The sequence below is a fragment of the Pedobacter sp. 22226 genome (genome assembly GCF_052045455.1).
Lineage (GTDB): Bacteria > Bacteroidota > Bacteroidia > Sphingobacteriales > Sphingobacteriaceae > Pedobacter > Pedobacter jeongneungensis.
The window spans coordinates 460,705-691,390 of record NZ_JBQEPB010000002.1; the positions used below are offsets into that span (position 1 = coordinate 460,705).

Consider the following 230,686-nt stretch of genomic DNA (forward strand, 5'->3'; position numbering starts at 1 on the left):
AACCCCGGTATTTTAGCCAGATGGGGTACATTGCTCTGTTTTACATTTGCCCAATCCCAATCTTTGTTGATCGGACCAAAACGTCTTTCCAAACTATCGCAGCTATATTTAAACGATTCATTTACCAAATCGGCAAGTGTTTCCTTTTCAGGGGTGTTGATGTTATCGTACCAGGTAGCATTCGGCTCTTTCAAAATCATTTCTACCGTACGGTCGCGGGATGGGTAACGCATCGGGATTCCTTTTACTTCAAATTCATCCGCCCAGATATCGTAAGTTAAACGTTTAGTCCATATTTCGAATACACTGGCTGCAATCTCATGTGCATCGTAACGTTTATTCCACTTGTTCACATAAGCCAATGCTTCCTTTTGCGTGGCGTTCAACTGCTCGTTGTTTAACATGGGTAACAATGCCGGAACCAGGTTTTGTGCGAGGATACTGTAATTATCAGTCTGCATTAAGCGGATACTATCCATCGTGGCCTTGTTCATGGCCGATAAACGGTCGTTAATACGCTTACCACGTTCGTAAGGCGAAAATTCCCAGTTGATATAATACGGATAAGTGGTATCGGTTGAAGATTGATTGGCGGAACTTACAAAACCACGCGGCGGATTTTTTACCGTAGGGTTCTGCGCATTTGGGATCCAACCCTGCCAATCGTAAGCCGGATCGGTACCATCAAGGATAAATTTACCCTGATCTTTCCATTTCAATGGGAATTTCCCATTTGGAGTGATGGCGATATCATTATCTACACTGGCAAAAACAAAATTCTGGGCAGGTGCGGTATAAAAAGTTAAGGCTTTGCGGTAATCGTTATAATTTTTCCCCCGGTTGAGGTAATAAAAAGTCATCAGCTCATTCGATTCTTCATGTGCAATCCACCTTAAAGCATCACCAACCGGCACATTATCGGCCCTGCCATATTTTGGTTTCTGAAAATAAACCACAGGACCATGGTGGGTATAATAAACGGTATCAATTTCATCTTTTCCACCGCGGATTTTGATCGTTTCCAGGCGTTTTTTTGTCGCCTTCCACTGATTATTGTACCAATATTCGTTATGTGATGAATCTTTAAATTTGATCTGATAAAAATCCAGTACATCAGCTGCCACATTGGTTACGCCCCAGGCAATTTTCTGGTTAAAGCCGATAATTACCCCCGGTGCGCCGGGCAGGGAAACACCATACGTATTTACCCCGGGTGCATGTAATTGAATCTGGTACCAGATAGACGGTAACGTTAAATCTAAATGCGGATCGTTTGCCAAAATGGGATAGCCCGAAGCCGTTTTAGCACCAGATAATGCCCAGTTATTGCTGCCGATACCTTCAACCTTTTCTTTTGTTTTTACTTCGCCGGTTAGGGCCTGAGTAAAGCTTTCAGGTGTTTTGGGTATTGGTAGCGGAGAGAAATTCCATTTGGTGCCTACCGGAATAATCGGATCTTCGCGGAAAGGATAATCAGGGAAAAGATTTTTGGTCACCTCCGGACCGAATTTTTTCAGGATGTTGGTCATGTAGAACTCATCTGATCCCATCGCTAATACGGCCGACATTTGTTTAAGCAGCAAGGCACATTTTACAGGTGTCCAGTTTTCCGGTTTAAAATCCAGTATTTTATATTCCAGCGGATAATTGGCGTGCGAAAGTGTTTTGATATAGGCATTAATCCCTTCGGTATAAGCCAAAATCATTTCTTTCGCTTTTGGATCAGCCATCATGCCTTTTAAAGAGTTTTCTGCACCATAAACCATACCCATGCGGCGTTGGTAACGATCAACCTCAATGGCTTTACTGCCTACCACTTCGCTAATTCTTCCGGCTGCAAAACGCGTCTGGAAATCCATTTGCCAGAGGCGGTGCATGGCGGTTACATAGCCTTGCGCCAGGTAAAGATCGTGATCGTTCTGTGCGAAAATATGTGGAATCATGCGGTCATCAAAAACGATTTCAATTTTATCTATCGCCCCTTTAATTTTTGCTTTATGGTTAAACATAAAGTGATTATTCTCTGCATTTTGCCAGAAACCCATAAAAGGATTAAGGAATTTTAACAAAGGAGGCGTACTACCTAATTTGGTGTTAAATAAAAAAGCTAGTGCTATCGGAATGATGACGCAGAATAAGGCCTTAATTTTATTCATAATGGTTAGCTAACAAGTCTTTTACTAAGATAGCGCAAAATGACGGTTTATGTTGAATGCAAAATACAACAAACTGTATATCAATCAAAATTATAATTTGTATTGATATTATTATGCTTACATAATTTGTTTAATTCAAAAAAAGAGTTTAAGTTTATATAACTAATAATACAAACAACCGAATTAACTAATCACCCAATAACCAAATTAACAATCTTTTATGAGCAGAATTTTTACACAGATCTTCTATGTGTTATTATTGATGTGCACAATAAATGTTGCTGCACAAGCACAAAGCATTACGGTGAGCGGAACCGTGAAAGATAAGCAATCGAAAGAAGGCCTGGCAGGCGTAAGTTTAACCATCAAGGGCCAATCGGGCGGTACAGCCTCTACAAGCAATGGCAGTTTCAGTTTCACCACAACAGCAAAAGTGCCATTTATTTTGGTAGCCTCATATGTGGGTTATGGTACGGTAGAGCAACAGGTTACAGGAAGTACTTCGGGCATCAATCTTGAAATGGAAACAGCTGTAGTATTAGGTGGCGATGTAGTGGTTTCGGCTTCGCGTACGCCAGAACGTATTCTGGAATCGCCGGTTTCCATCGAGCGCATGAGTGCGGCTTCGATTAGGGAAATAGCTGCTCCATCATTCTACGATGCCTTAAATAATATGAAAGGTGTAGAAAGCAGTACGCAGAGTTTAACGTTTAAATCAATCAATACCCGTGGATTTAACTCCAACGGAAACACCCGTTTTAATCAATATATTGACGGAATGGATAACCAGGCGCCTGGTTTGAATTTCTCGGTAGGTAATATTGTGGGCATCACCGAACTCGATGTAGATAATGTAGAGTTATTGCCAGGTGCATCTTCTGCACTTTATGGAGCCGGTGGTATTAACGGTACTTTGTTAATGACTTCAAAAGATCCTTTTAAATATCCTGGGAATAGTTTTCAGTTTAAAACCGGTATCAACCATGTTAACGATGATAACAGTAAGGTACAGCCGTTTAAACAATTAGATGTACGTGTGGCAAGATCGTGGAACAATAAGTTTGGCGTAAAGGCGGCATTCTCATTTTTACAGGCTAAGGATTGGTTTGGAAACAACTATTCAAACTTTGACCGGGTTTCGAGAACGACAAAATCAGGCGACAGAAACAGCGACCCTAATTACGACGGTATTAATGTGTATGGTGATGAAGTAAGCCAGAATATGAGGAATGTGGCTTTAAGCGTTCAAAACGGAACCATAGCCGGGATAAATGCCGCTACCGGAGGTTTAATCCCTAATATTAAATCAACATTAGATGGTGCTTTTGGTGCTGCCATTCCAAATGCTGCACAGCAGGCAGGTTTTTTAGCTACTTTACCTGCGGCGTTACGTCCTACTGTACAAAATTATCTGCCTTTTTATGTTGGTTTAAAAGCCGGTTTAATTCCTGATCAAAATATTTCGAGAACGGGATATAACGAAGAAAACCTGGTTGATTATGATACTAAATCTTTAAAAGCATCAGGCGCTTTATATTACAACATCAGTAATACGGTTCAGGTAGTTGGTCAGGCCAATTGGGGCACCGGAACTTCGGTTTATACCGGTTCTGACCGTTATTCGCTCCGTAATTTTAATATCGGCCAGTATAAACTGGAGTTAAAAGGAGAAGACTTTTTCTTAAAGGCTTATACTACCCAGGAACGTTCAGGCGATTCTTATATTTCTTCTATTTTGGGAAGTTACATCAACGAGGTTTCTAAACCATCAACTACCTGGTTTCCGCAGTATATTGGTAATTATGTTGGGGCAAGAGCTGCGGGACAAACAGATGCACAGGCACAGGCTTTTGCCAGAAGTGTTGCCGATCAGGGGCGTTTTGTGCCGGGCAGTGCACAGTATGAGGTGGCAAAAGATAAAATTTTAAATACCACCATCAGTGCAACAAATATTAACTCGGTTGATCCTTCTAAAAGTGTTTACGGCGCTAAATTCGATGATAAATCGAACCTGTACCATTACGAAGGGATGTACAATTTTACTAACCTTTTTAATAAAGTAGTGGAGTTTCAGGTAGGTGCATCTTATCGTTTATATGATTTGAATTCAGCAGGTACTATTTTTAATGATTTAAATGAATCTATTGATATTAAAGAATATGGTGCTTTTGCACAGATAGGCAAAAAACTCTTTAATGATAAAGTTAAATTTACCTTTGCGGGCCGTTATGATAAAAGCCAGAATTTTGAAGGCAGGTTTACCCCAAGGGTAACAGGAGTTTTTACTGTGGCCAAAAACAATAATATCCGGGTTTCTTATCAAACCGGTTATCGTAACCCAACTACGCAAAACCAGTATATCGACCTTTCAGTAGGTGGCGGCTCTCAAAGACTGATCGGTGGTTTACCTGAAATTATGTTCAGTAAATACCATTTAGATAGCAACAAACCATTTACCGATGTGAGTTACCGTGCGTTTTTAGCTTCGGCAGCAACGGGAACACCTAATCAGGCACTTTTACAACAATATACATTTGATTCAAAAGGTGTTCGTCCGGAAAGCGTTCAGTCTTACGAATTAGGATATAAAGGTCTTATCCTTCCTAATTTATTGATTGATGCTTATGGTTATTACAACATTTATAAAGATTTTATCACCGCAGTTGATGTGTATCAGAATGTAAACGGAAGTTTTGTAAAATTCGGCGTTCCGGTTAATGCAGCTGGTAAAGTAACTTCGTATGGTGCTGCTTTAGGTCTGGATTATCTTGTGGGTAAATATGCCATTAGCGGTAACGTTTCTTATAACCAGATCGGCGATCTTCCTGAAAATTACATTAACGATTTCAATACACCAAAAATCCGTTACAACCTGGGCCTTGGCAATAAAGAAATCATCAAAAACTTTGGTTTCAATGTTTCTTACCGCTGGCAGGATCAGTTCTACTGGAATTCTTCTTTTGCCTCAGGACAGGTGCCTGCATACAGCTCGCTTGATGCGCAGGTTAGTTTAAGAATTCCTTCGGTACAATCGGTAATTAAACTGGGGGGCTCTAACGTATTGAACAAATATTATTTTACTTCTTACGGAAACCCATCCGCCGGGGCGATTTATTATATCGCATATAGCTTTAACCCATAAAAATCCTAATAATGCTTTAAAGCCCTTCGGACATCAAGTTTGAAGGGCTTTTTTGTGCATGTATGTTTAGTGATTTGAGGATATTAATGCTAAAGATTATTTTTCAAAAAGTCCTTCAACTCTACAGTAGAAAGTCCTGTAGCTACAATTTTACCTTGCTGGTTAACCAACAAACTCGTTGGGTAAATGTGGACACCATATTTGCTGGTTTCAATGCCGTTTAAATCTAAATATTGAGGCCACGTTAGTTTATATTTATCGATGGCAAGTTTCCAGTCTTCTACGTATTTGGTTTTATCTGTTGATATTCCAATGATTTCGAAGCCTTTATCGTGAAATGCATTTCTGATTGCTTTTAGGTCTTCAAATTGTGCAATACAGGGCATACAATGGCTATACCACATATCTACAAGTGTTAATTTGTTGGAATTGTATGGGTTTTCTGCAATTTTTTTTCCGTTTAAGTCGGCAACGTTGAAGTTTGGGAGTGTTTCTCCAATAGCTATTTGTTTGGAAGATAAAATCCGTTGCATAGTCGCCTGGCCAAGTCTTGAATGTCTGAGCAGTGGTGAAAAATTTTCAAACGTGTTTCCCAAAGTTGTATTATAGCCAAAATTCAGAAGGGCGTACAATTTGTAAAGCGCATAAAAAGAATCTGGATTTTTATTAACAAAAGAGAAAAGTGTAGCATCATGAACAACATAAGTTGCTTTTAGCTCTTTCATTGATTTAAGCTCAGGTTCTTCCGGGAATTTTCGGCCATAAATATTAAACAAACTATCGTAATTTAACCGGTATTGCTTGCGTTGTTCCTCTACACTAATGAATGCCTTGTCATAACTTTTAGCATCCTTCATGATTAAGTTATCATTTTTGGGCTCTCCGTAATTTGATGCAGTATCAATAGAAATATGTTGCTCTCCTGTGCTTATAGCTGTGCCTGCGGACTGATATTTGTCTCCAATTTTAAAGTAAATCCATACCGGTCCGTCTACCCGTCCGCTAAATTTGAACTTTCCATTATTTATTTTGGCTGTTAACTGTTTAAAATCAGGTGGATAAAGTGCTGTGTTTGATTCATTAGGAATAAGCTGAACAGTTCCTGTATCTACATTTACCTCTCCTGCAATGGTGAAGTTTTTTAATTCTTTTGTTTGCCCGTTGGTAAAGACTGGGAGTAAGGAAATAAAGATTATGGCTACTGCAATTTTTTTCATGTTAGGGCTAATAGGTAAAGCTCTTATTGAGCATTATTAGGGATGCAATATAGGTTTTAAAGAAAAATTTTGCGCGACGAGAGATGTTATATTATGTTAAAATCTGGATTGATTTTTTTAGTGCTGTTCTTTAGTTGACTCGGCTAATTTTATTCATTTCACTGCTTCTGTTAAATCTTCCTTAATAAATTCCCAGATTTTTCCTTTGAGGCAGATTGGATCAAAGTCGTTATCTGCTAAAAGAAAATTAGTAAAGTTTTTTCTGATCTGAACTTCATCATGTGTCCATTCAAAACGTTTTTTATGCAGTTCGATCATTGCTGTTGGGGTATAGCTCTCTAAAAGTTCGTGCAGATCCCAAAAATCTTTTTTTCTGCCGCCTCTCTGAACAATATCCATCTTCATTGCAATAATTTCTGGTATTGATGCCATGCGGATTTTTTCCTGATATACAGGTTTTTCAAAAAATGGATCCATGCTGTAAAAGAGATCAAGTTTAACAATATTCTCTTTCTTTGTGCCAATCAGGTATGATTTTCCTAATCCTGCAAACTGTCCGAAATCGCCTTGAACATAACTGAATTTATCTCGTAATAACTTTTCAATTCGGTCAAAATCGATTGATCCGTATTTTGCATCCGTAAAAAGGTCAATGTCAACTGATAAGCGATGACCAAGGTAAAGACTCAGTGCAGTTCCACCTACCAATCTAAACGCAGCTAATTCGGGAGCCTGCATGAGCTCTAGCAAAGTATTTTTTAATAGTTGATTAACAGTATTCCAGTACATAATTATTTATGTTATGGTTCTCTTAAAGGCATTATCCAGATTTTTTACTTCATTTACTTTTTGTTTTCCATAAAATCTGATTATTTCATTTTTCTCATCATCATTTCCCCGCTCCATTACCCTTTTAACAACGGCTTGATATTGTTTTTGCCAGTTTATATTATTAAAGTCAGTATCCCAAAAGAGAATCCGTCTAATAATTGATAAATCTGGTTTATTGCTCAAAGATATTTTGTCTTTTTCTTTTTGTATTTCATAATAAGCCTGAAGTAAAAACATCGTCCCTTCTTCCAGGCCGAGAAATTGATCTAATTTGATCGAAAGAGCAATCGTTATCCCTCTTTTACCTTTTGTAATATCATTTAAAGTCTGTGGATATTCGTTCAATGACAGCGCAAACGGACCTTTTTTTAATCCTTTCTTTTTAAGTTCCCTATCCAGAATAATGCCCGGATGAATTCCTTTAAATTTGCTAATCAATTTTTCCATATTCAAATATAAACAAAAATGTTTATAAATTATTGTTTATATTCGTTTGTTGAGCGCTGACCCGAATTGTCAAATTACACTATGATAAACGATTATTTTTCGTTTATCATAGTGTACATTTACACTTTAAAGAAGTTTCACTACAAAAGATTTATCAGTTATTTAACTTTTGCCACACTAAAACATACTAGGTTAGTGTAAAACTTACACTATTAAATGCATCTTTTATAAAAAAGCTACATCCCTTTTATAAAATATTTGTATTATAGTGCTTTCTTAAGCACATCCCGGTTTAAGAGCTATGAACTTAAAAATTTGAATAAATAAGGATGGAAGCGCAAAACGACAAACCGAATGAAACAAATGACCTGATCGAAAAGGAAAAGGAAATACAGCATTTAAACAATCCGGTTGATATATCGGTAAAACCAATCGTTAAACAATACCTCGGGTCAGTTAAAAAAGTAAAGAAAGAAGGTAACCGCTTTTATTTTTCAGATGGCGATGCAAGGGTAGAAGTAAGGGTAGTAAGTGATGAGATTATCAGGGTACGCCTTGCGCCTCATGGTGTTTTTCTGGATGATTTTTCTTATGCAGTACCAGAAGTAGATCAAAAGGTTTCTGTTTTTAAAATGCAGGAGCACGAAGATCACTATACCATTTCTACACACTCTGTAACCTGTAAAATCGAAAAAGATAACTTTCATATTTCTTTCTCCGATAATATTACCAATGTGGTGATGGTTGATGAAGCCAACTCCATGCACTGGGAAGAAAATGTAGATTTTGGTGGTTATTACATTTATGCAACTAAAAAATGCCATCCTGAAGAAAATTTCTTTGGTTTGGGCGATAAATCGGGAAATTTTAACCTGCGTGGCCGCCGTTTCGAAAACTGGAATACCGATGCCTATTCTTTTGGCTGGAACCAGGATCCTCTGTACAGAACTATACCTTTCTACATCGGTTTGCACAACCAGGCTGCCTATGGTATCTTTTTCGATAATACCTTTAAATCATATTTCGATTTTGGGAACGAAGATGTAAATAAAACCAGTTTTTGGGCCGATGGCGGCGAGTTGCAATATTATTATATCCACGGGCCACATATCATGGACGTGGTAAAACGTTATGCCACCTTAACCGGAACGCACCCGATGCCGCCAAAATGGACACTGGGTTATCAGCAATGTCGCTGGAGTTATTACCCGGAAACCAAGGTTAAAGAAATAGCCAAACAGTTCAGGGACCGTAAAATTCCTTGCGATGCCATTTACCTGGATATCGATTATATGGATGGTTACCGCTGTTTTACCTGGAACAAAAAATACTTTCCAGATCCACGGAGGATGATCAAGGAACTTTCTGATGATGGTTTCAAAACCGTGGTAATGATCGACCCCGGAATTAAAGTAGACGATGATTACTGGGTTTTTAAAGAAGGTAAAGAAAAAAGATTTTTCTGTCGCCGCAGCGACGATTATTATATGGAAGGGCATGTTTGGCCGGGCCGTTGCCAGTTTCCTGATTTTACGAATCCAAAAGTACGCAGCTGGTGGGGTAATCTCTACAAAGAGCTGGTAGATATGGGCGTAGCAGGTTTCTGGAACGATATGAACGAGCCTGCAGTATTCGGTTCGGGTACTTTCCCTAACGATGTACGCCATAATTACGATGGCTATCGTGGCTCACACCGTAAAGCACACAATGTTTACGGAATGCAGATGGTACGCTCTACCTACGAAGGACTGAAAAAACTGATGCGCAATAAACGTCCATTTACCATTACCAGGGCCGGTTATTCGGGTATGCAGCGTTATGCCAGCGTTTGGACGGGTGATAATATTGCTACCTGGGAACATTTAAAAATCGGAAATATCCAGTGCCAGCGCTTGTCTGTTTCAGGTGTGCCTTTCTGCGGAACTGATATCGGTGGATTTAGCGGTGAACCGGATGGTGAATTGTTTACCCGCTGGATCCAATTGGGAACATTTTCGCCTTTCATGCGTGCGCACTCTGCAGGTGATACCGCCGAACGCGAACCCTGGAGTTTTGGCGAGTTTTTCGAAGATATTAACCGTAAATTTATCGAGTTAAGGTACCGTTTAATGCCTTACCTATATTCTGTGTTCTGGGAGCACCACCGTTATGGTTTTCCTATTTTAAGGCCGTTGGTGATGCTCGAGCAGGAAAATATCAGCAATAGTTTCCGTCAGGATGAATTCTGTTATGGCGATAAACTGTTGATCTGCCCGGTTTTAGAACAAGGTGCAATCTCAAGAAAAGTATATCTTCCAAAAGGTACCTGGTACAACTTCTGGACCAACGAAATCCTGGATGGTGGTAACGAATATACCGTTGATGCCAAGATAGATAGCATGCCGATGTTTGTACGTGCAGGTACGGTTTTACCCGAGTATCCGGTAATGCAGTATGTGGATGAAAAATCGATTACTGAAGTAATCCTGAATATCTACCACAGCGATTACGAAGTAAACTCGTACATGTACGAAGATCATGGCGATACCTTTGCCTACGAACAGGATATTTACCTGGAAAAGAAATTTACTGTAAAAGGCGATAATCAGACCGTTAAAATAAACCAACGCAGCGAAGGCCTTTATACACCTAATTATGAGTTTTATGTTTGTAATATCATTGGCGTAAAATTCCAGGTTAAAAAGATCATTATCGATAATAAAGAGGTTCAGGATTTTTATACTGACGATCAGAACATCCTGCATTTCAAGTGCAATAAAAATTTCCTGGAAATTCAGATCTTAAGTCTGTAACATTTAGCCCCAAATGCTGTTTAGTGTTTGGGGCTTCATTTATCTAGCCAAAAATACCTATGCCAGCAGCAAAAAAAGTTCCTGCAAAAAAAGCAGCACTACCAAAAATCGATAAAAAAAAATCCGTTTGGGTACACAGTTTATTTACCGATTACGACATTGATCTTTTCCTCGTTGGGAAACATTTTAGGCTGTATGAAAAAATGGGTTCGCATTTAATCAGCGTTGAAGCTACCGCCGGGACCTATTTTTCGGTTTGGGCACCAAATGCCATCAATGTAAGTGTAGTCGGTAATTTTAACGATTGGAACAACGGTTCGCACCCGCTTTACAAACGCTGGGATAAATCTGGTATTTGGGAAGGTTTTATTCCAGGCATTGCAAAAGGCGAGGTGTATAAATACTTTGTTAAGGGTTTTGATGAATCAGAACATTTAAAAGGTGATCCTTATGCCCGCCGTTGGGAACATCCGCCGCAAACCGCCTGCATTGTATGGGATACCGATTATACCTGGAAAGATAAAACCTGGCTTAATAAAAGGGCAAAATTAAATGCGTTAGACCAGCCGATATCCGTTTACGAAATCCATTTGGGTTCCTGGGAACGCGATCCGGATAACCCGGAACGTGTGTTAAACTGCAGGGAAGTAGCCGGCAGGTTAGTACCCTATGTAAAAGAAATGGGTTTTACGCATGTAGAACTGATGCCCGTAATGGAATTCCCTTATTTTCCAAGCTGGGGATATCAGATTACGGGTTATTTTGGTGCCAGCTCGCGTTATGGTTCGCCACAGGATTTAATGTACCTGATCGACGAACTGCACAAGGCTAATATTGCTGTGATACTCGATTGGGTTCCTTCTCATTTTCCGGGTGACAGGCACGGTTTATATGAGTTTGACGGTACGCATCTTTATGAACATGCCGATATGAAAAAAGGCTTTCATCCGGATTGGAAATCTTACATTTTCAATTATGACCGGAATGAAGTCCGCTCTTTCCTCATCAGTAATGCGATATTCTGGCTGGATCAGTACCATGCAGATGGATTGCGGGTTGATGCCGTGGCCTCTATGTTATATTTTAATTTCTCGAGAGAGGATGTCGATGCGGCGACCAACGAATATGGCGGAAGCGAAAATATTGGTGCCATTCAGTTTCTGCAAGACCTGAATGTAGCCGTTTATGGTAATTTTGAAGGCGTGCAAACCATTGCTGAAGAAAGCAGCACCTATCACGGGGTAACCCATCCGGTGCATAATGGCGGTTTAGGCTTTGGAATGAAATGGATGATGGGCTGGATGAACGATACGCTGAAATATTTTAAAGTAGATACCCTTGGCCGGAAACACCACCACAACCAGTTGAGTTTTAGCATGACTTACGCCTTTACCGAAAACTTTATGCTGCCTTTTTCGCATGATGAAGTGGTACACGGTAAATCGCCCATGTTATATAAAATGCCTGGCGATGACTGGCAGAAATTTGCCAACCTCAGAGCGCTTTATGGTTATATGTTTACCCATCCTGGAGCAAAGCTTTTATTTATGGGGAACGAATTTGGCCAAACCAGCGAGTGGAACTTTACCCAATCCCTCGATTGGCATTTACTGCAATACCCACCACATAAGGGCATGCAGGAAACCGTTAAAGCTTTAAACTTCCTGTACCGGAAAGAGCCTGCATTGTACCATTTTAATTTCAGTTACGAAGGTTTTCAATGGCTTGATGCCGATAATGCAAATGAATCGGTATTTACCTATATGCGCAAGGGGCCAAAAGCGAAAGATACTTTGGTCATTGCCATAAACCTCACTCCTGTAGTCCGCGAAAATTATAAAATCGGTGTGCCTTTTAAAACCAAATGGAAAGAGATTTTCAATACAGATGATATTGTATATTACGGTGGCGGAATTAATAACCGCGGGGATATTGCGCCCCACTTAGAGGGTTATAACGGACAGGAATATTCGATAATTGTCGATCTTCCACCGCTGGCAGTCACTATTTTCAAGAGCAAATAAGCTTTTCTATTTTTATATCACGCCAAAACTATCCTTAAAACTATAGTTTTGGCGTGATATAGTTTTTTATACTACGCCAAAACTTCTATAAAAATATAGTTTTGGCGTGATATAGATTTTTATATTACGCCAAAACTCATAAGTTTATTATCTTTGTTGCTATAAATTAATGGTTTATGGAGCAGGTTACAGGCAGAACCGACGAAAAATTACTGTTAGGCAAGATTGAGAAATCCGGTGAATCAGAACTGATTGCCATGTATGGACGTAGGCGGGTTGGAAAAACTTATCTCATCAGAAATGGCTTTAGCAAGGAAATCGCATTCGAATTTTCGGGTATCCACCACGCAACACTCAACCAGCAGTTGGAAAATTTTAGTCTGGCGCTTACCAAGGCAACCGGCGGACTTCCACTGGCCAAACCTGAAAGCTGGATTGCCGCTTTCCAGATGCTTACCCAATACCTTACACCTTTGGTGAAAAAGGAGAGAACAATTATATTTATAGACGAATTTCCGTGGATTAATACTGCCCGATCGGGCTTTTTACCTGCCTTCGAAAACTTCTGGAACAGCTGGGCTTCAAAAGAAAAGAAACTTATTGTAGTCATCTGCGGTTCAGCTGCTTCCTGGATGATCAATAAAGTGATCAATAACCGCGGCGGCCTGCATAACCGTGTGACCAGAAGGATCAGGCTTTTGCCATTTACCATTGGCGAAACGGCGGCATACCTTAAACACAGAAAAATAAAACTCGATAAATATCAGCTTTTACAGGTTTATATGGCCATGGGTGGCATCCCGCAATACCTTAAGGAGATAGAACCGGGCGAAAGCGTGGCACAGATTATAGACAGGTTGTTTTTTACAAAAGACGGCCTGCTGCTTGAAGAATTTAAAAATCTGTATTATTCCCTGTTCGATAAAGCCGAAAACCACATTGATATTGTACAGGCACTGGCAAAAAAAGGCAAAGGTTTAACGCGTACCGAAATTATTAATGCCTGCAAACTGAGCAGTGGGGGCTATGCCACACAATTACTGGCAGAACTGGCCGAATCAGGGTTTATTACGCCATATATTCCTTTCGGCAAAAGCACTAAAGATGCTTTATATAAGCTTACCGACGAATATTCGATCTTTTACCTCAAATTTATTGATGGCAATAAGGCAATGGGGGCGGGTACCTGGTTAAAATTCTATTCAGGAACATCATGGAAAAGCTGGAGCGGCTATGCTTTCGAAAGCATCTGTATGAAACATATTACCCAGATTAAAAAGGCAATAGGTATTGAAAATGTTTATGCTGAAATATCAGTATGGCGTTATCTGCCTAAAAATAAAGAAGAGAAAGGCGCGCAAATCGATCTTTTGATCGACCGTAATGACTCCTGCATTAATATCTGCGAAATCAAATTTTCGGTTGCTCCTTTCGAAATCAGCAAATCGTACCAAAGAGAGCTGAATAATAAACTACAGGTATTTCAATTACAAACCGGAACCAGAAAGGCACTGTTTTTAACCATGCTTACCACTTACGGGCTGAAGAATGCAGCTAATTATGCGGGTTTAGTGCAAAAAGAGATCACGATGGATGTATTGTTTAAGAATTAATCAGGCCAATATTAACTGGATAAAATAAGAAAAGCCTCCCATTGCTGGAAAGCTTTCTTAAACTCTGGAGTGGAAGCTTCCAGAGAGGGTGCAAAGATACAATAACTCTTTTCTTATGCAAGGATTATTTACCAAATAATTTGTCGCGTGCAATCAGCGTTCCCTATAGCTGCTGAACGGTAATTATCAGATCTCTGGTTATCGTATAGATATTCCTGATTTGTTTGCTTTTTGTTTATGGTTCCGTGGTTTCTTAACATGGATTAAACGGGCGTTATTTAGTTTTGTCGCGGTTAAAAAAATAAAATTCACGTTTTAAAAAACCGTTTGTTTCGTTTTTACGTAACCAAAATATAACCCTGAATTTTTGCTCTCCCAAACAAATTGAAGCGGTTTTTTTGTCTATTCTTATTATTAGGACCATTACTGGTCCTTTCCGGACCTTTGTATGCACAATTGTGTACGAACCAAAGCCGCGTGTACGCTAGTTTTCAGGATTCACAAAGTGCTCCGGCAGGGTTTGGATCTGTATCTATAAGCAACAATGCCAAAGCGGTTGATACAGATCCGTCAACAGCATCTACCTTATCTATCACTAACGTGCTGGGCGCCTCTTCCATCACACAATACCTGGAGTTTAGTACCGATGGTACCGACAACGGCAAGAGATTGCTTCCTGCAGCTACTCCAGTGGTTATAAAAGTATCTATTCCTTCTTCTTTTTTAACTGTAGCAGCAACTATTGAGATCGGTACGTTTGTGGGTTTAAATACAACAACCAAGGTAGCCACCAGAAGTTCGCTTTATTCGGCCTCAACAATCGGGCTCTTAAACGGAGCGGGTGCTATAGAAATTCCTTTAACACCTGCTCAGGCTTATAATGGTGTTTATGTTAAATTTTCGGCGCCTGTTATTTCCGTTGGGGCATCAGCAGAAATATATGGGGCTTATATTTTAGAAGAAAACCCGTCGAATATCGAATGCGATAAGGGTATTGATGTATTAACCGGAGTTAATGGTGCAGGCCTTTTAAATGCTACTGCTTCTGTTAGTAATCCTTATGCAGCAATAGATGCAGATCCTGCCTATGCTACTTATGCTACCATTAATACCGGGTTGCAGGCTGTTAACGAAGCTTACCTGACTGCCATATTTGCCAAGGAAGGCCAGCCGCTTGATTCGGTTAAAGTTGTTTATGATGGCGGTGGAGGATTAAGCTTACTCAGTGGCTTTACCATTCAGCCTTATTTAGGTAATGTTGCTGCTGGCGGCGCTTTCAATAACGGAAATGTAACTATTAAGCAGATCCCGAATACAACAAAATTTGAGGCTTCGTTCCCGGTTTCAACTATTTTTGACCGGGTGAAAATTTCCTGGGGCGGTTTGCTGGCCATTGGTACTGAACTCCACATTTATAATGTAACCAAAGTTATCCCTAAACCCATACCCTTAATTGATGGACAGCAGCTTTACAATGCTAATGTATGCTTTGGTCATGCCACAACCTTATCCATCAGTAATTTGCAAGATTGCACTACTTATAAATGGTATGCAGATAAAACCACGAGCACACCTTTATTTACCGGCAGTACTTATAGTTTAGGCATATTGCCCGTTGGCGATTATGTTTATTACGTAGAATCTGGTCGCAACAATTGTATTTCTTCTATTTCGGAGCGGGTAAAAGTGACACTGAAGGTTAATCCATTGCCAGCGGTTTCGGTTACCAATGCAGTTTCTTGTAGCGGTTCTGCAGTAAACCTTGCTGTAGATAATCCTCTTACTGGCATCACCTATAACTGGTATGATGCTGCTACGGGTGGAAATTTAAAGCATACCGGGATTACTTATACCACACCTGTGCTTACCACAAATACCACTTACTATGCTGAAGCGATTAATCAGCTTACGGGCTGTATAAGCGCAAACCGGGCAGCACTTGCCATTCAGGTAAAACCTGTTGCTGTAGCAGGTACTATAACCGGAGTAAATAAAATCTGTATTGGTTCTGTAACCATGTTAAGCAATTTAAACGCTGGCGGTACGTGGTCGAGCATTAATCCGCTTATTGCAACTGTAAATTCAGGTACGGGCGAAGTAACAGGTATTGCTGCCGGAACAACTATAATAAGGTACACCATCCCTGATGGTCCGGCTATCTGCGCAAATTCTGCCGATTTTAATTTAACCGTTGCTGCGCCGCCAAGTTTAACTTTAGGAGCAGCGCCGGAAGTTTGTCAGGGTTTCACCAGTTCATCATTAAACTATACCAATCCGGTAAACAGTCCGGCAACTTACAGCATCAGTTGGAATACGGCAGGATTTACACCAATAAATAACCAGGCTTTACCATCAGGCAATATCCCTTTTACCATTCCTTTTGATGCTGCAACAGGTACACATTCGGGTAATCTTACTATCAAAAACGCCGACGGATGCAGCAGCCAGATCAGTTTCACCATAAAAATAAACCCTAAACCACCTGCGCCGCATGTACTGGTGCCCGTAACATCTCAATATTAATTAAGCAAATTAAAAATCCCCATCCCATGAACAGTACCATTAAAAAAAGCTTATTTGTAATCACATTACTGCTGATTTGTAACTTTTTACGCGTTTCGGCGCAAATTACGCCAACCGCAACAGGTGTAAACCTGTTTTGTAAAGGCTCAGATCTTACCTTGCCTGCACCTCCCGCCGGCGAAAACTGGATAGTAAGGTTTAGCGCAACATCAACCACTACGCCATCTGCTGCAGTTACTTTAGCTGGTGGAAATAAAATTGCTGCAGCAGATTTACAGAGCGGATATTATTATTTAAGCTCAAAAGCTACCACCGCAGGGTCCTGCGAATCGGATATGCAGGAAATTCCGGTTTATGTACTTAAACCATTAGTGCCCGATTTTGCTGAGGCTAATTTTTGTGTGGAAACCCCGGTTGCCCAGGTAGGAACGGTTACCAATCCGGAATCTGCGATTAATACTTTAGCTTATCAATGGTACACCGTTGTGGGTACAACTGAAACCGCAATATCGGATGCAACCCAAAAAGATTATACCCCGGTTTCACCTGCTGTGGGTACTACAAAATACCGCTTAAAGGTAGGTTATGTAATTAACGGCAATAAATATTGTGCACAAACGGTAGATCATGATGTAACGGTAACGGCAAAACCAGCAAAACCAACCATCACACCTGCACAAATTTCAGGAACAGCCAACGCCGTTACTTTTTAATCAAGGTTGATATCATTTTATCTGTAAATCTATAAATGAGGCCTAGGTTCCAAACCTTCCTGTTTATGGCTTTTCTGTTAGTTTCATTTATAACAGGATTTAGCCAGACCGTACCCAATGGGCGGCAGAAAATCACGATCAAAAAAGGGTCGTCGGTTTCTTTGCGCGCAAATTCGGGAGGGGCAAATACATACATCTGGTTTAAGGATGGGGTATTGGTACCTGGTCAGAACAAGCAAAACCTCATTACCGCCACCGCAGGGATTTATAAAGTAGCCGCAGTGAACAATTTTGGATGTACATCCGATCTTTCGGACGAGATAGAAGTGGAGGTGATCAATGCTTCAGAAGCCGATGTAGCCATCACCAAACGGTCGGAAACCAAAAACGTAGTCAGCAATCAGGTTTTCGATTATTACCTGGATGTGCGTAACAATGGTGCTGATGATGCCACCCTGGTAAAAGTGAAGGATGTTTTGCCTGATAACCTCATTTTTGAAAGTTTAGCACAACCCACTGATGGCGAAGCTACTTACGATCCAGCCACCAGAACTATCCAATGGGGAATAGCGCTACTGGGCAATGGAAAGTTCGCTGAACTTGTGATGCATGTAAGGGCTAAACAACCTGGAATGGTAACCAATACCGCAACAGTAACGGCTACCGAACATGATCCAATATTATCAAACAACACCTCAACCGATTTAAAAGAAATTTCAGGTTTAAGGATACCCAATGTATTTACACCCAACGGGGATGGGAAAAACGATACATTTTATCTCGAAAACCTGCAATCTTTCGATTATAACGAGGTAACGGTAATCAATAGATGGGGGAGTACCGTTTATCAATCAAATAAATACCTAAATGACTGGACTGCTCCCGGATTAAGTGACGGGACTTATTTCTACATAGTAAAAGTGAAAAATGGTGATGGTAACTGGTTGGAATACAAAGGTTACATCACCATCATCAGGTAATACAATTAACCTAATATGATAAGTTTAAAAAAGATCATTTTTGTTATTAGCTGTTTTTTGTGTGCAGAATTGCATGCTCAGCAGAATGCGCAGTTTGGTCAGTATGTTTTTAACGGGATGTATATTAATCCGGCATATACCGGTTATAAAGAAGAGCTGTATATGCAGGCTTTTGCACGTGCTCAGTGGACAGGGGTTAAAGGTGCGCCACAAACCTTGTCGGTTTCTGCCGATGAAGCCATAAACGACGAAAGTTTGGGAATAGGTGCCATTATCACAAAAGATAAAATCGGTGCGCAGAGTTCTTTAAGTGCTTCGGCCAATTTTGCCTATCGCATTAAGTTAGACCGTACCGAAACGAATATCCTTGCTTTTGGCTTGGGCGTGGGTGTAATACAGATGGGATTGAACGGAAACCTGCTCGATCCAATTGAACAGGGCGATAACCGCATCCCAGCCGGAAGCATTAGTCAGGTAACGCCCGATATCCGTGCCGGTATTCATTACTCGAACGAGAAATTTTTTATCGGTTTTTCTGCCGATAATCTGCTATCTAAATCCTTATCCGTTTTTAGTGATTATAACTTGCTGAACGTTAAAGTGCAGCCACATTTTTACCTTAGCTCGGGCCTGGCGCTCCCTTTAAACGATGAATTTGTATTTAAACCAACTTTTTTAATCAAAGATGACCTGCATGGGCCAACTTCACTGGATTTAAATGCGTTTTTATTAGTGAAGGAACGCTTCTGGTTAGGGGCAATTTACCGGACCTCGGTAAAAATATATCCCAAGCAAAATTTAGAAAGCAATCTTCGTGATCGTGCAGCGATTGGATTTATCAGCGAATTGTTTGTCCGCGAAAATCTGCGTCTTGGTTACGGATACGATTATAGTTTAAACAAACTGGGTAATTACGACTATGGCTCGCACGAAATTTCGGTGGGTTATTATCTTGTAACCAAAAAAAGCAGAAGGCCAAAATGTTACTTCTGATTAGCACTTTCAGGTGTACTCTGTTTGGTTGTTTGATTTAGTCGGTGTGGGTTAAACAAATCAATATTATCCATGTTAAGTGTTTAATAGCAATGTATCATGAATGTGTCAGTTAACCGGATATTAGATCAGGATGCCAGCCTAAAGGTTTGGTTATCCGAGCAGGAGGTTCTTTTTGGCCGGTTAAGGGTTCATGATGTGGCCGCTTTTAAAATGCTTTACCAAAAATACGCCGCGGCAATTTACGGGTCAATTATCAGGCAGGTAAGTGACGAGGAAAAAGCAAAATCAATTTTAACGCAAACATTTTGCGAAGTATGGCAATCTTTTGCCAGTTACGACGAAACAAAGCTGCGAATATTTACCTGGATTAATCAGCTTGCCGTACAGAATATTAAAAAAGCTACCGTATAATAAGTTTTTAGCAGCACAATCGTCTCAATAATTCACTTTATTTTAATCTTTCAGTTGGATTTGCTATTATTAAGGGTCTAAAGTCTATCCCTATATTGTATGCTCGAATCCCGCAAGGTATTTTTAGTTAATGCTGTATTGAATTATTTCAGCAGTTTAAGCCCGATAACGCCGGGTTTTATTCAGGAAATTGAAAAAAATCTCCAACCCATTCAGGTTAAAAAGAATAAATACATTCTCTCACCAATTGATAATAACGACGATGTTTTTTTTGTGGTAAATGGTTTAGTAAGAGGTTTTATAAAAGATGATGGTAAAGAAATTACCACCTGGATCAGTTTAGGAAACGAATTTATTGGTGCAATTCAGCATCCCGATGAAACCATTCAGCCTTCAATAGAATATTTGCAGGCACTTGAAAATTCTGAACTTGTACCTATGCCACGTTCCTTAATAAACAAGTTGTACGCAAGCCATCAGGAAACCAATATCATTGGGCGAAAAATCCTGGCGCTGCAGTACCATGCCGCTTCAGAGCGATCAATACTCGCCCGTATCCCTTCGGCAGAAAGGCGTTACGAAAAATTTATGGAATTAAACTCTTTCGACGTGTCTAAAGTCCCATTGCGCTGCATTGCCAGTTATTTAGGTATGCGGCTCGAAACGCTGAGCAGGATCCGCAGTAAACTGGTAAAAGAACTGGTATAATCGTTATTGCTTAAAGCCTTAATTATTAGTATATTTAGGATATGGAAATAATACTGGAATTATTGCTTGTGCTGCTTTCCAACCCGTGGAAAAAGATTGTGAAGTGGCTGGAGCTTGAAAAATAACTGAACTGAATATGAACGAAACGCTGTGGAATAAGGTTTTGCAATTTGATCCCGATGATCCAACAGGCGAATATTCATTCTCGGTCAGGTTGGCTGCCGAAAACAGATGGACCAAAGATTTTACCGAAAAAGCGATTCTGGAATACAAAAAGTTCATGTTTTTGGCTGCCGTTTCCGATAGTATGGTTTCTCCTTCTGCCATAGTTGATATCGTTTGGCACCAGCACCTTATTTTTAGCCAATCCTATGCTGATTTCTGCGATTTACTGGGTAAAAACATTTTACATATTCCTTCTACCCACCATAAGGCTCAAGCCGAGCGATTTAAACAGGCGATAATACAAACAAAAAATATTTATAATCATCACTTTGGTCAGCAGCCCGAAAATTTTTGGTTATACGATACCATGTTGAGCAGTTTGAAACTTGAGCCTGCAAAACTTAAAATTGGTCATTTTGCAATATATGGCATTTTGGTCGTCCTGATCATGTGCATACCTTTTTATTACCTGCTCAAACCTGTTTACATCCATATTGATAATCCTTATTTTATTTTAAGCTTTATTGCCTTATTGCTTCCGGCTCATGTAATTCTTCGATTATATACCAAAAGCAGGTTTAAACAGATCGCTAATGGTTTTGATAAAGAATCTTTTATATATTACCTTAAACCTTTCGAAATCATTTATCTTAAAAGCCACCGGCTGGCCGATGCGATAAATGGCGCCATAAGTGAACTGATTCATGGTGGTATAATCAAAATAGGAGCCGATCGCAGGCTTTGTATTTCGGGCGAAGCAGAAGGGCTTTCAGCAGAGCAGCTTCAGGTAGTTACTGTTTTGCAGGATAGAGGGAATATTTTCTATGCTCAGTTGCTGCAACAATTGGAAACAAAGGCTGTTTTTAGCAACATAACAAAGAGTATAGATTTGTTTAAGTCATGTTTTAGGCAATCCAAACCATACGCAAAACTATTTTATTTAAATTTTGGTGTTTTCGCAGCATTGTTTATTTTTCCTCTGGTTCGGTTAGCTACAGGTATTTCGAGAGATAAACCCATTTTTCAGCTGGTGATTTTGCTGGTACTCTTTATTGTTTTTGTAATAAATCAGCTGAATCGTCTCAATCAATATTTTTTTAGCCACACTTTGCCCCATCTTTATGAGAAAACCATTTTACCAAAAATAAAAGATGACCAGGAGTGGCGCTGGGATTATTTTCTGTATGGCCCGGCCGTTTTAACCGTAAGCCTGATCCCCCTGCTGAACGAACGAAGCAGAGGCATTTATAATGGCGGCGATGGCGGAAGCGGAGGAAGTTCATGCGGCTCATCCTGTGGAAGCTCTTGCGGAAGTTGTGGAGGTTGCGGAGGCGATTAAAAGAAAAAAATCTTTATCAAATCAATCATAAATTAAAAATCTTCATCAAATCTTAATCTTTCTGCCGTAATATTGTAGGCATAAGGGGTGAGAGCCTTATATCAACTTCATAGTTGAGAGCGTTAATTTAGATAGAGGGTGTAGCCAGTGGCTACATCCTTTTTTTATTTAAGCTGTTTTTTAATTATGCCAATGCCAGGTTTTCCTCTTCCAGTTGTTTCAGCAAAGCGGGCACCTCGTTCCAGTGGTTAATGCGTTGATGGTGATCTTTCTCCACATTGTGGAATGCTGTAAACATTAAAGGTTTGCCTTTACAGAAATCGAGGTTTTTGCAATGATCATCAATTAAATAATCGGTATCTATAATACTTTTATCTCCGCAAAAAATAATGTTTTTCCAGCTGATGAAAGGGAAATGTTCTGCCAGCCACTCGTGTTTTTCGAAAAGCGATAAAGGAAATTCCATGGCTGCCGAAACAATATAAATTTCGTAATCTTCCATGAGCTTCTTTACGGTTTCAACAGCGCCTTCCATTACGGGCAGGTTTCTGAAAAAGCCTTGCCTGTTGCAAATTTTCATTACAATGGCCCTGTCGGGGAAAAGTTCCTCTTCCTGTTTGCCTTTAATATCGTTGCGCGTAAGCAGAATGCCTGTCTCAGCATAATAAGTCTGTAATATATGATCCTCGATGTCGGCAAGTACGCCATCCATATCTATACCAATTGTCTTTTTCATTTTTGCTATATTTTGCAACAAAAATATTTAATATTGCAATATACTGCAAATTTATTTCTCAATAAATTCTTATATTTGCAATATATTGCAGTAATATGGTAAAAGAAGAGCGACTACAAATTATTATTGATACTCTTGAAAAAGACACTAAAGTAAGGCTGGATGAGTTGAGTACATTGCTAAATGTATCAGAAGATACCGTGCGCCGCGACATTAAAGAGCTCGATTCGCAGGGCTTGCTCCGTGCGGTTCGTGGCGGTGCTATTTCCCGTTCACCCATACCACAACATTACCGGGACAGGGAAAAATACAATCAGCAACATAAACAGGCCATTGCAAACAAAGCTTTGCAATTTCTAAAAGATGGTCAGGTAGTGTTTTTTGATGGTGGTACTTCTGTAGTTGCCCTGGCTGCGGTATTACCGAAAGATTTAAAGATTACCATTATTACCAATAGCTTTCCGGTAGCTAATATTCTGGAAGATCACCCGAGTGCCGAAGTAATATTTGCCGGTGGAAGATTGCATAAAACCGCATTTACCACTATGGGGCAGGAAACTGTTGATACCTTTAAGAAAGTGAGGGCAGATATCTGTATGCTGGGCATCTGTAGCCTGCACCACAGCATGGGTATCACCTCTATTATTTATGAAGATGCCCAGCTGAACAATACCATGATCAATCAGGCACAAAAAACAATTGCACTTTCAGCACTCGAAAAAATAAATACCGTAGAGCCTTATTATGTTTGTCCGGTTACTGATGTAGATGTAATTATTACCGAAACCACTCCTGATGATGCTGCTTTGGCACCTTACAGGCATCTGGGTATAGAAGTGGTGTAGTGGATTTTTTATTTTCTAAATGATTTTCTGTAATCCACATGGATATATCAGCGAAAAATATAATGGTTACGATAAGGAGTTGATTGTTGATTTATAGTGGAATTACTCTCGCAATATCGTCATTTCGAGCGAAGTGCAATGAAGTCGAGAAATCTATTTTTAGAATACTTTTGATTTAGATCTCTCCGTTCCGCTGCGCTTCAGTCGGGATGACGATGCTTTCTAAAAATTCAATTTCCCCTAAAATAAGAAAAGAGACAATCTATCCAGACTTGTCTCTTTTTTCTAACCAAATATAAACCTGTTATGAGCCAGGCTTTGTCTTTAATCTTCCGTCTAAACCAAGGTTTTTCAGGAAAATGATTTATCTTTTTTTGTGGTGATAAACATCGTTCCGTTTATTACTCTACAAATATAGTAAAAAATTTGATAGTGTAAAAAATACACTAAGAAAAATTTAAGTATTTTTTTTGTCATTTTTTATTTACTGATCTTTTTCTGGAAGATTTGGGTATTTAAAACGACTGTATTGCAAAGATAACTCAAAAATATGTTAAAAAATTGTTAAATATTGTCAATTTATGATACGATATAGTTAAATCTTGTCAATTTTTGGCTTTGAACTAATTTTAGTCAAATTTTTAAGTTGTTTTTGCTATATAATTTGTTGTTAAAGGTGTTTTATGGTCGGATATTTTAATAAAAATTAATTTTTATGGTCAAAATAAAATATAATTTATAGGTGAAAAACATGTTTAAAACAAAAAAGGCAACATTAAATGAATAATGTTGCCTTTTATATTGATTTAAAAAGTGCTTAATGCACTTTTTTGTTACAAACTTGCGTAATATTCTACGAATTTTGCTAATGCAGAAGAATATCCCCACTCGTTATCGTACCAGGATACCACTTTAACGAAATTATCGTTCAATGAGATACCTGCTTTTGCATCAAAGATAGATGCGTGGTCATCACCAATAAAATCAGAAGAAACAACTTCGTCTTCAGTATAAGCCAATACGCCTTTTAATTCACCTTCTGAAGCTGCTTTCATAGCTGCTTTAATTTGCTCATAAGTAGCTGGTTTTTCTAAACGTGCAGTTAAATCTACAACAGATACGTCAGCAACAGGAACGCGGAAAGACATACCGGTTAATTTACCTTTCAATTCTGGTAAAACCATACCTACTGCTTTAGCAGCACCTGTAGAAGAAGGGATGATGTTAGAGAAACCACCACGGCCACCTCTCCAGTCTTTAGCCGAAGGACCATCAACTGTTTTTTGGGTTGCAGTTACCGCGTGGATTGTGCTCATTAAACCTTCAACAATACCGAAGTTATCGTTTAAAACTTTAGCAATTGGTGCTAAACAGTTTGTGGTACAAGATGCATTAGAAACGATTGTTTGATCAGCAGTTAATTTATGGTGGTTAACGCCCATTACATAAGTAGGGATATCGCTGTCTTTTGCAGGAGCAGAGAAAACTACTTTTTTAGCACCGGCAGCAATGTGTTTTTCAGCATCAGCACGGGTTAAGAATAAACCTGTTGATTCGATTACCACTTCAACACCTACAGCATCCCATTTTAAATCAGCCGGGTTTCTTTCAGCAGTTACACGGATTGTTTTGCCATTAACCACTAAGTTACCGTCAACAACTTCGATGGTGCCATCAAATTTACCGTGAGTTGTATCATATTTTAACATGTATGCCATATAATCTGGCTCGATCAAATCATTGATCGCAACGATATCTAATCCTCTTTTTAATGCAGCTCTGAAAACCAGTCTGCCAATACGGCCAAAGCCGTTTATTCCAATTTTGCTCATTGTTTTTGTTAATTAGTGTAATGTTTTAATAAATTTTGTATTGGTTCTTTAATAATGCTTTTTATTTCCAGGTTGTATTTGCCTGCTGTAAACCTTAACCGGTCTTCAAGTTCGGCTGCTACCTTGCCCACAATATGTATTTCACGCATTTTATGTTTTTCAACCGTTGGTAAAATATAAGTTTCGAAGTACTTTTCAAAACCCTCGTCAATCAGCCTGCAAATATATTGGTGCTTGCTGTTCTGGGTAATAAAATCGAAAAAAGAGGTTAAAAATATATTTGCCTGCGGCTTATTGTAAATACGTTCTAATATTTGAGGGCGGTCCAGATTGTGTGTGAGCATAAATTTGGCTTCGATATCTTTTGGCATTTTATGACTCAAAAATTCCTTCAGGAGGATTTTTCCAAAGTAATTCGAAGAGCCTTCATCTCCCAGGATATAACCTAATCCAAAGTTATTGTTAACCGGTTTTTTACCGTCGAAGTAGGCGCAATGTGCACCACTACCCAACATGCCTACAATACCGGGCTGATTGTAACAAGCAGCTTTGGCTGCCCCGAAAAGATCATTTTCTACAACAATTTTGCTGTATTTAAAAAATGATGAAAGGGTTTTGGCCAGTTCCTCTTTTCTGTCTGCTGAAGATGCGCCGGCTGCAAAGAAATAAATCTTTTTAATGTTTTCGGCATTGTTAACCAGGGCAACTTTTTTATTTAAAATCTGTAAAATCGTTTTCGGATCAACAAAGCAAGGGTTTAAGCCGGTAGTGTTGCAATGTGCCACCACCTGTCCATTTTGGGTTATTTTCCAGAATGCTGTTTTTGATCCGCTATAAACAACTGCTATCATATTATATTGAAAGTACCTCCGTCATTTCCATTAAATCGGGTTCGAGTTTAAAGGAGTGAGCTGTTAAAGCCTCTCTTATGCTGGTTAATTTTATTTCGTTTCCTTTTAAACCGACCATTTGTTCTGTTTCGCCTGCAATTAACGCATTTACTGCCGCAAAACCTAAACGACTACCCAGAATTCTGTCGAAACTGCTTGGGCTACCGCCACGTTGCAGGTGGCCAAGAATGGTTACTTTGGTATCGTAATGATCGAAAGTTTCTTTTACCTTTTTGGCAATATCATAAGCACCACCTTGTTTGTGTCCTTCGGCTACAATTACAATACTCGATGATTTTTTTGTTGCTGCCCCTAAGGCCAGTTTATTAATCAGTTCGGTAACGCTGGTTTCCTTTTCGGGTAAAAGCACCGCTTCAGCACCACTGGCAATCGAACTTCGCAACGCAATACATCCGGAATCACGTCCCATTACTTCAATAAAAAATAAACGGTCGTGCGCATCGGCAGTATCCCTGATTTTGTCAATCGCTTCAATTACCGTATTAATGGCAGTATCGTAACCCAGGGTGAAATCGGATCCTACTAAATCGTTATCAATTGTGCCTGGTATGCCGATTACTTTAACCCCGAAAGTTTCAGAAAAGCGTTTGGCACCGGTAAAGGTTCCGTCGCCACCAATTACCACTAAACCATCAATATCGTTTTTCTTTAAATTATTATAAGCAATCTGCTGACCTTCGTCTGTTTTAAATTCTAAACAGCGTGCAGTTTTTAATATGGTACCGCCCAGGTGTAAAATATTACTTACCGAACGGGCGTCCATTGGTTTTATGTTGTCGGTTATTAAACCCTGATAACCTTGCATTACACCAAACATATTAATGCCATGGTAAATTCCGGTACGAACAACAGCTCTAATTGCAGCATTCATTCCTGGGGCATCGCCTCCAGAAGTTAGTACAGCTATATTTTTTATATTTGGCTCCATCTTTATAATACGAATATAGTGTGTATTTTTTACACTAAGTAATTTATTTTATTTTTTTTACTTAATATTGAAAGTCATACCTTTATCTGCTTAAAATAACTAAATTTTACTTTGGAACAAATTTTACCTCATTTAGATTCTGTATTCTCGATAGATTGCGTTTTGTTTGGATTTGATGGTAAGGAACTCAAAATCTTACTCATTGAAAGGAATGAAGAACCGTTTAAAGATTGGTGGGCATTGCCCGGTAACATTGTTGGTCCTGATGAAAGTTTAGATCAGTCAGCCTCACGGATTTTGTACGAACTTACCGGTTTGCGCGGTATTTTTATGGAGCAGTATTATGCTTTCGGCGATCCGCACAGGCACCCGCAGGGTAGGGTAATTACGCTGGCGTACTATGCGCTGATCCGTTTGGGCGGTGATAAAGAACTGCGCCCGATCAGTACTTATGCCAAACGTGCCAACTGGTTGCCGATTACCGATTTACCTAAACTGGCTTTCGACCACCAGAAAATTTACGACAAAGGTTTAGAAAAAATAAAACGCCGGATTAAACACCAGCCGATTGCTTTTGAGCTCCTGCCAGAGAAATTTACCTTAACTCAGTTGCAGCATGTTTATGAACTGGTTTTGGGTAAAAAATTAGATAAAAGGAATTTCAGGAAAAAGATTGTAAGTTTTGGCGTGTTAAAGGAACTCGACGAAAAACAAAAAGGAGTATCGTACCGGGCGGCTACTTTGTACCGTTTCGATAAGCGTAAATACGCGAAACTTTTTGGTAAGGAGATTTCGTTTTAGCGGAGGGCGGGAAGCGAACAGCGTTTAGCGTGGATTCAACTTCTGAACCACAGCCGTCACCCTGAATTTATTTTAGGGTCTTCCTTGAAGGAAAACATACCTATTAACTGACATTATTAAAAAGAAAAACCGGTTTGAATTTCAAACCGGTTTTTTTATGTTGTTCTACTCGACTTTGGACTAAGACTCCAGACTTACGACTAAAGAATAAGATTCAGAACGGGAAACTCCAAACTGAAAACTCCCAACTCCAAACTAAACTTTAGGCGCTAACTCTAAGTGATAATGCACCAGATCATCTATAGGTGAGCGGATAATTTTACCCACGCCCATTTCGTAACGGTCGGCTACAATACTTAAAATATCGCGGAAACTATAACCTACAGAACCCACACAGTTTAATTTGTGGTCTTTGTAGTTAGGGTAGTGGATTACCAAAGCTTCGAAAAAAGCAGTAAAAGCATAATCGATGGTTGCAAAAGCGTAATCCTCGTAGTTATCTTTAAAATCGTATAAAAATTTACTAAAGCTTGCGCAGAAACGGTTTGGCAATGGCTTGTTGTAAATGTTATCAAAAATATCTTCGTTGGTTAAAGCATAGTTATCGTAAAAAGCTTCACGTAAACCTTTTGGCATATAACCTTTCATGTAATCGCTCAAAATACGTTTACCGATGTACGAACCACTTCCTTCATCACCCAGGAAATAACCTAAAGAATCGATGTTCATGGTAATTTCAGTACCATCATATAAACATGAGTTTGTACCTGTACCTAAGATAGCAGCAAATCCCGGCTCGTTTCCAAGAAGTGCCCTCGAAGAGGCAAGTAAATCATGACCTACAAAAATGGTTGCATTGGTAAAAATCTGTTGCATGGCATCAGCCACAATTTTTACATTTGCCGGCGTAGAACAACCTGCACCGTAGTAATAAACTGCTGTTAATTTTTCTCTTTCCAAGTGGTCTGGAAGAGTCTCATTCAAAGACTTTACAATGTACTCTCCTTTGGAAAAATATGGATTGTAACCTTCGGTGTTAAAGTAAATTTTTCTGCCGGCCTCGTTAATCAAGCACCAATTTGTTTTGGTAGATCCGCCGTCTGCAATTACTATCATTTTATTTATTTTTGGTTTTAGCACGATAAAAGTATAAAAACTCTTATATTTTGTATCCTTTTTTTTAATAATTTTTTAACAATTTGTTGTTGTCGAAAATTAAGTGTGTAAAAAATACACTATATAGAGCGTTTAATCGACGAAAAACCTTAAAATTATACCAGAAAAGGCATTGGTCTTTTTTTTTAATATCAAGAATATTTTACAATCCGATAGCGAAATGAATAACAGATTTTTAGATTTCAGGAGTGACACCGTAACCAAACCAACAGCCGGAATGCTGGACGCGATGATGACTGCAAAAGTGGGTGATGATGTTTTTGGCGAAGATGAAACGGTGCATGCACTGGAAACAAAACTGGCCTCTACTTTTAACATGGAAGCCGGATTATTTTGTCCCTCGGGAACGATGACCAACCAGATTGCGATCAAATGTTTTACGCAACCAATGGACGAGGTGATTTGCGATCAGACTGCGCATGTTTACCGGTACGAAATCGGTGGCATTGCCTTCCACTCGGCAGCATCGGTAAGGTTGTTACATGGCGAACGCGGTATTCTGACCCCGGAGTTAATCGAACCAGAAATTAATGAAGACAATATCCACTATCCGAACTCCAGTTTGGTGGTTTTAGAAAATACTGTGAATAAAGGCGGCGGAAGCTGTTACACTTTATCGCAAATTGCGCCCATCCATCACCTGTGTAATATAAAAGGATTAAAACTGCATTTAGATGGTGCGCGTATTTTTAATGCACTTACCGCAACCGGCGATCAGGCCAGCGAGTATGGCAAATATTTCGATGGGATTTCGGTATGCTTATCCAAAGGTTTGGGCGCACCCGTTGGCTCAGTGCTTTTAGGTACGAAACAGATGATCCACAAGGCACGTAAAATCAGGAAAGCTTTTGGTGGTGGCATGCGCCAGGCCGGGTTTTTAGCTGCTGCAGGTATTTACGCGCTCGACAACCATGTAGATCGCTTAAAGGAAGACCATGCGCATGCACAGGTATTGGCCAATGCTTTAGCTACTGCAAATTATGTAAAATCGGTTATGCCGGTTGAAACCAATATTGTTATTTTCGAAGTAGAAAAGGGATCAGCAGAGAAAATTGTAAACCAACTAAAAGAAAAAGGGTTACATTGCAATACCACCAGTGCGAGCACCATCCGTTTGGTTACACATCTGGATTTAAGCCCTGAAATGATCGATGAGGCAATTGAAATAATATTACATTTGTCTTAGACAGAGCCCTAAGTCGTGAGTCTTTAGTCCTGAGTTGATATATCTGATAAAATTCTAACCAAAATGCCCGAAAACTCCAAAGCCATAACCCCAATCTCCAAACTCCTAATCGCTAACCGCGGCGAAATTGCTTTACGTATCATGCGTTCTGCAAAGGAAATGGGAATCAAAACCGTAGCCGTTTTTTCTGAAGCCGATCGCAATGCCTTGCATGTGCGTTATGCCGATGAAGCCGTTTTTATCGGTCCGGCGCCTTCCAATCAGAGTTACCTGGTAGGAGAGAAAATTATTGAAGCCTGCAAATTAACAGGAGCCGAAGCCATTCACCCCGGTTATGGTTTCTTGTCTGAAAATGCAGGTTTTGCACAGCTGGTTGCTGATGAGGGTTTGATTTTAGTGGGACCTTCTCCGCAGGCGATGGAAACGATGGGGAACAAACTATCGGCTAAGGCAGCAGCATTAAAATACAATATCCCGATGGTGCCGGGAACGGAAGAAGCCATACAGGATGTAAATGAAGCCAAACAGCGTGCCATTGAAGTTGGTTTCCCGATTTTAATCAAAGCCGCTGCAGGTGGTGGTGGCAAGGGGATGCGGATAGTTGAAAAGGCAGATGATTTTGAAGAGCAGATGCAGCTTGCCGTAAGCGAGGCCACCTCGGCATTTGGCGATGGTGCTGTTTTTATTGAACGTTATGTTACCTCACCAAGGCACATCGAAATACAGGTTTTAGGCGATACCCATGGAAACATCGTTCACCTTTTTGAACGCGAATGTTCTGTGCAGCGCCGTCACCAAAAAGTAGTGGAAGAAGCGCCTTCTTCAGTTTTAACAGAAGAAATCAGGCAGCAGATGGGTAAATGTGCCGTAGATGTAGCCCGTTCGGTGAATTATACCGGAGCAGGTACCGTAGAGTTTATTCTCGATGAAAACCTCGATTTCTTTTTCCTCGAAATGAATACCCGCTTGCAGGTAGAACACCCGGTGAGTGAACTGATTACTGGTATCGACCTGGTTAAAGAACAGATTAAAATTGCTTCCGGCGAAAAGTTGAGCTTTAGTCAGGAAGATTTAAAAATCAGCGGACATGCCATCGAGCTCAGGGTGTATGCCGAAGATCCGGCCAATAACTTCCTGCCTGATATTGGTACTTTGCAAACTTACAGTACCCCAAAAGGGAATGGCGTAAGGGTTGATGATGGTTTTGAGCAAGGCATGGAAATCCCGATTTATTATGATCCGATGATTGCTAAACTGATTACTTATGGTAAAGACAGGGAAGAAGCCATTGAACGGATGATAAGGGCAATTGAAGAATATGATATTACGGGGATAGAAACTACATTGGCATTTGGTAAATTTGTCATGCAGCACGAAGCCTTTAAAAGCGGCAGTTTTGATACCCATTTTGTAGGAAAATATTTTAAACCCGAAAGTTTAAAAGTACAGGACGAAACAGAAGCATTGATTGCCGCCGTAATTGCCGCTAAACTTTTTCAAAAGAATGAACAGGTTGAATCAGGGGATGCTGAGGTTAAAAGTACTTCGGATTGGAGAAAGAATAGGTTGAAATATTAGAAATACTAAAATAAATTTGTCGTCATTGCGAGAAGGCTTTTCAGCCGACGAAGCAATCTTTCTTGCAAGAATCGCTAGCAGGAAAGATTGCTTCGTCGTACTTCCTCGCAATGACGGCTCGCTTTACTGAATTGTCATTCTGAGCGTAGTCGAAGGATCTCCGTTCCGCTTCGCTCCAATCGAGATGACGACATGCATGAGAATGACAACCTACAAATACAAAATAAAATGTTCACAGGAATAATAGAAACACTTGGCGAAGTTACCGCCATCAAAAACGATCATACCAATATCCATTTTACCATTTCATCGGCCATTAGCCATGAGTTAAAAATAGACCAAAGCGTGGCCCATAACGGGGTTTGCTTAACTGTGGTGGCTTTAAACGATGGAACACATACGGTTACTGCAATTGATGAAACCCTTAACAAAACCAATCTGGGAGGTTTAAAAGTAGGCAGTAAAATTAACCTGGAACGCTGCATGCAGATGAACGCCCATTTAGACGGTCATATTGTGCAAGGCCACGTAGACCAGACTGCGGTTTGTGTAAAACGTGAAGAACTGGATGGCAGCTGGGAATACCGCTTTAAGTACGATGCTTCTGCCGGAAATGTAACGGTTGAAAAAGGCTCGGCCTGTGTAAATGGCATCAGCTTAACGGTTGTAAATTCTGAGGCAGACGAATTTTCGGTATTCATCATCCCATATACCTTTGAGCACACCAATCTTCAGGAGGTTGAAGTTGGCGATACCGTGAATTTAGAATTCGATATTATTGGCAAATACGTAGCCCGGTTAATGAATAGATAATTTTATTTTCTCTCGTACTTTTAATTTTAAAAGGCTTATTTACAGCTTGTTGTGTATTAATTATCGTTTGTGTAACGCTTAATTTTTCATGACAGTGCAGGATGGTTGGTTAAATTATATTGCTGAATATAGTAGTGTTAAGACTAAAAAATTTAACGCTAACCATATATGAACAGAATATCCCGCATGTTAAGCGCAATGTTTACCATTGCCTTGCTATTTTTATTTACCACAAATGTTTCAGCTCAGAAAATCTCCTTAAAAGATTTAACTGTTGAGCATTTAGTAAATCCTTTTAGTATTGATAACCCTAAACCAAGGTTTAGCTGGAAAATCATTTCAACAGCAAAAAACACCAAGCAGAACAATTATGAGATCAGGCTCGGTACCTCGCCGATAATTGATAAGGTGTTGTGGAAAACTGCGGTAAATAATGATCAGTCGGTTTTAGTCACTTACGATGGACCCCCATTATCATCAAAAACGAAATATTACTGGCAGGTTAGGGTAACAGATAACCATGGCAATACTTCTGCTTGGTCGCCGGTGCAATATTTCCAAACGGGTTTAAAACCTGAAGACTGGAAAGCAAAATGGATTGCTGTAGAAGGTAAAGATACTTCGCTTGCCAGTCCGTTGTTTAGAAAAGAGTTTAATCTGAAGAAAAACGTCCGCTCGGCAATGGTCTATATTACCGCAAAAGGTTTATACGAAGCCAGCATTAATGGCGGACGTGTGGGCAATGCTTATTTCGCACCAGGCTGGACGAGCTATAAAAATCACATCCAATATCAGGTTTACGAACTGAAAAATACCTTGAAAAAAGGTGCCAATGCAATTGGTGTTTCACTGGGCGATGGCTGGTATAAAGGACGGATCGGTTTCGGCTCACAAAAAGAATTTTATGGCAATACCAGGGCTTTATTGCTGCAACTTGAAATAGAATATACCGACGGGAGTAAAGAAATTATCGTATCTGATAACAGCTGGAAAACCAGTTACGGCGCGATAAGATCATCTAATATCTACGATGGCGATACGTATGATGCCAGGCTAGAACAAAACGGTTGGAACAACATTAACTTTAAAGAAAATACCAGCTGGAAACCTGTACAGGAACTGGCCAGCGGGCCAGAAAAACTGGTAGGAATGAGCGGGCCACAAGTAACAAAACACGAAGAATTTAAAGCCTTAAAAATATTTAAAACACCGCTGGGTGAAACCGTAGTCGATTTCGGCCAGAACCTGGTAGGCTGGGTGATGTTGAAGGCAAAAGGTCCGGCTGGAACAAAAATTACCATCAGCCATGCTGAAGTATTGACTAAAGAAGGAAATTTTTACACCACCAACCTCCGTACGGCCAAACAACAGAACAATTATATATTAAAAGGCGAAACAGAGCAGCTATTCGAACCACATTTTTCTTTTCAGGGTTTCCGGTATGTTAAAATAGAGGGTTATCCTGGCGAACTTAAACTGGAAAACCTGACCGCTGTGGCTGTTTATTCCGATATGAAAACAAACGGGAAATTCAGCACTTCGAATCCTTTATTAAACCAATTGCAACACAATATTTCATGGGGACAAAAAGGGAATTTTGTTGATGTACCTACAGATTGCCCGCAGCGGGATGAACGCTTAGGCTGGACAGGTGATGCACAGGCATTTGCCTCAACAGCTGCTTATAATATGGATGTTGCAGGCTTTTTTACCAAATGGTTAAAAGATGTTTCAGCCGATCAGCTTCCCAGTGGTAGTGTGCCTTTTGTTGTACCCAATGTGCTCAACCAAAATGATGCAGGTTCGGCTGGTTGGGCCGATGTAGCCACCATTATTCCATGGGATATGTACGTGATATATGCGGATAAAGGCCTGCTGGAAACGCAGTATGGCAGTATGAAAAAATGGGTTGATTATATTTCTTCAAGAGCTAAAGACAACCTCTGGAATACCGGTTTCCATTTTGGCGACTGGTTATTTTACCGTCCGAATGATGATAATGATGGCCGTGCCGCTGTGACTGATAAATACATGATTGCACAAACATTTTATGCGCACTCTACTCAATTGCTTTTAAATGCGGCAAAAGTATTGGGCAAAACTGAAGATGTGGCCAAGTACAGCGATCTTTTGGAAAAAATAAAAGAAGCATATATTAAAGAAAACATGACACCAAGTGGTAAACTAATTTCAAACACACAAACCGCTTATGTGCTGGCTTTACAATTTGATATGTTACCCGAAAATTTACGTGCACAGGCTGCACAAAGATTGGTCGATAATGTCCGCGATTATGGAAACCACCTGACTACAGGCTTTTTAGGTACCCCATACCTTTGCCATGTATTAAGCCGTTTCGGGCATGAAGATGTAGCTTACGATCTGTTGATGCAGGAGAGTTACCCTTCATGGCTTTACCCGGTAAAAATGGGAGCAACCACTATTTGGGAGCGTTGGGATGGCATTAAACAGGATGGATCTTTCCAAACAGCCGATATGAACTCTTTTAACCATTATGCTTATGGAGCTATCGGCGATTGGATGTATAAAAACATTGCCGGCATTAATCCCGTGGCAGCACAACCGGGTTATAAAGCCATTTTAATTGCACCTAGGCCTGGCGGAAAACTAACCAGTGCCTCGGCAGAACTGGAAACCGTTTACGGCACTGTTAAATCATCATGGACGATTGCCGGCGGTATATTTAAGCTTGATGTAACTGTTCCGGCTAATGCCACTGCCACCGTAATTTTGCCAAAAGGCAATAAAAAGGAAGAAATAGGCTCCGGCAGCTATCATTTTGAATATAAATATTAATCGCTAATATTGCAGCGTTGTAAAAAGGTACGAAAGCGGCGTCATTTCGAGCGAAGTGCAACGGAGTTGAGAAATCTGTTTTCATAGATCTCTCCATTTCGCGTTGCTCCAGTCGAGATGACGATCCTTCTATTCTTAGCCAATGCTTAAAAAAATAAATGTATAGTAAAGAAGAATCAGTAAGGTTACGGCAGCAGTTTTGGATCAGTTTCGGGCAGTATATGAAACCCGTGCCTTCGGCCAGTGGTTCTACCGTAAACTGGACTAACTATAAAACAGGAGTGAAGAACATCTTTTTTAAAATGGATGTTGACGGTAAAAAAGCCTTTATCAGTATCCAGCTTTCGCATCCCGATGCCGATATCAGGCACCTCATATTTGAGCAGTTTGAAGAATTTAAGCTCATGTTTACCAATACTGTTAACGAAGAGTGGGACTGGATTAAGGATGCAACTGATGATTTTGGGAAAACGGTTTCTTTAATCACCATCAGCATTAGCGGTGTAAGTATATTTAACCAGCAGCATTGGCCAGAACTGATTTCCTTTTTTAAACCGAGAATCATCGCCCTTGATGAATTTTGGGACAATGTAAAACCTGTTTTCGAAGACCTGGTTTAATCCGTCAGGTTCAGTTGCGCTATTCTGTCTTTCGTAAATTTAATTTCTTCTTTATCGTCCGTTAAATTGGGTTTGCTTTTTAAATAGAGATTATAATATTTGAGTGCATTTTTTTCTTGTTTTAGTTTAGTATCGTAAAATACAGCCATGCGGTAGTACAACGTTGGAACAACCTTAAACTGAAGTCCTTTTTTATAGGCCCCATTGGCCAGGCTCAATTGATTGTTTTCTTCATAAACCAGTCCCAGCAACGAATAATAGCTGGACGTATTGGGCGAAATGGCTTCATCAATCGTTTTTTTAGTGTATATAGCAGCCTGTTGATAATTTTTCAGCGCCCGGTAACTAAGTGAAGTATAATATAGAGTAGCTTCATTTTGCATGGCTGCCACTTCAAGCACTTTAAAAAGATCAATGGCTTTCTGGTACTTTTTGGTGTAATAATAAGCCTTGGCTACATCTTTTATTACCCCTGCATCGGCACCATCCTTTAATAATTTTTCTCCGGATGCAATTACCTCAGCATATCTTTTAAGCTGATTCGCTATCGGGAGTTTAGCCCTTTGCAGCACCAGGTTATCGCTATCGCCTTTAATGGCAATATCAAGCACATCATAAGCTTTTTCATACTGCTGATAATTTGAATGTACTTCAGCAAGATCAGCGGCAACATCGCCTTCCAATGGGTTAATCTTATTCGCTTTTAGCAGGTAAATCAGTTTAACAGAATCTTCCTTCGGGCTACTGTACATATTGGCCAGAAGCTTATATACATTAAAATTATTGCTATCTGTTTTCACTATTTCGCCATAGTATTTCCTGGCTTTCTCTGTATTGCCCCTTTTATTATTTATGCTGGCCAAACTGAAAAGAATGGGTAAGTTTTGTGGCTGTAAAATGTAAGCCCTGCCATAAAATTTTTCGGCTTCAACATTATTGCCCGCCATTAAAAAACAATAACCCATCTGGCTCAATATTTTAAAATCATCCGGTTCTTCGCCATAAATGCTTTTCAGGTACTGGGCGGCATCGGCATAACGTTGCGATTGGTAAAAATCAAAAAGTTTCTCTTTATCTACCGCCTGATTGTTTTGTGCATAAAGGCTTAAATTTAAACCCAATAATGTGATCAATAGAAACAGATTTTTCATATCAGCTAATTTTAAACTAATTTATTAGTTGTTTTTGATATTTCCAAATCAGTTTGTTAAAAGATGGATGAAATCAAACAAAATAAATGCTAAACGGTTTATACAGAATAGTTGAACTAAAATATAAAACCTATGAACACTTTAAAGAAGTATGAATTAATGGAAAAAATTGTGCGTGAATTGGAAGATTTACAAAACTCTCAGCAAGCACTTATTCAGAAAATTGGAAAAATTGAAGTAGATAATATCGAACTGGGCGATAGCCGCCTTGAAAAAGATTTACCGGATATACATCAAAATTTAGCAGATAACTTAGATACTATCTCAGGAATTTTAGATTACTTTGCAGGAAAAACACAAACCTTTGGTGATAAAAACAATGTTGATGCTTTAAAAGAACAAGAAGCTATTAACAACGCCACCAGCTAAATTAATCGTATATGAAATTTTTATCTTTAACCGTTGCATTTTTACTGGCAGGCCTTTTTGCAAGTGCACAGGTATTGCCATCATTCCAGCTGGGCATTAAAGCTGGAGCAAATTTTTCGAAATTTGACAGTGATAACACTTTTAGCAGTGAAAACCGCGCAGGTTTTTATGGCGGCCTTTGGGCGAGGGTAGGTGCTGCAGGCGTTTACTTCCAGCCGGAACTTTATGTTTCTGGCAAGAAAGCAAATTTAGTAAGCGATGCAACAGGCGAGGTAAATAAAGTGAGGTTTACAAGTTTAGATGTGCCTCTATTGGTGGGTACTAAATTCGGTGCAGCCGGTATTGGTGTACGTTTAAACACCGGACCAATGTTTTCGCTGATTTTAGATGAAAACCAGAGTTTCAGTCAGGCGGCTGGAAGTGTATTCCGCGCCGATTTTAAAAATCAGGCTTTAGCCTGGCAGTTCGGTGCCGGACTTGACATTAAAAAGTTAAGTTTTGACGCACGTTACGAACTGGGATTATCTAAAATTAATAAAGCGGGTTATCCGGGTACCAAGCTAAACTTATTTACTATAGGCTTAGGATATAGAATTTTATAATAGAAATTAATAAAACTGAGAAGGTGTTCATTGTAAAATGGACACCTTTTTTTATGCCTTAAACTTTCAGGATATTATTTATAAAAGATAAAATTTGCTTTTATCAAATAGTTGATTACATTTGTGTCGTAAACGATATAATCGCTTGCGATTTAAAATAAAATATATAACATGAAAACATTGTATGAAACAAGTGCTACTGTAACTGGTGGACGTAATGGAAAAATAACAAGTGAGAATGGCGTTTTAGAACTGGAAGTGAGAATGCCAAAAGAGTTGGGTGGCAATGGTGATGGATATACCAATCCTGAACAGCTTTTTGCTGGTGGGTATGCGGCTTGCTTTGATAGCGCATTAAACTTAATTATGCACCAGGAAAAGGTGAAGCCTGAAGCACCATCTACGGTTAAAGCTAATGTTTCTTTGCATCCGGATGGAAATGTCGGCTTCAAATTGGGGGTTTCTTTACAGGTACATATCCCGGGGATTGAGACTACACAAGCACAACAATTGGTAGAGAAAACGCATACCATATGCCCATACTCAAATGCAACCCGTGGAAACATTGATGTTAAACTGGAAGTTATTTAATATAAAGGCTTTAAATCGTTATTGCTAATCTAATTTTTCATTTGCATGAAGCAATCTTAATGCGTTCGCTGGTAGCGATAGTTGTAAGATTGCTTCGTACCTCCCAATAACGAATCTATATGGATTATGCTATTGATAAAGAATTCCGGCGAAAATGATTTACTTAGCTGAATAATTATTGGTTTAATATTGTTAAACAAAACCTTCTGATGGAAATAGACGAATCTTTTAAACTGGAAAATCAATTGTGTTTTCCCCTTTATGCTGCTTCGAGGTTGGTAACCAAATGTTATCAGCCTGTGCTCGATACGCTGGGCATAACCTACCCGCAATATCTGGTTTTGATGGTATTATGGGAGACTGATTCGGTGAGCCTCAGCCTGCTTTCGGAGAAATTAATGCTGCAATCGAATACCTTAACCCCTTTGCTAAAACGGATGCAGGAAACCGGACTTGTAGAGCGTGTCAGGTCTTTAAAAGATGAAAGAAGTATTGTGATATCACTTACCGGGAAGGGATTGGCACTAAAAGAAAAAGCACCGGTTTTAAGGACTCAGCTTGGCGATCACCTGGGCATAAACCTGGAAGAAATGATCCAATTGAAAACCTTGCTCGATAAACTGATTAAAAACCTGGCGGTATAATTGGCTTTTATGGCTTCCTGTTGAGGAATAATATTTTAGTCTTCCTTTTCCAGTTCAACTTCAGTTAGTTCGTACGCAAATGATCCGTTTTTAGGTATAATCGGTGTCGCCCTGCCAACACTCAATGCTTTTATAAATGAAGCACCGAAATAGAATATCAGCGAAGAATAAAATACGAAAAGCATAATTACGATAATCGATCCTGCCGATCCATAAATATTACTGATATTACTCAGCGGTAATAAAATCCTTAAAATATACTTCCCTGCAGTAAACAGGCATCCGGTTAATAATCCACCCGAAATGGCTGCCCGCCATGTCGGTCTTCCGTTGGTTAAATACCTGAATAAGATGGTAAACCATGTTGTTACAATCAGTACAAACACGAACTGGTTAATTACTGAGGTTAAAATTAACCCGACTGACGGTGCCCCATCTTTTAAATAGGCCCCAATAAATGCCTGAACGCTATCAGCCAGTAATCCGATAAAAAATAATATTCCGGCCAGCAGGATAATGGTAACCGATATGGCCCTGGATTTTAAGGTGTTGATAATGCCTTTTTTATCTTTCTGTCCAATATTCCAGATCTGCTCCAAGGAGTTTTTGATTACGTTGAACAAAGTGGTAGCTACAAAAAGAAAAAATATAAAACTGAACAGGGTAACATACCAGGCCTGATCAATACCGCGGATATTTTTTAAAGTTGTTCTGATCTGCGTGATGCTGGCATTGTCGAGAATACTGGCCAGACGTTCGAAAAGGTGTGTAGCCAATAATCTTCTATCGGTAAACATCCCGAAAAGCCTGATGAGGATAATCAGGATTGGCGGAAGGGCAAAATTGGTAAAAAAAGCAGTTGCACCGGCAAGGCGTAAAGGATCATTTTGTTGAAATAAATTAAATGCATTCTTTACGGTTGAGAAAAAGAACTTCAGATCTTTTGTTATCGATGGCATTATTCCTGCGTTAAACTCAAAAGGCCGAAAATAGTAAAAATACTTTATTCAGCCTTTTTTATGATGGTAAAGATTTAGTTCGTTTTGGTGAAAACCAGTAGCGTTTTATCACCGTTTAATAAAAAAAGTTTGTTTTCTTTTACCTTAGCTCCGTTTACCTGGTTTAAAGCATGTAGGTAAGAACGTTCTGCAGCATCAGTTTCCTGACAGAACATTCTGGTACCGAAAACATTTTTAACCGTTATTTTATTGTCTGCAATTTCGGCCTGACCGCCATAACTGTTGCAAAAAGATTTACCACTTACCTTTAAGCTGTCGGCAAAGTTTAAGGTTGCTTTAGCCGATGCCGGCAAAGTTAAACCTGGTAATTCTGTTAACTCCCATTTGGTATTGTTCAAGCTTGCAGGATCCAGTTTCTCTCTACAAGAGCTTAATAAAAAAAGCAGCATTCCACAGAGGATAAATTGTTTCATAATAATAAGGTTAAATGATTTCCTTTATTACCATCAAAAACTAAACCAATAAAATATGGAGACCTTTCGGGTACTTGGTTGTTAGTTTTTCTTTTTCAGAAATTCGGTTTTTAACACCAGAACGGTTCCGTTTACTTTACCTTCAATAGCTTTAGGATCGTCGGTTAAACGGATGTTTTTAACGGCTGTACCTTGTTTAATATCGCTGGCCATCCCTTTAACTTTTAACGTTTTGATTACGGTAACCGAATCGCCTTCATTTAAAATATTGCCGTTGCTGTCTTTAGTTTCCATGTTTTTCGATTTTTTGCGAAATTAGGATTTATAACCGGATAATTTAAGCTTGTTTTTCAATCTTCATCCAATGGTGCTGTTTACCGTGGTAATCGAAAATGGAAATCCGTTTTAAGCCGGTCTTTTCGAGCACATGGATAGAGCCGAGGTTACTGATATCTGCTATGCCGATAATTTCATTAAGCCTGAGTTCATTAAATCCATAATCTCTTGTTGCTGCAGCAGCTTCGGTAGCGTAACCTTTACCCCAAAAACGCTTGCTGAACCGGTAGCCCAAATCGTAATAATTACTGTGGTTGTTATTGGTTTCCTTAATTAATTTTAATCCTGCCCAGCCAATAAAATCACCACTAGCCTTTTCAATTACCGCCCATCTGCCAATGCCATTTTCGATATACTGGTTTCTGATAAACTCAATATCTGCTTTACTTTGTTCGATGGATTGAACTGGTTTATTGCCCAAAAAAAGGTGAACTTCAGGATCGCCATCCATTTCAAACATACCTGCTGCATCTTCGGGCAACAGCTCGCGTAATATTAAACGTTCCGTTTCTGCAAAAATCTTCATATCTGGTGTGGTTTTGTTCATCAAAATTTAAATAAATTGCGAAGAGATCTGGAAGTTTTGAGTCTTTAGTCTCTAGTCTTTAGTCGGAAGTCGGCAGTCGGCAGTCCGGGGTCCGAAGTGATGGCGTTTAGCTAGGGCATAGAAAGGATGGAAGATGTAAAACGGATGATGGAATTTTATTTACAGCATCTCTGTACCCGATGTGCCTTTTCTTTGTAATCTCTTCGGTAGTGATCATTTAATTAAATTGTCTTTGCAACTATTGGTGTATCTGGTTTTCTTTTTAAAATCAGCGCGGCCACAAATGAAATCAAAATACCTACTGGTAAAATTTCCATGTAAGTAAATAGTATAACCATAACCGGATTTTTATACATTTCCTTACCCGAAGCCAATTCTTTTGCTTTGTTGGCAAGTTCTGTTGCTGATGCACCGCTTTCTTTAGCTTCCCTTAAGGCCTGAGCAACGTATCTGTCCATAAAATCTGGAATAAATACGTAAAAATCAATCAGCCACACAATTACATAGATGGTGGAAGCAATTAAGCTGATTAAAAGCCCGATTTTAAGTGCTTTGCCAAAAGTGATTAATCCATCATTGTATTTATCGCGGTAATTTTTGATTCCTACAAAAATAAAAGAAAAGGCTAATACCATCGAGGCATAACCGATAAGCATGCTGTGCTCCAGGCTCGGATCGTTATAACACCTGCTTATAGAAAATACCATTAATACGGATACGATGATGCCGGCAATTAATCCAAATACAATTACGTTCTTTTTCATGTTTGATTTTTTTATTGGTTTAAGCCACAAAATTGGTTCGATTAATCTTTTTTGCCTTCATACTTTAGGGTGATTTTTTAGAAAACCGGTCTATTTAATACTAAAGTGCTAATTAAATTAAGGAATAAGGTTAAGTTTTTTTGCAGTTTCTATGGCCTGCGTTCTGCGTTTCGCCTCCAGTTTTTCGAACAGCCTTGCGTTATGCGTTTTTATCGTATTTAATGAAACAAATAGCCTGGATGCAATTTCCTGATTGCTCAATCCTTCCGACATCAATTGCAAAACTTCCAGTTCCCTTTTGCTGATGTTAAGTCTCATCAGTTCCTTTTCATTGAGAATAAAAGTTTCAGAACGTGGAGTGAAAATTTCTTTTTCAATCAGTACCGTTTTAGGTTTGGTTAATTTTAAGGCCAGCCAAATACCAAGTGCAGTAAAAATTATGGCTATTGCGCCTGCATAAATCTCGAAAGCGTGGCTGATGATCAGAAAACGGAGCTCTAACCATTTCAATAAAAATAGCATTAAGGCCAGAAAAACGCCATATAAGATGATGCTTTTATTTTTGGTTAAAAAATTTGCTGAGCCCGGCATTGGATGATGATTTAATCAAAAATAGGAATTTAGTTTGGCTAATGTAAAAGGAATGATGGCAGGTTTTAACGTTACGTTCTTTAGGCCTTCACTTCGCGCTTTTTGCGGTTAAAAATGCTGCCAATCAAGATTTTAACTAAAAGCCGTAATTTTCTGGTGACTTTGATAACATAAAAGCAATAAAGATTTTAAATTAGCGAAAAAAAATAAAAAACTAAACCCATGAAAATTACGCTTTATGCACTCTTTCTTTCCGTTGTTTTATTTGGCTGCGGAGGCAATTCTGAAAAAACTTTTAAAGCACGCGCATTTTCGGCGAGTGACGATTTTAATGTATTTCCAAAAGGAACCAAAGACATTTTAACCATTGTAAAAACCGATTCGGGCAAATTAGCTGCTGCTGATCGTTTCGCCATTAATACCAGAGATACCACCATCACCATTGATGATGTACCAAATGCTGCAACCAAGAAATTTAAGGTCGCTTCTTTTATCAATACTCAAAAAACAGCTGTTTTAGTTCAAAGTGACAATGGAAAGGATAAAATGAGTCCTTTTTATATCATTTATGTTAACGGAGGAAAAACAGAAGTGGTAAGTTTGAACAAACCATCAAAAGGAGCTGAGGATCAGAAATATACCAATGGTTTAGAAGAATTAACCAGAAGTAATCTGCTGGTGAACAACGATTTTTTTATTACCACAATCAACTCCAGGGTTTATCCAGTCAAACGTCAAAAAGAGGATGAGCGTATTCAGGGAAAATTCTTTATGTACTCAAGCGATAAAACAACATTGGCATTTTTAACTGCTAATTCGTTATATCAGGTAAATACCAAAACCGTAGAAACCTTTAACCTGCCTTTACCTGCATCATTAACCAGCCAGCCTGAAACATTGGTAGGAAATATCCAACGAGATTATACCTGGGTGGCCAATGCACATGGAACATCTTTCTTAAAGAAAAATGCAGATGATGATCGCATTGTTGATATTAAAGAGTTTAAGCACTAAACAAAATATTTAAGCTTAATAAAACGCTTTGGTTCGTAAAGACACGAACCAAAGCGTTTTGTAAGATGCTACTGCCTTTACGAACCATTCCTCATCATTTAATTAAATCAGTCAGGATTAAACCACCATTGTTCTAAAGGTGAGGTTTACTCTTGGCTGATTTACTTTTTTAGTAGGGGGCAGGCGGTGTAGCCAGTTTGTTTGGGTTTCATCTTTCATCACCAGCAAGCTCCCGTGTTCCAAAAAAAGTGTGATGGTTTCTTTACTCTGTTTATGTTTAAAAAGGAATCTTCTTTCCGCACCAAAACTTAAAGATGCGATGGCAGAATCTTTCGCCAGGGCTTTTTCATCATCGCTGTGATAGGCCATGCCTTCATCACCATTGTGGTATAAATTAAGCAGGCAGGAGTTATAAATTACGCCCGTTTGTGCTTCCGAAATTTTTTTAAGTTCAAGCAGTTCTTTTGTCCACGGTAAAGCCAGTTTCGATTTATTAGAATAGGTATATGAATAGGCTTCATCTCCATACCAGGCCACTTTTCTTTTGGTAATGATGTGTTTGCCCATAATAAAGGCTTCGTCATTTTTCCATTCAATGGTATTCATCAATACGTCGAAATAGTAATCTGCCTCCTGTTGTGAAAATAATTTCCCGAAATAATTTACCGTTCCATCATACGGAAGAAGGTTTTGGTCAGTATTTATGGCTGTGCCGAATAAATCCAATGTTTGTATGTTGTTTTTACCCATTGTTATCCCTGATTAATTTGTGCGGCTTCCCAACCAATTATCGCTGTTTTTCTATCCACCCCCCAATGGTATCCACCCAAAGCACCGCTGGTTTGAATTACACGATGGCAGGGGATTAAAAAGGCTACGGGGTTATCGCCTATGGCTGTACCAACTGCTCTTGATGCATTAGGGTTTTGAAGTTGCCTGGCAATGGTTCCATAAGTGCTTAATTTACCCATCGGGATTTTTAGCAGGGCTTCCCATACTTTTAACTGGAAATCTGTACCTTTTAAATGGAGTTTAATCTGGTGCAGTTTACTCCAGTCGTGGTTAAAAATGTATAATGCATTCTGTTGCTCCTTGTCTAATATCAGCTGATATTTAGCTGCCGGAAACTGACGTTGAAGATTGTTAAGAGCAAGTGTTTCATCATCATAAAAAGCTATATGGCAGATCCCTTTCGGTGTACTGGCTACAATAATATTCCCGAACGGGCTCTCTGCAAAACTATAATTAATATGGAGGTTTTCGCCGCCGTTTTTATATTCTCCGGGTGTCATCCCTTCAATGTTTACAAAAAGATCGTGTAACCTGCTGGTACCTGATAAACCGGTTTCTAAGGCTGTATCAAATAAAGTATGATTGTCTTTCAGCATTTCTTTGGCATAGCCGATGCTGATGTACTGCAAAAAACGTTTTGGTGTGGTACCTGCCCATTCGCTAAATAACCTTTGAAAATGGAAGGGACTTAAATTTACTTTTTCTGCAATTTCTTCCAAACCAGGCTGTGTTTTAAAATTAGCTTTGATATAACTAATTGCCTCAGCGATCCTGTTGAAATTGATTTCTTCTTGTGCTTTCATGGTATTGAATAATTTATATCCAAAAGTAGTGTGGAAAGAAAGGGTAAGCTACCCGAAACTTGCTCAGTTTAATTTAGCTACAGCATTCAGGTAAAGGTTATCTGTTGATCTTAAATTGGCTGTGCTCAGGAGGTTAGTTGTTAATTAGGGTCTGTTATCATTAAGAAATTTCTGAGCGATCAACCTGTCCAAAATCTATTTCTTCAATAATCGATTGTCATTCCGATTGATCTCCCGAAGTCCATTTCCATGTTTTATAAAGTCTGATTTTACCATTGCCAGTTGTTCAGGCCTTAAATTGCAAATTCCGGTCATAAGTTTGCCTTTATCGTTTACCTGGTGGTAACGCATCTCGATCTGACCATTTTCATCTCCCAGGCCAATTAAATGTCCATAAATAATCCTTCCTCCTGCATACGCTGAAGTTAAGATATTTCCTGTTTGTTGATATTTAAAGATTGTTTCTGCCGAAGTTTCCCCATTTTCGGTATTACTTACTGGCCTGAAGTGCTTGTTATTGTAATTTATCATCGGGCGATAAATCTAAACATCTCATCAGGAATAAAAAAATAAAGCTAATTAAGCCAGCCAAAGGCTTTCTTCTCTTTTAACTAATAATACTTTTTCATTATTTAAAAGCAGATAGCCGTATTCATAGCAAAAGATATAGCAATTTCCATTTTGTGTTTCATAGCTATAAGTATGGTAGTCAAAATTAAAACCTGCCGAAATTAATTTTTTACGGCTAATTTTCGCCTTGCCATTCGGGTTAAATTGTGCAAGAATGGTACGGTTCTTTTTTAAAATACTGTTAATGCGCCTAAGTACGAGATGATCCTCGGTTTTTAAGCGGTTATTGTAATTATTGCGACAAGAATCGTCGCAGAATTTTTTATCGGCTCTCCCTTTTATCGGCGTTCCGCAATCTAAACATAAGCGTTCCATAATAATACCTTTTTTTATTATGGGATGATGATCAAATTTATAAAATAAAATGATCGAAAGAAAAAAAATATAAACCCTCATTTAAGGCAGTAAAGAGGCTTTATTCGTTTATAAACGTTTATAAACGACTATAAATATTTACAATCCGACTAAATTCTGGTCTTGTTCGCAATTTTGTTCCTGTCGGTTGCCGAAGTGGCAGCTGTTCTTTAAACATTTAGAAACTTAAAATTTAGAATCATGGAAAGCGCAATTAACAAAGTAGTATTAAGTGGGTTTGCAGGTGCAGATGCAGAGGTGAAAACAGTTATGAATCAAAAATTAGCGAAGGTTAACCTTGCTGTAAACGAATCATATAAAAACTCTTCAGGCGAGGAAATTAAAAAGGTACAATGGTTTAATCTGACTTTCTGGAATTCTAAAGCTGATATTGCTGAGGCACAGATTAAAAAAGGTACAGGCTTAACGATAGAGGGAAGGCTGCAGACTAATACTTATGATGCAAAGGACGGAACGAAGCGTTATAGCTTTGATATTATTGTTAACGATGTGGCAATAAAAGAAAATGAGAAATAAAAAATTTTTTAAATAATGCTCACCCGCATCCTGTAAAGTTTTTTACAGATGCGGTTTTTTATTTATAATCTGACCGAAAGACCTGTATAAAAATTGATTCCTGCCGCAGGGTTGAAATACCTTCCATTTGCCGCATTTAAGTCGTTACCTAAACTGTAATTTACATTGAGCAGGTTATTTACCCCGGCAAATAAATCTAAACGGGTTTTATTTATTTTTAAATTCCTGATGCCTAATTTGCTTTCAACCAGGTGATATCTTTTAGCAAAAACAGTGTTGGCATCATTTAAAGGGATGGAAGACGTATAATTGTGTTGCACAAACAGGTAAAATGCTTTCGGAAAATTAAACTCTAAACTATTTACTAAAATACTTTCCGGAACACCGGTAAGTTTATTGCCACTAAAGGCCGTAGTACCACTTACAAAATTTTCGAACCTAAAATGGCTAAAGGTATAATTACTTCTCAGCTGTAAGCTGGTTAAAAAAGAAGCATCGTTTCTGATGATCCAGATGGCAGTTTCCAGTTCAATGCCTTGTTGTTTGGTTCCTCCGGCATTGATAAAATACTCGGCATCGTTTTGATTTAACCGTCTAACTATAGCATCCTTCAAATGGTAACTAAATAGATTTCCATTAGCGTAAAAGCGGTTATTTTTGGTTTTATAACGCAGCCCCAGCTCGTAATTCCAGCCTAATTCTGCCTGCAGGTCATTATTGATATTGTTATCAGATGACCTTACTTCTGCAATGGTTGGAGGCGAATAACCTTTGCTCACCGAAGCCCTGGCCGAAAAATCAGAAGTGATGAGGTAAGATACCGCTGCTTTTGGCATAAACTGGGTATCAAATTTCCTGTGTTTTGAGGCAATTTCCACAGGGAAATAACTTTCGTAATTATACCGGTAGAAATTTAAACTTGAAGCAAGTTCGATCAGAAATTTATTGCTGAGGTCGAAATTTAACCGCAAATAAGCAAAATCCTGCCTGGCTTTTAAGCGGTCAGATGCCTGCATAGCGGTAGCCTCACCGCCGTTATTATTGAAATTCTTAATCTGGCTTTTTGTTCCCGAACTTTCTAATCCAATCTGTGCGTTAAATTTAAAATCTTTTCGTACCTGTACATAGTCCAGGAATGTCCTTAAACCTAAGGTGCTTTCGTACCTTTTTTCGTAATTGGTTATAAATGGATTTTTGAAATCGGTATAGGTGGTAAATAAGGCAATAACATGTTTAAAATGAGGATTAAACTGATAAGAATTGGATAAGCCTCCAAAAATAGTTTTGTTGTAAATAGCCGCCTGCTGCGAAATGGCTCCCGGTATGGTAGGTGTAGCCGGACGTGCCAGTTTAGGGTCCTGCTCTAACTGGCTGGCTGTTAATCCGCCCGGTGTGTTATAGCCTAAATCGCTGTAGAAGGCAAAAACCTTTAAATTGCCGGCAGTACTGTAATTCCATTGCTGAAAAGTCTGGAAATATTTTCTGTCCATCGCACTGTTCTGGCGGTAACCATCACTTTTCTGATAGCCTTCGCTAAAACTGAAACTGTAATTTTTAAATTGATGTTTGATGTCTGCCGTTTGATGGAACAAACCATAAAAACCTGCATTAGCAGAAATACTGACTTCATTATTGCCTAAACCTGGCGGGTTGATTAAAAGCGCACCACCTGTATTGGCACCGAATATGCTGGCTTCTGGTCCTTTGTAAATTTCCATGGTACCAACCGCAGCAACATCCAAGGCATTTAAATAGGTATTGCCACCTGCATCGGTTAGGGGGAAATCATCTACATAAATTTTAACATTTCTGATGCCAAATGGCGAACGTAATAAACTGCCACGAAGAGATAAACGGTAACTGCCTGGGGAGCGTTCTTCCATCCGTACGCCAGGCGTGGCATTTAACGTACTTACTAAAGAGTTGCTTTGCTGGTTTCTGATTAAACTGCTATCAATTAAACTTACCGCCGATACCGATCTTAACAAAGGCTGGCGGTTATAATAACCTTTTACCGTAATATCTTCAAGTTTTTTGGTCGAATCTTGTTTAACAGTTTGTGCTAAACCCGTAAATGCAGATAAAATTAATAGTAGCGTAAGGTTTGATTTCAAGATAAGGAGGATTGATGTTTTAACCACAGATTGGCAGCTAAATTTACCGTATATTCTGCTAATCTGTGGCTAATTGATAAACTATTTTGCTGCTACTTTCCAAATTACGCCGCTAACATCATCAGCTACCAGTAATGCACCATCTGGTGTGAGTGTAACGCCAACCGGACGGCCATAAACTTCTGCTTTATCTGCATCTGCAATAAAACCGGTTAAAAAATCTTCAGGTTTTCCTGTTGGTTTACCATCCTTAAATGGTACGAAAGCTACCTTATAACCAGAAATTGCAGACCTGTTCCACGAACCGTGCTGACCGATAAAGGCACCACCCTGGTATTTTTGTGGAAATTTTGTGGCTTTATAAAAAGCAAGGCCTAAAGAAGCGGTATGTGCACCAACGGCAACATCGGGCGCTATGGCTTTTTTTACCATGTCAGGATTTTTGCCTTTTAAACGCGGATCTTCATTTTGACCATAGTAAGAAAAAGGCCAGCCATAAAAAGCACCGGGTTTCACACTTGTAATGTAATCAGGCACAAGATCATCGCCAAGGCCATCACGCTCGTTAACCGCTGTCCATAACATATTCGTTGTTGGTGCCCAATCTACGCCTACCGGGTTGCGTAAACCGCTTGCATAAATTTTTTCTCCGGTTCCATCTGGATTAATTTCCAATATATTGGCTCTTCTTACTTCGTTTTCCATTCCGTTTTCGCCTACGTTACTGCCTGATCCAACGGTTACATAAATCTTGCTTTTATCTGCATTGGTGATGAGGTTTCTTGTCCAGTGATTGTTATAACCACCCGCCGGAAGGCTCAGAATCTTTTTACCTGTTGCAGTTATTTTGGTATCGCCTGTTTTATAAGGATATTGCCACAAACCATCGGTGTTTGCTACATAAAATGAATTGCCGATAATCAGCATGCCGAAAGGCTGGTTAAGGCCGTTTAAAAATGTGGTTACGGTTTCCGGTTTGCCGTCTTTATTGTCATCACGATAAAGCAAAATGGTATTGGCACTTTTTCCGGGAACCTCAGATTTGGCTTTTCCGGTAACCGTATTGGCTACAGATTCTGCTGCGCTTCTCTCTGAATTGGAAAGCGCCACCAGTACATCACCATTTGGCGCAATATAGGTGTTCCGCGGGCTTTTAATATTGGATGCAAACCTGGTCACTACAAATCCCTCAGGAGCAATTGGTGTTTTTCCTTTCGGCCAGCCAATTACCTTGCTAAATTTGCTTTTGGCGGCATTGGTATCAGGTGCAGGTAAATCAACTGCTCCGGTTTTAGTGGTTACCGTGGTATCTTCGCCCTGAGGTTGCTTATTAGAATTGGATTGGCATCCGAAAAGTACTGAAGCTGAAAGGATTGCTGTGTAGAAAATTTTATTTTTCATGTTGAACTGGTTTTATTAGTTTTCATGAAATAAACATCGAAATGAGTGGAGATGTTTTTGATCGGGCGAAATTGCCCCACTTAAAATAAAAAAGGAAAGTACCCGAAAGTACCTTCCATAGGAGAGAGCGCTCCTTATTTTCCTTTAAAGATATTCAGTTTGTACTGATAGGTAACAAGGAAGTATCGTTTTAATATTTCTCTATCTGAGATGTTAACCGCATTATTATAGGCATACCTGCTTACCGAAATGTTCTGATCGAAAAGATCGTAAACCGAGATTTTCAATTGTCCGCGGTCTTTTTTAAGCATTTGGAGCGACAAAGCCAGGTTTAAAAGGTGGGAACTTCTGGGAAAACCTTCCGCAATCTGTGGATTGTAATTATAAGAGTAGTTGGCATCGAGGATGATTTTTTTAGGCCAGCGAAGGCTAAAATCAGATCCGATGGTATGTGAGTAGGTATTTACGTTGTTGAAATTAACATCCTTATACCTGGTCATCTGCTTAGTGAAATTATACCTGGCGTTAACGCTTAATAACTCATTATAATTAAAGCTGATGTTTTCTCCCAAAGTAGTGTAAAAACTGTTTTCGAAACCTTCATCGGTATTGAGTATAAAAGGCCTTCTGTTTAAATTCAGGTTTAAACTGGTATTAAAACCCACCTGCCATTTCTGAGATTTTTTTAGCTGCTTGCCAAAATTTGCACCCATGTAACCGTTGGTACTTCCGTTGCGGTTAACAAAAGTAGTGGTATTTGCGCCTGCACTACTTAACAGCGTTTGCTGAATTACTACGTCGTTGCTGAAATTTAAACCTGAATAAATATTAAAATTGATCTGTTTACTGTGGTTATATTTATAGAGATTGAAATTTAAATTCCTTACCCTTGAGGGTACCAGATCGGGATTACCGGTTGTTTTATAAAGGGAGTTGTATTCGCGGACAATGGGTTGCATCTGAGATATGCCAGGCAGGTCTAACCTCTCGTCGTAACTGAACGAAAAACCTGCCCCATCAAAACGCATACCCGGAAAGAAATTATAAAACTTTTGATTAACGTCGTTATACCCGTAATTGAATATATTTTTCACATCATTTAGTTCGGCTTTAACGCCGAGCCGGATACTGTAGTTTTTGTTTATTTTATATAATAACTGAGGACGGATATTTTGGGTAAAAATATTACGCTGTAAATCGTTGCTCAGGTTTACCTGTAAAATATCGTAACCAGCGGTAAGTGGATTTCTTTCAAAGATACTTAGCTGATCTTTATTGCTGGAGTATTTAGAATAAATGTTTGTTTCTAAGATCAGTTTTTCGGTGATGAGCGGATAATTATAGGTCAGGGATAAATCAACTGAGCCCGATATTCTCCAGCTATCTTCATAACGGTCCTGCCTTTCCGATTCTACATCCGCAGTATAAGAAACAATGTTATAGAGCGAGAATTTATCTCCGCCATTGTTATTTAACTGAACAAAATTTGTAATATTTAATGATTCGCCTTTTTTCTTTAACCTGCGGTAATAATTAAAATTGTGCGAAAAACTGGTGTTGTTTGCATTATATCTTGAGTCAAAAGCAGTTTCTCTAAGTTTTGGAAATGCGGTATTGGAGGTGTTGCCGAAATTGTCATTCAGGTTGTTATCGCTGCCAAAATTAAATTTAGGTTCGTACCTGATCCTGTTAATGGTATCGGGCACCCATTCAATCAGGCCGCTAATGGCATGTTTATCATTTTTATTATTGCTGTTGTTTTGCGAAACAGATACCAGTTTGGTATCGGGCAGAAACTGTTCGTTATAATTTTGACTGTTAAAAATCCTTTCGGTGTGGGTATAAAAATAAACCAGGTTGAGTTTTAGTTTTTTGCCATAATTGTTGTTGATATTAAAGCCGCCTGCAGCTACATTTTCCATGCCGCCATAACCTCTGCCGCCAAATGTTCCATCGTAAAACTGCGATCCTCCAGAACGATCGAAGCCACCCATAGAATATAAATCCTGACTAGAAAAGCCTGTTTTGTTAAGGTTATTGGCCAAACCAATTAAACTTACCTGCAAAGTATCCCTGAAATTACTGAGGATACCAGCTGCTTCATAACGGTCTCTGCTGCCCCCGCCACCATAAATTTTGCCCAGTGTACTTTTCTTGATTTTGCTTTTCATCTTCAGGTTGATGATTTTGGCCACCTGTGCTTCGCTCACCAGATGATCCGGATCGTTTTCGCGGTCGTCGTAAACCTGGATTTTATCGACCATATCCGCATCAAGGTTTTTAGTCGCTACTTTGGGATCGTTGCCGAAAAATTCTTTTCCATCGATTAACAGTTTACTGATCGATTTACCGTTTACGAGGATGGAGCCATCCACATTTACCTGTACGCCAGGTAATTTCCTCAGCAATTCTTCTACAACAGCATTAGGCCGGGTTTTAAAAGCTTCAGTATTAAATTCAATGGTATCCTTTTTAATTACAACCGGCGATCTTTCTCCTTTAATCACCACTTCTTCGAGGTGATGGCCTGCCAGTAAAACCGTACCGAAATCTTTAATTACATCCTTTTTCAGTTCGAGCATTTGCCTGAATGTGGTATAGCCTACATAGGAAATAATGAGTTTCGTTGGTCTTTCAACCGGGATTCCTGATAATTTGAAAACACCGTTTTTATCGGTAAGTGTGTAAGAAATTAGGCTGGTATCTTTAGCATTAACAATGGCAACTGTGGCAAATTCAACCGGCACTTTGGACGATGAATCGGCAACTATACCTTTTACGGTGGTTTTATTTTGCGCCATCAGGTTAAAGCCCGTTAAAATAAACAGGAGTAGGGTGAGAAGCTTGAGCATTTAGGTATTTGGTTGAGCTATAATTTGTAACGATTAGTTAAACTAAATTACAGCATAATAACCAAAGATTTAGTTAAGAATTGTTAAATCATTTTTAATTGCTCAGGATCAATTTAGATTTTATTTTACCAGATTTTCCAGTAACCTGGTTTCAATGTCTTTAGCATTTAATAACAGCGCAGAGAATTGCGGATCGGATTTCACCAGTAAGAATTTCCCGTTAGGCAGCACAATGGCAGAGGTACCGCAGGTAGTTACCTCTTGAAATAACAGTTTCTTTAAAAATCCAGGATCGGTTTCTATTTCCAGGCCTTTTGATTTAACCTGGCTGAAGCTTTCGCCTACCTCACGATACTGATAAATGGCAACCTTTGGCCGGGCGGCAGCTTTTTCGAGGATGTTTTTTTGGAAAGTCCACCTTACATTGTTTAAAAATTCGGCATTTTGATAGTTTAAATCGTTCCAGCAACCATCCTTATTGAAATCATATTTGATAATGATGGTGTCTTTTAAGGCAAGCCGTTCATTTTGTTTTAAAAAAGTATGCAGCGAATCGATCTGTGCATCAGTTAAAGTACCTGCCTGATAACGTTTGTTCTCATCCACATAGAGTTTGGGAGAACAGCTATATATAAGGACGGAAAGAAAAACGAAAGTGAATAACTGAAGTTTGATTTTGGAGATACTTTTCATTTTATGAGCATTAATGTTGTCTAATAAATTTAGAACTAAATATTTATTAGACAATATTTATTAATAGAAAAGTTTGCCATTGAGAGGCAAAACGTTGTTTTAACTTCTCGAAAGCAATCTTAAAGCGCATGCAAGTAGCAATCGTTATAAGATTGCTTCGTCGGCTGAAAAAGCCTTCTCGCAATGACGATACCCTAAAGCCAATCAGCTATGTTGGCGTTTCAACTCAACCTTTCAAAATCTTTGCTTTCTCCGCATCAAATTCTTCCTGCGATAAAATTCCGGCATCTAATAACTCTTTTAAATCTAATAATGCCTGTTTTTTTGCTGCCATATCGTTTTTTGGCAATTCAGCCGTGTTTTCTATTGAAATTGTATTTGAACCTTGTACATTAGAATTAGCTGCAGGATCGTATTTTAACAAAAGTTCGGTAATCTCGTTAAAGCCTTTAATATTCGAATAATCGATTGGTTTTTGTTCTTTTACGTTTACGATTGACGGATCGGCAGATTTTTCGAGTAAAAATTTAACCGCATCTTTTTTGCCGTTTGCAGCAGCATAATGTAAAGCTGTGTTTCCGCTTTCATCCTGGATATTAACATTTGCACCTTTTTCCAATAATAATTTCAGCATACTTAAATGACCGCTTTTGGCGGCAACATGTAACATACTTTCGCCACCATAGTTATAATTATTATCAAAAGAGAAACTGGCAGAAACGGAAATGTTATTGGCTGTTTCTACCCACTCCAGATACGAATACATCGAATCGTCGTTCCCCGAAAGTGGTTTGGCATAATTTACATCCACACCGTTAGAAAGAAATAATTCGACAACTTCTTTCTGGTTATTGGCGCAGGCATACCAGATGGGCGATAAACCATTTTTTGAAGATACAAATACATCTGCACCCTTTTCTACCAGTGTTTTGGTGAGCATCCGGTTGGCATCATAACAGGCAAGTAACAGCGCTGATTCTCCGTTATGGTTAACATGATTAATATTGGCTCCTTTATCAATAAGTAGCTCAACCATGGGATTATTTTTAGATTTAACTGCAAAAATCAAAGGCGAATCGCCATGTTTATTGGTGGCATTGATGTTGGCGCCAAATTCCAGTAGTTTTTGAACAACCTCCTTATTTCTCCAGGCAGAGGCGATAAGCAGGGGTGTTTCTGCCTCATTATTTTCGCTGTTAACGTCAAGGCCTTTATCAAGTAGCTTTTCCAGCACTTCAATCTGCCCGTTTTGGGCAGTTAAATGCAGCAGGCTGTTTCCCTTAAGGTCTTTAATATCAATCCGGGCACCTTTATCCAATAAGTATAGTGCAGTTTGTTTCTGTTTTTGCAGGCAGGCAAAATAAAAAGGTGTTTCGCCGTTGTGGTCTTCATAATCTAAATCTGCACCTCGGTCGATTAAAATTTTTACCAGGTCTAAATACCCATGGTGGGCAGCATAGTGGAGGGCGGTTCGGCCTTTTTCGTCCGTATAACCCACTTCAACTTCGTTATTTGCCAATAAAAGTTCGGCTATTTTGCGTTTGCCGCTTTCGCAAGCAATTATAAATGACATCGACATATATTAAGATTGTTTCATTAGCAGTTCAACCGTTTTTATTTTCAGGTTATCATCAGAGGCCAGCATTAATGCCGTCTGATCCTTATCGTTGCTTATTGCAGTATCTGCTCCGTTTTCAATTAAGAGTTTTACCTTACGATAGGTTTCCTTCGCTTTTTCCGCTTCGTAGTTTACGTTGTAGGCACAAACTTTATGCAACAGGGTGTTCCCTTCATTATCTGTTCTGTTGATATCCACCTGTCCGCTTTCTAAAACCGCTTCTAAAATATTGGCCTGTTTTTCGGCAATTACATCCAATGGTGTTTTATCTGCACTGTACCAGGTGCTGGTCTGGTATAAGTCGGCACCATCACTTAGCAATTTTTTAAGAAAGTTAATGCTGCTTTCGCTGTTCGACATCATGCGAACATATTCGAAAAGCAATGTTTCGCTTTTTTTACTCACCTGATCAAATTCTGGTGTAGAGAAATTGCGCAGCGTATCGTATATATTTTCGCTTTGCGCATGTGCTACTGCATAAAAGAAGGCCGAATTCCCCTCCCGATCGGTTTGGTTTGGATCAGCACCGTTTTCGAGCAGGTGTGCAATTAAATTTTTCTTGTTAAACTTAATCGCGGTGATTAAAGGTGTTTCCTGTACTATATTGCCCTCATTGATATCGACACCCTCATTAATGAGGATATCGATATAACCCTTAAGCAAATCTGTAGTCTGCTCGTCGTTGAGGTTATACCTTCGGAAACTGCTTTTTACCACATGGTGGATATAATTTTCCTCGGCATTGTTTTTAAAACTGGTCGTGCAGCCTGCATCAATACACGCTTTGATTACGCCTAAACTTACGCCATTTTCGAAGAGATAACCCAATAAGGTTTTCGCATTTACTTCATCGTTCAGGTTATCGAAGTGGCCAATAAATTCGCTAAAAAAAGCAAGATCTTCATCTTCGTTTCCCAGGTTGTAAATGATACTATGAAAAATACTTTTGTCAAAATTGTCGAATTCGTAAATATCGGTTTCGATGGTTTTATCTTTTACCATCATATTTAAGATTTCGTATTGTTTTTCTTTGAAGAGGTTGTCGAAAATAGATGATTTCTGATAATCTTGAAGGTTTTTGGAGAGTTTTTCGCCGTTTTGCATCGAGCTTTTTGCTTCGTCAAATTTACGGGCATTTAACTGCTGATCTAAGGTAGTTTCGGTCATTTCAATTAAAAATTTTAAAATAGATAGATATTATGGTTGATCCTACAAAAGTTTAGCCAAAGCAATGTGCCTGAGAAAAAAAAATATTGTGAATGTTGCTTATGATGGTTACTGTGTAAATTGTTGAGAATGTTTAATCGGTTAATTGTATGAATTGGTTAACTGTTGCCTAGCAATTGCTAAATTGTTATCCGCAGATTGCCAACTGAAAATTGGTTATTTTTCGGCTCCTATGCTAATTTTCCGTGCCAGAAGCCTAAGTTTATAACCCTGATCGGAGCGGCATCCCCGATATTTCGTCGGGATAAAGCGGAGAGCAGGACTTACTTTAACAAAAGCGAATGACGCTGCGCTCCAAATACTTTTCTGGCACTCTATGCCGTGGGCATGGTACTTTGCTGCGCCAAAGTACCTAAAGCGCTTTGTCAATCCGGCAATGGGCCTTTTGCACAAACCCATACAAATCAAAAAAACAGCGGCACTTCGTTTTGTGTTCAATTTTTTTTAACCTGTAAATTATCGTTAACGAACACAAAACCACTGCGTTTCAGGTTTGATGGTGCCATTTGTTCTGCATTGCACCTGTTTTTTTGATTTTTCCGGCCCCTGGGATTGACGGCGTACTTCGGTAAGGATGGTTTGCTTTTTTAAGCAAGCTTGCATAACGCCATAAAAAAGTTAAAAGAATTGTTTCCGTGCCAGAGGCTTAAGTTTTTAGCTCTGATCGGAGCGGCATCCCCGATTTTTCATCGGGATAAAGCGGAGAGCAGGAGTAACGATGAAAATAGCGAATGACGCTGCGCTCCAAAAAACATTACTACAGTCATTAATATTTTACTAAAGGAATGCCTGATGCTTATCATAAATAACATTACGATGTTCCTTAATTCATTCGATTATTTTATCTTTAGGCGATTTTAAAAAGATTGGTTTGCAAAGCCATAAACCGATCGGATCATTAAATAAATAAGCAAAATCAATATAAATATGTCAAATACATCAAAAATTATCTACACCAAAACCGATGAGGCGCCAATGTTGGCTACTTATTCACTTTTACCTATTGTACAAGCTTTTACCGCATCAGCAGGTATTGATGTAGAAACCAGAGATATTTCTTTAGCAGGAAGAATTTTGGCAAACTTTCCTGAGTATTTAAAAGACGACCAAAAAATTGGTGATGCTTTGGCAGAGCTTGGTGCATTGGCTACCACTCCTGAAGCCAACATTATCAAATTACCCAATATCTCTGCTTCTATCCCACAATTAGTAGGTGCAATTACCGAGTTACAGGCTCAGGGTTTTGCCATTCCCAACTATCCGGATAATGCGCAGAGCGACGAAGAAAAAGCAATTAAAGCTAAATATGCAAAAGTTTTAGGCTCAGCTGTAAACCCGGTTTTACGCGAAGGTAACTCTGACCGCAGGGCGCCTAAAGCGGTTAAAAACTACGCCAAACAAAACCCGCACTCGATGGGTAAATGGTCGGCAGATTCTAAAACAAAAGTGGCCAGCATGACTGAAGGCGATTTTTATGGTTCAGAAAAATCGACCACTGTTGCAGAAGCCGGTCAGTTTAAAATTGAATTTGTAGCTGAAGATGGTTCGGTAACCGAATTAAAAGGATTATCGCCGTTAAAAGCAGGAGAAGTGATTGATAGCTCGGCATTGAGTTTATCTGCATTGAAAACTTTTGTGGCCAAAGAAATTGCTGAGGCTAAGGCTGCAGGCGTTTTATTATCCGCGCATTTAAAAGCAACGATGATGAAAGTATCTGACCCGATTATTTTCGGTGCCATTGTTGAAGTTTATTTTGCAGATGTTTTTACCAAATATGCTGATCTCTTTAAAGAATTAAATATCGATACCCGCAATGGTTTAGGTGATGTTTATGCAAAAATTGCTGGTAACCCTAAACAGGCTGAGGTTGAAGCTGCATTGGCACAAGCCATTGAAAACGGTCCGGCTTTAGCGATGGTGAATTCTGATAAAGGAATTACCAACCTGCACGTGCCAAGTGATGTGATTGTTGATGCTTCTATGCCAGCCATGATCCGTACATCAGGCCAGATGTGGAATAAAGAGGGTAAACCTCAGGATACGATTGCATTAATTCCAGATCGTTCTTACGCTGGTGTTTATACCGCAACCATTGATGACTGTAAAGCTAATGGCGCTTTTGATGTAACTACCATCGGTTCGGTACCAAATGTGGGTTTAATGGCCCAAAAAGCGGAAGAATATGGATCTCACGATAAAACTTTCCAGGCTACAGGTTCGGGAATCATCCGCGTTACTGATGCTGATAGAAAAGTATTTTTTGATCAGAAAGTAGAAAAGGGCGATATTTTCCGTATGTGCCAAACTAAAGATGCCCCAATTCAGGATTGGGTAAAATTAGCGGTTAACAGGGCACGTTTGTCAGAAACCCCTGCGGTTTTCTGGTTAGATGAGCAAAGAGCGCACGACAGGGAAATTATTGCAAAGGTAAATACTTACTTAAAAGACCACGATACTACAGGTTTGGATATCCGTATTTTAGCACCAATCGAAGCAACCAAATTTACTTTAGAGCGTATCCGTAAAGGTTTAGATACCATTTCGGTTACCGGTAACGTATTGCGTGATTATTTAACCGATTTATTCCCGATTTTAGAATTAGGTACTTCGGCAAAAATGTTATCAATTGTACCATTAATGAATGGTGGTGGTTTATTCGAAACCGGTGCAGGTGGTTCTGCTCCAAAACACATTGAGCAGTTTATTGAAGAAGGTTATTTACGCTGGGATTCGCTTGGTGAGTTTTTAGCCCTTCAGGCATCTTTAGAGCATTTATCTCAGACTCAAAACAATGCAAAAGCACAAGTATTAGCTGATGCTTTGGATGAGGCAAATGCTAAATTTTTAGCGACAGATAAGTCACCGGGCAGGAAATTAGGAACGATCGATAACCGTGGTTCTCACTTCTATTTAGCTTTATATTGGGCTGAGGCTTTAGCTGCTCAAAGTAAAGATGCTGATTTACAGGCCAGATTTGCGCCTTTGGCTAAAACTTTGTTAGAAAACGAAGCGAAAATTAATGAAGAATTGATCGGTTCGCAGGGCAAACCTCAAAACATTGGCGGTTACTACAACCCTAATGATGAATTGGCAAGCAAAGCCATGCGCCCAAGTGAAACATTAAATACTTCTTTGGCAGCTTTATAAGCTGAGTTGTCAACTTTAATGTGCTCCTGGCATAGAAGCTGACAACTCTTGAAATATTTAGCGTCCTGATGTAAAAATCGGGACGCTTTTTTTGTGAATTGTCAACTTTAATATGCCTTTTGTGTAGAAGTTGACAATTCTCATATTCTTATACGCGCCATACAACCCCAATATTTAAAAGTTCTGGTTTTTATTTTGTTATTAGAAGAAATTGAGGATCTGTCCATAAGTTTTGAATCTCAGGATATTGTTTCATGTCATCTTTTAATTCGGGCTCTAGCCTCAAAGCATTTTTTAAAAATGATAAACACTCTTCCGTTTTCCCCTGAGAGTTTTTAATTATACCTATTTGATAATAATTCCATGAAAAATCATGAAGTTTATTTAATTCTTCAAATACAGTAATTGCCTCGTCGTAAGAACCGATTCCTTTTAAGTGTAGGCCTTTACAATAATCCAACTGATATCTGGCATTAACATTTATCTGGAATTTTATATGCTCAAACTCGCTCAATGCCTTGTCTTTCGGTAATCTTGCAAAGACATCCAGGGTTAACTGAATGACAACATTTTCTCTAAAATAATCTTCAAAAAGTACCTGCAGTGATTTTAGTGCATTATCTAAGTCATTTGCCTTTAAGTAAATTTGGACCATGTAAATTAAAGCATTTGGACTTTTGGGGTCATTTTTCAAGATTAACTTTACGGTATCGATGAAATCAGTCTCATTTATTTCATTCAGCATGTCATAAAGTAAATCCATTTTACTTTCTAAAATTTTTAAATGATTGGGTTCGATGGTAAGTGCCTTATTATAAAATTCTAGTGCTTTTGCGTAATCTTCCTTTTTATAATATAATGTTCCTTTGTTTGCATAAGCTAGAGTTGAGTTTTCATCAAGTTCAAGTGCTTTGTTAAAAAGCTCCAGTGCATTCTCTAAATCATCTCTTTCCATCTGAAAAGCTCCATACGCAATATACCGGTCAACCTGTTCTGCATCTACTTTTCCTTTTGAATGTTCGGGGTTAGGCACTATTTTTATTTCAGAAATAGCACCTGTATCAAGTTGTTCCTGGAAAGCGTCTACCATCAACTCTAGTTGCTTTTTTAACTTTATTATAATTTGGTTAGCCTGATAATCATTTAATTGCTTTTTTAGTAAATGATTATATACAACATGATAATTGTGTTGATTCTTGAAATATATTTCTTCGGCATAAGCTAAAATTTCGGTTTGATAACTTTCATTATTAAATTTCTGTTCGTCAATGCCGTCAGAATAAATTGCTTTTTTCTTTTTTAAAAAAGAATCTGCTTTTTCAAAAATGATTAAAACCTGATCTTCACTTAATCCAATTTTTCTGAGTTCGTTTTTCGCTAATTCCGGATTATGTATGTTTTCTTCGAGTTTCCACATTGCTAATGCATAAACTTCATTTTGGAACTGTTTAGAATGAAACTTTGTCTCATCAATTCCTTTGTTTTTTTTCTTTAAGAAGTCAAAAAATCCCATTTTTTAAAATTCCAATTGATATAATGTTCCTACGGATATACTAATATATTAAATAAGTAGAAAATCAATCATTAAATATTTTACTCTTACCGCTCGGGCTGTGTACCCATAAACCGAAACTAAAAACCAAATAACTAATCATGTTATATTTATCTATAGCTTACAGCTTGATGATTACCGGCGCTTTGCTGCGTGAGGGATAGCAACGGAAAGCCCACAGCCAAGAGGAACGAATGGCGAGGACTTGCAGTGTATAGCCCGACCCTTGCGTAGCTTGGGGCACGCCCGGATATTAATAAAATTCTTTTGTTAATGAAAAACCTTATCTACACCGTTTTGTTATAACCTTATAAATTATAGGAGACCAATATCATGGCAATTAACGAGAACAAAGGATCACAAGACAAAATACATAGCACCACAGAAAACAGCGAAATCAATAAGGAAAATTTATCGTACGATAAAAATAAGGAAAGTTATGAGCTCGATGTAAAAGGAACTGACAGCGAATACGATCACCCAATGGGTTATGAAACGGTTGCGGCAGGTGCAAAAGATGATGATTCTACTTATGATGAAGCAAACCCTTATGTTGGTGATGAATATGCACGCAATGAAGAAATTGCTGAAGATAATTTAGAAGAACTGGGCATGCATGTAGATAATGGTGAAAGTGTAAAACTTAATCCGGAAGATGAAATACTTGCCCGTACACCAGAAGATAACCGCGATGATTTAGATGAAGAAGGTTACCCGGTTAATGATGCGCCCCAAAAATAGTCAGGATATTGCCGTTGGAAGATGGTAATTTGAAGAAACAATCATAAATGGAAAAGCAGGGTTATACGCGTATAACCCTGCTTTTTGCTTTGTTACAGCATTAGGATTTTTTGATTAAATCTTAAGGATTAATATCTAAATTAAACCTTCTGCGTAATTCATCCAGTTTAGGGTTTTTATTTACCAGGTAATCGTATTTTTCGCGGTTTCCGTATAACCGGTTTTCTATTTTACGCTCTACCAGTTTGTAGGTAACTTCTACACCAAAATTTCGGAGTTCGTTCCTTAAAAAATTTAGAAGCTCAACAGATTCCTGCTGGATAAGGTGTTCCTGCGTTTTACTTTCTACCGAAATCTCAATCAGTTGAGGATTTAAAAGGGTAGGGGCAAAATTATTTAAAATGGTAAAAAGGTTAATTTTATCTGCAGCTTTAAGCTTTTGGGTATATATGCTCCACACTTCCAGTAAGCGATCGTAACTAAAAACTTCACGGGCCTCGCCGGTTGCTTTTTTAGGGCCTTTATCTTCTTCTTCCTGGGCAATGCGATCAAAATCATTCAAAGATGGGATCAACATGCTTGTTGCACTTGCCTTTGGAATATTGATGCTGATGGAAGTAGCAGAGGGCGGAGGACTGCTAACCCTTGGCGTTTCCTTTGCTTTTTCTTCTACAGGAATACTGGAGGAAACAGAAACATTAACAGTGGGCGGAGGAGTGGAAACGGTGCTTTCGCTTGCGGCTTTTGGCCTGGGGCTTTCAACCTGTTCGGCTACGACATTAGTTTTTTTTTTATCCTGATCTCCGTCAATTGCTGTGTTATTAGTATTTAAAGGTTGTTGTGCTAAATTGACGACCGACCGGATATGGCACATTTTAATCAGTGCCAACTCTACCTGTAAACGCTGGTTTTTAGAATTTTTATAGTTTAAATCGCAGGTGTTGGCCAGGTTTAATGCAGTTAACAGGAACGAAAGTTCTGTTTGGCGGCACTGATCAAGGTATTTCTGCTTGATATTTTCGCTTACCTCTAATAATTTAATGGTAGCTGCATCTTTACCCACCAAGAGGTTACGGAAGTGACTTGCCAAACCGTTGATAAAGTTATTGCCATCAAAACCATTGTTCAGGATTTCGTCGAACAAAAGTAAAGTCTGGCTCACTTCTGCAGCAGTTAAATAAGAGGTAAGTTTAAAAAAGTAATCGTAATCTAAAATGTTCAGGTTGTCGATTACCGCTTTGTAGGTAATGTTCTTGTTGGCATAACTGGCAATCTGATCGAACATCGAAAGCGCATCGCGCAATCCACCATCTGCCTTTTGGGCAATAATGTGTAAACCATCACTTTCGAAAGCAATATTTTCGCGTTGGGCAATGGTTGAGAGGTGACTGGCAATATCTTCTACCTGGATCCGGTTGAAATCAAAAATCTGGCAACGCGATAAAATGGTCGGCAGGATTTTATGTTTCTCGGTAGTAGCCAGGATAAAAATGGCATATGATGGCGGTTCTTCCAAAGTTTTCAGAAAGGCATTAAATGCACTTTGCGATAACATGTGGACCTCATCAATAATATAAATTTTGTATTTTCCGGCTTGTGGCGGTATGCGAACCTGTTCAATCAAACTACGGATATCGTCAACAGAGTTGTTCGATGCCGCATCTAATTCGTGCACATTAAAAGAATGTCCGTTTTGGAAAGAAAGGCAATTATCGCATTGGCCGCAGGCTTCCATATCGGCTGTAGGATTGGTACAGTTGATGGTTTTAGCCAGGATACGCGCGCAGGTCGTTTTACCCACCCCACGTGGTCCGCAAAATAAAAATGCCTGGGCAAGCTGGTTGTTTTTAATGGCATTTTTTAACGTACCGGTAATATGCTGCTGGCCAACTACGGTTTCGAAGGTGGCTGGGCGGTATTTACGGGCAGAAACGATAAAATTTTCCATCGGCACGAAAATAGGAAAAATTTAGGTGTTGCAAGGGCGAAAAACCGGAATGTGGAAAAGTTGGTAAGAGGTTAAAATGTTGGAATGTTTTAAAGTTGATGGGGCAGTTGTTTTATTGTTGAATGTTAAAACGTTGAAAGGTTAAGCTTAATTAAATCAATCACTCTTTAATTTGTTGTAAAGTTGAAATGTTAGATTTAACCTAAAAATTCACTCATTCAAAATTCACTAATTAAATTCACTCATTCAAAATTCACTCATTCAAAATCCAATCATTCAAGATTCAATCATTCAAAATTCAATATTCCTAAATCTAAACTCAGGGATGAAACCTGTAAAACTGTTTATAATTGCTTTCAAATGCATCAAAACTACCGTAAGTAAGCTCAATGGCCTTTTCAGTATCATAGCCTTGTGCCGTTAATTTGATGATGTTTTTTAACGCTTTGGTACTTTTATTTTTAATAAAATAGTAGATTATACTATAAGCCGTATTATAATTGTCGTCTACACCGTGCCCGTAAAAAGTGCCATCGTATATTTTGAAAAACTTTTTTAATCTTCCTGTATCACTGTCGGCTATACCCGTTTTTATGCTTTTAATACGGTAGGTTTGAGGGTAAGAATATAAATTTGCTTCGCTGTCGAAATCCAGTGTTTCAAAAAATTCAGCCAATCCTTCATTCAGCCATTTAGGTGCTTTTTTATAATTGAACTGAAAAATACTATGGCTGGCCTCATGCAAGGCTACTGAAATAAAGTTGCTTCCTTTCATAATAAAAGCTTCATTTATTGCCGGGATGTAAAATCCCGTGGGCGAAGGCGCGTTGTATTTGGCTTTTTCTACACGGTAATCTTTAGATTTTCCATAGAGGTTTATTTTAACGGGTACAGTAATGTTCTCGCTGGTTTCGAAAATTTCATTACAGAACATGCGCTCATAAGCAATCAGCTTTTCTATTTTCTTTTGCTCACTCTCGCTTATTTTGCAATTGACCAGGTTGATCTCAACATATTGCGCATGAAGCGACAAGCTGATTAAATTGATTAATAATAGTATAAGGATCCTGTTCATGTGTTAAAAACTTATCCTAATATATTATTTTATCACCGATTTCAATTCATTTCTATACTCAGAAGCACTTTTACCTGTAAATTCTTTAAATAATTTGTTAAAATGGCTAAAGTTGTTAAAACCGCTTTCGTAAGAGATATTGGCAATACTGATCGGTTTTTCGGCTAAAAGTTTGGAAGCATGAACTACGCGGTATTCATTTACAAAATGCGTAAAGGTTTTTTTTGTGATTTTTTTAAAATAACGGCAAAATGAAGGAACCGTCATGCTCGACATTTCTGCCACATGCTGCAAACTAATCTGTTCCTGAAAATGGTCTTTCACATAATTGAAAATCATATTAATGCGGTCGTTATCCTGCACCTGCATTTCCATCGAAAAACCATCAGCGTTTAAGATTTTATAATCGCTGGCCAGCTCAAGTTCTTTTAAAACACTGAGCAAAGTTAAAAGCCTTTCGAAAGGTGGCTGATCGTCCATCATTTCTATTCTGTCGCCAACTTTACGCATGGTTTCGCTGCCAAAAGCGATCCCATCCTTAGCTTTATCAAATAATTCGTGGATTCCTTTAATTTCCTGCAGACCTAAAAAAGTACTGCCCAGAAATTCCGGTTTCATCTGGATTACCGTTTCATTTTTGTTCCCCGTATTGGTGTCGGTAAATCCGCAATGGGGCAGATTGCTGCCAATCAAAATCAGATCGCCGTCGGTATAATAAGAAACGTGACTGCCGATCTGTCTTTTGCCGGCGCCACCATTTACGAATACCATTTCGATTTCCGGATGATAATGCCAGAGATGTGCCATGTTATTGGCGTTTTCTACATATTTTGAATAATAGAACGAGCTCCCGAAAGAGGGTTCTACGACCTCGAAACTTGGTTTCATTATTTCCTGAATTATACCTCTAATTTAATTAAAAAATATGCTTTATTATAACTATTGCTAAAATAGTGGTTTAATTGGGGTAATATAGCATAGAAAGTGGAAAATATGCAACTAACTATATGTAAATTACCTTCTTACCTTAGTACCATCATATAATGATTAACTCTTTAAAAATATTGGTTATGAAAAAGTTCTTAAAAATCGGTTTAATAGCAGCTCTTTTTTTTACTGCTACGGGTGTTCACGCTAACGATGATGATTTTACGCTAAAGGTAAAAGGCGAGAAAGAAAAATATATCCGTTTTACTGCTGATAAAGCAGAAAATGTGAATCTATCACTTATAGGTTCGGATGATGAAGTTTTGTTTGAGGAAAATATTCACGCTGCTGCATTCTCAAGTAAAATTTATGATTTAAATGCACTTCCTGACGGAAAATATGTGCTTAAAGTAGAGTCTGATTTAAAACTGGCAAAATATACCGTTACCATTAAAGATGGTGAGGCAATTGTTTCTGAGCCAAAAATCTCTAGCATATTTAAACCGGTTTATACTTTTAATGATAAAGTGGTAACGCTTAGCCTTGATAACCTGGATAAAAACCCAATCGAAGTTAAAGTGTACAACGAATACAATGATGAGGTTTACAATGAGGTGTTTAAAGATAAAGCACAGTTGACCAAAAAATTCAATATCAGTAAAACAGATTCAAGAGAGTTAACCTTTGTGGTGAAATTTAAAGATGAATCTTTTGTTAAAACGGTACAAACTTACTAACAACAACAGCTAATTGATACAGGGGGGATCATCGGATAGATGAATTCCCCTTTTTTATGTAAGATGGATAAGGAATGTAAGATGGATGATGTAAGATGGATAATGTAAGATGGACGAGGGGTGATGTAAGATGGATGAGGTAGTATCATCATTTCCATCACAAATCATACATTATAATTTTCCATTATGCTTTTTTCCATTATCCATCTTCCATTTCACATTTTACATTTCACATCACATTTTCTAACTAATGCTTTGATTTTAAGAAAAATATTGTTACTTTTGCATCCCCGTAATATACCTCGGGATTAAAAAATTAAAAAACTTAATTAATAACAATGAATCAGTACGAAACTGTTATCGTTCTAACCCCGTTGTTATCAGAAGAAGCTGCAAAAGAGGCATTAGCCAAATTTAAAGCAGTTCTTACTGACAACAGTGCCGAAATTATCCAGGAAGATAATTGGGGTTTGAGAAAATTAGCGTATCCAATTGATAAAAAATCAAACGGATTCTTCAACTTAACTGAATACAAAGCTTCAGGAGATTTGATCGCAAAATTAGAGCTTGAATTAAAACGCGATGAGCGTGTGTTACGTTTCTTAACTATCCGTTTAGACAAACACGCAATTGCTTACAATGAGAAAAAGCGTAGTGGTGCTTTTAACAAAAAAACTAAGGAGGTTGCAGCGTAATGGCAAGAGAACAAATTCAATACGTAACTGCCCCTAAAGTAGAGGATAACCGTAAAAAATATTGCCGTTTCAAGAAGAACGGAATTAAATACATCGATTACAAGGATGCAAACTTCTTGTTGAAATTTATTAACGATCAGGGTAAATTATTACCACGCCGTTTAACTGGTACTTCGTTAAAATTCCAGCGTAAAGTGGCTCAGGCAGTTAAACGTGCCCGTCATATCGGTTTGTTACCTTTCGTTGCTGATCAATTAAAATAGGAGGCTAGAGATATGGAAATTATTTTAAAACAAGATATTAAAGGCCTTGGTGAGAAAGATGATGTAGTTACAGTAAAGCCAGGTTATGGCCGTAACTATTTAATCCCTCAAGGATTTGGAGAATTAGCTACTTCTTCTGCTAAAAAAGTTTTAGCTGAAAACTTAAAGCAAGCTGCTTTTAAACAAGATAAAATTAAGAAAGATGCTGAAGGTGTTGCTGAGCGTTTAACTGATGTTAAACTTTCAATCGGTGCTAAAGCTGGCGAAAGCGGAAAAATCTTTGGAGCGGTTAACACCATCCAGATTGCTGAAGCATTAAAAGCACAAGGCTTTGATGTAGACCGTCGTCGTATTACTTTCGAAACTGAACCAAAATTTGTTGGCGAATATGTTGCTAACTTAAACTTGCACAAAGAAGTTAAAGTTCAGGTTCCTTTCGAAGTAATCGCTGAATAAGCATTCTTTTAAAGAATCAATAAAAAAGGCCTTCCGATAAAAATCGAGAGGCCTTTTTTATTGGATGTAAAATGTAATCATGTAAGATGGATGATGTTTACAAAGATTGATCTGCTAACCATGCTGCATATTCTTCTATGCGAGTTCCCAGATAATAAGGTAGGTTTAATAATAAATAAGGTTTGCCAGCTGGAGTATTTGTCTTTTCTAGCTTAAATTCCCCACCATACACCCGGATAGCGAAAGGATGTTCTGCTGCATCTATAAATTGATGAAGGGATCTTAAACTTCCCGTAGTACCCGATTTGATTTCGATAGGTATTACAATTTTTTTATAAGGGTAAATAAGATCAACTTCTGCATCTGATTGTTTTTTATCTCTTACCCAAAAATTAGGCTTATGAGAGGATATATGTTCGGTTGATATCAGTTCCTGGGTAAATAGGTGCGGTATAACTGCTCCTCTATAGGTTGTACTTAAATCTTCAAGCGCGAGCATCTCACCCTGGATACCCAACGAATAGTTGATTAATCCAGTGTCTAAAAATTGTAGCCTGGGAGATTTTTTTAAATCAGGAATAATCGGAACTTTGGTGCCGGTAGATGGATATATTAACCTGATGATTTTTGCATCATCCAATATCCTAAAAGCTTCTCCAACCTCTCTCGATTTATAATTTGAATTACCAAAGCCCTGAAATACTACGCGCTTATCGAGGAAAAGGTGAGCACTGCCCATAATATGATTGATTGTTCTTCTTGCAGTGTCATTTTGGGTATATTTCTCGATGTCGTTTTTGTAGGTTGCCCAAATACTTTCGTAAACAATGGACAAATCGGAGAGACTGTGCGCTTCTATGTCGGTTTTAACTACTTCTGGCATACCTCCGATAATTGCATACCGATGAAAAGCTTTTAATAATAATTTGTGCGCAACATTTTTTACCGGAGTTTGAAGCAAATATTTTAATAAATCATTTTTTTGATTAGCCTGAAGGTATTCTTGAAAATTTAATGGGTATAGATATAAAAATTCAACCCTGCCAACCGGAAAACTTGCTACCTTTTGTAGTACAAACTCTAAAAGTGAGCCGGCACTGATCACATGTAATTCGGGAATTTCTTCATAAAAGTACCTTAGCATTTGGATTGCTTTTGCACTTTCCTGGATTTCGTCAATAAATAATAGTGTTTCATTTATTTTATCTGCTTGAAGGCTATGGCCAAGGAACAGTGCTTCAAGAATGCTTTGTACGTTGTCAAAATCATCAAAATACTGACGGTGTGCAGGTTTTTCCAGGTTTAGAAAAATAGCATTAGGATAGCTTTTTGCAAAATCTTTTATCAGCGTTGTTTTTCCAACCTGACGTGCTCCCCGAATGATCAGAGGTTTCCTGTTTTTGCTGTTTTTCCATTGAATTAAATTGTCTTCAATAGATCGTCTAAATGCCATTTTAAATGATTTGTAACAAAGTCAACCCAAATATACTATATTTTTGTAACAAAGTCAGGGCATATTTTTATAAATCTTGTAACAAAGTCAGGGCATTTTATTTGGTTGATGAAGTTTTAGTACTGAAATACTTTCTAAGTCATCAAATCTGTATGATCTCTGGGAAACCATTATTGATCTCCCAGAGTTATAGATGATATGAAATTTAGTTAGCCCATCTTCCATTATCCATCTCACATCATCCCTTCTTATTATCCTTTCGGCGTAGTCGGTCTGATTTCTACTTTACTCGGCAATGTTCTTGCTGGCATGGCTAATAGATCAACAATCAGTTTACCCATATCTTCTGGTTGGATTTTCCAGGCGTCGTTTTCACTATCTGGTTGGTGATCGTTAAAGTGGCTCGCTACAGATCCCGGCATAATGGTACTTACTTTCACGCCATATTTTCTTAAATCGAGCATCACCGATTGGGTAAAGCCAGTTAAGCCAAATTTACTGGCATTGTAGGCCGAACCGCCTGCAAAAAAGTTGGTTCCTGCCAAGCTCGAAATGGTAAAAATATGTCCTTTGCTTTTTTTAATCTCTTCAACCGATGCTTTGATGCTATAAAAAACACCTGTTAAATTGGTATCGATGGTTTCTTTCCATAAATCCACACCTAATTCATCGATCGGTGCGAAATGACCAATACCGGCATTGGCAATCAGCACATCCAGTTGTCCCCATTTTTCGATGATCAGATTGATGGCTGCCTGTTGAGAATTAAAATCTGCAACATTGGCTTCAATGGCCAGTACATCTCCATGCGTCACCAGGTTGGCGGCTGCTTGGTTTGCGCTATCTATTGTTCTGCTCGTAATGGCAACTTTATAACCGTTTTTTAGTAGGGCCTCGGCAATACCAAAACCAATTCCTTTACTTCCTCCTGTAATTAATGCAACTTTCATGTTCTTGTAACGTATGATATCGGAAAATGTTTAATTTGATTTTTTGTTGTTGCGATGTGGCAGTTCCATGATCTGGATATCTTTAAAATCTACCGGCTGACCTTCGCTTTGTAAGGCTATGAAACCTTCGGTAAGTGCTTTACCATCAATTTTGATTTTAGGATCGTAGCGATTGGCCACGCCGCCGCCAATTTGTGGTTTGCTATATTGTAAAACCGTATCGCCATTGATGATGTGTGTAACCAGCGAATCGCCCATTACAATCAATTCCGCTGATACCCATTGGTCGCCGTCATATGTTTTTGACTTTGAATCTAAACAATGGCCACCATATAACTTACCCTGATAAAAAATATCGGTGCCTGGCGAGCACATGTTGCCTGTTGGCCGTGGCCTTCCATCGCTTAAACCTCCTAAAAACTGCATTTCGATCGAAATTGGCCAATCTTGTTCTTTCGGCATTGTTTTGGGATCCTGCGAATGGAACATTACACCACTGTTCCGCAGGGTATAGTCCGGCGCTCCTTTTTGCAATTCGCCAACAAAGCGGTATTTTAGTTTGAGGTGATAATCAGAAAAAGGTGTTTTATAGTAGAGGTGGCCAAACTGATCGTTAAAATCTCCATACTGATCATAACGGACCTGAATGATACCATCCACCACTCTGAAAGTGTTTCCATAATTCACATTATAATTATGGTGATGGATTTTTACATTCCAGTCTTTAATATCTTTTCCATTAAAAAGTGTAATCCACTTTTCTGATTTATTATTAATGTTTTTCGTGCTGCTACAGCCCCATAAAGTTAGGGCCAGAAACAGATAGCTTAGTTTTTTCATTTGGTTAATTGAACCACAAAATACATAAACATAGCCATTTTATAACAGTTGGTACTGCATATTTATTTTTGAAAGACAAAAATCATAATTTTCCATTTTACGTTTTCCATTTAACATTTTTTGACCATTAAGAATTAAGAACATTAAGGTTAGCGACAAATTTATAGGCTTTAACTATTGGTTATTGAAAATTGATTATTGGTAATTATTTCCTCATTGTGGCTCCATTTTACGTTTTCCATTTAACATTTTTTGACCATTAAGAAATTAAGAACATTAAGGTTAGCGACATATTTCCAAGCTTTAACTATTGGTTATTGAAAATTGATTATTGGTAATTATTTCCTCATTGTGGTTTCCATTATCGATTTTACCTTTTCCATCATCCATTTTTCATTTCCCATCCCTTTAATTACCTTTGGCGCATGGCAAAAAACCGGACAACCAGAACAAAAAGCAAAGCGAAACACCCACTTTTAAAGAAGATCACCAATATTGCGACAAAAGTATTTTTATATTTTTTGCTGGTTTCTGTGTTTTGGGTAATTGCATTGCGTTTCATTAATCCGCCGATAACACTTTTGATGGTGTTGCGCAATATCGAGCGTAAAGCCGATGGAAAGCCTTTTAAAACAGAGAAAAAGTGGGTGAAGTTTGAAGATATATCTGATAACATGAAAAGGGCTGCAGTATCGGCTGAAGATCAGCTTTTTTTAAAGCATATTGGTTTTGATATGAAAGCCATTGAAAAGGCTTTTGCCAGTAATGCAAAAGGAAAGAAAGTGAAGGGAGGAAGTACCATTTCGCAGCAAACAGCCAAAAATGTTTTTTTATGGCCGGGCCGGTCGTGGATCAGGAAAGGTTTTGAAGCTTATTTTACGCTATTGATCGAATTATTTTGGAGCAAAGAAAGAATTTTGGAGGTATATTTAAACGTAATTGAAATGGGTGACGGCATTTATGGCGCCGAGGCGGCTTCGCAAGAATATTATGGTAAATCTTGTACCAAACTCACCAAAAAACAAGCCGCTTTAATTGCTTCGTGTTTTCCAAACCCAAGAAGATGGACGCCTAAAAACGCCACACCTTACATCAGACACCGCCAATACCTAATTTTAAGAAACATGAACAGGTTAGGGCCGCTGGATTTTTGATGTATGATGTTTGATGTAAAATGGGTAATGGGGACAGGGTTCCTTCCATCATCCATCTTACATTTTCCATCTATTAATCATGATCTTTATTCCACCTGATTTTAATCCCGCCCTTTTCGTCATCTACTGCTTTTAAATGTAGCACAATACCACGCATCCGGGCTTGCTTTTTTTCTTCCTTGGTTAAGTTTTCGTCGCCTTTAGGGTTTCTTAAAGGAATATCCATAGCTACATTGGTGCCACTGCCCAGGGCATAAATTCCTTTAACATTAAAGTTTAATGCACTAGAATTAACCAGCATTGGAGCGATTTCTACTTTGTCGCCCCTGATGTTAAGCGTTCCATCCAGGTTTTTGATTTCAACATTTGATAAATTCCGGTTTGCAAAAGCAAATTTCCCAACTTTAACCATCGGGTCGAAATTAACAAGTGCAGCATTATTCAGGTTAAAAACTACTTTTCCATTTATTGATCGTGGCAGAATTTTTCCGGTATGCGAAATTCTTCCGGAAATATTTACTAAAGAAGACAGATAACCTTTTAAATTTTTGTTGGTGATGGTGTTTTGCCCGAAATTATCAAAAGAGTAAAAGAAATCTTTAACGCTTACGTGGCTGATTTTCGAATTGATTTTGAAACTGTTTGAAGCAGCTTCCTGCATGATATTTCCATCTAAAGATAACTGACCGCCGGCGTGTGCTACACTGATTTTATTAAAAAATATACCACCACCACGTAATGAAATATCAGCATCTAGGTTTTTGGCCGTAAAATTATCGTAAATGGCTTTATCTACAGTTAAACGGATGTTCATTTTAGAAAGTTCGAGCACATTGCTTAATTCTTTAGAAACCACCCGTTTATTTCCGCTTGATTTTGGTTTATTGCTAGATCTTGGACCTAAAAAGGGTAAAAATTCTTTTAAATACAGTTGTGGGCTCGACATTTTTAAATTCACCAATATTTTATCTGGTGCAGTGTAATATAAATTGGCAAAGTTGGCAATGCTGCAGCTTACATTCAGCTCACTTTTACCTAGCTGGAAGTGTCCGTTCTGGATGGACAAATCATTCTGGTTAAAATCGATATTTAAAGCACTTTTTACCAGATGAAGTTTTCTGGGAATATAAAGGATATCGGCATCTGCAATCTGTATTTTACCTGAAACTACGGGTTTGGTAAACCTGAAATTATCGATATCGGCCTGGCAGTACAACCTGAGGTTTGCTGTTCCGTTTTTAAATTCAAAATCATTGGTTCCTAACGAATTATTTAAGTTTGATAAAGGAAATTGGGAGGTAACCAGTCCGGTGGCAATTGGCCTTGCCAGGTTATTCACCGTAAAAGTGTCTATTTTAAGTGGTGCATTAAAATATTTTGCGGTAAGTTTATGAAATTTGATCGAAGAATTTTCATCACCAATAATCCCGCCGGCAGTATCGCGGTTGGTAAAAGATCCATCAAAATTACAGGCGGTTAATTTTCCCGCAGGGATAGAAACGATGTTATCTCGTACTGTAATCCCTACTTTGATCAGCGGATCTCCATATTTGCCTGATCCGTCATCAATAATATTCCCGCGGATGTTAATCGGTTTTTCGATCCCGAATTTCAAAAGTTTAGAAGAAATATTAGGCGACAGGAGTAATGCCACATCCCTGAATAAAATATCATCTACAGCAATGCTGATGGCGAAAGCAGATTTTGCCAAGTCTATTTTGGCGCCTATTTTAAAAGGATGACCACCAATATTTAAAATTTCGGGTTTTAAAATTACCGCATCCAGATCGCGGCTGTAATGTGCCAGTAAAGTTCCGTCAAGCGATTTATCTTTTAAAAAACTTCCTTTACGGGTATTAAATGCGAAACTGTTTACTTTGGTTTTCAATTTTATTTTTCCCGTCCAGCCGCTATCCGGATATTCCATTCTACCCTGAATCTGGTCGATATCGAAGTTGAAAAGTTTAAACCTCTTTTTATTGTCGAGTATTAAACTCACTTTATTAAAATCTATCTTTTTTACCTCTAAAGCCGAAGATTTTGGCGACGACTTCTTATCATCGGTTTTGGGCTTACTTTTGAAAATACTGGTGTTGCTGTACCCGGTAGAATCGGTATAAATATATATAGACGCATTATTAATGGCTATCTGTTTAATATTGATGTTTCCCACAATAAGCGAGAGCACATTTAACGATACGTCAATATCCTGTGCTTTTAACAGATCATGTTTGTGCTGGGCCCATAAGCTATCCCTTAATAAAACGCCATTTAGTGAAACAGAAACGCCAGGGAAGCTTTTAAGGAGCGTAGGCTCCATGCTGGTGGCCGTAATCTGTCCGTTTAAATTTTTATTGAGCTGCGAGAGGATAGAAGCCAGCACTTCTTTCTTGTTGCGGCTAATGTAAAACGCACCCGCCAGCCAGGTTAATATAATCAGGACAACTAAAACCGATACGATTTTTAAAGAGATTTTAAGCCAGCGCTTCATACACATTATTTGATTTAACCAATATAATCTTTTTAAAGGCTAATTGTTTGGTTAGTAATGAAAAATAATCAGTATTAGTGCTTTAGGTTTTAAGAATGGCTTTATTTTAAAAGTAATTCGAGGTCAGGATGGTACTGTGAAGTGAGAAATTGTGTGATGGTGAAATCGGCCAGGCGGTGTTTGTAAAACGGATCTTCCATAAGGATTTTCTTTAGTGCTGCTTCATCTTTCGCCAGCGCTAAAATAATTCCGCCTGTGCGGGGCACTTTTCTGCCTGAAGCAACAAAAATGTTCTGATCGTAATATTTATTAAGGTACCGGACATGCTCCTTCATGTGTTCGTCCAGTTCTTCCAGCGGAACAATATATTTTAGATCTACAATAAACATGATGCTTACAGTAAATGGGCAAAAACGGTAGAATGCCAGCTATTTTGAAAAGGAACTTCCCATTTCGTTTCCAGTTCTGACAGATTTTGAACCATATTGTTAAACACAATGGTTTCAGGGGTTACCTGTTTGATGTTTACAAGGGTTTCGAAGTCTTCTTTACTGTTTACCACAACTTCTCCATTTACTTTATAGGCCATGTTAAAGCGGTTAAAAAGATCAACATGGTATTCCTGTTCAATTTCTTTGATTAACCGTACGGAGCTATCAATAGAGCATCCGGTAACGCCGGCCTGGCTTTCATCAACAGTGAGGATAATGAAAAAGCCGTAACGGATTTCTGCTTTCGCCAATAATTCGTTTCCGTGCGCTTTCCATTGGTTGGTAAAGGATGCTAATTTATTCAGGATCTCATTTTCTTCGGCAGAAGTAAATTTACGATCGCTTTGGTATATCCAAACTCTTGATTGTGGAGAAAAACTCATATACAAATTTATGATTTTAATTAATTTGCTGTATTAAAAACGCTAACCTGATGAAAAAGTTTACACTCTGCTTGAAAATATCCCTTGTTTCGGCTTTCTGTATGTTTTTATGCGCTTTTTCCGATCCCGAAACCCTTGAACAGTACACCGGTTACCTGCAAAAATCTTTTACTGATCATTACGATTCCAGTCAGGAAAGTGGCAAGGTAAAGAGTTATGAACTAAATGTTACCAACAATGGCTTTTGCCGTTACAAGCGTTATTATAACAACGGTAAAACCGAATATTTCGCATTTAAGTTAGCGAAATTTAAAGATATGGATTATTATGGTACCACGAATGCAGGTAAATTGTATATCCGTACCAAAGGCGATGATGTAATTGTGCAGACTTATAAGGACAGGGGAGGTGATGTAGACTCGATGGCTACGCAGATTATTATTCCGCTAAAAAATGTGGAGGCAGAAGATTTAAACCAGATCCGGAATAACCTGGAAAGGATAGTAAAGCTTCCGCCTGCTGAAGTACCTAAAACAGAAGTGAAATCTGAAGATTAGTTTTGCTGGCCGTCATCTCGACTGATCTCGACTGAAACGTAGTGGAATGGAGAGATCTGCCTCGAAAGATTTAGTTTCTTCTGAGTACTGCATGCTTCTCGACTACGTTGTAGTTCGAAATGACGGTAATTTGGAGGGTCAAAGGCAGAGACTTTTATTACAATCCATTTGCCATGGCTGTAATCTCCGCAATATCAAGCACTTTAACTTCCTGTTCTTTATCTTTTAACTTAATGCCATCGCTCAGCATCGTCATACAGAACGGGCAACCCGCTGCAATAAACTGCGGATTGGTTTCCAACGCTTCATCAATACGTTCTACATTGATGTCTTTATTTCCTTTTTCGGGTTCTTTAAACATCTGTGCGCCACCAGCACCACAGCATAAACCATTGCTTTTGCAACGTTTCATTTCTACCAGTTGGGCATCTAAAACTTCCAATGCTTTTCTTGGTGCTTCGTAAATTCCGTTTCCGCGGCCTAAATAACAAGGATCGTGATAAGTAATTTTTTTGCCTTTAAAACTTTCGCCACCTTCAGCTTTTAACTTACCCTCATTAATTAAATCCTGAATGAGTTGTGTATGGTGGATCACTTCGTAAGTGCCACCTAAGCCCGGATATTCATTTTTAATGGTATTGAAACAATGCGGACAGCCGGTTACGATTTTTTTAATGTTATATGCATTTAAAACTTCAATGTTGGTCATGGCCTGCATCTGGAAAAGAAACTCATTTCCGGCACGCTTAGCCGGGTCGCCGGTACAGCTTTCTTCGGTTCCTAAAACAGCATATTTTATACCTACATGATGTAAGATCTTGCAGATGTCGCGGGTAATTTTCTGTGCCCTTTCATCATAACTTCCTGCACACCCAACCCAAAATAATATTTCTGGTTCTTCACCTGCGGCCATTAATTCGGCCATTGTAGGGACTTTAAATTCCATTTTTATCGATGTTGTTGGTTAATCGTTTAAATCGGTTAACTGGTTAATTGTATTGTTGAATTGCTCAATTGTTTTCACATCGTCCGACTTAGGACTTATGACTAAAGACTCTAGACTAAGAGCCTTCTGCCCAGTTAAAGCGATCGGCTGGCGAATATTTCCAGGGTGCCTGGTTGTTTTCGATATTTCCGAGCATCGCATTAATACTTCCGGGAGCCTGTGATTCTTCCATTACCGCGTAACGTCGCAATTCCATGATAATCTGCAAAGGATCAATATTTACCGGGCAGGCTTCTACGCAGGCATTACAGCTGGTGCAGGCCCAAATTTCTTCTCTGGTAATGTAATCGTCCAGTAAGGCTTTCCCATCCTGATGTTCTGCGCCATGTTTATCTATATTTTGCCCTACTTCGGTAATGCGATCGCGGGTATCCATCATAATTTTTCGTGGCGATAACAGTTTACCGGTAATGTTTGCCGGGCATACAGAGGTACAACGCCCACATTCGGTGCAGGTATAGGCATTCATCAAGTTTACCCAACTCAAATCGGTTACATCTTTTGCGCCAAATTTACCTGGTTCGGTTTCAGCGGGAACAAATGAAGGATCGAGCATAGCCTTTACCTCGTTGGTAACCGATGCCATATTGGTAAACTCGCCCTTAGGTTCCAGATTGGAGAAATAAGTATTTGGAAAGGCGAAAAGAATATGGAAATGTTTTGAATAAGGCAGGTAATTTAAGAAAGCCAAAATGCCGATAATATGGAACCACCAGCAGCTGCGCTCAACAATAACCAATGCACTTTCTGTTGAAGGAAGGATATTCATTAAATACTGGCTTACCGGAAAAGCGCCTGCGTTAACATAGTGGCTTGCGCCTAAAAGCTGCAGTTTAGCATCGGCTGCGTTCATGAGTAAAAACGCACTCATTAATAAAATTTCGGTAATCAGGATATAATTGGCATCAGATTTTGGCCAGCTTTTCATTTCCACACCACTAAAGCGTTTAAGCTTAAGGATGTTTCTGCGGACCAGAAAAATGGCACATGAAACCCAAACGGTAAAGGCCAGGATTTCGAAAGAACCGATTAAAAAATTATACAAACCGCCCAAACCATTAAAAATACGGTGGGTGCCGAACAATCCGTCGATCATAATTTCGAGTACTTCGATATTGATGATTACAAAGCCGATGTACACAAAAAAGTGCAAAAAAGCCGGGATGGGGCGAACCACCATTTTAGATTGACCGAAAGCTACCCGTAGCATGGTCATTAATCTTTTTTGAGGCTGGTCTTTACGGTCGACCGCTTTTCCCAACCGGATATTGCGAATTATTTTACGCAGGTTAACTGTAAACAGCGCAATTGCTGCAAGTGTAAGTACTAGAAAGAGGATCTGTGCCACCATGCAATATTAGATTGTTTACGCTAAATTAGGATATTAATATTTAAAAATTACTATGCATGCATAAAAAAAATAATAAAATTGTTTGTTTGTACTCATTCTAAGCAAGAATTAAGACCTTTTTATCAGTTAACGCAAAATTAATTAATTGATAATCAGAGGGGCGCTTAAATAATTAAAAAAAAGTTTTGCTTTTGAAAAAAGAACACTACATTTGCAATCCCAAACGGATGGTGCCATAGCTCAGTCGGTAGAGCAAAGGACTGAAAATCCTTGTGTCCCTGGTTCGAATCCAGGTGGCACCACTTCCAAAAGTCCCGGTTTAACCGGGACTTTTTTGGTTTATAAGGTTTTGTTAATATTATTCGCAATCAGAGATGAATAAACCAGGCTAATTAGCTTAGTTTATTTTTTTTGACCACGTAAGCTACCTGAAATCACCTAAGTTTCTTGCGACTGTTAGATTAAGGAAGAAAAATGAAAATATTTTTTCAGTGCATCTTCTTGCTTATCAAAAAGATGGGGCTATAAGGTCTGGTTTTGACTAAAAAAACTGTAATCCTTTTTTGGAATTGAGAAAAAGAACACTACATTTGCAATCCCAAACGGATGGTGCCATAGCTCAGTCGGTAGAGCAAAGGACTGAAAATCCTTGTGTCCCTGGTTCGAATCCAGGTGGCACCACTTCCAGAAGCCCTTCAGAAATGAAGGGCTTTTTTGGTTTTATTGGAATTCTTACATTTAATTGGGCAGGTTAATTGCAGCGATTTTTCTTTTTTTATCACTTAAATCACTGAGTGCACCTGAGCTTCTTCCACCAGTTTACAAGGCTGTTTTTTATGTTTCAATATGATCGTGCTGTTTTTCAGCTATTTCTTTAACCTTATCTAATGCTTTAGGCCAGGTTTCCTTAAAATAGTCAAGCCATTCTTTGGTGATGTCCATATCAATCAGAAGTTCCGTTTTACCATCTTTTTCGTTTAGCGTGTAATTTTCGAATGATTCGCCCCAGTCGTGCAGGGTTTCCTTACCGTCCATGATCTGGCCAATGTGTTTAACAGACATGTACTTATTGGGGATATTTTCATTGATAATGGCTAACATTCCATCTCCTTTATCATCGTGAAACAATGCTTTACTTCCTTGTTTCCAATCGGTTTTTACCTGCGATCCTTCTGCAAAAACAGCTGTCCACCTGGGGTAGGTTTTTACGCCGAAAAGGACGTCCCATACCTTTACTGCAGACGCGTTAATGGTAATTTTAAATTCGATCTTTTCCATGGTTTTTTGTTTTTTATAAGGTTATTACTGAATTTTCATTAAGCTTATAATAAATTTCAAAAGAATCGAGCAATATAAAGCGGTGCAAAGGCGACAATTTTCAGGGGCCGGGGAGACTAAATTTTTTTATGATTTTTTAACATATTTAGCTTAAAATAAAGCAATTTAATCGATAGATTTACGTAGTTGGACGGTACATCTGCCTGTCTTCACAATATTTTAATTTAAATTTAGTTATTTGGTAAATAATTTTATTTCCAAACAACTTAACCATTGGCCAACACGTATATACATCAATATAATGCTACAAAAATCTATGAGAAATAACAGATTTACCCACCTGCTGGTGCTGGGTTTTTTAACTTTGGGTGCGATTTCTGCCTGCAAAAAGAGCAGTATTACGCCCGAAGAACCGGTTACGCCTACCACACCGAGCGGAACACGTACCGAACTGACAAAAGATTCGATCTTTTTATATGCTAAAGAACTATATTACTGGAATACTTCCTTACCTGCTTATGAGGCATTTAATCCCCGCGGATTTAGTTCAAATGAGGCAGAACTTTATGCCCTAACGCAATACTCTTCCGATCCATCAACGGGTAAACCTTATGAATATGTAAGCAATTCTACCGAACCGAAATATTCTTTTTTTGATTATACCGCCGCTACCACGGGCAAAACAGGTGTTCTCAAAGCAGATGTAAATGGTTTGGCAAATGATTATGGCTTTTCTGTAAGGTATAATACTACGGAAGATTTACGTGTAAAATATGTTTATGCCAATTCGCCGGCAGCTCAACAAGGTTTAACACGCGGCTGCAGGATAACGAGTATAAACGGCAGAACGAATTTAAGTTATAGTAGTTCAAATATTGTCGACTTTTTAAACGGTGCCATTTTTGGAACCAACCCCAGCGTAACTTTAGGATATAATGATTTGAGTGGTAATGCAAAAACGGCAGTTATTGTAAGCGCAAATTATACGGTTAATCCTATTTTATATACCAATATTTACACCGTTGGTGCCAAAAAAGTGGGTTATATTGTTTTTAATAGTTTCACTAATAATGCTTCTGCAGCTTTAAATGCTACCTTTTCTAATTTTGCTACGCAGGGCGTAACTGAACTTGTTGTAGATTTACGTTATAATGGTGGCGGGTATGTATCTACGGCAACGCAGATCATTAATTTAGCAGCCCCGGCAGCACAAAATGGTAATATTATGTTCACTTCTTATTATAACAATTACCTGCAATCAATTACTACTGCACAAAGAAAGGCTTCTGTTTTGGCACACCAGCCCCTGTTGGATGATGCCGGAAAACTGCAAACATTTACCACAGGTGTAAATGGAAAATATGCTACCTATGCTGATTTAAACTATTCTCCAACTGCCGCAGATAATATCGAAAAATTTGCAAAATCGGGTTCATTGGCTTTAGACAGGATTTATTTTCTGGTTACCGGATCAACGGCTTCAGCGAGTGAGCTTACCATTAATAGTTTAAAGCCAGTGATGGATGTAAAACTGATCGGCACTACAACTTATGGTAAACCTGTTGGTTTTTTCCCAATCAGGATTGATAAAGTAGACATGTATATTCCTGAGTTTGAAACTAAAAACCAAAAAGGTGTTGGCGGTTATTATTCGGGTTTAACTGTTGATAAAGAATCATCGGAAGATTTAACAAAAGCTTTTGGAGATGAAACCGAAACCATGCTGGCCTACGCACTGGCTTATGCCAAAACAGGTACTTTTGTAATCCCGGCAGCAAAAACAGCAAGTTTAAGTAACTCAACGGTGCCTGTAGCTCCAAAATTATCCACTGCTGAAATGAAATCAGCAGATGAGCGTCTGGATCAGAACGAGTTTAGAGGCATGGTGATGACACCGAGAAAAAGATTTTAATAAAATTTTCAAGCAAAAAGCCCGGTTAGCCAATAATGCTGACCGGGCTTTTTTTATGGGGATTGTAAATCCCCGGTTCAATGGTCGAGATTACAAATCCCGACCAACAAGGGACAGTTTGATGCTAAATAAGGTCGACCTCGGACTTATTTAGTGTCAATGAGGGTGAAATAAGTATCAATGAAGGTGAAATAAGCTTCAAATCGGAGCAAATTAGTATCAACGAGGGTGAGAAAAGGTCGGTGCCGAGCTTATTTTGTGTCAACGAGGGTTAAATAAGTATCAATTAGAGTGAGAAAAGGTCGGCGCCGAGCTTATTTTGTGTCAACGAGGGTTAGATAAGTATCAATGAAGATGAAATAAGCGCAATACAGATGCTGTTATGGTCAAAAAAACAAGTCAAGTTTTTAAAACTTGACTTGTTATATACCTGTTACAATAAAATTTTACTGCTAATGTCTTTATTAATGGTAATGTAACCCGGGTATTTAACCGGTGTATTGCCCAGCATAAAGGTTGGTTTTATTTTAATGGTTAGTAAACCCAGTTTTTCATCTTTAGAATTTGATCCTTTTTGAGCTGCTTTAATAATATCATTAAAAACATTTCCGTTTGATATCAGTCCATAAATATTGCTAACCAATTGTACCGGGACAGTTACAGTTTGGCCTTGTGCAATGCTTACATTCTGGTTAACCAGTCCTTCTGCAAGGTCAGTATTGTTTACCAATATTTTATATTCGAATTGGTTAATTGCCGCCAAATTACCCGATGGATTGGTGATTTCTAAATTCAAGTTAGCCCTTAAAGGAATATCTTTTCTCAGCAATCCCAAAGCTACTCCGGGTAAGCTTGTTAAGCTAAAACTCTGCTGATCCATTAATTTTTTTACGTCTGTACCTGCAATAGAGATATTTTGTACGTTGGTAATCTTATACGTGCAGTTTTCGAGTGCCTTTATTTGTTGCGCCTGTTTGTTAATGCCACAACCAAACATAGTAAAGGTAAGCAGGCAAATCATTAGTGTGTTTTTCATGTTAATCATAACGCCAAAATACTAAAACTATTTCAGAGCGGATGGTTAATTGTTTCGTGCAATTGCTAAATTGTTTGATTGCTATATTGTTACTGCAAATTGCCAATTGAAAACTGTTGAGGAGGGGTTAATCGGTTAATTGTTTCGTGCGATTGCTAAATTGTTCGATTGCGCTATTGTTATTGCAAATCGCTAACTGAAAACTGTTAAAGAGGGTTAATCGGTTAATTGTTTAAACTGGTTAATTGTTTACCCTTCGACTAGGTTCAGGGGTGTAACTGACGCATAAACCCCAACAATCAAACAATTAAGCAATACAACAATAACAAACTACGCCCAATTAACCAGTTAACCGATTTAAACAGTTAACCAGCATTCAGCAATAAAACAATAACTTTGTCAGAAAACAAATCAACATGGCCGTTACCATCAGGAAAATAGAAGCAGCAGATAATAAAGCAACCGCAGAAATGATCAGAACCATCTTAAGGGAGTTTAAGATTGATAAGCCAGGAACCGTATATACCGATCCTACAACGGATGATCTTTCTACACTTTTTGAACAACCCGGATCAGCTTATTGGATAGCGGAAGAGGATGGGGAGATTATTGGTGGCTGCGGCATTTACCCAACAGCTGGTTTGCCAGATGGTTGCGCAGAACTGGTGAAATTATATACTGCTGCGGCTTCGCGGGGAAAAGGTATTGGCAAGTTGCTGATGGAAAAAAGTATCGAATCAGCACAGCATTTTGGTTATAATGAAGTTTATCTGGAATCATTCCCGGAGCTTACTACAGCAATTTCTATGTATGAAAAAGCGGGATTCAAAAAACTTGAAGCGCCACTGGGCAATTCAGGCCATTTTGCCTGTAATGTCTGGATGTTGCTGGTATTGTAGCGGATTTTTAATCGCAACGTAAGTTTAGTGTAGGTTAAACGTCATATCAACTTTAACCATCTACACTTGGCACGAATAAAGATATTTTTGCAGCATAGATTTTTATCCCTTTAGTTTATGGCTGATCACTCATTAAAAAATATACCTTATTCTGTTCTTGATCTTGCAACGGTTTTAGACGGTTATACTGCCGCTGATACTTTTAAAGCAAGTCTCGATCTGGCTCAGCAATCAGAAAGTTTAGGCTATACCCGTTATTGGTTTGCCGAACACCATAATATGGCAGGTGTGGCCAGTTCGGCTACAGCGGTGTTAATTGGTTATATCGCTGGCGGCACAAAAACTATCCGTGTAGGTTCTGGCGGTATTATGCTGCCCAACCATGCGCCTTTAATTGTTGCAGAACAGTTTGGCACGTTGGCTTCGCTTTATCCAAACCGTATCGATCTGGGTTTGGGCAGGGCCCCGGGAACAGATCAGATTACCGCAATGGCCATCCGTGGTGAAAATTTTAATGCTGCCCATAACTTCCCGAAGGATATCGAAAAATTACAGCAGCTTTTTTCAGCTTCCAATAACCGGGCGAGTGTTAGGGCTATTCCTGGTGAGGGATTGGAGATTCCGATCTGGGTTTTAGGTTCGAGTACCGATAGTGCGCGTTTAGCCGCCGAGAAAGGATTGCCTTATGCTTTTGCAAGTCATTTTGCACCAACCTATTTCGAACATGCTATTTCTATTTACCGCAATAATTTTAAACCATCGGCATTTTTGCAGGAACCTTATGTAATGGCCTGTGTAAATGTGGTGGCAGCTGATACTGATGATGAAGCAGAACGTTTATCGAGTTCTGTAAAACGGATGTTTTTGGGTGTAATTACAGGTAAGAGAGAGTTATTAAAACCACCGGTAAATGATATTAATCAATATTGGGACCGTATGGAAAAAGAAGCAGTGGAGCAGATGTTGTACTATTCTTTTATCGGCAGTGGCGAAACCATTAAAGAAAATTTAACTGCTTTTGTTGATACTTATGGTGTAAATGAGATTATGAGTACTTCTCATATTTACGATCATCAGGCTAAACTGCATTCGAATAAGATTTTTGCAGGGTTGTTTGGGTAAAATAGTCCGTCATTGCTAGGTACGAAGCAATCCTACAACTGTGGGTGGGCAAAAGCATTAATTTTGCACTTAGCGATCGTTGTAAGATTGCTTTGTCGGCTGAAAAAGCCTTTATCTATCGGTCGGTGGCCCACCGACAGAAATTCTAATTGATTTTTTGCCCATCAGCATGGTCTTGCCTCGGCTCGCCGCCGCCGAAGGGCTCTTTCTTTTTGGCATCAAAAAGACCAGCGTAGCTAGCTTGAATGCAATTAAAAACATAAAAAGCACATGAAAAAACAAAAAATGCCGGCTGAAAATTTTTCTTTGGAAGCCACTAGGTTGGCAAGGTCGGTGGAGCCCGAAAAATTTGTTAGGCCGGAATAAAGCAGAACGGTGAGTTAGTGCTTTGGCCTAGCTGGGCGGAAATATATAATTGTTTAAAGTGTTTATTATTAATAGATGACTAAATAACGTCGATGGTAGCATAGTTTAAAAATCTGTCTCGATATAGATCTCTCTCCCGAATATTCGGGACGTTCCGGTAGAGATGACGCCTTTTATTGATAATTTGTTCCCCGTAGATTTCGCTAATGGGCGCAGAAAAGAGTTCCATATCCCATTATCCATCTTACTTTTTCCATTACCCTTATCCCCAAACCTCCGACCTCGGTCCCCTGACTTTCGGACTTATTCTATCACCCCTCATCCATTTTCCATCTTACATTATTCACTCTTTATGATTTATTAATACTAAAGGAATATTGAGCTGGTAGCTTTGCTGCGATAAACAGTATCCCTTGAGCGAAACTTTACTTTCATCTTTACAGTGCGGAAGCCATCGGGCCATGGAAGAAATCTACCGGGTTTACTGGGAGGGTGTTTTTGATGCTGCGCTTAAAAAAACAGGAGATGAAGCCCTTGCGCAGGATATTACCCAGGAGATTTTTATTTCGCTGTGGGAAAATCATAAAACGATTAACCTATCAGGAAGCCTTGGTGCTTACCTGCATGGTGCGGTAAAATATAAGGTTATTAACTATTTCAGATCAGGAAGTATCAAAGAACAACATCAGCCTGCACTTACAGCATTAATGGATGAGCAGCATGCCGCCGCTGCCGATGATAAACTCATTTTAAAAGAACTCCATCTTGAGGTGGATGCTGCTATTGCCTTACTGCCCGAAAAAATGCAGCAGGTTTTTTCGATGAGCAGAAAACAGGAAAAATCAATCAAAGAAATCGCTACAGAACTGGATATTTCTGTCCAGACCGTGAAAAACCAGATCTCTGCTGCACTAAAACTGCTCAAAAAAAGTCTTTCCTATATCCTGTTAATTGCCGCTTTAATCGGCTTAACATAAAGTTAATTTACTGATAACATTTTTGGTTAGTACCTCTTTGCCTTTCAACTGACATGTATTTAAATGACAGAAGAACAGGCAAAGGAACTGCTGCAGAAATATCTCGATCAGCAGGCAAATCCTGGGGAACAAAAAATGGTTGAAGTGTGGTATGCCACGCTAGATTTGAAAAATCGTGTATCAGCCGATCAAAAAGCTGCGATAGGAGAACAAATGTTTGTCCGGCTTAAGGCGGCGATGTACGAAAAACCGGAGAAGCGGAAGATCATTAAACTTCAGTCTTTTGGTAAGATAGCCGCTGCGGTACTGCTTGTGGTTACCCTTGGGCTAAGCGTATGGAAAATGAGCAGCCCGTTGAAATCTGCCGAAAATCAAGTTACTGTCATTACAGGATCAGCAGAGCGGAAACACATTACCCTGCCGGATGGTTCAGTGGTATTGCTCGGCCCGGCTGCAAAACTAAGTTATCCTAAAGTATTCGCTGCAAACAGCCGCCAGATTGCATTAAAAGACGGTGAAGCTTTTTTTGATATCGCCCACCAGGAAAACAGGCCATTTACAGTACATACCGCATCAGGCATCGACATTAAAGTTTTAGGAACCTCTTTCAAGGTCAAATCCTATCAGGCCAGTAAACAGTTCGAAGTTGCTGTAGTTACCGGTAAAGTTGCCGTAAGCAATAAGGAAAGAAACCTGGGGACACTTGTTAAAGACGAGACTTTAACCTATGATAAAAACGCCGATCATGCTGCTATCCGTAAAGTCAAAGCACTTGCTTTTGTTGGGTTTGCGTTTGACGGTACTACACTCGATCAGGTGATCAGCAAACTCCAGTATGCCTACAGCATTAAAATTGTGCTGGGCGACAGCACTTTGGCCAAACTTAAAACAACTGCTTCTTTCAGTAGCAGGCAATCAGCTGAAGAGATTCTGGATATTATCTGCAGTCTCCACCACCTGAAGTTCAACAGATCAAAAAATCATAAAACATTTAATATATACAGATGAGATAAGGATAGGGTATAGCAATTATCTACGGTACCGGTCAGATCGGTTGCCGCAATCTTTCTTTCTGGTCGCAGGGCCAGCATAATTAAAGCTTTACAAAAACAAATCAAACAAATTAAGCAATGAAAACTACCTCCGCTAAGAGGACACCAGCTCTTTATAAGATCATGAAATACTCATGTTTAACATTTACAATCCTCTGTATTTTTTGCAGTTCTATCCTCGCTTCGGCAGGCATGGCACAAAAATTAGAGAAAACCACGGTTAGCATTACGATAAACAAAGGCCGTAAGATGACCGAGATCATTAAAGAAATCGAATCGCGTACGGGGCTTAGCTTTGTGTACAACCCAGATCAGTTACAGCAGAAAAATATGTTTGTAAGCGGCGATTTCAGTACCGAACCGGTAAGGTCGCTTTTAGACAGACTTGGTTTGCAGGTTTTAGAAAAAGGCGAATACGTGATCCTGAACAACACGGTAATGAACAAACCAGACCGCATCATCACCGGGGTAGTACGCGATAATACAGGTTTGGTGCTTCCCGGCGTTTCGGTAAAAGTATTGGGAACACAAAGCGGTACCATTACCGATGGGAACGGAACTTTCCATATAGAAGTGGGTGCTGATGCGGTGCTTTCGTTCTCGATGATCGGTTACCAGACCAAAGAAGTAAAAGTTGGCGAGAACCAGGTGATCAATATTGCGCTGAAAGAAGAACGATCAACCCTGGCCGATGTGGTGGTGGTTGGTTATGGTACCCAAAAGAAAGAAACCTTAACCGGAGCCATCAGCATTGTGGGGATGGATAAACTTTCTTCGCGCTCATTAAATAGTGTAGGTGAGGTATTGGCCGGAAAAACGCCAGGTGTAATTGTAACCAATGAGGGTGGCGATCCAACGTCGATGCCTCGTATCAATGTTCGTGGCTCAGGCGGGATCAATGGAGAAAATGTGCTTTACGTAATCGACGGGTCTATCTTTTCGGGTACTCCGCAGCTCAATCCTAACGATATTGAGTCTATTTCGGTACTAAAAGATGGATCTGCGGCCATTTATGGTGCAAGGGCTTCCGGCGGTGTAATTTTAATTACCACCAAAAAAGGTAAAAGCGGTAAAATGCAGATCAGTTTTGATGCAAAGGTTGGACAACAAAGTGCCTGGAAAAAATTAGAGCCCTTAAATGCAGAACAACGTGCGCAGGTTGCGGCAACCGCAGCTAAAAACGGCGGTACCACCATATTACCGGCATTTGACGCTACAAAATATCCTGACGGGCAGATTACACGTACCAACTGGATGGATGAAGTGTTTAGGGATGGGTTATTACAGGATTACAATGCTGCTATAAACGGCGGTAGCGAAAAATCGAATTATTACCTAAGTTTTAATTACCGTAATGCAGAGGGCATTGTGTTAAATACCAAAACCAAACGTTACAATTTCAGGATCAATACGGAACATGAGGTAACCAATTGGTTAAAAATTGGCGAAAACCTATCGTACAGCAGTACCAACGGAAATGGTGCCAATACCAGCAGCGATTATACCGGTGCTTTACTTTCGGCCATTTATTACCCTGCAAATGCTACGCCTTACAATGCCGATGGTCGTTTTGCAGGTTTACCAGGTCCGTATGCCGGCGATTATGGCGATATTGTTAACCCTGTTGCCGATTTAATGCGCATCGATATTAACAACCCTGTAAATGTGCTGGTCGTTAATCCTTATGCCAATATCAAACTGGCCAAAGGTTTAACTTTCAGGTCTAACTTAAGCATCATCAAAACAGATGCTTCATTTAAAAGCTTTACACCCAAAAGGCCTGAGGTAGGAAAACCCGTATTAAGCAATAGTTTACAGGAAAGCAGCAACCATAATAGCGATTTGTTAACAGAACAAGTATTAAACTACAAAGGTACCTTTGGCAATCATCAGCTCGATCTTACCGGTGGTTACTCATTTCAGAAAACACAGTACAGAAGCTTGTTTGCTTCAGGATCAGGTTTTGATGACGAATCGCCACAATACCGGTATTTAATGAATGCTACTGTAATACAACCGTCTTCAAGCAGTTATAGTGCACAGGCACTTTCATCATTGTTTTTGAGGGCTAACTATAACTATCGCGAAAAATACCTGGTATCTTTAATCGGTCGCCGTGATGGATCATCATTACTCTCCAAAAACAACAGGACCAGAAATTATGGTTCGGCTTCGGTTGGATGGGTAATGAGCAAAGAAGATTTTCTTAAAGATGTAAGCTGGTTAAATGAATTGAAATTAAGGGGTAGCTATGGTTTCCTTGGCAATTTAGCATCGCTTACTTCTGATGCGGTTAATCCATTATTAACGCCAACGCAGAGTTATTTCGGGCAAACACCAACTTTGCAAAATGGATACGTACAAAACGTTTTAGCCAATCCTAACATTGCATGGGCAGAATCAAAGCAAACCAATGTTGGTGTTGATGTAGCGGTATTGGGACGGATAAACCTTTCTGCAGATTATTTTATCAAAGAAATCGATAAAATGATCTTAACCCGCACATTGCCCGGAACGGCAGGTTTAAATACCCAGATCATTAACGCAGGTAAGGTAAAAGATAAGGGTATTGAGTTAGGGTTAACCTACAATAGTGATAAAAATGCAGCTTTCACTTATTCGGTAAATGCTACTTTAACTAAAATAAACAACAATATAGAAGAACTTATTCCGGGCATAGAAAACCAGGTGGTATCTACCAATTTCAGGAATGAAGTTGCCCCGCTTACCAATCGGGTTGGGCAGCCATTGTATAGCTATTTTGTATTGAAAACAGATGGTATTTTTCAGAGTCAGGCAGAGGCCGATAATTATAAAAATGCAAAAGGGACCAAGATCCAGCCGAATGCAAAAGCGGGTGATTTTAAATTCGTAGATATTAACGGCGATGGATCAATTGATGGTAACGACCGTTATTTTGCGGGCAGCGCTTATCCTGATTTTTCTTACGGATTAAGTTTTAATGCCAGCTATAAAAATTTCGACTTCAATATTTTTGCGCAAGGGGTACAGGGAAATAAGTTATTCAATGCCGTAAAACGTACCACTTACAGTGCAGCCGGACCTTCTTACAATAAATTAGCAGGAATTTTAGATGCCTGGTCGCCGGAAAATCCGGGCGGAAAAGTGCCGATCATTTCGACCAGCGACGCCAACGGAAACTTTGCTGCTTCTGATTTTTATGTAGAAAACGGCTCTTACCTTCGTATCCGCAACGTAACGCTGGGTTACAGCCTGCCAAAATCTATTGCAAGTAAACTAAAAACCGGAGGAGTAAGGATTTATGCCACAGCAAACAACCTTTTTACCATTACTAAATATTCAGGCTTTGATCCCGAAATCGGAATGGACAATAACGGGGTAGATGTTGGCCGTTATCCGCAGGCACGCAGCTTTATCCTTGGTTTAAGTGTAAATCTATAATCACAACAACAATGAAAAAGAATTTAAAATATATCGCATTTGCAGCACTTGCTGTTTTTTCTTCATGCACAAAAGAGCTTGATATTGTACCCGAAGGTTCTCCATCGGCACAAAATTTCTGGAAAACAAAAGAAGATGCCCTGAAAGCTGAAGGTGGAATGTACGAAAACTACAATGCTGAAGATTTTTACGGTCGCGGCATGTTCTGGTTTATTAATGCCAGCGATGATATGGTTACCGGTCGTAACAAACCCGAGGCAGATAACATTAAAAACTTTAACCGTACATACGTGGGCGGCGGTTATACCGAAACACAGTGGAGCATGCGATATGCCATTATCAAACGCGCCAATGATATTATTATCAATGTGCCGGGCATCAATATGGACGAAACGTTAAAGAAACAGATTATCGGCGATGCTTATTTTAATGCTGGTTTGGTGTATTTCCAGTTGGCTGCAAATTATGGAAATGATAAAGCAGGTGTGCCAATTGTAACGCCGGAAACTGATGCTTCTCAGCCAATTGCACGTGCAAAAAATGTAAATGAAAATTACGATTATATCATTTCGCTATTGTTAAAGGCTGCTGATAACCTTCCGTTGTTTTCGGCGATGAAAGCTGCTGATTATGGTAAAGCACATAAAACCGCTGCCTGGGCTTATCTCTCAAAAGTGTACCTCTACAAAAAGGATTACGCCAATGCTGCAAAATATGCCGATATGGTTATTACTTCGGGTCAGCATGATTTAGTAAATACAGGTTTTGCTGATGTGTTTAAAGCAGCCAACAATTGGTCTAAAGAATATATCTGGTCGGTGGTTTGTACACCAAGTGGTGGTGGTACAGGCTGGGGCAGTAAATTGCCTGGTGTAATGTTAACCAACAAAGCATGGGGAATTTATAACGGATGGGGTTATTACCTGCCAACCAAAGAGCTTTACGATTCGTACGAAGCCGGCGATCAGCGCAGGGAAGCTACCATCTTAAAACCTGGCGATAAATTTATGTTTTTCGGGGCTGAGCGTAGTTTCACTAAAGATGCTGGGGCAACTTCAAACTATCAGTTTAAAAAATACATGGAGCCTTTCTCGTATGCCAACCCGATACCTACACACGTTAACCCGAATGGCGATAACGGAACAACCGATTTAAATGTACCTTTGATGCGTTATGCTGAAGTATTGCTGATCAAAGCTGAAGCCGCTATTAATTTAAGCGGTGCAGGCGCGGGCGATACCGAACTAAACAAAATCAGGGTGCGTGCAGGTTTAGGTACAAAGAGTGGAATGACGATTGACGACCTTAAACGCGAACGCCGTAACGAACTGGCAGGCGAGTGGGCCGACCGTCACCGCGATCTGGTAAGATGGGGCGATGCACAGGCTGCTTATGCCAAACCATTGCACGATTTTGATGGTAGCGTAATCTGGCCGGCAAGAACTTTTAACCCACAGGTACACGATGTTTGGGCAGTACCACAGAGAGAAATCGATAACAGTGCAGGTGTAATTAAACAAAACCCAGGATGGTAAAATCAAATAAACTGATCCTCTTTTTATGGTTTGGATTAGGTGTACATTCGGTTTCTGCCCAGCAGAAACTGAATGCCGGTAACGGGCACAGCCATAATGATTATAAGCAACAAATTCCTTTGCTGGAAGCTTATTATGCAGGTATGGGATCAATCGAGGCTGATGTATTTTACCGCAATGGAGAGTTGTTTGTTGCCCACGAAAGCAGCGAAATCGCACCCGGTAAAACGTTAAAGAAATTATACCTCGATCCCTTGGTGGCATTTTTTAAAGATCATGGCAACCATCCATATCCCGATCCGAAGCAAAAACTTCAGCTGGTAATTGATATAAAAGAAGATTATGAACACGTAATCCCGAAATTATTGGCCGATTTAAAAGGTAACGAAGCTGTTTTCGATCAGCAGATCAATCCTTCGGCCATTAAAATTGTAATGAGCGGGGCTGTTCCACCTGCGGGAAAGTTTAAGGATTATCCATCAGTTATCAGTTTCGATGGCCGTCCGGCAAATCAGTACACTGCCGAACAGTTACAGCACATCGGGATGATCAGCGATGATATTTCCCATTATTCGGTATGGAACGGAAAAGGTACGCCAACGCAAGCTGATTTAGAAAAGATGAAGGCGGTGATTGCCAAAGTACATGCCATGGGTAAGCCGTTCCGTTTTTGGGCAACTAAAGATAGTCCGAACAGCTGGAAAGAACTGGAACATATGGGGGTTGATTGGATCGGAACCGATCATCCGGCACTGTTAAAAGATTTTTACCAGAACAGGGCAAAACTAGAATATACCAGTCCGAAGGCGTATCAGCTTTATCAGCCAAGCTACAAAAGCGACGGATTAAAAACCAAAGCTAAAAATGTAATTCTTTTAATAGGAGATGGAATGGGGCTGGCTCAGATCCAGGCAGGTTTAAGTGCTAATTTTGGTCAATCCAACATCATCACCATTAAACATCTTGGCCTGTCGCGTACCGAAGCCTCCAATTCAGATTTTACTGATTCTGCTGCGGGTGCAACAGCTATGGCCACCGGACATAAAACCAATAACCGTTACATCAGCGTCGATTCTACAGGCAAAGCACTTCATTCGATTCCTGATCTTCTGGCTCCTTATGGTATTACCAGCGGGATTATTAGCAGTGGCGATATTACCGATGCTACGCCCGCGGCATTTTATGCCCATCAGCCTGAACGGTCGATGACAAAGGAAATTGCAGCTGATTTTCAGAACAGTCATGTTGATATTCTGGTTGGTTCGAAACGCCAGAGTTTTACCGAAAATCCTGATCAGAAACTGATGGATAAAATCTCGGGCAAAGGTTATATACTACAGAAAGACCTGAAAGGTTTTGTTGCTTCAAATGCAGCTAAACAACTGGTGCTTTTAGACGATTCTGTCACGCGGAAAATATTGGAAGGCCGCGGGGAAATGCTGAAAACTTCGTTTTTAAAAACAGTTGAATTGCTTTCGAAAAATAAAAAAGGATTTTTCATCATGGCAGAAGGAGCACAGATTGACCATGGCGGACATGCAAACGACCTGCCTTTCGCGGTAACCGAACAACATGATTTTGACCGCCTGGTGGGCGAAGCCTTAAAATTTGCTGATCAGGATGGCGAAACTCTGGTCATCGTAACTGCTGATCATGAAACCGGCGGATTATCTCTCCTGGATGCCTCCTACAGAAAAGGAAGCGTTCGCGGCAATTTCAGTACTGATGATCATACCAACATTATGGTACCCGTATTTGCCTACGGCCCCGGCTCGGAAGCCTTTATGGGGGTATATTCCAATAACCAGATTTTTTATAAAATTATCGAAGCTTATCGTTTAAAGAAAGCTCAGTAAATCAAATAATAAACCAAACAATCTCTGTAGCGGTGTCTGTATAATGCAGCGCCGCTTTTTTCTTAATGTTAACACAACATTGCAATACTAATTTTGAAATCAATAAAGAAAACCTGATGGAAAGAAGATCTGCACTCAAAAATATAGGTGGCCTGTTTTTGCTGCCAACATTATCAAAAGTTTCGTTGCCAACGGAGAAAAAGCCTGTTTTAAGGGTAGCGCACATTACTGATGTTCACCTGAAAAACCAGTTTAATGCGCCGGCGAGGTTTGCCAAATGCCTGCACCATTTACAGGCCCAATCGCCAAAAGTAGACCTGATTTTAAATGGCGGAGATATTGTTTTCGATATGAATAAAGAGAACATTGGTACTATAAACGATCAATGGAAACTGGTACAGGAAACCATAAAAAACGAATGCAGTATTCCGGTGCGTTATTGTTTGGGTAACCATGATATCTGGTGGAATGAGGATAGCAAAGGCGATGTTTTTTATGGTAAAAAATACGCCATGGATAAATTGCAGCTGCTTAAACCATATTACAGTTTGGTGCAAAACGGCTGGAAAATTATCGTACTGGATAGTACCCATCTTGATATCGACAATACCTGGTACATCGGCAAATTAGGAGATGAGCAACTAAACTGGCTAAAAAACGAGTTGCAAAGTACCGATAAAAAGATGCCTGTGATGGTAATGTCGCACATTCCGATCCTTACTGCCCTGTTGATGATAGAAGATAATATTGTAAACAAATGGACTATGCTGGGCGGCGATATGCATACCGATACCGCTAAAATCATCAGCCTTTTTTATCAGCATCCCAATGTAAAGTTATGCCTAAGCGGACACCTGCACATGCGCGATAAAGTAGTTTACAATGGTGTTACCTACCTCTGCAACGGTGCCGTATCAGGCGCATGGTGGGAGGGGAACAGAAGGGAAACCGCGCCGGGTTACGGCCTGATCGATTTGTATGAGGATGGGAGTTTTGAGGAGCAGTATGTTAATTATTGATGGATAGCCCCGCCAATCGTCATTTCGAGCGGAGTGCAACGTAGTCGAGAAATCTGTCTCGAGATAGATCTCTCCGCTTCACTGCGTTCCGGTCGAGATGACGACTTGTTCAGGATGACGATCGCATGTAACACTATGCTCTAAGCCCTATGCTCTCTGCTAAAACTATTCTTGTTATTCCCTTAACATTACCTTCATATCCAGATCCTTGCTTTGTTCAAAAAAGAATAAATGAAAAGAGATTTACTTACCTTAATAGCTGCCGCATCTATCGGTATGGTATCGTGCAAAAAGAACCACGACGAAACCCCAGCAGAATTTACTTACCCCGCCATGGCCGAAGTTTCCGATCCACAGGTGCTTTTTACCACTGCTGCAGGCGTAAAAGTATATAATGGTGGTTTTGGTTCGGCGGTAGCTGCCGATCCCAATTCGCCGGATGTTTTTTACATGTTAACCGACAGGGGGTCGAATGTTGCCGGACAGCTGGCCAATTCCATCATCATCGGGAAACCTGATTTCGATCCACAGATCGGTAAATTCAGGTTAAAAGATGGCAAACTGGTACTAGAGCAAACCATCGAACTAAAAAATGCCTCAGGTGGTAAATTAAACGGATTGCCTAATCCTGCGGGAATGGGTGCATCGGGAGAAATTGCATACGATTTAAACGGACAGGTTATTACGCCAAGTGCTGATGGCATCGACTCAGAAGGCTTGGTGAGGGCAGCCGACGGATCGTTCTGGATCAGCGATGAATACGGACCGCACCTGGTACACGTTGATGCAACAGGTAAAACCATCGAACGCATAAATCCATTTGGAACCGGAACCGGCGGACGTAAAATCCCGGCAGTATTTGCCAACAGAAGGGCTAACCGTGGTATGGAAGGCCTGGCCATTACCCCCGACGGAAAAACTTTGGTGGGCATGATGCAGTCGCCGATGTACAATCCTTCTAAAAGCGCAGTTGCCAATTCGGTTGTATTGAGGATTTTAACTTTCGATATCGCCACCGGCGCAACCAAACAATATGCCTATTTAATGGATAATGTAACCTTAACCGGTGTAAGTGATATCGTTGCCGTAAACAGTACTACTTTCTTAACCATTGAGCGTGATGGTTTATATGGAGGAGCAGCAACCAATCCGGCCACATTTAAAAAAGTTTTTAAGATCGACATTAGCGGCGCTACAGACATTTCTGATGCCAATAATGGTGCTACTGGTAAACTTTACGGTGGTAAAACTGTTGAAGAGTTGAACAATGCAACAGGTTTAAGCGGAGCAGGAATTACACCGGTAAGCAAAACTGTGGTGCTGGATCTTTTAAAAGACCTTCCTTCCATCTATCCGCACGATAAAGCAGAAGGATTAGCCTTATTGCCGGGTAATATTTTAGTGATTTCTAACGATGATGATTTCGGTGTGGTAGATAATGGCGCTAGTGGCTTTGCCCAGAAAATTTTGCCTTTCACCAATTCAGTTGATAGAAACCGACTATATTTTGTGAAGATTAAGCTTTGATTAATATAATCGTCATTGCGAGGTACGAAGCAATCTTAATGCGAACGCTGGTAGCGATCGTTGTAAGATTGCTTCGTCGGCTGAAAAAGCCTCCTCGCAATGACGACTTTTCGGGTTCTAATTCTTCCCAACCCTATTCTCTTCATCACTGGTTCCTGTTCTTCTGCTGCGGGCAGTTTTAATTTTCATATTTCCAAATTTATAGGTGAAACTCAGGTTTACCCTCCGGCTTTCCCATTCGTTTTTCCAATAGGTTTTAATGTTGTTATACTCCAGGTTTGCCCTAAATGCACTGGTATTAAACACATCGTTAACTTTTAAAGCCAGCGTTGCATTTTTGTTCCAGAATGTTTTTTTCGCACCAACATTAAGCTGGTAACTTCCTAAACTGCGGAACAAACCCGAAACGGAAGGAGAATCGTAATAAGCATAAGCCGATAAACTATAGTTTTTAGGCAAGGTGAAGGTATTATCAGTCATTACCGACCAGTTCCAAGAGAAAGCATTGTAACCATTACCCTGTACAGCCGATTGGGTGCGGTTAAATCCGGCTGAAACTTCCGTGCTGTTGTTCCACCATTTGGTGATATCAAAAGGACTTCCGGTTGCCATATAAAAGTTGGTGGTGCGGCTCAGGTTTTCCGGTCTGGTGATGGTTTCTTTGGTCAGATCGTTCTGGTAAGCCACTTCCCATATCGATCCGTTATTAACCGAATAACTCAACGTTAACACCCTGAAATTTTTGATGGAGTAATTAAATTCGAAGCTATTGGCATACGATGGTTGTAGAAACGGATTGCCCTGCAAAGCGGTGTACGGATCGGTATAAAAAGTAAAAGGATTTAAACTGCTGTACGATGGGCGGTTAATACTTTTGCGGTAAGCAGCAGTGATCAGGTTGTTCGAATCAAGCTTCAATGAGATAAATAACGTTGGAAAAAGCTTCCAGTATTTTCTGTCGATCACCGTATTTGTTCCTGATGAACTGCCATTGCCTAAAGTCTGCTCGGCACGCAATCCGGCCTTAATCTGTAAGTTTTTAAAACTTTGATCCAGAGAAAGGTAACCTGCATTAATATTTTCATTGTATAAAAACAGGTTGGTACGGCGTGGGTCGGTAATCCAGCCGGCAGTTTTCAGCGAATCGAAACGTACATCACTTTCCGATCTTACCCAGCTGCTTTTCCACCCGGTTTCCATTTTTAATTTTTTGTTCAGGTTCAGCGTATAATCAGCTTTGATGGAATAGATGGATACCTTGCCCATGCCGTTGTTTCGCAGATCGATCGGTGTACCAATCAGCTGATCATTTACATCAAGGTAATTATTGGTAAAAGTTTCGCTTCTGCTGTTATCATAACGTACATAATCTGCATCAATTCCCAGTTCTCCACCCAAAGTATCGGTTTTTAAACGGTAATTCAGGTTTAAGGCATGGTTTTTTTCGGTATTGCTTTGCGGATTGTACATGCTCGTTCCGCCCATTTTTGCCCCTGCCGCATTATAGTTTACCGAGTTGCTGTTCACCTTGGTTTCTTCTGGTGCAGTGTAACCCTTCACCATAATGCCTAAGGTATTTTTGTCGTTAATAAAATAATCGGCACCGGTAGAGTAATTTAAACTATTGGTAACCGGGTGCCAGAAATTAAGCTGGTTATACTGCTCTTCTCCGATAGTCCTGTTAAGCGTTAACCTGTTATAGGAGTTGTAATGTCCTGCATTCAAACGCAGATAAGTGCTCACTTTACCAATATTATAATTCAGGTTGGTGCCACCGAAAACTTTCTCGTAACGGCCATAACCACCGCCCAGGTTCATATTGCCATTAAAACCCTGCATTTTGTTCCTTTTCAGTTTAATATTGATAATGCCGGCCGTACCTGCTGCATCAAACGAAGAAGGTGGATTAGAAATCAGTTCGATTTTACTCAATACCGATCCCGGTAACGATTTTAGGTAAGTAGTTAATTCCATGCCCGTCATATAACTCAGTTTACCATCAATCATCACATTAATGCCTTTTTTGCCTTTAAGCACAATATTATCATCCTTATCGAGCTTTACTCCAGGCGACCTGCTGATCACTTCCAGTGCATTGTCTCCTGCCGTGTTCATTTGCTCTACATTGACCACCACCCGGTCGGCTTTTTGGTCGATAACCGGCATTTTGGAAATAATGTTTACCTCTTTAAGCTCTTGCGAACGATCTGTTAAGGTAATTGCCGGTACTTTAACCGCTGCCTCTTTCACTTCGAACGTGGCAGATTGATTTTTATCATAACCCATCATCAAAGCCTTAATTAAATAACGGCCGGGTTTTACGCCGCTAAATTCATATAAACCCTGCTGGTTGGTAGCTTGTAGTGCAACCGAAGCCGAATCGGGCAGGTGGATCAGCGCTACAGAAGCATAATCAAGTGCTTTATTGCTTTTATCGGTAACAGTGCCTGATATTTTAACATTTTGTGCAGAAACGGTTTTAATACCGAAAAGGAAGATGAAAAAAATGATGGTTTTAATTAAGCGGTTCATTTTATGTTTGTTTTAATTGATGATCCAAAGATGGAAAGCCTGCCCCAGCCTGTAAACTATATAATCCCAACCCCTTAAAATATTATCCCAATGCTTTTTTTAGCGATAAAAGGTGTTGATCCTTAAAATGCACACGTTCGGATAATTATTTACAGGTTTGGCATAAGAAAATAGGCCGTTAAAAAAGCTTTGTATAGTTTTAGGGCATGAAAACAATAAAAACGATTTCCATTCATGTTTTGTGCTGGATACTTATTCTGGGCTATTTTTATGGTGGCTATTTAATTGATGGCACCACTTTTACCAAGGCATCGCTTAGTATCTCCATGAATTTTATACAATTAATAGAATTCTACATCTGTTACTTATGGGTGTATCCCCGCTTTTTGAAAAAGAATAAAATACCACAGTTAATCGGTGGCATTTTGTTAACCATAGCCATATTTATTGCACTGAGGTATTTAATAGAAGAAGTGCTTTATTTAAAATGGTTTGGTTTTCATAATTATAATGATGGTACAACTGCCTGGGCCTATATTTCGGATAACATTTACTGGAGTATTGCTTTTATTGTTACGCCAGCTGCGGTTTATGGTATCGAACAGAGCTTTAAATCGGAGCAGGTAAACCGGAAACTTAAAGAAGAAGTGGTAAAAGCTGAGCTTTCATTCCTCAAATCGCAGATCAACCCACATTTTTTATACAATACGTTAAATTATGTGTATTCTCTGGCTATTCCGGTTTCCGATAAACTGGCCAATGCCGTTTTACGATTATCTGATCTGATGCGTTATACTTTAAACGATAGTCCGGATGGTAAAGTGAGTTTAGATAAAGAAGTAGAATACCTCGAAAGTTATGTCGAGCTTTTTAAAATGCGTTTCGAACCCAAATTTTATGTCGATTTTGTAACCGAAGGCATCAGCGATCAGAAAATAGCTTCGTTGATTCTGATTCCTTTTGTTGAAAATGCCTTTAAACATGGCGTGGTGAACGATGAGGCCCAACCGGTTCGCATTAAACTTAAAGTACAGAACAAACGTTTAAGTTTTGAAGTGAGCAATAAGATCAGCCATGCACAAAAAGACCATTCGAGTGGGGTAGGCATGGTGAATATCCACCGGAGGTTAGACCTGATTTATCCTGACAAGCACGAATTGCTGATTTCGAACAATGGAAATACTTACAAAAGCACTTTGATTTTAAATCTCTGATCGATAATTTGTGCCATTGAAAATAATTAACTTACGCTAACCGCCATACGCTAACCCCTTTTCCTATGATCCGTTGCCTTGCTGTTGATGATGAATCTTACGCTTCAGATATTATTGCCGCCTTTATTAATAAAACACCTTTTTTAGAACTCGTGGGTACTACCACCAATGCTTTTGAGGCACTAAACCTGGTGCAGGAAGGTAAGGTAGACCTCGTATTTCTGGATATCCAGATGCCCGAACTGACCGGAATCCAGTTTTTAAAAATCTGTGGCGGTAAATGTAAAGTAATCCTCACCACGGCCTATCCCGAATATGCTTTAGAAGGTTTCGATCTCGATGTGGTAGATTATCTCCTGAAACCGATTTCTTACGAACGTTTTTATAAAGCCGCCACAAAAGCGCAACAGATTTTAGCACCTGTGTTGCCTGTTCAGCAGGAAGTAATTGTACAGCAAGCTGCCCAGGGGAATGACTTTATTTTTATTAAAGGCGATACCAAAAACAAATTTATCAAGGTTAATTATGACGATATCCTCTACGTGGAAGGATTGAAAAACTACGTTTCGGTATATACGGCTACACAGCGGATCATTACTTACCAATCGTTACGCGAACTGGAAACCGAGTTGCCACAACCGCCTTTTTACCGCATCCATAAATCGTATATCATTTCGCTCGAAAAAATTAAGATGATTGATGGTAATACCGTTTACATTAACGATCAGGCCATACCGGTTGGTGAAACGTATAAGGAAGAGTTTTTTAAAGTGGTGAGGGAAAAAAAATAGGGTTAATTGTTTAAATCGGTTAAGTGGTTAATTGAGGAATAATTAAATATTGTTGAATTGTTAGATTGTTGAGATACATCTATCAATTAACCAGTTTCAACAATTAACCACTTAGCCATCCCTGACAGTTAACCAATCTACGGTGTGCATAAATTCTCCCCAATATTTAGCCTGATTTTTTTAAGTTTGCTGCGTAAATATTAAAATCAAACATGGCCGTACAAGAAACCAATTCGCTCAATCAGGTTGCAGAATTTCACACTACCTTTAAACATCCAATTCTCGAAAATCCGGTTATTCCTTCAAAACAAAGGGCTAATCTGCGCATCTCGCTTTTGGCTGAAGAATTGAAAGAATTGCAGGAAGCAGTAGAAAATGATGACCTGGTAGAAGTGGCCGATGCGCTTTGCGATCTGCAGTATGTTTTAGCCGGAGCCATCCATGAGTTTGGCTTAGGTGGAAAATTTAAGACCTTATTTGATGAAGTTCACCGCTCTAATATGAGCAAAGCCTGTAAAACGGTAGAAGAAGCTGAACAAACGATCCAGTTTTATTTAGATAAAGACCAGACTGAATCTTATTACAAGGAAATCGACGGACTGTTTTTGGTGTTCAGAAAATCTGACGATAAAACTTTAAAGTCGATCAATTATTCTCCTGCAGATTTAAAATCTCACTTAGTTTAAGTTCAGTTGAAAAGACTAAAACAGCTAATAACCGACCTGAAATTATCTCAGGATGCTCCCGATGCAGCTTTAATGCGTGAGTTTATTTTTTACTCGCCAAAAATGCCTTTGCGCTTGCACCAGGAACAGCTAATTGCAGAATCAAAACAGTTTAGCCTGCCGGTTTTTGATACTTATTTTACCAACTCCGAATTAAGTATTAATTGCTTTAGCTGGGGGAATGGAAAAAAGAAAGTATTGCTTACGCATGGCTGGGCTTCGAAAGCCCCGGACTTTTACGAGCTGATTGTTGAACTCCGGAAAATTGAAGATCTGGAGATCATTGCTTTTGATGCACCCGGAAACGGAAGTTCTATATCTGAGTTTTCTAACCTGATGTTATATGCCGATTCGGTAAAAGCTATTGCTTTAAATTACGCACAGCCAGATGCATTAATCGGACATTCGCTGGGCGGCATGGCCAATGTAATTGCGATACAGGAATTAGGAATCACTCCCGGTCTGCTAATCAGCATTGCCCCGTTGATCCGTTTGAAAGAGAATTTTGAGCAGAGTTTGGATTCGGTAAGCATCGGAGCTAAACACCAGGATATTTTCTTTGAAAATTTTACAAAAGAGTTCCCCGTTTCAGCAAGTCATTTTAACCTTACTGAGCTATATCAGCTAAATCCGGGCATTGATCATTTCCTGGCTTTCGATCCCGCTGATCATATTTCTCCATATCCGTTTCTAAAAGAATTTTTAAATAAATACCCTGCAATAAGTTCAAAATCATACGAAGAGGTAGGACATTATAAAATCCTCAAATCTGCTGATGTAATAGGCGATATCATAGAAAAAGTACAAGCCTTAAGCTAATTTTTGAAATTTTATATGATTTGTAGCCACCCATGGAATGAAGCTTTCAAAGTAACTTTGATTGCTTGCCACCTATAGTGTGAAGGTTTCAAAGTAACTTTGATTGGTCGCCACCTATGGTGGGAAGGTTTCAAAGTAACTTTGATTTGATGCCACCCATGGTGGGAAGGTTTCAAAGTAATTCTGTTCAGGATCCCTCTAAAAATAGTCACTGTGGACTGAAGTAGGTAGTAGATTGTGTGGCTGAATCTAAATAGAAGTATCGTTTTTTCCACCGTATTGGAGAAATCTGCATCTAAAAATCACCACCCAGATACCTTCCGTGTCCTCAGGTGGCTTAGGTGGTCAAACAAAAAATGAATCGATATTATTTTTCATAGAAAGTGTTGTCAACTTTACCAGCAAATACGACAGGAAGTTGACAACGCATTCTATTCACCTGACGCCAGATAGTAACATCTGACACTCCTGCAAAGGGCTGCTATCTGTTTTCTATAATATGATTTCCGACCCCTGTCTCCGGACTTATAATTCCATCATCCATTTACGTCTTCCATCTCTGATCCATAACAGTGCATAACAGTTAAAGCTGCTGCAAATTCTATTTTAGGGCAACCAAATATTAAATTAGAGCATGCAAGCAATTTTAGGTTTAATTTTTCATTTCTTCGGTGGTTTCGCCTCCGGAAGCTTCTATATTCCATATAAAAAAGTTAAAGGCTGGGCCTGGGAAAGTTATTGGATTGTAGGTGGATTATTCTCCTGGTTAATTGTTCCGCCTCTTGCCGCTTTCCTAACCGTTCCTAATTTTAGCGAAATTATCAGCAGTACCAATGGTAACATATTATGGCTTACCTATTTCTTTGGCATCCTGTGGGGCATTGGCGGATTAACCTATGGCCTTGGTGTTCGTTACCTGGGCGTATCATTAGGAAGCAGTATCATTTTAGGGCTGTGTATGGTATTGGGCTCGATTCTTCCATCCATTTATTTCGATTTTTTCCCTCAGGCAGGTAAAGATACTTTTACCATGTTTTTGCATACCGATTGGGGCCGCATGGTATTGCTGGGCCTTTTAGTCTGTGTACTGGGTATTGTGATTTGTGGTAAGGCAGGCATGATGAAAGAAAAGGAAATGAAAACTGGTATTACCGATCCACACGGGATGGAGGTAAAAACAGAATTTAAATTCGGGCTCGGTTTATTTGTAGGTATTGTTTCAGGCGTTTTAAGTGCCTGTTTCAATTTTGGTATCGAAGCCGGAAAACCCATGGCCGATGCTGCAAATACCATCTGGAAAGCTGCAAATCCTGCTGAAACAGGCAATTTCCTATTCCAGAATAACGTTACCTATATCATTGTGCTCTGGGGCGGCCTAACCACCAACTTTATCTGGTGTATGGTACTCAACGCTCGCAATAAAACATTCGGCGATTATACAAACGCGGCAACACCATTGCTGAAAAATTATATTTTTTCTGCATTGGCAGGTACCACCTGGTTTTTGCAGTTCTTTTTCTATGGCATGGGTGAAAGTAAAATGGGCAATGGCGCCAGTTCATGGATTCTGCACATGGCTTTTATCATCCTGATCGCCAACATTTGGGGCCTGGTATTAAAAGAGTGGAAAGGCGTATCCAGAAAAACTTTGATTACTGTTTTGGCAGGTATTCTAACCATCATCATTTCGGTACTCATTGTAGGTTATGGTAATTCAATTAAAGGTTAAAAAATAAAAATTTAAATATAAAATTAGAATGTCAATCGATACGAAAAGTTATAAGCACGTAAGCTATCTATGGGATGAAGAAGAAGCCGCAAAACTGGCTGGTGATGAAGTAGCCCTCTTAATTTATCGCTCTAATTTATTGGGTGCTGATTTACGCTTAACCAATTATGGAGGTGGAAATACCTCGTGCAAAGTATTGGAAAAAGACCCGCTTACCGGTTTGGAAACCGAAGTAATGTGGGTAAAAGGTTCAGGTGGCGATTTAGGAACGTTAAAGAAAAGTGGACTTGCTGCATTATATGTTGACCGTTTACGCAGCCTGAAAAATATTTACCGTGGCGTGGAGCATGAAGATGAAATGGTTGAACTGTTTAACCACTGTATTTTCGATTTAAGCTCTAAAGCACCATCAATCGATACCCCTTTACACGGTTTCCTGCCGTTTAAACATATCGATCACCTGCATCCGGATGCGGCCATCGCCATCGCTGCGGCTAAAGACGGTAAAAAAATTACCGAAGAATTATTTGATGGAACGATTGGCTGGGTGGAATGGAAAAAACCTGGTTTCGAACTGGGTTTGCAATTGAAACAATGTTTAGATGAAAATCCGGGTATCCGTGGTATCATGTTAGGCTCACATGGTTTGTTTACCTGGGGCGATACCGCTTACGAAAGTTACCTCAACACCTTAGAAGTAATCGAGATCTGTTCTGATTACCTGAACCAGAATTATGGTAGAAAAGGTCCGGTTTTTGGCGGACAGAAAATAGAAAGCGCAGCAGCAGAGCAACGTAAAAAACAAGCAGCTGCAATAGCACCTGTATTGCGTGGCTTATGTTCTTCTAAACAACACATGATCGGTCACTTCACCGATGATAGCCGCGTATTAGAGTTCATCAATTCTAATGATCTCGATCGCCTTGCACCAATGGGTACGAGCTGTCCCGATCACTTTTTACGCACCAAAATCAGTCCGCTGGTTTTAACTTTAGCCAGTGATGCCGATTTATCAGATGTTAAAGCCTTAAAAGAAACATTGCAACCTGCGTTTGAAGCTTACAGGGCAATGTACACCGATTATTATGAGGCCTGTAAACATCCAAACAGTCCGGCTATCCGCGATACCAATCCGGTGGTAATCTTGTATCCAGGCATCGGCATGTTTACCTTCTCTAAAGATAAACAGACCGCAAGGGTTGCAGCAGAATTCTATATCAACGCCATTAACGTAATGAAGGGTGCTGAGGCAGTTTCCGAATATACTTCATTACCTCATCAGGAAGCTTTTAACATTGAATATTGGTTGCTGGAAGAAGCAAAATTGCAGCGCATGCCCAAACCAAAACCTTTAACGGGTAAAATTGCCCTCATTACAGGCAGTGCCGGTGGTATCGGTAAAGCAATTGCTAAAAAGTTTGTTGCCGAAGGCGGTGTAGTAATTTTAAACGATATGAACGCTGAGCGTTTGGAAGAAGCAGGTAAAGAATTTGCTGGCCAGTTTGGTAAAGATTCTTACAGTACTGCTATTTTAAATGTAACCAGCGAAGCAGATATTAAAGCTGCCTTCGATTCTGCCGCCCTGGCTTTTGGCGGAGTAGACATTGTGGTAAACAATGCAGGTTTATCGATTTCAAAAACCATTGCTGATCATACCGAAAAGGATTGGGATTTATTATATGATGTTTTGGTAAAAGGCCAGTTCTTTATTACCCAGGCTGCAACAAATACGATGCAAAAGCAGGATATTGGTGGCGATATCATTAATATTGTAAGTAAGAACGCCCTGGTAAGCGGACCAAATAATGCCGGTTATGGCAGCGCAAAAGCCGCCCAGTTACATTTAAGCAGATTAAACGCTGCCGAACTGGGTGCCGATAATATCCGTGTAAATGTGGTTAACCCCGATGCGGTAATCAGTGATAGCAATATCTGGGCAGGCGGTTGGGCCGAAGGCCGTGCAAAAGCTTACGGGATCACTGTTGCAGAGCTACCAGCTTATTACGCAAAACGTACTTTGTTGAACCAGATCATATTGCCGGATGACATTGCCAATGCCTGTTTCGCCTTTGTGGGTGGCTTGTTGCACAAATCAACCGGAAATGTTTTAAATGTTGATGGCGGAGTAGCCATGGCATTTGTAAGATAAGACGAATCCTCGGTCTGTGTTCGCACAGACTTTGTTCCTCGGTTTGTGTCTCCACAGACCGAAACAAATAAAGAAATTAGTGGTCTGTGAGGACACAGACCACGGTGATAAGTTAAAATGAAATAATAACAATTTGTTCCTCGGTTTGTGTCTCCACAGACCGAAACAAATAAAGAAATTAGTGGTCTGTGAGGACACAGACCACGGAGAAGGAGACACAGACCATGGCGATAAGAGTAGAATAGATTAAATAATATTAACCACAGATAAAAAGGATGCACACAGATACAAATCCGTGTGCATTCCCACCTGAACGGACGGGCAGGTATTAAATCCGTGGTTAAAAAACATTTGTCTGTAGCATGCAAACCATGGCAAACAGAATTTTAAATTCAGTTTTAGTAAGTTGTTTAACCGGTCTGTGCCTCGCACAGACTGGAAATGACTTTAAATTTTATAATCATCCTCGTTTGTCACAAAGTGATTTCTTAGGAACAACGAGGAAGAGTGAGAACGGCGATGGTATCGCCACAAGATTAACCTGATAAAAACCAAATATCCTCATGAATATCGAGCAGAACCAAATAGAAAAACACAACGACTCCCTTTTAACTTCACACCAACGCAAACTGGCCTTTTTAAAAGAAGATTGGTCGCACGTTGACCTAGAAAGTGTCATCCAAAAACTGGTCGATTTTCAGATTGCCATCCCAAGCTGGGCATTGGGTACCGGCGGAACCCGTTTTGGCCGTTTTGCTATTACCGGTGGCGAACCACGTACAATTGAAGAAAAAATTGAAGATGTTGGTCTGCTTCATGCCCTTAACGGTGCAAGTGGTGCCATTTCACTCCACATTCCATGGGATATCCCTCAAAATGCCGAAGCTTTAAAGTCATTAGCCGCTAGTTATGGTTTAAAGTTCGATGCCATGAACTCCAATACCTTTCAGGATCAGGCAGGCTCTGCACACAGCTATAAATTTGGTTCATTGCAAAATGTGAATAAAGACATTCGCAAACAGGCTATTGAACATAATATCGAAGTAATCAAACATGGTATTGCACTGGGATCGGATGCTTTAACCGTTTGGCTTGCCGATGGTTCTTGTTTCCCCGGACAGCTTAATTTTCGTAAAGCTTTTGAAAACACCCTGGAGAGTTTACATGAAATTTATTCAGCCCTGCCAGAAAACTGGAAAATATTTGTAGAGTACAAAGCTTTCGAACCCAATTTTTATTCAACTACAGTTGGCGATTGGGGGCAATCGTTGCTTTACGCAAGCAAACTGGGTAAAAAGGCTTACACTTTGGTTGATTTAGGTCACCATTTGCCTAATGCGAATATCGAACAGATTGTCGCCTTGCTCTTAATGGAAGGAAAATTGGGTGGTTTCCATTTCAACGATTCTAAATATGGCGACGACGATTTAACCGCAGGAAGCATCAAACCATATCAATTGTTCTTAATTTTTAATGAACTGGTTGAAGGTATGGATGCAAAAGGCATGAACCATGCAAAAGATCTGGGCTGGATGATTGATGCTTCGCACAATGTGAAAGATCCTTTAGAGGATTTATTGCAATCTGTTGAAGCCATTATGATTGCCTATGCACAAGCTTTATTAGTAGATAGAAAAGCATTAAACGAAGCACAGGACAATAACGACGTGGCCAAAGCGCAGGAAATTTTACAACATACTTTCCGTAGCGATTTGAGGGCCTTGGTAGCCGAAGCCAGGTTAAGAGCCGGTGCAGCATTATCGCCAATTGGTTTATACCGTGGTTTAGAAGTAAGAAATAATTTAGTTAATCACCGCGGAAATACTGTTGCCACAGGTTTATAAATAGGAGAATAAAATGCCAAAACCTGTTATTGCCATATTTGATGTTGGGAAAACGAATAAAAAACTCTTTCTGATCGACGAAAACTACCAGATTGTTTACGAACGCTCTGCACGTTTTGTAGAAACAGTTGATGAAGATGGAGAACCCTGCGAAAACCTCGAAAGCCTCCGTTCTTCCGTTTACGATTCCCTGCATCAGGTTTTGCAGTTAAAAGAGTTTGAGGTTAAAGCCATTAATTTTTCTACCTATGGTGCCAGTTTTGTGTACCTGGATGAAAATGGTGAACCTTTAACGCCACTTTATAATTATTTAAAAGAATATCCGGAAGAGCTTAAACAAGCTTTTTATGCAAAATACGGAGGAGAGGAGAAGATTTCATTAGAAACAGCCTCACCAATTTTGGGCAGCTTAAACTCGGGCATGCAACTGTACCGATTAAAGCATGAGAAACCCGAAATATTCCAAAAAGTGAAATGGGCTTTACACCTGCCTCAATATTTAAGTTATCTGATTTCTGGCAAGGCCGTGGCCGATATCACCAGTATTGGCTGCCATACCCAGCTTTGGGATTTCGGTAAAAACCAATACCACAATTGGGTTTCTGCAGAAAAAATAACAGAGAAATTTGGTGAATTTACCCCGGCAGATTCTAGCTTAAACACCAATTTTGAAGGCAGCAGCGTAAAAGTTGGTGTTGGACTGCACGACAGTTCTGCAGCTTTAATTCCTTACCTGGCTAATTTTAACACGCCATTTGTACTCATTTCTACAGGTACCTGGTGTATCAGTTTAAATCCTTTTAACCAACAGCCTTTAACTGCCGGAGAGTTAAAACAGGATTGTTTGTGTTACATGCATTATAAAGGCAAAGCAGTTAAAGCTTCGCGTATTTTTGCCGGTTACGAACATGAAGTACAGCTAAAGCGGATCGCTGAGCATTTTGACCGTGCAGCATACCTGTTTAAACACCTCAAGTTCAATCCATCAATGATTTTAAAGCTGGCGAATAAAATTCCCGAAAACCAACAGGAACAACAGGGTTTTTCTGCAAGTTCAGCCTTCCCAGACCGCGATCTGAATCTTTTCCAGACAGCAGAAGAAGCCTATCATCAGTTAATTTTTGACCTGATTAAACAGCAGATTTATTCATTAAAATTAATTTTAAACGCTGGTGTAAGAAGAATTTTTGTAGATGGAGGTTTTGGTAAAAATGCTATTTACATGCATTTACTTGCTACTTCTATTCCCGATATTGAGGTTTATGCTTCCTCCGTTTCGCAGGCTACGGCCATTGGTACTGCATTGGCGATAAATGATGCCTGGAATGAAAATCCGGCACCAACAGATATGATCCAGCTAAAATATTATTCTGCCATTCAGCGTAGCTTAGATTTTTAGGAATTTGCCTATATTCGAAATCCCTGCACCAATGTAACCGTTTTGAAACCAGAAGACTTAATCCCCTATATCAAAGTTGATGAATATTCATCAACGCCAAAATATAAGCAGTTAACCAACGCTATTTTGGCCGCTATTGAAAGTGGTAAATTGCTTAAAAACAGTTTGTTGCCTTCTATAAACGAATTGAGTTTCAGTTTGGAAATGTCGAGAGATACCGCCGAGAAAGGTTACCGTAACCTTCGCAAATTAGGAGTTGTAGATTCAGTGCCAGGTAAAGGCTATTTTATCATAAATACCGATTTTTCGCGTAAATTAAAGGTTTGTTTGCTTTTTAATAAGCTTAGTACCCACAAAAAAATCATTTACGATTCCTTCACCAAAACCATCGGCGAACGGGCCGCAATAGATTTTTACATCTATAACAATGATTTTGCGCTGTTCAAAAAGATGATTGTGGCCAAACGCGATGATTATTCGCACTTCGTTATTATTCCGCATTTTCTGGAAGGCGGCGAAAATGCCCACGAAATTATCAATACCATTCCAAAGGAGAAGCTGGTGATCCTTGATAAATTGCTGCCCGGTATCACCGGAGATTACGCTGCGGCTTACGAAAACTTTGCACAGGATATTTATGCGGCTTTAGAACAAGCTTTAGACCGACTTTCTCATTATCGCACCTTAAAAATTATCTTTCCAAAAAATAGTTATTTCCCTCATGAGATATTAACCGGTTTTTACAGGTTTTGCCAGCAATATGCTTTCGATCATAAAGTAATCCATAACATTAAAGACGAAGAAATTAACCCGGGAGAAGTTTATATCAACCTGATGGAAGATGATCTGGTAATGCTGATTGAGCGTTTAATTGCTCAAAAACTTAAAATTGGTATAGATGTTGGCGTAATTTCTTATAACGAAACCCCGTTAAAAAGGATCATTTTAGATGGAATTACCACCATTTCTACTGATTTCAGCAGACTTGGCGCACAGGCAGCAGAATTTATTCTCAGTGGAAAAACCGAAAAAGTTGAAGTTCCTTTTTATTTGAATTTGCGGAAGTCGCTGTAAACTAGGAGAGCCGTCATTTCGAGCGCAGCCGAGAAATCTATCCATATGGCACATAAATCTTTCCCCGACTATAAGGGTAGGCATTTTACTATGCTCCAGTTCAGATGACTGTCCTTCTGCTGAATCTGTCAATGGATAGTGTCGTTAAAGACTTCTAGCGGTTGGTAAATGATAAGGAATTGTCGTTCAGCTTTTTTACATATTTTAGCAGGCTTTATAAATCATATTCGTTTGGAAGTTGTTATCTAATTAGCTAACTTTGTGTTGGCTTAAATTTGGTTAATGAACGAAGAATTTATCAGAGACATTTTCTATTTTGAAGAGTATTATTTGGATTTTTACGAGAAGCTTAAACCTAACGTAAAGAAAAAATTCAACTGGACATTACAATTAATCGCTACGCTTGAAAAAATCCCTGAAAAATATTTTAAGCACATTACGGGATCTACAGGACTTTTTGAAATTAGAGTTGAAGTTGGTTCAGATATTTTTAGGGTGTTCAGTTTTTTTGATAAAGGAAAACTGATCATACTTGTAAATGGCTTTCAGAAGAAGACACAAAAAACACCTAAAAATGAAATTGAATTAGCGGAGAAACTTAAAAAGAAATATTTTGATGGAAAAGAAAAAGAATAAATTGACATCATTTGCTGATCATTTGGACAACGAATACGGTAAGCGAGGGACAGAAAGCAGAGAGAATTACGAACAGGAATTCGAGAGTTTTAAACTCGGCGCAATGCTACAAGAACTCCGCAAGGAAAAGGGAATGACACAGGAGCAACTTGCTGAAAAATGCGGGACTACAAAAACCTACATCTCCAGAATCGAGAATAATGCAAGTGACATTAGACTTTCAACTTTAATGAGGATTATTAAAGTTGGATTAGGTGGGCACTTGAATCTAAACGTGAGTTTATAAAACAAAATACCCTATTTCAGTTTAAATGAGTGAACAGGTAACCGCGCAACAGTTTTCAGATCAACATCCCTACGATTATATTTTAAAGGATTTTAACTTGAAAGATCTGAGTCAGGTGGTGATTCTGAAGCATTTAAATGGATTGATTCATACTGATGTTAAAGGTTTTTACCAGCTTTATCCTGAACAGATTGAATTGGATTATGCAGCCTTTAGCGATGAAACTTCCGACCTTTTCTTTCCAATTGTTCAGGTACAGCAGCACCCAAATTCGGTAAAACTTTCTTGTCGTTGCGCTACACCAAAAAATAAACTCTGTGAACACCAGGCAAGGGTTTTATACAACATTCTTCAACGCCAGGAACTGCTGATTTTCTTCGATCATAACCTGCGCAGGCAAAAGCTGGCTAAAATTGCAGTTGATTACGGATTAGAAAAGGAAGAAAAACTCGATCTGCTGTTTAATTTCCGGTATGATAACGGCGAGGTAGATATCCGCCCAAAAATGGATGCCCTGCAGCCCTTTAATAAAGAAGCGCAGCAAAATCTGCAGGAACTTTTACTACCGTCGGCAAAACCTAAGGTAAAATTACCGGTTAAAAGTGATCAGGGCGAAATGATCCTCGTTTTGGGCCAACACCGCTATTATAATAATCTGGTGGTAGAACTTTTCGAAGCCGAAACCACTAAAAATGGTAAGGTTAAAAATCCCATCAAAGCAATTAATCCTAACGGGCTGCTTTTTAAAACCGATAACCATGATCTGGTGAAATTTTATAGCGGCATTACTACTTTTCAGCAGAATTACAATACCGATCAGAATGAAGCAGAAATAGAAGCCTTAAGGGCGATCGTAAAAAATCCACAACAAATTCCATTTTACCTGCAGGACAGTAAACAGTCGTCTGCTATTCAGGCCTCAACCATTACACCTGTAAAGGTTCATTTATTGGAGGTAGATTTAAGACTTTCCGTAAACCAGCGCGATGATTATTATGAAATTACAGGTAGGTTGATTATCGAAGGAAAATCTTACGAACTGGATAGCCTGGTATTGGTGCATCAGTACTTTGTTAAACTTAAAGATCAGCTTTATTTAATCGGCAGACTGGATTTTCTACGTGTGATCGGGTTTTTCAAAAAGCAGAGTAACCGTTTAATCCTGCACAAAACAAAATACCCCGAGTTTCAAAAAACAATCCTTATCCAGTTAGAAGGCAGTATCCATGTCGAATATTCTTATTTAAAACCGGCAACCAGGAGCCAGATCGAAGAAAATGGTTTCGACCTCGAAAATGAGCAGTTAATTTACCTCTCAGAATCCGAGGATTATATACTTCTTACCCCGGTAATGCGTTATGGGAATCTGGAAATTCCAGTGCTCACTAAAAAGCAAATCCAGGCAAAAGATAAACTTGGGAATGTTTTTAAACTTGAGCGTGATGAGAAGGCCGAACTTCAATTTATTTCCAATGTAATCAGGTCGCACCCATACTTTTATGAGCAAATGGAAAACGATTTCCTGTTTGAGCAAAATAACTATGATTCTTTTTACCTGCACCGAAAAAGGTTTTTAGAAGCGGGTTGGTTTCTCGAAGTTTTTGAAGTATGGCGAAATAAAGGCATTCATATTTTAGGCTTCAATCAGCTCAAAAATAATAAACTGAGCGAATTTCAGGCGAAAATTAATATCGAGGTATTAAGTGGAACCGACTGGTTCGAAACCAAAGTGAAAGTGAAATTCGGAAAGCAAGAGGTTGCCTTGAAACTCCTGCATAAATCCATCAGGAACAAAAGCAAATTCGTTACCCTTGATGACGGTACACAAGGAATATTGCCAGATGAGTGGATCGAAAAATTTGCAGCTTATTTTAGCGCAGGCGAACTCACCGAAGATGCTATTCTGAGCCCTAAAATTAAATTTACTTCCATAAATGAACTTTATGAAGATGCGCTACTGGATGGCGAAGTTAAAAACGAACTGAAACTGTATAAACAAAAATTTGAAGGCACTGATGCCATTCAGGAGGTAGAGGTGCCAAAAGGTTTAACCGCAACTTTAAGGCATTACCAGAAAGATGGGTTAAACTGGCTCAACTTTCTGGATGATTTTAATTTTGGTGCCTGCCTGGCCGACGATATGGGCCTGGGTAAAACCATTCAGATTTTGGCGTTCATTTTATCGCAGCGTGAAAAAGTAAAGCACAATACCAACCTCGTGGTGGTTCCGGCATCCTTAATATTTAACTGGAAAGCCGAAGTAGAGAAATTTGCACCATCTATAAAAGTTAAAACCATTTATGCTGGCCAACGCACAAAAACTACGGATACTTTCGACGGTTATGAAATCATTTTAACCTCTTACGGCACATTACTGTCGGATATCCGCTTCTTAAAGGATTATCGTTTTAATTATATCTTTTTAGATGAATCTCAGCTGATCAAGAACCCAGATTCGCAGCGATACAAAGCCGTTCGCATGTTGCAATCGCGTAATAAAGTGGTCATGACCGGTACACCGATCGAAAACAATACCTTCGATTTGTACGGACAGTTGTCGTTCGCTTGTCCGGGGCTCTTCGGAAGTAAACAACAATTTGCCAATTTATATTCTACCCCGATCGATCAGTTTAAAGATAGCAGAAGGGCAGAAGAACTGCAGAAAAAAATCAGGCCATTTATTCTCCGCAGAACGAAAGAGCAGGTGGCAAAAGAACTTCCTGATAAAACTGAAATTGTACTTTATTGTGAAATGGGAGAGGAGCAGCGGGAAGTATATGAAGCAAACAAAAAAGAGATCCAGGATTTTATTTTGGGTAAGCAGGAGGATGATCTGCCTAAAAGTTCCATGCATGTACTGAAAAGCATCACCACTTTGCGCCAGATCTGTAATTCGGCCGCGCTATTGGCCGATGGAAAATCATATTTACAGGCTTCATCAAAAATTGATGTGCTGATGGAACAGATTGAAAGTAAGGCCGGAAATCATAAAATTCTGGTTTTTTCTCAATTTGTAACCATGCTCGATCTGATTAAAAAACAATTGGAAAACCGTGGAATCAGGTATGAATACCTCACCGGGCAAACGCGTAAAAGGGAAGAAGTGGTCACCTCTTTTCAGCAGAACGCTGATATTCCTGTTTTTCTGATCAGTTTAAAAGCAGGCGGAACCGGACTTAATTTAACCGAAGCCGATTATGTTTACCTGGTAGATCCCTGGTGGAACCCTGCGGTAGAAAATCAGGCGATAGATCGGGCATACCGAATCGGCCAGCACAAAAATGTAATGGCGGTACGTTTAATCTGTCCAGGTACCATCGAAGAAAAAATTATGAAGTTACAGGCCACTAAAAAAGACCTGGTGAAAGACCTGATCCAAACCGATGGAAGTTTGTTTAAAAATTTGACTAAGAAAGAATTACTTGGCTTGTTGAGTTAGGATAAGTTCGTTAAATACACTCGGATTGTCATCCTGAGCCTGCCGAAAGACTTATATTATCCGCTAATGATCCGTGGAGACACGAATAAAGTGCTCCGTTATTATTATAAATAAGGTCCGTCATTTCGAGCGGAGTGCAACGAAGCCGGGAAATCTTTAATGTTGTTTAAAATTCAAAGATTTCTCCATTTCGCTACCGATGAAAATCGGTAAGCTTCAGTCGAAATGACGTAATCACTATCCTAAATCCCTACCTCAAACTCATAACCCAAAAACTCGGGCACATTTAAACTCTCTACAATTTTCCAATCTTTCTGTTCTGCAATAAAATTTGGCTCAGCGAGGCCGGTAGATTTAGCTGCATGGGTGTAGAAATCCATTTTCGCAGGGTGATCTGGAGCACAGGCATTGTATGTTCTGCCAAAGGCTTGTTTCTCTAATATTTTAACCGCAATACCTACTGCATCGGTTTGATGGATCAAATTTACTGGCGCTAATCCGTTCGGTACATTACTTTTTCCGGCAAAAAATCTTCCAGGATTACGGTCGGGACCAACTAAGCCTGCAAAGCGGATTACCGTGCAATTTTCAGGGTATAATGCTTTAAAAAGCTGCTCTGCAGATAAAACCATTTTGCCTGAATCGGTATCAGGATTAGTTTCGCTATTTTCGTTAACTGTTTTATTTTCATCCGCATAAACACTGGTCGAGCTGATGAGCACTACCTGTTTCGATTTATCTTTCGCTGCTTCTAAAATTGATTTTATCTTTTGAGGATAATCATGAAGCTCAGTCGAATTGCGCTTTGGTGGAATACAGATAAATAAAGCATCGGCCTCAAAAAATGCCGGATCAGCTTCAATGTTTTCTGCCGTAAAATTAACTAAATAAGGCTGTATATTTTCGGCCTGAAGTATGGCTAACTTCTCCTTACTGGTAGTTGAACCTTTCACAGTATAATTTAACGAAACCAGTTTTTTGGCCAAAGCCAATCCAAACCAGCCGCAACCTAAAATAGAAACGGTTTTAATTTTTTGATTCATGGTACTAAATAACAATTAAACAATTTAGAAAGATAGAATTTTATCCGTTTTGGAAATTGAAGGTTCTGTATTTCATGGGGACTTTAGTCCCGCCATTCGCTATAGCCCTCATTGAAAAATTCGGGGCTGTCGCTGCTGTCGGGTTTAAAATGAATGTTTTGTACATAAACCGTTAATATTTGCAATTTTTTGCCCCCTAGCCCCCTGCCCGTTGCAGGCGGGCGGGTGCAGCAGGTACCCTGCAGGGTTGAGGTATCCCGAACTTTCGGGAAAGCGTACCGCGAAACACGGGAACAAACTTTAATTTTAGCACGGATACTGCGCTTCAGAAAAAAAATACGCATTTACCAATTAACTAATGACTATTGAACCAACTAACTATCCTTTTCCCAAGTTATAACAAGCCCTGCACCGTGGCTCATAACTTTCTTTCTCGCCCAATAAAACAGTGGCTTCATCAGCTGCGGTGCGGTAACTATAAAGTGCCGGATTACCACAGCAAACACAAACCGCATTTACTTTTGTAACATGCTCGGCAATGGCCATTAAGGCTGGCATCGGACCGAAAGGTTTACCGGTAAAATCCATATCCAGTCCGGCTACAATCACACGGATACCCCTAAGAGCCAGTTTGTTGCAAACGTCAGGTAATTCATTATCAAAAAACTGTGCCTCATCTATCCCAACTACCTGGGTATTGGTGCCTAATAATAAAATGGCTGATGCGCTATCAACCGGGGTAGAATTAATTGAATTAAGATCGTGCGAAACTACCGCAGTTTCGTGGTAACGGGTATCGGTACGGGGTTTAAAAATTTCGACATTCAATTTAGCAATCTGAGCTCTTTTTAACCTTCTGATCAGTTCTTCCGTTTTACCCGAAAACATAGAGCCACATACCACCTCTATACTTCCCGAAAATTCGCCTCTTCTCCTAAAATTTTGTTCGCTAAATAACATGCCCGATTTTTTATTCCCCTATGTTCGCTCTATAATTTTTAAACCGAACAAATATGAGAATTATGTGTTATTTTTGGACACATAGTTACCAACATAAATCGCTAAAAAATTCGTTTTAACTTTATGATGAACCAACAAGATATTTTCAGAAAGATCGGCAATATTTTAACAGAATTAAATGAGCAATACCAGTTTCTCGCTCAAAATCCTCAACAATTGAACGATTTGGAGCTTGAGCTTTTTCTGGCCAATGCCCATTTCCTTACCGATCATGTTAATATCGTCAAAAAACTGAATACCGCAGTAGAAGACAAGGCTCCTCAGGCTGGAAATCATGTTTTGCTGGCCGAACAGAATACCATTATCTTACCAGAAACAGAAAAAAACGTTACTGATGAAAACGCCAGCAAGGCACCTCAGGAACTGGAAGAAATAGCCACCGCTGAGGAAGAGGAAGAACGCATTGATATAAAACCGGCTCAGGAGAAATGGGATGATGAAGTAATTGAAGAAGAAAAGACAGCGTCACTTTTAAATCAGGATTTTTTCAAACCCGATCAGGACGACCATACTTTCGAATTTGTGTTGGGTAACCATGATGAAAACGCAAAGTTTGATTACGAAGCAAAGTCTGTAGAAGAAATTTTCGACCGCCCTTTAAGTAAAGAAGAAGCCGAAATTTTAGCGCAGAAAAAGAAGATACACGAAAAAGAAGCATCAGCTCCTCAGGAAGATATTTTGCCTGCTGAAGAGGATGAAATTGGTCCGGAGCCTTTTTTAATTCCATATGAAGAGGAAGAGCCGCAGGTAATTGCAAAAGAAGAACCTGTTATAGAAGTAAAACGCGAAGAGCCGGTTGCTGAAGTAAAAAGGGAAGAGCCGGTTGCCGTGGCAAGTCAGCCTATTGAAGCGCTTAGGGGCGTAAAATTGGATGATCCCATTATTTCGCCTCCAGTTGAGCAGGAGCGCCCTTTATTTACCCCAGAGGCCGTTCCTGTAAAACCAACACCACAACCGGTTGCTACCAAACCCGCTCCAAGTTTAAATGATTTATTGGCAAAAACAAATAGTCAGAATAATGAACCGGTTAAGGCACCAATTGCTGATTTAAAACAGGCCATCAGTTTAAATGAAAAATTACTTTTTATCAGGGAGCTTTTTAATGGCTATAACCTGGCCTATTCTGAAGTGATTGATATCATCAACAGGATGAATAGTTTTGAAGCCGCTGACAGTTATCTTCAACACAATTATGCTGCAAAAAATAACTGGGCCAGTAAACAGGCTACGGTTGATCAGTTTTATGAGTTGCTGAACAGAAGGTTTAGTAAGTAGGCGGGGAGCGATAGGCGTTTAGCGGAGGGCGTTTGAAATAAATTTATAATCGTACTATTAAAAAAGTCGTCATTTCGACTGAAGCGTAGCGAAATGGAGAAATCTAAATCAAAAGCGCTCTTCAAGATAGATTTCCCGGCTGTGTTGCACTCCGCTCGAAATGACATACCTTTAATTTACGCGAAATATCGACTCCAGACTAAAGACTCCGGACTCCAGACTAAATAAATCCCATTCGGTTAGAATCCAGCTTTAAAAAGATAAACAACAGTATTGTAAAACTCCAGAGTGATGATCCTCCGTAACTAATAAACGGCAATGGAATCCCGATTACCGGAATAATTCCGATCGTCATCCCAATATTAATAAAAACGTGGAAAAACAGGATACAAGCTACACTATAGCCGTAAACCCTCGAGAAGGTAGATCGCTGCCTTTCTGCCAGATTGATCAACCTGAGCAATAAAAACATGTATAAGCCAATTACAACCGAACAGCCCATAAAGCCCCATTCCTCACCAATAGTAGAGAAAATAAAATCGGTACTTTGTGCAGGTACGTAACCATATTTAGTTTGGGTTCCCTGTAAAAAACCACGACCGGTTGCCTGCCCCGAACCAATGGCAATCTGCGATTGAATTACGTTATAACCTGCACCTTTATTATCAGCTTTAAGACCTAACATTAATTCGATGCGGCTCCGCTGATGGGGTGCTAAAATTTTCTCGTAAGCAATTTTAACAACAAATAAGTAAGCAATCGCGATGATGGTAACTAATACGGTAGAAATGATGATTTTTTGTTTTCTTCTGTTATTATAAATGAAAAGTCCGCCGATGGTGGTAAGGATCAGGATTAATACATAAGTTGGTACCAGGAAATCTGCAACGAACAATACAATCATTCCCAAAAATATCAAAAGAAAATAGCCTGATAAACCCTCACGGTACAAAGGGAACATAAAGGCGAGGAAAACCAATGCCGAACCTGTATCGGGCTGTAGCATAATCAATAAAAGAGGGGCAAGTACAATTAATCCTGCAATTACGATCGATTTAATATCCCTGAATTTAGGGTTAAAGGTACTTACATACCTCGCCAGCAACAATGCAGTACCAAATTTGGCAAACTCTGATGGTTGTAACCTGAAAGAGCCAATGGGGATCCAGGCCTGGTTTCCGCCCACATTTCGGCCCACAAACAGCACCACAACAAGCAGAAAAAGAGTAGCACCATAAATAAAAGGTGCAAATACATTAAATAAGCGCCCATCAAATAATAAGATGGATAAACCTAATATAAGGCCGGTAATTACATAAATTAACTGTTTGCCATAACTGCTTGCAAAATCGAAACCTGCTGCTTTTTCCGGATTGTAAATGGATGCATAAACATTTGTAAAACCAACTGCGCATAAAGCAATGTAAATGAGGACGGTAATCCAGTCTACATTAAAAAAGAAACGGTTTCCCTGTTGTTGTATCATTTACTTATTGTTTACAGGTTTATTGGTTACAAGTGGTGTGCTTAATTTGGGTTTTGTGGCAACTGTTCGTTTTAATATTGCTGGTTTTATTTTCAAACTGTCTTTTATCCTCTTAACGGAGTCAGCCTTTTTTAAGTTTAAACTGTCTAGTTTAGTTAATTTAACCTTTTTTGTTTTATCAATCAGAGCAGGTAAAAGATTGGTTTCGGAGAATGCTTTTACGGTATAACCATTAGAACGTGGTTTAATGGTATCTGTTAAATATTTTTCTACCATGAAACTCGATATCGGGGCAGCGTAAGAACCACCAAAACCACCATTTTCTACAATTACGGCAATGGCAATTTTAGGGTTATCCATTGGTGCAAAACCGATAAAAACCGAGTGGTTTTTGCCATGTGGATTTTGTACCGTACCGGTTTTACCACACATTACAATATTGGGTATCTGCGATTCTTTCGCTGTTCCCCAGGGACTGTTAACTGCATCCCGCATCCCATCAATTACAATCGGGAAATATTTAGCATCCACACCAACATAGTTTTTAACTACATATTCTTTCTTTACCACATTTTTATCGCCTATACCTTTAATTAAGTGGGGTTTTAAATAATAGCCACGGTTGGCAATTGCGGCCATTACGTTTGCCATTTGCAATGGGGTAGAGGTAATTTCTCCCTGACCAATGGCCTGAGAGATTACAGTGGTGTAGCCCCAGCGTTTGCCATAAATTTTATCGTAATGATCGCCCTGATAAAATATTCCCTTTTTTTCGAATGGCATATCAATACCCAATTTCTGGCCAAAACCCCATTTAGCGATCTGCTCGTGCCAGTTGGCATAAGTTTGACGTTGGTTTTTCATGCCGTTTTTGGTAATGATGCTTTGAAAAACATGGCAAAAATAGGTGTTGCAAGATCGTGCAATACCGCGTTGCATGTTAATGGTACCATCTACGTGCTCGCACTTTACTTTATGGTTTCCGGCCATGTAATAACCCGGACAGAAAAATGTCGTATTTGGGTCAATTGCCCCAGCCTGAAGCGCCACCAGGGCATCAACCGGTTTAAATGACGATCCTGGAGAATATTGGCCTGCAATTGGCCTCACAATTTGCGGACGGTAAGGATTTGCAATTAAACTCATGTAGTTTTTGCCCCAATCCTTGCCCACCAGTTGGTTGGGGTCGTATCCCGGGCTGCTTACAAAGGCGAGGATTTCTCCGGTTGAAGGTTCGATGGCAACAATTGCACCTACCTTATTCTTCATCAATTCTTCCCCGAGGCGCTGAATCCTGATGTCTAAGGAAGAGATTAAACGATCTCCTGCTACTGCATTTACATCATATTTCCCGTTGGCGTAGCTGCCCTGGGCGATGTTTTTAGCATCATAAAGTATCCTAGTTTCGCCTTTTTCACCACGTAAAAAATCTTCATAAGACCGTTCCAGACCACTTTTGCCGATAAAATCGCCTGGTTTGTAATAGCCTTCTGAATTTTCAATATCATTCGGACTTACCTCCTTAACATAGCCGAAAAGTTGTCCGGCAATACTATCTGGATAATGTCTGATGGTTCTGTCCTGCGTTCTGAAACCCGGGAAACGGTACATAATTTCCTGCAGGCGGGCATAACTCTGCACAGAGATCTGACGTTCGAAAAATGTAGCCTGGTAATTCGACTGCGCCCTTGCTTTTTTCAGCTTTTTGCGGACATCCTCAACAGTGATTTCTAAAGCGTTGGCCAATCCAAGGGTATCGAAGGGCTTAACTTCATTTGGGGTAACCATTAAATCGTAAACGGGTTCGTTCTGCACAATTACCTTCATGTTCCGGTCGAGGATGGCACCACGCGCAGGGTATTTGTATATTTTGCGCAATACGTTACTTTCGGCAGAGCTGAAGGCCTTGTCGCTAATGATCTGGATATAGAATAACTTCCCTAATAAAATCAGGGCGATTACAATAAATAATCCTTGAACGATATATTTCCGGTTAAATAACTGATCCATTAACGTGGTGTTCTTCTATAGAATATAAACTCTACCAATAAAATAATAAGCAGTGTAAAGACACAACTTAAGCCGCATCTCATTAAGGTATAACCTACTTCGGTTAGCCTGAATGTTTCTAAAAAGAACAGCACGAAATGATGTGCAATAACGCAGAGAAAAGCATAAAGTGAAAACCATTGGAAACCCATATAACTTAACGAAGGTTCGGGGTCGTCAATTGCGTCGCGGTTTAAACTTATTGATATAAAAGAAATCCTGACGAAAGCCAATACCACACAGGCCGTAGCATGTACGCCCATGGTATCGTAAAAGGCATCGAGGGTTAATCCTGTTCCGAAAGCCAGTAAATACAATACAATATTTGGAATGCCAAAGGGAAGCAGGAGTAAAAACAATACGTAAATGAATGGCGTAGAAAGATCGTAAAAGCCCATATTCTTGAGCAGGAATATCTGCACAAAAAGTAGCAAAAACCACCTGATCACATTTACAATTATGATTCTACTATTCATTCGGTTTAACGATGCCTTCTAAAGCTTTTTGCTCTTCAGCCTTTTTATATTTAACCACATATACATATTGCAATGTGCTAAAATCTGTAAATAAATTCAATTCGCCTGATAAGAAATTATCATTGGTGGCTACATTTGGCTTGCTGATCCTTCCCACCAAAATCCCTTTCGGAAAGGATGCAAAACCGGAAGTAACTATGGTATCGCCCACATACATTTTAATGTGATTGGGTACTTCCTTGATAAATGCCTTTTTGATATCGAAATTACCATCGCCCCAAACCAGCGAGCCCAAAGCGTTATTCTTTTTTAAAGTCACACTTATTTTAGTGTCTTTGTGTAAAAGCGACTGGATAGTTGCGAGGTGTTCAGAAACATCACGAATGAAGCCAACCACGCCTTTTTGCGGTGCAATAACGGCCATTCCCGCTTTAATTCCATCTATGCTGCCTTTATTAATCGTCATGATGTTATTGCGTAAAGTAATGGAGTTCTTAATCACTTTAGCGGCCAAATAGGTGTAATCCTGATTGGTGAGGGTATCTATAACCTTAACATCTTTGGCGGTATCAACAGTGGTTAAGCTTAATAGTTTACTTTTAAGCTTGGCATTTTCTGCGGCAAGGCTATCATTTACCATCCCTAAGTTTAAATAACGTTTAAAAACATTTAACCTTTCGTAAGCGGTACCCACAACTTCATTGGTAGAGTTTAAAGTTACGCTGCGCTGATAGGAGTTGTTCTTCACCGTCAGGTAAAGCCCAATAGTAAAAAAGATAATAAACAGGAAAAATGCGTTGTATCTGCTGATGAAAATCCAAAGGTTACGCATTGCTCATGAGATATGAGATGTAAGATATTAGATATGAGTTTGGATAATTAGTCTCAAATCTCATATCTAATATCTCAAATCTAGGTTATTGCATTAAGAATTTATATCCGCCGATGTTTTTAAGGGCGATGCCGGTTCCGCGTACTACCGCACGAAGCGGATCTTCGGCAACGTGAACAGGTAATTTTGTTTTAGCAGCCACACGTTTATCTAAACCTCTCAGCAAAGCACCACCACCTGTTAAATAGATACCGGTTTGGTAAATATCTGCAGAAAGTTCTGGAGGCGTAATCTCTAAAGCTTTCAAAATCGCTTCTTCAATTTTAGAGATCGATTTATCTAAACAGTGTGCAATTTCGGTATAAGAAACGGTGATCTGTTTTGGAACTCCTGTCATTAAATCACGGCCCTGAACGGCAAAATCAGCTGGGGCATCCTGTAATTCAGGTAAAGCTGCACCAACTTCAATCTTGATTTTCTCAGCAGTACGGTCGCCGATCATAATATTATGCTGACGGCGGATGTAGTTTACGATATCAGAATCGAAGTTATCTCCGGCCACGCGGATCGATTGATCGCAAACGATACCAGATAAAGCAATAACCGCAATTTCCGTGGTACCCCCGCCTATATCGATGATCATGTTACCCATTGGCTCTTCCACATCAATTCCGATACCTACAGCAGCAGCCATTGGCTCGTGAATTAAATATACTTCTTTTGCACCTGCAATCTCCGCAGAGTCGCGCACGGCACGTTTTTCTACCTCAGTGATACCAGATGGAATACAAATTACCATACGTAAAGAAGGGAACATCCATCCTTTACCGCCATTAAGCATACGGATCATGCCTTTAATCATCGCTTCAGCAGCGTTGAAATCAGCAATTACCCCATCTTTTAATGGACGAACGGTTTTAATGTTATCGTGGGTTTTACCCTCCATTTGCATTGCCTGACGACCTATAGCAATGACTTTGTTTGTAGTACGATCGAAAGCAACGATAGATGGCTCATCTACAACTACTTTGTCGTTATGTATAATCAGGGTATTCGCAGTGCCTAAATCGATGGCAACTTCTTGCGTAAACCAGTTAAATAATCCCATGTATAAGGTATGTTTTCTTTATTTTGTCAAATCTATACTATTCCTAATGTAAAAATAGCTTTTTTATTGTTTTAAGTTTTATTTTCTTCAGTTATTGAATTGTTTTTAAGGCAATTAAAATGTGTGGAAAATAAAAAGGCGAAAGACCAAAGCTGAAAGACCAAAGCTAAAAGACTAAAGCGATTTGCAATGTGCTTTCAGCATTTCTTCGCTTTAAGCTTTGGTCTTTATCCTTTCAGCTTAATTAGTGTTTAAAGTGTCTTACCCCGGTAGTTACCATGGCAATACCTTTTTCATTTGCTTTTGCAACAGAATCAGCATCTTTAATCGATCCGCCTGGTTGCAGTACAGCAGTAATGCCGGCATCGGCAGCAATCTCCACACAATCAGGGAAAGGGAAAAATGCATCAGAAGCCATAGCGGCACCTTTAACGCTGAAACCGAACGAAGCGGCTTTTTCAATCGCTTGTCTTAACGCATCAACACGCGAAGTCTGTCCAACGCCGCTTGCAATCAGCACATCATCCTTAACCAATACGATGGTGTTCGATTTAGTATGTTTTACAATTTTATTGGCGAAGAATAAATCTTTCAGTTCTTGTTCGGTTGGTGCTTTTTCGGTAACGGTTGTCATTTGCTCCGGACCTTCGATAATTAAATCTTTATCCTGCTCAATTACACCGTTTAATAAAGTTTTAAATTGTTTTTTGCTTAATTCTACCTCATTACGCTGTAAAATAACGCGGTTTTTCTTTTTGCTGAACAATTCTACCGCTTCTGGCTGGTAAGAAGGTGCAATTAATACTTCGAAAAACAGGTTGTTAATTTCTTCTGCCGTTTCAAGGTCAACTTCTACATTGGTAATCAATACACCACCAAAAGCTGAAACCGGATCGCAGGCCAAAGCATCAACCCAGGCTTGTTTAACGGTAGGGCGTGAAGCAATACCACAGGCATTTGTATGTTTTAAAATCGCAAAAGTCGGATCTTCGAATTCGTCGATTAAAGCAACGGCTGCATCTACATCAACCAGGTTATTGTACGAAAGCTCTTTACCGTTCAGTTTGGTAAACATGGCATCTAAATCGCCATAAAATACACCACCCTGGTGAGGGTTTTCGCCATAACGTAAAGTTTTAGCTTCTGTTACACTCTGTTTAAAAACATCAAGTGGTTCTTCCGTATTAAAATAGTTGAAAATTGCAGTATCGTAGTGTGAAGAAGTATGGAAAGCTGTTTTAGCAAACGATTTACGTTGTGCCAGAGTTGTTTCGCCATTTTGTGCTTCTAACTGGGCCTGTAAAGTAGGGTAATCATTTTTAGAAGCGATAATTACCACATCGTTAAAGTTTTTCGCCGCAGCACGGATTAAAGAAATACCACCGATATCGATTTTTTCGATAATTTCTTCCGGTGTTCCGCCTGCTTTTACGGTTTCTTCAAAAGGGTATAAATCAACAATAACAAGGTCAATCTCAGGGATCTCATATTCAGCAATCTGCTCCTGGTCTCCGGCTAATGCCCTGCGGTTTAAAATTCCACCAAAAACTTTCGGATGTAAAGTTTTAACACGTCCGCCCAAAATAGAAGGGTAACCGGTTAAATCTTCAACTGCCGTAACCGGAAGATTTAAATCTTTAATAAATTGTTCTGTTCCACCGGTAGAAAATAACTGCACACCCTGTGCGGCTAACAATTTTACCAATGGCTCCAAACCATCTTTATAATATACTGAGATTAAAGCGTTTTTGATTTTGATTGATTGACTCATTCTACTGAAAATTTTGAGCCGCAAAGGTAGTAAAACAGGGGCATTTATTTAGGTGCCAAAATCAATAAAAATGAAATTATTTGCAGATTTTACTTCACCCTTTATTTTTTCTCTTTTGTTGCTCATTTTAGCTTCTGATTGTGTACGTAAAATTTAGGTTACCTCTTTGTGTTTCATTGCTTTATCCGGAATTTTTTAGGTTTGGTGTTTGTTTGGAAATTTGCGTACCAATCTTCTAAAACACCTATAACCGGAAGGAGGGTTTTTCCTACATCGGTAAGTTTATATTCTACCCGGGGCGGAGATTCTGCAAAAGCTTCCCGGATAGTAAGTCCGTCGCGTTCCATTTCTTTAAGCTGGGTAGTTAATGGTCCCTGACTTAAGAAATGCATTTCGCGTTTAAGCTCTCCGAACCTTTTTGGGCATTTGGCCGCGATTGCCTTAATGAGCATAATTTTCCATTTGCCGCCAATCACCTTAAATACACCCGTCAACGGAGCGTCATTTAAAAATAAATCCCCATTTATAAGTGCTTCATGTTCATTATTAGTACTGTTTTGCATACCTAGTACTGTTTAGGTGACTACTTGATTACCGTTAAAGGCTTTTCTTCCTTTGAATTTTAAATATAAGAAAAGCATGAAAAAATACAGAAAATGGTTGGTGTTCCTGATTGTTTGTTCGGCTATATTTTTATCCGTTTTGGATCTGTTTATAGTAAATGTAGCGCTCCCGTCTATTAAAACAGGAATTAAAGGAACAGATGCTGATATGCAGTTGGTAATTGTGATGTATATTATAGGTTACGCTTCATTTTTAATTACCGGCGGCCGTGCCGGCGAGTATTTTGGAAAGAAAAAAGTGTTTTTAACCGGAATGCTGATCTTTACCATTGCTTCTTTATCCTGTGGTTTGGCACAATCGGCTGTTCAGTTAAATGTTGCCCGTTTTATACAGGGGATTAGTGCTGCATTTATGGTACCTCAGGGTATTGCTTTTATCCCTGATTTATTTCCTGATCCAACTAAGCGGACGAAGATGCTGTGGGTTTATGGCAGTATTGCGGGTATTGCTTCCGTTGCTGGCCAGTTTCTTGGCGGGTTGATTCCTGATCTGGAAATTATTCCCCAGGGCTGGCGGCTGGTTTTTTTAATCAATGTGCCTATCGGATTAACCGCAGTAGTATTGGGGCTTAAATACCTTAAAGCATTGCCCGTAAAAACCAATGGAAAATTTGATTTTACCGGCAGTATATTATTAATGTTAACATTAACGACATTGATTTATCCACTAATACAAGGAAGGGAGCTGAATTGGCCTGTTTGGAGTATTTTACTTTTGTTTTTATCGGTAGTGTTGTTGCTTGTATTTATTTATTACCAACGACTGAATATAAGAATGGGAAAGAGTCTGCTGATTAGTCTTAGTCTCTTTAAAAATTTCGATTTCAGGATGGGGTTGTTGATTTCCCTGTTTTATTACCTCGTTCAGGATTCTTACTTTTTAATTAATACTGTGAATTTACAAAATGGTATGGGTGTTAGTTCAGCCTGTACAGGGATGTATTTTGTTTGCCAGGGGGTAGGTTACGTCGTTGCATCTGTGTTTTTTACACCACTGGTGGCCCGCTATGGCAAGTATGTTTCACTTACAGGGTCGCTTATTATGATTTTAGCGCTCGTTTTCCATTTGATTATATTTAATTTAAATGAGGTACCTCAACTATATATCATACTGGTGTTGTTTACATATGGAGTGGGCTGTGGCACGATTTTACCTTCTTTAATGACGATAGCCTTAAAAAGTATCCCGGAAAAAATGATGGGTGCCTCATCAGGCATATATTTAACACTACAACAGGTCTCGGTAGCCTTTGGGGTTGCCATTGTAGGCGGTGTTTTCTTTAATCAGCTTCAAATGCCCCTGGCAGCACCGTATCCTGTGGCATACCAATGGGCAACTTTGATTAATATCGGGTTTCTGGTGATTGTTAGCGTATTATTATTCTTTGCGCCAAAAACAAAGCACACCTGATTAAGTTGAGATCAGATTACTTTTTTATCTTTTTTACAAGTGTTTCCACTATCCGCGGATAATGTTGGTGTTCGAGCTGCTGACCTTTAAACTTTACCATTTCGAGGTTATCATTTTTGTCGATCCGGTAACGGGCCTGGTAAATGTATTCGCCTTCATCGTAGTTTTCATCTACATAGTGAATGGTGATTCCGCCCTCAGTTTCACCGGCGGCCATTACCGCATGGTGCACATGATCACCATACATGCCCTTGCCACCAAATTTAGGCAGAATTGCAGGATGGATATTTACAATGCGGCCCGGGTACGCATCGATCAGGTTTTTAGGGATTAACCAAAGGAAACCAGCCAGTACAACGAAATCGATCTCAAGATTTTTGAGCAGATCCACCACCTCATCAGTTTTATAAAATTCGTTTTTGTCGAAAATGTGGGTTGGGATTTCGAAATTATCAGCCCTTTGCAGCACATAAGCCTCGGCATTATTAGTTAGCACCAAAGAAATTTCAATTTCGTTACTCCGTTTAAAATGCTCCATCAGTTTTTGGGCATTAGAGCCAGAACCTGATGCAAAGATGGCGATACGTTTTTTCACAAATATTTTTTTTCAAAAATAGCATTTTTTGTAGTTAATGGTAATGTTTTGTTTGATTGACTATTTATGGTTTACTAATATGTATTAGCCCCAATATTTTTCGATTTGTAATTTTTAAAAGCGGGTTAAGCTCCGCCGTAGCCATCAAACATATAGATAGGATTTAATAAGTCTAGTTTATAAGCTCTGGGGATTTTTGTCAAGCAACCATATTATTAGCAAAATGAATAAAGTAAATGTTGTAAATAGCGTATAAGGCTTAGTAAAATTTAGTTTTTCTATTTTTATTGACTTGTAGATTAATAATAGAGAAAAAATAACTAACGGGATTGAAAGATAAAACATCGATGTTAATGCGGATGCCATGTCGTCACTAAAAAAAATCCAGTTATTGCTGTACCATCTTGTCCAAACTTTTGGTTTAAGATTTTTTTCTGCCAGATAATCTGTCCATACATCCTTATTTAAGAAGGTATCAATTTTAAAAGTAGTCTCGTCAACTACAAAATATCTTGCTTCATTAACCGGAGTGTAAATGGTATCTTTTTCGCCTATGATGTGATTTTTATAAAAAAACCAGCGATTTAAATTGTCGATCTGATCACCATTTTTTAGATATATCGCATTACCCGAAAAATTGTTAATTTCATTTGAGCCGGGTGTTTTTGCCGACCAGTCAGCTAATCCAATCCCGGCATATAAAGGGATAGGTATAATAAAACAGAGTAGGATAATATTAAATTTTATAATTCTGTTCCTCATTTTTTTTAGGGGATTTTACTGCCAAATTAAATTTTTTAAAATTTGTCGTTGATAATGTGGTTAAATTTAAATGCTGTTCTAAAAGGTTTGTAGCCCCTTTGTCTCTGTAATATCCAAAATGCAATTAATCCTTGCATGCCTAAACTTGCAGTAAATGATGCGTTTGAAATATCTGATTCGTTGATGCCAAATTGGTCGTATATAGTAATCTCAAATTCTGCCCGATATTTAAAATCATTTCGATGATGTAGTTTGTTAAATTGATAGTGAATATCTTTTAAAATAACATCTAATTGTTGTACCCCTCCAACTAATACCTTTAATGCAGTACTATCATTATAAGAAATCCCGAATGGAAAATTTTTTAAATCAGATCTTTTCTTCTGATTTTCCTTTAAAGAATGAATCAGGGTGAAATCATAAGTACTTATTGCCATTTTTTGTCTAAAAGCTGTGCTGATCTCTTTAATTAATAATTTGAAAGATTGTTGCGATAGCATTAAAGTACTTAATTCAATGGTATCGTTAAAATCTTTGCCGTTTCCGGTTTTAAGATGGTTTACAATTTTATCAGCAATCTTTTTATAGGTGTCGCCCCATAAGCCCATATGCAAAGTTTGTTTAAGGCATTAAAGAGCATGGTGTCGCTTTGTGTAAGCATTGTATGGTATTGGCCTGAAATAGCTATTTTGCTTTTCATGCCATGTTCTATTGGTATATTCTCGTATTTTGGAACTTCTAAATATTGTTTTAGCTTGCCGCTTTTGGGGATTGCATTCACAGAGCTTATACTATCATCCCGTTTTCCTGTATTGCCTTCACTATGTATAAGTTGAGGCATATTAAATCTTACGGTATCACTTAATTGCCTTTCAAGATTTTTAGTAATAGTACTGTCTTGGGTGTGCTGCGATTTTAATCTTTGAGTGTTTCTATTAATTTCTGTATTGAGGTAGGCATGCATGTTTGATGTTCAATTAAAAGTACAAAATATATCGTAAAAACGCTAAAATTTATTTGGTTATCCGGAGGACTATGTAAGCTTATTTGCCAACAGTTAGGTTGCTTTTATTTTGTTTTCTTTAGTTTCAGAAATTTGTTTTAAAAAAAGTTAAAAGTGTTTGTAATTTAAAAACATTAATCCTATATTTGCAACCCGAATTATAGGAAACGAATAAGAAAAATAAAAGGCTAAATAGAAATGGCAAATCATAAATCTTCATTAAAAAGAATTAGAGCAAACGCAACAAAACGTTTACGTAACAGATATCAGGCAAAAACTACACGTACTTTCATTAAAAGATTACGTGCTGCAGAAGATAAAAAAACTGCATCTGATTTATTGCCTAAAGTAATCTCTATGTTAGATCGTTTAGCTAAAAAGAATGTTATCCACAAAAACAAAGCGGCAAACAATAAATCGAAATTAACGAAATTCGTTAGCGGTTTAAAATAAGCCAATTTTTTTACGATATTAGCAAAGGCATCCCAACCAAAAGTTGGGATGCCTTTTTTTTGTCGAAAAAATGAAACCATACGAACAGAAATTAGGGGTGAAATTATGGGCTGAAGAAGATCGCCCGCGTGAAAAACTTTTACTGCATGGTAGAAGGCATTTAACTGATGCCGAACTTATTGCAATTTTAATTGGCTCAGGAAGTAAAACTGAAACAGTGGTAGATCTGAGCAAAAGGATTCTGGCTTTTTATGATAATAACCTCACCCGGCTTGGCAAAGCATCCATTCAGGATCTTTCCAGGTTTAAAGGCATTGGCGAGGCAAAAGCCCTAACCATTATGGCTGCACTCGAACTCGGCCTGCGACGAAAAGAAACTGCTGAAGAAGAGGTTACCCAGATTACCACTTCCGGCGATGTTTACAGGTACATGCATCATACCTTTGCCAACCTCAACCACGAAGAATTCTGGATACTTTTGCTCAACAGGTCTAACCGCATTATTGGGAAATTTCTGATCAGTAAAGGGGGGCAGGCGGGTACAATAGCCGATCCGAAAATTATTTTTAAAACCGCTTTAGAGAACAATGCGGCAAATATCGTACTAACCCATAACCATCCTTCAGGAAGTTTAAAGCCCAGTGAAAGTGACGACAAACTAACTAAAGATATGGTTGCTTCAGGCAATTTGCTTACCCTCTTCGTGGTAGATCACGTTATTTTCGCCAATAACCGCTACTACAGTTATAAGGACGAAGATTTAATTTAAAAGATATTTCATTGTTAAAATACAATTAACCTTAATTTAGTATTATCGCAGCTTAAATTTATAATCTTCCGGAGAGTGCCGGAAATAAAAAAGCATAAGTATAATATGAATAGTTTAAAAATCATCCCTGTTTTTCTTTTATTAACCGTTTTTGCTTTTGCTCAAAAAGCGGCTGTGCCCATTAATATTATTACTTATAATATCCGTTTAAATGTAGCTTCCGATGGCGTTAATGCCTGGCCGAACCGAAAAGATAATGTAAAGGCGCTGGTTAAATTTCATGATGCCGATATTCTTTGTGTGCAGGAAGCTTTGCCTGAGCAGTTTGATGCGCTGATCGAAAATTCCAATTTCGATGTAGTGGGCGTTGGCCGTGATGATGGCAAAAGAAAAGGCGAATTTTCTGCGGTATATTTTGATAAAGACCGTTTTACTAAAAAAGATGGCGGAACTTTTTGGCTGTCGCAAACACCTGATGTGCCTTCAAAAGGCTGGGATGCCGCTTTAAACCGGGTGTGTAGCTGGGTTAAACTGTACGACAAATTGAACAAGAAAGAATTTATCGTTTTTAATACCCATTACGATCATATTGGCGTTCAGGCGAGGATTGAATCGGCTAAATTGCTGAAACAGAAAATCCAGCAAATCGCACCAACATTGCCTGTTATTTTTACCGGCGATTTAAATGTAACGCCCGAAACAGAAGCCATCGCAACCATTAAATCTTTTCTAACCGATGCAAAAGAGGTTTCTGTAGAAACACCTTACGGTCCGGCAGGTACTTTTAACGGTTTTCATTTCGATAGCGACCTGAAAGACCGTATCGATTACGTTTTTGTGAACAAAAGTTTTAAAGTGCAAAAGTTTGCCGTTTTAACAGATAGTAAAGATAAAAGGTATTATTCTGACCACTTACCTGTATTTTGCCGTTTATTCTTTAAATAAATGCTGTTAAAATCTGCATCACCATTTCCTTTTCAATTCGAACTTTTCGGAGAACAATATCATTATCACTATATTTTCGAAACACTGGCATTTATTGTTGGTGTAAGGCTGTATTACTATTATAAAAAGGGAATTGCAGACCCGATTTCGGATGAAAACAGGCTTTGGATAATGTTGGGGGCAATGGTTGGTGCATTAATCGGCTCGCGGATAATTGCCGTACTCGAAACCCCCGAGGTAATCCATCACCTAACTTTTTCAGTCCTCTATCAAAGTAAAACTATTATTGGCGGATTACTTGGCGGCCTGTTTGGTGTAGAATTAATCAAAAAAATAATCGGAGTTAATATCGCTTCCGGAGATATTTATGTAATCCCCATTTTGGTGGCACTGATTATTGGCCGGATCGGTTGCTTTTCGATGGGGATTGACGAGCCAACTCATGGTGTGCCTACTCGCTTTTTTACGGGCATGGATCTGGGTGATGGCATCCTTCGGCATCCCATTATGCTCTACGAAATAATCTATCTATTGCTTTTGATTTTCCTTTTTAATCTCTTAAAACATAAAGAACTGATTAATGGCGACCGCTTTAAATTATTGATGGTATTGTATTTCCTGTTCCGTTTTTTAATCGAATTTTTAAAACCTTATCATTCATTATTTTTAAATTTAAGCAGCATTCATTGGTCGGCATTGTTTATTTTTATCTATTATTATAAATTCATCATCAGGATTTTTAAAAAGATAGCTACTAAACAATAAACGCCATGGCCAATACCAGAGATTATATTTATTACGATTATACCAAAAGTCTTTGCCCCGAATGTTTACAGCTTTGCGATGCGAAAATTGTTTTTCAGGACGCCAAAGTGTTCATGCTGAAAAACTGCAGAACGCATGGCGATAGTAAAGTAATGATTGCTGATGATGTAGATTATTATAAACAGATCCGGAATTATAACAAACAGTCGGAAATGCCGCTTAAGTTTAATACCAAAGTGCATTATGGCTGCCCTTACGATTGTGGTTTATGTACCGACCACGAACAGCATTCTTGTTTAACCGTGATTGAAGTTACCGATCGTTGTAACCTGGCCTGCCCAACCTGTTACGCCATGTCATCTCCAAGTTATGGCCGGCATAGAACTCTGGCAGAAATAGAACGGATGATGGATGTGGTGGTGGCCAACGAGGGCGAACCCGATGTGGTTCAGCTTTCAGGTGGGGAACCGACGGTACATCCTGAATTTTTTAAGATTTTAGACCTCGCCAAAACAAAGCCCATTAAACACCTGATGGTAAATACAAACGGGATCAGGATAGCGAAAGACATCAAATTTGTAGAGAAACTGGCCGGTTATATGCCCGATTTTGAAATTTACCTGCAGTTTGATAGTTTCAGTCCTGAAGTGTTAACTAAATTACGTGGCGAAGACCTGACCGAAGTAAGAAGAAAAGCTATCGATCATTTAAATCAGTTCAATGTATCTACTACTTTAGTGGTTACCTTGCAAAATGGTTTAAACGACCATGAAATTGGCGATATTCTGGATTATGCACTAAAACAGAAATGTGTTCGAGGTGTAACCTTTCAGCCTACGCAGGTTGCCGGGCGAAATGATGATTATAACGATCAGCAGGGAAGGATTACCCTGACCGAGGTGCGAAGAAAAATTTATGAGCAATGCCCAACCTTTACCCCGCAGGATTTAATTCCTGTGCCTTGCAATCCCGATGCGCTTTGCATGGCTTATGCCTTAAAAATTGGTGATGAGGTAATCCCGATGACACATTTGATCAATCCTGAAGATTTACTAAACAATTCGAAAAACACCATCGTTTTCGAACATGATGAAAAATTGAAAGAACACATGCTTAATTTGTTTAGCACAGGTGTTTCTGTTGATTGTGCCGAAGATACCTTTGGCGAACTGATGTGCTGCCTGCCGAGGGTAAAATCCGACAATTTAAGTTACGATAATTTATTCCGGATCATCATCATGAACTTTATGGATCCGCTGGATTTTGATGTGCGTGCGGTTAAAAAATCATGTGTGCACATCGTGAGCGATAAATATAAAATGGTACCTTTCGAAACCATGAATATTTTTTACCGCGACAATAAAATAGATCTGATCAGGGAAAAATTAAATATGAATTAATATGGGTGGTTTATTCGGCTTATTTGTAATTTATTGTCTTACCGCAGTCGTGCTTTTTGTGGTGGGGATTATTCAGGTTATCATTAAATCATCAAGAAATGAACCTGTAAAACCCGGACTAAAATTAATTATCATTTCGGTAATTATGGTGGTAATCGGTTTTGGTGCCTGCGCCGTACTGCTTGCCAACAGTTAATCATCAGTTTAAACTAATGGAACTTTTTATCGTATATTGGATAGTAGCCGTGTTGCTATTTATAGTGGGGATCATTCAGATGATCATCAAAGCAGCAAAAAATCAGCCCGTAAAATCCGGACTAAAATTGGTTATTGCCTCAGTTATTATGCTGGTAATCGGAGCAGGGGCATGTGCCGTAATTCTATCCAATTTAAATATTAGCCATTAGTCATTTTTATTATGAAGATAGTGGGTTTAACTTTCTCCTTTGGGCTTTAAATAATATCTTTGCGTTTTATAATTCTTGAACTAAGGTTTTAGCGCTTGCATGCCTCAAATCTCATGTCTAGGATCTCAAATCTCAATAAATGAAAATATCATATAACTGGTTAAAACAATTCGTACAGATAGATAAGACACCTCAGGAGCTTTCATTAATCCTTACCAATGTAGGTTTGGAGGTGGAGAGTGTAGAAAAGGTACAGCCTGTAGTGGGCGGCCTTGAGGGTTTGGTTATTGGCGAAGTATTAACCTGTGTTCAACATCCCAATGCCGATCGTTTGCGCATTACCACGGTTAACGTTGGCGGTAAAGAAAATCTGCAGATTGTTTGTGGTGCGCCAAATGTAGGTGCCGGCCAAAAAGTAGTGGTGGCAACCGTAGGCACAACCGTTTATCCTTTAGAGGGCGAACCTTTTAAAATCAAGGAATCGAAAATCAGGGGAGAACTTTCGCAGGGTATGATTTGCGCTGAAGATGAAATCGGTTTGGGTAAATCGCACGATGGAATCATGATCCTTGCCGAAGATACCGAAGTAGGAATCCGTGCTAAAGACCATTTCAAAATGGACGACGATTTTGTTTTCGAAATCGGATTAACGCCAAACCGCGCTGATGCTGCTTCACATTTAGGTGTGGCCAGAGATTTGGCTGCTTATTTCAGAAGTGAATACGAAATGCCTGATCTTTCTGCTTTCAAAACTGATAACGAAAATCTGGTTATTCCGGTTGAGGTTGAAGATTTAGCAGCTTGCCCGCGTTATAGCAGCGTAACCATTTCGGGTGTTACCGTACAAGAATCGCCAGACTGGTTAAAAGATAAACTAAAGGTAATCGGTTTACGTCCGATCAATAACGTGGTTGATATTACCAATTATGTGCTTCATGGCTTAGGTCAGCCATTACATGCTTTCGATGCCGGTAAAATTACCGGTGGTAAAGTAATTGTAAAAAAAGTGGCAGAAGGTACCCCTTTTGTAACTTTGGATGATGTAGAGCGCAAACTCAGTGCAGATGATTTAATGATCTGTAATGCCGAAGCGCCAATGTGCATCGCTGGTGTTTTCGGTGGAAAATCTTCGGGTGTTGATACCAATACCAAAAATATTTTCCTGGAAAGCGCTTATTTCAATTCTGTTTCTGTTCGTAAAACTTCTAAAAGGCATGGTTTAAAAACCGATGCTTCTTTCCGTTTCGAGCGTGGTACCGATCCTGAAATTACTGTAACAGCTTTAAAATATGCAGCTTTATTGATTAAAGAACTGGCTGGCGGCGAAATTTCTTCATCAGTTTCTGATATCTACCCAACACATATTAAACCATTTGAATTTGAGGTAAGTTACACCAACATCAATAAATTAATCGGTGCAAATATCCCTTCAGCTGAAATCAAACATATTATCACTGCATTGGGTATTTCTGCTACCAATACTTCTGATGATACCTTGGCTTTAAGAGTACCCTCTTTTAAGGTTGACGTTACCCGCGAGTGTGATATCACCGAGGAGGTACTGCGTATTTACGGTTATAATAACATTGAAATTCCCGCTAAGGTAAACGCATCACTTTCTTATAGCATTAAGCCTGAGAAAGAAAATACGCATAACGTAATTGCCGATATGCTTACTTCTAACGGTTATGCTGAAATTATGTGTAATTCGTTAACTAAATCTGCTTACTCGAAAAATTTAGAGGAGGCGGTATTTATTTTGAATCCGCTAAGCAGTGATTTAAATGTAATGCGTCAGAATTTACTGATGCCGGCTTTAGAAAGTGTTGCTTATAACCAGAACCGTAAAAATGGCGATGTAAAGTTTTATGAATTTGGTAAGACCTATCATTTAATTAATGAGCAATATGTAGAACGTTCGAGACTGTTATTGTTAATTTCAGGCGCTAAACAAAGCGAACAATGGAACCATAATTCAAAATCAGCTACTTTTTACAACTTAAAATCGGCGGTTGATGCGATTATCTCACGCTTGGGTATTGCAAGTTATCAATCGGATGTGCTAAATGATGAAAACTTTGCTTACGGCATCAAATATTTCCGTGGCGATAAAACACTGGTAAGTTTTGGAGCAGTTTCAAAAGCCGACCGTAAAGTAGCTGATGTAAATGCAGAAGTATTTTACGCAGATTTCGATTGGGCTACCTTATTGGATATTGTTAAGAAAAACAAAATCGTTAACAAAGAAATTTCAAAATATCCTGCGGTGCGTCGCGACCTTTCTTTATTGATTGATCAGGCCGTAACTTTTGATACCTTAAAAGGCATTGCTTTTAAAACAGATAAAAAACTGATTAAAGAAGTGGGTGTTTTTGATGTGTATGTGGGTGATAAACTGCCGGAGGGTAAAAAATCTTATGCACTGAATTTTATTTTGCAGGATGAAGAGCAAACCTTAACAGATAAGCAGATAGACAATACCATGCAGAAGCTGATTGCGAATTTAACCGCACAAGCTGGGGCAGAAATTAGGAAATAAAATATAAATTCGTATTTTTAGAAATAAATTCATGACTTCTGTTGCAGATCAATTAGATAAAGTATTACAAAAAACGGCTCAGGTAATTGAGTTATGTAATGCGCTACAGGAAGAAAATGATTTATTAAAGCTTGAAAATCAATCGTTAAAAGTCGCACTCGATACCGCAAAGGGCAAAAATGTAGAACTTGATGAAAAACTCAGGGTTACAAAATTGGCCAAAAGTATAGAGGGAACAAGCGAGAAATCGCTTGACATTAAGCAAAAAATTAACGATTTTGTGCGGGAGATTGATAAAAGTATCGCGTTGTTAAAGAAATAATGATGCGAAAAAATCAGAAACTAAGCTAAACAAATGGGAGAAATCTCGATTAAAATAACCATTTCCGACCGTATTTATCCTTTAAAGGTGAATATGGAAGAGGAAGAAATTGTGAGACGGGCAGCAAAAATGATCAACGAGCGCATAAAAGATTATCAGGATAATTATGCGGTTAGAGATAAGCAGGACCTTCTTTCTATGGCAGTATTGCATTATGCAACCGCCGTACTAAGAACAGAAAACAAAGTACAAAACCAGGATACTGCTGTTGCCGATAAAGTTGAAGAATTGGATGTTTTACTTAATAATTTCTTTTCAAAATAAGGTTCGTTCTTTATATTTTTTTGTCATCCTGAATGCAATGAAGAATCTTCTGGAATGTCTGGGGATTTTTTAAAACGCCTTGCGCTATGCGCTTTGCTTCATTGATCAGCATGGCAAATCACACATATTAGCACAAAAATATAGCCGCAGCTAGTTTTTGAGTTTCAAATTTTATAAAACTTAACACTTCAATATCTATAGGGTTGAGAGGGCGTATTTCATCTGCTTTGCACCTGAAAATGGCTTAAACCCTAATTATGCTTAGTTGAGGTTTAAAATGTATGAGACTTTAAAAATTAGTTGCGGTTTTTTTTTACTTAAAAAACAAAATGGAAATAGTTGAAATATTAGGATACGTATTTGCCGTAATAGCAGGTATAGCTATCGGAGTAGTGGTAGGAAGATTCCTCCTGCGTAACTTGCTTAAACAGCAGGAAGTTGCTGCACAGAACAAGGTGAAAAAGATTTTAAAAGACGCAGAAAATAATGCCGAAATTTTAAAAAAGAATAAGCTTTTAGAAGCAAAAGAGAAATTTTTACAATTAAAAGCGGAGCATGAGCAAGAAGTGAATGCAAAAAACAACAGCATTAACCAGCGCGAAAACACCATGAAGCAGAAAGAGCAATCGGTGAACCAGCGCATGGAAAACTTCAATAAAAAAGAACAGGAGCTTGATAAACAAAAGAGCCACCTTGAAAAGCAAACCGAACTTGCCATTAAAAAGCAGGAAGAGGTAGAAGTATTAAAAAATCAACATTTAACCCAATTAGAAACCATTGCAGGTTTATCTGCCGAAGAAGCTAAAAACCAATTGGTAGAAAACTTAAAGGAAGTTGCCCGTACACAAGCCATGATCCAGATTAAGGATATCGTTGACGAGGCAAAACTAACCGCTAGTAAAGAAGCTAAAAAAGTGGTTATCCAAACCATTCAACGTACCGCTACCGAGGCCGCCATCGAGAATTCTGTTTCAATTTTTCATATCGAAAGCGATGAGATTAAAGGTCGTGTAATTGGCAGGGAAGGTAGAAATATCCGTGCTTTGGAAGCGGCTACCGGTATCGAGATTATTGTTGATGATACCCCTGAGGCTATTATTTTATCAGGTTTCGATCCGGTAAGAAGAGAAATTGCCCGTTTGGCCTTACACCGTTTGGTAACCGATGGCCGTATCCACCCGGCCCGTATTGAAGAAATTGTAGCCAAAACCAAAAAACAGATCGAAGATGAGATTGTAGAAATTGGCGAGCGCACGGTAATCGATTTGGGTATCCATGGTTTACACCCTGAACTGATCCGCATGGTTGGCCGTATGCGTTACCGTTCATCTTATGGGCAGAACCTGTTGCATCACTCACGTGAGGTGGCCAATTTCTGTGCTACCATGGCGGCAGAGCTTGGTTTAAATGCTAAAATGGCTAAACGTGCCGGTTTACTACACGATATCGGTAAAGTGCCTGATGATAATCCTGAACTGCCACACGCAATTTTAGGGATGCAACTGGCCGAAAAATATAAAGAACATCCGGAAATCTGTAATGCAATTGGAGCCCACCACGATGAAATCGAGATGACTTCGATGATATCACCGATTATTCAGGCTTGCGATGCCATTTCAGGTGCCCGTCCGGGTGCACGCCGTGAGGTGGTAGAAAGTTACATTAAACGTTTAAAAGACCTTGAAGAACTGGCTTTATCTTACCCTGGTGTAGAAAAAACCTTTGCTATCCAGGCCGGTAGAGAGTTACGCGTGATTGTAGAAAGCGAACGTATTACCGATGCACAGGCAGAACTTCTAGCTGCTGATATTTCTACGCGTATCCAAACAGAAATGACTTATCCTGGCCAGATCAAGGTTACCGTAATCAGGGAAACCCGTTCTGTGGCCTTTGCAAAATAGATTAAATCGTCATTCTGAATTTATTTCAGGGTCCTAGTAGCAAAAAGAGGCTAAGCCCGAATATTCCGGACAGCATGACGAGCAGTTTAATAAACAAGATATAAAGCGATGGATATTCCATCGCTTTTTTTTATTTTTACATAATGAGCAAGCAAACCATCCAAATAGAACCAAAACGTCCGGTCGATGTACTTTTTGATAAGTACGCCGAAAGTCACCAAAACCCGACCAACAAGCTGGTTCACTGGATCTGTGTGCCATTAATCGTATTCAGCTTATTAGGTCTGGTTTGGCAGATTCCTTTTCCACATATTGGGTTTTTGGGAAGTTATAATGGTTTTTTTAACTGGGCATCATTTCTATTGGCCTTCAGTTTATATTATTATTTTACCTTATCGCCCGTATTGTTTTTTTTAATGATCTGGGTTGTTGGTTTAATGAGTTATATCATCGTAAAAATTGAACAGACCGTTGGTTTGGGCAGTGGAACCGCTTATGCTATTTATGCGGCAATATTTGTAGCTGCCTGGATCGGTCAGTTTATCGGCCATAAAATTGAAGGGAAGAAACCATCATTTTTAGACGATGTTAAGTTCCTGTTAATCGGCCCGATCTGGTTATTGCACTTCATTTGTAAGAAAGTTGGTATTAGGTACTAATCCAAAATACGGTTAACCTTTAATTAACCTTAACGTAAAGTAACATTAATTAACACCTAACTTCGTGTTAACACTGCGGTAATATTTTTGCCCTTATCAAATAAAGGCAAATTGGAATTACTAAACTCTTTTAAAAGAGCGGCACTTACTGTGTTCGCTTTGACGATGAGCATACTTTCGTATGCGCAAACAGGAAAAATTTCCGGTAAAATATCTGATCAAAAAACAGGTGAGACCTTAATTGGTGTTACAGTAAAAATTTCAGGTACAACAAAAGGTACTTCAACAGATATTGAGGGTCGATATGTTATTGCAGGGTTGTCGGCAGGAAAACACGCTATTGAGGTTTCTTATGTGGGTTATGCAACTAAAAATGTTGTCGATGTAGAGGTAAAAGACAATGCTTCTACTAATTTAGATATTTTATTGAGCGAGTCGAACTCACAAAAATTAAACGATGTAGTAATAACTGGAAGCGCTAGTAAAGAATCAGTTAATACTTTATATGCTAATCAAAAATCAAGTATTAGTATTTCAAGCGGTATATCAGCTGAATTGATTAAAAGAAGTCCCGACCGTAATACTTCTGAAGTTTTAAAACGTGTAAGCGGTGCAAGTATCCAGGACAATAAGTTTGTTATCGTGCGTGGTTTATCTGATCGATACAACTCTGCTATGTTAAATAACTCTATGCTTCCAAATACAGAAGTAGATAAAAGAGCATTTTCATTTGATATTCTTCCTTCAAACCTGATAGATGCCATCGTAATTAATAAAACGGCATCAGCAGATATTCCTGCGGATTTTTCAGGAGGTGTAGTACAGGTAACCACAAAAGATTTTCCGGTTAATACTTTTTTCAATGTTTCATTAGGAACTTCTTACAACACACAGTCTGCCTTTAAAGATTTTCTGTCTTCTCCAAAAAGTGGTAACGAGATTTTCGGATTTTATAATAAAGACAGAGATATCCCAACGGGATTTCCTTCTTCAAAAGATTATCGCGCTTTACCAAACGGTGCAAGTGAAACTTTTACCCTATCTAAACTTTTTAAAAACAATTGGGGATATAGTTCTGCGAAATCAACTATAGGTCCAAATTTCCAAGTAAATTATGGATCCAGTAAGATTTTTGATGATAAATCTAAATTTGGCGCTGTTTTATCTTTAACCTATAGATACGACGAACGTTTAAAAACTAGTGATCAAAAAGCCTATGTTGGACAGGCGCTAGGTGATGTGTACCATGATGATATGTATAATTTTAATACAAATATTGGTGCACTTGCCAACTTTGCATATTCGTGGGGCAACAATAAAATATCATTAAAAAACCTATATAACAGGGTTTTAGAAAATCAATTTACCTATCGTGTAGGTATAGACGACGCTGGTGGTGAATTTATCAGAACCGGTGATTACCTGCTTCAAAGATCTTTAATGTCTAATCAGTTAACCGGCGAACATTTATTGTCTACAGATAGCAAGATCAAGATAGACTGGAACTTAAACTATGCAAATACAGACCGGAAAGAGCCTGGCTATAAACGTATGGATTATTCCAAAGATGGTATTGCTTCTGTTCAATCGGGATCTGCCGTAGCCGGTTTAGCTGGTAATTTTTCTTCTGTACTTAATGAAAATGCCTACGGTGGTGCAGCTAATTTAACAATTCCGGTTAAATGGTTTAGAGATAATAATAAAATCAAAGCCGGTTATTTTGGGCAATACCGCAAACGTGATTTTAGTGCAAGGGTAATTGGTTTTATTAGAAATGGAAATTTCGACACTTCATTATTAACGCTTCCTCAGGATCAGATCTTTTCACCGGAAAACATCCGCGCCAACGGCTTCGTTTTAAATGAAATTACAAATGGAAGTGACCAATATCAGGCCAACTCTTTATTAAATGCAGGTTATGTAATGTTTGATGGCTATTTAACCGAAAAATTAAGATTAGGTATTGGCGCAAGGGTAGAATCGTATAAGCTATCATTAACCAGTGAAGATAATGGAAAGCCAGTAAACATTGATTCAACGGCTACTAACTTACTTCCTTCGGCAAATCTGATTTATAACTTAAGTGATAAAGCTAATATCCGTTTATCAGGATCCCAAACTATTGGAAGAGCTGAGTTTAGGGAACTAGCACCATTTCCTTTCTACGACTTTAATAAAAACGTTAATGTTAGGGGTAATGCTGGGTTAAAGCAATCTAAAACTACTAATATTGATTTAGGTTATGCCATTTATCCATCATCGGGGGAAACCTTTTCGATATCAACCTTTTACAAATATTTTGATTCTCCAATAGAACAAACACTTCAATTAGGTACGTCTGGAAGGTCGTTAAGCTATGCTAACTCTGCTTCGGCTACTGTTTATGGAGCTGAACTTGAAATAAGAAAATCGTTAAAATTTATTGATAACAGTTTAAAGAACTTCACATTTAATGCTAATGGATCTTATATCAAATCAAAGGTTCAGGTTTCAAGACTTGTAAATGCTCAAGGTTCGAGACCATTACAAGGGCAATCTCCTTACTTAATCAACGCAGGACTATCTTATGCATCTGCTGTCGAAAACTCAACTGGTGTAACAGTATTATATAATAGGGTAGGACCAAGAATCTGGGCGATTGGTAATGTGGAAGACCCCGATATCTATGAATATTCAAGAAATATTTTAGATCTGCAGGTTTCACAAAAGTTTGCAAAATCGAAGGGAGAAATAAAAGTTAACTATAGCGATATCTTTAACAACAAAGCTTATTTCTACCAGAAAGTTAAAGGTTCAGATCCAAATGCAGGCTTCGATAAAAAAACAGATAATATAAATATTGCCGATAGGTTTGGATCTACCATATCGCTAACACTATCCTATAAATTTAAATAGCAGAATAATTTTTTAACATTAAAACGCCCTTCATTTAATGCTGAATTGATATTGGCATAATCTGCAGGAAATATTTTTGAACAAATCATAAAAGGAAAAGGAAAATCAAAATGAAAATGAAAAACAGATTAAACTTGGGCATGCTGGCAATTTTGGTTGCTGGTGCTACAGTAGTTTCTAGTTGTAAAAAAGACAGTACACCTATTGAGGAACCAACAAAACCAGATTCGAACGAATCTTTGGCCGATGCATTTTTTGATAAAGTATCCTATAAAGGAGCATTTGGATCATCAGACTGGACTGCAAGCTGGACCAATTTTACACCAAAAGTAACTGTATATGGTGAGGCAACTGAAACTTTGCAGGGGTCAATCGATGCTAACAGAACATTAGATGCGAATAAAGTTTACAAATTAGTTGGATTTGTGTACGTTAAAGATGGCGTTACATTAACCATTCCTGCCGGAACTGTTATCCGTGGAGATAAAGATTCGAAAGCTACTTTAGTTATCACACGCGGTGGTAAATTAATTGCTGAAGGAACTGCAGCAAAACCAATTGTATTTACTTCAAACCAGGCTGTTGGTTCAAGAGCTCCTGGTGATTGGGGTGGAATTATTATTTTAGGTAAATCAACCAACAATATCCCTGGTGGTACAGGTTTAATTGAAGGCGGATTAACTCTTCCTGAAGGAAACCATGGTGGTAATGTTCCAACTGATAACTCTGGTGTGCTTAAGTATGTACGTGTAGAGTTCCCAGGTATTGCTTATGCAACCAACAACGAAATTAACGGTGTTACTTTTGGATCGGTTGGTTCAGGTACTACCGTAGATTACGTACAGGTTTCATATTCAGGTGATGATTCATTCGAATGGTTTGGTGGTACTGTAAATGCTAAGCATTTGGTTTCTATTGCAAACGTTGATGATGTTTTCGATTTTGACAACGGTTTCTCTGGTAAATTACAGTTTTTAGTAGCTCAAAGAGATCCATCTTTAGCTGATCAGGCTGGTCAATCTAATGGGATCGAGTCTGATAACTCAGAAAAAGTATTCGATTCTAGTCCACGTACCCGTCCGGTTATTTCAAACATGACACTAATCGGCCCTGGAAACGTAGCTGTTGATGCGAAGCACGAATATGCTAACCTATGGAGAAGAGGTTCAAAAATGATCTTGGCAAATTCAATCTTTATTGGGTTTAAATTTGGTATCGATATCCGTGATAAAGAAACCGGAGATGCATTAACGGATGGAACATCATTGATCAAAAACAATATTTATCAATCATTTACTGCTGGTAAGGATGTTGTTGCCGATGGTGCTACACTTTCTTTTGCAAGTTCAGATTTATTGAAACAATATTTAACTTCTAAAGGAAATACCATCATTGATGAAACTGCTGCAGCAGCCTTATTGAATGCCCCTTTCAGCTTAACAGCTCCTAACTTTACAGTTAAAGCTGGTTCTTCGGCGGCAACTGGCGCAACTTTCTAGATATTAAACAATTCGCCTGATTAAAACAGGCAGATCATAAGAAGAGCCTTTATCAGATATTGATAAAGGCTTTTTTATTGCTTTAATTTATGTTATGCCTTAAAAATATAATCACCCTTGTTTAGGTAATTGTAATTGTTAGATTCATAATTGTACGTTTAATTATTTTAAATTGACTTATTATTTTAATTTTTTTGTCTGTTTTATAATATTAAAATTAATGATTTGTTTATAATGCATTAATATTGAGATGGTTAAATTAGAATAAAAAAATCATCCATGAAAAAATCATCTATTTTAAGCTCATTCTCAAGGACAATGTGCTTCGCATTTTTGATGCTAACTTTAAGCATCTATTCGTGTAAAAAATCTGAAACTCCTGTTATTGCTCCCGATAACAAAGTTGAAGTTGAGCCCAATGCGCTCGCTAAAATTAAAGAACTTGGTTTTGCAACCGATGGCATCAAAGAATCTGGCGATTACTATGTAGTAGAAGGTGATATCTTAATTTCAAAGAAATCGTTAACTACAGTCAAAATTGCAGAAAAAGCAACCAATGCTGGCGGTAAAATAGCGCAAGGCCACACCAATCAGTTAATTCAGGGAAACCTCACTAATGTGATTATCACCCAGGAAGATTTCGATACCAGGTGGTTTTATGCAATTAGAGAAGCTGTGGCCGCATGGAATGCAATAGGCAACTGTCGTATTAACTTAATCCATTCTTATAACCAGTTTTATGCACCATATACCAGTTCTGTTACGCCTCATATTACCGTTAAAAAGTTAGATATGGGAACCGGTGCATTTGGACAAGCTGATTTTCCAACTAATGATGGGCAGGCAGGCGCCAACATCTGGGTGAATCATATTACCAATAATGTTAACAGTGCAGGAGCCAACAATGGCATACCAAGAAGCCATGAACAGGATGTATTTATGCTGATACACGAAATTGGCCACTGTTTGGGTTTGCGTCATACAGATTACAGCGGAGAAGGTAATTACGATAACTATGGTAGGTATGTTGGCGTTAATGCAACACCTGGTACACCCTCAACCGGCGCTGCGTCAGCAGATCCTAATTCTGTAATGAACTCAGGTAGATTAGGCACTTCGAGAGGCTGGACAGGTTTTTCTTCTTATGATGTAATCGCTGCCCAGTATTTATATCCGCCCGTAACCACTCCGTTTGTAAGTACCTTTAAAAATGTAATCAATGGCCCATCTAGCAATTCTGCAGGCAGTACTGTAATTAGCACAGCTGGTGCCATGTACGATAGCGGTTACTACGAGTGGAGAATGTTAGATCAAAGTTTAAATGTGGTGTTGCCGGTAAGCACTTTCAGTAATTCGCCACAACAAGAATGGTCGTATGGTACACCCGGTACTTATTATTTAGAGTGCAGATTGGTTGGCTTAGAGTGTACAGGAGAATGGGCAAGACAAACCATTACTTTTAATTAATCAGTTATAATATTGCCTTTAATTAAATAAACATAAAAAAGCATTGTAACAATCAGAAAGTTGCAATGCTTTTTAATTAATATGCGTTTATAAAAAATTACTCACTAGCCTTCCGTTTTCTCAGCTACCAGTTCCTTTTTAGGTGTTTTTACTGCAGCAGTTTTAGCCGGCTTTGTTTTGCTAACTACAGAAGCAGTTTTTTCTTCCTTAATAAATGGGGTAATTGAATCTTCTGTAGCCGAAATCGTAACTTTTTTAGCCAGTTGTTTGGCAAATTTTCCGATTACTTTATCTGCTTTTTTTGCTTTGCCATAAGCTGATACCACTTCGCCGAAAGCTGCAGCCAATTTTGTTTCTAACTCTTTACGTACTTTCTTGCCTGCTGAATGGTTTCTTGATTTTGATTTATTTTTTTTCATCGAACTTAAAATGGATATTTCCAAAGATATGTTATCGGAAAATTAAATCAATATTATGATTTTGTTAACTAATTGGTTTGGAGTTAACATGTATAATATTTTAGCTAATGCAGGGCTAAATTTTAGCCCCTTCCGCTACATGCCCGCCAAGGTCTAAAGTATTCTGAAACTCTTCCAGGTATTGAAGCAGATGCCTTTCTGCATTTGCATACGAAGTAAAGGTAGAAGCCGGTTGATTAGGATCAGAATCGCTTTTGCTTTTATAATATAAGCTGGTTTGAAAAACAAACACACTGTCATCATTAATCGGCGACATGATCCTGGCTTTAACCTGATGCTGGTGAATTTCAACAAAAAACTCTTTTAAAATGGTATAAATAACTGCAGACATAAGGATATCGTTTACGTTTTAACATCAGTTAAAAAATAAAAGTAATGCAAATAGCCTTTCATTCAGCGTGTTTTTAATAAGATAACATTGATTAAACAATTACTTAACATTAAATTAATATTAAAACGTCAGATATCATCGTTTAATGGGCTCATAGGCATATACTACCTCAAATTTACTGTTTTTCAGGTTTGAGGAGAGCTGTCCGATTTTCAGGTTCTGCGCCTGTGGGGTTGGCTCGCAATAAGAGTATTTTTTACCTTTATAGGTAATGGCTTCACCAACAGGTTTGTCAAACTGTACAGCAATGGTTAAATGTTTGGGGTAGAGTAAGGCAATCATGGGCAGGTTATATATTTCTTTTACCAGGTAGAAAAAGAGTGCTGCCCGGTCATCGCAATCGCTGTAGGTACTTAATAATGTCTGTTCTGGCGAGAAACGTTTTTCTTTACCAAAATTTTCATCATCATCTTCGTATAAAAAGCCATAACGCGTAAACCTCATCAAATAATCAACCCCTTTTTTCTGATCCATGTGCTTTAAATTTTCTTTTAAAGTAGGAATAAGCGAGCTATAAGTTTCTCGGCTTAACGGGATATTAAAATAACTTTCAAAATCGACTATCGGGTAGTTTTTAAAAATAGCCTGCACATCCTCATTTACCTTGAGTTTAAAATGATGTATTTTTTGACGATAACTAAACTCGATGTCTTTTTCCTGGTAGTTTTCAGGCTTGAAATCGGGCATATGCGTAACTTTATACGAGAAGGGATTTTTAGCCTCAGGAATTGAAATTTTAACTGGCTTATAAACGTCGGCCTGTTTAAACAACTTTCCGTAATCATGATAGTTCAGGCACATGTATTTTTTATCTTCAATCATAAAAAATGGTATATCGCTGATGTCTTCCTCATTTCCGACATAAAAAATAACCTGGTTATTGCCCACAGCCAACCTTGCATCGTAACCGCATTTGCTGAGCAAAAACCATTTATATAACGTATAACGGAAATAATTATCGGCTTTCGGGCTGATCAGTTCTGCCGTTTTACGGATGAGCTGGTAATAGATCCAATCGTTTAAATTATACTTTTCCTGATACTTTTTAAGTGAAATAACCAATGGGGTATAATTGCCTGATGATATCCTGGTGTAGAATTTTGAAACCTCAGCTGCATTTGCTGTTTTTGATACCGGAAGATTAACCGTTGAATCTGCACTGAAATTGAAAGTTCCGTTGTAAAAATCGAAAGTGTAGTTCTGTCCCTTTGCGATGGTGGTACTCAACACCAGGCTAACGAACAAAAAGATATTCAAAAAATATATGTAGATCCCTCTTTTCAAACCGCGCCATATTTGGTTACATTAAATTTACCTATTATTAATACAAAAGCAACAATTTCTTTATGTTAAGCAGCTAATCACATTTTATAATAAATTAACATGGGGGTAAGCTTTTTAATAAATTTAAACACAATTAAAGAATTATTGAAATGTGATTTTTAATCACGCTCGCAACATTAAATATTCTATAAATAACATTTCATTAATACCAGCTTAACAAGCCCAGCATACTTTTGTGGCATAAATATTTGGTTAGTATTTATAAAGTTTAGGTTAGTTGATAATAAAAAACCCAGATGGATGTCTGGGTTTTTTTATTGCCTTAAATTATAGGTTTTTGCCGAGTTTTTCCAGCATTTCTGGTGGAATATTATGTGTATCTACCACAAGGAAACCATCCAGACAGTCTGAAAATTTAGGATCAATATTGAAAGAGATAATCTTCGCATTCAGGTTCATATACTGCCTCAACAATACCGGGATTTTAATGTGCGAGTTTTCGATATCGCCAATAATGCTGTCTAAATCCTTGAAAGATTCACTGCTGTCAACCAGGGTATCAGTGGCAATCGGCAATAAATCAGCCTTAAATTTATTTCTGGGTTTAACATATTTCGCCATTTCATAATCGAAATGGTTTTTGGTAATGTAATCAACAATTAAAGCCTTACTAAATTTAGAAAAATTGTTGCTGATACTTACCGGGCCAAACATGTAACGGTACTGCGGGTTATCGATCAGGTATTTTAAAATCCCTTTCCATAACAGAAATAACGGAAGCGGTTTACCCTGGTACTCTTTTCTGATCCACGAACGACCAAGCTCAATTCCCTGTCTTAACATCGGGTAAAACTGGTCTTTCATTTTAAAAAGTTCCGAAAGGTAGAAACCGCGGCGGCCCATACTTTCTAAAATCTCATCGCCTTTACCAATGCGGTAAGCACCTACTATATTTTCAAGGTCCTTATCCCAGATAAATAAATGGTTATAATAAATGTCGTAGTTGTCAAGATCGATTTTCTTGTTTGTGCCCTCACCAACTTCACGGAAAGTGATTTCGCGTAAACGGCCAATCTCTCTTAAAATATTTGGAATTTTTAAGGTTGGTACGATATATACTTCATAGTTTTTTTCCGTCCAAACTTTAAAATCCTCTAGTTTTTCTACTTCTTCTTTAATTAAAACCCTCGAAGTTTCTTCAATTACCTCAACCGGTTTCTTTTTAATTTTGAATAAGTTTAAGGGATTAAAAAGCTTTTTCTCCGTATCCAGTCCAACACCCAAAGCATAAGTACGGGCCCTTAAAAAGTCCATTAACTTATTGCTGCTGTTCATGTGCGAAATTTCAGAAATCGCAATCGGCTTACCAATCCTTACTTTGATGGTACGGCCATGTTTATTTAAAAATTCAGATGGAAGCTTTGCCGTACGTAAAGTTGGGTGAATAAAACTTAAAATATTAAAGAAAACGCCGTTATTGCCATGAAAATAGATGGGTACCACCGGAACTTTTGCTTTTGCAATGAGTTTTCCAACCACAGGGTGCCACATTCTGTCGGTTACCTGCTGTGCATCCAGTTTAAATGTAGAAACCTCTCCGGCCGGAAAAATGCCGATCGGTGTTCCATTTCTAAGCAGATCGAAAGTTGTTTTTAAACCACTGATGCTTGATGAATGCTGAACATTTTCGAAAGGATTAACCGCCACAAAAAACTCATCAAGGTTAGGGATTTTTTTCAATATGAAATTTACCATCACTTTGGCATCAGGCCTTACCGTACATAAAAGTTTAACCAAAGCCAGACCTTCTACACCGCCGTAAGGGTGATTTGCTATGGCAATAAACGGACCCGTTTTAGGGATGCAGTTTAAATCATCCTCGTCAAATTCGATCGAAACACCAATGGTTTCCAATATTTTATCTACAAACTCTAAACCCTTAAAGTGTTGATTTTGAGCGAATACATCATTGATATCATTCAGTTTCATGATCTCCATCATCAAACCTGCCAAACCCGGTACACCTAGCTTATCTATCTTCGTTGCTTTAGCAAATTCGGACGTTGTTATGATCTTCATATAAAATTCTTAGGTTGTTGATAGGCAAAACCTGCTCAGTTTTGCAATCCCAAAAATAAGATTTATATTTATAATACACATGTCATATCGCATCAATGAGAATTTGGCTGAATAAATATTTCGGTTTTAGTAAAGGTGAGTTCAACGGATTGTTGTTGCTGATCCTTATTATTATGGTACTTAAGGCAATACCTGTTATATATGGTTATACCCGGCCGATAGAAAAAGACGACCCAAATCTTTTAGCGCAGCTTCAGAAAATAACCGTTGCTGATGAAAAATATGCAGGCAACCTACGCGACAGGATTGAGAATTCTTATCCAGAAAAAACCATTAAGCTGTTTAATTTTGATCCTAATACTTTAAATGCTGATGGCTGGCAGACTTTGGGTTTATCGCCAAAACAGGCAAAAGCAATTATTAATTACACCAGTAAAGGCGGGAAATTTTTTAAGCCTGAAGATCTGCAGAAAATGTACACCATTTCTCCGGAAATGTATAAAAAGATTTTGCCTTATGTTAAAATTGCAGATCAGGATGTAAATACCTCCAAAAAATATTTCCCATTTGAAAAGAAAGAATATGTTAAAAAAGCACCGGTAATTGTTGATATAAACCAGGCTGATTCTGCAAAATTGGATGAAATAAAGGGAATTGGTGCTGCTTTTGCAAAAAGGATTATTAAATACCGGGAGCGTTTGGGTGGTTTTTATAAAAAAGAACAATTAATGGAAGTTTATGGCTTAGATTCTGTTAAATATGCCGAAATTAAAGACCAGATTTCGATAAGTAGTGTCCCTTTAAAAACAATCAATATCAATACGGCGGTTTTTGATGATCTAAAAAGGAATCCATACCTTTCTTATAAACAGATTAACGCCATTATTCAATACCGTAAACAACACGGCAACTATTCAAATGTAGCTGATTTAAAAAAGATAGCCATTTTAAATCAGCAGGTGATCGATAAAATTGCACCTTATATTTCTTTTTAGAAATTGAATATGGTATAAGGATTTAACCTTGCTGAGGAATTGTGGTTTCCGGCTACAATGTAATACACCCGAAAACAATCTTACCTTAAATCAATATGAAAGCTTGCCGTTTCGTTGGGGACGATATCCGGGTAGCAAATCACCATTGGTTGTTTGCGTTTCGTCCAGTAGGAACGTTTCGTGGAATTTCACCATATCAATCAAAAATCATCATTCTCCTGATTATTCGCAGATTTTTATTAAAAAAATAAAAAAATCTTTTTTAATCTTTTTCAGGGTTTAAAATTTAACCCATAAACTAAATGAACCAAATACCATTTCATTCTGTAATTGCGCAAATATTTAATGGTAACTAACTATCAAATAATTGATTATAATTGCCCAGAACTAACTTAAAATATAAAATTTAATGAGCGTGAGCTTCGATTTTTCAGAAACAGAAACTCAGCAGAATGTAAAGGCTATGGTCCGCGATTTTGCAGAGAAAAACATTCGTCCAAATATTATGGAATGGGATGAGGCACAGCATTTTCCGGTAGCGCTGTTTAAGCAACTTGGAGAATTGGGCCTGATGGGCGTTTTGGTTCCCGAAGAATTTGGTGGCTCGGGTTTGGGCTATCAGGAATATGTTGATGTAATTGTAGAAGTGGCCCGTGTATGTGGCTCAATCGGTTTATCATTGGCGGCACACAATTCGCTATGTACAGGCCATATCTTAGCCTTTGCCAATGAGGAGCAAAAACAAAGATGGTTACCTAAACTGGCAACTGCCGAATGGATTGGTGCCTGGGGTTTAACCGAAGCGAACACCGGTTCGGATGCTTTAAGAATGATGACTACTGCTGTAGAAGACGGCGATGATTATATTATAAACGGTGCAAAAAACTGGATTACCCATGGCAAAAGCGGCGATGTTGCCGTTGTAATGGTAAGAACAGGGGAGCAGGGAAGTTCGAAAGGGATTTCGGCTATTGTGGTAGAACGCGGTACGCCTGGATTTACGGCAGGAAAAAAGGAAAATAAACTGGGGATGCGTGCTTCAGAAACTACTGAAATGATTTTTGATAACTGCCGTGTACCGAAAGCCAATTTATTGGGCAATGTTGGCGAAGGTTTTAAACAGGCTATGAAAGTTTTAGATGGTGGCAGGATTTCTATTGCTGCATTGGCTCTTGGTATTGCAAAAGGTGCTTTTGATGCAGCAGTAGCTTATTCGAAACAACGCCAGCAATTTGGCCAGCCGATCTCAAGTTTTCAGGCCATCAGTTTTAAACTGGCTGATATGGCGACTGAAATTGAGGCTGCAGAATTATTGATCCGCCAGGCAGCTGACTTAAAGAACAGGCATTTACCTATGACAAAGGAATCGGCCATGGCTAAATATTTTGCCTCAGAAGTATCGGTAAGGGTAGCCACAGAAGCCGTGCAGATATTCGGCGGATACGGTTACACCAAAGATTTTCCGGTAGAGAAATTTTACCGCGACAGTAAATTATGTACAATAGGCGAGGGCACCTCCGAAATCCAAAAGATTGTAATCGCCAGAGAAATATTGCAAGGGTAAAAAGTATAAGGTTTAGGGTTAAGGCAAATGCCGATCACCTTATACCTTACATCCTACACCTGCAACCTTATTAAAAACCAAATATATTATGAGTAATCCGGACGGTTTAACCACCTCCGGATTTTTTTTGTTAAAATTTTCAAAACCTCCTAACCGGAATCAATGTTTTGACTAATGACTAATGACTAATGACTAATGACTAATGACTAATGACTAATGACTAAAGCAATGGCAAAATATTCAGAAAAAGCTGGTGATAAAGTAAAAGAAACCATGCACGAAATGAAAGAAGGTAAGCTTAAAAGCGGCTCGGGTAAAAAAGTAACTTCCAAAAAACAGGCAATTGCTATCGGGTTATCAGAAGCCAGAAAAGAGGGTGCGAAGGTGCCGAAGAAGAAATGATTGAATAAATGAATTTCGAATGATTGAGTAAATGAACCGATATGTTGAAAATTAAGTCATTCAATACTTCATTATTTTTCATTCTCTCATTCAATATTCTTTCATTAGCCCTATTGCGGTAAATCTTTCGCAGTTAAAATGCTATCTACTACGTAAACGCTAAATCCTCTCCATGGCAGGGTATGTTTATACTCTTTATAATGTAATTCGAAAAACTTTCCGCTATTGGCCATCATTTTTTCTGCAATTTCTTTATTGGCGATAGAAAATTCAAATTCATTATTTTGTAAGGTACCTGTTTGTCTGGATTTTATTCCGCTCTGGATTAATTTGCCCTCATACGTTTTAAATACATAGCCCTTTTTTACCACATAGTTTAACTCACCTGCTTTCACCCCTTCGCCAAACACAAAGAAATAACGGTAGTAACAAATTGCGATTAATACGATAACAACTATAACTGCGATAATTGAACCTACTTTTTTGCCTGTTGTCATATATGATAATGTATATATAAATGTAGCTAAACAACACATAAGTTTAACTAATGATTTAAATAAAAATTCTTTTTATAAATCTTTCTCGTTTTCAATATTTTGCTTACATTTGCAGCCCGTTAACACGGGAAAATTTAAAAACCACGAGAGGAGGTATTTCAGCGTTATGATCATTATCAACATTAAAGACGGCGAATCATTAGATAAAGCCCTTAAACGTTTCAAGAAAAAGTTTGAAAAAACTGGTGTATTGAGAGAACTACGTAGTCGCCAAGCATACGAGAAAAAATCCGTTGCTCGCCGTACTGAAATTAAACATGCTGTTTACATTCAGAATATGAATCTAGATACAACTTCATAGTTGTTCACGATATAAATGTATTAAAGCCTTCCCAGTGTAAAATCGGGAAGGCTTTTCTGTTTTACAAGAAATCCAAAACTTTACAATAAACAATTAATTAATGATTTCTTTATATCAAAACAATTTGTAACTTCATATTAATGCCCCGAAAAAAGATATTGAATGTTGCTAAAAAGTTTTATTACATATTTAACCCACGAGAAGCGCTATTCTCAGCACACCATTACTTCTTATCAAACCGATTTAGATCAGTTTGAAGAATTTCTTAAGGCATCAGAACTGGATTTTACTGAAGTTAAACACACTCACCTGAGAAGTTACCTGGTTGAGCTGATGGAAAAAGAAAATTCAGAAAATACCATTAACCGAAAAATCTCTGCATTAAGAAGTTTTTATAAGTTTTTACACCGTTCCGGAAAGATCGATCAAAATCCAAGTGCTTTAATTAAGGCACCTAAAATTCCTAAAAGGCTACCGGTATTTGTTGATGCACAAAAAATGGATCATCTGCTGGATTCGGAGCAGTATTTTAATGAAAGTTTTCCCTCTGTTCGCGATCACCTGGTAATCGAACTGCTGTTTGGAACCGGTATGCGTTTAACCGAACTGTTGCAATTGAAAGATACAGATATCGATGTTTATTCGGGAACGATAAAAGTGTTGGGTAAAAGAAATAAGGAACGGATTATTCCCATAAATAAACAGCTTATCAATCAGGTAAATACCTATATCGGACTAAAAAAGTTGCAAAACTTTAATAACAATTTACTTATATTAATCGTTACCAATACAGGTGCAGCGGCATATCCGAAATTAATATACCGTATTGTTACCTCATACCTAAACCACATATCAACCAATGAAAAGAAAAGTCCCCACGTGTTGCGGCATAGCTATGCAACAAGCCTGTTAAACGCAGGAGCAGATTTAAATGCGATTAAAGAACTTTTGGGTCACGCCAGTTTGGCAGCAACCCAGGTTTACACGCACAACTCAATCGAAAGATTAAAAACAATTTATAAACAAGCCCATCCAAAGGCGTAAAAAAAGGAGGAAAAATGAAAATCGGAGTTCAATCAATCCACTTCAGTGCAGACAGTAAGTTGTTAGATTTTATACAAAAGAAGGCAAATAAGCTCGATCAGTTTTTTGACCAGATCATTAGCGGCGAAGTGTATTTAAAGTTAGAGAACGTAGAGGACGAGGCCAATAAGATTAGCGAAATTAAGCTTATTGTGCCGGGAGGTACCCTGTTTGCTAAAGAACAATGTAAATCATTTGAAGAAGCCACTGATCTGGCCATCGAATCATTAAGGAAACAGATCACTAAACATAAGGATAAAACGCGTGCAAAATTAAGTGAGCATAAAGCAATTCTAAGCGAAAGCGAAGCGGCTGATTATTAATAAGCATAAAATTATATAAACTTAAAGGAGCGGTACAGTTAAATGTGTCGCTCTTTTTGCTTGAAGATACCTTTTAAGGAGTAAAAATCGAAAAGATAACTCCCTTTAGCATCGCCATCCAGAGCGGACTGCAACGTAGTCGGGAGATCTTTCCAGGAGATGACTATTTTTTTAAAATTAAAGAAACCGAAAGCATTCTGCGCAGATTTCTATAAATCAAAATCAGTTTTTCAATAGATTCTCTTTAAAAAAATCAGCTTCGCTACATTAATTTTAACTTTTATTGAAATTAATTCAATTGTTATTATCCGCCAATAATTGTGATTACAGATCCTAATCATGTTTTTGAGGGTTACGGGCACAAAAAAAATGAAAAAAAATATTCCATTTTAAGAGATTGATTATTAAGCTTCTTCATCGGTATAATGGTTGTCAATTAAAATAACTTCACTATTTTTTTTCAAATTTATTTTGAAGTGAAATATAAGTGTGTATATTTGCATTCCCTTTCGGAAACGGTGTTAAGCCAGGAAAAAAAGGGTTGTTCTTTAAAAAGATAAAAGTTTTAAAAAAACACGTTAATAGTATGAAAAATGAAGATTTTTCGTATCATTGCACAAAATTTAAAGCCTCCTTAGCTCAGCTGGTAGAGCAACTGACTTGTAATCAGTAGGTCATTGGTTCGATTCCGATAGGAGGCTCTTTTTATTTTAAAGTGTTAGCATTTTAAAGTAAAAGATGGGGAGATTCCAGAGCGGCCAAATGGGACAGACTGTAACTCTGTTATCGCAAGATTTCGAAGGTTCGAATCCTTCTCTCCCCACACTTTAAATGAATGACCAAATGTTTTAATGATAGAATAAATCTCTCATTCTTTCATTTAATCAATCACTAGTTTTTAAAAGCGGAAGTAGCTCAGTTGGTAGAGCGATAGCCTTCCAAGCTATAGGTCGCGAGTTCGAACCTCGTCTTCCGCTCCAATAAAATTAGAAAAGTGGGCAGTTATTGGTTGCGGTTTTAATTTAGTTAAAACAAAAGGCTGGAACTGGAAACTAAAAAGCCGACTTAGCTCAGCGGTAGAGCACTTCCTTGGTAAGGAAGAGGTCATGGGTTCAATTCCCATAGTTGGCTCAGGATAATAAAGCTTTGTTAAATCTGTTTAATATGCAGGGTAGACAAGGTTTTTTGTGTTGCATTGCATCAAAACAATAAATAAAATTAATAAAAAGTTAACCTACTAATTAGTTATAAATAAAATGGCAAAAGAAAAATTTGACCGTAGTAAACCGCACTTAAACATCGGTACAATCGGTCACGTCGATCACGGTAAAACAACTTTAACAGCAGCTATTACAAAAGTTTTAGCTGATGCAGGTTTATCTGAGGCACGTTCATTCGATTCAATTGACTCAGCTCCTGAGGAAAAAGAAAGAGGTATTACAATTAATACTGCGCACGTTGAGTATTCAACTGCAAACCGTCACTACGCACACGTAGATTGTCCAGGTCACGCGGATTATGTTAAAAACATGGTTACAGGTGCGGCTCAAATGGATGGTGCTATTATCGTTGTTGCTGCTACTGATGGTCCAATGCCACAAACTCGTGAGCACATCCTATTGGCTCGTCAGGTTGGTGTACCTTCGTTGGTTGTATTCATGAACAAAGTGGATATGGTTGATGATCCTGAATTATTAGAATTAGTAGAAATGGAAGTTCGTGAATTATTATCGTTCTACGATTTCCCTGGTGATGATATTCCTGTTATTCAAGGTTCTGCTTTAGGTGGTTTGAACGGAGATGCTAAATGGGTAGCAAAAATTATGGAATTAATGGATGCTGTTGATAGCTACATTCCAATTCCTCCACGTTTAACTGATCTTCCATTCTTAATGCCTGTTGAAGATGTATTCTCGATCACTGGTCGTGGTACTGTAGCAACTGGTCGTATTGAGCGTGGTGTAATCAACTCTGGAGATCCTGTTGAAATCTTAGGTATGGGTGCTGAGAACTTAAAATCTACAGTAACTGGTGTTGAGATGTTCCGTAAGATCTTAGATTATGGTGAAGCTGGTGATAACGTAGGTTTATTGTTACGTGGTATTGAGAAAACTGATATCCGTCGTGGTATGGTAATCTGTAAACCAGGTTCAGTAACTCCTCACACTGATTTCAAAGCTGAGATCTATGTATTATCAAAAGCAGAAGGTGGTCGTCACACTCCATTCTTCAACAAATATCGTCCTCAATTCTATTTCCGTACTACAGACGTAACTGGTGAGATCTCACTAGCTGAAGGAACTGAAATGGTAATGCCAGGTGATAACGTTACAATCACAGTTAAATTAATTAACGCGATTGCAATGGAAAAAGGTCTACGTTTCGCTATCCGTGAGGGTGGTAGAACAGTAGGTGCTGGTCAGGTAACTGAAATCTTAGCTTAATTTTAAGCTATAACAATATAAAAAGAGCTGGTTTAGGCTAGCTCTTTTTTATACACACGGGAATAGTTCAACGGTAGAATAGAGGTCTCCAAAACCTTTGATCAGGGTTCGAATCCTTGTTCCCGTGCTTAATATAATGATTGAGTATTTAGATGAGTGAATGATTGAATTTGAAGGGCAACTTTCGGATATTATCATTCACTCATTTACTCATTCAGTCATTCAATAATTTTAATATGGCTAAAGTAGTTGAGTTTATAAAAGAATCGTACGATGAAATGACCAATAAGGTTACCTGGCCTACTTGGGGCGAACTTCAAAGTTCTGCAATTCTTGTTTTGGTAGCTTCCCTTATTATTGCACTGGTAATTTTTGCAATGGATAAAGGGTCTACATTTGTATTGGATACTTTTTATAAATCACTTTCTAATTAATTTTTTCTAATGAGCGATCTAAAGTGGTACGTTGTAAGGGCTGTTAGCGGTAAAGAAAAGAAAGTAAAACAGTACATTGATGCTGAGATCAGCCGTTTAGGTTTCTCTCATTTGGTTCCTCAGGTGTTAATACCAATGGAAAAATATTACCAGATGAAAGATGGTAAAAAAATTGCCAAAGAACGTAACTTTTATCCTGGTTATGTTTTAATCGAAGCTACATTAGATGGAGAGTTAGAGCACATCATTAAAGGCATTAACAGTGTTATCGGTTTCTTAGGCGATAAAGCTGGTAACCCGATCCCGATGCGCCAGGCAGAAGTTAACCGTATTTTAGGTGTGGTTGATGAAATGAGCGAGCAAGGGGAGACCATGAATGTTCCTTATTATGTTGGCGAAGGCATTAAAGTAATGGACGGACCTTTCAACGGTTTCTCAGGTATTATAGAAGAGGTAAACGAAGAGAAGAAAAAACTGAAAGTAATGGTTAAAATCTTCGGACGTAAAACCCCGCTTGAGCTTAACTACATGCAGGTAGAAAAAGAGTAATAATATTATCAAAAATATTTATAAAGCCCCGGATTTACTTCGGGGCTTTTTTTGTGCCTTCTATAAAATTAAGTACGGGCAATAACTATGGCTTGTTAACCGTTAAATACCAATAAGTTCTTAACTTATCTTTCAATAAGGATTATGGTTTAACAGGATCACAAATATTTAATAATTAAATTTTGTCGATACTATTGTTTTACTGTAAGTTAATCCATATCTTTGCAGTCCTTTAAGCTTTATAGGAGCCCTAAGGAAAATAAATGTTACATGCTTCCAATATTTAACATTGAGTTTTAAATAAACAAAAAACACAAAATGGCAAAAGAAGTCAGTGCAATGATCAAATTACAGATCAAAGGCGGAGCGGCAAATCCATCGCCACCAGTAGGACCTGCATTAGGTGCTAAAGGGGTGAACATTATGGAGTTTTGCAAACAGTACAACGCTCGTACCCAAGATAAAGCAGGTAAAGTATTGCCAGTTGTAATTACTGTTTATGCTGATAAGTCATTCGATTTCATCATCAAAACCCCTCCTGTAGCTATCCAGTTAAAAGATGCTACTAAATTACAGAGTGGTTCTGCTGAGCCTAACCGTAAAAAAGTTGGATCGGTGACCTGGGACCAGATTAAAGTTATTGCTGAAGATAAAATGCCTGATTTAAATGCATTTACAATCGAATCTGCAATGAGTATGGTTGCCGGTACAGCACGCAGTATGGGAATCACCGTTTCTGGTGACGCACCCTGGAACAATTAATTAAAAAACAGTTTACAACAGTGGCGAAATTAACTAAAAATCAAAAAAAGGCACATGCTAAAATAGAAGCTGGTAAAGCTTATACTTTGAAGGATGCTGCTGCTTTGGTAAAAGAAATCACTACTACTAAATTCGATGCTTCAGTTGATATTGATGTATCTTTAGGTGTAGATCCGCGTAAAGCCAATCAAATGGTACGTGGTATTGCTACTTTACCACACGGAACAGGTAAAACTGTACGTGTTTTAGCTTTAGTAACTCCTGATAAGGAAGAAGAAGCAAAAGCAGCTGGCGCAGACTTCGTAGGTTTAGACGAGTATGTAGCTAAAATTGAAGGTGGTTGGACCGATGTAGACATTATTATCACTACACCAGCTTGTATGGCTAAGGTAGGTAAATTGGGCCGTGTTTTAGGTCCAAGGAACTTAATGCCTAACCCAAAATCAGGAACAGTAACCAACGAAGTTGGTAAAGCTGTAACAGAGGTTAAAGCAGGTAAAATTGATTTTAAAGTAGACAAAACGGGTATCATACACGCCTCGATAGGAAAAGTATCATTCCCAGCAGATAAAATTTATGAGAATGCACTTGAAATCATTCAGGTAATTTCTAAATTAAAACCATCTGCTGCAAAAGGAACTTATTTTAAGAGCATTCACGTGTCTTCTACAATGAGTCCTGGAATTGCAATTGAAACAAAATCAGTAGCGGGGATCTAATCATGAACAGAGAAGAAAAAAACGAAGTAGTTTTAGAACTACAAGGACAAATGCAAGAGTTTGGCAATTTTTATATTGCTGATACTTCTAGCCTTTCTGTTGAGCAGATCAATAACATCCGCCGCAAATGTTTCGAAGGTGATATCGTAATGAAGGTTGCTAAAAACTCTTTAATCCGCAAAGCGATTGAAGGTTTAGAAGGTGATGCTTCTGAGATATACGAAGCGCTTAAAGGTTCATCATCATTATTATTCTCAAAAACAGCAAACGCTCCGGCTAAGTTGATTAAAGCTTTGAGAAAAACTTCTGATAAACCTGTGCTTAAAGCAGCATTTATAGATTCATCAGTATATGTTGGCGACGACCAGTTGAATAACCTGGTAAGCTTGAAATCAAGAGAAGAGCTTATCGGCGATATCGTTGGATTACTACAGTCACCAGCTAAAAACGTGCTATCTGCGCTTCAATCAGGCGGTAACAAAATTGCAGGAATTGTTAAAACTCTTCAGGAAAGAGAAGGTTAACGAACACCTTAAGTTCGCAAATTAAACAAAATTATTACACACGTAAATTTTTAAAATCTTAATAAAATGGCAGATTTAAAAGCGTTTGCTGAGCAATTAGTAAACTTAACAGTAAAAGAAGTTAATGAATTAGCTCAAATCTTAAAAGATGAGTATGGTATTGAGCCTGCAGCTGCTGCTGTAGTTGCTGGTCCTGCTGCTGGTGGTGATGCACCTGCTGCTGCTGCAGAAAAAACATCTTTTGATGTAATCTTAAAAGAAGCTGGTGGTCAGAAATTAGCAGTTGTAAAACTGGTTAAAGACTTAACTGGTTTAGGTTTGAAAGAAGCTAAAGACTTAGTAGACGGAGCACCAAAAGAATTAAAAACTGGTGTTGCTAAAGACGAAGCAGAAGCTCTTAAAAAACAATTAGAAGAAGCTGGAGCAGTAGTTGAGATTAAGTAATCACTTAACTTAGCTAAGCTAAAAATGTATTAGACACCGACTGAAAATGTCGGTGTCTTTACCTGTTTATAAACATCTCATTTTGTTTGGTTAATGAGCATGGTTAAGGAACGAAACCAAACAAATAGTTTATTCTTAAACTAAAATCTTTTAGTCCATTGGCAAAGACAGTCGAACAAAGAGTAAATTTTGCAACTAGTAAGCACATTATAGACTATCCGGATTTTCTGGATGTGCAATTGCAATCATTCAGAGAATTTTTCCAGATAGATACCACTTCAGACGATCGCTCGAGCGAAGGTTTGTTTAAAGTGTTTGCTGAAAACTTTCCAATAACAGATTCAAGAAATATCTTCGTATTAGAGTTTCTTGATTATTTTGTTGATCCGCCACGTTACGATATACACGAGTGTATTGAGCGTGGATTAACCTACAATGTTCCATTAAAAGCAAAGCTTAAGCTTTCTTGTAATGATGTAGAACATGAAGATTTTGAAACCATTATTCAGGATGTGTATTTAGGTACTATCCCGTATATGACACCAAAAGGTACGTTTGTTATCAACGGTGCAGAACGTGTTATCGTTTCGCAATTACACCGTTCTCCAGGGGTGTTCTTCGGCCAGAGCCGTCACACCAACGGAACCAAATTGTACTCAGCACGTGTTATTCCTTTCAAAGGTTCATGGATCGAGTTTGCTACAGACGTTAATAACGTGATGTATGCGTATATCGATCGTAAGAAAAAATTCCCGGTTACCACTTTATTACGTGCTATCGGTTACGATTCTGATAAAGATATCTTAGAACTTTTTGATCTTGCCGACGAAGTAAAAGTTAGCAAATCTGGTTTAAAGAAATACATCGGTCGTAAACTGGCTGCAAGGGTATTGAAAAAATGGGTTGAAGATTTTGTTGATGAAGATACTGGTGAGGTAGTTTCTATCGACCGTAATGAAGTGATTCTTGAAAGAGAAACCGTTTTAGAAGACGAACACATCGATATGGTTATTGAGGCTGGCGTAAAAAGCATCATCTTATCAAAAGAAGATGGCGCAAGTCAGGCTGATTATACCATTATATATAATACATTACAGAAAGATACATCGAACTCAGAAAAAGAAGCTGTTGAAAACATCTACCGTGCTTTGCGTAACGCAGAACCACCTGATGAGGAAACCGCACGTGGTATCATTGATCGTTTGTTCTTCTCGGATAAACGTTACGATTTAGGTGATGTTGGTCGTTACCGCATCAACCGTAAATTAAAAATGAATACCCCTGATGAGGTTAAAGTATTAACAAAAGCAGATATTATTGCAATTGTAAAATACCTGATCAAACTGATCAACTCAAAAGAAGAGGTTGATGATATCGATCACTTGTCTAACCGTCGTGTACGTACGGTAGGTGAGCAATTGTACGCACAATTTGGTGTAGGTTTAGCCCGTATGGCCAGAACTATCCGTGAGCGTATGAACATCCGCGATAACGAGGTGTTTACACCAACTGATTTGATTAACGCCCGTACGTTATCATCTGTGATCAACTCGTTCTTTGGTACTAACCAGTTATCTCAGTTTATGGATCAAACAAATCCATTGGCAGAGATCACTCACAAACGCCGTTTATCGGCCTTAGGTCCAGGTGGTTTATCACGTGAGCGTGCCGGTTTCGAGGTACGTGACGTTCACTACACCCACTATGGTCGTTTATGTACCATTGAAACTCCTGAGGGACCGAACATTGGTTTGATTTCATCACTTTGTGTGCATGCAAAAATCAACAATTTAGGTTTCATTGAAACACCGTACAAACGTGTTGAAGAGGGTAAAGTAGTTGTAGATTCAGACGTTATTTATTTATCTGCAGAGGATGAAGATGGTAAAACCATTGCTCAGGCCAACGCAGAGTATGATGATAAAGGTAACTTTACCACACCGCGTGTTAAAGCACGTTATGAGGGTGACTTCCCGATTATTGAGCCTGAGAAATTAGACTTAATGGACGTTGCGCCAAACCAGATTACTTCAATTGCTGCGTCGTTAATTCCGTTCCTGGAACATGATGATGCGAACAGGGCTTTGATGGGATCGAACATGCAACGTCAGGCCGTGCCTTTGTTACGTCCTGAAGCACCGATTGTTGGTACAGGTTTAGAAGGTCGCGTTGCTCGTGACTCAAGAACTTTGATCAATGCAGAAGGTGATGGTATTGTTGAGTATGTAGATGCTAATGAAATCACCATTAAATATGAGCGTAACGAAGATGATCGTTTAGTTTCATTTGAAGGTGACAGCAAAACTTATCGTTTAATTAAGTTCAAAAAAACCAACCAGAATACTTGTATCAACTTGAAACCGATCGTAAGAAAAGGTCAGAAAGTTACTAAAGGACAAGTGCTTTGCGAAGGTTATGCAACTCAAAACGGTGAACTGGCATTAGGTAGAAACCTGAAAGTGGCTTTCATGCCTTGGCAGGGTTTCAACTTTGAGGATGCGATTGTAATCAACGAGCGTATTGTTCGTGACGACGTTTTCACTTCACTGCATATTGAAGAGTTTGAATTAGAAGTACGTGATACTAAACGTGGAGAAGAGGAATTAACACCAGATATCCCTAACGTTTCTGAAGAGGCTACTAAAGACCTTGATGAAAATGGTATTATCCGTATTGGTGCTGATGTAAAAGAAGGTGATATTTTAATTGGTAAGATCACTCCGAAAGGAGAATCTGATCCTTCACCGGAAGAGAAATTACTACGTGCAATCTTTGGTGATAAAGCAGGTGATGTTAAAGATGCGTCTTTAAAAACTCCTCCTTCAATCCAGGGTGTGGTAATTGATACCAAATTATTCAGCCGTGCTAAGAAAACTACAAAAGCTGAAGAAAAATCGGCAATTGAGAAATTAGACAAAGGATATAACAATATCACTGAGAAATTAAAAGCAGAATTAGTAGACAAATTGTTCACTATCGTAAACGGAAAAACATCTCAGGGTGTATTTAACATTTACAAAGAATTATTGGTTGCTAAAGGCGCTAAATTTACACAGAAAATTTTAGCAGAACTTGATTATAACCACATCAGCCCTAACAAATGGACAACTGATGATGATAAAAACGAGTTAATTAAAATGTTGCTTCACAACTACGGTATCCGTGTTAACGAAGAACTTGGAGCTTACAAACGCGATAAATTTGCGATCAGTGTAGGTGATGAGCTTCCATCGGGAATTGTACAGATGGCAAAAGTTTATGTTGCTAAAAAACGTAAATTAAAAGTAGGTGATAAAATGGCAGGTCGCCACGGTAACAAAGGTATTGTTGCACGTATTGTACGTGATGAAGATATGCCTTTCTTAGCTGACGGTAGCCCGGTTGATATCGTGTTGAACCCACTGGGTGTACCTTCACGTATGAACCTTGGTCAGATCTACGAAACCATTTTAGCATGGGCAGGTCAGGAGTTGGGTGTTAAATTTGCAACCCCGATTTTCGATGGTGCTTCTCATGACGAAGTGGAAGAATGGATTGCTAAAGCCGGTGTTCCTGCTTCAGGAAAAACCTACTTATACAATGGTTTAACAGGTGAGCGTTTCGATCAAACTACAACAGTAGGTATTATCTACATGCTGAAACTAGGTCACATGGTTGATGATAAGATGCACGCCCGTTCAATCGGACCATACTCATTAATTACACAACAACCATTGGGTGGTAAAGCCCAGTTTGGTGGTCAGCGTTTTGGAGAGATGGAGGTTTGGGCATTAGAGGCATTCGGTGCAGCTAACATCCTTCAGGAGATCTTAACCGTTAAATCGGATGATGTGATTGGAAGGGCCAAAACTTACGAAGCCATTGTTAAAGGTGAAAACCTGCCAACTCCGGGTGTGCCAGAATCGTTCAACGTATTGGTACATGAGTTACGTGGTTTAGGTTTAGATATTACGTTAGACTAATTGAATGAAAGAATGAGTGAATGATTGAATGATGGGTAACTTTCATTCAATCATTCAATCACTCAATCCTTCGATCATTAAAGAAAGAGATATGTCTTACAAAAAGGATAATAAATTAAAAAGCAATTTCACATCAATCACGATTAGCTTATCGTCTCCGGAAATTATTCTGGAACGTTCAAGCGGTGAGGTGTTGAAACCAGAAACCATTAACTACCGTACTTACAAGCCAGAACGCGATGGTTTGTTCTGTGAGCGTATTTTTGGTCCGGTAAAAGATTACGAATGTCATTGCGGTAAATACAAACGTATCCGTTATAAAGGTATTGTTTGTGATCGTTGTGGTGTTGAAGTAACGGAGAAAAAAGTACGTCGTGAGCGTATGGGACACATTGCTTTAGTGGTTCCTGTGGCGCACATCTGGTACTTCCGCTCTTTACCAAACAAAATCGGTTATTTATTAGGTTTACCTACTAAAAAATTAGATTTAATTATCTATTACGAGCGTTACGTAGTTATCCAATCAGGCTTAATGGCTGAAGAAGGTATCAATTATATGGACTTCTTAACGGAAGAAGAATATTTAGATATCTTAGATAAATTACCTAAAGAAAACCAATATCTGGATGATAAAGATCCTAATAAATTCATCGCCAAAATGGGTGCTGAAGCATTAGAAGATTTATTAAAACGTATTGATTTAGATACTTTATCTTACGATTTACGTCACCAGGCAGCTAACGAAACTTCTCAACAACGTAAAAATGAGGCTTTAAAACGCCTTCAGGTTGTTGAAGCTTTCCGTGGTGCCAATACTCGTATTGAGAATCGCCCTGAGTGGATGATTGTTAAAATCGTTCCGGTTATTCCACCAGAATTACGTCCGTTGGTTCCATTAGAAGGTGGCCGTTTCGCTACTTCCGATTTAAATGATTTATACCGTCGTGTAATTATCCGTAACAACCGTTTAAAACGTTTGATCGAGATTAAAGCACCAGAGGTAATTTTACGTAACGAGAAACGTATGTTGCAGGAAGCTGTAGATTCGTTATTCGATAACTCACGTAAAGTTAACGCGGTAAAAACTGAAGGTAACCGTGCCTTAAAATCACTTTCAGATATTTTGAAAGGTAAACAAGGTCGTTTCCGTCAGAACTTATTAGGTAAACGTGTGGATTATTCAGCTCGTTCGGTAATTGTTGTAGGGCCTAGCCTTAAATTACACGAGTGCGGTATTCCTAAAGATATGGCTGCTGAGCTTTACAAACCATTCATCATTCGTAAAATGATTGAGCGTGGTGTGGTAAAAACAGTTAAATCTGCGAAGAAAATCGTTGATAGAAAAGATCCGTTAGTTTGGGATATCTTAGAAAATGTATTAAAAGGCCACCCGGTATTATTAAACCGTGCACCTACGCTACACAGACTGGGTATTCAGGCTTTCCAGCCAAAATTAATTGAAGGAAAAGCAATCCAGTTACACCCATTAGTTTGTACCGCATTCAACGCCGATTTTGATGGTGACCAGATGGCTGTCCACTTACCACTAGGTAATGCAGCAATTTTGGAAGCCCAGGTATTAATGTTGGCTGCACACAACATCTTAAACCCTGCAAATGGTACGCCAATTACAGTACCATCTCAGGATATGGTTTTGGGTCTTTATTACATTACTAAAGGCCGCAGAACTGATGAAACAAGAATTGTAAAAGGACAGGATTCGAATTTCTATTCTCCGGAAGAAGTAATCATCGCTTATAACGAGAAAGAATTAGATCTTCATGCTTTTATCAAAGTAAGGGTAAACGTTAAGCAAAGTGACGGTTCTATCGTTAATAAATTAACTGAAACTACTGTTGGCAGGGTATTGTTTAACCAGATGGTTCCTGAAGAAGTTGGTTACATCAACGAGTTATTAACTAAAAAATCGTTAAGAGATATTATCGGTGAGGTAGTGAAAATGACTGGTATGGCACGTTCTTCTCAATTCCTGGATGATATCAAAGAATTAGGTTTCCGTATGGCATTCCAGGGAGGTTTATCGTTCAACTTACAAGACGTTAACATTCCGGTTGAGAAACATACTTTACTAGAGCAGGCTGCTAACGAAGTTGAAGAGGTAAGAAACAACTATAACATGGGTTTCATTACCAACAACGAGCGTTACAACCAAATCATCGATATCTGGACACGTATTAATAACAGGTTAACTACATTCGTAATGAACCAGTTATCAAGCGATAACCAGGGTTTCAACTCGGTATATATGATGCTTGACTCCGGAGCACGTGGATCTAAAGAGCAGATTCGTCAGCTTTGCGGTATGCGTGGTTTGATGGCAAAACCTCAAAAATCTGGTTCAGGTGGTGATATTATTGAAAACCCGATCTTATCAAACTTTAAAGAAGGTTTATCGGTATTAGAGTACTTTATCTCTACTCACGGTGCCCGTAAAGGTTTGGCGGATACGGCGTTAAAAACAGCTGATGCGGGTTACTTAACCCGTCGTTTACATGATGTTGCTCAGGATATGATCGTTAACGATAACGATTGCGGTACTTTAAGAGGTATGTACACAACTGCCTTAAAAGATCAGGAAGATATCGTTGAGCCGTTATTTGATAGAATTTTAGGTCGTACTTCGCTACATGATGTTTACAATCCTCTGGATAATACATTATTAGTAGGTGCTGGTGAAGATATTAATGAAGAAGTTGCCAAACTGATCGAAGAATCGCCTTTAGAAGGTATCGAAATTCGTTCAGTATTAACTTGCGAAGCTAAACGTGGTGTTTGTGCATTATGTTATGGCCGTAACCTGGCATCTGGTAAACGTGTTCAAAGAGGTGAGGCAGTTGGTGTAATTGCAGCACAATCAATCGGTGAGCCGGGTACACAGTTAACACTTCGTACTTTCCACGTGGGTGGTACTGCATCGAACATTGCTGCAGAATCAAACATCGTAGCTAAGTTTGATGGTGTTATCGAATTCGAAAATATCCGTACAGTTGATACTCAGACTGAAGAAGGTACAGTACAGGTTGTATTGGGTCGTTCAGGTGAGTTCAAAATTGTTGAGCCAGGTACTGGCAGGGTGATCGTTACGAATAACATTCCTTACGGTGCATTCTTATTCGTTAAAGAAGGCGATAAACTTTCAAAAGGTGATAAAATCTGTTCATGGGATCCGTACAACGCGGTTATTCTTTCAGAATTTGCCGGTAAAGCACAATTTGATGCCATTATTGAAGGTGTTACCTTCCGTGAAGAATCAGATGAGCAAACTGGTCACCGTGAAAAAGTAATTATCGATACACGTGATAAAACGAAAAACCCTTCAGTTCAGATCGTTGATAAAAAAGGTGAATTCATCAAAGGTTATAACATTCCGGTAGGAGCTCACGTTTCAGTTGATGAAGGTGAAACTATCCAAACCGGTCAGATTATCGCTAAAATTCCTCGTGCTACTGGTAAAACCCGGGATATTACGGGTGGTTTACCTCGTGTAACAGAATTATTTGAAGCACGTAACCCATCTAACCCGGCTGTAGTAACTGAGATTGATGGTGTGGTAACTTTAGGTGGCGTTAAACGTGGTAACCGTGAGATCACAATCGAATCGAAAGATGGTGAAGTTAAAAAATACCTTGTTCCATTGTCTAAACACATCCTTGTACAGGATAATGACTTTGTGAAAGCAGGTATGCCTTTATCAGATGGTTCAATTTCTCCTGCTGATATCTTATCAATTAAAGGCCCTGCAGCGGTTCAGGAATACCTGGTAAATGGTATTCAGGAAGTTTACCGTTTACAAGGTGTGAAAATTAACGATAAGCACTTCGAGGTAATTGTTCACCAGATGATGCAGAAAGTTCACATTGAAGATCCGGGTGATACTATTTTCTTAGAAAACAATGCTGTTGACCGTTGGGATTTTGCCGACGAGAATGATGCCATGTACGATAAGAAAGTGGTTGAAGATGCAGGTGATTCAACCGAAATCAAACCAGGTCAGATTGTTTCATTACGTAAATTAAGAGATGAAAATTCTCAGTTAAAACGTAAAGATTTAAAACAGATTACGGTTAGAGATGCAAGACCAGCAACTGCAAGTTCTATCTTACAAGGTATTACACGTGCATCATTAGGTACTAAATCGTTCATTTCTGCGGCTTCGTTCCAGGAAACTACGAAAGTATTGAATGAGGCAGCAATTGCAGGTAAACGCGATAATATGTTAGGCTTGAAAGAAAATGTGATCGTTGGTCACTTAATCCCTTCAGGTACTGGTGTACGTGGTTACGAAAGAATCATCGTTGGTTCTCAGGAAGAATACGATAAATTATTAGCTTCGAAACAAGAAGAAGTAGATGCTTAATATTTAATCTAAATAGTTTAAAACCCCGGCATTTTGTCGGGGTTTTTTTGTTTAAATAGATTTTGTAAATTAATAAATAGTGGAAAGTAAACTCGTGAGTATTAAATTCATGATAAAATAAACTTTTTTTGAATTTGTGTAATAATGAATATCTAAAATATAAACTTCACTTTTAAAAGATTAAATCCCCTCAATATCCGGGCTGACCTTTATTTCTTATCTATCTATTTTGTTACAATTCGTCAAACGTTTGCGTAAGCATAGCTTTTCAATCTCTTAATTTAATTCTGATCGGTTTCATTAACTTAGGTTTATGAAGTTTTTATCAGTGATATTAATGATGGGTTTTGGCTTAACAAGTGCCGCCCAGGATGTAAGTTTAGCCCTCCAGAAACCAAAACTGCCAGACAGAGAGACCATCAACAAACAATGGGAAAATACCACTAAAGCGTTAAATATTAGCTTCGCCAGCAGCAATGTGAGGTTTGCAAAAGAAGTACCTCCGGCGGTTCCAGTTCAAAATAAATGGAATACCTCAGCCTGGAAAGGCGAAAAAATACACGCTCAGCTATTGCTGTGGGCCAACAATAATATTGCCGGGGTAAGTATAGAACCATCCGATCTCAAAGATCAGCAGGGTAACAACATTAAAAAAGAAAATATTACTGCGGGCATTATCAAGTATGTTATTACCGACGAGTTTAGAGATGGCTGTGGTTACCGTAAAGCAGCCGATTTTGATTCATCTTATGTGGCCGACCAAATTGATACAAAAATAAATAACATTGTAATTAATGCCAGAAATACACAGCCGGTTTGGTTGAGTATAAAAATTCCGGTAGCTACCAAAGCCGGTATTTATTCAGGAATAGTCAAAATTAAAGGTGAAAAGGAATATGATCTGCCTGTTCAGATTCAGGTGCTCGATAAAACTTTACCTGCGCCGGCACAATGGAAGTATGACTTAGATTTATGGCAACATCCCGCAGCCATTGCCCGTACGCATCAGGTAAAATTATGGAGCGATGAACATTTTGCCTTAATGAAGCCATATTATACAATGTTGGCCAATGCCGGGCAGAAAACCATTACCGCAAGTATTGTTAACGAACCCTGGGGCCATCAAACTTATGATGATTACCCAAGTTTAATTAAATGGACAAAGAAAAAAGACGGTACCTGGAGCTATGATTACAGCCTGTTTGACAAATATATTGCTTTTGTAATGACTACCGGCATCAATCAGCGCATCAATTGCTATAGCATGGTACCCTGGAAAATTGCCTTTAGCTATTGGGATGAAGCCACCCAAAAAGAAGCAGTATTTACTGAAGCCATCAGTACACCTGCATATGATTCCTTTTGGAAAACAATGTTGACAGATTTTACCAAACATTTAAAATCAAAAAACTGGTTCCAGAAAACCTATATTGCCATGGACGAACGTCCGATGAAAGCCATGCAGGCCGTAATCAAATTATTAAAAAGCGTTGATAAGGATTGGAAATTAGCCCTGGCAGGAGAATATCACCAGGAAATAGAAAAAGACATCGACAATTATTGCATTGCATCTAAATGGGAATTTCCGGCGGATGTATTACAAAAACGCATAGCGGAGGGTAAAACCAGTACCTGGTACACCTGCTGTACAGAACCTTATCCCAATGCTTTCAGTTTCTCTTCGCCCGCAGAGCAGGTGTGGATGGGCTGGTACACTGCCAGCAAAAACATGGATGGTTATTTGCGCTGGGCCTACAACAGCTGGACAAAAAATCCCTTAACCGATACCCGTTTCACTGCCTGGCCTGCAGGCGATACTTACATGGTTTATCCGGGGCCATTAACATCTGTAAGGTTCGAAAAAATGATCGAGGGTGCCCAGGATTTTGAAAAAATTAAGCAATTACAACAATTATATACCAAAAATAAAAATTCAGCAGCACTTGATGAGTTAAACAAAGCACTCGGAAATTTTAGTATAAAATCTTTATCGACCGTTACCGCCGACGAAGTTTTACAGCGCGTAAAACCACTATTAAATCAGTAACAAATGAGAAATGTCTTTTTGTTTGGGCTTATAATTTGTTTAATGTACTGTAAATCAAGTTTTTCGCAAGAAAAAAGCACTTTTAAATGGTTTAACCCTCAAGGCAATGCTTACGCTACATTAAAAGGTAAGGCCTGGCAAAACAGCGATAGCCTTAACTATTATAACCGCTTACCTGTTATGGCCGAAAAAGTAGTGAGGAAAGAAGTTTGGGATTTAGCGAAGAATACTGCTGGCGAGTACCTGGATTTTAATACCAATGCACAACAGATTATAGTAAAATATCAGCTCAATGGAGGGAAAAGTTTAGATAATATGCCAGCTTTAGGCGTAAGCGGCCTCGATTTATATGCGCAGGATATGCAAAATAACTGGCATTGGATAAAAGCAGCATACAGCTTTAGCGACACGGTTACTTATAGTTATGCAAATTTTGATGCGGTAGTAAAAATCAAGAAATTCCGCCTATACCTGCCACTATATAACACGCCAAAATGGTTAAAAATAGGAGTGGGGATAAATGATGAATTTAAGGTAGAAGAAGCCAATGAAAAAAAATCTTTAGTGTTTTATGGTACTTCTATTATGCAGGGGGCTAGTGCAAGCAGACCCGGAATGGCATGGCTGAATATACTAGGCAGGAAATTAAACCTGCCGGTGATCAATTTAGGTTTTTCAGGCAATGGCCGGTTGGAAAACCCGTTGATTGACCTGATGAATGAAACAGATGCCAGGCTCTATGTATTGGATTGCCAGCCTAATCTGTATGATCAAAAGATTTATCCGGCTGCTGAAATTGAGTCACGGATTACCCTTTCTGTGCAAAGTTTAAAAGCAAAACATCCTCATACGCCCGTTTTATTGGTCGAACACAGTTCTGGCTTGACACAGGTTAACCTGGATAGCGAACTAACCCGAAAATACATTCAAACTTCTAAAATCCTGAATCATACTTATCAAAAATTGAAGCAATCAGGAATCAGAAATCTGTATATCCTAACTGCAGAAGAGATTGGTTTTACTGATAACAGCACCATTGATGGCACACATCCAAACGATTTTGGAATGATGCAATACGCCGATGCTTACGAAAAAGTGATCCGGAAAATTTTAGCTTCCGGAAAATAGATATGCAAAGAAATCTATGTTTAGCTGTGTTATTGCTGTTACTTTTCTCATGTACAGTAAAAAAAGCATATCATCAGAAAGCAGTCCGGACAGAAGATTTTAATCAGAAAAGAACTTTTAATGCGCAAAACCGGTCTAAAATACCTGGTGGTGATGCGCATTGGAGCAGTAATCATTCCCTTCAAGAATTGGCTCAGGCATCGGTAGCCCTTATTCCATTTCCACAGCAAGTGGTGTGGCAACCTGGCGTGCTTAAGTTGAATGAAATTGTAATCAAATCTAATAGTAACGCAACTGTTCTGTCAGCTCTAAAACGCCTGTTCATAGCTAATGGCGTCAAACTTTCCAATAGAATCAGTAAAAATAAAGTTCAGGTACACGTAGAAATTGTTAAAATACAAGCACTTAAAAAAGAGGGTTATCAGCTTGTTGTTTCTAAAAAAGGTATCAATATTAAAGCCTTGGATAGTAGCGGGTTATATTATGGCGTGCAAACACTGAGGCAATTAATGCAAAACACAAGTGCAGGCGTAGTTATCCCTTTTTGTGAAATTAGTGATTGGCCTGCCTTTGCTGTTAGAGGATTTATGCATGATAACGGACGTAATTTTCAAAGTATTACCCTGCTAAAAGAGCAACTCGAGCTGCTTTCCCATTATAAATACAATACATTTCAATGGCATTTAACCGATAATCCGGCCTGGAGGATAGAAAGCAAAATTTTTCCGCAGCTTAACGAAGCCAGGTTTAGGCAGGCTAACCGCGATCCGGATAGCAGTTACAGCTTTGCCGATATTAAAGAGTTGATCCGCTTTGCCAAAGAAAAACACATTACCATTATTCCTGAACTGGATATGCCTGGCCATAGTGCTTATTTTGAGCGCGTTTTTGGTTTTAAAATGGAGAGCGAGCAAGGCATGCAGGTTTTAGAAAAATTAATCGATGAATTTTGTAAAGAGATTCCGGCCAGCGATTGTCCGGTTTTGCATATCGGTTCGGATGAAGTACATATTCCAAACCCTGCTGCATTTATCGAAAGGATGAGCAATAGGGTTATGGCTAATGGGCGTAAAGTTATGGTGTGGAACCCTGGTTTGCCACCTGTAAAAGGAAGTATCCAGCAGCTTTGGAGAGAAGAAGCAACAGGACAGGTGGCAAATACTAAAAGAAATCCATTTATTGATTCGTACGGTGGGTACCTGAATTTGTTCGATGCTGTTACTTTAATTCAACGTTATTTTTTTCGGCAGGTTTGTAACCAGGCCAGGGGAGATCAATATGCTTTAGGTGGTATTTTATGTTGCTGGCCAGACACCAGAGTAGCGGATAAGGAAAAAATCTTCCTTCATAACCCTGTCTGGCCTGGTGCATTGACTTATAGCGAAGCGGTTTGGTGTGGAAGACCAGAAGCTAACCCTGATCTTTTAAACGTTTTACCGCTTAAAAATACAACAGCCAACCAATATTTTGCAGAATTCGAAAAGCGTTTAACGGTTCATCAGGCCCGATTTTTTGAAAAATTGCCTTTTCCTTATTTTAATGCTTCGCAAACGGAATGGCAGGTAAGCAAAATTTACTGGAAAGGAAAACCCATTACAACTGATCGGCTGCCTCAAAAAATTGCCGGGAGCGTGATAAGGATAAATCAATCGTTGCTGGCAGATCAGGCTGTTGATAGTTTAACGCGGGTAGACTTCACTTCAAATATCTTTTCTGAACATGATCAAAACATACAAGCTTTAATCGGATTCGAAACCCCGGCACGCTCTAACAGGCAAAGTGCCGGTGTACCTCCAAACGGAAAATGGGATGCTAATGGCGGCGAAATCTTTATCAATAATACGGAATTAAAAGGTCCTGTATGGGAAAATCCCGGTGCAAACCAAAACCTTAAGCCAACCTGGTTTACACAAGCAAATGAAATTCCTTATACCGATGAAGAATTTTTCTGGTCGCGTAAACCCGCAACTATTCAGTTAAAAAAAGGGTGGAATACAGTACTGATAAAAGTGCCCAAACCCATTACCGGCCAAAATTGGATGTTCGCTTTTATTCCTGTTAAGCAAAAGGGAGGAAGATGGATTAGCGATCCAACAGTGGTTTTACAGGCAGAAGAAAAATGATAATTTACCTTAATAAACAGCTAAAATGCTTTATTGGTGGACGTGAATCAGAACGTAATTTTAGGTACAAAACAATTTAATGAGAAAATTAATTTTTACATCGGTATTAATAACTTCATTTATTGCCAATGCAGTGGCGCAGAACAATGATTTAAAATCACAAAACACCATAGCCATTGAGCCTGGCGACAGTAAAGCTACTATTATTGCCAAAGCAAGCCATGTAGTACCAACGCCCAATCAGTTAAGTGCTTTAAAAAATGAATTTATTGCATTTATTCATATTGGTCCTAATACTTTTACCAGGATGGAATGGGGCAATGGAAAAGAAGACCCAAAAATTTTTGATTTAAAGGAACTCCATACCGATCAATGGTGCCAGGCTATGAAATCGGCAGGCATGAAAATGGTCATTATTACCGTAAAACACCACGATGGTTTTGTACTTTGGCAGAGCAGGTACACCAAACATGGAATCATGTCTTCAAACTTTGAAAATGGCAAAGGCGATATCCTGAAAAATCTATCCGCATCCTGTAAAAAATATGGTCTTAAACTAGGTATTTATTTATCTCCCGCAGATTTATACCAGATTGAAAATCCTGAAGGCTTGTATGGCAATTTGAGTAAAGTAACTACCAGAACCATTCCACGCGAAGTAGCAGGCCGCCCGTTTGCAAACCAGACCAAATTTAAGTTTGATGTTGACGATTATAACGAATATTTTTTAAACCAGTTATTTGAAGTATTAACCGAATATGGTCCTGTTGATGAAGTTTGGTTTGATGGTGCACATCCTAAAACCAAAGGTGGCCAGAAATACAATTACCAGGCCTGGAAAAAACTGATTCATACCCTGGCGCCAAAAGCTGTAATTTTTGGCAAAGAAGATATCCGCTGGTGTGGAAACGAAGCCGGGGGAACACGCGAAACAGAATGGAATGTACTGCCTTATAGCGAAAATCCTGATACTGCAGCACATTTTCCGGATTTGACTGATAAAGATTTAGGTAGCAATGATAAACTTTACAAAGCTAAATTTTTGCATTACCAGCAGGCCGAAACCAATACATCAATAAGAGAAGGCTGGTTTTACCGTGATGATGAAAAACAAAAAGTACGCAGTGCCGATGATGTATTTGATATTTTCGAACGCTCGGTAGGAGGGAACTCTACATTTTTACTCAATATTCCGCCAAACCGAAAGGGGAAATTTTCTGATGAAGATGTTAGCGTACTGAAAGAAGTGGGTAAACGAATCAGCGAAACTTATGGTAACAACTTGTTGAGTGGTGCAAGCGGACCAAAAGCAATATTGGATCAGGACATCAATACCTTTCAATTGTTAAGTGATAAACAAAAAAGTATAGAAATAAGCACCGTTAAGCCCATAACAATAAACCGGATTGTTTTACAGGAAGCAATTGCAGCCTATAGCGAAAGGGTAGAGCAGCACCAGGTTGAAGCATGGGTTAATCACAAATGGCAGAAAATTGCTGAAGCAACAAATATTGGCTATAAACGCATTTTACGTTTTCCTGAAATTACCACATCGAAGCTTCGGTTAACCATTTTATCATCGAGGGCGAATCCTGCAATGGCAACCATATCTGCACATTATTATCGCACGCGTCCGCCGCAATTGCAATTTGCAAGGGATATAAACGGTTTAACTATCATTTCGCCAAAAACACACGAATTTGGTTGGAAACCTCACGGAGAAAATGCCACGGCCAACCTGAATAAGGGCATCGAAATTTATTATACCACCGATGGAAGTGTACCTAACGCAAGTTCAAATAAATATTCGGCTCCGGTACAGATTACAAAAGGCGAAATAAAAGCAATTGCCATCACCAATAAAGAAAAAGGACCTTTGGCAACTGAAACATTTGGAATAGTAAAAAAAGACTGGAATTTATTATCCAGCGACGGTGAAAAGGCAAATCATACCGCTGCGATGGCTGTGGATGCTAAAAAAGAGACTTATTGGTTATCAAATGAGGATGGACAGCATCAAATTGCTATTGATTTAGGCAGTACCCACAATTTAACAGGCTTTATTTATACACCGCCTGCCAATTTTGCCGATGGAATGTTAGAAAAGGGCATCTTGCAAACCAGTAATGATGGTAAAAACTGGAAAGATGTTGAAACCTTTGGGTTTGGTAATTTGATTAACGATCCTACACCAAGAACACATTACTTTAAAAATGTAATTGCTGCAAAGTATGTACAATTAAAGGCCGTTACAATTGCAGGCAATAAAAAGACTTTGGCTATTGCTGAACTGGATTTTTTGGAGAAATAAGAAAATGTTATTGTTCAGGTTTAATATTATTTAGCACTTTATATTTTTAATTCCGCCATTAAGCAGCGGAATTTTTTATTTTTGAACTATTATGGAAGAACAACAAAACGAAAATCAGCTAAACATAGAATTATCGGAAGAAATTGCAGAAGGAATTTTTTCTAACCTGGCCATTATTACCCATTCTAATACCGAATTTGTATTGGATTTTATCCGTGTAATGCCCGGAATACCGAAAGCTAAGGTAAAATCGAGGATTATTTTAACACCGGAACATGCAAAGCGCTTATTATCAGCTTTAGAAGACAATATTCAGAAATTTGAAAATGTAAACGGGCGGATTAAGGCACAAGAAGAACCACCTTTCCCAATGGGTTTTGGCGGACCAACGGCCCAGGCCTAAACGCATAAAATTCTTACAAACAAATATTTGCTTACTATGTTAGCATAGTATATATTTGTGATATAACCATTTATAAATGAAAAAAATTTTATTGAGCGTATTACTTTCTGCCCCACTTTGGGTTTTGGGGCAGGGTTTCCAGGTTAATTTACAAGGTCAGAAACAAATTGGTATGGCAGGTGCAGGTTCTGCACTGGCTTTAGATGAGGCTTCTGTATTTTACAATCCCGGTGCAGTAACTTTCTTAGAGAAAAACTCAGTTTCCGCAGGTGTAAACCCATTATTATTTAAATCAGCTTTTAAACAAAGCGGTTCGAATATTACAGAAGATGTAAAAAACAAAATTGCTCCACCATTCGAGTTTTATGCCGTTTGGGGACCAAAATCAAATAAGTGGAAGCTGGGCCTGGGTGTTTATACGCCATTTGGTGGTTTGGTAGATTGGGGCGACAACTGGTCGGGTAAATATGCACTTACCTCATTAAATTTAAAAGCCATTTATTTTCAGCCAACTTTAAGTATTAAAATTACCGATCGTATTGGTATTGGAGCAGGTTTTGTTTATAACCATGGCGATGTAAATCTTCAGAGAGCACTTCCTGTAAACTATCCTGACGGCCGTTCTGGTCATGTTACCTTAGATGGTACCGGAACAGGTTATGGCTGGAATGCAGGTTTATACATTAAAACATTAAGCAACATCTCTTTTGCCATTGTACATAAATCAAAAGTAATTACTAAGTTAGATGGTGGTACAGCAGAATTTGATGTTCCAAAATCTTTAGAAGGATCTTTCCCTCCGGGTAATACCTTTAATGCTGAATTACCTTTACCAGCAACAACCAGCTTAGGTGTAGGTATTCCATTATCGAAAAGTACCGTTTTAGCATTTGATGCAAGTTGGGTTCAATGGCATATTTATAAAGAACTGGCATTCGATTATGCAACAAATACATCAGCTTTGGCTGATACAAGATCGGCGCGTAACTATCGTGATGGTTCATCGTTTAAATTGGGTATTAATCACCAGGCATCAGAGAAATTGGCACTAAGAGCAGGTGTGGGTTATGCTTTTTCTCCGGTTCAGGATGGTTATGTAACACCAGAAGCACCAGATGCTGATCGTTATATTCTAAGTGCTGGTTTAGGTTATACACCAACAAGCCATTTCGAGGTTAACGCTTCATTCTTCTTTGAGGATGTAAAATCGCGTAAGCAGAAAAATATCGAAACTGGCTTGGATGGTACTTTTAAAACTTTGGTTTATGCACCAGGTATTTCGTTAACTTATAAATGGTAGGAGAAATTACAATGAAGAAATATATATTAAATAGTTTCGTAGCTGCTGCCATCCTTTTTACAGCGGCCTGCAAACCAGAAATAGAAACACCAGCAGGTACAACTGCCGGACAAGCTAATTTTAGCAAATACATCGCTGTAGGTAACTCTTTAACTTCGGGCTTTGCTGATGGAGGTTTATACTTAGAGGGACAAAAAGTAGCTTATCCAAATTTACTCGCTGCAAAAATGGCTTCAGTAGGTGGCGGGGCATTTACCTCTCCGTTTTTTACTGATGATCATTCAAATGGTTCAGGTTATATTGCATTAACCGCACTGGTTAACGGTACCCCAACATTAACACAAGTAACTGATAAACTGGCGTATAGAGATGCAGCCAAACATTTAGATAAATACAGCGGCGAAATCCAAAATCTAGGTATTCCAGGTATGCGCGTCGATTTATCTTTCGACCCAACGCTTACTTTTAGTGCAGCCAACCCATATTTTGAGCGTTTACTAACAGATGCTGAAGTAGGCAAAACCAACTATTTTCAGTTTATACAAAAGAGAAACCATACTTTTTTCTCGCTTTGGTTAGGGAATAATGATGTATTGGGTTATGCAACCAATGGTGCTGTTACCATAACTGGTGATCCTACTACTGTATTAACAGATAAAGTAACATTTTCATCATTATATTCTAATTTGTTAAATGCTTTAACAGCGGGTGGTCAGAAAGGTATCGTAGCAACTATTCCTGATGTAACAGCTGTACCATATTTTAATACCGTTAAAGTATCGCTCCTACTTGCTGCTGCCAGAGCCGCTAATCCAGCTGCGCAGGCTGTTTTCATCCAAACCGGAACAGGTGCCGTGAGGGCAGCAACAGACGATGATTTAATCCGTTTACCTTTCCAATCGGCTGGTTTGTTTGGCACAGGTGCTATTCCTTATGGTTTACATCCATTAAACCCGATTGCAAATAACTGGGTATTGGATAAGGATGAAGTAATAAAAGTAAAAGATTATGTGAACAGCTACAACAGCAGCATTAAATCTTTGGCTACAAGTAAAGGTTTAGCCATTGCTGATACCTACACTTATTTTAATCAGGTTAAAACAGGAATCAATCTTCAGGGTGTTGGCATCAACGCAGCATTTATTACAGGTGGTGCATTTTCTTTAGATGGTATCCATTTAACTCCACGTGGAAATGCAGTAATTACGAACGTATTTATCGATGCAATTAATGCAAAATATGGTTCTACCATTCCAACAGTTGATATTACGCAATATAGAGGCGTGAAGTTCCCTAATTAATTCTAATATCTTATTTTTATATAAAGAGGTTTTAACTAACAGTTGAAACCTCTTTTTTTATTTTAATTTTTCATTTATAAGGCCAATAATCTGATCTTTTTCATCAGGCTCAAACCAGTTAATCTCCGCATCTCTTCTAAACCACGTAAGCTGGCGTTTTGCAAAACGGCGGGTATTTTGTTTAATGGCAGCTATGGCTTCCTCTAAGGATAATTTCCCATCAAAATAATCGAAAATTTCGCTATAGCCTACCGTATTTAATGCATTATACTGTTTAAATGGTGTTAACGATTTAACTTCTTCCAATAATCCGTCTGCAATCATTTGATCAACTCTTTGATTAATCCTGTTGTATAAAACAGTTCTATCCGTATTTAGTCCGATTTTGATAATGTTAAATGGACGTTCCTTTTTGGTAGCCGATAACATGGATGAAAGTTTTTGCCCAGTTGATAAGAAAACTTCCAGGCCTCTGATCATTCTTTGTGGATTTTGCTGGTCTACTTTTGCAAAATATTCAGGATCTGATTCAGCCAGCTGATTCTGTATAACAGCTAAACCTTCTTCTTCAAATTGTCTGTTTAATTTTTCCCTGATGGATAAATCAATATCGGGCATTTCATCCAAACCATTTAGCAGGGCATTTACATACAGGCCCGATCCTCCAACCATAATGGCTACATCATGCTTTTGAAAGATCTCGTCGAGGATTTTTAAGCCTTCCACCTCAAAATCGCCAGTACTAAACAATTGCGATACTGAGTGTGAATCAATAAAATGATGTTTTGCTGCTGCTAATTCATCAGCATCAGGCTTTGCCGTACCTATGGCCATTTCCTTAAAAAACTGTCGCGAGTCTGCAGAGATAATCTCTGTGGCAAAGTGCCGGGCAATCTGAATAGCCAAAGCCGTTTTGCCTATTGCGGTGGGGCCAACAATAGAAATTAAGGTTTTTTTATGGAGCATAGCGGTATTCGTATAAAATAAAAGCTGTCAATTTTGATTTGACAGCTTTTTGAAAATTAAAATATTATTTCTGATTAATAGTCGTCTTTGTGGCTATCATCTTCAAAGTTATCATTATCCGAAAATTCATCTCCAAACTCATCTTCTTCACTTTCTTCGTCTTCATCCCGTTCTTCCTCATTGATGCCCATTTCGCCCATGGCTTCCAGTTCATCTGTATCTTCGGGAACAAAATTCATTTCATTTAAGAAATCAAATTCGCTTGCAGTTGCTGCAGCACCTCGTGGATCAACAGCCGTTGGACTATTTTGCTCCATAATTTTCGGAGCTTCGCCACTGCTTTTAGCTAAAAACGGATATTCGATATTGGGATCGGCATCCAGAATGATTTTTACCAGTTCTACATGGAAATCATAAGGACGGTCGAAATTATAAATGTAATAGAATTTTTGATGCGGATCTTCAATAAAGCCACTTAATTTAGAGTTTTCCATTAAAACTACACGGTCTTTCTTACGTTCGCTTGGTAAATAAGCAATCTCATCACCTTTTAACCAGTTATCGGTGCTTACGTAAAAAGACGAAGATTTTTCGGCATTATAACCTGTAGATCGGTGAATAGCCTTGTGCAGGTCTTCAAATGTTTGGTTTGATTTAATGTCGATCTCTCTCACAACATCATCAAAATCTTCGAAAGTAATTCTAAATTTATAAATAGCCATTATTGTATTTTGGAACCGTAAAAATAAAGTTAATTTATAATTACCACAAACATCAAATGCCATAAAAGGCATCCTGTTTCTGTAGTTTGGGCGATTAAATTATTTATTAACAGGATTTAATCCCATTTGTTTTGCCTGATCGAGCATAAAATTGAATGCTTCCTGATAATCATTTATGATTTCGCCCTCTAGTATAGCTTCGCGGATAGCATTTTTAATAATACCTACTTCTTTGCCCGCTTCAAGTCCGAAAGTCTCCATAATATCGTTACCAGAGATAGGGGGTTGCCAGTTTCTGATTTTATCGCGTTCTTCCACATCTTTCAGCTTTTGTTTTACCAGCTCAAAGTTGTTTCTGTATTTGGTTTTTTTATATTCGTTTTTAGTGGTAACATCGGCGTTGCATAGCAACATCAGGCTTTCAATTTCTTCACCTGCATCAAAAAGTAACCGCCTCACCGCAGAATCGGTAACAATTTCCTGAGCCAGCACAATTGGTCTTAAATGCAGCTGTACCAGTTTTTGCACGTACTTCATTTTTTCATTTAAAGGAAGTTTTAATTGAGCAAAGATCTTCGGCACCATACGTGCACCGCGATCTTCATGCCCGTGAAATGTCCAGCCGTGGCCTTCTTCAAAACGTTTGGTTGCCGGTTTGGCAATATCGTGCAGAATAGCCGCCCAGCGCAACCATAAATCATCAGTATCTGCACAAATGTTGTCCAAAACTTCTAATGTATGGTAGAAATTATCTTTATGGCCTTTTCCTTTAATAATTTCCACACCATAAAGCTGTGCCATTTGAGGGAAAATAAGGTGTAATAAACCCGTATCAAAAAGGTATTTAAAACCCACCGATGGTTTTTTAGATAAGATGATTTTATTCATCTCATCGGTAATGCGCTCTTTCGAAACAATACTAATGCGTTGTTTCTGTGTTTTAATGGCATTAAGCGCAGCCGGATCGATATCGAAATTAAGTTGTGAAGCAAAACGGATGGCCCGCATCATGCGCAAGGGATCATCAGAAAAAGTAATTTCCGGATCGAGCGGCGTGCGTATCAGTTTATTTTCTAAATCTTTAATGCCATCAAAAGGATCTAAAAGCTCACCAAAATGATGGGCATTTAAGTTAATGGCCAGTGCATTAATGGTAAAATCCCTGCGGAGCTGGTCGTCTGCTAAAGTACCATCTTCAACAATGGGTTTACGCGAATCCGATCGGTAAGATTCTTTTCTGGCCCCTACAAATTCAACCTCTAAATCCTGGTATTTGATATTTGCGGTGCCAAAGTTTTTAAATACAGCTACTTTGGTATTTAATTTCCGGCCCACAGCTTCCGCATATTCAATTCCGCTGCCTACTACTACCACATCAATATCTTTTGATGGGCGGTTTAAAAATAAATCGCGAACAAAGCCACCGATTACATAAGCTTCGGTATTGTTCTTATCTGCAATTGTTGATAAGGTTTTAAATATAGGATTTTGTAGGTGAACTCCTAAATCCCCTGAAGGAGACTTGGGGTTCCCTTCGTTTAAATCAGACTGCATATATAAGGGTAATTCATTTGTTCAAAATTAAGCAAAACATTTGGTCGGTAAAGACTATCAACAATTCCAGGCCCCAAAAGAGGTTGGGGTTTATCTGCGGATAAATTCAAACTGCCCGCCCGGAGAAAGTTTCATAATGGTTGATGGTTTTCTGCTGGTCCGGTTTTCTTGCTCAAAATCTACCACATAATCAACTGCATTAATAATTTCGGAATCAATATCATCAAAGAATTTTGGCGAAGGTTGTCCGCTCAAATTGGCAGAGGTTGATACGATGGGTTTCCGGAAACGCTGAATTAAAGGAGTACAAAAATCGTGTTTAACAATTCTGATGCCTACACTGCCATCGGCGTTAATTACATTTTGAGCAAGGTTTTTTGCATCCGAAAAAATAATCGTCAGCGGGTTTTCGGCATATTCGATCAGATCATAAGCCACATCAGGTATTTCGGCCACATAACTTTGCAGTTTGCTATCCACATCTAATAATACAATTAAGCTTTTTTCGGCTGGACGGTTTTTTATTTTAAGCACCTTATCCACGGCTTCAGGATTGGTGGCATCGCAGCCTATTCCCCAAATGGTGTCGGTAGGGTAGAGGATTACCCCGCCCGATTTTAATACTTCAAAAGCTTTGTTAATCTCGTCTCTTAGCATTTTACAAAGTTAATTTATTAAGAGGAAGTTAAATAATGTTAATGTGTATTTCCTGCGGTGTCGGATATTTCTGTCTGACACTCATAAACATTGATAAATGAATTCGTAACATATTCTTTATCATTTATTTATCTCAACACATATGTTTTAAACTAATAATCTGGTATTTTAGTAACAGGTTATTAAATAAATATAAAATGAAACACACAATTAAATGGGGTATGCTGTTTACTATTGTAATGGCATTTACCGGTTGTATTTCCGTGCTTACTGCATCAGATTACGACAGAAAAATCGATTTTTCTAAGTTAAAATCCTTTGCCTATTTCGAAAAGGGAATTGAACGGCTGGAACTAAACAACCTCGACAAACCGCGGATGTTGAATGCTGTAGAAGGTGCCATGCTGAAAAGAGGCTTTAGCAAAACAGATCATCCGGACTTTTTAATCAATGTAGCGGTTTTGAGCAGCATTAAAGCCAGGGCCGATTGGGGTTATAGCGGAGGTGGTTATCAGTGGGATGCAACTTCATCTTCTTACCAATGGAGAGATTCGCAATTTGGTTCGCTCAACACCAGCAAACAATATCAGACAGGTACTATTATCATTGATTTTTTAAATCCTGAAACCAAAGCAATTATGTGGCATGGGGTAGGTTCAGGGTTTAATTTGGATGATTATGAAAACAGGGAAGAGCGAATAAATTTGGCTGTAAAACAGATCTTATCGGAATATCCGCCAATTTATTGATTTCTAGATTTAATCCAATTGTAAAATATTTAGTCTGAGTGATATAACGTCAAAACATAATCAAATAGAAATCGTTCTACAGATAACAATCTGATTGTAAAAAATGTTAAATGATTTGCCGGTTGGTTCCCAAAATCGTTATATTTATGTCAGGTTATTTATACAACAGCGCACAAAATGAGAACAGCACAAAAATTATTAATGCTTTTTACAGTGGTATTGGCATTAGCAGGATGTACAACACTCCGCACCGCATCAGATTACGATAAAAATGTTGATTTAAGCGGATACAAAACTTATAATTTTTACGACAAAGGTATTGCCAGGGTTAAACTGAATAACCTTGACAAACGCAGGCTATTAGCTGCTGTAGAAGCAGAAATGAACGCCAAAGGATTTACCAAATCGGCAAAGCCTGATTTATTGGTGAATTTAGTGGTAGTTGCCAGAGAAAAAACTGACGTTTATGGTCCTGCTTACTATGGTGGCTGGGGTTGGGGCTGGGGCGGCTGGCGAGGTGGCTGGGGCGGCGGAACCTACGTAAACCAATATATTGACGGTACAATCATTATCGATTTCCTGGATCCTGCTAAAAAGATTTTATTCTGGCACGGACAGGGATCAGGTTTTAACCTCGATAACTTTAATAAAAGAGAACAACGTTTATATACAGGCGTAAAAGAAATATTAGCACAATATCCACCAAATGTAACTGCTGCTAAATAAGTTTTAAGGTTAAGATAACAGAAAGGGCTGTTGAATTTTTAAATAAATTCCGGCCCTTTTTCTTTTGCATAATCCCTTCGGATTTAAACCTGACATTCGCGGAAAGCCCGCAATCCGATCCTTTATCGGATGAGGACTTGCAGCATTGGCAGGACTAATGTTTAATAATAGCACTGACCCTGCTTTTCAAACAAAAAAAGATTTCGGAAGTTAAAAGATAAATACCTTAGAGGAGGGCTGTATAACAATCCATCAATTGCTGCGTAACAACTGCGCTGTTAAATTTTTGAACAAATTCAAGTCCTTTTTCTTTCATCTGTTTTTGCAACTGCGGACTTTCCAGAATCTGGTTAATGGCTTTTGCCAATCCATTGGCATCTGTAGGCGAAACGTATAAACTGTTTGGTCCACCGGCTTCTTCCAGGCACGAGCCTGTAGCTGCAACTACCGGAATACTTGAATATAATGCCTCAATAATGGGAATGCCGAAACCTTCATAAAATGAAGGATATACAAAAACAGTCGCCATTTGGTAAATGCCCGGCAGATCGGCAAATGGAATGTTTTTTAGAAATAAGATCCTGTTTTTAAGATCAAGTTTTTCGATTTCTTTCTCTACCGTTTTAAAATAAGCCGTTTGTTTGCCAATTACCACGAGTTTATATTCCTCACTAACTTCTTTTAAAGCCTGAACAGCCAACTTAATGTTTTTACGCTCTTCGATGGTGCCAACATTCAGGATGTATTTTTCAGGTAGTTTATAGGTGGCCCTGATGCGGCTTAGGTTTTCTATAGCGAAAGGCGTTTTAAAACTATCATCACAACTTTGGTAAATTACTTCGATTTTTTCAGGAGCAATGCCGTATAAATCGATAATATCTTCCTTTGTTTTTTCGCTGATGGCAATGATTTTATTGGCACGTTTACAGGCTGATTTGCTTTTCCACTCGTATAACTTGCGGTCGATAAATTTATAGTATTGCGGGAAACGCAGGAAAATTAAATCGTGGATGGTAACGATTGATTTAATTCTGGTATGCTGTATGGCTAAAGGTATTTCGTGACTCAGGCCATGAAAAATCTGGCAGCCATCAGAATTTAAATCTTTCAGGATATTTAAAGTTCTCCATAAAAAAGGTCCGTTTTTGGGGAGCTTAAGTTCGATATTTTCTTTTTCAAAAAAAGCATCGATCTGTTTGGCAGATTTTACTTTTGGAGCATATACCAGGTACTTGTTTTCAGGAAACAGATCTGCCAGATGCTCAATTAACGACCGGCTGTAATTGCCTAATCCGGTTAAGTTATTGGCGGCGCGCTTGCCATCGTATCCAATTTTCATTGTTGTAAAGTTGCAGGTTGGAATGTTGCAACGTTTGAACATTCCAACCTTTCAACAAATTTTATACGGCTACATTATTTTCCCTCAACGCATCGTTAAGCGAAGTTTTCTTATCTGTACTTTCTTTACGTTTTCCGATAATTAAAGCACATGGTACCTGAAATTCGCCGGCAGGGAATTTTTTAGTATAGCTACCAGGAATTACTACCGAACGTGCAGGTACAATACCTTTATATTCAACAGGGGTTGGGCCGGTTACATCGATAATTTTGGTCGATGCCGTTAATACCACATTGGCGCCAAGTACGGCTTCTCTTTCTACTTTAACACCTTCTACCACGATGGCTCTTGAGCCTAAGAAAGCATCATCTTCAATAATTACCGGAGCAGCCTGTACAGGTTCTAAAACACCACCAATACCCACACCACCACTTAAGTGAACGCGTTTACCGATCTGTGCGCATGAGCCTACAGTAGCCCAGGTATCAACCATGGTACCTTCATCAACATAAGCGCCGATGTTTACGTAAGATGGCATCATGATTACACCTTTTGCTAAAAACGAACCGTAACGTGCGCTTGCCATAGGCACAACGCGTACACCAGTTGCTTTATAGTCAGTTTTTAATTCCATTTTATCGTGGTAAACAAAAGGACCGCTTTTAATTTCTTTCATCTCACGAATCGGGAAATATAAAATTACTGCCTTTTTTACCCATTCATTAATGCCCCAGGAGTTTAAAACTGGTTCAGCAACGCGAATTTCGCCTTTATCTAAACCCTGAATTACGGTTTCGATGGCTTCGCAATAGTTGCTATATTGTAAAAGGGTTCTGTCTTCCCAGGCGGCTTCAATTAATTTCTTTAAATCTGAATACATGATGTTTTTAAATTTTACGCAAAATAAATCAATTTTTGTTTATTAAAGGGCTAATTGTTTAAATTGTTTTGCAGTTAGGTTAACTGGTTAAGCGTTTAAATCGATAGAATGGTTAACTGGTTAAGTGTTTAAATTGATTAACTGCTGGAATATGCTCCATACAATTAACCGATTAACCAGTTTAAACAATTAACCAAATGTGTCGATTAACCAGTTTCTACAATTAACCCTAATTGCGTATTTTTGATCCTTTATGACAGAAACAGAAAAACTTAGGATAGATAAATATTTATGGGCGATCAGGTTATTTAAAACCCGAAGCCTGGCTACTGATGCCTGTAAAGCCGGAAGGGTAAAACTGAAAGGCCAGAATATTAAACCTTCAGCCATTGTAAAAGTTGGAGAGGTTTATCAGGTATCGAAAGGGATAGAGAAAAAAATTATCGAGGTGGTAGAACTTTCGTACAACAGAACCGATTCGCCAACTGCATTAACCAAATATAAGGATTTAACACCTGTTGAAGACACCCATGCCTTTAAATCGATGTTCCACGCACCAAGCTTAAAACGCGATAGGGGCACAGGCCGGCCAACCAAAAAAGACCGTCGCGAAACAGACGATTTGATTGGAGGAATGTTTGAAGAAGAGTAGTTGTTAGTCCAAAGTCTTGAGTCTTAAGTCGTCAGTCGACTCATGACTTAGGACTATGGACTGAAGACTAAAATACCTCATTCTATAGCTCATCATCGCAGTTTTACCCAGTTTTTCAATCAGTTTATAATTGGCAACGGCTCCCACAGCTGCACCAATAAAAGGTAGCATTTGTGCAAGTTTCGCTAAGTCGATATAATCGCGGTATTGTTGCTGAAAGGTAAGCCAGTCAAATTCATCAATGTTGGTGGGGAGCTGATGTGCTGTATCATCCCAGTTTTGCATTTTCAAAAACACATTCTGGCTCTCCTCCTTACTCGAAAAGGCCAGTTGAAAAATGTGCAGAATATATAAACGTTCGCGGTAATCTTTCACATCATATCCGTAAACCGCGGCAATATCAAAAAGCATTTTCATTTTTATACCCAATAACAATGGAAAGTCGGCAAGGCTCATTAAAAAGCCGCCAGCACCGGTAATTCCACCTTCTGCAGCACCCGTTTTTTTGTAATTATCTATTTTTTGCTTCACCAATGTTTCGCGGTGCATTAAAGTTAAATCGGTAACGGGTTTCGATGTGGTAAATGTGGATCCAAAAAGAACTGCCTTTACCATTTGTTTAATGGCGGTTGTAATGGCATTATGAACCTTGTCGGGGATATAACTGTTTATTTTCTTCTGAACTTTATCAGTCACTTTATTAAAAAGAGAAGGTTTCTGTAAAGTTTTAAACTTCCAGAAATCCAGTTCACTGTTTATTTTTTCTTCGTAGGTCATGTTCATTACCCTGCAATAATTATTCCTTAAAATTTAACACAAATTAACTATGAAAAAAGAATAATAAACTATATATTTAGTTTACCTAATTAAAACTTAATCCTTTCAGTATGAAAACCTTAAAATTGTTATGCTTAATGGCACTGGCTGGCGGAGCGGCTAATGCACAGGGTGTGAAATTTTCTGCCGATAAACCTGCAGCAGGAAGCACCGTTAAATTTACTTATGAGCCAAAAGGGACCAATCTTGAAAACCTGGCCGATGTTAAATGTACCAGTTATACCTTTTTTTCGAAATCTAATCCCAAAAATTCCAAAATTGAGTTAGTTAAGGAAGGTGACGTTTACAAAGGAGAAATTTCCACTCCGGATAGCGTTACCATAGTCGGACTTGCTTTTTCGGTTGGCGATCAGAAAGATGAGGCACCTGCCGGTTACATTTTAGAATTTACCAAAGCAGGGAAGGTACCGGCAGAAGCTTATTTAAACGAAGCCTTTCTATATGGACTGGCAGGGAATTATTACCTCGGACTTACCCTGGACCCTGATAAAGCTGTTTCCTTATATAACCAGGCATTTGCTTTAAATCCGGAACTGAAAAAGAAAAACCTAAACCAGTATCTTTCGCAGGAGTACAAAGCTAATAAGGACAATGGTACAAAGCTGATTAATGAGAATATTGCCAGTTTATCGAAAATAAAAGAGCCGAAGGAAGAAGATTTAAGCAGTATGACCGGTCTTTATTCGTTGTTAAAGAAAAAAGCACAGGCTGATTCGGTTAAAGCAATAATCCTCAAAAAATATCCTGCGGGAAATTACGCCTGGGGAGAAGAAATGAATGCACTTTACGGTACAAAAGATTTTGCAGCACAAGAGAAAAAAGCGACAGATATGATTGCCAGATTTAAATTCGATGCAGGCAAAAAAGCCGATGCAGAGAAGTTGAATTCAATTTATGGCATTTTAGCAAACGCAAGCATACAGGCAAAAAATACTGAAAAATTTGAGCTTTATTCGGGAAAAGTGACTAATAAACAAACCAAGGCTAACTTATATAATTCTTTTGCCTGGCCATCGGCTGAGAAGAATGAAAATGTAGAGGTAGCTACAAAATTTTCAAAACAATCACTAAGCCTGATAGAAGAAGCTAAAAATGGGGAAGTACCTGTTTATTTTGCTTCAAAAGATGCCTATCTGAAATCTTTGGATCAGTCTTATGGCATGTATGCCGATACTTATGCATTATTGCTTTATCGTGGGGGTAATTTTAAAGATGCCCTTGCTGTACAGGAAAAAGCTTTAACATTATATACTGCTGTACCACCAGATGTATCAACCCGTTACATCACTTATCTGGTTAAAGATGGTCAGAATGACAAAGCTTATACTGAAGCTGAAAAATTAATCAAAGATGGTAAGGCAACAGATTCCTTAAAAGCTGATTTTAAAAGACTTTATATCACTTTAAAGAAAGAAGGAACATACGAAACTTATATTGCCAATTTAGAAAAAACGGCATTAGAAAAAGAAAGAGCAGAGTGGACTAAAAAAATGATCAATATCCCGGCGCCTGCTTTCTCATTAACAAATTTAAAAGGCGAAAAAGTTAGTTTAGCCGGTTTAAAAGGAAAAATAGTGGTGTTAGATTATTGGGCAACCTGGTGCGGACCATGTGTAGCCTCTTTCCCGGGGATGCAAAAAGCACTGGCAAAATATTCAGGTAACTCCAACGTGGTATTTCTTTTTGTAAATACCTGGCAAACTGAAGATAACAGGGAAAAATTGGTTACCGATTTTATTGCTGAAAAGAAATATAATTTTAACGTGCTTTACGATACCAAAAATGCAAAAGATCCCTCAAAATTTGATGTAGTAAGCGCCTATAAAGTAGATGGAATTCCAACTAAGTTCGTTATTGATGGCCATGGAAACATCAGGTTCAAAGCCGTTGGTTTCTCTGGCTCGGATGATGGTGTGGTTAAGGAAATAGACGCCATGATCGGATTACTGGCTGCTAAAGAATCGGGTAAATAGAAAAATTTTTAAAGAAGCTATATCATAAGAGCTGTCACGTTGAGCCTGTCGAAACGCCTTTACACTAATTGCGTTTATCCTTCGACAGGCTCAGGATGACATATCTATATTAGGATGTAGCTTTCTTAATAATCTATCCGCATGGCAGAAGTTTCCCATAATTTAAATGCCGGTAAAGCTTCATCGCGCATCATTTGAATAACCGGAAGCGTTCTTTTTTCCATCGGTTTATCCAGTTCTTCGTAAATAAATTTGTCGCTAAAACCAATATTTTCTGCATCTGCTTTGGTATTTGCATAATAAATGGTGTCTATTCTTGCCCAATAAATGGCACCCAGACACATAGGGCAGGGTTCGCAACTGGTATAAATTACGCAGCCACTTAAATCAAAAGTATTCAATTCGGTACAAGCCAGCCTGATGGCCGAAACCTCTGCATGTGCTGTAGGATCGTTGGTTGAGGTAACTTTATTGGCCGATTTAGCAATTAATTTACCATCTTTTACCACCACTGCTCCAAACGGCCCTCCTATGCTTTCGCTTACATTTTGTACAGACAGATCGATTGCCATCTGCATATATTTTTGATGTTGATTCTCCATTTTATTTTTTAATAATTCCCAAGCCGCTAAAATCTAAAAATAACAGCACAAAAAAAATGCCCCGATTTTTGCGGGGCATCCTCATTTAAATATCTTTTCGCTTATTTTTTGCTGTATTCTGCGTTTAAGCCTTTAATTACTTCAGATGTTACATCTAAACTTTCGTCAGCAAATAAAATAGAACTATTACCTTTTGAGTAAGTTAAAACCATTTTATAACCTTTTTCTTTAGCATAACCTTTTAAATATTGAGCAACTTTATCATACAATTTCTCATTTTCAGTAGCCTGCTCATTTTGTAAAGCACCACCTGCATTTTGCTGATAAGTTTGTAATTCCTGTTGTTTACGCGCTAAACGTTCTTCGGTACTTTTACGTTGATCGGCAGATAAGGTAGAAGCAGATTGTTGGTACTGAGCAACTTCTCTCTGAAAAGCCTGACCTTTAGCCTGCATATCTGCCTGCGCATTTTTGGTCTTTCCTTCAAATTTTACTTTAAGATCTTTAAAGTATTCATATTTCGTAAGTAACGAATCAGAGTTTACATACACAATTTTCTCAGTTGGAGAAACCGCTGCAGTAGTCTCTGTTTTTTTAGTTTCAGTAGTTTTAGTGTCTTTGTTCTGGCATGCAGAGAAAGCAGTTATTAAAGTTGCTGTTGCAAGTAAACCAAAGGTTTTAAAGGTTCTTCTTTCCATTATTGTTTAATAAATTTTAGCAAACTTATATAAATTAGTTTTGATATCCAATTTAAAGAAAGGCCTATTGCGGTGCGGGGTGCTTTGGCGTTGAGCATTTAATTTACTCAATGCTAAGGGCCTAAGGCTACCATTCAATCTATTTGCTGTGTTTTGGAAATGAATGGTCATATTTCATGGGTCTTTTAGTCCTGCTATCCGCTTTATCCCGATAGAAAAAATCGGGATGTCCGCTCCTATCGGGTTTATTGAACAAGGTCAGTGTCTCTCAGAAATGGTTCGTGAAGACACGAACCATCGAGTGCAGAAAAAAACCTTGCAGGTTTAAAAAACCTGCGAAGTTTAAAGAAACAGGTAAGGAAAGGTTAAAAATGCTCCTGACTTACCAGCTCACTCACGTCATAGCCTTTCTGCCTGCACCTTTCTATAATATGCACCAATAAATCGGCTTCCATTTTAGGCTCGCGGGCCATAATAAAGAGGTATTTTTCATCGGGGTGCCCTACCACTACATAACTGTAATCGTCGGCCAGTTCGATAATCCAGTAACCGATTTTAAAAGGCCATAAAAACTGGGCTTTCATGTCTCCGTCCGCTTTTTCTTCCTCAAAAAACAGTTTGGAAGTGATCGATTTTTCTTCCGGTTTCCCTTCTTTATGATAGGTGGTGTACACATCGAAATGATCATCATCGGCCAGGGTATAAGTCTCAGTAGTCTGTTTCCAGTGTTTATCCATTAAGGTCGGGATGGAGTATAAAGAATACCATTTACCCTCAAAGGCTTTATAATTGATATTTGAAATGGGTTTGTTTTCCATGATAATAGGTTTTAATTCAATAACCAACGGATCAGAAATAAAGTTTTATATACCTTGCAAATGTTGAGTTACACTATCAACTGATCAGCATTCAATGATCCCCTTCCACTATCGATTGCGACTCCGTCAGTATCAATTGCGTCCCTTCCACTATCAATTGCGACTCCGTCAGTATCAATTGCGTCACTTCCACTATCAATTGCGACCCCGCCAGTATCGATTGCACTTCCTGCAGCATCAATAGTCAGAAAAGCTATATTCAGAACCAGATAAAGTTTTGAAAAGCATTTTTAAACCTTATATTTATTTCTACCTTCGATGGATATTTAACGAAACGCAAACCATTAAAAAATATAATATATGAAAGTAACGGTTGTTGGCGCAGGCGCAGTTGGTGCCACTTGTGCAGATAATATTGCCCGCAAAGAATTAGCGAACGAGCTTGTTTTATTAGATATTAAAGAAGGTTTTGCCGAAGGTAAAGCAATCGATATGATGCAAACCGCCACGCTTTTAGGTTTTGATACCAAAATTACGGGGGTAACAGGCGATTACAGCAAAACTGCCGGCTCTGATGTGGTGGTAATTACTTCGGGCCTGCCGCGTAAACCGGGAATGACCCGCGAAGAACTGATTGGCATTAACGCAGGCATTGTTAAAGGCGTTGCCGAAAATATTTTAAAATTCTCTCCGGAGGCGATCTTTATCGTAATCAGTAACCCGATGGATACGATGACCTACCTGGCTTTAAAATCGTTGGGTTTACCTAAACACCGCATCATTGGTATGGGCGGTACATTAGACAGTTCACGTTTCAAATTTTATTTATCGCAGGCTTTAAACTGCAACCCGAACGATTTGCAGGGTTTTGTAATTGGCGGTCATGGCGATACGACTATGATTCCGCTAACCCGTTTAGCTACTTACCAAAGTTTACCGGTAAGCAATTTACTGGATAAAGATACACTTGATAAAGTTGCTGCTGATACCATGGTTGGTGGTGCTACCTTAACCGGATTGATCGGCACTTCGGCCTGGTATGCACCTGGCGCAGCCGGGGCAGCATTGGTTGAAGCCATTTTACGCGACGAGAAAAAACTGTTTACCTGCTGCGTTTCGCTCGAGGGCGAATACGGACAAGAAGATATCTGTTTGGGTGTGCCCGTAATTATTGGCCGCAGCGGCTGGGAAAAAATCATCGATTTTAAATTAACCGATGAGGAGCAGGCAGCATTTAACAAAAGCGCCGATGCAGTGAGAAACATGAACAGTGTACTGGCAGAAATGAAACTGGTTTAATACTTATTTACAGCTTATTTTTTGCCACGGAAACACAAAAGCACGGAATAGATTGATACTCCGTGTATTCAGTGCTTCCGTGGCTGTTTTTTTATAATTAAACATTTGGTCGCCCTGAGCATAGTAGAAGGGCTGATAAATACAAACACAACAGAAATGCTCTGCTGCTCAGCATTGACACTATATTAATAATGAGATCAATTTCAATCCCGCTTAAACTAATAAATTTACAGGACGACGGCTTCCACCTTTTGCTGGAAGTTGTTGTTTTTAAAGAAAAGCATCTGGTTGTGCTCGATACCGGTGCATCGCGGAGCGTGTTTGATAAATCTTTAATTGAAAAACACCTGTCTGAAACGCTCCAGGTATCAGACGAGATTAATGCAGCTACCCTTTTTACCACTACAACCACCATCCAGGCTACCATACCTGAAGTAAAAATCGGTTCTTTAAAAATTAGAGCATATGAAACAGTTGCTTTCGATCTCCAATCGGTAAGCGACACCTATCAGCAATTTGGTCATCCGCCTATTATGGGCATTATTGGGGGCGATATTTTAATGCAGTATAAAGCAGTAATCAATTACGACAAAATGCTTTTAAGGCTTTATAAATAACCGGTTATGAAAAAGGACATCAATAACAGGACCGACATTGTCCATTTAGTAGATACCTTCTACAAAAATGTTGCGCTTAACCAAACTATAGGCCCCATATTTACCGATGTTGCCAAAGTAGATTGGGCACACCACTTACCAAAGATGTACGATTTTTGGGAAAGTATCCTGTTTGGCAAGGCCACTTACAAAGGCAACCCGATGCTTGTCCATTTTGCTTTAAATGATAAAGTATCACTGCAAACGGCACAATTTGAAACCTGGAAAACAATCTTCTTCCATACTGTTGATGCGCTTTTTGAAGGCGAAAATGCCGGGTTAATTAAACAAAAAGCCCAGTCTATTGCCGATCTGATGCATTTTAAGATCAATTCTCCCCAACCGAAAATCAAAATCGTCTAAGAAAATTCTGCTTTGATTTACAATGGTTTCTTTATAAATTTAAGTAACCAAACTTAAATCAATTATGAAATTCCTGAAAATCTTATTGGGCATTATTGTCGTACTGGCTATAATCATTATTGCAGGTAGTTTTTTGTTGCCAAAAAGCTACTCTGTTAACCGGACAATTACAATTAATGCTCCGGATAGTGTAATCTATAAAAACATTGCCGATTATAATGAATTTTATAAATGGAACGCGTGGTCTAAAATGGACCCGCAAGCTAAGGTAACCATTACAGGAAATATCGCTCAGCCTGGCCACCTGTACCAATGGAACGGAAAAAAAAGTGGCAACGGACAAATGAAAATCAATAAGGTTGAAATCAATAAAATGGTTGATATGGAATTGAAATTCATCAAACCTATGGAAAGTGTTGCAGATACCCGTTTCGATATTGAAAAAGAAACCAACGGAAATAAAGTAATCTGGACCATGAGTGGTGAAAGTAAAGGAATAATAAATAAATGGTTTTGTTTATTTATGGACAATATGATTGGCAAAGATTTCGAAGACGGATTAAAGTCTTTAAAAGAAAAATCGGAGAAAGGGATTTAGAGTTTTAGCCACAATAATATTGTGTTGTCAGTTTGAGGGAGTCGAAGGATCTCTTTCGTGTTTAATTCAGCATCATGCTAACAAATGAACCAATGGCTAATGAACCTTTGAAGCCCTAACCACACCAATCGTTATTTCGACTGCAGTGAATAAACACATAGTGTTCAGCGAAGCTAAATCTGTTAGATAGATCTCTCCACTCCGCCATGCTCCGGTCGAGATGACGAGACGAGTAAAAACATTCCGTAACTCCACGCTAATCGTCATTACGACTGCAGTGGATAACCACACAGTGTTCAGCGAAGCTAAATCTGTTAGATAGATCTCTCCACTCCGCCATGCTCCGGTCGAGATGACGAGACGAGTAAAAACATTCCGTAACTCCACACTAATCGTCATTTAGACCGAAGCGGATAACCACACAGTGTTCAGCGAAGCTAAATCTGTTTAGATAGATCTCTCCACTCCGCCATGCTCCGGTCGAGATGGCGAGACGAGTATAAACATTCCGCAACTCCACACTAATCGTCATTTCAACCGAAGCGGATAAATCTAAATGAAAAGCCTCTCCTTTTTGGAGAGGCTTTTTATACGTAGCTCCTCAACAACCAAACAATTCTGTCGGCTTTGCGTTAAAAATCAACTATTAATCATTTAAGATTTTGTAATTCGCTATTTTTTAGATTACTTGCCAGCAAATGAATTTATTACTTGTAGAAGATGAACCAAGTGTGGTTTCCGTAATTTCGAGAGGCCTGAGCGATGAGGGCTTTACCGTGAGTATTGCCCCTGATGGTTTAATCGGAAAACAGATGGCTATGGAAAACCAGTTCGATCTGATTATCCTCGACATCATGCTACCTGGAATAAACGGACTGGAACTCTGTAAAATTATCAAAGAATACAAACCCAATACGCCCATCATTATGCTTACGGCACTGGGTACAACCGAAAATGTAGTTAACGGACTGGATAATGGTGCAGATGACTACCTGATCAAACCCTTTAAATTTGCTGAGCTTTTTGCACGGATCAGAATGTTGCTGAGGCGTTATCATGGGGTGGTTTCGCAAGACCAGATTATTACAGTAGCCGATCTGCAAATCAATTTAAGTGCTAAAACCGTAAAACGGAACCAGCAGGAAATAGTCCTCACCGCTACAGAGTATCGCCTGCTCGAATATATGGCCAAAAACCGTTCAAAGATTTTATCTCGGATTGATATCCTTGAAAATGTTTGGGATATCGACTTTAACCTGGGCACCAACGTGGTTGATGTGTATGTGAATTACCTCCGCAAGAAAATAGATAAAAATGCCGATCAGAAACTCATTCACACTGCAGTGGGTTTAGGTTATATATTGAAGGAAAAATAGATGAAGATCGCCAAAAAAATCACTTTACTTTTTGCCATATTATCGGCTGTGATTATTTCATTGTTAAGTGGTTTTGTATGGTATTTTTCTAACGAGTTTGCTTTCGAAGATTTTTATAAACGTTTAGAGGCCAGGGTAAACATTGCCGCACAGATTAAATTGTATGAAGACGGCAACAATAACGCCTATGCAAAATTGCGCAACCAATACCTGGAGCGCTTACCTTCTGAAAAAGAATACATAGTACTTGCCGGCGAAGCCATTAATAAAATTGACAGGGAATTGCCCGCCAGCTTTTACAACCGGATAAAGGCGGGATATATGGCCCGCTACAGGATTGAAAATCATTTCTATGCCGGAAAATTCTTCAAAAGCGCCGACAAAGGATACATTGTAGTGGTTTCTGCCAACGATCCTTTTGGTTTCCGCGAATTAAAAGACCTGCAAAGGATCCTGATTATTGGTTTTTTCCTTTCCGTTATCCTGTCATTTGTTGTAGGCTGGAAATTTTCCAATTACATGTTAATGCCGCTCCGGAATATCATTAAAAGTGTAAAAAGAATCAAAGCGGAGAACCTGCACCTCCGATTGGATGTTAAAAGCGGGAACGATGAAATGTCGCAATTGGCCCAAACCTTTAACAATATGCTTAACCGTTTGGAAACCGCTTTCGAAACGCAGAACAATTTCATCAGCAATGCCTCGCATGAGTTAAGAACTCCCCTAACCATTATCAGCGGTGAAGTGGAACTGGCCTTAAAAACCATCGATGATCAGCAAAAACAGGAAAAGGCCTTATCTAAAATTAAAGATGAAGCCGAAAGACTGGAACATATTTTAACGAGTTTATTAGGCCTGGCACAATCGGGCTTTAACGGTAAAAACCAACCCTGGGAAGAAGTACGCATGGACGAATTGCTCTGGGAGATTAAAGAATCTGTAAACCAGGTTCACCCCAACAGCAAAATTGAGATCGATTTTAGCAAACTTCCTGATGATGAAGAATTACTTTCACTTAGGGTAAATAAAAATCTGATTAAACTGGCCATCAGCAATATTGTAAGCAATGCCTGCAAGTATTCGAATGAAAATCTGGTGAGCATCAGCATAGAAAGTAACGCTAATATGCTTTCTATCGCCGTTACCGACCGTGGCATCGGAATCCCGCAAACCGACATTCAGCATATCTTCGAGCCTTTTTACCGGGCATCGAACACCAACGATTTTAAAGGCTATGGCGTAGGTTTACCCCTGTCTTTAAACATCATACGCCTGCATAGAGGAAGTATTGCCATTAAATCGCAGGAAGGAGTTGGTACGGAGATTAAAGTTTTATTGCCTACGAAAGGTTGATTGGTTTATTAGTCACTGGTCATTAGTCATTGGTTTATTAGTCATTGGTAAATGCAAACTGCCAGTTGTAAACTGTAATGGTATTGGTGATTAGTTTATTGCTAATTGATCATTCATACATGGGGTTAATCGGTTAAATGTTTAAACTGGTTAATTGTAGATCAATCCCAACAATATAACAATTCATCAATCAAGCAATCGAAACTATGCTTTCGACTTCCGCACAAATGAACTAATGACTAATTAATTAATGAACTACCCAACTATTCTAAAAAGGAGTACACTCTAATCTCATTCTAATCCCGCTCTTATTTCGCTGTAATAACATCGCGCTAAACTTGTATAAATATAGTTCAGTTCATTTAAACAAGATATAGCCATGAAAACAGTATTAATACCAACCGATTTTAAATTAGAAAGCATTAAAATCATCGATGCGCTTGTTCAGCACCAGACAAATGAAACTTTAAACATCATTTTTGTACATGCATTTAAACTGTCAGATTCTATTACTGATATGTTAATGCTGAGTCGCCGCAGCCGCGATTACGAAAATGTTAGCGACGAATTTTATCAGGAGTTAAATAAAGCGAAGGCAAAATACCCTAAGCAAATCAACACCATTGGCATTGAATATTTTTACGGAAGTACAGTAGCCGCTTTCAAAAATTTCTTAGAAGCATTTGAGGTATCCAGCATTGCTTACTTAAAAGCCTATGCCTTTACGCCCATCAACAAATACAGCATCGATCCTAAAATCTTAACAGAACGGGCAGGTTGCGAGGTGATCCAGTTAAATGCCTTAACGGTACACAGCAAAGAAAACCTGATCGACACAAAAATACAGGAAGCGCAATTGCAGGAAGCAAACGCTTAATTATTACACCTATAAAAATTTTATACCATGCTGTTACGAAATAATATTCCGCTCACCTATATATTCGGAAAGATCAAAAAAGAAGTCCTGTTTGTGATAGGCTACTCAATAGGTATTGTGGTTTTATATGAAAATTTTCATGTTACCCGCATATCAATTCCTGTGGCGGTGCCAGCATTATTGGGTACGATCATTTCCCTTTTACTGGCATTTCGTTCTAACCAGGCATACGATAGATGGTGGGAGGCGAGGATTCTTTGGGGCGCCATAGTTAACGATTCGAGAACCCTCTCCCGCCAGATATTGTCTTTCGTAGAAAATCCTTATGGACTTGATGAAATTGAAGAATTTAAGGCCCGTTTTATTAAACGGCAAATTGCCTGGTGTTACGCCTTAAGTCAATCGTTAAGGGGTTTTAATGCCAGAAAAGGCCTTGAAGAATACATCAGCGCCGAAGAAATTGCTTTTATTAAAAAACGTAAGAATGTAACCGCCACCATACTCGAGCTGCATGCCATGGATTTGAAAAAGGCACTGCAGGAAGGCTGGATCAACAAATACCAACAGATAGAAATTGATAAAACCATTACGGGTTTATGCAACCACATGGGTGGATCGGAAAGGATTAAAAACACTGTTTTCCCGGTTACCTACAGCAAGTACATCAACATGTCTATCCATTTGTTTATTGTATTGTTGCCTTTCGGGCTGATTGAATACTTTGGTTATATGGAAGTGCCTTTAGTGGTAGCCATTGCGGCATTCTTCTTACTGGTTGAAAAAATGGCCGTTCATCTTCAGGATCCGTTCGAAAACAAACCTACGGATACGCCAACCACAACCATCTGCAGAACCATTGAGCGTGATCTTTGCCAAATGCTCGATGATAATAAAATATACGAAGACAAGCCACAAACAGAACTGGCTCCGGTTGGATCTTATTACATTTTGTAATATCCCGCCATTAAGATAATCTCATTAGTTTGAGGTGGTTAGTTAATGCCATTAGCTTTCTTTTTGGATAAAAAGAATCTATGGTTTATAGTGTATAAATAAGACAAAAGCCATTCAAATTTGAATGGCTTTGTTTTTTTTCAGTTTTACAAGGAAGTCAGATAATAACGTCGTATGCACAACAAAAAACCCTCTTCAGGATTTTAACTTGAAGAGGGTTCTCGTATATTAAAGTCCCCTTAAGGGGATTTAGGGGTTAAGCATCAATTTTCGCATATTTTGCATTACGCTCAATAAATTCTCTGCGTGGCGCAACCTCATCGCCCATTAACATGGAGAAAGTATGATCGCACTCTGCAGCACTTTCGATGGTAGCCTGTAATAAAGTACGTGTTGCAGGATTTAAAGTAGTTTCCCATAATTGTTCTGCGTTCATCTCACCCAAACCTTTATAACGCTGGATGTGTACACTATCTTCTTTACCGGCACCTTTTAAACGTTGTACAGCCGCATCGCGCTGCACATCCGTCCAGCAATATTCGAATTCTTTACCTTTTTTAACCTGATAAAGTGGTGGCGAAGCAATATAAACATAACCTGCTTCAATTAAGGCCCTCATATAACGGTAGAAGAAGGTTAAAATCAACGTGGTAATGTGCGACCCGTCGATATCCGCATCCGTCATGATTACGATTTTGTGGTAACGCAATTTGGTTAAGTTCAATGCTTTATTGTCTTCCGGCGTACCAATACTTACCCCAATGGCGGTAAACATGTTCTTGATCTCGTCGTTTTCGTAGATTTTATGCTCCATCGCCTTCTCTACGTTCAGGATTTTACCTTTTAGAGGCAAAATGGCCTGAATGTTACGATCGCGACCTTGTTTAGCGGTACCACCCGCCGAGTCACCCTCTACCAGGTAAATTTCACATCTTTCCGGATCACTGTCTGAGCAATCGGCCAGTTTACCAGGCAAACCCGAACCACCCATTACACTCTTACGCTGTACCATTTCGCGGGCTTTACGAGCCGCAGCACGGGCCGTAGCCGCTAAGATTACCTTATTGATAATCATTTTAGCCTCTTTAGGATTTTCTTCCAGGTAATTACCCAGCGCTTCTCCTACTGCAACATCAACAGATCCCATTACCTCACTGTTACCCAGTTTGGTTTTGGTTTGTCCTTCAAATTGTGGCTCCTGTACTTTTACCGAAACTACTGCGGTTAAACCTTCCCTGAAGTCGTCACCGGTGATTTCCATTTTTACGTTCTTCAACAAACCTTCCTTATCGGCATAGTTTTTTAAAGTACGGGTTAATCCCCTGCGGAAACCGGCGATGTGCGTACCACCTTCGTGGGTATTAATGTTGTTTACATAAGAGTGAACATTTTCAGAGTAACTGTCATTGTACTGGAAAGCCAGTTCAACCGGAACACCGTTTTTAATCCCTTCGATATAAATTGGCTCAGCCAGAATAGAGGTACGGGTATCATCTAAAAAGGCAACAAACTCTTTTAAACCACCTTCTGAATGGAAAGTTTCCGAAAAATAAGAACCGTCATCCAGTTTCTCGCGCTCATCGGTAAGCGTTAATTTAATTCCTTTATTTAAGAAAGATAACTCGCGCAAACGACCAGCTAAGGTATCGTATTTGTATTCGGTCGTTTGGGTAAAAATGGTTTCATCCGGAGTAAATGTTACAATGGTACCACGTTTATCAGTAGTTCCAACTTCTTTCACATCATACTGCGGAACACCAATTTTATATTCCTGCATCCAGATTTTACCTTCGCGGTGAACTTCTGCTTTTAAATGGGTAGACAAGGCGTTAACGCAACTTACCCCCACACCGTGCAAACCACCGGAAACTTTGTAAGTATCTTTGTCAAATTTACCACCGGCGTGTAAAACCGTCATAACGATTTCAAGCGCCGATTTATTTTCTTTTTTATTGATCCCGGTTGGAATACCACGACCGTTATCTTCAACCCTGATAGAGTTACCTTCTAAAATCCTGACATCGATCGTATCTGCATGACCGGCCAAAGCCTCATCAATTGAGTTATCTACAACCTCGTAAACCAAATGGTGTAAACCTTTAACACCAGTATCACCTATATACATTGAAGGGCGCTTACGCACCGCTTCTAAACCTTCTAAAACCTGTATATTATCTGCCGAATAATTTGACTTTAAATCCTGTTCTTCGCTCATATTTTAATTAAAAACAATAAGTATCAAAAATACGGAAATTTTGTCATTTAAACTAATATGTGGATAAGTTTTGAGCTGTTAAAAGATTGACGCAAAAGCCTCTCCTATTGGATTAAAAGGGGTTTGAAAAGCAAAACCTGTGTTCCAATTCGCGTCTCTCTTCGCTTTACATTACTCCCGAATTTACATCGTGATCCATTTTGGGTTTATGTGGCCAAAATAATGGTGAATAGGAACGGATTATTCACCAAACGTTCCTACGGAACGAAAAAAAACATTTCATTTTTTTTCTACCGGGAATAGTCCCTAACGGGACGGTTTGTATAAATCAATAACTGCGTGTTATTACAGTAAAATTGTTAAAGTGTTTTTTTAACCACAGATGCACACATATAAACACGGATTTTTATGTCTATAGCATCCTTTTCTCTTTCGAAAGATTTATTATAAATCAAAAAATTGTCTGCCATCTTAACCGCAGAGTCATCAGGGAGTTTTTTAACCACAGATGCACACAGATAAACGCGGATTTTATATTTGTGCGCATCCTTTTCTCTTTCGAAAGATTTATTACAAATCAAAAAATTGCCTGTCATCTTAACTGCAGAGTCATCAGGATGTTTTTGACCACAGATACACACAGATAAATACGGATTTTTATGTGTGCGCATCCTTTTCTCTTTCGAAGATTTATTATAAATCAAAAAATTGCCTGTCATCTTAACCGCAGAGTCATCAGGGAGTTTGTTAACCACAGATGCACAGATAAACACGGATTTTTATATCTGTAGCAGCTTTCTATCTTCAGAAAATCAGGACAAGCTGTAGGTAATTCTCTCTCGGTGCCGTTCCGTAGGAACGATTCCCCGGTAGCCCAATTGTTAAATGGGCGTTTTCGTTCAGTAGGAACGTTTGGTGTTTCGAAATCTGCTATTGCCGCCCTGCAACCCTAAATAGTACCACCAACCGTGCCACTTAAACCCGATGGAAGCGAACATGAAATAAAGCGGACAGGTACTGTCTTTAAAAGCAAATAAAAATTGATAAAAATTTAGCTTCTGAGAAACAATAAATTAAATGCCTTCCATTTGTAAAACAGCACAATAACTTTACCTTTGTTTTAGTGAAAACTTCCTTCAGGAATTTTATCATGTGTAGCTCCGGATTTTTCTGGAGCTATTATTTTGAATTGGGGATTGTATTTCTGCTCATTTTTCCAAAGATGGTACATCATTACCAATAGTTTCTTTTGCACGGCAACATAGCCCTTCATTTTAAATCCTGTCCGCTCAACAACTCTTTCATAAAGGTTTTTAAATTGAGGCTGGTCATCCCTTACTGCACAAAATGCCGGCATAAACAGAATTCTTCTTATACGGGAATTCCCCTTTTTTGATATTTTTGTTTTTCCTATATGCTTCCCTGATTGGTTTTCTATCACATCGTAACCTGAGTATTTCACTAAAGATGCCGAACTTTTAAATAATGTAAACCCATTGGTTTCAGCTACGATTACGCAAAAAGATAGCAGGTTAATTCCTTTTATTGCCGTAATGTTTTCATAGTGAAGATTTAAAACCTTGTCTGTTTTAACAAGCTTTCCCATCGCCTTTTCCATTTCTGCTACTTGTTGTTCGAGCAGTTTTATCGTTTTGTTCAGTTGCTTTATAACTTCCCTGCTCTGGAACTCGGCATGGTTCAGCGCCTCAAGCTGGTTACCGATAACATTGATGGTCTCTTTTAGGTTTTGATGCTGACGGGTATAGTGCCTAAGTTCATACAGTTTCTCACTTCCCGGTGTCCAAGGTTCCAGGTTCTTCTCTGCACCAATCCTCGAAAGGCCGCGGGCATCTATGCTATCGTTTTTAGAGTTTGCCCCGTCTGCCTGCAGGTACTTCTTAGCCTTATTTGGCAATAAAATACTTAACACTAAACCTTTGGAATGCAGGAACCATGCAAGTTGTTCATGGTAAACGCCAGTTGCCTCCATTACTATGCGTAATGGCAATTCTTCTTTCTGGTGCTGCTTAATCCATGTCATAAACTCCTTAAAACCGTTGGAGCTATTAGATAGCTTACGGCTGGATTTCACAGTTACTTTCTGGCTGCAGTCTATAACCGACAAACAGCAATGAAAATCTTTTTTTGATACATCAATTCCGATAGAATACTTTAAGTTCATCATACCTTTATTATTTAGATAGAAATAATCAATAATCGCTCTTAGTTTTTGCTCATGATATAGATGATCCAAATACAACGAAATGGTCAATAGGTACTGTTCAAACTTTAAGAAATAAAAAAGGGAGGGTTATCCTATCACGACGGCATCGATTAATTTCCGTGCCTTGCGGGACTACAAGTTTTTCTCCCTCTTTTGATTATTTTTTATTATAAAGGTAAAGATATTAGCGGGACTGAAGGCCCGATGAAAAACCGAACCAATCATTTCCAAAAATCAATATTGACCACCTAAGCCACATTAGAACATTTAAGGGTAAACCTGATAGGTGTTTTCCACAAAAAAAAAGAAAACTCTGGTGTTAAATAATTTATCTTTTAGAAACGATAAAATCGTTTAGCTATTTATGCACTCGTTAATAAACGAGCGCAAACCCGCAGATTTGTTTGGTCATTTTTTGTTGATAAAATCCTGACAACTTCAACCCTCAAATTCCCTATTTTTGAAGAACCGTTATTATTCTACAACGGCTGATTCTTTACTGCATAATATGTACTTAATTTTTGATACTGAAACCACTGGTTTGCCCCGCAATTTCAATGCACCAATTACCGATACGGATAACTGGCCGCGTTGTATTCAGATTGCATGGCAATTACATGATGAGATGGGGAGATTGGTTGAACATCAGGATTATCTGGTAAAACCAGAGGGATTTAATATTCCTTACGATGCCGAAAGGATTCACGGTATTTCTACCGAGCTTGCTGCTGAGCAGGGGATCGGCTTTGATGAAATGCTTGCCAGGTTTAACGAAGTTTTAAACAAGGCAAAGTTTATTGTAGGCCAGAATGTTGGTTTCGACGTTAACATTATGGGCTGCGAGTTTCACCGTTTTGGTGTGGCCAACCGCCTCGCAGAGATGCCCGTTTTAGATACCTGTACCGAAGTTACCGCCCAGCTTTTGCAATTGCCGGGAGGTAGGGGTGGTAAATTTAAATTGCCAACCTTAACTGAATTGCACTCCTATTTATTTGGCGTTCCTTTTAATGAGGCCCACAATGCTACCGCCGATGTGGAAGCCACCACGCGCTGTTTCTTAGAGCTGGTAAAAAGAGAGGTTTTTAAAAAAGAAGAATTACTAGTTGATGTTGAATATTTCCCCCGTTTTAGGGAGGTAAACCCCGGACTTATTGAAGGTGCGGGTTTAAAGCACATCAACTTAAAAGCAGCATCTGACGAAATCCGTAAACGCCAGCAGAAAACTGAAGGTTCGGGGATTTCTAAACAGGAACTTGCAGGCAATAAACAGGAACTTGCAGCGGCAACTTTTGTGCACCTGCACAACCATACCCAGTTTTCGGTATTGCAGAGTACCATTAGCATCCCCGACCTGGTAAAAGCAGCAGCAGCACAAAAAATGCCTGCGGTAGCCATGACCGATCATGCCAATATGATGGGGGCTTTCCACTTTGTTAATAACGTTTTAAACCACAACAAAGCTGCCGAAGCTAAAAATGCTGCCGCAATAGAAGCCGGCGAGCGCCCAACTGAAGTGGTAATGACACCAATTGTGGGGGTTGAGTTTTTTGTTTGTAATAACCATTTAGACCGTACTGCAAAAGATAACGGGTACCAGATGGTATTATTGGCGAAAAACAAAAAAGGTTATCATAACCTGGCTAAAATGTCGTCGATTGCCTATACCAAAGGCTTTTATTACGTTCCACGTATCGACAGGCAGGTAATTGAACAATATAAAGAAGATATCATTGTCCTTTCCGGAAATCTTTCCGGAGAGATTTCCAATAAAATATTAAACCTTGGCGAAAATCAGGCAGAAGAAGCTTTACTTTGGTGGAAAGCCCAGTTTGGAGATGATTTTTATGTAGAGGTAATGCGCCATAACCAGGAAGATGAAGACCGTGTAAACGAAACCTTAATTGCCCTGGCCAATAAACATGCTGTTAAACTGGTAGCGACTAATAATACCTATTACATTAATAAAAAGGATGCCAACGCGCACGATATTTTACTTTGTGTAAAAGATGGTGAAAAACAGGCCACGCCAATAGGCCGCGGCCGTGGTTACCGTTATGGCTTGCCAAACCAGGAATACTATTTCAAATCGGGCGATGAAATGAAGGCACTTTTTGCCGACTTGCCCGAGGCGATCCTGAATATTCAGGAAATTCTTGATAAAATTGAAATTTACAAACTTGCCCGCGAGGTACTTTTACCGAAATTCGATATCCCTGAAGAATTTTTAGTGGCCGAGGATGAAGAAGACGGTGGTAAACGCGGAGAGAATAAGTTTTTACGTCACCTTACTTACGAGGGCGCCAAAAAACGTTATGGCACGCTAACCCCTGAGGTTACCGAACGTTTGGATTTTGAGTTACAAACGATTGAGAAAACGGGTTATCCGGGTTATTTCTTAATTGTACAGGATTTTATTGCCGAAGCCCGCCGGAGAGATGTTTCTGTAGGTCCGGGGCGTGGTTCTGCTGCCGGTTCGGTGGTTGCCTACTGCCTGTGGATCACGAATATCGATCCGATTAAATACGATCTCCTTTTTGAGCGTTTCCTAAACCCCGATCGTGTATCCATGCCCGATATTGATATCGATTTTGATGACGAGGGCCGCGGCCGTGTAATGGAATACGTAATTAATAAATACGGTGCAAGCCAGGTGGCGCAGATTATTACCTACGGAACCATGGCGGCAAAATCTTCGATCAGGGATACCGCCCGTGTATTGGATTTGCCACTTTTTGAGGCCGATAAAATTGCCAAGCTGATTCCGAATATGAAGCTGGCCAAAATCTTTACACTCGACGAAAAGAGTTTAAAAGATGCACTGCGCCCGGATGAATATGAAAGGGTGGTGGAGTTGAAAAACCTCGGTGGATTAAAAGATTTAAGTGCCGAAACCATACAGCAGGCACAGATTTTAGAAGGATCGTTAAGAAATACCGGGATCCATGCCTGCGGGGTAATCATTACGCCGAGCGATATTACCAATTTCGTTCCCGTATCAGTTGCCAAAGATTCTGATTTATACGTTACCCAGTTTGATAACTCCGTTGTAGAAAGCGCCGGTTTATTAAAAATGGACTTCCTGGGGTTAAAAACCTTAACCCTGATTAAAGACACCGTAAAACTGGTAAAGAAAAGGCATGGCATCGACCTCAATCCGGATAATTTCCCGATTGATGATGTAATGACTTACGAGCTTTTCCAGCGAGGCGAAACCATCGGTATTTTCCAGTATGAGAGTCCGGGCATGCAGAAGTACATGAAAGAGCTTAAACCAACGGTTTTCGACGATTTAATTGCCATGAACGCACTATACCGCCCGGGACCGATGGAGTATATTCCAAGTTTCGTACGCCGTAAAAATGGTGAGGAAGAAATTAAATACGATTTAGATGCCTGCGAAGAATACCTGAAAGAAACTTATGGTATTACCGTTTACCAGGAGCAGGTAATGCTTTTATCGCAGAAACTGGCCGGATTTACCAAAGGTGAGGCCGATGTACTGCGTAAAGCAATGGGTAAGAAACAGAAAGACGTTCTGGATAAAATGAAGCCTAAATTTGTAAAGCAGGCGGCCGAAAAAGGCCACGATGCGTCAACTTTAGAAAAAATATGGAAAGATTGGGAAGCTTTTGCATCCTATGCTTTCAACAAATCGCACTCTACCTGTTACGCCTGGATTGCTTACCAAACTGCTTATTTAAAGGCACATTACCCTGCCGAATATATGGCGGCAGTACTATCCAACAACATGAGCGATATTAAACAGGTGGCTTTCTTTATGGAAGAATGTCGCCAGATGAGTGTTACCGTATTAGGGCCTGATGTGAACGAATCGGATCTTAAATTTTCGGTTAACGCCAAAGGTGAAGTCCGTTTTGGGATGTCGGCCGTAAAAGGAGTGGGCGAAAAAGCGGTAGAAAGTATTATCGAAGAACGGAATGGCAACGGTCCATATGCCAGTGTTTACGATTTTGCAAAACGATCCAACACCCGTATTGTAAATAAAAAAGCTTACGAGAGTTTTGTGTACAGTGGTGCATTTGATGCCTTTGGAGGCCATAGGGCACAGTATTTTTATATCGGCCCGAACGATAAGATGAATGGTATCGAGAAAATTATCAAATATGCCAACGATTTCCAGAATAACGAAAGCACCTCGCAGGCTTCGTTGTTTGGTGGTTCTAAAGCCGATCTGATTTTAGAGCCAAGTTTGCCGGTTTCGCCGGAGTGGGCCTTAATGGACAGGTTGAAATATGAAAAAGATGCCATCGGGATTTTTCTTTCCGGTCACCCGCTGGATAATTATAAACTCGAACTCGACAAATTCTGTACCCACGGTGTCAGGCAGCTCAGCATCATTAACAAGGTGCGTATGGGCGATAACAACGAAGAAGTTTTGGCCGAATTTGAAAAACTGAAAAACCGCGAGCTTTGTGTTGGTGGTTTGGTGGTAACGGCATCGCAACGGATTACCAAAACAGGGAAACCTTTCGGAACTTTTGTGTTCGAAGATTATGATGATGCCAGCGAAATGGCTTTATTTGGTGAAGATTTCCTAAAATTCAAATCCTTTTTAACCGAAGGCTATTTCTTACAGATCAGGGGAAGGGTAGGCGAGCGTTTTGGAAAAGCCGGCGATTGGGAGTTTAAGATTACCGCAATCAACCTCATGTCCGAACTGCGTGATAAACTTGCTAAAAGTTTAACCATTCAGGTGCCTATTGAACGTGTTAACGATCAGCTGATGAGGGAAATCGAAGCCATATTAGCAGACAATAAGGCAAATTCTGAGCAGCAGAACTGCCAGCTTAACTTTGCCGTTTTTGATAGCGAAAAGCAGATCATGCTCGATTTACCCTCGAAAAATTTAAAAATAAACCCCAATAACAAGTTCTTAGAACAATTGATGGGAATGAATGTTGTAAATTATAAGCTTAATTAGGCATAGGGCATAGTGTTTAAAGCGTGGAGGCTTAAAATTACACTATGCACTAAGCTCATTGCCCTATGCCTCTCCCTCAAAATAATGTCAAATTGACATTACAGATGTTATGGCATTACAATTGAATACATATATTTGAACATAAAAAAAATAATTATGGCATTAGAAATCACAGATGCAAACTTCGAGGAGCTTGTATTAAAATCAGATAAACCCGTATTAGTAGATTTTTGGGCAGAATGGTGTGGCCCTTGTCGCATGGTTGGTCCGGTAGTAGAAGAAATCGCTAAAGAATATGATGGTAAAGCGGTAGTTGGAAAAGTAAACGTTGATAACAACCCTCAAATTTCGATGCAGTTTGGTATCCGTAACATCCCTGCTTTATTATACTTTAAAGATGGACAAGTAGTAGACAAACAAGTTGGTGCAGTTCCAAAATCAATTTTAGCAGGTAAATTAGATAAGCAAATCGCTTAAATAAACGTTGAAGGCGAATGGTAGAATGTTTAAGGAAACCCAAAGCCCAAAACCTCACTAATAATATTACAAAAACCCAGGTTCATTTGATGGATTTGGGTTTTTTATTGCAAACATAATTTTGTTTCTTTAATAAAAAACTAACAATCATGTCTATTAACTTATTTAGCAATAAAACTTTAGGGGTTTTAGTGGCAGGTTTGGCCCTAAACTGTGTAAATATTGCTTGTGTATCGGCGCAAAACCCTGTTGAAACCAACGAACCTTCTGCTGACTATAAACCTGCCTTTGCCGGGCAAACCCGTATTGCAGGCATAAAAACCAAAACCCCTCTTGATATTACGGTCATCAACGAAAAGCTCGAAAATCCATGGGCAATTTCGGTACTTCCAAACGGAGGTTTCCTGATTACCCAAAAGCAAGGTACCATGGTGATTCTTACACCGGACGGAAAACTGAGTAAAAAAATTACCGGTTTACCCAAGGTAGATCCTTCTGGTCAGGGTGGTTTACTGGATGTAACTTTAGATCCCAACTTTGCCAAAAACAGGATGATTTACTGGGCTTATTCCGAGCCTCAGGATAAAGGCGTTTTATTGGCCATTGCCAAAGGTAAACTGGCCGCAAACGAAACTTCGATCGAAAACCAAACCATTATTTACCGTGCTACACCTGCTTATACGGGCAAACTTCAATACGGATCGAGAATTGTATTTGATAAAAACGGAAATTTATTTGTAAGTACCGGCGAACGTTCGGGTAACGACATCAGGATCCAGGCACAGTATTTAAATTCTTCATTAGGAAAAATTCTGCACCTTACAACCGATGGGAAAGCGGTTGCCAATGGTCCGTTTGCTGGCAAAGCCGATGCCAGACCTGAAATTTATGCCTATGGACTCCGTAATCCGGATGGTTTGGCCATTAACCCGTTAACAGGCGATTTATGGGAAGCCGAATTTGGTCCTAAGGGTGGCGATGAAGTAAACATCATTAAACCGGGTAAAAACTATGGCTGGCCAATTATCACCTATGGAACAGAATACAGCGGTAAAAAAGTTGGCGACGGCATTCAGCAAAAAGAAGGAATGGAGCAGCCGGTTTATTACTGGAACCCAAGTATTTCGCCTGGTTGTATCGCATTTTACAATAGCAGCAGCATCGCCGAGTGGAAAGGGAATTTATTTGTAGGCGGTTTAGGCGGTTCGCATATTATCCGTCTGGTAATTAAAGACAATAAAATTGTGGGTGAGGAAAGATTATTAGAGGGTAAAGGCGAACGTTTCCGCGATATGGCCGAAGGTAAAGACGGAGCGCTTTACTCGGTAACGGATAACGGACATTTGTATAGGATAGCGAAGAAGTAATTAAGTCTAAACCTATCAGGTTTCCGAAACCTGGTTTTTTAAATATTAATCCCGGACTCTTAATTGAGTTCGGTTTTTTTTTTGGAAATGAGGGGGCAGTTTTTCATAGGGATGATCAGTCCCGCTGTCCGTTTTAGTCCCGATTTTCAATCGGGAGCTGCCACTACCATCGGGTTTATTCACCACGGATAACAGCATAGTCGGTGCCATCTAAACCCGACCGTAGCAAGATGCCGATTTTTTCAATCGGCAGAAGCGGGGGCGGGACTGCATTGGCCTCTAAGTATTGCAATTGCTTTCCAAATCATTTTAAAATGAGAAATATAGTTGAAAATGTTTCCTTAACAATTCTATGCCCACAAATCAAAGGATGTAACAGGTGTTATACCTACCTTAAAAAAGATATAATTTTCTATGAGTACAGTGGCATATTAATTGCTGCTCATTAAGTACTCCCTATTCTTGTGTGTGATTTAATAATTGTTTTTAAATCAACTAAATACAATAATAATGGAATATTCTTTAAAAGAAAAAAGGAATGCAGGTATTTTATTTACTTTTTATGATCCTTTTAAGTCATTTCAGAGCTTTGGTTCATGTTCATTCTCTAGTGCTTCGATAACATTGATTATTAATACCATTCATAAAAACTATAATGTGGAAAAAAAATCTGCAAAAGGCGGAGTAGATATTGATTATTATTTCCTTGATTCGGGAATGGTTTGGGATAAAGGGAAAAGTTTAAAATTTAATAAAAAAACAAATTCTTTGCTATTAATTATTGAAAATGGACTACCCAGATATTTAAGACCAACTTGGGATGATGCAACAAACAAAAGGATTTTGACATTAGATAGGAGATTGCAAAATCCGGCAAGAGAATTTATTAATACAGTGGAAGAAGAACTTGGAATACAGCTAAGAATTGTACAAGCATTAAGGACTATTGCTGAGCAAAATGCACTATATAATCAAGGTAGAACAACGCCTGGTAATATAGTAACTAAAGCAAAAGGAGGCACAAGTTATCATAATTATGCTTTAGCAATTGATGTTGTAATTGTGAAAGAAGGCCAGGCAGTCTGGAGTATTTTGCCAAGAGAAGTCGTTCAAATTGGAGAACAACTTGGGTTCGAATGGGGAGGAAATTGGAAGGGCTTTAAAGATTATCCTCACTTTCAGATGACCTTTGGAAAAAGTATTAAAGATTTAAAAAATGGAAAATAGTTTTAAAAGGCTTCTCGCATTATTGATAGCTATTATTTGTAGTAGTCATAACACTTTTTCAGCTCATAAAAATCCAATTAATTATGCTACAGATAGTGTAGCGATAATGAAGAAAATAAAATCTGATTTTGCATCGATCAACAAAAAACTGAAGTTTTATAAAAAGAAAAAAAGATCCGCTTTCGGATTCTCGGCAGAAGGTGGAGAAGTATCAGGTTATTACGATAAAAGCAATTTGAAAAAGATTCATTGTATTTTTTACGGTGAAATGGGAAAAACTGAGGCAGATTATTACTGTAACAACAAAAGGTTGTTTTTTTTATATAAGAAAGAATTTTCTTATGATAAACCTATGTATCTGAAAGATTCAAAGGTAAAGAAAACAATTGAAACGCGCTATTATCTTAATGGCGATAAAGTAATTAAAAGTATAGCACAGCCTGGTACATCTTTAATGTTATCATATGATGAAATAAAAGAAGAATTTGAGCAAATAATAAATATTTTAAATGAAAAATAGGTCTTCGGAGCGATAGGTTTGCGTTAAGGATTGTAAGGGTTCAGTACCAATTCTTCATTGGTACCGGAGCTAAGCGGAGCCCTGAAAAGCCTGACCCTTTCCCGTATTTCACGGGATTAGGGGAACGCCCAAATCAGTTTGCAGTTTACAATTTTCAGTGGGCAGTTGGCTCTTGGCAATTTGACGATGCTCTGGCCTTTGAAACTTCGGAAGTCTTGGTTTTTTAATAAATCTTTTATTAGCTTTACCATATGCAGGCGGTAAACTACGAGAACGAAACAAGCTATGGTAATTTAGAATTGCTTGCACAGCAAGTGGTAGAAGGCTTTATTACGGGTTTGCATAAAAGTCCGTTTCATGGCTTTTCAGTCGAATTTGCAGAGCACCGCCAATACAATAATGGCGATAATGTTAAAAATATCGACTGGAAATTATACGCCAAAACCGATAAGCTTTACAGCAAACGTTTCGAAGAAGAAACCAATCTGCGCTGCCAGTTTGTAATTGATGTTTCCTCATCAATGTATTTCCCGGAACCGAAAAATAACAAACTGATTTTCTCGATACAAGCTGCAGCATCTTTAATGTACCTGCTAAAGAAACAACGCGATGCTTTTGGACTGAGCTTATTTACGGATGAAATTTTATTAAACTCTCCGGCAAAATCGACTACGGTTCACCAAAAATATTTATTTACCCAGCTGGAAGAACTGCTGCATAAGCCAAAGGTAAATGCACAGACTAATTTAAGCGAAGCCCTGCACCAGGTGGCAGAGTTGATCCACAAGCGTTCGCTGGTGATTATTTTTAGCGATCTTTTTAATACGCAGACCAGTGCCGATAAAACCGATGAATTTTTTGATGCCTTACAGCATTTAAAATTCAATAAACATGAAGTAGTGGTTTTTAACGTGGTTGATCAATCAAAAGAAATAGATTTTAATTTTGAAAACCGCCCGTACCAGTTTACCGATATGGAAACCGGAGATACCATAAAAGTGCATACCAACCAGGTAAAGGAAAATTATACCGAAGCTGTTTCAAGCTACCGCCAGCAGATTGCCTTAAAATGTGCCCAATATAAAATCGACCTGATTGATGCTGATATGAACGAAGGGTTTTATCCTGTGCTCCAGTCTTATTTAATTAAAAGGCAAAAACTAGGATAAACTTTTATCCCCAAACCACAAACAACAGGAAGGGTACACTGTTAAATTAATAAACGATTTAAATTTAAACTCGATAATATGTTAGAAAAAGGCGCTACAGCACCAGATTTCGAATTGAATGCTACTCCCGATCAAAAAATAAAACTTAAAGATTTTAAAGGTAAAAACGTGATCCTGGCTTTTTATCCGGCCGACTGGAGTCCGGTTTGCAGCGACCAGATGGCCCTTTATAACGAAATGCTTAAATATTTCAGCAAGTACGATGCACAGATTTTCGGGGTTTCGGTTGATAGCGTCTGGTGCCACCTCGCTTTTGAAGAAAACAGGAAATTACATTTTCCATTACTGGCCGATTTTGAACCAAAAGGAGCAGTTTCTAAAGCTTATGGCGTGTATGATGAGGAAGTTGGAGAAAGCAAAAGGGCGCTTTTCGTAATTGATAAAGAAGGAAAAATTGCTTGGAGTTATTTATCACCTGTAGCAGTTAATCCGGGTGCCGATGGAATTTTGGATGCATTGGAAGAATTAAGCAAGAAATAAAAGATGAGCACATTAAAACCCGAAATAAACGATCAGGACCATATTCTAGGTGATGATTCGGCAAGTATCACTATTGTAGAGTTTGGTGATTACCAATGTCCGTATTGTGGTGATGCCTATCCCATTATGAAAGAAATTGAGGAAACATTTGGTCACCAGATTAAATTTATATTCCGTCATTTTCCTTTGGCCAATGCGCACGAATTTGCTTTTCCGGCTGCTATTGCCGCAGAAGCTGCTGCTTTACAGGGCAAATTTTGGGAAATGCATGATGCCCTTTACGAAAATCAATACCGATTAAATGACGAGTTATTCGACGAACTGGCCGAAACAATCGGTTTGGATTTAGAGCAGTTTCAGAAAGACAGTGCCTCAGAAGAAATTAAAACTAAAATAGAAGACAATTTTGACAGCGGGATGCGCAGCGGCGTAAATGGAACCCCATCATTTTACGTAAACGGAACTAAATTTGACGGTGGGGCAGCTGATTTGTACCAGATGCTTAAAGAGAGTGCGGAGTAAATATTCGTCATCTCGACTGAAACGCAGTGTAATGGAGAGAGCTATCTCGGGATAGATTTTGCTTCGCAGAGCCTCCGGGTTCTCGGCTTCGTTACACTTCGCTCGCAATGACGACTTTATTAAAAAAAATCAACCCCTTAACCCGGATAAGGCACCATTTTCGCACAATCGCAATAACAGTTGGCATCTGTAACATTAAACTTTTTCAAAAAGTACTGGTAAAAACCAATCCGATCTTTCATTGCAGCAACATCATTTCCTTTATTACATTCTAATGCCCCGTTTACAATATTAATGGTCATACCAAAGCCTGGTTTATATCCTTTTTGCGATTCCGCTGTGGATGGTTTCCATTTTCCGGTAATAACATCATGGGGAGATGGCTTTGCCCCTTGTGGTGTCATCCAGAAATAAATTGCGGTTTCAAAGGCAGTTACCGGATTGGTATTTAACAAACCAGGGTTCTTAAGTAAAATATTTTTATTGCCAAAAATACAATCAGATGCGAAACCATAATTGCTATTATAACTGAGCTGAATAGGACCGCGGCCGTAATATTTTTTCCCGGCTACGGCAGGATAGGTTACATTGGCAACCGTGTAATTGGCATTGGTATCTAATTCGTGGTTAAGCATCAAACCATCATTGTATTTATTATTGATGCCGTTCCGGGTTTCATGAGCAATATGGGCGAACAAAGCAGCAAGCTCTTTTTTGTTTACATTAATGTTTTTTGAAGCGCAAAAATCGGCATAATCAACAGTTGAAATGCTGTAAGGCTTTGCTTTTGCCCAGGTTTCGTTCCAGTCTTTATTCTGCCTGATCACCGTTTCTTTATTGTTTCTTTTATCTGTCCTGGTGATTTTATAAATCCAGTCGCCCCGTTTTTCGATCTTGATCTTGATAAAAGATATTTCAGAAATGGCTTTGGCAAATGAAGCATAGCTGTAAAATTTGTTTCGCTGAGGGAAAAAGCTGTTAAATTCTTTTTCTGAAAAATAACCTGAAACAGCTGAATTTGCCCTGGTGAAGCAAACATTAAACAAGTATAACGTTAAAATTAGAATGGTGCTCAATTTGTTTTTCATAATAAATCATATAGGTATGTGCTATCTAATTTAACAAAAAACCTCATGTATTTTGCAATACATGAGGTATCAGATAAGGGTAACCGGAAAACTAAAAAACTAATTATGAGTTTTTAGAATTTAACAAAATTGAAATCGCTTCGTGTTTTGTTATTTCAAAGGTGCACTTCATTTATGAAGTTTTAGTGAAGAAAACTTCAGCATACCGATATCGCTTTACTTATGTTACAATTAATAGTCTAAAGTCTTTGCCAGGTCAGATTGGCTCCTTTTATGCTTTTCAGTTAAAACAATATATGCGCTTCGGCTATTTATTAGGTATATAAAATTCCTGATTTAAAAATATCCACATGAGTAAAAATGTTGCAGAACAACTGGTTGAAATGCTGGTTGAGGTTGGAGTAAAAAGAGTTTATGCCGTTACCGGAGACAGTTTAAATTATTTTAACGATGCGGTAAGAAGAAACGGTAAAATAAAGTGGATCCACGTCCGCAATGAAGAGGCTGGTGCTTTTGCAGCTGCAGCAGAAGCTGAACTTGACGGGATTGCCTGCTGCGCCGGTAGCTGCGGACCGGGACACGTGCATTTAATTAACGGCCTTTACGATGCGCACCGCTCTCATGTTTCGGTAATCGCCATTGCCTCAACCATACCAACGGGCGAATTTGGAATGGACTTTTTTCAGGAAACGAACACGATAAAATTATTCGACGATTGTAGTTATTATAATCAGGTGGCCACCACGGCTGAGCAGGTACCCAGGATGTTTCAAACGGCTGTTCAGCACGCCATCCATAAAAAAGGGGTGGCTGTTTTCGGTCTGCCGGGTGATGTTGCGCAACTGGATGCCGTAGAAAGTGTAACATCAATGCAGTTGTTCAATAACAAACCAGTAATCCGTCCATCAGATTTTGAATTAAGTGAATTATCTTCTTTGCTGAACTGCGAAAAGAAAATTATGCTTTATTGTGGCATAGGCGCTGCTGATGCACATGATGAAGTAGTAGAACTTGCCGCTAAATTAAAAGCGCCGGTGGGATTTTCGTTCAGAGGAAAAATGGGGATTCAGTATGATAATCCTTACGAGGTAGGTATGACGGGGCTTTTAGGACAGCCTTCTGGTTACCATGCCATGCACGAAGCCGATGTAGTGCTTTTATTAGGTACCGATTTTCCTTATGTAAACTTCATGCCGGTAAAAAATAAGATTGTTCAGATTGACGAAAAACCTGAACGGTTAGGCAGACGGGCGAAGCTTACAATGGGTTTATGTGGAAACATCAGCGATTCGATTAAGGCATTATTACCGCTGATTACTGAAAAGAAAGATGATAGTTTTTTAAAATCTCAACTGGAGTTTTACCAGAAAGTGAAAGAGCAGCAACAGGTTTATGTTAAAGATCAGGGAGAGGAAAATAAAATCCAGCCCGAGTTTGTGGCCGAAACCCTTAACCGTTTAGCTGCAAGCAATGCCATTTTTACGGTAGATACCGGGATGTGCTGCGTTTGGGGAGCACGTTTTATAGATGGAACAGGTAAACGGAAAATGCTGGGTTCTTTTAACCATGGCTCTATGGCCAATGCGATGCCAATGGCAATTGGGGCTGCGTTGGCTCATCCGCAACAGCAGGTAATTGCACTTTGCGGTGATGGAGGCCTGTCGATGCTTTTGGGCGATCTGGCAACCATTAAACAATATAATCTTCCCATAAAACTGATTGTTTTTAACAACAGGGCTTTAGGAATGGTGAAACTGGAAATGGAAGTTGATGGTTTGCCTGATAATGAAACGGATATGATTAATCCGGATTTTGCTTTGATTGCACAAGCCATGGGTTTTAAAGGAATAACGGTTGCTAAACCCGAGGAGGTGGAAACAGCAATTAGTCATGCATTAAGTGAGGAAGGACCTGTACTGTTAAACATCATGACCAATCCTAATGCTTTGGCGATGCCACCAAAAATAGAATGGGCACAAATTAAAGGTATGACCGAATCTATGGCCAAATTAATGCTGGGAGGTAAAATGAGTGAGGTTCTGGATACGATAAAATCGAATTATAAACATTTGGGGGAGGTTTTGTAAACTAAGACGTCATCTCGACTGAAGCACAGAGAAATGGAGAGATCTACCTCGAAACAGATCTCTCGACTACGCTATGCTCCGCTCGAGATGACGAATTGCTTATAAATTTCCGCGTAATTCCTGTTCGCGTTCTAAAGATTCGAAAAGTGCTTTAAAGTTACCGGCACCAAAGCTTTGCGCACCTTTACGTTGAATAATTTCAAAGAAAAGGGTAGGGCGGTCTTCAACCGGTTTGGTAAAAATCTGTAAAAGGTAACCTTCTTCATCGCAATCAACCAAAATGCCTAGGCTTTCCAGTAGAGATATTTCTTCGTCAATTTTGCCTACGCGCTGAGGCATCATATCATAATAAGCTTCTGGTGGGGCGCTTAAAAATTCTACACCACGGGATTTTAGTTCCTTAACTGTTTTAACAATATCTTTTGTTGCTACCGCAATATGCTGAACGCCTTCGCCCTCATAATATTCAAGGTATTCTTCAATCTGCGATTTCTTTTTACCTTCTGCAGGCTCATTGATCGGGAATTTTGAGTAACCGTTCCCATTGCTCATTACCTTGCTCATTAAAGCCGAATATTCGGTGTTGATCTGTTTATCATCGAAAGACAGGATATTCACAAATCCCATCACATCCTCATACCATTGAACAGCCTCGTTCATGCGGTTCCAGCCCACATTACCCACGCAATGATCGATATATAAAAGGCCTGCGTCTGCTGGCTGATAATCGCTTTCCCAAACGCGATAACCTGGCATAAATGTTCCGCTATAATTTTTACGCTCAATAAACATGTGCACCGTTTCGCCATAAGTGTAAATACCACTCATTTTAACTTCACCATGTTCATCTGTTAAGGTTTTAGGCTCCATATACGGTTTAGCACCGCGTTTTGTGGTTTCATCGAAGGCACTATAGGCATCATCAACCCAAAGGGCCAGTACTTTTACCCCATCGCCATGTTTTTTTACATGCTCTGAAATGGGATGGTCAGATTTTAAAGCCGTGGTTAAAATTAACCTGATTTTTCCCTGTTGCAATACGTAAGATGATCGGTCGCGAACACCCGTTTCTGGTCCGGCATAAGCCAAACTTTGAAAGCCAAATGCGGTTTTATAGTAATGTGCGGCCTGCTTGGCATTGCCAACATAAAATTCGATATAATCTGTTCCGTTAATGGGAAGAAAATCTGGCGCTTTAGAAATCTTTTCTGCGAATGTTTGTGTTTCCATTTGTTTGTTGTTAATTAAGTCCGAGGTCGGGAGGTCCGAAGTCGGAGCTTATTGTTAATATGTTGTTAATGTTGAAAGGTTGAATGTTGTAAAGTTTAAATGTTGTGAGGTTGAATGTTGGTTAATTAACCGCCATCTGTTCCTTTGCACTTTATCTTCGGACTCCGGACTTCCGACAAGTTATTCTACGTTAATCTGCCAGCTTTTATGATAATTTTCGTCCTCAATATCCAAGGCATCCTGTGTAAGCATTAGCGGTTTAAAAGGATCGATCATCACGGCCAGTTCATCTGTTTTCTCTTTTCCGATTGATTTTTCCACTGTTCCCGGATGTGGTCCGTGGGGGATGCCGCCCGGGTGTAAGGTAATCTGTCCTTTAACTACACTTTTGCGGCTCATAAAATCGCCATCAACATAGTAAAGCACTTCATCGCTGTCTACATTGCTGTGGTTATAAGGCGCGGGAATAGAATCGGGGTGATAATCGTATTTGCGGGGTACAAAAGAGCAAACTACAAAGTTGTGCCCTTCAAAAGTTTGGTGTACCGGAGGTGGTTGGTGTAAGCGACCAGTTATTGGCTCAAAATCGTGAATTGAGAAGGCATAAGGATAATGATAACCGTCCCAGCCTACATAATCAAAAGGATGGGTGCCATAAGTATATGGATATATTAAACCCTGTTTTTTTATCAGAACCTTAAAATCGCCGTATTCATCATGGGTTTGCAGGTTTTCTGGTAATCTTAAATCGCGCTCACAATAAGGCGAATGCTCCATTAACTGTCCAAACTGGTTTAAATATCTTTTTGGCGGTCTTAACGGACTAAAACTTTCTACAATAAACAACCTGTTCTGTTCATTATCAAATTCCATCTGGTAAATGGTTCCCCTTGGAATAATCAGGTAATCGCCATAGGCAAACTTAATTTCTCCAAAGCCGGTTTTAAGCTTTCCAGATCCTTCGTGCACAAAAATCATCTCATCAGCCTGGCTGTTCTTGTAGAAATAATCGGTCATCGATTTTCTGGGGGCGGCCAAAACAATATGCAGATCGCTGTTAACCAAAACCGGTTTACGGCTTTTCAAAAAATCATCCTCAGGTTTAATTTTGAAACCGATTAAACTGGTGTGTTTCAAATGCTTCTCGCGGGCAATTTTTGGTTCAACACTATAGGGTTCGCCCAAATGTTTTACAATGGTTGGCGGGTGGCAATGATAAACCAGCGAATATAAACTGGAAAAACCTTCGGTTGATACCAATTCTTCGGCATAAAGATTTCCATCAGGTTTACGGAAAACAGTGTGGCGTTTAGCTGGAATTTGCCCTAATTTGTGATAAATAGGCATAATTAAATGATGTTATGGTTAGAAAGAAAAAAATCCTAAAGAATAAACAATCCTAACGCAAATGCGTTTCGATTAATAAGAAAGAGTAAATAAATTACAGAGAATATTGCGCCATGATCAGCTTGGAAAGCATCTTATAACGACGTGCCGCAATGGCGTCATTTACTAGATTAATATGTAATGCTTTTAAGATCATGGTTTTAATGCAGCCAAGGTAAGTATTTTATTTAAAAGTTGAAATTTTAATTATCTTTAATTACTTATAGCACTATCTTAATGAAATTTATTTTTACATCCTTATTTTTTTTAGCGTTATGCACTACTGGTTTTGCACAGCAAAGGGCTAAGTATAATATCCGGGTTATAGACCGTAGCGGAAATGCGGTGAGAGGAGCTTTTTATGCTGCATCTGATAATAGCTTAACTTTAATCAGAAACCGGAGGGATACTTTGAAGCTCAGCGCCGATAGCATCAGTGCGTTGTATATCCATCGCAGGGGGCTCGTAGCGCCACTGGCTATTGCAGGAGGTTTAACTTTTTTTGTACTGGCGGCTAAAAGCGATAAACTGGTAGAATCAATTGTGCTTATTGCCGCAGGGGTACCTGCAGGTGTATCCGGCGGATTATTGATTGGTGGCCTGCTTTCCAATAAAAAACATTACAAACAGCTTCAGCCAAAAGATTTTCCGGTAATAAAACCAACCCTTCAACAATACACCGTGTTAAAATAATCCGTACTAAGTTTTATTTTGAATAACCTAATTGCTTAGCTTTACCGCGTATTTAACCAAATGATATATGAAACTTGTATCCTATAAAACCGAAGACAGAGAGCATCTTGGTGTGTTTGTAAATGGACATATCTATAACTTAAATAGCTGCGATAAGCTTATTCCTGATAACATGAACGAATTTTTGCAGGGAGGAGAGGTGTTGATGGAAAGGGCGAAAAGTATTGATGATCAGATTAAAGAAGGAAGCCTGGAAGCCAAAGAAGAAATTTTTTACGAAATTTTGGCTCCGGTTCCGCACCCTACAAGTTGCCGTGATGGATATGCTTTCAGGCAGCATGTTGCAGCAGCGCGCAGGAACCGCAAGGTTGATATGATTCCGCAGTTTGATGAATATCCGATCTTTTATTTTACCAACCACAATGCCATTCAGGGTACAGGCGAAATTGAATGCATGCCCGATCATTTCGATAAACTTGATTTTGAACTCGAATTGGCTGTAGTTATCGGAAAAAAAGGTAGAAATATTAAGGCCGCAGAGGCTGATGAATACATTGCCGGTTATATGGTAATGAACGATATGAGTGCCCGCACCTTGCAGATGGAAGAAATGCTGTTGAATTTAGGCCCGGCAAAAGGAAAAGATTTCTCTACCGTAATTGGTCCCTGGCTGGTTACGCCGGATGAATTGATCCAGTACAAAGTTGCCCCTAAAGAAGGCCATGTGGGTAATACTTACGATCTTAAAATGACCTGCAGGGTAAATGGTATCGAAGTATCAAAAGGAAATGCCGCCGATATGGACTGGACTTTTGCCGAAATTATTGAACGTTGCGCTTATGGTGTAGATATCCTTCCGGGAGATGTAATTGGTTCAGGAACAGTAGGAACAGGCTGTTTCTTAGAGCTAAACGGTACAGGTTTGCTTAACGATCCTGATTATAAAGTACAGTGGTTGCAGCCGGGCGATGTGGTAGAGATGGAAATAACAGGCCTGGGTGCACTAACGAATACGATTACTAGGGCTGATACAGATTTTTCGATTTTGGGTTTGAAGAAGTAAGTTTGAATGCTGAAAGGTTGAAAAGTTTTAATGTTCCGGGCGCAATGTTTAGATGTTGTAAGGTTGGAATGTTGTAAAGTTTGGATGTTGGAGCATAGCTATAAAATTTTATAGCACTGTAAGCTTAAAAAGTTATAAAATTTTTTACATTAGGATAGAAACGCTATAGAGCTGGAAGATTCTGAATATAAAATTATTATATTTTAGAATGGTTTAATTTATACGTTTTTAAATAATGGCAAAAGTTGAGAAATTCGAAGACTTAGAAATTTGGCAATTGGCTAAGCAGGTTGGTGTTGAGGCTTACCGGATTTCAGATTTAGAACCAATGAAATCTGATTTTGGGTTAAAAGATCAATTTAGAAGGGCTGCCATGTCTATGTCTGATAATGTCGCTGAAGGATTTGAGTATAACAATAATCCAGATTTTATCCGTTTTTTGGTTTATGCAAAAGGCTCTTCAGGTGAATTTAGAAATAAAATTATAGTGCTTGAAGAAGCCAGGAAACTTTCGGCTGCCGATTATAAATTTCTTTATTCGAAATGTATTGAGTTTTCCTCCAAAGCAAAAAACTTATTGATTATTTAAGAGATTTCGAAAGGAAAAATAAAATTTTGAAAAAAGGAATATGATCTTTTAGTCCGCTCCATAACCTTTAAAAATTAATTAACCAGTTGTCTGATTTGCATTCAATGCCTTTCAACTTTCCAACATTTCAACTTTTAACCTTATAAATATCCACATTTTTCACCTAAAACATTTCAACCTTTTACTTAACCCGCTTTTCCGGATCTGCACCCAAAACATTACAACATTTCAACTTTTTACTTAATCCGCTTTTCCGGATTTGCACCCAAAACGTTACAACATTTCAACTTTTTACTTAACCCGCTTGTCCGGTTCTGTATCCACAACATTAAAACATTTCAACTTCTAAAATTCTAACCCTTAACCTAACAAACCCGTGCTAACCCTAAACACTTCCCATTTAACCCCTGTAGAACTCCAGAACTACCTGCAGTATGCCATTGCTCCGCGGCCAATTTGTTTTGCTTCAACTATAGATACCGAAGGGAATATCAATTTAAGTCCTTTCAGTTTCTTTAATATGTTTAGCACCAATCCGCCGATTTGTATTTTTTCTCCTGCCAGGAGGGTGCGCGATAATACCACCAAACACACTTTAGAGAATGTTCACCAGGTAAAAGAGTGTGTTATTAATATTGTAAATTACGATATGGTACAACAAATGAGCCTGGCGAGCACCGAATATGCAAAAGGGGTAAATGAGTTCGAAAAGGCAGGTTTTACCATGCTGAAATCAGACCTGGTTCAGCCTCCGAGGGTAGCCGAGGCTCCGGTACAGTTCGAATGTGTGGTAAACGATGTAATTCCGTTAGGAGACAGCCACGGAGCAGGAAACCTGATTTTGGCAGAAATAAAAGTAATCCACATCAATGAGGAAATTTTAGATGAAAACGGTAAAATCGATCAGGCGAAAATTGATCTGGTAGCCCGTTTGGGTGGCGATTGGTATTGCAGGGTTACAAACGATAATTTATTTAAAGTGGCAAAACCCCTGGCAAAATTAGGGATTGGTGTAGATCGCCTGCCGCAATCAGTCCGCTTTTCTAAAGTATTAACCGGAAACGATTTGGGCATGCTCGGCAATGTTGAACAAATTCCCGCCGACGAAGAAATTGATCTGATCAGTACGAATCCCGAAGTTAAAGAAATCCTCGATGCCACCATCGGCGACAGTACCAACCGTGAAAGGGAACTGCATGAACTTGCAAAGAAATTTCTGAACAGCGGGGAGGTTGAACTTGCTTTAAAGATTGTTTTGCTTTAAATTTAATCAACCTAAATTCCAGCCATGCATACAATTGTTCAGGTAGACCAGTACATTATTAATTCGGCAGAATTTGCCATTCCGATTTTGGATCATTTAAGAAATCTGGTTCATAAGGCCGATGCGAGGATTGAAGAAAAAATTAAATGGGGAATGCCTTTCTTCGATTATAAAGGCACGGTTTGTCACATGGCCTCTTTTAAAAATCATTGTGCCTTTGGCTTCTGGAAAGGCTCGTTAATGAAGGATGAATATGAGATTTTCAAGGAACGTTCTCAAGCAATGGGCCTGTTGGGCAAAATAACATCTTTTGAAGATTTACCTTCAGACGAAATCCTGATTGCTTACATCCGGCAGGCTATTCAATTAAACGAGGATAATGTAAAACTGCCTCCAAAGCCAAAATCTGCGGGGAAAAAAGAGTTAATCATTCCTGAATATTTTATGGAAGCTTTAAGTGAGGTTCCTGAAGCCCTGGCTGTATTTCAGAATTTTAGTCCGTCCAATAAAAAAGATTACATTTTATGGCTGGAAGAAGCAAAAACCGATGCTACTAGAATAAAAAGATTGGAAACTACTTTAGAATGGCTTGCAGAAGGTAAGACGAGAATGTGGAAATATAAAAAGTAATTAGAGGATACTCACAATTTTCATGAAACGGGCTTTATAATGGCCATCAAGATCGGTAATGGTTACCTGATGTGCTTTACCCGAAGATGCATGGATAAATTTGATTCCGTTTTCATCAATAGAATAAACAATACCGACGTGGCCAATTCTTCTTACTCTCGAATTACTCCCTGTAAAAATTAATACATCACCTACTTTGGCATTTTCCAGGCTGGTTTCTTTACCCGCGTAGCTAAACTCGCGTGAAGAACGCGGAACCTTAAAACCAAAATTACTAAATACGTAGCTTACAAAACCAGAGCAATCGAAACCAACTTTAGGGTTGCTGGTGGCATAACGATAGGGAATACCTAACATGCTTTTGGCAAAATCGATCAGTGAAGTTGAACTTGTTGAGGAGTGGTTTTCGGTAACCGTTACATTTTTCGGAAGATTGGCAACCAATTGTTTTACCAGTTCCTGGTATTGTGCGGGTAGGATGGTTTGGGCTTTTCCTGCGGTAGCAGACAAAATGAAAAACGAAATGACAAATATTATTTTCTTCATATGTTGGAGCCAAAGATATAAAAAATATCTAAAGTGAATTAAAATGTTGAAAATGAGTTAAAACAAAAAAGTCTAAGCTGTTCGCTTAGACTTAGATTAAAATATTTGGCTTCGATTAAATACTTGGAAAAATGGTTTGAGCTTTGTTACCAAGTAATGGCAAGGGCTTTTGTTCACCATTATTTGCACTTACAGCACCTAGAATGATCAAAATGATGTAGGCAATGTAAACTACATAACTTAAATATCCAAATAAGGCAGTTGGCACGATCATAATCAATATGGTTACTGCAATGTTAAGTACAATAATACCCAGATGTAGTAATAATGACTGCCTTAAATGATAACTCGATAACGCTGTTTTATTTTCTTTGTACATCGCAAAGTAAGATATTAACCAACCAATAAGGAAAATGTAACTTACCACGGCAGCGCTTTTTCCACTATCGGGTGCTTTAAAAGATGAATTTGTTTCAAAAGGAGAATTTGTTTCCATAGATTTTTTTTTAGTTTTTCAATTACTGCTGTAAATTACTAAAAATAATCCTATTATGGTGTAGTAACTGCGACAGGCAAAATTTTACCATTGAAAAACTTCTGTCCGGTTTTTGCAAAATCAGCCACATATTTCCCCATTTCGAAAGCCATCACCGGACTTTGGTAACCTGGAAAAGCAGTTTCGAGCATTTCAGTTTGTGCCGATCCTAAGGCCAGGCAATTGATCTTGATCCCGGTTTCCGCCAGTTCGAAGGCCAAACATTCGGTTAAAGTATGTAATGCTGCTTTACTGGCCGAGTAAGCAGAGAGGCCGGGAAATTTAACACTGCCCTGAAAACCGCCCATACTACCGATATTAACAATATGGCTTCCGCTTTGCATTAAAGGTAAAAGGTTTTGGATCATCCTGAAATGAGAGATTACATTGCTCTGCAACATTTCACCCAAATCAACCTCTGTGGTTTCTAAAAAGGGTTTATTAATTAAAGCACCGGAATTATTAATCAGGATATCGATTGTACCCAAGCGTTCTTTTAAAAAAGGAATCAGCGCAGCGTAATCGTCGTTTACGATGTCAAATTCTACCGGTAAAAGTGTACAATCGGGATTAATGCCGCGGGCAATTTCCAGCAGTTTACGCAATTTATCAGCCGAACGGGCAATGGCAACAATCTTGTTCTCTTTCTGTAAGCTAAATTCTAAAGCAGTTTCGAAACCGATTCCGCTACTGGCACCTGTAATTATAATGTTCATTAAAAAATGTTAAAAATTTATGTAAATATAATATAGTCCTCGTTTGTAACGAGGATTACTGAGAACAGCGATTTTATCGCTAACTCACATTCAAGTTTAATTAAAAAATCTTGTTTTTCGAATAAGGTACATCACATTACAAATGTGAATCTCATCCGTCCCCGTTACAAACGAGGACGATAATTAATCTTCTACCAATAGCTGGCTAACCGGGTTTTTAATCACATGCAAGCCGTCATTAATCAATTTCATATGGTCTGATTCTTTGCCGGCCTTAATTTCAAGGTAAACCTGGATCTCCTTTTCCAATTGGTGATAGATTTTTTTATGGAAAATGATTTCGAGGATTTCCAATGCACAAAGCCAGTCCTGACGGTGATCTGTTTTCAGTTCTGTAAAAATTTCGGCAAGTTCTTCAAGGTTTTCGCCGCTTTCCCTAATCTCCCTTACTTTTTTATACAAAGCATGTAATTTCAGGGTTTTATCATCATATATAATTGTATGTGTTTTTTCGCCACTGATCAACGTAATTTCTTCATATGCATCTTTATCTGCAGCGCCATTAAATACCGACACAATTTGTTCGCCAATCGCCATGTCGTAAATGCCCCATTCAGGTTTAAACAGGACGTTTCCATTACTT

At 38.9% G+C, this 230,686-nt stretch carries 197 protein-coding genes and 7 tRNA genes (2 of these 204 running past the window's edge); 126 read left to right on the forward strand and 78 right to left on the reverse strand.

Annotation, left to right across the window (positions count from 1 at the left end; all coding sequences use genetic code 11):
• Positions 1–2,156, reverse strand: partial view of a penicillin acylase family protein gene (locus ACTJKC_RS05410; protein WP_440790619.1) — the 5' portion only. 274 nt of this gene lie to the left of the window's left edge; the window shows 2,156 of its 2,430 coding nt (coding positions 1–2,156); the start codon lies at positions 2,154–2,156; its stop codon lies beyond the left edge, outside the window.
• Positions 2,157–2,376: 220 nt separating this feature from the next.
• Between ACTJKC_RS05410 and ACTJKC_RS05415 the strand changes: the two genes are divergently transcribed.
• A complete protein-coding gene (locus tag ACTJKC_RS05415; RefSeq protein WP_440790620.1) occupies positions 2,377–5,298 on the forward strand; it encodes a TonB-dependent receptor domain-containing protein in 2,922 nt (973 codons plus the stop codon).
• An 89-nt stretch (positions 5,299–5,387) separates the two neighbouring features.
• Here the strand turns inward: ACTJKC_RS05415 and ACTJKC_RS05420 are convergent, their stop codons facing one another.
• The 3 genes from ACTJKC_RS05420 to ACTJKC_RS05430 form a co-directional block, all read right to left on the reverse strand.
• Positions 5,388–6,515, reverse strand: a complete 1,128-nt coding sequence (locus ACTJKC_RS05420) for a redoxin domain-containing protein (RefSeq protein ID WP_440790621.1) — start codon at positions 6,513–6,515, stop codon at positions 5,388–5,390.
• Positions 6,516–6,668: 153 nt separating this feature from the next.
• Positions 6,669–7,304 (reverse strand): nucleotidyl transferase AbiEii/AbiGii toxin family protein, encoded by a 636-nt coding sequence (locus ACTJKC_RS05425; protein WP_440790622.1) that lies wholly within the window; start codon positions 7,302–7,304, stop codon positions 6,669–6,671.
• Positions 7,305–7,310: 6 nt separating this feature from the next.
• On the reverse strand, positions 7,311–7,793 hold the full coding sequence (locus ACTJKC_RS05430) for a helix-turn-helix transcriptional regulator (protein WP_440790623.1): 483 nt from the start codon (positions 7,791–7,793) through the stop codon (positions 7,311–7,313).
• Between the two features lie 329 nt (positions 7,794–8,122).
• On the opposite strand from ACTJKC_RS05430, the gene ACTJKC_RS05435 reads away from it, so the two are divergent.
• The 10 genes from ACTJKC_RS05435 to ACTJKC_RS05480 all read left to right on the forward strand — a co-directional run bounded on the left by ACTJKC_RS05435 (position 8,123) and on the right by ACTJKC_RS05480 (position 22,057).
• Complete coding sequence (locus ACTJKC_RS05435) at positions 8,123–10,585, forward strand: glycoside hydrolase family 31 protein (protein WP_440790624.1); 2,463 nt, start codon at positions 8,123–8,125, stop codon at positions 10,583–10,585.
• A 59-nt stretch (positions 10,586–10,644) separates the two neighbouring features.
• A complete protein-coding gene (glgB, locus tag ACTJKC_RS05440) occupies positions 10,645–12,609 on the forward strand; it encodes a 1,4-alpha-glucan branching protein GlgB (protein WP_440790625.1) in 1,965 nt (654 codons plus the stop codon).
• A 176-nt stretch (positions 12,610–12,785) separates the two neighbouring features.
• Positions 12,786–14,222, forward strand: coding sequence for an AAA family ATPase (locus ACTJKC_RS05445; protein ID WP_440790626.1), 1,437 nt, complete (start codon positions 12,786–12,788; stop codon positions 14,220–14,222).
• Positions 14,223–14,699: 477 nt separating this feature from the next.
• Positions 14,700–16,745, forward strand: coding sequence for an immunoglobulin domain-containing protein (locus tag ACTJKC_RS05450; RefSeq protein WP_440790627.1), 2,046 nt, complete (start codon positions 14,700–14,702; stop codon positions 16,743–16,745).
• Between the two features lie 26 nt (positions 16,746–16,771).
• A complete protein-coding gene (locus ACTJKC_RS05455) occupies positions 16,772–17,458 on the forward strand; it encodes a hypothetical protein (RefSeq protein ID WP_440790628.1) in 687 nt (228 codons plus the stop codon).
• 65 nt (positions 17,459–17,523) lie between these two features.
• The gene (locus ACTJKC_RS05460; protein WP_440790629.1) at positions 17,524–18,438 is read left to right on the forward strand and encodes a gliding motility-associated C-terminal domain-containing protein; all 915 of its coding nucleotides are present in this window, start codon (positions 17,524–17,526) and stop codon (positions 18,436–18,438) included.
• A 15-nt stretch (positions 18,439–18,453) separates the two neighbouring features.
• Complete coding sequence (locus tag ACTJKC_RS05465; RefSeq protein ID WP_440790630.1) at positions 18,454–19,431, forward strand: PorP/SprF family type IX secretion system membrane protein; 978 nt, start codon at positions 18,454–18,456, stop codon at positions 19,429–19,431.
• A gap of 99 nt (positions 19,432–19,530) precedes the next feature.
• On the forward strand, positions 19,531–19,845 hold the full coding sequence (locus ACTJKC_RS05470) for a hypothetical protein (RefSeq protein ID WP_344849055.1): 315 nt from the start codon (positions 19,531–19,533) through the stop codon (positions 19,843–19,845).
• A 99-nt stretch (positions 19,846–19,944) separates the two neighbouring features.
• On the forward strand, positions 19,945–20,553 hold the full coding sequence (locus tag ACTJKC_RS05475) for a Crp/Fnr family transcriptional regulator (RefSeq protein WP_440790631.1): 609 nt from the start codon (positions 19,945–19,947) through the stop codon (positions 20,551–20,553).
• A 136-nt stretch (positions 20,554–20,689) separates the two neighbouring features.
• On the forward strand, positions 20,690–22,057 hold the full coding sequence (locus tag ACTJKC_RS05480; protein ID WP_440790632.1) for a hypothetical protein: 1,368 nt from the start codon (positions 20,690–20,692) through the stop codon (positions 22,055–22,057).
• Positions 22,058–22,241: 184 nt separating this feature from the next.
• Here ACTJKC_RS05480 and ACTJKC_RS05485 read toward each other — a convergent pair whose 3' ends face one another.
• Positions 22,242–22,793: a 5' nucleotidase, NT5C type gene (locus ACTJKC_RS05485; protein WP_440790633.1), complete on the reverse strand. Its 552-nt coding sequence runs from the start codon at positions 22,791–22,793 to the stop codon at positions 22,242–22,244.
• 95 nt (positions 22,794–22,888) lie between these two features.
• Here ACTJKC_RS05485 and ACTJKC_RS05490 point away from each other — a divergent pair, with 95 nt between their 5' ends.
• On the forward strand, positions 22,889–23,638 hold the full coding sequence (locus ACTJKC_RS05490; RefSeq protein WP_344849063.1) for a DeoR/GlpR family DNA-binding transcription regulator: 750 nt from the start codon (positions 22,889–22,891) through the stop codon (positions 23,636–23,638).
• Positions 23,639–24,471: 833 nt separating this feature from the next.
• Here ACTJKC_RS05490 and gap read toward each other — a convergent pair.
• From gap to pfkA, 3 genes are read right to left on the reverse strand one after another with little or no spacing between them, the layout of a single operon-like run.
• On the reverse strand, positions 24,472–25,470 hold the full coding sequence (gene gap, locus ACTJKC_RS05495) for a type I glyceraldehyde-3-phosphate dehydrogenase (RefSeq protein ID WP_025144555.1): 999 nt from the start codon (positions 25,468–25,470) through the stop codon (positions 24,472–24,474).
• Positions 25,471–25,478: 8 nt separating this feature from the next.
• Positions 25,479–26,321, reverse strand: coding sequence for a hypothetical protein (locus ACTJKC_RS05500; RefSeq protein ID WP_440790634.1), 843 nt, complete (start codon positions 26,319–26,321; stop codon positions 25,479–25,481).
• Between the two features lies 1 nt (position 26,322).
• Complete coding sequence (gene pfkA / locus ACTJKC_RS05505; RefSeq protein WP_344849081.1) at positions 26,323–27,309, reverse strand: 6-phosphofructokinase; 987 nt, start codon at positions 27,307–27,309, stop codon at positions 26,323–26,325.
• A 111-nt stretch (positions 27,310–27,420) separates the two neighbouring features.
• On the opposite strand from pfkA, the gene ACTJKC_RS05510 reads away from it, so the two are divergent.
• On the forward strand, positions 27,421–28,110 hold the full coding sequence (locus ACTJKC_RS05510; RefSeq protein ID WP_051584721.1) for an NUDIX hydrolase: 690 nt from the start codon (positions 27,421–27,423) through the stop codon (positions 28,108–28,110).
• Between the two features lie 255 nt (positions 28,111–28,365).
• Here the strand turns inward: ACTJKC_RS05510 and ACTJKC_RS05515 are convergent, their stop codons facing one another.
• Positions 28,366–29,226: an N-acetylglucosamine kinase gene (locus ACTJKC_RS05515; protein WP_344849084.1), complete on the reverse strand. Its 861-nt coding sequence runs from the start codon at positions 29,224–29,226 to the stop codon at positions 28,366–28,368.
• A 220-nt stretch (positions 29,227–29,446) separates the two neighbouring features.
• Here ACTJKC_RS05515 and ACTJKC_RS05520 point away from each other — a divergent pair, with 220 nt between their 5' ends.
• From ACTJKC_RS05520 to ACTJKC_RS05540, 5 genes are all read left to right on the forward strand, one after another.
• Positions 29,447–30,472, forward strand: a complete 1,026-nt coding sequence (locus tag ACTJKC_RS05520; RefSeq protein ID WP_440790635.1) for a threonine aldolase family protein — start codon at positions 29,447–29,449, stop codon at positions 30,470–30,472.
• A gap of 63 nt (positions 30,473–30,535) precedes the next feature.
• Positions 30,536–32,050 (forward strand): acetyl-CoA carboxylase biotin carboxylase subunit, encoded by a 1,515-nt coding sequence (gene accC, locus ACTJKC_RS05525; RefSeq protein ID WP_440790636.1) that lies wholly within the window; start codon positions 30,536–30,538, stop codon positions 32,048–32,050.
• A gap of 228 nt (positions 32,051–32,278) precedes the next feature.
• Positions 32,279–32,863 carry a riboflavin synthase gene (locus ACTJKC_RS05530; protein WP_440790637.1) on the forward strand — a complete coding sequence of 195 codons (585 nt, stop codon included), beginning with the start codon at positions 32,279–32,281 and terminating at the stop codon, positions 32,861–32,863.
• 168 nt (positions 32,864–33,031) lie between these two features.
• The gene (locus ACTJKC_RS05535) at positions 33,032–35,680 is read left to right on the forward strand and encodes a family 78 glycoside hydrolase catalytic domain (protein ID WP_440790638.1); all 2,649 of its coding nucleotides are present in this window, start codon (positions 33,032–33,034) and stop codon (positions 35,678–35,680) included.
• A 158-nt stretch (positions 35,681–35,838) separates the two neighbouring features.
• Entirely contained in the window at positions 35,839–36,300 is a 462-nt protein-coding gene (locus tag ACTJKC_RS05540) for a DUF4268 domain-containing protein (protein WP_440790639.1), read from the forward strand.
• Here ACTJKC_RS05540 and ACTJKC_RS05545 read toward each other — a convergent pair.
• Positions 36,297–37,451, reverse strand: a complete 1,155-nt coding sequence (locus ACTJKC_RS05545; RefSeq protein WP_440790640.1) for a tetratricopeptide repeat protein — start codon at positions 37,449–37,451, stop codon at positions 36,297–36,299. The genes ACTJKC_RS05540 and ACTJKC_RS05545 overlap by 4 nt on opposite strands.
• Positions 37,452–37,583: 132 nt before the next feature.
• Between ACTJKC_RS05545 and ACTJKC_RS05550 the strand changes: the two genes are divergently transcribed.
• The 4 genes from ACTJKC_RS05550 (at position 37,584) to ACTJKC_RS05565 (ending at position 39,717) form a co-directional block, all read left to right on the forward strand.
• Entirely contained in the window at positions 37,584–37,880 is a 297-nt protein-coding gene (locus ACTJKC_RS05550; RefSeq protein ID WP_344849094.1) for a hypothetical protein, read from the forward strand.
• 11 nt (positions 37,881–37,891) lie between these two features.
• Entirely contained in the window at positions 37,892–38,482 is a 591-nt protein-coding gene (locus ACTJKC_RS05555) for a porin family protein (protein ID WP_344849095.1), read from the forward strand.
• A gap of 171 nt (positions 38,483–38,653) precedes the next feature.
• Positions 38,654–39,073, forward strand: coding sequence for an organic hydroperoxide resistance protein (locus ACTJKC_RS05560; RefSeq protein ID WP_440790641.1), 420 nt, complete (start codon positions 38,654–38,656; stop codon positions 39,071–39,073).
• 209 nt (positions 39,074–39,282) lie between these two features.
• Positions 39,283–39,717: a MarR family winged helix-turn-helix transcriptional regulator gene (locus tag ACTJKC_RS05565; protein WP_344849097.1), complete on the forward strand. Its 435-nt coding sequence runs from the start codon at positions 39,283–39,285 to the stop codon at positions 39,715–39,717.
• A gap of 35 nt (positions 39,718–39,752) precedes the next feature.
• Here ACTJKC_RS05565 and ACTJKC_RS05570 read toward each other — a convergent pair whose 3' ends face one another.
• The 6 genes from ACTJKC_RS05570 to ACTJKC_RS05595 form a co-directional block, all read right to left on the reverse strand.
• On the reverse strand, positions 39,753–40,676 hold the full coding sequence (locus ACTJKC_RS05570) for a YihY/virulence factor BrkB family protein (RefSeq protein WP_440790642.1): 924 nt from the start codon (positions 40,674–40,676) through the stop codon (positions 39,753–39,755).
• Positions 40,677–40,750: 74 nt separating this feature from the next.
• Positions 40,751–41,149, reverse strand: coding sequence for an META domain-containing protein (locus tag ACTJKC_RS05575; protein WP_440790643.1), 399 nt, complete (start codon positions 41,147–41,149; stop codon positions 40,751–40,753).
• An 81-nt stretch (positions 41,150–41,230) separates the two neighbouring features.
• Entirely contained in the window at positions 41,231–41,443 is a 213-nt protein-coding gene (locus ACTJKC_RS05580) for an alkylphosphonate utilization protein (protein WP_025144571.1), read from the reverse strand.
• A 43-nt stretch (positions 41,444–41,486) separates the two neighbouring features.
• Entirely contained in the window at positions 41,487–42,032 is a 546-nt protein-coding gene (locus tag ACTJKC_RS05585; protein ID WP_440790644.1) for a GNAT family N-acetyltransferase, read from the reverse strand.
• Positions 42,033–42,253: 221 nt separating this feature from the next.
• Positions 42,254–42,796, reverse strand: coding sequence for a DUF4199 domain-containing protein (locus ACTJKC_RS05590; RefSeq protein WP_440790645.1), 543 nt, complete (start codon positions 42,794–42,796; stop codon positions 42,254–42,256).
• Between the two features lie 117 nt (positions 42,797–42,913).
• The gene (locus tag ACTJKC_RS05595; protein ID WP_440790646.1) at positions 42,914–43,387 is read right to left on the reverse strand and encodes a response regulator transcription factor; all 474 of its coding nucleotides are present in this window, start codon (positions 43,385–43,387) and stop codon (positions 42,914–42,916) included.
• A 222-nt stretch (positions 43,388–43,609) separates the two neighbouring features.
• Here ACTJKC_RS05595 and ACTJKC_RS05600 point away from each other — a divergent pair, with 222 nt between their 5' ends.
• Positions 43,610–44,401, forward strand: a complete 792-nt coding sequence (locus tag ACTJKC_RS05600) for a hypothetical protein (protein WP_440790647.1) — start codon at positions 43,610–43,612, stop codon at positions 44,399–44,401.
• Positions 44,402–44,518: 117 nt separating this feature from the next.
• Here ACTJKC_RS05600 and ACTJKC_RS05605 read toward each other — a convergent pair whose 3' ends face one another.
• From ACTJKC_RS05605 to ACTJKC_RS05620, 4 genes are all read right to left on the reverse strand, one after another.
• Positions 44,519–45,151 (reverse strand): alpha-ketoglutarate-dependent dioxygenase AlkB family protein, encoded by a 633-nt coding sequence (locus ACTJKC_RS05605; protein WP_440790648.1) that lies wholly within the window; start codon positions 45,149–45,151, stop codon positions 44,519–44,521.
• A gap of 2 nt (positions 45,152–45,153) precedes the next feature.
• Positions 45,154–45,996 (reverse strand): methylated-DNA--[protein]-cysteine S-methyltransferase, encoded by an 843-nt coding sequence (locus tag ACTJKC_RS05610; protein WP_440790649.1) that lies wholly within the window; start codon positions 45,994–45,996, stop codon positions 45,154–45,156.
• 195 nt (positions 45,997–46,191) lie between these two features.
• Positions 46,192–46,527, reverse strand: a complete 336-nt coding sequence (locus tag ACTJKC_RS05615) for a n-acetylglutamate synthase (protein ID WP_440790650.1) — start codon at positions 46,525–46,527, stop codon at positions 46,192–46,194.
• 48 nt (positions 46,528–46,575) lie between these two features.
• Entirely contained in the window at positions 46,576–46,941 is a 366-nt protein-coding gene (locus ACTJKC_RS05620) for a DUF2116 family Zn-ribbon domain-containing protein (protein ID WP_344849118.1), read from the reverse strand.
• A 240-nt stretch (positions 46,942–47,181) separates the two neighbouring features.
• On the opposite strand from ACTJKC_RS05620, the gene ACTJKC_RS05625 reads away from it, so the two are divergent.
• Positions 47,182–47,517: a single-stranded DNA-binding protein gene (locus ACTJKC_RS05625; RefSeq protein WP_344849120.1), complete on the forward strand. Its 336-nt coding sequence runs from the start codon at positions 47,182–47,184 to the stop codon at positions 47,515–47,517.
• Between the two features lie 62 nt (positions 47,518–47,579).
• On the opposite strand, the gene ACTJKC_RS05630 is transcribed toward ACTJKC_RS05625, so the two are convergent.
• The 6 genes from ACTJKC_RS05630 to ACTJKC_RS05655 all read right to left on the reverse strand — a co-directional run bounded on the left by ACTJKC_RS05630 (position 47,580) and on the right by ACTJKC_RS05655 (position 57,362).
• Complete coding sequence (locus tag ACTJKC_RS05630) at positions 47,580–49,631, reverse strand: TonB-dependent receptor (RefSeq protein WP_440790651.1); 2,052 nt, start codon at positions 49,629–49,631, stop codon at positions 47,580–47,582.
• Between the two features lie 81 nt (positions 49,632–49,712).
• The gene (locus ACTJKC_RS05635; protein ID WP_440790652.1) at positions 49,713–51,032 is read right to left on the reverse strand and encodes a PQQ-dependent sugar dehydrogenase; all 1,320 of its coding nucleotides are present in this window, start codon (positions 51,030–51,032) and stop codon (positions 49,713–49,715) included.
• 134 nt (positions 51,033–51,166) lie between these two features.
• On the reverse strand, positions 51,167–53,884 hold the full coding sequence (locus ACTJKC_RS05640) for an outer membrane beta-barrel protein (RefSeq protein WP_440790653.1): 2,718 nt from the start codon (positions 53,882–53,884) through the stop codon (positions 51,167–51,169).
• Positions 53,885–54,004: 120 nt separating this feature from the next.
• Positions 54,005–54,577, reverse strand: coding sequence for a hypothetical protein (locus ACTJKC_RS05645; protein WP_440790654.1), 573 nt, complete (start codon positions 54,575–54,577; stop codon positions 54,005–54,007).
• A gap of 226 nt (positions 54,578–54,803) precedes the next feature.
• Positions 54,804–56,150, reverse strand: coding sequence for an ankyrin repeat domain-containing protein (locus ACTJKC_RS05650; protein WP_440790655.1), 1,347 nt, complete (start codon positions 56,148–56,150; stop codon positions 54,804–54,806).
• A gap of 9 nt (positions 56,151–56,159) precedes the next feature.
• Positions 56,160–57,362: an ankyrin repeat domain-containing protein gene (locus ACTJKC_RS05655; RefSeq protein WP_440790656.1), complete on the reverse strand. Its 1,203-nt coding sequence runs from the start codon at positions 57,360–57,362 to the stop codon at positions 56,160–56,162.
• 987 nt (positions 57,363–58,349) lie between these two features.
• Here ACTJKC_RS05655 and ACTJKC_RS05660 point away from each other — a divergent pair.
• A complete protein-coding gene (locus ACTJKC_RS05660) occupies positions 58,350–60,569 on the forward strand; it encodes an NADP-dependent isocitrate dehydrogenase (RefSeq protein ID WP_440790657.1) in 2,220 nt (739 codons plus the stop codon).
• A gap of 190 nt (positions 60,570–60,759) precedes the next feature.
• Here ACTJKC_RS05660 and ACTJKC_RS05665 read toward each other — a convergent pair whose 3' ends face one another.
• Entirely contained in the window at positions 60,760–62,082 is a 1,323-nt protein-coding gene (locus ACTJKC_RS05665; RefSeq protein ID WP_440790658.1) for a tetratricopeptide repeat protein, read from the reverse strand.
• Positions 62,083–62,454: 372 nt separating this feature from the next.
• On the opposite strand from ACTJKC_RS05665, the gene ACTJKC_RS05670 reads away from it, so the two are divergent.
• Complete coding sequence (locus ACTJKC_RS05670; protein WP_344849136.1) at positions 62,455–62,862, forward strand: hypothetical protein; 408 nt, start codon at positions 62,455–62,457, stop codon at positions 62,860–62,862.
• A 121-nt stretch (positions 62,863–62,983) separates the two neighbouring features.
• On the opposite strand, the gene ACTJKC_RS05675 is transcribed toward ACTJKC_RS05670, so the two are convergent.
• The 3 genes from ACTJKC_RS05675 to ACTJKC_RS05685 all read right to left on the reverse strand — a co-directional run bounded on the left by ACTJKC_RS05675 (position 62,984) and on the right by ACTJKC_RS05685 (position 66,773).
• Entirely contained in the window at positions 62,984–64,810 is a 1,827-nt protein-coding gene (locus tag ACTJKC_RS05675) for a DNA polymerase III subunit gamma/tau (protein ID WP_440790659.1), read from the reverse strand.
• A 319-nt stretch (positions 64,811–65,129) separates the two neighbouring features.
• Positions 65,130–65,885, reverse strand: a complete 756-nt coding sequence (locus ACTJKC_RS05680; RefSeq protein WP_440790660.1) for a DUF1570 domain-containing protein — start codon at positions 65,883–65,885, stop codon at positions 65,130–65,132.
• A gap of 24 nt (positions 65,886–65,909) precedes the next feature.
• Entirely contained in the window at positions 65,910–66,773 is an 864-nt protein-coding gene (locus tag ACTJKC_RS05685) for an AraC family transcriptional regulator (RefSeq protein ID WP_440790661.1), read from the reverse strand.
• Between the two features lie 182 nt (positions 66,774–66,955).
• On the opposite strand from ACTJKC_RS05685, the gene ACTJKC_RS05690 reads away from it, so the two are divergent.
• The 4 genes from ACTJKC_RS05690 to rplI all read left to right on the forward strand — a co-directional run bounded on the left by ACTJKC_RS05690 (position 66,956) and on the right by rplI (position 68,963).
• Positions 66,956–67,549, forward strand: a complete 594-nt coding sequence (locus ACTJKC_RS05690) for a hypothetical protein (protein ID WP_440790662.1) — start codon at positions 66,956–66,958, stop codon at positions 67,547–67,549.
• A gap of 338 nt (positions 67,550–67,887) precedes the next feature.
• Positions 67,888–68,244, forward strand: a complete 357-nt coding sequence (rpsF, locus tag ACTJKC_RS05695; protein WP_025144598.1) for a 30S ribosomal protein S6 — start codon at positions 67,888–67,890, stop codon at positions 68,242–68,244.
• Positions 68,244–68,507, forward strand: a complete 264-nt coding sequence (gene rpsR / locus ACTJKC_RS05700) for a 30S ribosomal protein S18 (protein ID WP_010599582.1) — start codon at positions 68,244–68,246, stop codon at positions 68,505–68,507. The genes rpsF and rpsR overlap by 1 nt, the downstream gene beginning before the upstream one ends.
• Positions 68,508–68,519: 12 nt before the next feature.
• Positions 68,520–68,963: a 50S ribosomal protein L9 gene (rplI, locus tag ACTJKC_RS05705; RefSeq protein ID WP_440790663.1), complete on the forward strand. Its 444-nt coding sequence runs from the start codon at positions 68,520–68,522 to the stop codon at positions 68,961–68,963.
• Between the two features lie 97 nt (positions 68,964–69,060).
• Here the strand turns inward: rplI and ACTJKC_RS05710 are convergent, their stop codons facing one another.
• From ACTJKC_RS05710 to ACTJKC_RS05720, 3 genes are all read right to left on the reverse strand, one after another.
• Positions 69,061–70,416: an ATP-binding protein gene (locus ACTJKC_RS05710; RefSeq protein WP_440790664.1), complete on the reverse strand. Its 1,356-nt coding sequence runs from the start codon at positions 70,414–70,416 to the stop codon at positions 69,061–69,063.
• Positions 70,417–70,667: 251 nt separating this feature from the next.
• Entirely contained in the window at positions 70,668–71,366 is a 699-nt protein-coding gene (locus ACTJKC_RS05715) for an SDR family oxidoreductase (protein ID WP_440790665.1), read from the reverse strand.
• A gap of 30 nt (positions 71,367–71,396) precedes the next feature.
• Positions 71,397–72,206, reverse strand: a complete 810-nt coding sequence (locus tag ACTJKC_RS05720) for a 3-keto-disaccharide hydrolase (protein ID WP_440790666.1) — start codon at positions 72,204–72,206, stop codon at positions 71,397–71,399.
• Positions 72,207–72,631: 425 nt separating this feature from the next.
• On the opposite strand from ACTJKC_RS05720, the gene mtgA reads away from it, so the two are divergent.
• Positions 72,632–73,360: a monofunctional biosynthetic peptidoglycan transglycosylase gene (gene mtgA / locus ACTJKC_RS05725; protein ID WP_440790667.1), complete on the forward strand. Its 729-nt coding sequence runs from the start codon at positions 72,632–72,634 to the stop codon at positions 73,358–73,360.
• Between the two features lie 73 nt (positions 73,361–73,433).
• On the opposite strand, the gene ACTJKC_RS05730 is transcribed toward mtgA, so the two are convergent.
• From ACTJKC_RS05730 to ACTJKC_RS05740, 3 genes are all read right to left on the reverse strand, one after another.
• Positions 73,434–75,851 (reverse strand): AsmA family protein, encoded by a 2,418-nt coding sequence (locus ACTJKC_RS05730; protein WP_440790668.1) that lies wholly within the window; start codon positions 75,849–75,851, stop codon positions 73,434–73,436.
• A gap of 101 nt (positions 75,852–75,952) precedes the next feature.
• Positions 75,953–76,240 (reverse strand): YciI family protein, encoded by a 288-nt coding sequence (locus ACTJKC_RS05735; RefSeq protein ID WP_344849152.1) that lies wholly within the window; start codon positions 76,238–76,240, stop codon positions 75,953–75,955.
• 5 nt (positions 76,241–76,245) lie between these two features.
• Positions 76,246–76,725, reverse strand: a complete 480-nt coding sequence (locus ACTJKC_RS05740; RefSeq protein ID WP_344849154.1) for an ABC transporter ATPase — start codon at positions 76,723–76,725, stop codon at positions 76,246–76,248.
• A gap of 50 nt (positions 76,726–76,775) precedes the next feature.
• On the opposite strand from ACTJKC_RS05740, the gene ACTJKC_RS05745 reads away from it, so the two are divergent.
• Positions 76,776–77,282 carry a hypothetical protein gene (locus ACTJKC_RS05745; RefSeq protein ID WP_440790669.1) on the forward strand — a complete coding sequence of 169 codons (507 nt, stop codon included), beginning with the start codon at positions 76,776–76,778 and terminating at the stop codon, positions 77,280–77,282.
• 157 nt (positions 77,283–77,439) lie between these two features.
• On the opposite strand, the gene ACTJKC_RS05750 is transcribed toward ACTJKC_RS05745, so the two are convergent.
• Together ACTJKC_RS05750 and ACTJKC_RS05755 are read right to left on the reverse strand one after the other, a co-directional pair.
• On the reverse strand, positions 77,440–78,228 hold the full coding sequence (locus tag ACTJKC_RS05750; protein ID WP_440790670.1) for a (Fe-S)-binding protein: 789 nt from the start codon (positions 78,226–78,228) through the stop codon (positions 77,440–77,442).
• A gap of 115 nt (positions 78,229–78,343) precedes the next feature.
• Positions 78,344–79,639 (reverse strand): (Fe-S)-binding protein, encoded by a 1,296-nt coding sequence (locus ACTJKC_RS05755; protein ID WP_344849159.1) that lies wholly within the window; start codon positions 79,637–79,639, stop codon positions 78,344–78,346.
• 229 nt (positions 79,640–79,868) lie between these two features.
• Between ACTJKC_RS05755 and ACTJKC_RS05760 the strand changes: the two genes are divergently transcribed.
• Together ACTJKC_RS05760 and ACTJKC_RS05765 are read left to right on the forward strand one after the other, a co-directional pair.
• Positions 79,869–79,941 (forward strand) — tRNA-Phe (locus ACTJKC_RS05760).
• A 306-nt stretch (positions 79,942–80,247) separates the two neighbouring features.
• Positions 80,248–80,320: transfer RNA gene (locus ACTJKC_RS05765), tRNA-Phe, on the forward strand.
• A 153-nt stretch (positions 80,321–80,473) separates the two neighbouring features.
• Here ACTJKC_RS05765 and ACTJKC_RS05770 read toward each other — a convergent pair.
• Positions 80,474–80,917, reverse strand: coding sequence for an SRPBCC domain-containing protein (locus ACTJKC_RS05770; protein WP_440790671.1), 444 nt, complete (start codon positions 80,915–80,917; stop codon positions 80,474–80,476).
• A 316-nt stretch (positions 80,918–81,233) separates the two neighbouring features.
• Here ACTJKC_RS05770 and ACTJKC_RS05775 point away from each other — a divergent pair, with 316 nt between their 5' ends.
• Entirely contained in the window at positions 81,234–82,829 is a 1,596-nt protein-coding gene (locus tag ACTJKC_RS05775) for a S41 family peptidase (RefSeq protein ID WP_440790672.1), read from the forward strand.
• Positions 82,830–83,262: 433 nt separating this feature from the next.
• Here ACTJKC_RS05775 and ACTJKC_RS05780 read toward each other — a convergent pair whose 3' ends face one another.
• Positions 83,263–83,865, reverse strand: coding sequence for a hypothetical protein (locus tag ACTJKC_RS05780; protein ID WP_440790673.1), 603 nt, complete (start codon positions 83,863–83,865; stop codon positions 83,263–83,265).
• Between the two features lie 416 nt (positions 83,866–84,281).
• Here ACTJKC_RS05780 and ACTJKC_RS05785 point away from each other — a divergent pair, with 416 nt between their 5' ends.
• The 9 genes from ACTJKC_RS05785 (at position 84,282) to ACTJKC_RS05825 (ending at position 97,641) form a co-directional block, all read left to right on the forward strand.
• Positions 84,282–84,764 carry a GNAT family N-acetyltransferase gene (locus tag ACTJKC_RS05785; protein WP_344849168.1) on the forward strand — a complete coding sequence of 161 codons (483 nt, stop codon included), beginning with the start codon at positions 84,282–84,284 and terminating at the stop codon, positions 84,762–84,764.
• 117 nt (positions 84,765–84,881) lie between these two features.
• Positions 84,882–85,886, forward strand: a complete 1,005-nt coding sequence (locus ACTJKC_RS05790) for an LLM class flavin-dependent oxidoreductase (protein WP_440790674.1) — start codon at positions 84,882–84,884, stop codon at positions 85,884–85,886.
• Positions 85,887–86,665: 779 nt separating this feature from the next.
• Positions 86,666–87,229, forward strand: coding sequence for an RNA polymerase sigma-70 factor (locus ACTJKC_RS05795; RefSeq protein ID WP_440790675.1), 564 nt, complete (start codon positions 86,666–86,668; stop codon positions 87,227–87,229).
• A 63-nt stretch (positions 87,230–87,292) separates the two neighbouring features.
• Positions 87,293–88,237: a FecR family protein gene (locus tag ACTJKC_RS05800; protein WP_440790676.1), complete on the forward strand. Its 945-nt coding sequence runs from the start codon at positions 87,293–87,295 to the stop codon at positions 88,235–88,237.
• Between the two features lie 236 nt (positions 88,238–88,473).
• Positions 88,474–91,704 carry a SusC/RagA family TonB-linked outer membrane protein gene (locus ACTJKC_RS05805; RefSeq protein ID WP_440790677.1) on the forward strand — a complete coding sequence of 1,077 codons (3,231 nt, stop codon included), beginning with the start codon at positions 88,474–88,476 and terminating at the stop codon, positions 91,702–91,704.
• An 11-nt stretch (positions 91,705–91,715) separates the two neighbouring features.
• Positions 91,716–93,239, forward strand: coding sequence for a RagB/SusD family nutrient uptake outer membrane protein (locus tag ACTJKC_RS05810; RefSeq protein WP_440790678.1), 1,524 nt, complete (start codon positions 91,716–91,718; stop codon positions 93,237–93,239).
• Entirely contained in the window at positions 93,233–95,095 is a 1,863-nt protein-coding gene (locus ACTJKC_RS05815; RefSeq protein ID WP_440790679.1) for an alkaline phosphatase, read from the forward strand. Before ACTJKC_RS05810 ends, ACTJKC_RS05815 begins: the two co-directional genes overlap by 7 nt.
• A gap of 116 nt (positions 95,096–95,211) precedes the next feature.
• Entirely contained in the window at positions 95,212–96,114 is a 903-nt protein-coding gene (locus tag ACTJKC_RS05820) for a metallophosphoesterase family protein (RefSeq protein WP_440790680.1), read from the forward strand.
• 231 nt (positions 96,115–96,345) lie between these two features.
• The gene (locus tag ACTJKC_RS05825) at positions 96,346–97,641 is read left to right on the forward strand and encodes an esterase-like activity of phytase family protein (RefSeq protein ID WP_440790681.1); all 1,296 of its coding nucleotides are present in this window, start codon (positions 96,346–96,348) and stop codon (positions 97,639–97,641) included.
• Positions 97,642–97,758: 117 nt separating this feature from the next.
• Here the strand turns inward: ACTJKC_RS05825 and ACTJKC_RS05830 are convergent, their stop codons facing one another.
• Positions 97,759–100,173: an outer membrane beta-barrel family protein gene (locus ACTJKC_RS05830; RefSeq protein WP_440790682.1), complete on the reverse strand. Its 2,415-nt coding sequence runs from the start codon at positions 100,171–100,173 to the stop codon at positions 97,759–97,761.
• 206 nt (positions 100,174–100,379) lie between these two features.
• Here ACTJKC_RS05830 and ACTJKC_RS05835 point away from each other — a divergent pair, with 206 nt between their 5' ends.
• The 12 genes from ACTJKC_RS05835 (at position 100,380) to ACTJKC_RS05890 (ending at position 116,278) form a co-directional block, all read left to right on the forward strand.
• The gene (locus ACTJKC_RS05835; RefSeq protein WP_344849187.1) at positions 100,380–101,387 is read left to right on the forward strand and encodes a sensor histidine kinase; all 1,008 of its coding nucleotides are present in this window, start codon (positions 100,380–100,382) and stop codon (positions 101,385–101,387) included.
• Between the two features lie 65 nt (positions 101,388–101,452).
• Positions 101,453–102,178: a LytR/AlgR family response regulator transcription factor gene (locus tag ACTJKC_RS05840; protein WP_344849189.1), complete on the forward strand. Its 726-nt coding sequence runs from the start codon at positions 101,453–101,455 to the stop codon at positions 102,176–102,178.
• 212 nt (positions 102,179–102,390) lie between these two features.
• Positions 102,391–102,864, forward strand: a complete 474-nt coding sequence (locus ACTJKC_RS05845) for a nucleoside triphosphate pyrophosphohydrolase family protein (protein ID WP_025144629.1) — start codon at positions 102,391–102,393, stop codon at positions 102,862–102,864.
• Between the two features lie 6 nt (positions 102,865–102,870).
• The gene (locus tag ACTJKC_RS05850; RefSeq protein ID WP_440790683.1) at positions 102,871–103,722 is read left to right on the forward strand and encodes an alpha/beta fold hydrolase; all 852 of its coding nucleotides are present in this window, start codon (positions 102,871–102,873) and stop codon (positions 103,720–103,722) included.
• A gap of 634 nt (positions 103,723–104,356) precedes the next feature.
• Complete coding sequence (gene rhaT / locus ACTJKC_RS05855; protein ID WP_440790684.1) at positions 104,357–105,451, forward strand: L-rhamnose/proton symporter RhaT; 1,095 nt, start codon at positions 104,357–104,359, stop codon at positions 105,449–105,451.
• 28 nt (positions 105,452–105,479) lie between these two features.
• A complete protein-coding gene (locus ACTJKC_RS05860) occupies positions 105,480–107,600 on the forward strand; it encodes a bifunctional aldolase/short-chain dehydrogenase (RefSeq protein ID WP_440790685.1) in 2,121 nt (706 codons plus the stop codon).
• A gap of 563 nt (positions 107,601–108,163) precedes the next feature.
• Complete coding sequence (locus ACTJKC_RS05865) at positions 108,164–109,444, forward strand: sugar isomerase (protein ID WP_440790686.1); 1,281 nt, start codon at positions 108,164–108,166, stop codon at positions 109,442–109,444.
• A 13-nt stretch (positions 109,445–109,457) separates the two neighbouring features.
• Complete coding sequence (locus ACTJKC_RS05870; protein ID WP_440790687.1) at positions 109,458–110,843, forward strand: FGGY-family carbohydrate kinase; 1,386 nt, start codon at positions 109,458–109,460, stop codon at positions 110,841–110,843.
• 42 nt (positions 110,844–110,885) lie between these two features.
• Positions 110,886–111,917 carry a GntR family transcriptional regulator gene (locus ACTJKC_RS05875; protein WP_344849205.1) on the forward strand — a complete coding sequence of 344 codons (1,032 nt, stop codon included), beginning with the start codon at positions 110,886–110,888 and terminating at the stop codon, positions 111,915–111,917.
• 282 nt (positions 111,918–112,199) lie between these two features.
• Entirely contained in the window at positions 112,200–112,553 is a 354-nt protein-coding gene (locus ACTJKC_RS05880) for a type II toxin-antitoxin system RelE/ParE family toxin (RefSeq protein ID WP_344849207.1), read from the forward strand.
• A complete protein-coding gene (locus ACTJKC_RS05885) occupies positions 112,534–112,839 on the forward strand; it encodes a helix-turn-helix domain-containing protein (protein ID WP_344849209.1) in 306 nt (101 codons plus the stop codon). The genes ACTJKC_RS05880 and ACTJKC_RS05885 overlap by 20 nt, the downstream gene beginning before the upstream one ends.
• 25 nt (positions 112,840–112,864) lie before the next feature.
• The gene (locus ACTJKC_RS05890) at positions 112,865–116,278 is read left to right on the forward strand and encodes an SNF2-related protein (RefSeq protein WP_440790688.1); all 3,414 of its coding nucleotides are present in this window, start codon (positions 112,865–112,867) and stop codon (positions 116,276–116,278) included.
• Between the two features lie 242 nt (positions 116,279–116,520).
• Here ACTJKC_RS05890 and ACTJKC_RS05895 read toward each other — a convergent pair whose 3' ends face one another.
• Together ACTJKC_RS05895 and ACTJKC_RS05900 are read right to left on the reverse strand one after the other, a co-directional pair.
• Positions 116,521–117,321 (reverse strand): SDR family oxidoreductase, encoded by an 801-nt coding sequence (locus tag ACTJKC_RS05895; protein WP_440790689.1) that lies wholly within the window; start codon positions 117,319–117,321, stop codon positions 116,521–116,523.
• A gap of 378 nt (positions 117,322–117,699) precedes the next feature.
• The gene (locus ACTJKC_RS05900) at positions 117,700–118,281 is read right to left on the reverse strand and encodes a thymidine kinase (RefSeq protein WP_344849215.1); all 582 of its coding nucleotides are present in this window, start codon (positions 118,279–118,281) and stop codon (positions 117,700–117,702) included.
• A 123-nt stretch (positions 118,282–118,404) separates the two neighbouring features.
• Between ACTJKC_RS05900 and ACTJKC_RS05905 the strand changes: the two genes are divergently transcribed.
• On the forward strand, positions 118,405–119,616 hold the full coding sequence (locus ACTJKC_RS05905; RefSeq protein WP_440790690.1) for a hypothetical protein: 1,212 nt from the start codon (positions 118,405–118,407) through the stop codon (positions 119,614–119,616).
• A 220-nt stretch (positions 119,617–119,836) separates the two neighbouring features.
• On the opposite strand, the gene rodA is transcribed toward ACTJKC_RS05905, so the two are convergent.
• The 7 genes from rodA to ACTJKC_RS05940 all read right to left on the reverse strand — a co-directional run bounded on the left by rodA (position 119,837) and on the right by ACTJKC_RS05940 (position 127,901).
• Positions 119,837–121,102, reverse strand: a complete 1,266-nt coding sequence (gene rodA, locus ACTJKC_RS05910) for a rod shape-determining protein RodA (protein ID WP_440790691.1) — start codon at positions 121,100–121,102, stop codon at positions 119,837–119,839.
• Positions 121,103–123,112 (reverse strand): penicillin-binding protein 2, encoded by a 2,010-nt coding sequence (gene mrdA, locus ACTJKC_RS05915; protein WP_344849221.1) that lies wholly within the window; start codon positions 123,110–123,112, stop codon positions 121,103–121,105.
• Complete coding sequence (locus ACTJKC_RS05920; RefSeq protein WP_440790692.1) at positions 123,112–123,627, reverse strand: rod shape-determining protein MreD; 516 nt, start codon at positions 123,625–123,627, stop codon at positions 123,112–123,114. Before ACTJKC_RS05920 ends, mrdA begins: the two co-directional genes overlap by 1 nt.
• Entirely contained in the window at positions 123,620–124,459 is an 840-nt protein-coding gene (gene mreC, locus ACTJKC_RS05925; protein WP_344849223.1) for a rod shape-determining protein MreC, read from the reverse strand. The genes ACTJKC_RS05920 and mreC overlap by 8 nt, the downstream gene beginning before the upstream one ends.
• An 85-nt stretch (positions 124,460–124,544) precedes the next feature.
• Positions 124,545–125,567 (reverse strand): rod shape-determining protein, encoded by a 1,023-nt coding sequence (locus ACTJKC_RS05930; protein WP_010601761.1) that lies wholly within the window; start codon positions 125,565–125,567, stop codon positions 124,545–124,547.
• Between the two features lie 244 nt (positions 125,568–125,811).
• Positions 125,812–127,338: a bifunctional phosphoribosylaminoimidazolecarboxamide formyltransferase/IMP cyclohydrolase gene (purH, locus tag ACTJKC_RS05935; protein ID WP_440790693.1), complete on the reverse strand. Its 1,527-nt coding sequence runs from the start codon at positions 127,336–127,338 to the stop codon at positions 125,812–125,814.
• 173 nt (positions 127,339–127,511) lie between these two features.
• A complete protein-coding gene (locus ACTJKC_RS05940; protein WP_440790694.1) occupies positions 127,512–127,901 on the reverse strand; it encodes a winged helix-turn-helix transcriptional regulator in 390 nt (129 codons plus the stop codon).
• Positions 127,902–127,977: 76 nt separating this feature from the next.
• Here ACTJKC_RS05940 and ACTJKC_RS05945 point away from each other — a divergent pair, with 76 nt between their 5' ends.
• Positions 127,978–129,372: an MFS transporter gene (locus ACTJKC_RS05945; RefSeq protein ID WP_440790695.1), complete on the forward strand. Its 1,395-nt coding sequence runs from the start codon at positions 127,978–127,980 to the stop codon at positions 129,370–129,372.
• Between the two features lie 16 nt (positions 129,373–129,388).
• Here ACTJKC_RS05945 and purN read toward each other — a convergent pair whose 3' ends face one another.
• From purN to ACTJKC_RS05960, 3 genes are all read right to left on the reverse strand, one after another.
• Positions 129,389–129,967 (reverse strand): phosphoribosylglycinamide formyltransferase, encoded by a 579-nt coding sequence (gene purN, locus ACTJKC_RS05950; protein ID WP_344849231.1) that lies wholly within the window; start codon positions 129,965–129,967, stop codon positions 129,389–129,391.
• 797 nt (positions 129,968–130,764) lie between these two features.
• Complete coding sequence (locus ACTJKC_RS05955) at positions 130,765–131,337, reverse strand: DUF3289 family protein (protein WP_440790696.1); 573 nt, start codon at positions 131,335–131,337, stop codon at positions 130,765–130,767.
• On the reverse strand, positions 131,289–131,693 hold the full coding sequence (locus ACTJKC_RS05960; protein WP_440790697.1) for a hypothetical protein: 405 nt from the start codon (positions 131,691–131,693) through the stop codon (positions 131,289–131,291). Before ACTJKC_RS05960 ends, ACTJKC_RS05955 begins: the two co-directional genes overlap by 49 nt.
• Before the next feature lie 237 nt (positions 131,694–131,930).
• On the opposite strand from ACTJKC_RS05960, the gene rpsT reads away from it, so the two are divergent.
• The 15 genes from rpsT (at position 131,931) to ACTJKC_RS06035 (ending at position 148,077) form a co-directional block, all read left to right on the forward strand.
• Complete coding sequence (gene rpsT / locus ACTJKC_RS05965; protein ID WP_025143290.1) at positions 131,931–132,185, forward strand: 30S ribosomal protein S20; 255 nt, start codon at positions 131,931–131,933, stop codon at positions 132,183–132,185.
• A 70-nt stretch (positions 132,186–132,255) separates the two neighbouring features.
• Positions 132,256–132,954 carry a RadC family protein gene (gene radC, locus ACTJKC_RS05970; protein ID WP_344849239.1) on the forward strand — a complete coding sequence of 233 codons (699 nt, stop codon included), beginning with the start codon at positions 132,256–132,258 and terminating at the stop codon, positions 132,952–132,954.
• A 105-nt stretch (positions 132,955–133,059) separates the two neighbouring features.
• Entirely contained in the window at positions 133,060–133,899 is an 840-nt protein-coding gene (locus ACTJKC_RS05975) for an endonuclease/exonuclease/phosphatase family protein (RefSeq protein WP_440790698.1), read from the forward strand.
• On the forward strand, positions 133,900–134,664 hold the full coding sequence (locus tag ACTJKC_RS05980) for a prolipoprotein diacylglyceryl transferase family protein (protein ID WP_440790699.1): 765 nt from the start codon (positions 133,900–133,902) through the stop codon (positions 134,662–134,664).
• Positions 134,665–134,669: 5 nt separating this feature from the next.
• Positions 134,670–136,064: a radical SAM protein gene (locus ACTJKC_RS05985; RefSeq protein WP_440790700.1), complete on the forward strand. Its 1,395-nt coding sequence runs from the start codon at positions 134,670–134,672 to the stop codon at positions 136,062–136,064.
• Position 136,065: 1 nt separating this feature from the next.
• A complete protein-coding gene (locus ACTJKC_RS05990) occupies positions 136,066–136,260 on the forward strand; it encodes a hypothetical protein (RefSeq protein WP_344849249.1) in 195 nt (64 codons plus the stop codon).
• 16 nt (positions 136,261–136,276) lie between these two features.
• Complete coding sequence (locus tag ACTJKC_RS05995) at positions 136,277–136,471, forward strand: hypothetical protein (RefSeq protein ID WP_440790701.1); 195 nt, start codon at positions 136,277–136,279, stop codon at positions 136,469–136,471.
• A gap of 139 nt (positions 136,472–136,610) precedes the next feature.
• Positions 136,611–139,010 (forward strand): phenylalanine--tRNA ligase subunit beta, encoded by a 2,400-nt coding sequence (gene pheT / locus ACTJKC_RS06000; protein ID WP_440790702.1) that lies wholly within the window; start codon positions 136,611–136,613, stop codon positions 139,008–139,010.
• A 31-nt stretch (positions 139,011–139,041) separates the two neighbouring features.
• A complete protein-coding gene (locus ACTJKC_RS06005) occupies positions 139,042–139,332 on the forward strand; it encodes a hypothetical protein (protein ID WP_025143282.1) in 291 nt (96 codons plus the stop codon).
• 33 nt (positions 139,333–139,365) lie between these two features.
• The gene (locus ACTJKC_RS06010; protein WP_025143281.1) at positions 139,366–139,656 is read left to right on the forward strand and encodes a cell division protein ZapA; all 291 of its coding nucleotides are present in this window, start codon (positions 139,366–139,368) and stop codon (positions 139,654–139,656) included.
• A gap of 329 nt (positions 139,657–139,985) precedes the next feature.
• Positions 139,986–141,557, forward strand: a complete 1,572-nt coding sequence (rny, locus tag ACTJKC_RS06015) for a ribonuclease Y (protein WP_344849260.1) — start codon at positions 139,986–139,988, stop codon at positions 141,555–141,557.
• 143 nt (positions 141,558–141,700) lie between these two features.
• The gene (locus ACTJKC_RS06020) at positions 141,701–142,216 is read left to right on the forward strand and encodes an Mpo1 family 2-hydroxy fatty acid dioxygenase (RefSeq protein ID WP_440790703.1); all 516 of its coding nucleotides are present in this window, start codon (positions 141,701–141,703) and stop codon (positions 142,214–142,216) included.
• 111 nt (positions 142,217–142,327) lie between these two features.
• Entirely contained in the window at positions 142,328–145,111 is a 2,784-nt protein-coding gene (locus tag ACTJKC_RS06025; protein WP_440790704.1) for a TonB-dependent receptor, read from the forward strand.
• A gap of 116 nt (positions 145,112–145,227) precedes the next feature.
• Positions 145,228–146,610 (forward strand): hypothetical protein, encoded by a 1,383-nt coding sequence (locus ACTJKC_RS06030; RefSeq protein WP_440790705.1) that lies wholly within the window; start codon positions 145,228–145,230, stop codon positions 146,608–146,610.
• 279 nt (positions 146,611–146,889) lie between these two features.
• Positions 146,890–148,077, forward strand: coding sequence for a M57 family metalloprotease (locus ACTJKC_RS06035; protein ID WP_344849268.1), 1,188 nt, complete (start codon positions 146,890–146,892; stop codon positions 148,075–148,077).
• Between the two features lie 104 nt (positions 148,078–148,181).
• On the opposite strand, the gene ACTJKC_RS06040 is transcribed toward ACTJKC_RS06035, so the two are convergent.
• The 4 genes from ACTJKC_RS06040 to ACTJKC_RS06055 all read right to left on the reverse strand — a co-directional run bounded on the left by ACTJKC_RS06040 (position 148,182) and on the right by ACTJKC_RS06055 (position 152,310).
• Positions 148,182–148,496 (reverse strand): hypothetical protein, encoded by a 315-nt coding sequence (locus ACTJKC_RS06040; RefSeq protein ID WP_440790706.1) that lies wholly within the window; start codon positions 148,494–148,496, stop codon positions 148,182–148,184.
• 115 nt (positions 148,497–148,611) lie between these two features.
• Entirely contained in the window at positions 148,612–148,887 is a 276-nt protein-coding gene (locus ACTJKC_RS06045) for a hypothetical protein (protein ID WP_440790707.1), read from the reverse strand.
• A 135-nt stretch (positions 148,888–149,022) separates the two neighbouring features.
• Positions 149,023–150,204 (reverse strand): hypothetical protein, encoded by a 1,182-nt coding sequence (locus tag ACTJKC_RS06050; protein WP_440790708.1) that lies wholly within the window; start codon positions 150,202–150,204, stop codon positions 149,023–149,025.
• 354 nt (positions 150,205–150,558) lie between these two features.
• On the reverse strand, positions 150,559–152,310 hold the full coding sequence (locus ACTJKC_RS06055; protein ID WP_344849276.1) for a lysophospholipid acyltransferase family protein: 1,752 nt from the start codon (positions 152,308–152,310) through the stop codon (positions 150,559–150,561).
• A 95-nt stretch (positions 152,311–152,405) separates the two neighbouring features.
• Here ACTJKC_RS06055 and ACTJKC_RS06060 point away from each other — a divergent pair, with 95 nt between their 5' ends.
• The 3 genes from ACTJKC_RS06060 to ACTJKC_RS06070 all read left to right on the forward strand — a co-directional run bounded on the left by ACTJKC_RS06060 (position 152,406) and on the right by ACTJKC_RS06070 (position 155,271).
• Positions 152,406–153,305 (forward strand): ComEA family DNA-binding protein, encoded by a 900-nt coding sequence (locus tag ACTJKC_RS06060; RefSeq protein WP_440790709.1) that lies wholly within the window; start codon positions 152,406–152,408, stop codon positions 153,303–153,305.
• Positions 153,306–153,714: 409 nt separating this feature from the next.
• Positions 153,715–154,869 carry an acyl-CoA dehydrogenase family protein gene (locus ACTJKC_RS06065; RefSeq protein ID WP_440790710.1) on the forward strand — a complete coding sequence of 385 codons (1,155 nt, stop codon included), beginning with the start codon at positions 153,715–153,717 and terminating at the stop codon, positions 154,867–154,869.
• Between the two features lie 228 nt (positions 154,870–155,097).
• Positions 155,098–155,271 carry a DUF6496 domain-containing protein gene (locus tag ACTJKC_RS06070; RefSeq protein WP_440790711.1) on the forward strand — a complete coding sequence of 58 codons (174 nt, stop codon included), beginning with the start codon at positions 155,098–155,100 and terminating at the stop codon, positions 155,269–155,271.
• A 110-nt stretch (positions 155,272–155,381) separates the two neighbouring features.
• Here ACTJKC_RS06070 and ACTJKC_RS06075 read toward each other — a convergent pair whose 3' ends face one another.
• The gene (locus tag ACTJKC_RS06075; protein WP_440790712.1) at positions 155,382–155,768 is read right to left on the reverse strand and encodes a hypothetical protein; all 387 of its coding nucleotides are present in this window, start codon (positions 155,766–155,768) and stop codon (positions 155,382–155,384) included.
• A gap of 166 nt (positions 155,769–155,934) precedes the next feature.
• Here ACTJKC_RS06075 and rpsU point away from each other — a divergent pair, with 166 nt between their 5' ends.
• From rpsU to ACTJKC_RS06195, 24 genes are all read left to right on the forward strand, one after another.
• Positions 155,935–156,129, forward strand: a complete 195-nt coding sequence (gene rpsU, locus ACTJKC_RS06080) for a 30S ribosomal protein S21 (RefSeq protein WP_025143268.1) — start codon at positions 155,935–155,937, stop codon at positions 156,127–156,129.
• Positions 156,130–156,291: 162 nt separating this feature from the next.
• On the forward strand, positions 156,292–157,173 hold the full coding sequence (locus ACTJKC_RS06085; RefSeq protein ID WP_440790713.1) for a tyrosine-type recombinase/integrase: 882 nt from the start codon (positions 156,292–156,294) through the stop codon (positions 157,171–157,173).
• Between the two features lie 14 nt (positions 157,174–157,187).
• A complete protein-coding gene (hpf, locus tag ACTJKC_RS06090) occupies positions 157,188–157,535 on the forward strand; it encodes a ribosome hibernation-promoting factor, HPF/YfiA family (RefSeq protein ID WP_025143266.1) in 348 nt (115 codons plus the stop codon).
• A gap of 628 nt (positions 157,536–158,163) precedes the next feature.
• Positions 158,164–158,236: transfer RNA gene (locus ACTJKC_RS06095), tRNA-Thr, on the forward strand.
• Positions 158,237–158,275: 39 nt separating this feature from the next.
• Positions 158,276–158,358: transfer RNA gene (locus ACTJKC_RS06100), tRNA-Tyr, on the forward strand.
• Positions 158,359–158,439: 81 nt separating this feature from the next.
• Positions 158,440–158,515: transfer RNA gene (locus ACTJKC_RS06105), tRNA-Gly, on the forward strand.
• A gap of 79 nt (positions 158,516–158,594) precedes the next feature.
• Positions 158,595–158,666: transfer RNA gene (locus tag ACTJKC_RS06110), tRNA-Thr, on the forward strand.
• Between the two features lie 125 nt (positions 158,667–158,791).
• The gene (gene tuf / locus ACTJKC_RS06115) at positions 158,792–159,979 is read left to right on the forward strand and encodes an elongation factor Tu (protein ID WP_025143265.1); all 1,188 of its coding nucleotides are present in this window, start codon (positions 158,792–158,794) and stop codon (positions 159,977–159,979) included.
• A gap of 56 nt (positions 159,980–160,035) precedes the next feature.
• Positions 160,036–160,106 (forward strand) — tRNA-Trp (locus ACTJKC_RS06120).
• 109 nt (positions 160,107–160,215) lie between these two features.
• A complete protein-coding gene (gene secE, locus ACTJKC_RS06125; RefSeq protein WP_025143264.1) occupies positions 160,216–160,413 on the forward strand; it encodes a preprotein translocase subunit SecE in 198 nt (65 codons plus the stop codon).
• Positions 160,414–160,422: 9 nt separating this feature from the next.
• Complete coding sequence (gene nusG, locus ACTJKC_RS06130) at positions 160,423–160,962, forward strand: transcription termination/antitermination protein NusG (RefSeq protein ID WP_025143263.1); 540 nt, start codon at positions 160,423–160,425, stop codon at positions 160,960–160,962.
• Positions 160,963–161,280: 318 nt separating this feature from the next.
• A complete protein-coding gene (gene rplK / locus ACTJKC_RS06135) occupies positions 161,281–161,724 on the forward strand; it encodes a 50S ribosomal protein L11 (protein WP_010601094.1) in 444 nt (147 codons plus the stop codon).
• A gap of 20 nt (positions 161,725–161,744) precedes the next feature.
• Complete coding sequence (rplA, locus tag ACTJKC_RS06140; protein WP_025143259.1) at positions 161,745–162,443, forward strand: 50S ribosomal protein L1; 699 nt, start codon at positions 161,745–161,747, stop codon at positions 162,441–162,443.
• Positions 162,444–162,445: 2 nt separating this feature from the next.
• A complete protein-coding gene (gene rplJ, locus ACTJKC_RS06145) occupies positions 162,446–162,967 on the forward strand; it encodes a 50S ribosomal protein L10 (RefSeq protein ID WP_025143258.1) in 522 nt (173 codons plus the stop codon).
• 66 nt (positions 162,968–163,033) lie between these two features.
• Complete coding sequence (gene rplL, locus ACTJKC_RS06150; protein WP_025143257.1) at positions 163,034–163,411, forward strand: 50S ribosomal protein L7/L12; 378 nt, start codon at positions 163,034–163,036, stop codon at positions 163,409–163,411.
• 158 nt (positions 163,412–163,569) lie between these two features.
• Positions 163,570–167,373, forward strand: coding sequence for a DNA-directed RNA polymerase subunit beta (gene rpoB, locus ACTJKC_RS06155; protein ID WP_344849292.1), 3,804 nt, complete (start codon positions 163,570–163,572; stop codon positions 167,371–167,373).
• A gap of 91 nt (positions 167,374–167,464) precedes the next feature.
• The gene (gene rpoC, locus ACTJKC_RS06160) at positions 167,465–171,751 is read left to right on the forward strand and encodes a DNA-directed RNA polymerase subunit beta' (RefSeq protein WP_440790714.1); all 4,287 of its coding nucleotides are present in this window, start codon (positions 167,465–167,467) and stop codon (positions 171,749–171,751) included.
• A gap of 313 nt (positions 171,752–172,064) precedes the next feature.
• On the forward strand, positions 172,065–173,798 hold the full coding sequence (locus tag ACTJKC_RS06165; protein WP_440790715.1) for a glycoside hydrolase domain-containing protein: 1,734 nt from the start codon (positions 172,065–172,067) through the stop codon (positions 173,796–173,798).
• 42 nt (positions 173,799–173,840) lie between these two features.
• Complete coding sequence (locus tag ACTJKC_RS06170; protein ID WP_440790716.1) at positions 173,841–174,926, forward strand: SGNH/GDSL hydrolase family protein; 1,086 nt, start codon at positions 173,841–173,843, stop codon at positions 174,924–174,926.
• Positions 174,927–174,928: 2 nt separating this feature from the next.
• On the forward strand, positions 174,929–177,049 hold the full coding sequence (locus tag ACTJKC_RS06175; protein WP_440790717.1) for a family 20 glycosylhydrolase: 2,121 nt from the start codon (positions 174,929–174,931) through the stop codon (positions 177,047–177,049).
• Positions 177,050–177,128: 79 nt separating this feature from the next.
• Positions 177,129–179,360, forward strand: coding sequence for an alpha-L-fucosidase (locus ACTJKC_RS06180; RefSeq protein ID WP_440790718.1), 2,232 nt, complete (start codon positions 177,129–177,131; stop codon positions 179,358–179,360).
• 91 nt (positions 179,361–179,451) lie between these two features.
• Entirely contained in the window at positions 179,452–179,763 is a 312-nt protein-coding gene (locus ACTJKC_RS06185) for a DUF3467 domain-containing protein (RefSeq protein ID WP_344849304.1), read from the forward strand.
• A gap of 76 nt (positions 179,764–179,839) precedes the next feature.
• Positions 179,840–181,063, forward strand: coding sequence for an OmpP1/FadL family transporter (locus ACTJKC_RS06190; protein WP_440790719.1), 1,224 nt, complete (start codon positions 179,840–179,842; stop codon positions 181,061–181,063).
• A gap of 11 nt (positions 181,064–181,074) precedes the next feature.
• Positions 181,075–182,364, forward strand: a complete 1,290-nt coding sequence (locus tag ACTJKC_RS06195) for a G-D-S-L family lipolytic protein (RefSeq protein ID WP_440790720.1) — start codon at positions 181,075–181,077, stop codon at positions 182,362–182,364.
• Between the two features lie 57 nt (positions 182,365–182,421).
• Here ACTJKC_RS06195 and miaA read toward each other — a convergent pair whose 3' ends face one another.
• The 4 genes from miaA to ACTJKC_RS06215 form a co-directional block, all read right to left on the reverse strand.
• The gene (miaA, locus tag ACTJKC_RS06200; RefSeq protein ID WP_440790721.1) at positions 182,422–183,330 is read right to left on the reverse strand and encodes a tRNA (adenosine(37)-N6)-dimethylallyltransferase MiaA; all 909 of its coding nucleotides are present in this window, start codon (positions 183,328–183,330) and stop codon (positions 182,422–182,424) included.
• Positions 183,331–183,404: 74 nt separating this feature from the next.
• Entirely contained in the window at positions 183,405–184,052 is a 648-nt protein-coding gene (locus tag ACTJKC_RS06205; RefSeq protein WP_344849312.1) for an IS1096 element passenger TnpR family protein, read from the reverse strand.
• A gap of 99 nt (positions 184,053–184,151) precedes the next feature.
• On the reverse strand, positions 184,152–185,606 hold the full coding sequence (locus ACTJKC_RS06210; protein WP_440790722.1) for a CCA tRNA nucleotidyltransferase: 1,455 nt from the start codon (positions 185,604–185,606) through the stop codon (positions 184,152–184,154).
• A gap of 90 nt (positions 185,607–185,696) precedes the next feature.
• Positions 185,697–186,263, reverse strand: coding sequence for an L-threonylcarbamoyladenylate synthase (locus ACTJKC_RS06215; protein ID WP_440790723.1), 567 nt, complete (start codon positions 186,261–186,263; stop codon positions 185,697–185,699).
• A gap of 197 nt (positions 186,264–186,460) precedes the next feature.
• Between ACTJKC_RS06215 and ACTJKC_RS06220 the strand changes: the two genes are divergently transcribed.
• Both ACTJKC_RS06220 and ACTJKC_RS06225 read left to right on the forward strand, forming a co-directional pair.
• A complete protein-coding gene (locus ACTJKC_RS06220; RefSeq protein WP_440790724.1) occupies positions 186,461–187,012 on the forward strand; it encodes a DUF4136 domain-containing protein in 552 nt (183 codons plus the stop codon).
• Positions 187,013–187,189: 177 nt separating this feature from the next.
• The gene (locus ACTJKC_RS06225) at positions 187,190–187,738 is read left to right on the forward strand and encodes a DUF4136 domain-containing protein (RefSeq protein WP_344849319.1); all 549 of its coding nucleotides are present in this window, start codon (positions 187,190–187,192) and stop codon (positions 187,736–187,738) included.
• Positions 187,739–187,964: 226 nt separating this feature from the next.
• Here the strand turns inward: ACTJKC_RS06225 and ACTJKC_RS06230 are convergent, their stop codons facing one another.
• Entirely contained in the window at positions 187,965–189,077 is a 1,113-nt protein-coding gene (locus tag ACTJKC_RS06230) for a glycosyltransferase family 4 protein (RefSeq protein ID WP_440790725.1), read from the reverse strand.
• A gap of 61 nt (positions 189,078–189,138) precedes the next feature.
• Complete coding sequence (locus tag ACTJKC_RS06235) at positions 189,139–189,957, reverse strand: 2,3,4,5-tetrahydropyridine-2,6-dicarboxylate N-succinyltransferase (RefSeq protein WP_344849322.1); 819 nt, start codon at positions 189,955–189,957, stop codon at positions 189,139–189,141.
• Between the two features lie 253 nt (positions 189,958–190,210).
• On the opposite strand from ACTJKC_RS06235, the gene ACTJKC_RS06240 reads away from it, so the two are divergent.
• Positions 190,211–190,609 (forward strand): RNA-binding S4 domain-containing protein, encoded by a 399-nt coding sequence (locus ACTJKC_RS06240; protein WP_316824998.1) that lies wholly within the window; start codon positions 190,211–190,213, stop codon positions 190,607–190,609.
• Between the two features lie 3 nt (positions 190,610–190,612).
• Here the strand turns inward: ACTJKC_RS06240 and ACTJKC_RS06245 are convergent, their stop codons facing one another.
• A complete protein-coding gene (locus tag ACTJKC_RS06245; RefSeq protein ID WP_440790726.1) occupies positions 190,613–191,386 on the reverse strand; it encodes an EcsC family protein in 774 nt (257 codons plus the stop codon).
• 110 nt (positions 191,387–191,496) lie between these two features.
• On the opposite strand from ACTJKC_RS06245, the gene ACTJKC_RS06250 reads away from it, so the two are divergent.
• The gene (locus ACTJKC_RS06250; RefSeq protein WP_440790727.1) at positions 191,497–193,419 is read left to right on the forward strand and encodes a redoxin domain-containing protein; all 1,923 of its coding nucleotides are present in this window, start codon (positions 191,497–191,499) and stop codon (positions 193,417–193,419) included.
• Between the two features lie 125 nt (positions 193,420–193,544).
• Here ACTJKC_RS06250 and ACTJKC_RS06255 read toward each other — a convergent pair whose 3' ends face one another.
• The 3 genes from ACTJKC_RS06255 to ACTJKC_RS06265 all read right to left on the reverse strand — a co-directional run bounded on the left by ACTJKC_RS06255 (position 193,545) and on the right by ACTJKC_RS06265 (position 195,537).
• Positions 193,545–194,021: a nucleoside deaminase gene (locus tag ACTJKC_RS06255; RefSeq protein ID WP_440790728.1), complete on the reverse strand. Its 477-nt coding sequence runs from the start codon at positions 194,019–194,021 to the stop codon at positions 193,545–193,547.
• A 101-nt stretch (positions 194,022–194,122) separates the two neighbouring features.
• On the reverse strand, positions 194,123–194,719 hold the full coding sequence (locus ACTJKC_RS06260) for an OmpH family outer membrane protein (protein WP_344849330.1): 597 nt from the start codon (positions 194,717–194,719) through the stop codon (positions 194,123–194,125).
• Positions 194,720–195,084: 365 nt separating this feature from the next.
• The gene (locus ACTJKC_RS06265) at positions 195,085–195,537 is read right to left on the reverse strand and encodes a lipocalin family protein (protein ID WP_440790729.1); all 453 of its coding nucleotides are present in this window, start codon (positions 195,535–195,537) and stop codon (positions 195,085–195,087) included.
• Between the two features lie 360 nt (positions 195,538–195,897).
• Between ACTJKC_RS06265 and mdh the strand changes: the two genes are divergently transcribed.
• From mdh to ACTJKC_RS06305, 8 genes are all read left to right on the forward strand, one after another.
• Positions 195,898–196,836 (forward strand): malate dehydrogenase, encoded by a 939-nt coding sequence (gene mdh / locus ACTJKC_RS06270; protein ID WP_440790730.1) that lies wholly within the window; start codon positions 195,898–195,900, stop codon positions 196,834–196,836.
• Between the two features lie 191 nt (positions 196,837–197,027).
• The gene (locus ACTJKC_RS06275) at positions 197,028–197,453 is read left to right on the forward strand and encodes an aspartyl protease family protein (protein WP_440790731.1); all 426 of its coding nucleotides are present in this window, start codon (positions 197,028–197,030) and stop codon (positions 197,451–197,453) included.
• Between the two features lie 6 nt (positions 197,454–197,459).
• Positions 197,460–197,855, forward strand: a complete 396-nt coding sequence (locus ACTJKC_RS06280) for a group III truncated hemoglobin (protein WP_440790732.1) — start codon at positions 197,460–197,462, stop codon at positions 197,853–197,855.
• A gap of 64 nt (positions 197,856–197,919) precedes the next feature.
• A complete protein-coding gene (locus ACTJKC_RS06285) occupies positions 197,920–198,453 on the forward strand; it encodes an SRPBCC family protein (RefSeq protein ID WP_344849340.1) in 534 nt (177 codons plus the stop codon).
• Between the two features lie 698 nt (positions 198,454–199,151).
• On the forward strand, positions 199,152–199,829 hold the full coding sequence (locus ACTJKC_RS06290) for a response regulator transcription factor (protein WP_344849338.1): 678 nt from the start codon (positions 199,152–199,154) through the stop codon (positions 199,827–199,829).
• Positions 199,830–201,182: an ATP-binding protein gene (locus ACTJKC_RS06295; protein ID WP_440790733.1), complete on the forward strand. Its 1,353-nt coding sequence runs from the start codon at positions 199,830–199,832 to the stop codon at positions 201,180–201,182.
• 379 nt (positions 201,183–201,561) lie between these two features.
• Positions 201,562–202,059 (forward strand): hypothetical protein, encoded by a 498-nt coding sequence (locus tag ACTJKC_RS06300; protein WP_440790734.1) that lies wholly within the window; start codon positions 201,562–201,564, stop codon positions 202,057–202,059.
• A 27-nt stretch (positions 202,060–202,086) separates the two neighbouring features.
• Positions 202,087–203,013 carry a bestrophin family protein gene (locus tag ACTJKC_RS06305; protein WP_344849333.1) on the forward strand — a complete coding sequence of 309 codons (927 nt, stop codon included), beginning with the start codon at positions 202,087–202,089 and terminating at the stop codon, positions 203,011–203,013.
• Positions 203,014–203,269: 256 nt separating this feature from the next.
• Here the strand turns inward: ACTJKC_RS06305 and gyrB are convergent, their stop codons facing one another.
• The 3 genes from gyrB to ACTJKC_RS06320 form a co-directional block, all read right to left on the reverse strand.
• A complete protein-coding gene (gene gyrB, locus ACTJKC_RS06310) occupies positions 203,270–205,228 on the reverse strand; it encodes a DNA topoisomerase (ATP-hydrolyzing) subunit B (protein ID WP_344849332.1) in 1,959 nt (652 codons plus the stop codon).
• 359 nt (positions 205,229–205,587) lie between these two features.
• Positions 205,588–205,983, reverse strand: a complete 396-nt coding sequence (locus ACTJKC_RS06315; RefSeq protein WP_440790735.1) for a hypothetical protein — start codon at positions 205,981–205,983, stop codon at positions 205,588–205,590.
• 365 nt (positions 205,984–206,348) lie between these two features.
• Positions 206,349–207,413 carry an IS110 family transposase gene (locus tag ACTJKC_RS06320; protein ID WP_440790736.1) on the reverse strand — a complete coding sequence of 355 codons (1,065 nt, stop codon included), beginning with the start codon at positions 207,411–207,413 and terminating at the stop codon, positions 206,349–206,351.
• 547 nt (positions 207,414–207,960) lie between these two features.
• On the opposite strand from ACTJKC_RS06320, the gene dnaE reads away from it, so the two are divergent.
• From dnaE to ACTJKC_RS06360, 8 genes are all read left to right on the forward strand, one after another.
• Positions 207,961–212,394, forward strand: coding sequence for a DNA polymerase III subunit alpha (gene dnaE / locus ACTJKC_RS06325; protein WP_440790737.1), 4,434 nt, complete (start codon positions 207,961–207,963; stop codon positions 212,392–212,394).
• A 156-nt stretch (positions 212,395–212,550) separates the two neighbouring features.
• The gene (trxA, locus tag ACTJKC_RS06330) at positions 212,551–212,871 is read left to right on the forward strand and encodes a thioredoxin (RefSeq protein WP_344849351.1); all 321 of its coding nucleotides are present in this window, start codon (positions 212,551–212,553) and stop codon (positions 212,869–212,871) included.
• A gap of 149 nt (positions 212,872–213,020) precedes the next feature.
• Positions 213,021–214,238, forward strand: a complete 1,218-nt coding sequence (locus ACTJKC_RS06335) for a PQQ-dependent sugar dehydrogenase (protein ID WP_440790738.1) — start codon at positions 213,021–213,023, stop codon at positions 214,236–214,238.
• A gap of 510 nt (positions 214,239–214,748) precedes the next feature.
• Positions 214,749–215,465 carry a M15 family metallopeptidase gene (locus ACTJKC_RS06340; protein ID WP_440790739.1) on the forward strand — a complete coding sequence of 239 codons (717 nt, stop codon included), beginning with the start codon at positions 214,749–214,751 and terminating at the stop codon, positions 215,463–215,465.
• The gene (locus ACTJKC_RS06345) at positions 215,455–215,985 is read left to right on the forward strand and encodes a hypothetical protein (RefSeq protein WP_440790740.1); all 531 of its coding nucleotides are present in this window, start codon (positions 215,455–215,457) and stop codon (positions 215,983–215,985) included. The genes ACTJKC_RS06340 and ACTJKC_RS06345 overlap by 11 nt, the downstream gene beginning before the upstream one ends.
• A gap of 251 nt (positions 215,986–216,236) precedes the next feature.
• Positions 216,237–217,154 carry a DUF58 domain-containing protein gene (locus ACTJKC_RS06350; protein WP_440790741.1) on the forward strand — a complete coding sequence of 306 codons (918 nt, stop codon included), beginning with the start codon at positions 216,237–216,239 and terminating at the stop codon, positions 217,152–217,154.
• A gap of 78 nt (positions 217,155–217,232) precedes the next feature.
• Positions 217,233–217,694: a redoxin domain-containing protein gene (locus ACTJKC_RS06355; RefSeq protein WP_025143216.1), complete on the forward strand. Its 462-nt coding sequence runs from the start codon at positions 217,233–217,235 to the stop codon at positions 217,692–217,694.
• Between the two features lie 3 nt (positions 217,695–217,697).
• On the forward strand, positions 217,698–218,216 hold the full coding sequence (locus ACTJKC_RS06360) for a DsbA family protein (protein ID WP_440790742.1): 519 nt from the start codon (positions 217,698–217,700) through the stop codon (positions 218,214–218,216).
• A 137-nt stretch (positions 218,217–218,353) separates the two neighbouring features.
• Here the strand turns inward: ACTJKC_RS06360 and ACTJKC_RS06365 are convergent, their stop codons facing one another.
• Complete coding sequence (locus ACTJKC_RS06365; protein ID WP_440790743.1) at positions 218,354–219,304, reverse strand: chitinase; 951 nt, start codon at positions 219,302–219,304, stop codon at positions 218,354–218,356.
• Between the two features lie 350 nt (positions 219,305–219,654).
• On the opposite strand from ACTJKC_RS06365, the gene ACTJKC_RS06370 reads away from it, so the two are divergent.
• On the forward strand, positions 219,655–221,391 hold the full coding sequence (locus ACTJKC_RS06370) for a thiamine pyrophosphate-dependent enzyme (RefSeq protein ID WP_440790744.1): 1,737 nt from the start codon (positions 219,655–219,657) through the stop codon (positions 221,389–221,391).
• A 99-nt stretch (positions 221,392–221,490) separates the two neighbouring features.
• Here the strand turns inward: ACTJKC_RS06370 and hppD are convergent, their stop codons facing one another.
• The gene (hppD, locus tag ACTJKC_RS06375) at positions 221,491–222,621 is read right to left on the reverse strand and encodes a 4-hydroxyphenylpyruvate dioxygenase (RefSeq protein ID WP_440790745.1); all 1,131 of its coding nucleotides are present in this window, start codon (positions 222,619–222,621) and stop codon (positions 221,491–221,493) included.
• Between the two features lie 180 nt (positions 222,622–222,801).
• Positions 222,802–223,968: a homogentisate 1,2-dioxygenase gene (locus ACTJKC_RS06380; RefSeq protein ID WP_344849368.1), complete on the reverse strand. Its 1,167-nt coding sequence runs from the start codon at positions 223,966–223,968 to the stop codon at positions 222,802–222,804.
• 276 nt (positions 223,969–224,244) lie between these two features.
• Here ACTJKC_RS06380 and ACTJKC_RS06385 point away from each other — a divergent pair, with 276 nt between their 5' ends.
• The 5 genes from ACTJKC_RS06385 (at position 224,245) to ACTJKC_RS06405 (ending at position 228,246) form a co-directional block, all read left to right on the forward strand.
• Positions 224,245–224,700: a hypothetical protein gene (locus tag ACTJKC_RS06385; protein WP_440790746.1), complete on the forward strand. Its 456-nt coding sequence runs from the start codon at positions 224,245–224,247 to the stop codon at positions 224,698–224,700.
• Between the two features lie 67 nt (positions 224,701–224,767).
• Positions 224,768–225,763, forward strand: coding sequence for a fumarylacetoacetate hydrolase family protein (locus ACTJKC_RS06390; protein WP_440790747.1), 996 nt, complete (start codon positions 224,768–224,770; stop codon positions 225,761–225,763).
• A 235-nt stretch (positions 225,764–225,998) separates the two neighbouring features.
• Complete coding sequence (locus tag ACTJKC_RS06395; RefSeq protein WP_440790748.1) at positions 225,999–226,352, forward strand: four helix bundle protein; 354 nt, start codon at positions 225,999–226,001, stop codon at positions 226,350–226,352.
• Between the two features lie 376 nt (positions 226,353–226,728).
• A complete protein-coding gene (locus ACTJKC_RS06400; protein WP_440790749.1) occupies positions 226,729–227,616 on the forward strand; it encodes a flavin reductase family protein in 888 nt (295 codons plus the stop codon).
• Between the two features lie 24 nt (positions 227,617–227,640).
• Positions 227,641–228,246 (forward strand): YdeI/OmpD-associated family protein, encoded by a 606-nt coding sequence (locus tag ACTJKC_RS06405; protein ID WP_440790750.1) that lies wholly within the window; start codon positions 227,641–227,643, stop codon positions 228,244–228,246.
• On the opposite strand, the gene ACTJKC_RS06410 is transcribed toward ACTJKC_RS06405, so the two are convergent.
• The 4 genes from ACTJKC_RS06410 to ACTJKC_RS06425 all read right to left on the reverse strand — a co-directional run.
• Entirely contained in the window at positions 228,247–228,792 is a 546-nt protein-coding gene (locus ACTJKC_RS06410; protein ID WP_344849380.1) for a C40 family peptidase, read from the reverse strand. It abuts the gene before it with no gap.
• Between the two features lie 115 nt (positions 228,793–228,907).
• Complete coding sequence (locus ACTJKC_RS06415; protein WP_344849382.1) at positions 228,908–229,288, reverse strand: DUF4870 domain-containing protein; 381 nt, start codon at positions 229,286–229,288, stop codon at positions 228,908–228,910.
• 53 nt (positions 229,289–229,341) lie between these two features.
• On the reverse strand, positions 229,342–230,043 hold the full coding sequence (locus ACTJKC_RS06420) for an SDR family oxidoreductase (RefSeq protein ID WP_440790751.1): 702 nt from the start codon (positions 230,041–230,043) through the stop codon (positions 229,342–229,344).
• 183 nt (positions 230,044–230,226) lie between these two features.
• On the reverse strand, positions 230,227–230,686 hold the end of the coding sequence (locus tag ACTJKC_RS06425; RefSeq protein WP_440790752.1) for an aromatic amino acid hydroxylase. Its footprint extends 1,322 nt past the window's final position; the window shows 460 of its 1,782 coding nt (coding positions 1,323–1,782); the start codon falls outside the window, past its right edge; its stop codon occupies positions 230,227–230,229.

What these genes read in the sequence shown, in the direction of transcription:
- ACTJKC_RS05415 (WP_440790620.1), top strand. Translation starts at nt 2,377, where the DNA reads ATGAGCAGAATTTTTACACAGATCTTCTATGTGTTATTATTGATGTGC.
- ACTJKC_RS05420 (WP_440790621.1), bottom strand. Translation starts at nt 6,515, where the DNA reads ATGAAAAAAATTGCAGTAGCCATAATCTTTATTTCCTTACTCCCAGTC.
- ACTJKC_RS05425 (WP_440790622.1), bottom strand. Translation starts at nt 7,304, where the DNA reads ATGTACTGGAATACTGTTAATCAACTATTAAAAAATACTTTGCTAGAG.
- ACTJKC_RS05430 (WP_440790623.1), bottom strand. Translation starts at nt 7,793, where the DNA reads ATGGAAAAATTGATTAGCAAATTTAAAGGAATTCATCCGGGCATTATT.
- ACTJKC_RS05435 (WP_440790624.1), top strand. Translation starts at nt 8,123, where the DNA reads ATGGAAGCGCAAAACGACAAACCGAATGAAACAAATGACCTGATCGAA.
- glgB (WP_440790625.1), top strand. Translation starts at nt 10,645, where the DNA reads ATGCCAGCAGCAAAAAAAGTTCCTGCAAAAAAAGCAGCACTACCAAAA.
- ACTJKC_RS05445 (WP_440790626.1), top strand. Translation starts at nt 12,786, where the DNA reads ATGGAGCAGGTTACAGGCAGAACCGACGAAAAATTACTGTTAGGCAAG.
- ACTJKC_RS05455 (WP_440790628.1), top strand. Translation starts at nt 16,772, where the DNA reads ATGAACAGTACCATTAAAAAAAGCTTATTTGTAATCACATTACTGCTG.
- ACTJKC_RS05460 (WP_440790629.1), top strand. Translation starts at nt 17,524, where the DNA reads ATGGCTTTTCTGTTAGTTTCATTTATAACAGGATTTAGCCAGACCGTA.
- ACTJKC_RS05465 (WP_440790630.1), top strand. Translation starts at nt 18,454, where the DNA reads ATGATAAGTTTAAAAAAGATCATTTTTGTTATTAGCTGTTTTTTGTGT.
- ACTJKC_RS05470 (WP_344849055.1), top strand. Translation starts at nt 19,531, where the DNA reads ATGAATGTGTCAGTTAACCGGATATTAGATCAGGATGCCAGCCTAAAG.
- ACTJKC_RS05475 (WP_440790631.1), top strand. Translation starts at nt 19,945, where the DNA reads ATGCTCGAATCCCGCAAGGTATTTTTAGTTAATGCTGTATTGAATTAT.
- ACTJKC_RS05480 (WP_440790632.1), top strand. Translation starts at nt 20,690, where the DNA reads ATGAACGAAACGCTGTGGAATAAGGTTTTGCAATTTGATCCCGATGAT.
- ACTJKC_RS05485 (WP_440790633.1), bottom strand. Translation starts at nt 22,793, where the DNA reads ATGAAAAAGACAATTGGTATAGATATGGATGGCGTACTTGCCGACATC.
- ACTJKC_RS05490 (WP_344849063.1), top strand. Translation starts at nt 22,889, where the DNA reads ATGGTAAAAGAAGAGCGACTACAAATTATTATTGATACTCTTGAAAAA.
- gap (WP_025144555.1), bottom strand. Translation starts at nt 25,470, where the DNA reads ATGAGCAAAATTGGAATAAACGGCTTTGGCCGTATTGGCAGACTGGTT.
- ACTJKC_RS05500 (WP_440790634.1), bottom strand. Translation starts at nt 26,321, where the DNA reads ATGATAGCAGTTGTTTATAGCGGATCAAAAACAGCATTCTGGAAAATA.
- pfkA (WP_344849081.1), bottom strand. Translation starts at nt 27,309, where the DNA reads ATGGAGCCAAATATAAAAAATATAGCTGTACTAACTTCTGGAGGCGAT.
- ACTJKC_RS05515 (WP_344849084.1), bottom strand. Translation starts at nt 29,226, where the DNA reads ATGATAGTAATTGCAGACGGCGGATCTACCAAAACAAATTGGTGCTTG.
- ACTJKC_RS05520 (WP_440790635.1), top strand. Translation starts at nt 29,447, where the DNA reads ATGAATAACAGATTTTTAGATTTCAGGAGTGACACCGTAACCAAACCA.
- accC (WP_440790636.1), top strand. Translation starts at nt 30,536, where the DNA reads ATGCCCGAAAACTCCAAAGCCATAACCCCAATCTCCAAACTCCTAATC.
- ACTJKC_RS05530 (WP_440790637.1), top strand. Translation starts at nt 32,279, where the DNA reads ATGTTCACAGGAATAATAGAAACACTTGGCGAAGTTACCGCCATCAAA.
- ACTJKC_RS05535 (WP_440790638.1), top strand. Translation starts at nt 33,032, where the DNA reads ATGAACAGAATATCCCGCATGTTAAGCGCAATGTTTACCATTGCCTTG.
- ACTJKC_RS05540 (WP_440790639.1), top strand. Translation starts at nt 35,839, where the DNA reads ATGTATAGTAAAGAAGAATCAGTAAGGTTACGGCAGCAGTTTTGGATC.
- ACTJKC_RS05545 (WP_440790640.1), bottom strand. Translation starts at nt 37,451, where the DNA reads ATGAAAAATCTGTTTCTATTGATCACATTATTGGGTTTAAATTTAAGC.
- ACTJKC_RS05550 (WP_344849094.1), top strand. Translation starts at nt 37,584, where the DNA reads ATGAACACTTTAAAGAAGTATGAATTAATGGAAAAAATTGTGCGTGAA.
- ACTJKC_RS05555 (WP_344849095.1), top strand. Translation starts at nt 37,892, where the DNA reads ATGAAATTTTTATCTTTAACCGTTGCATTTTTACTGGCAGGCCTTTTT.
- ACTJKC_RS05560 (WP_440790641.1), top strand. Translation starts at nt 38,654, where the DNA reads ATGAAAACATTGTATGAAACAAGTGCTACTGTAACTGGTGGACGTAAT.
- ACTJKC_RS05565 (WP_344849097.1), top strand. Translation starts at nt 39,283, where the DNA reads ATGGAAATAGACGAATCTTTTAAACTGGAAAATCAATTGTGTTTTCCC.
- ACTJKC_RS05570 (WP_440790642.1), bottom strand. Translation starts at nt 40,676, where the DNA reads ATGCCATCGATAACAAAAGATCTGAAGTTCTTTTTCTCAACCGTAAAG.
- ACTJKC_RS05575 (WP_440790643.1), bottom strand. Translation starts at nt 41,149, where the DNA reads ATGAAACAATTTATCCTCTGTGGAATGCTGCTTTTTTTATTAAGCTCT.
- ACTJKC_RS05580 (WP_025144571.1), bottom strand. Translation starts at nt 41,443, where the DNA reads ATGGAAACTAAAGACAGCAACGGCAATATTTTAAATGAAGGCGATTCG.
- ACTJKC_RS05585 (WP_440790644.1), bottom strand. Translation starts at nt 42,032, where the DNA reads ATGAACAAAACCACACCAGATATGAAGATTTTTGCAGAAACGGAACGT.
- ACTJKC_RS05590 (WP_440790645.1), bottom strand. Translation starts at nt 42,796, where the DNA reads ATGAAAAAGAACGTAATTGTATTTGGATTAATTGCCGGCATCATCGTA.
- ACTJKC_RS05595 (WP_440790646.1), bottom strand. Translation starts at nt 43,387, where the DNA reads ATGCCGGGCTCAGCAAATTTTTTAACCAAAAATAAAAGCATCATCTTA.
- ACTJKC_RS05600 (WP_440790647.1), top strand. Translation starts at nt 43,610, where the DNA reads ATGAAAATTACGCTTTATGCACTCTTTCTTTCCGTTGTTTTATTTGGC.
- ACTJKC_RS05605 (WP_440790648.1), bottom strand. Translation starts at nt 45,151, where the DNA reads ATGGGTAAAAACAACATACAAACATTGGATTTATTCGGCACAGCCATA.
- ACTJKC_RS05610 (WP_440790649.1), bottom strand. Translation starts at nt 45,996, where the DNA reads ATGAAAGCACAAGAAGAAATCAATTTCAACAGGATCGCTGAGGCAATT.
- ACTJKC_RS05615 (WP_440790650.1), bottom strand. Translation starts at nt 46,527, where the DNA reads ATGATAAATTACAATAACAAGCACTTCAGGCCAGTAAGTAATACCGAA.
- ACTJKC_RS05620 (WP_344849118.1), bottom strand. Translation starts at nt 46,941, where the DNA reads ATGGAACGCTTATGTTTAGATTGCGGAACGCCGATAAAAGGGAGAGCC.
- ACTJKC_RS05625 (WP_344849120.1), top strand. Translation starts at nt 47,182, where the DNA reads ATGGAAAGCGCAATTAACAAAGTAGTATTAAGTGGGTTTGCAGGTGCA.
- ACTJKC_RS05635 (WP_440790652.1), bottom strand. Translation starts at nt 51,032, where the DNA reads ATGAAAAATAAAATTTTCTACACAGCAATCCTTTCAGCTTCAGTACTT.
- ACTJKC_RS05640 (WP_440790653.1), bottom strand. Translation starts at nt 53,884, where the DNA reads ATGCTCAAGCTTCTCACCCTACTCCTGTTTATTTTAACGGGCTTTAAC.
- ACTJKC_RS05645 (WP_440790654.1), bottom strand. Translation starts at nt 54,577, where the DNA reads ATGAAAAGTATCTCCAAAATCAAACTTCAGTTATTCACTTTCGTTTTT.
- ACTJKC_RS05650 (WP_440790655.1), bottom strand. Translation starts at nt 56,150, where the DNA reads ATGTCATTTATAATTGCTTGCGAAAGCGGCAAACGCAAAATAGCCGAA.
- ACTJKC_RS05655 (WP_440790656.1), bottom strand. Translation starts at nt 57,362, where the DNA reads ATGACCGAAACTACCTTAGATCAGCAGTTAAATGCCCGTAAATTTGAC.
- ACTJKC_RS05660 (WP_440790657.1), top strand. Translation starts at nt 58,350, where the DNA reads ATGTCAAATACATCAAAAATTATCTACACCAAAACCGATGAGGCGCCA.
- ACTJKC_RS05665 (WP_440790658.1), bottom strand. Translation starts at nt 62,082, where the DNA reads ATGGGATTTTTTGACTTCTTAAAGAAAAAAAACAAAGGAATTGATGAG.
- ACTJKC_RS05670 (WP_344849136.1), top strand. Translation starts at nt 62,455, where the DNA reads ATGGCAATTAACGAGAACAAAGGATCACAAGACAAAATACATAGCACC.
- ACTJKC_RS05675 (WP_440790659.1), bottom strand. Translation starts at nt 64,810, where the DNA reads ATGGAAAATTTTATCGTTTCTGCCCGTAAATACCGCCCAGCCACCTTC.
- ACTJKC_RS05680 (WP_440790660.1), bottom strand. Translation starts at nt 65,885, where the DNA reads ATGAACAGGATCCTTATACTATTATTAATCAATTTAATCAGCTTGTCG.
- ACTJKC_RS05685 (WP_440790661.1), bottom strand. Translation starts at nt 66,773, where the DNA reads ATGAAACCAAGTTTCGAGGTCGTAGAACCCTCTTTCGGGAGCTCGTTC.
- ACTJKC_RS05690 (WP_440790662.1), top strand. Translation starts at nt 66,956, where the DNA reads ATGAAAAAGTTCTTAAAAATCGGTTTAATAGCAGCTCTTTTTTTTACT.
- rpsF (WP_025144598.1), top strand. Translation starts at nt 67,888, where the DNA reads ATGAATCAGTACGAAACTGTTATCGTTCTAACCCCGTTGTTATCAGAA.
- rpsR (WP_010599582.1), top strand. Translation starts at nt 68,244, where the DNA reads ATGGCAAGAGAACAAATTCAATACGTAACTGCCCCTAAAGTAGAGGAT.
- rplI (WP_440790663.1), top strand. Translation starts at nt 68,520, where the DNA reads ATGGAAATTATTTTAAAACAAGATATTAAAGGCCTTGGTGAGAAAGAT.
- ACTJKC_RS05710 (WP_440790664.1), bottom strand. Translation starts at nt 70,416, where the DNA reads ATGGCATTTAGACGATCTATTGAAGACAATTTAATTCAATGGAAAAAC.
- ACTJKC_RS05715 (WP_440790665.1), bottom strand. Translation starts at nt 71,366, where the DNA reads ATGAAAGTTGCATTAATTACAGGAGGAAGTAAAGGAATTGGTTTTGGT.
- ACTJKC_RS05720 (WP_440790666.1), bottom strand. Translation starts at nt 72,206, where the DNA reads ATGAAAAAACTAAGCTATCTGTTTCTGGCCCTAACTTTATGGGGCTGT.
- mtgA (WP_440790667.1), top strand. Translation starts at nt 72,632, where the DNA reads ATGGCAAAAAACCGGACAACCAGAACAAAAAGCAAAGCGAAACACCCA.
- ACTJKC_RS05730 (WP_440790668.1), bottom strand. Translation starts at nt 75,851, where the DNA reads ATGAAGCGCTGGCTTAAAATCTCTTTAAAAATCGTATCGGTTTTAGTT.
- ACTJKC_RS05735 (WP_344849152.1), bottom strand. Translation starts at nt 76,240, where the DNA reads ATGTTTATTGTAGATCTAAAATATATTGTTCCGCTGGAAGAACTGGAC.
- ACTJKC_RS05740 (WP_344849154.1), bottom strand. Translation starts at nt 76,725, where the DNA reads ATGAGTTTTTCTCCACAATCAAGAGTTTGGATATACCAAAGCGATCGT.
- ACTJKC_RS05745 (WP_440790669.1), top strand. Translation starts at nt 76,776, where the DNA reads ATGAAAAAGTTTACACTCTGCTTGAAAATATCCCTTGTTTCGGCTTTC.
- ACTJKC_RS05750 (WP_440790670.1), bottom strand. Translation starts at nt 78,228, where the DNA reads ATGGAATTTAAAGTCCCTACAATGGCCGAATTAATGGCCGCAGGTGAA.
- ACTJKC_RS05755 (WP_344849159.1), bottom strand. Translation starts at nt 79,639, where the DNA reads ATGGTGGCACAGATCCTCTTTCTAGTACTTACACTTGCAGCAATTGCG.
- ACTJKC_RS05770 (WP_440790671.1), bottom strand. Translation starts at nt 80,917, where the DNA reads ATGGAAAAGATCGAATTTAAAATTACCATTAACGCGTCTGCAGTAAAG.
- ACTJKC_RS05775 (WP_440790672.1), top strand. Translation starts at nt 81,234, where the DNA reads ATGAGAAATAACAGATTTACCCACCTGCTGGTGCTGGGTTTTTTAACT.
- ACTJKC_RS05780 (WP_440790673.1), bottom strand. Translation starts at nt 83,865, where the DNA reads ATGAAAAACACACTAATGATTTGCCTGCTTACCTTTACTATGTTTGGT.
- ACTJKC_RS05785 (WP_344849168.1), top strand. Translation starts at nt 84,282, where the DNA reads ATGGCCGTTACCATCAGGAAAATAGAAGCAGCAGATAATAAAGCAACC.
- ACTJKC_RS05790 (WP_440790674.1), top strand. Translation starts at nt 84,882, where the DNA reads ATGGCTGATCACTCATTAAAAAATATACCTTATTCTGTTCTTGATCTT.
- ACTJKC_RS05800 (WP_440790676.1), top strand. Translation starts at nt 87,293, where the DNA reads ATGACAGAAGAACAGGCAAAGGAACTGCTGCAGAAATATCTCGATCAG.
- ACTJKC_RS05805 (WP_440790677.1), top strand. Translation starts at nt 88,474, where the DNA reads ATGGCACAAAAATTAGAGAAAACCACGGTTAGCATTACGATAAACAAA.
- ACTJKC_RS05810 (WP_440790678.1), top strand. Translation starts at nt 91,716, where the DNA reads ATGAAAAAGAATTTAAAATATATCGCATTTGCAGCACTTGCTGTTTTT.
- ACTJKC_RS05815 (WP_440790679.1), top strand. Translation starts at nt 93,233, where the DNA reads ATGGTAAAATCAAATAAACTGATCCTCTTTTTATGGTTTGGATTAGGT.
- ACTJKC_RS05820 (WP_440790680.1), top strand. Translation starts at nt 95,212, where the DNA reads ATGGAAAGAAGATCTGCACTCAAAAATATAGGTGGCCTGTTTTTGCTG.
- ACTJKC_RS05825 (WP_440790681.1), top strand. Translation starts at nt 96,346, where the DNA reads ATGAAAAGAGATTTACTTACCTTAATAGCTGCCGCATCTATCGGTATG.
- ACTJKC_RS05830 (WP_440790682.1), bottom strand. Translation starts at nt 100,173, where the DNA reads ATGAACCGCTTAATTAAAACCATCATTTTTTTCATCTTCCTTTTCGGT.
- ACTJKC_RS05835 (WP_344849187.1), top strand. Translation starts at nt 100,380, where the DNA reads ATGAAAACAATAAAAACGATTTCCATTCATGTTTTGTGCTGGATACTT.
- ACTJKC_RS05840 (WP_344849189.1), top strand. Translation starts at nt 101,453, where the DNA reads ATGATCCGTTGCCTTGCTGTTGATGATGAATCTTACGCTTCAGATATT.
- ACTJKC_RS05845 (WP_025144629.1), top strand. Translation starts at nt 102,391, where the DNA reads ATGGCCGTACAAGAAACCAATTCGCTCAATCAGGTTGCAGAATTTCAC.
- rhaT (WP_440790684.1), top strand. Translation starts at nt 104,357, where the DNA reads ATGCAAGCAATTTTAGGTTTAATTTTTCATTTCTTCGGTGGTTTCGCC.
- ACTJKC_RS05860 (WP_440790685.1), top strand. Translation starts at nt 105,480, where the DNA reads ATGTCAATCGATACGAAAAGTTATAAGCACGTAAGCTATCTATGGGAT.
- ACTJKC_RS05865 (WP_440790686.1), top strand. Translation starts at nt 108,164, where the DNA reads ATGAATATCGAGCAGAACCAAATAGAAAAACACAACGACTCCCTTTTA.
- ACTJKC_RS05870 (WP_440790687.1), top strand. Translation starts at nt 109,458, where the DNA reads ATGCCAAAACCTGTTATTGCCATATTTGATGTTGGGAAAACGAATAAA.
- ACTJKC_RS05880 (WP_344849207.1), top strand. Translation starts at nt 112,200, where the DNA reads ATGAACGAAGAATTTATCAGAGACATTTTCTATTTTGAAGAGTATTAT.
- ACTJKC_RS05885 (WP_344849209.1), top strand. Translation starts at nt 112,534, where the DNA reads ATGGAAAAGAAAAAGAATAAATTGACATCATTTGCTGATCATTTGGAC.
- ACTJKC_RS05890 (WP_440790688.1), top strand. Translation starts at nt 112,865, where the DNA reads ATGAGTGAACAGGTAACCGCGCAACAGTTTTCAGATCAACATCCCTAC.
- ACTJKC_RS05895 (WP_440790689.1), bottom strand. Translation starts at nt 117,321, where the DNA reads ATGAATCAAAAAATTAAAACCGTTTCTATTTTAGGTTGCGGCTGGTTT.
- ACTJKC_RS05900 (WP_344849215.1), bottom strand. Translation starts at nt 118,281, where the DNA reads ATGTTATTTAGCGAACAAAATTTTAGGAGAAGAGGCGAATTTTCGGGA.
- ACTJKC_RS05905 (WP_440790690.1), top strand. Translation starts at nt 118,405, where the DNA reads ATGATGAACCAACAAGATATTTTCAGAAAGATCGGCAATATTTTAACA.
- rodA (WP_440790691.1), bottom strand. Translation starts at nt 121,102, where the DNA reads ATGATACAACAACAGGGAAACCGTTTCTTTTTTAATGTAGACTGGATT.
- mrdA (WP_344849221.1), bottom strand. Translation starts at nt 123,112, where the DNA reads ATGGATCAGTTATTTAACCGGAAATATATCGTTCAAGGATTATTTATT.
- ACTJKC_RS05920 (WP_440790692.1), bottom strand. Translation starts at nt 123,627, where the DNA reads ATGAATAGTAGAATCATAATTGTAAATGTGATCAGGTGGTTTTTGCTA.
- mreC (WP_344849223.1), bottom strand. Translation starts at nt 124,459, where the DNA reads ATGCGTAACCTTTGGATTTTCATCAGCAGATACAACGCATTTTTCCTG.
- ACTJKC_RS05930 (WP_010601761.1), bottom strand. Translation starts at nt 125,567, where the DNA reads ATGGGATTATTTAACTGGTTTACGCAAGAAGTTGCCATCGATTTAGGC.
- purH (WP_440790693.1), bottom strand. Translation starts at nt 127,338, where the DNA reads ATGAGTCAATCAATCAAAATCAAAAACGCTTTAATCTCAGTATATTAT.
- ACTJKC_RS05940 (WP_440790694.1), bottom strand. Translation starts at nt 127,901, where the DNA reads ATGCAAAACAGTACTAATAATGAACATGAAGCACTTATAAATGGGGAT.
- ACTJKC_RS05945 (WP_440790695.1), top strand. Translation starts at nt 127,978, where the DNA reads ATGAAAAAATACAGAAAATGGTTGGTGTTCCTGATTGTTTGTTCGGCT.
- ACTJKC_RS05955 (WP_440790696.1), bottom strand. Translation starts at nt 131,337, where the DNA reads ATGGGCTTATGGGGCGACACCTATAAAAAGATTGCTGATAAAATTGTA.
- ACTJKC_RS05960 (WP_440790697.1), bottom strand. Translation starts at nt 131,693, where the DNA reads ATGCATGCCTACCTCAATACAGAAATTAATAGAAACACTCAAAGATTA.
- rpsT (WP_025143290.1), top strand. Translation starts at nt 131,931, where the DNA reads ATGGCAAATCATAAATCTTCATTAAAAAGAATTAGAGCAAACGCAACA.
- radC (WP_344849239.1), top strand. Translation starts at nt 132,256, where the DNA reads ATGAAACCATACGAACAGAAATTAGGGGTGAAATTATGGGCTGAAGAA.
- ACTJKC_RS05975 (WP_440790698.1), top strand. Translation starts at nt 133,060, where the DNA reads ATGAATAGTTTAAAAATCATCCCTGTTTTTCTTTTATTAACCGTTTTT.
- ACTJKC_RS05980 (WP_440790699.1), top strand. Translation starts at nt 133,900, where the DNA reads ATGCTGTTAAAATCTGCATCACCATTTCCTTTTCAATTCGAACTTTTC.
- ACTJKC_RS05985 (WP_440790700.1), top strand. Translation starts at nt 134,670, where the DNA reads ATGGCCAATACCAGAGATTATATTTATTACGATTATACCAAAAGTCTT.
- ACTJKC_RS05990 (WP_344849249.1), top strand. Translation starts at nt 136,066, where the DNA reads ATGGGTGGTTTATTCGGCTTATTTGTAATTTATTGTCTTACCGCAGTC.
- ACTJKC_RS05995 (WP_440790701.1), top strand. Translation starts at nt 136,277, where the DNA reads ATGGAACTTTTTATCGTATATTGGATAGTAGCCGTGTTGCTATTTATA.
- pheT (WP_440790702.1), top strand. Translation starts at nt 136,611, where the DNA reads ATGAAAATATCATATAACTGGTTAAAACAATTCGTACAGATAGATAAG.
- ACTJKC_RS06005 (WP_025143282.1), top strand. Translation starts at nt 139,042, where the DNA reads ATGACTTCTGTTGCAGATCAATTAGATAAAGTATTACAAAAAACGGCT.
- ACTJKC_RS06010 (WP_025143281.1), top strand. Translation starts at nt 139,366, where the DNA reads ATGGGAGAAATCTCGATTAAAATAACCATTTCCGACCGTATTTATCCT.
- rny (WP_344849260.1), top strand. Translation starts at nt 139,986, where the DNA reads ATGGAAATAGTTGAAATATTAGGATACGTATTTGCCGTAATAGCAGGT.
- ACTJKC_RS06020 (WP_440790703.1), top strand. Translation starts at nt 141,701, where the DNA reads ATGAGCAAGCAAACCATCCAAATAGAACCAAAACGTCCGGTCGATGTA.
- ACTJKC_RS06030 (WP_440790705.1), top strand. Translation starts at nt 145,228, where the DNA reads ATGAAAAACAGATTAAACTTGGGCATGCTGGCAATTTTGGTTGCTGGT.
- ACTJKC_RS06035 (WP_344849268.1), top strand. Translation starts at nt 146,890, where the DNA reads ATGAAAAAATCATCTATTTTAAGCTCATTCTCAAGGACAATGTGCTTC.
- ACTJKC_RS06040 (WP_440790706.1), bottom strand. Translation starts at nt 148,496, where the DNA reads ATGAAAAAAAATAAATCAAAATCAAGAAACCATTCAGCAGGCAAGAAA.
- ACTJKC_RS06045 (WP_440790707.1), bottom strand. Translation starts at nt 148,887, where the DNA reads ATGTCTGCAGTTATTTATACCATTTTAAAAGAGTTTTTTGTTGAAATT.
- ACTJKC_RS06055 (WP_344849276.1), bottom strand. Translation starts at nt 152,310, where the DNA reads ATGAAGATCATAACAACGTCCGAATTTGCTAAAGCAACGAAGATAGAT.
- ACTJKC_RS06060 (WP_440790709.1), top strand. Translation starts at nt 152,406, where the DNA reads ATGAGAATTTGGCTGAATAAATATTTCGGTTTTAGTAAAGGTGAGTTC.
- ACTJKC_RS06065 (WP_440790710.1), top strand. Translation starts at nt 153,715, where the DNA reads ATGAGCGTGAGCTTCGATTTTTCAGAAACAGAAACTCAGCAGAATGTA.
- ACTJKC_RS06070 (WP_440790711.1), top strand. Translation starts at nt 155,098, where the DNA reads ATGGCAAAATATTCAGAAAAAGCTGGTGATAAAGTAAAAGAAACCATG.
- ACTJKC_RS06075 (WP_440790712.1), bottom strand. Translation starts at nt 155,768, where the DNA reads ATGACAACAGGCAAAAAAGTAGGTTCAATTATCGCAGTTATAGTTGTT.
- rpsU (WP_025143268.1), top strand. Translation starts at nt 155,935, where the DNA reads ATGATCATTATCAACATTAAAGACGGCGAATCATTAGATAAAGCCCTT.
- ACTJKC_RS06085 (WP_440790713.1), top strand. Translation starts at nt 156,292, where the DNA reads ATGTTGCTAAAAAGTTTTATTACATATTTAACCCACGAGAAGCGCTAT.
- hpf (WP_025143266.1), top strand. Translation starts at nt 157,188, where the DNA reads ATGAAAATCGGAGTTCAATCAATCCACTTCAGTGCAGACAGTAAGTTG.
- tuf (WP_025143265.1), top strand. Translation starts at nt 158,792, where the DNA reads ATGGCAAAAGAAAAATTTGACCGTAGTAAACCGCACTTAAACATCGGT.
- secE (WP_025143264.1), top strand. Translation starts at nt 160,216, where the DNA reads ATGGCTAAAGTAGTTGAGTTTATAAAAGAATCGTACGATGAAATGACC.
- nusG (WP_025143263.1), top strand. Translation starts at nt 160,423, where the DNA reads ATGAGCGATCTAAAGTGGTACGTTGTAAGGGCTGTTAGCGGTAAAGAA.
- rplK (WP_010601094.1), top strand. Translation starts at nt 161,281, where the DNA reads ATGGCAAAAGAAGTCAGTGCAATGATCAAATTACAGATCAAAGGCGGA.
- rplJ (WP_025143258.1), top strand. Translation starts at nt 162,446, where the DNA reads ATGAACAGAGAAGAAAAAAACGAAGTAGTTTTAGAACTACAAGGACAA.
- rplL (WP_025143257.1), top strand. Translation starts at nt 163,034, where the DNA reads ATGGCAGATTTAAAAGCGTTTGCTGAGCAATTAGTAAACTTAACAGTA.
- rpoC (WP_440790714.1), top strand. Translation starts at nt 167,465, where the DNA reads ATGTCTTACAAAAAGGATAATAAATTAAAAAGCAATTTCACATCAATC.
- ACTJKC_RS06165 (WP_440790715.1), top strand. Translation starts at nt 172,065, where the DNA reads ATGAAGTTTTTATCAGTGATATTAATGATGGGTTTTGGCTTAACAAGT.
- ACTJKC_RS06170 (WP_440790716.1), top strand. Translation starts at nt 173,841, where the DNA reads ATGTACTGTAAATCAAGTTTTTCGCAAGAAAAAAGCACTTTTAAATGG.
- ACTJKC_RS06175 (WP_440790717.1), top strand. Translation starts at nt 174,929, where the DNA reads ATGCAAAGAAATCTATGTTTAGCTGTGTTATTGCTGTTACTTTTCTCA.
- ACTJKC_RS06180 (WP_440790718.1), top strand. Translation starts at nt 177,129, where the DNA reads ATGAGAAAATTAATTTTTACATCGGTATTAATAACTTCATTTATTGCC.
- ACTJKC_RS06185 (WP_344849304.1), top strand. Translation starts at nt 179,452, where the DNA reads ATGGAAGAACAACAAAACGAAAATCAGCTAAACATAGAATTATCGGAA.
- ACTJKC_RS06190 (WP_440790719.1), top strand. Translation starts at nt 179,840, where the DNA reads ATGAAAAAAATTTTATTGAGCGTATTACTTTCTGCCCCACTTTGGGTT.
- ACTJKC_RS06195 (WP_440790720.1), top strand. Translation starts at nt 181,075, where the DNA reads ATGAAGAAATATATATTAAATAGTTTCGTAGCTGCTGCCATCCTTTTT.
- miaA (WP_440790721.1), bottom strand. Translation starts at nt 183,330, where the DNA reads ATGCTCCATAAAAAAACCTTAATTTCTATTGTTGGCCCCACCGCAATA.
- ACTJKC_RS06205 (WP_344849312.1), bottom strand. Translation starts at nt 184,052, where the DNA reads ATGGCTATTTATAAATTTAGAATTACTTTCGAAGATTTTGATGATGTT.
- ACTJKC_RS06210 (WP_440790722.1), bottom strand. Translation starts at nt 185,606, where the DNA reads ATGCAGTCTGATTTAAACGAAGGGAACCCCAAGTCTCCTTCAGGGGAT.
- ACTJKC_RS06215 (WP_440790723.1), bottom strand. Translation starts at nt 186,263, where the DNA reads ATGCTAAGAGACGAGATTAACAAAGCTTTTGAAGTATTAAAATCGGGC.
- ACTJKC_RS06220 (WP_440790724.1), top strand. Translation starts at nt 186,461, where the DNA reads ATGAAACACACAATTAAATGGGGTATGCTGTTTACTATTGTAATGGCA.
- ACTJKC_RS06225 (WP_344849319.1), top strand. Translation starts at nt 187,190, where the DNA reads ATGAGAACAGCACAAAAATTATTAATGCTTTTTACAGTGGTATTGGCA.
- ACTJKC_RS06230 (WP_440790725.1), bottom strand. Translation starts at nt 189,077, where the DNA reads ATGAAAATTGGATACGATGGCAAGCGCGCCGCCAATAACTTAACCGGA.
- ACTJKC_RS06235 (WP_344849322.1), bottom strand. Translation starts at nt 189,957, where the DNA reads ATGTATTCAGATTTAAAGAAATTAATTGAAGCCGCCTGGGAAGACAGA.
- ACTJKC_RS06240 (WP_316824998.1), top strand. Translation starts at nt 190,211, where the DNA reads ATGACAGAAACAGAAAAACTTAGGATAGATAAATATTTATGGGCGATC.
- ACTJKC_RS06245 (WP_440790726.1), bottom strand. Translation starts at nt 191,386, where the DNA reads ATGACCTACGAAGAAAAAATAAACAGTGAACTGGATTTCTGGAAGTTT.
- ACTJKC_RS06250 (WP_440790727.1), top strand. Translation starts at nt 191,497, where the DNA reads ATGAAAACCTTAAAATTGTTATGCTTAATGGCACTGGCTGGCGGAGCG.
- ACTJKC_RS06255 (WP_440790728.1), bottom strand. Translation starts at nt 194,021, where the DNA reads ATGGAGAATCAACATCAAAAATATATGCAGATGGCAATCGATCTGTCT.
- ACTJKC_RS06260 (WP_344849330.1), bottom strand. Translation starts at nt 194,719, where the DNA reads ATGGAAAGAAGAACCTTTAAAACCTTTGGTTTACTTGCAACAGCAACT.
- ACTJKC_RS06265 (WP_440790729.1), bottom strand. Translation starts at nt 195,537, where the DNA reads ATGGAAAACAAACCCATTTCAAATATCAATTATAAAGCCTTTGAGGGT.
- mdh (WP_440790730.1), top strand. Translation starts at nt 195,898, where the DNA reads ATGAAAGTAACGGTTGTTGGCGCAGGCGCAGTTGGTGCCACTTGTGCA.
- ACTJKC_RS06275 (WP_440790731.1), top strand. Translation starts at nt 197,028, where the DNA reads ATGAGATCAATTTCAATCCCGCTTAAACTAATAAATTTACAGGACGAC.
- ACTJKC_RS06280 (WP_440790732.1), top strand. Translation starts at nt 197,460, where the DNA reads ATGAAAAAGGACATCAATAACAGGACCGACATTGTCCATTTAGTAGAT.
- ACTJKC_RS06285 (WP_344849340.1), top strand. Translation starts at nt 197,920, where the DNA reads ATGAAATTCCTGAAAATCTTATTGGGCATTATTGTCGTACTGGCTATA.
- ACTJKC_RS06290 (WP_344849338.1), top strand. Translation starts at nt 199,152, where the DNA reads ATGAATTTATTACTTGTAGAAGATGAACCAAGTGTGGTTTCCGTAATT.
- ACTJKC_RS06295 (WP_440790733.1), top strand. Translation starts at nt 199,830, where the DNA reads ATGAAGATCGCCAAAAAAATCACTTTACTTTTTGCCATATTATCGGCT.
- ACTJKC_RS06300 (WP_440790734.1), top strand. Translation starts at nt 201,562, where the DNA reads ATGAAAACAGTATTAATACCAACCGATTTTAAATTAGAAAGCATTAAA.
- ACTJKC_RS06305 (WP_344849333.1), top strand. Translation starts at nt 202,087, where the DNA reads ATGCTGTTACGAAATAATATTCCGCTCACCTATATATTCGGAAAGATC.
- gyrB (WP_344849332.1), bottom strand. Translation starts at nt 205,228, where the DNA reads ATGAGCGAAGAACAGGATTTAAAGTCAAATTATTCGGCAGATAATATA.
- ACTJKC_RS06320 (WP_440790736.1), bottom strand. Translation starts at nt 207,413, where the DNA reads ATGATGAACTTAAAGTATTCTATCGGAATTGATGTATCAAAAAAAGAT.
- dnaE (WP_440790737.1), top strand. Translation starts at nt 207,961, where the DNA reads ATGTACTTAATTTTTGATACTGAAACCACTGGTTTGCCCCGCAATTTC.
- trxA (WP_344849351.1), top strand. Translation starts at nt 212,551, where the DNA reads ATGGCATTAGAAATCACAGATGCAAACTTCGAGGAGCTTGTATTAAAA.
- ACTJKC_RS06335 (WP_440790738.1), top strand. Translation starts at nt 213,021, where the DNA reads ATGTCTATTAACTTATTTAGCAATAAAACTTTAGGGGTTTTAGTGGCA.
- ACTJKC_RS06340 (WP_440790739.1), top strand. Translation starts at nt 214,749, where the DNA reads ATGGAATATTCTTTAAAAGAAAAAAGGAATGCAGGTATTTTATTTACT.
- ACTJKC_RS06345 (WP_440790740.1), top strand. Translation starts at nt 215,455, where the DNA reads ATGGAAAATAGTTTTAAAAGGCTTCTCGCATTATTGATAGCTATTATT.
- ACTJKC_RS06350 (WP_440790741.1), top strand. Translation starts at nt 216,237, where the DNA reads ATGCAGGCGGTAAACTACGAGAACGAAACAAGCTATGGTAATTTAGAA.
- ACTJKC_RS06355 (WP_025143216.1), top strand. Translation starts at nt 217,233, where the DNA reads ATGTTAGAAAAAGGCGCTACAGCACCAGATTTCGAATTGAATGCTACT.
- ACTJKC_RS06360 (WP_440790742.1), top strand. Translation starts at nt 217,698, where the DNA reads ATGAGCACATTAAAACCCGAAATAAACGATCAGGACCATATTCTAGGT.
- ACTJKC_RS06365 (WP_440790743.1), bottom strand. Translation starts at nt 219,304, where the DNA reads ATGAAAAACAAATTGAGCACCATTCTAATTTTAACGTTATACTTGTTT.
- ACTJKC_RS06370 (WP_440790744.1), top strand. Translation starts at nt 219,655, where the DNA reads ATGAGTAAAAATGTTGCAGAACAACTGGTTGAAATGCTGGTTGAGGTT.
- hppD (WP_440790745.1), bottom strand. Translation starts at nt 222,621, where the DNA reads ATGGAAACACAAACATTCGCAGAAAAGATTTCTAAAGCGCCAGATTTT.
- ACTJKC_RS06380 (WP_344849368.1), bottom strand. Translation starts at nt 223,968, where the DNA reads ATGCCTATTTATCACAAATTAGGGCAAATTCCAGCTAAACGCCACACT.
- ACTJKC_RS06385 (WP_440790746.1), top strand. Translation starts at nt 224,245, where the DNA reads ATGAAATTTATTTTTACATCCTTATTTTTTTTAGCGTTATGCACTACT.
- ACTJKC_RS06390 (WP_440790747.1), top strand. Translation starts at nt 224,768, where the DNA reads ATGAAACTTGTATCCTATAAAACCGAAGACAGAGAGCATCTTGGTGTG.
- ACTJKC_RS06395 (WP_440790748.1), top strand. Translation starts at nt 225,999, where the DNA reads ATGGCAAAAGTTGAGAAATTCGAAGACTTAGAAATTTGGCAATTGGCT.
- ACTJKC_RS06405 (WP_440790750.1), top strand. Translation starts at nt 227,641, where the DNA reads ATGCATACAATTGTTCAGGTAGACCAGTACATTATTAATTCGGCAGAA.
- ACTJKC_RS06410 (WP_344849380.1), bottom strand. Translation starts at nt 228,792, where the DNA reads ATGAAGAAAATAATATTTGTCATTTCGTTTTTCATTTTGTCTGCTACC.
- ACTJKC_RS06415 (WP_344849382.1), bottom strand. Translation starts at nt 229,288, where the DNA reads ATGGAAACAAATTCTCCTTTTGAAACAAATTCATCTTTTAAAGCACCC.
- ACTJKC_RS06420 (WP_440790751.1), bottom strand. Translation starts at nt 230,043, where the DNA reads ATGAACATTATAATTACAGGTGCCAGTAGCGGAATCGGTTTCGAAACT.